Source organism: Desulforhopalus sp. IMCC35007 (assembly GCF_005116575.1).
Classification (GTDB): Bacteria; Desulfobacterota; Desulfobulbia; order Desulfobulbales; family Desulfocapsaceae; genus Desulforhopalus_A.
The window spans coordinates 173,014-380,519 of sequence record NZ_SWCN01000002.1 but is presented as its reverse complement, the minus strand read 5'-3'; the positions used below and the strand labels follow the sequence as shown (position 1 = coordinate 380,519).

The 207,506-nt window shown below is 47.2% G+C and carries 166 protein-coding genes, 1 tRNA gene and 2 pseudogenes (1 of these 169 running past the window's edge); 87 read left to right on the top strand and 82 right to left on the bottom strand.

The genetic code is table 11. The annotated features are described in order from the left end of the window. Nucleotides 1-307 (bottom strand): annotated as a pseudogene (locus tag FCL48_RS03460) (transposase); the annotation flags it as partial. A 254-nt stretch (nt 308-561) separates the two neighbouring features. On the opposite strand from FCL48_RS03460, the gene FCL48_RS03455 reads away from it, so the two are divergent. The 3 genes from FCL48_RS03455 to FCL48_RS03445 all read left to right on the top strand — a co-directional run bounded on the left by FCL48_RS03455 (nt 562) and on the right by FCL48_RS03445 (nt 4,734). Beyond that, entirely contained in the window at nt 562-1,008 is a 447-nt protein-coding gene (locus tag FCL48_RS03455) for a FecR domain-containing protein (protein ID WP_169309057.1), read from the top strand. A 130-nt stretch (nt 1,009-1,138) separates the two neighbouring features. Next, nucleotides 1,139-1,756: an OmpA family protein gene (locus FCL48_RS03450; protein WP_136870834.1), complete on the top strand. Its 618-nt coding sequence runs from the start codon at nt 1,139-1,141 to the stop codon at nt 1,754-1,756. A 47-nt stretch (nt 1,757-1,803) separates the two neighbouring features. Continuing rightward, nucleotides 1,804-4,734, top strand: a complete 2,931-nt coding sequence (locus FCL48_RS03445) for a CHASE2 domain-containing protein (protein ID WP_136870833.1) — start codon at nt 1,804-1,806, stop codon at nt 4,732-4,734. A gap of 76 nt (nt 4,735-4,810) precedes the next feature. Here FCL48_RS03445 and FCL48_RS03440 read toward each other — a convergent pair whose 3' ends face one another. Then, a complete protein-coding gene (locus FCL48_RS03440; protein WP_136870832.1) occupies nt 4,811-5,713 on the bottom strand; it encodes a DMT family transporter in 903 nt (300 codons plus the stop codon). A 282-nt stretch (nt 5,714-5,995) separates the two neighbouring features. On the opposite strand from FCL48_RS03440, the gene FCL48_RS03435 reads away from it, so the two are divergent. From FCL48_RS03435 to FCL48_RS03375, 13 genes are all read left to right on the top strand, one after another. Then, nucleotides 5,996-6,763, top strand: a complete 768-nt coding sequence (locus FCL48_RS03435; RefSeq protein WP_136870831.1) for a DeoR/GlpR family DNA-binding transcription regulator — start codon at nt 5,996-5,998, stop codon at nt 6,761-6,763. Nucleotides 6,764-7,324: 561 nt separating this feature from the next. Further along, entirely contained in the window at nt 7,325-8,413 is a 1,089-nt protein-coding gene (locus FCL48_RS03430) for an ABC transporter ATP-binding protein (RefSeq protein ID WP_136870830.1), read from the top strand. A gap of 12 nt (nt 8,414-8,425) precedes the next feature. Then, nucleotides 8,426-9,517, top strand: coding sequence for an ABC transporter ATP-binding protein (locus tag FCL48_RS03425; protein ID WP_136870829.1), 1,092 nt, complete (start codon nt 8,426-8,428; stop codon nt 9,515-9,517). Beyond that, nucleotides 9,514-10,398 (top strand): carbohydrate ABC transporter permease, encoded by an 885-nt coding sequence (locus tag FCL48_RS03420; RefSeq protein ID WP_240744728.1) that lies wholly within the window; start codon nt 9,514-9,516, stop codon nt 10,396-10,398. Before FCL48_RS03425 ends, FCL48_RS03420 begins: the two co-directional genes overlap by 4 nt. 1 nt (nt 10,399) lies before the next feature. Continuing rightward, nucleotides 10,400-11,197, top strand: coding sequence for a carbohydrate ABC transporter permease (locus tag FCL48_RS03415; protein WP_136870828.1), 798 nt, complete (start codon nt 10,400-10,402; stop codon nt 11,195-11,197). An 11-nt stretch (nt 11,198-11,208) separates the two neighbouring features. Further along, nucleotides 11,209-11,493, top strand: coding sequence for a DUF2160 domain-containing protein (locus tag FCL48_RS03410; protein ID WP_136870827.1), 285 nt, complete (start codon nt 11,209-11,211; stop codon nt 11,491-11,493). 106 nt (nt 11,494-11,599) lie between these two features. Then, a complete protein-coding gene (locus FCL48_RS03405) occupies nt 11,600-13,291 on the top strand; it encodes an ABC transporter substrate-binding protein (RefSeq protein ID WP_371418656.1) in 1,692 nt (563 codons plus the stop codon). A 250-nt stretch (nt 13,292-13,541) separates the two neighbouring features. Continuing rightward, on the top strand, nt 13,542-15,029 hold the full coding sequence (gene glpK, locus FCL48_RS03400) for a glycerol kinase GlpK (RefSeq protein ID WP_136870825.1): 1,488 nt from the start codon (nt 13,542-13,544) through the stop codon (nt 15,027-15,029). A gap of 280 nt (nt 15,030-15,309) precedes the next feature. After that, nucleotides 15,310-17,148 (top strand): efflux RND transporter periplasmic adaptor subunit, encoded by a 1,839-nt coding sequence (locus tag FCL48_RS03395; RefSeq protein WP_136870824.1) that lies wholly within the window; start codon nt 15,310-15,312, stop codon nt 17,146-17,148. Continuing rightward, nucleotides 17,145-19,295, top strand: a complete 2,151-nt coding sequence (locus FCL48_RS03390; RefSeq protein ID WP_136870823.1) for a hypothetical protein — start codon at nt 17,145-17,147, stop codon at nt 19,293-19,295. The genes FCL48_RS03395 and FCL48_RS03390 overlap by 4 nt, the downstream gene beginning before the upstream one ends. 149 nt (nt 19,296-19,444) lie before the next feature. Further along, on the top strand, nt 19,445-26,974 hold the full coding sequence (locus tag FCL48_RS03385; protein ID WP_136870822.1) for a cadherin-like domain-containing protein: 7,530 nt from the start codon (nt 19,445-19,447) through the stop codon (nt 26,972-26,974). Nucleotides 26,975-27,041: 67 nt separating this feature from the next. Continuing rightward, a complete protein-coding gene (locus tag FCL48_RS03380) occupies nt 27,042-29,894 on the top strand; it encodes an Hpt domain-containing protein (protein WP_136870821.1) in 2,853 nt (950 codons plus the stop codon). 57 nt (nt 29,895-29,951) lie between these two features. After that, on the top strand, nt 29,952-31,679 hold the full coding sequence (locus FCL48_RS03375) for an EAL domain-containing protein (protein ID WP_136870820.1): 1,728 nt from the start codon (nt 29,952-29,954) through the stop codon (nt 31,677-31,679). Nucleotides 31,680-31,834: 155 nt separating this feature from the next. Here the strand turns inward: FCL48_RS03375 and FCL48_RS03370 are convergent, their stop codons facing one another. Both FCL48_RS03370 and FCL48_RS03365 read right to left on the bottom strand, forming a co-directional pair. Continuing rightward, the gene (locus tag FCL48_RS03370) at nt 31,835-33,544 is read right to left on the bottom strand and encodes a TolC family protein (protein WP_136870819.1); all 1,710 of its coding nucleotides are present in this window, start codon (nt 33,542-33,544) and stop codon (nt 31,835-31,837) included. Nucleotides 33,545-33,711: 167 nt separating this feature from the next. Continuing rightward, nucleotides 33,712-34,521 carry an efflux RND transporter periplasmic adaptor subunit gene (locus FCL48_RS03365; protein WP_136870818.1) on the bottom strand — a complete coding sequence of 270 codons (810 nt, stop codon included), beginning with the start codon at nt 34,519-34,521 and terminating at the stop codon, nt 33,712-33,714. 416 nt (nt 34,522-34,937) lie between these two features. Here FCL48_RS03365 and FCL48_RS03360 point away from each other — a divergent pair, with 416 nt between their 5' ends. The 5 genes from FCL48_RS03360 (at nt 34,938) to kdsB (ending at nt 41,452) form a co-directional block, all read left to right on the top strand. Continuing rightward, nucleotides 34,938-36,563, top strand: a complete 1,626-nt coding sequence (locus FCL48_RS03360; RefSeq protein WP_240744727.1) for an FAD-dependent oxidoreductase — start codon at nt 34,938-34,940, stop codon at nt 36,561-36,563. Between the two features lie 24 nt (nt 36,564-36,587). Then, entirely contained in the window at nt 36,588-37,871 is a 1,284-nt protein-coding gene (glpB, locus tag FCL48_RS03355; RefSeq protein ID WP_136870817.1) for a glycerol-3-phosphate dehydrogenase subunit GlpB, read from the top strand. A 22-nt stretch (nt 37,872-37,893) separates the two neighbouring features. Beyond that, entirely contained in the window at nt 37,894-39,174 is a 1,281-nt protein-coding gene (locus FCL48_RS03350) for a (Fe-S)-binding protein (RefSeq protein WP_136870816.1), read from the top strand. Nucleotides 39,175-39,409: 235 nt separating this feature from the next. Beyond that, nucleotides 39,410-40,681: a 3-deoxy-D-manno-octulosonic acid transferase gene (locus FCL48_RS03345; RefSeq protein ID WP_169309056.1), complete on the top strand. Its 1,272-nt coding sequence runs from the start codon at nt 39,410-39,412 to the stop codon at nt 40,679-40,681. Between the two features lie 12 nt (nt 40,682-40,693). Then, the gene (gene kdsB / locus FCL48_RS03340; RefSeq protein WP_136870814.1) at nt 40,694-41,452 is read left to right on the top strand and encodes a 3-deoxy-manno-octulosonate cytidylyltransferase; all 759 of its coding nucleotides are present in this window, start codon (nt 40,694-40,696) and stop codon (nt 41,450-41,452) included. A gap of 39 nt (nt 41,453-41,491) precedes the next feature. Here kdsB and FCL48_RS03335 read toward each other — a convergent pair whose 3' ends face one another. After that, nucleotides 41,492-42,991 carry a methylenetetrahydrofolate reductase C-terminal domain-containing protein gene (locus tag FCL48_RS03335; protein ID WP_136870813.1) on the bottom strand — a complete coding sequence of 500 codons (1,500 nt, stop codon included), beginning with the start codon at nt 42,989-42,991 and terminating at the stop codon, nt 41,492-41,494. 196 nt (nt 42,992-43,187) lie between these two features. Here FCL48_RS03335 and FCL48_RS03330 point away from each other — a divergent pair, with 196 nt between their 5' ends. Continuing rightward, nucleotides 43,188-43,436, top strand: a complete 249-nt coding sequence (locus FCL48_RS03330) for a hypothetical protein (RefSeq protein WP_136870812.1) — start codon at nt 43,188-43,190, stop codon at nt 43,434-43,436. A 54-nt stretch (nt 43,437-43,490) separates the two neighbouring features. Here FCL48_RS03330 and serB read toward each other — a convergent pair whose 3' ends face one another. Both serB and FCL48_RS03320 read right to left on the bottom strand, forming a co-directional pair. Continuing rightward, the gene (gene serB / locus FCL48_RS03325) at nt 43,491-44,369 is read right to left on the bottom strand and encodes a phosphoserine phosphatase SerB (RefSeq protein WP_136870811.1); all 879 of its coding nucleotides are present in this window, start codon (nt 44,367-44,369) and stop codon (nt 43,491-43,493) included. A gap of 211 nt (nt 44,370-44,580) precedes the next feature. Next, nucleotides 44,581-45,198 (bottom strand): isoprenylcysteine carboxylmethyltransferase family protein, encoded by a 618-nt coding sequence (locus tag FCL48_RS03320; protein ID WP_136870810.1) that lies wholly within the window; start codon nt 45,196-45,198, stop codon nt 44,581-44,583. A 310-nt stretch (nt 45,199-45,508) separates the two neighbouring features. Between FCL48_RS03320 and nhaA (FCL48_RS03315) the strand changes: the two genes are divergently transcribed. Together nhaA (FCL48_RS03315) and FCL48_RS03310 are read left to right on the top strand one after the other, a co-directional pair. Beyond that, entirely contained in the window at nt 45,509-46,735 is a 1,227-nt protein-coding gene (gene nhaA, locus FCL48_RS03315) for a Na+/H+ antiporter NhaA (protein ID WP_136870809.1), read from the top strand. Further along, nucleotides 46,732-47,541 carry a TOBE domain-containing protein gene (locus FCL48_RS03310; RefSeq protein WP_240744726.1) on the top strand — a complete coding sequence of 270 codons (810 nt, stop codon included), beginning with the start codon at nt 46,732-46,734 and terminating at the stop codon, nt 47,539-47,541. The genes nhaA (FCL48_RS03315) and FCL48_RS03310 overlap by 4 nt, the downstream gene beginning before the upstream one ends. Before the next feature lie 171 nt (nt 47,542-47,712). On the opposite strand, the gene FCL48_RS03305 is transcribed toward FCL48_RS03310, so the two are convergent. Beyond that, on the bottom strand, nt 47,713-51,837 hold the full coding sequence (locus FCL48_RS03305) for a two-component regulator propeller domain-containing protein (RefSeq protein WP_136870808.1): 4,125 nt from the start codon (nt 51,835-51,837) through the stop codon (nt 47,713-47,715). 303 nt (nt 51,838-52,140) lie between these two features. On the opposite strand from FCL48_RS03305, the gene FCL48_RS03300 reads away from it, so the two are divergent. Then, nucleotides 52,141-52,566 carry a response regulator gene (locus FCL48_RS03300; RefSeq protein WP_136870807.1) on the top strand — a complete coding sequence of 142 codons (426 nt, stop codon included), beginning with the start codon at nt 52,141-52,143 and terminating at the stop codon, nt 52,564-52,566. A 154-nt stretch (nt 52,567-52,720) separates the two neighbouring features. On the opposite strand, the gene FCL48_RS03295 is transcribed toward FCL48_RS03300, so the two are convergent. Next, the gene (locus tag FCL48_RS03295) at nt 52,721-53,395 is read right to left on the bottom strand and encodes a class I SAM-dependent methyltransferase (protein WP_136870806.1); all 675 of its coding nucleotides are present in this window, start codon (nt 53,393-53,395) and stop codon (nt 52,721-52,723) included. Nucleotides 53,396-53,732: 337 nt separating this feature from the next. Here FCL48_RS03295 and FCL48_RS03290 point away from each other — a divergent pair, with 337 nt between their 5' ends. The 3 genes from FCL48_RS03290 to FCL48_RS03280 all read left to right on the top strand — a co-directional run bounded on the left by FCL48_RS03290 (nt 53,733) and on the right by FCL48_RS03280 (nt 57,059). After that, entirely contained in the window at nt 53,733-54,329 is a 597-nt protein-coding gene (locus FCL48_RS03290; RefSeq protein ID WP_205747631.1) for a LemA family protein, read from the top strand. Nucleotides 54,330-54,338: 9 nt separating this feature from the next. Next, nucleotides 54,339-56,240, top strand: a complete 1,902-nt coding sequence (locus FCL48_RS03285; RefSeq protein ID WP_136870805.1) for a M48 family metallopeptidase — start codon at nt 54,339-54,341, stop codon at nt 56,238-56,240. A 300-nt stretch (nt 56,241-56,540) separates the two neighbouring features. Continuing rightward, nucleotides 56,541-57,059 (top strand): universal stress protein, encoded by a 519-nt coding sequence (locus FCL48_RS03280; protein ID WP_136870804.1) that lies wholly within the window; start codon nt 56,541-56,543, stop codon nt 57,057-57,059. Between the two features lie 139 nt (nt 57,060-57,198). Here FCL48_RS03280 and FCL48_RS03275 read toward each other — a convergent pair whose 3' ends face one another. Then, the gene (locus FCL48_RS03275; RefSeq protein WP_136870803.1) at nt 57,199-58,602 is read right to left on the bottom strand and encodes a sigma-54-dependent Fis family transcriptional regulator; all 1,404 of its coding nucleotides are present in this window, start codon (nt 58,600-58,602) and stop codon (nt 57,199-57,201) included. Nucleotides 58,603-58,821: 219 nt separating this feature from the next. Here FCL48_RS03275 and FCL48_RS03270 point away from each other — a divergent pair, with 219 nt between their 5' ends. The 6 genes from FCL48_RS03270 (at nt 58,822) to FCL48_RS03245 (ending at nt 66,554) form a co-directional block, all read left to right on the top strand. Continuing rightward, entirely contained in the window at nt 58,822-60,147 is a 1,326-nt protein-coding gene (locus FCL48_RS03270; protein WP_169309055.1) for a DcaP family trimeric outer membrane transporter, read from the top strand. Nucleotides 60,148-60,269: 122 nt separating this feature from the next. Then, nucleotides 60,270-62,834: an ABC transporter ATP-binding protein/permease gene (locus FCL48_RS03265; RefSeq protein ID WP_136870801.1), complete on the top strand. Its 2,565-nt coding sequence runs from the start codon at nt 60,270-60,272 to the stop codon at nt 62,832-62,834. Nucleotides 62,835-63,094: 260 nt separating this feature from the next. Continuing rightward, entirely contained in the window at nt 63,095-64,453 is a 1,359-nt protein-coding gene (locus FCL48_RS03260; protein ID WP_136870800.1) for an FAD-dependent oxidoreductase, read from the top strand. A gap of 259 nt (nt 64,454-64,712) precedes the next feature. After that, nucleotides 64,713-65,042, top strand: coding sequence for a co-chaperone YbbN (locus tag FCL48_RS03255; RefSeq protein WP_169309054.1), 330 nt, complete (start codon nt 64,713-64,715; stop codon nt 65,040-65,042). 150 nt (nt 65,043-65,192) lie between these two features. Beyond that, the gene (locus tag FCL48_RS25625) at nt 65,193-65,327 is read left to right on the top strand and encodes a tryptophan 7-halogenase (protein WP_136870798.1); all 135 of its coding nucleotides are present in this window, start codon (nt 65,193-65,195) and stop codon (nt 65,325-65,327) included. Between the two features lie 60 nt (nt 65,328-65,387). Continuing rightward, nucleotides 65,388-66,554 carry an FAD-dependent oxidoreductase gene (locus FCL48_RS03245; RefSeq protein WP_136870797.1) on the top strand — a complete coding sequence of 389 codons (1,167 nt, stop codon included), beginning with the start codon at nt 65,388-65,390 and terminating at the stop codon, nt 66,552-66,554. A 104-nt stretch (nt 66,555-66,658) separates the two neighbouring features. Here the strand turns inward: FCL48_RS03245 and FCL48_RS03240 are convergent, their stop codons facing one another. From FCL48_RS03240 to FCL48_RS03225, 4 genes are read right to left on the bottom strand one after another with little or no spacing between them, the layout of a single operon-like run. Next, nucleotides 66,659-67,735, bottom strand: a complete 1,077-nt coding sequence (locus FCL48_RS03240; protein ID WP_136870796.1) for an AbrB family transcriptional regulator — start codon at nt 67,733-67,735, stop codon at nt 66,659-66,661. Between the two features lie 47 nt (nt 67,736-67,782). Next, nucleotides 67,783-69,300, bottom strand: coding sequence for a tripartite tricarboxylate transporter permease (locus FCL48_RS03235; protein ID WP_136870795.1), 1,518 nt, complete (start codon nt 69,298-69,300; stop codon nt 67,783-67,785). Further along, nucleotides 69,297-69,749, bottom strand: a complete 453-nt coding sequence (locus FCL48_RS03230; protein ID WP_136870794.1) for a tripartite tricarboxylate transporter TctB family protein — start codon at nt 69,747-69,749, stop codon at nt 69,297-69,299. Before FCL48_RS03230 ends, FCL48_RS03235 begins: the two co-directional genes overlap by 4 nt. Nucleotides 69,750-69,805: 56 nt before the next feature. Further along, nucleotides 69,806-70,765, bottom strand: a complete 960-nt coding sequence (locus FCL48_RS03225; protein ID WP_136870856.1) for a tripartite tricarboxylate transporter substrate binding protein — start codon at nt 70,763-70,765, stop codon at nt 69,806-69,808. Nucleotides 70,766-71,027: 262 nt separating this feature from the next. Between FCL48_RS03225 and FCL48_RS03220 the strand changes: the two genes are divergently transcribed. After that, entirely contained in the window at nt 71,028-72,647 is a 1,620-nt protein-coding gene (locus FCL48_RS03220) for a sensor histidine kinase (RefSeq protein WP_136870793.1), read from the top strand. Beyond that, complete coding sequence (locus FCL48_RS03215; RefSeq protein ID WP_136870792.1) at nt 72,644-73,354, top strand: response regulator; 711 nt, start codon at nt 72,644-72,646, stop codon at nt 73,352-73,354. The genes FCL48_RS03220 and FCL48_RS03215 overlap by 4 nt, the downstream gene beginning before the upstream one ends. 11 nt (nt 73,355-73,365) lie before the next feature. On the opposite strand, the gene FCL48_RS03210 is transcribed toward FCL48_RS03215, so the two are convergent. The 5 genes from FCL48_RS03210 to FCL48_RS03190 all read right to left on the bottom strand — a co-directional run bounded on the left by FCL48_RS03210 (nt 73,366) and on the right by FCL48_RS03190 (nt 78,483). Continuing rightward, nucleotides 73,366-74,865 (bottom strand): tripartite tricarboxylate transporter permease, encoded by a 1,500-nt coding sequence (locus FCL48_RS03210; RefSeq protein ID WP_136870791.1) that lies wholly within the window; start codon nt 74,863-74,865, stop codon nt 73,366-73,368. Continuing rightward, on the bottom strand, nt 74,866-75,294 hold the full coding sequence (locus tag FCL48_RS03205; protein WP_136870790.1) for a tripartite tricarboxylate transporter TctB family protein: 429 nt from the start codon (nt 75,292-75,294) through the stop codon (nt 74,866-74,868). Beyond that, nucleotides 75,291-76,343 carry a tripartite tricarboxylate transporter substrate binding protein gene (locus FCL48_RS03200; protein WP_205747629.1) on the bottom strand — a complete coding sequence of 351 codons (1,053 nt, stop codon included), beginning with the start codon at nt 76,341-76,343 and terminating at the stop codon, nt 75,291-75,293. The genes FCL48_RS03205 and FCL48_RS03200 overlap by 4 nt, the downstream gene beginning before the upstream one ends. Next, nucleotides 76,340-76,825, bottom strand: a complete 486-nt coding sequence (rraA, locus tag FCL48_RS03195; protein WP_136870789.1) for a ribonuclease E activity regulator RraA — start codon at nt 76,823-76,825, stop codon at nt 76,340-76,342. The genes FCL48_RS03200 and rraA overlap by 4 nt, the downstream gene beginning before the upstream one ends. A gap of 83 nt (nt 76,826-76,908) precedes the next feature. Next, entirely contained in the window at nt 76,909-78,483 is a 1,575-nt protein-coding gene (locus tag FCL48_RS03190; RefSeq protein ID WP_136870788.1) for a bifunctional aminoglycoside phosphotransferase/ATP-binding protein, read from the bottom strand. Between the two features lie 367 nt (nt 78,484-78,850). Between FCL48_RS03190 and FCL48_RS03185 the strand changes: the two genes are divergently transcribed. Together FCL48_RS03185 and FCL48_RS03180 are read left to right on the top strand one after the other, a co-directional pair. Further along, nucleotides 78,851-79,780 (top strand): DMT family transporter, encoded by a 930-nt coding sequence (locus tag FCL48_RS03185; protein ID WP_136870787.1) that lies wholly within the window; start codon nt 78,851-78,853, stop codon nt 79,778-79,780. Nucleotides 79,781-80,032: 252 nt separating this feature from the next. Continuing rightward, complete coding sequence (locus FCL48_RS03180; RefSeq protein ID WP_136870786.1) at nt 80,033-82,384, top strand: PhnD/SsuA/transferrin family substrate-binding protein; 2,352 nt, start codon at nt 80,033-80,035, stop codon at nt 82,382-82,384. A gap of 80 nt (nt 82,385-82,464) precedes the next feature. Here the strand turns inward: FCL48_RS03180 and FCL48_RS03175 are convergent, their stop codons facing one another. After that, nucleotides 82,465-82,923, bottom strand: coding sequence for a DUF1499 domain-containing protein (locus tag FCL48_RS03175; RefSeq protein WP_136870785.1), 459 nt, complete (start codon nt 82,921-82,923; stop codon nt 82,465-82,467). An 88-nt stretch (nt 82,924-83,011) separates the two neighbouring features. Next, entirely contained in the window at nt 83,012-83,872 is an 861-nt protein-coding gene (locus tag FCL48_RS03170) for a DMT family transporter (protein ID WP_136870784.1), read from the bottom strand. A 374-nt stretch (nt 83,873-84,246) separates the two neighbouring features. Between FCL48_RS03170 and FCL48_RS03165 the strand changes: the two genes are divergently transcribed. Continuing rightward, entirely contained in the window at nt 84,247-85,233 is a 987-nt protein-coding gene (locus tag FCL48_RS03165) for a carbohydrate kinase family protein (protein ID WP_136870783.1), read from the top strand. Nucleotides 85,234-85,276: 43 nt separating this feature from the next. Here FCL48_RS03165 and FCL48_RS03160 read toward each other — a convergent pair whose 3' ends face one another. Next, nucleotides 85,277-87,208 carry an SWIM zinc finger domain-containing protein gene (locus tag FCL48_RS03160; RefSeq protein ID WP_136870782.1) on the bottom strand — a complete coding sequence of 644 codons (1,932 nt, stop codon included), beginning with the start codon at nt 87,206-87,208 and terminating at the stop codon, nt 85,277-85,279. 590 nt (nt 87,209-87,798) lie between these two features. Here FCL48_RS03160 and FCL48_RS03155 point away from each other — a divergent pair. Together FCL48_RS03155 and FCL48_RS03150 are read left to right on the top strand one after the other, a co-directional pair. Further along, complete coding sequence (locus tag FCL48_RS03155; RefSeq protein ID WP_136870781.1) at nt 87,799-88,077, top strand: DUF1778 domain-containing protein; 279 nt, start codon at nt 87,799-87,801, stop codon at nt 88,075-88,077. Next, a complete protein-coding gene (locus FCL48_RS03150; protein ID WP_136870780.1) occupies nt 88,078-88,599 on the top strand; it encodes a GNAT family N-acetyltransferase in 522 nt (173 codons plus the stop codon). Nucleotides 88,600-88,870: 271 nt separating this feature from the next. Here the strand turns inward: FCL48_RS03150 and FCL48_RS03145 are convergent, their stop codons facing one another. The 4 genes and pseudogenes from FCL48_RS03145 to FCL48_RS03130 form a co-directional block, all read right to left on the bottom strand. After that, a complete protein-coding gene (locus FCL48_RS03145) occupies nt 88,871-89,959 on the bottom strand; it encodes an ImmA/IrrE family metallo-endopeptidase (protein ID WP_136870779.1) in 1,089 nt (362 codons plus the stop codon). Between the two features lie 13 nt (nt 89,960-89,972). Continuing rightward, complete coding sequence (locus tag FCL48_RS03140) at nt 89,973-90,308, bottom strand: type II toxin-antitoxin system RelE/ParE family toxin (RefSeq protein WP_136870778.1); 336 nt, start codon at nt 90,306-90,308, stop codon at nt 89,973-89,975. Nucleotides 90,309-90,414: 106 nt separating this feature from the next. Then, nucleotides 90,415-90,861: a SprT family zinc-dependent metalloprotease gene (locus FCL48_RS25815; RefSeq protein WP_205747628.1), complete on the bottom strand. Its 447-nt coding sequence runs from the start codon at nt 90,859-90,861 to the stop codon at nt 90,415-90,417. A gap of 17 nt (nt 90,862-90,878) precedes the next feature. Beyond that, a pseudogene (locus FCL48_RS03130) lies at nt 90,879-91,157 on the bottom strand (type I restriction-modification system subunit M N-terminal domain-containing protein); the annotation flags it as partial. A 640-nt stretch (nt 91,158-91,797) separates the two neighbouring features. On the opposite strand from FCL48_RS03130, the gene FCL48_RS03125 reads away from it, so the two are divergent. Next, nucleotides 91,798-92,946 (top strand): Fic family protein, encoded by a 1,149-nt coding sequence (locus tag FCL48_RS03125; RefSeq protein ID WP_136870777.1) that lies wholly within the window; start codon nt 91,798-91,800, stop codon nt 92,944-92,946. A 212-nt stretch (nt 92,947-93,158) separates the two neighbouring features. Here FCL48_RS03125 and FCL48_RS03120 read toward each other — a convergent pair whose 3' ends face one another. Both FCL48_RS03120 and FCL48_RS03115 read right to left on the bottom strand, forming a co-directional pair. Next, on the bottom strand, nt 93,159-93,383 hold the full coding sequence (locus tag FCL48_RS03120; protein ID WP_136870776.1) for a hypothetical protein: 225 nt from the start codon (nt 93,381-93,383) through the stop codon (nt 93,159-93,161). Between the two features lie 152 nt (nt 93,384-93,535). Further along, nucleotides 93,536-93,622: transfer RNA gene (locus tag FCL48_RS03115), tRNA-Leu, on the bottom strand. Nucleotides 93,623-94,057: 435 nt separating this feature from the next. On the opposite strand from FCL48_RS03115, the gene FCL48_RS03110 reads away from it, so the two are divergent. The 4 genes from FCL48_RS03110 (at nt 94,058) to FCL48_RS03095 (ending at nt 98,069) form a co-directional block, all read left to right on the top strand. Beyond that, nucleotides 94,058-95,047, top strand: coding sequence for a substrate-binding domain-containing protein (locus FCL48_RS03110; protein WP_136870775.1), 990 nt, complete (start codon nt 94,058-94,060; stop codon nt 95,045-95,047). A gap of 118 nt (nt 95,048-95,165) precedes the next feature. Then, nucleotides 95,166-95,945, top strand: a complete 780-nt coding sequence (locus FCL48_RS03105) for an ATP-binding cassette domain-containing protein (protein WP_240744725.1) — start codon at nt 95,166-95,168, stop codon at nt 95,943-95,945. Between the two features lies 1 nt (nt 95,946). Beyond that, complete coding sequence (locus FCL48_RS03100) at nt 95,947-96,915, top strand: ABC transporter permease (RefSeq protein ID WP_136870774.1); 969 nt, start codon at nt 95,947-95,949, stop codon at nt 96,913-96,915. A 2-nt stretch (nt 96,916-96,917) separates the two neighbouring features. Beyond that, complete coding sequence (locus tag FCL48_RS03095; protein ID WP_136870773.1) at nt 96,918-98,069, top strand: double-cubane-cluster-containing anaerobic reductase; 1,152 nt, start codon at nt 96,918-96,920, stop codon at nt 98,067-98,069. Nucleotides 98,070-98,139: 70 nt separating this feature from the next. On the opposite strand, the gene FCL48_RS03090 is transcribed toward FCL48_RS03095, so the two are convergent. The 12 genes from FCL48_RS03090 to argB all read right to left on the bottom strand — a co-directional run bounded on the left by FCL48_RS03090 (nt 98,140) and on the right by argB (nt 109,261). Beyond that, a complete protein-coding gene (locus tag FCL48_RS03090) occupies nt 98,140-98,742 on the bottom strand; it encodes a lytic transglycosylase domain-containing protein (RefSeq protein WP_136870772.1) in 603 nt (200 codons plus the stop codon). Between the two features lie 57 nt (nt 98,743-98,799). After that, a complete protein-coding gene (fsa, locus tag FCL48_RS03085; RefSeq protein ID WP_136870771.1) occupies nt 98,800-99,444 on the bottom strand; it encodes a fructose-6-phosphate aldolase in 645 nt (214 codons plus the stop codon). A gap of 2 nt (nt 99,445-99,446) precedes the next feature. Further along, the gene (locus FCL48_RS03080) at nt 99,447-99,713 is read right to left on the bottom strand and encodes a YHS domain-containing protein (protein ID WP_136870770.1); all 267 of its coding nucleotides are present in this window, start codon (nt 99,711-99,713) and stop codon (nt 99,447-99,449) included. An 87-nt stretch (nt 99,714-99,800) separates the two neighbouring features. Then, nucleotides 99,801-100,322: a 2-amino-4-hydroxy-6-hydroxymethyldihydropteridine diphosphokinase gene (gene folK, locus FCL48_RS03075; RefSeq protein WP_169309053.1), complete on the bottom strand. Its 522-nt coding sequence runs from the start codon at nt 100,320-100,322 to the stop codon at nt 99,801-99,803. 64 nt (nt 100,323-100,386) lie between these two features. Next, on the bottom strand, nt 100,387-101,196 hold the full coding sequence (gene dapB, locus FCL48_RS03070; RefSeq protein ID WP_136870768.1) for a 4-hydroxy-tetrahydrodipicolinate reductase: 810 nt from the start codon (nt 101,194-101,196) through the stop codon (nt 100,387-100,389). A 40-nt stretch (nt 101,197-101,236) separates the two neighbouring features. After that, nucleotides 101,237-102,118, bottom strand: coding sequence for a 4-hydroxy-tetrahydrodipicolinate synthase (gene dapA, locus FCL48_RS03065; RefSeq protein WP_136870767.1), 882 nt, complete (start codon nt 102,116-102,118; stop codon nt 101,237-101,239). Nucleotides 102,119-102,163: 45 nt separating this feature from the next. Then, nucleotides 102,164-103,003 (bottom strand): diaminopimelate epimerase, encoded by an 840-nt coding sequence (dapF, locus tag FCL48_RS03060; protein ID WP_136870766.1) that lies wholly within the window; start codon nt 103,001-103,003, stop codon nt 102,164-102,166. A gap of 152 nt (nt 103,004-103,155) precedes the next feature. Beyond that, nucleotides 103,156-104,217, bottom strand: a complete 1,062-nt coding sequence (locus FCL48_RS03055) for a fibronectin type III domain-containing protein (RefSeq protein WP_136870765.1) — start codon at nt 104,215-104,217, stop codon at nt 103,156-103,158. Continuing rightward, complete coding sequence (gene argH / locus FCL48_RS03050; RefSeq protein WP_205747626.1) at nt 104,217-105,620, bottom strand: argininosuccinate lyase; 1,404 nt, start codon at nt 105,618-105,620, stop codon at nt 104,217-104,219. The genes FCL48_RS03055 and argH overlap by 1 nt, the downstream gene beginning before the upstream one ends. Nucleotides 105,621-105,735: 115 nt before the next feature. After that, nucleotides 105,736-106,941: an argininosuccinate synthase gene (locus tag FCL48_RS03045; protein ID WP_136870763.1), complete on the bottom strand. Its 1,206-nt coding sequence runs from the start codon at nt 106,939-106,941 to the stop codon at nt 105,736-105,738. A 211-nt stretch (nt 106,942-107,152) separates the two neighbouring features. After that, nucleotides 107,153-108,355 (bottom strand): aspartate aminotransferase family protein, encoded by a 1,203-nt coding sequence (locus FCL48_RS03040; protein WP_136870762.1) that lies wholly within the window; start codon nt 108,353-108,355, stop codon nt 107,153-107,155. Between the two features lie 3 nt (nt 108,356-108,358). Next, nucleotides 108,359-109,261, bottom strand: coding sequence for an acetylglutamate kinase (gene argB / locus FCL48_RS03035; protein WP_136870761.1), 903 nt, complete (start codon nt 109,259-109,261; stop codon nt 108,359-108,361). A 240-nt stretch (nt 109,262-109,501) separates the two neighbouring features. On the opposite strand from argB, the gene lptA reads away from it, so the two are divergent. From lptA to FCL48_RS02990, 9 genes are all read left to right on the top strand, one after another. Beyond that, nucleotides 109,502-110,068 (top strand): lipopolysaccharide transport periplasmic protein LptA, encoded by a 567-nt coding sequence (lptA, locus tag FCL48_RS03030; RefSeq protein ID WP_136870760.1) that lies wholly within the window; start codon nt 109,502-109,504, stop codon nt 110,066-110,068. Between the two features lie 17 nt (nt 110,069-110,085). Next, on the top strand, nt 110,086-110,808 hold the full coding sequence (lptB, locus tag FCL48_RS03025; protein WP_136870759.1) for an LPS export ABC transporter ATP-binding protein: 723 nt from the start codon (nt 110,086-110,088) through the stop codon (nt 110,806-110,808). A 5-nt stretch (nt 110,809-110,813) separates the two neighbouring features. Beyond that, entirely contained in the window at nt 110,814-112,271 is a 1,458-nt protein-coding gene (rpoN, locus tag FCL48_RS03020) for an RNA polymerase factor sigma-54 (RefSeq protein ID WP_136870758.1), read from the top strand. A 550-nt stretch (nt 112,272-112,821) separates the two neighbouring features. Beyond that, on the top strand, nt 112,822-113,727 hold the full coding sequence (locus FCL48_RS03015; protein ID WP_136870757.1) for a hypothetical protein: 906 nt from the start codon (nt 112,822-112,824) through the stop codon (nt 113,725-113,727). Nucleotides 113,728-113,958: 231 nt separating this feature from the next. Continuing rightward, complete coding sequence (locus FCL48_RS03010; protein ID WP_136870756.1) at nt 113,959-114,855, top strand: TRAP transporter TatT component family protein; 897 nt, start codon at nt 113,959-113,961, stop codon at nt 114,853-114,855. Between the two features lie 111 nt (nt 114,856-114,966). Then, nucleotides 114,967-115,977, top strand: a complete 1,011-nt coding sequence (dctP, locus tag FCL48_RS03005) for a TRAP transporter substrate-binding protein DctP (RefSeq protein WP_136870755.1) — start codon at nt 114,967-114,969, stop codon at nt 115,975-115,977. Beyond that, nucleotides 115,955-116,521 carry a TRAP transporter small permease gene (locus tag FCL48_RS03000; protein WP_136870754.1) on the top strand — a complete coding sequence of 189 codons (567 nt, stop codon included), beginning with the start codon at nt 115,955-115,957 and terminating at the stop codon, nt 116,519-116,521. Before dctP ends, FCL48_RS03000 begins: the two co-directional genes overlap by 23 nt. Next, a complete protein-coding gene (locus FCL48_RS02995) occupies nt 116,518-117,780 on the top strand; it encodes a TRAP transporter large permease (protein ID WP_136870753.1) in 1,263 nt (420 codons plus the stop codon). The genes FCL48_RS03000 and FCL48_RS02995 overlap by 4 nt, the downstream gene beginning before the upstream one ends. Before the next feature lie 232 nt (nt 117,781-118,012). Beyond that, the gene (locus tag FCL48_RS02990; protein ID WP_136870752.1) at nt 118,013-118,234 is read left to right on the top strand and encodes a Nif11-like leader peptide family natural product precursor; all 222 of its coding nucleotides are present in this window, start codon (nt 118,013-118,015) and stop codon (nt 118,232-118,234) included. A 111-nt stretch (nt 118,235-118,345) separates the two neighbouring features. On the opposite strand, the gene FCL48_RS02985 is transcribed toward FCL48_RS02990, so the two are convergent. The 6 genes from FCL48_RS02985 to hpt form a co-directional block, all read right to left on the bottom strand. Beyond that, nucleotides 118,346-119,620 (bottom strand): cytosine deaminase, encoded by a 1,275-nt coding sequence (locus FCL48_RS02985; RefSeq protein WP_136870751.1) that lies wholly within the window; start codon nt 119,618-119,620, stop codon nt 118,346-118,348. A gap of 9 nt (nt 119,621-119,629) precedes the next feature. Further along, nucleotides 119,630-120,571 (bottom strand): ABC transporter permease, encoded by a 942-nt coding sequence (locus FCL48_RS02980; RefSeq protein ID WP_136870750.1) that lies wholly within the window; start codon nt 120,569-120,571, stop codon nt 119,630-119,632. Between the two features lie 2 nt (nt 120,572-120,573). After that, on the bottom strand, nt 120,574-121,623 hold the full coding sequence (locus tag FCL48_RS02975; protein ID WP_136870749.1) for an ABC transporter permease: 1,050 nt from the start codon (nt 121,621-121,623) through the stop codon (nt 120,574-120,576). Then, entirely contained in the window at nt 121,613-123,169 is a 1,557-nt protein-coding gene (locus tag FCL48_RS02970) for an ABC transporter ATP-binding protein (protein ID WP_136870748.1), read from the bottom strand. The genes FCL48_RS02975 and FCL48_RS02970 overlap by 11 nt, the downstream gene beginning before the upstream one ends. A gap of 136 nt (nt 123,170-123,305) precedes the next feature. After that, complete coding sequence (locus FCL48_RS02965; protein WP_136870747.1) at nt 123,306-124,298, bottom strand: BMP family protein; 993 nt, start codon at nt 124,296-124,298, stop codon at nt 123,306-123,308. Between the two features lie 374 nt (nt 124,299-124,672). Further along, on the bottom strand, nt 124,673-125,206 hold the full coding sequence (hpt, locus tag FCL48_RS02960) for a hypoxanthine phosphoribosyltransferase (protein ID WP_136870746.1): 534 nt from the start codon (nt 125,204-125,206) through the stop codon (nt 124,673-124,675). 384 nt (nt 125,207-125,590) lie between these two features. On the opposite strand from hpt, the gene FCL48_RS02955 reads away from it, so the two are divergent. Beyond that, nucleotides 125,591-126,913 carry an APC family permease gene (locus FCL48_RS02955; RefSeq protein WP_136870745.1) on the top strand — a complete coding sequence of 441 codons (1,323 nt, stop codon included), beginning with the start codon at nt 125,591-125,593 and terminating at the stop codon, nt 126,911-126,913. Nucleotides 126,914-127,133: 220 nt separating this feature from the next. On the opposite strand, the gene FCL48_RS02950 is transcribed toward FCL48_RS02955, so the two are convergent. Genes FCL48_RS02950 through FCL48_RS02920 form a run of 7 tightly spaced genes read right to left on the bottom strand, consistent with a single transcriptional unit; the run spans nt 127,134 to nt 135,442 of the window. Beyond that, nucleotides 127,134-127,892, bottom strand: coding sequence for a tetratricopeptide repeat protein (locus FCL48_RS02950; RefSeq protein WP_169309052.1), 759 nt, complete (start codon nt 127,890-127,892; stop codon nt 127,134-127,136). Then, complete coding sequence (locus tag FCL48_RS02945; protein ID WP_136870743.1) at nt 127,892-129,757, bottom strand: BatD family protein; 1,866 nt, start codon at nt 129,755-129,757, stop codon at nt 127,892-127,894. The genes FCL48_RS02950 and FCL48_RS02945 overlap by 1 nt, the downstream gene beginning before the upstream one ends. Next, nucleotides 129,757-131,763, bottom strand: coding sequence for a VWA domain-containing protein (locus tag FCL48_RS02940; protein ID WP_169309051.1), 2,007 nt, complete (start codon nt 131,761-131,763; stop codon nt 129,757-129,759). The genes FCL48_RS02945 and FCL48_RS02940 overlap by 1 nt, the downstream gene beginning before the upstream one ends. A 31-nt stretch (nt 131,764-131,794) precedes the next feature. Further along, complete coding sequence (locus FCL48_RS02935) at nt 131,795-132,781, bottom strand: VWA domain-containing protein (RefSeq protein WP_136870741.1); 987 nt, start codon at nt 132,779-132,781, stop codon at nt 131,795-131,797. After that, nucleotides 132,778-133,482, bottom strand: coding sequence for a hypothetical protein (locus FCL48_RS02930; protein ID WP_136870740.1), 705 nt, complete (start codon nt 133,480-133,482; stop codon nt 132,778-132,780). The genes FCL48_RS02935 and FCL48_RS02930 overlap by 4 nt, the downstream gene beginning before the upstream one ends. Then, nucleotides 133,479-134,390, bottom strand: coding sequence for a DUF58 domain-containing protein (locus tag FCL48_RS02925; RefSeq protein ID WP_136870739.1), 912 nt, complete (start codon nt 134,388-134,390; stop codon nt 133,479-133,481). The genes FCL48_RS02930 and FCL48_RS02925 overlap by 4 nt, the downstream gene beginning before the upstream one ends. An 11-nt stretch (nt 134,391-134,401) precedes the next feature. Next, entirely contained in the window at nt 134,402-135,442 is a 1,041-nt protein-coding gene (locus FCL48_RS02920) for a MoxR family ATPase (RefSeq protein WP_136870852.1), read from the bottom strand. A 338-nt stretch (nt 135,443-135,780) separates the two neighbouring features. Between FCL48_RS02920 and nhaA (FCL48_RS02915) the strand changes: the two genes are divergently transcribed. Both nhaA (FCL48_RS02915) and FCL48_RS02910 read left to right on the top strand, forming a co-directional pair. After that, nucleotides 135,781-137,133 carry a Na+/H+ antiporter NhaA gene (gene nhaA, locus FCL48_RS02915; RefSeq protein ID WP_205747625.1) on the top strand — a complete coding sequence of 451 codons (1,353 nt, stop codon included), beginning with the start codon at nt 135,781-135,783 and terminating at the stop codon, nt 137,131-137,133. 32 nt (nt 137,134-137,165) lie between these two features. Next, a complete protein-coding gene (locus FCL48_RS02910) occupies nt 137,166-138,167 on the top strand; it encodes a GNAT family N-acetyltransferase (RefSeq protein ID WP_136870738.1) in 1,002 nt (333 codons plus the stop codon). 307 nt (nt 138,168-138,474) lie between these two features. Here FCL48_RS02910 and FCL48_RS02905 read toward each other — a convergent pair whose 3' ends face one another. The 8 genes from FCL48_RS02905 to ilvB form a co-directional block, all read right to left on the bottom strand. Continuing rightward, nucleotides 138,475-138,816 carry a hypothetical protein gene (locus FCL48_RS02905; RefSeq protein ID WP_136870737.1) on the bottom strand — a complete coding sequence of 114 codons (342 nt, stop codon included), beginning with the start codon at nt 138,814-138,816 and terminating at the stop codon, nt 138,475-138,477. A 186-nt stretch (nt 138,817-139,002) separates the two neighbouring features. Then, entirely contained in the window at nt 139,003-140,214 is a 1,212-nt protein-coding gene (locus FCL48_RS02900) for a hypothetical protein (RefSeq protein ID WP_136870736.1), read from the bottom strand. 48 nt (nt 140,215-140,262) lie between these two features. Further along, nucleotides 140,263-141,360: an HD domain-containing phosphohydrolase gene (locus FCL48_RS02895; RefSeq protein WP_136870735.1), complete on the bottom strand. Its 1,098-nt coding sequence runs from the start codon at nt 141,358-141,360 to the stop codon at nt 140,263-140,265. Continuing rightward, a complete protein-coding gene (locus FCL48_RS02890; protein ID WP_136870734.1) occupies nt 141,357-144,557 on the bottom strand; it encodes a hybrid sensor histidine kinase/response regulator in 3,201 nt (1,066 codons plus the stop codon). Before FCL48_RS02890 ends, FCL48_RS02895 begins: the two co-directional genes overlap by 4 nt. Nucleotides 144,558-144,784: 227 nt before the next feature. Beyond that, a complete protein-coding gene (locus tag FCL48_RS02885) occupies nt 144,785-147,244 on the bottom strand; it encodes a PAS domain S-box protein (protein ID WP_136870733.1) in 2,460 nt (819 codons plus the stop codon). A 555-nt stretch (nt 147,245-147,799) separates the two neighbouring features. Then, nucleotides 147,800-147,967: a hypothetical protein gene (locus FCL48_RS24900; protein ID WP_169309050.1), complete on the bottom strand. Its 168-nt coding sequence runs from the start codon at nt 147,965-147,967 to the stop codon at nt 147,800-147,802. 66 nt (nt 147,968-148,033) lie between these two features. Beyond that, nucleotides 148,034-148,360, bottom strand: coding sequence for an acetolactate synthase small subunit (gene ilvN / locus FCL48_RS02880; RefSeq protein ID WP_240744723.1), 327 nt, complete (start codon nt 148,358-148,360; stop codon nt 148,034-148,036). Next, nucleotides 148,341-150,029, bottom strand: coding sequence for an acetolactate synthase large subunit (ilvB, locus tag FCL48_RS02875; protein ID WP_136870732.1), 1,689 nt, complete (start codon nt 150,027-150,029; stop codon nt 148,341-148,343). The genes ilvN and ilvB overlap by 20 nt, the downstream gene beginning before the upstream one ends. A gap of 413 nt (nt 150,030-150,442) precedes the next feature. Here ilvB and FCL48_RS02870 point away from each other — a divergent pair, with 413 nt between their 5' ends. Beyond that, complete coding sequence (locus FCL48_RS02870; RefSeq protein ID WP_136870731.1) at nt 150,443-151,615, top strand: iron-containing alcohol dehydrogenase; 1,173 nt, start codon at nt 150,443-150,445, stop codon at nt 151,613-151,615. 169 nt (nt 151,616-151,784) lie between these two features. Then, entirely contained in the window at nt 151,785-154,532 is a 2,748-nt protein-coding gene (locus FCL48_RS02865) for a PAS domain-containing protein (protein WP_169309049.1), read from the top strand. A gap of 55 nt (nt 154,533-154,587) precedes the next feature. Here the strand turns inward: FCL48_RS02865 and FCL48_RS02860 are convergent, their stop codons facing one another. The 3 genes from FCL48_RS02860 to FCL48_RS02850 form a co-directional block, all read right to left on the bottom strand. After that, nucleotides 154,588-155,124 (bottom strand): acyloxyacyl hydrolase, encoded by a 537-nt coding sequence (locus tag FCL48_RS02860; RefSeq protein ID WP_169309048.1) that lies wholly within the window; start codon nt 155,122-155,124, stop codon nt 154,588-154,590. Between the two features lie 135 nt (nt 155,125-155,259). Further along, a complete protein-coding gene (locus FCL48_RS02855; RefSeq protein WP_136870728.1) occupies nt 155,260-155,994 on the bottom strand; it encodes a bifunctional 2-polyprenyl-6-hydroxyphenol methylase/3-demethylubiquinol 3-O-methyltransferase UbiG in 735 nt (244 codons plus the stop codon). A gap of 475 nt (nt 155,995-156,469) precedes the next feature. Then, nucleotides 156,470-157,045 (bottom strand): flavodoxin family protein, encoded by a 576-nt coding sequence (locus FCL48_RS02850; RefSeq protein WP_136870727.1) that lies wholly within the window; start codon nt 157,043-157,045, stop codon nt 156,470-156,472. A 257-nt stretch (nt 157,046-157,302) separates the two neighbouring features. On the opposite strand from FCL48_RS02850, the gene FCL48_RS02845 reads away from it, so the two are divergent. Both FCL48_RS02845 and hypD read left to right on the top strand, forming a co-directional pair. After that, on the top strand, nt 157,303-157,653 hold the full coding sequence (locus FCL48_RS02845) for a helix-hairpin-helix domain-containing protein (RefSeq protein WP_136870726.1): 351 nt from the start codon (nt 157,303-157,305) through the stop codon (nt 157,651-157,653). A 295-nt stretch (nt 157,654-157,948) separates the two neighbouring features. Beyond that, complete coding sequence (gene hypD / locus FCL48_RS02840; protein WP_136870725.1) at nt 157,949-160,309, top strand: trans-4-hydroxy-L-proline dehydratase; 2,361 nt, start codon at nt 157,949-157,951, stop codon at nt 160,307-160,309. A 65-nt stretch (nt 160,310-160,374) separates the two neighbouring features. Here hypD and FCL48_RS02835 read toward each other — a convergent pair whose 3' ends face one another. The 3 genes from FCL48_RS02835 to FCL48_RS02825 form a co-directional block, all read right to left on the bottom strand. Further along, nucleotides 160,375-161,571 carry an amino acid aminotransferase gene (locus FCL48_RS02835; protein WP_136870724.1) on the bottom strand — a complete coding sequence of 399 codons (1,197 nt, stop codon included), beginning with the start codon at nt 161,569-161,571 and terminating at the stop codon, nt 160,375-160,377. 264 nt (nt 161,572-161,835) lie between these two features. Then, a complete protein-coding gene (locus FCL48_RS02830; protein ID WP_136870723.1) occupies nt 161,836-163,533 on the bottom strand; it encodes an FAD-dependent oxidoreductase in 1,698 nt (565 codons plus the stop codon). A gap of 205 nt (nt 163,534-163,738) precedes the next feature. Next, nucleotides 163,739-164,731 carry a TrkA family potassium uptake protein gene (locus tag FCL48_RS02825; RefSeq protein ID WP_136870722.1) on the bottom strand — a complete coding sequence of 331 codons (993 nt, stop codon included), beginning with the start codon at nt 164,729-164,731 and terminating at the stop codon, nt 163,739-163,741. Between the two features lie 476 nt (nt 164,732-165,207). Here FCL48_RS02825 and FCL48_RS02820 point away from each other — a divergent pair, with 476 nt between their 5' ends. Further along, the gene (locus FCL48_RS02820) at nt 165,208-166,596 is read left to right on the top strand and encodes an aspartate kinase (RefSeq protein WP_136870721.1); all 1,389 of its coding nucleotides are present in this window, start codon (nt 165,208-165,210) and stop codon (nt 166,594-166,596) included. A gap of 87 nt (nt 166,597-166,683) precedes the next feature. Here FCL48_RS02820 and FCL48_RS02815 read toward each other — a convergent pair whose 3' ends face one another. From FCL48_RS02815 to FCL48_RS02795, 5 genes are all read right to left on the bottom strand, one after another. Continuing rightward, on the bottom strand, nt 166,684-167,187 hold the full coding sequence (locus FCL48_RS02815; RefSeq protein ID WP_136870720.1) for an ACT domain-containing protein: 504 nt from the start codon (nt 167,185-167,187) through the stop codon (nt 166,684-166,686). A 336-nt stretch (nt 167,188-167,523) separates the two neighbouring features. After that, entirely contained in the window at nt 167,524-169,203 is a 1,680-nt protein-coding gene (locus tag FCL48_RS02810) for an FAD-binding protein (RefSeq protein ID WP_136870719.1), read from the bottom strand. Between the two features lie 77 nt (nt 169,204-169,280). Continuing rightward, on the bottom strand, nt 169,281-170,075 hold the full coding sequence (locus FCL48_RS02805) for a 2Fe-2S iron-sulfur cluster binding domain-containing protein (RefSeq protein ID WP_136870718.1): 795 nt from the start codon (nt 170,073-170,075) through the stop codon (nt 169,281-169,283). Between the two features lie 58 nt (nt 170,076-170,133). After that, nucleotides 170,134-171,018, bottom strand: a complete 885-nt coding sequence (locus tag FCL48_RS02800; protein WP_136870717.1) for a CoB--CoM heterodisulfide reductase iron-sulfur subunit B family protein — start codon at nt 171,016-171,018, stop codon at nt 170,134-170,136. Between the two features lie 8 nt (nt 171,019-171,026). Next, a complete protein-coding gene (locus FCL48_RS02795) occupies nt 171,027-171,434 on the bottom strand; it encodes a 4Fe-4S dicluster domain-containing protein (protein ID WP_136870716.1) in 408 nt (135 codons plus the stop codon). A gap of 432 nt (nt 171,435-171,866) precedes the next feature. On the opposite strand from FCL48_RS02795, the gene FCL48_RS02790 reads away from it, so the two are divergent. From FCL48_RS02790 to FCL48_RS02780, 3 genes are read left to right on the top strand one after another with little or no spacing between them, the layout of a single operon-like run. Further along, nucleotides 171,867-172,628 (top strand): DUF1538 domain-containing protein, encoded by a 762-nt coding sequence (locus FCL48_RS02790; RefSeq protein WP_136870715.1) that lies wholly within the window; start codon nt 171,867-171,869, stop codon nt 172,626-172,628. 14 nt (nt 172,629-172,642) lie between these two features. Further along, nucleotides 172,643-173,437, top strand: coding sequence for a DUF1538 domain-containing protein (locus tag FCL48_RS02785; RefSeq protein WP_136870714.1), 795 nt, complete (start codon nt 172,643-172,645; stop codon nt 173,435-173,437). After that, nucleotides 173,427-173,765, top strand: a complete 339-nt coding sequence (locus FCL48_RS02780; RefSeq protein WP_136870713.1) for a P-II family nitrogen regulator — start codon at nt 173,427-173,429, stop codon at nt 173,763-173,765. The genes FCL48_RS02785 and FCL48_RS02780 overlap by 11 nt, the downstream gene beginning before the upstream one ends. Before the next feature lie 240 nt (nt 173,766-174,005). Here the strand turns inward: FCL48_RS02780 and FCL48_RS02775 are convergent, their stop codons facing one another. Next, nucleotides 174,006-174,953, bottom strand: coding sequence for a hypothetical protein (locus FCL48_RS02775; RefSeq protein ID WP_136870712.1), 948 nt, complete (start codon nt 174,951-174,953; stop codon nt 174,006-174,008). 383 nt (nt 174,954-175,336) lie between these two features. Here FCL48_RS02775 and FCL48_RS02770 point away from each other — a divergent pair, with 383 nt between their 5' ends. The 12 genes from FCL48_RS02770 (at nt 175,337) to FCL48_RS02715 (ending at nt 185,736) form a co-directional block, all read left to right on the top strand. Next, entirely contained in the window at nt 175,337-176,737 is a 1,401-nt protein-coding gene (locus tag FCL48_RS02770) for an MFS transporter (protein WP_136870711.1), read from the top strand. Next, nucleotides 176,734-177,213, top strand: a complete 480-nt coding sequence (locus tag FCL48_RS02765) for a GNAT family N-acetyltransferase (RefSeq protein WP_136870710.1) — start codon at nt 176,734-176,736, stop codon at nt 177,211-177,213. The genes FCL48_RS02770 and FCL48_RS02765 overlap by 4 nt, the downstream gene beginning before the upstream one ends. 269 nt (nt 177,214-177,482) lie before the next feature. Beyond that, nucleotides 177,483-178,829 carry a murein L,D-transpeptidase family protein gene (locus FCL48_RS02760; RefSeq protein ID WP_136870709.1) on the top strand — a complete coding sequence of 449 codons (1,347 nt, stop codon included), beginning with the start codon at nt 177,483-177,485 and terminating at the stop codon, nt 178,827-178,829. Nucleotides 178,830-178,871: 42 nt separating this feature from the next. Beyond that, nucleotides 178,872-180,434 (top strand): M14/M99 family metallopeptidase, encoded by a 1,563-nt coding sequence (locus FCL48_RS02755; protein WP_136870708.1) that lies wholly within the window; start codon nt 178,872-178,874, stop codon nt 180,432-180,434. Between the two features lie 54 nt (nt 180,435-180,488). Beyond that, on the top strand, nt 180,489-180,848 hold the full coding sequence (locus FCL48_RS02750; RefSeq protein ID WP_136870707.1) for a hypothetical protein: 360 nt from the start codon (nt 180,489-180,491) through the stop codon (nt 180,846-180,848). 119 nt (nt 180,849-180,967) lie between these two features. Then, the gene (locus FCL48_RS02745; protein WP_136870706.1) at nt 180,968-181,126 is read left to right on the top strand and encodes a rubredoxin; all 159 of its coding nucleotides are present in this window, start codon (nt 180,968-180,970) and stop codon (nt 181,124-181,126) included. 62 nt (nt 181,127-181,188) lie between these two features. After that, the gene (locus tag FCL48_RS02740) at nt 181,189-181,518 is read left to right on the top strand and encodes a hypothetical protein (protein WP_136870705.1); all 330 of its coding nucleotides are present in this window, start codon (nt 181,189-181,191) and stop codon (nt 181,516-181,518) included. A gap of 281 nt (nt 181,519-181,799) precedes the next feature. After that, a complete protein-coding gene (locus FCL48_RS02735) occupies nt 181,800-182,231 on the top strand; it encodes a PilZ domain-containing protein (RefSeq protein WP_136870704.1) in 432 nt (143 codons plus the stop codon). Nucleotides 182,232-182,248: 17 nt separating this feature from the next. After that, the gene (locus FCL48_RS02730) at nt 182,249-182,650 is read left to right on the top strand and encodes a hypothetical protein (protein WP_136870703.1); all 402 of its coding nucleotides are present in this window, start codon (nt 182,249-182,251) and stop codon (nt 182,648-182,650) included. Nucleotides 182,651-182,883: 233 nt separating this feature from the next. After that, nucleotides 182,884-183,801 carry a homocysteine S-methyltransferase family protein gene (locus FCL48_RS02725; protein ID WP_136870702.1) on the top strand — a complete coding sequence of 306 codons (918 nt, stop codon included), beginning with the start codon at nt 182,884-182,886 and terminating at the stop codon, nt 183,799-183,801. A 295-nt stretch (nt 183,802-184,096) separates the two neighbouring features. Beyond that, entirely contained in the window at nt 184,097-185,332 is a 1,236-nt protein-coding gene (locus tag FCL48_RS02720) for a hypothetical protein (RefSeq protein WP_136870701.1), read from the top strand. A gap of 14 nt (nt 185,333-185,346) precedes the next feature. Next, nucleotides 185,347-185,736, top strand: a complete 390-nt coding sequence (locus tag FCL48_RS02715; protein ID WP_263577232.1) for a rhodanese-related (seleno)protein — start codon at nt 185,347-185,349, stop codon at nt 185,734-185,736. 165 nt (nt 185,737-185,901) lie between these two features. Here the strand turns inward: FCL48_RS02715 and FCL48_RS25345 are convergent, their stop codons facing one another. Both FCL48_RS25345 and ilvC read right to left on the bottom strand, forming a co-directional pair. Next, nucleotides 185,902-186,237 (bottom strand): helix-hairpin-helix domain-containing protein, encoded by a 336-nt coding sequence (locus FCL48_RS25345; RefSeq protein WP_136870699.1) that lies wholly within the window; start codon nt 186,235-186,237, stop codon nt 185,902-185,904. A gap of 244 nt (nt 186,238-186,481) precedes the next feature. Continuing rightward, complete coding sequence (gene ilvC, locus FCL48_RS02705) at nt 186,482-187,954, bottom strand: ketol-acid reductoisomerase (protein ID WP_136870698.1); 1,473 nt, start codon at nt 187,952-187,954, stop codon at nt 186,482-186,484. Between the two features lie 225 nt (nt 187,955-188,179). Between ilvC and ilvY the strand changes: the two genes are divergently transcribed. The 5 genes from ilvY (at nt 188,180) to FCL48_RS02680 (ending at nt 192,871) form a co-directional block, all read left to right on the top strand. Further along, nucleotides 188,180-189,070, top strand: a complete 891-nt coding sequence (gene ilvY, locus FCL48_RS02700; protein WP_136870697.1) for an HTH-type transcriptional activator IlvY — start codon at nt 188,180-188,182, stop codon at nt 189,068-189,070. 3 nt (nt 189,071-189,073) lie between these two features. Further along, entirely contained in the window at nt 189,074-189,826 is a 753-nt protein-coding gene (gene surE, locus FCL48_RS02695) for a 5'/3'-nucleotidase SurE (RefSeq protein ID WP_136870696.1), read from the top strand. Nucleotides 189,827-189,843: 17 nt separating this feature from the next. Next, a complete protein-coding gene (locus FCL48_RS02690) occupies nt 189,844-190,740 on the top strand; it encodes a cation diffusion facilitator family transporter (RefSeq protein ID WP_136870695.1) in 897 nt (298 codons plus the stop codon). A 181-nt stretch (nt 190,741-190,921) separates the two neighbouring features. Further along, nucleotides 190,922-192,328: a Trk system potassium transporter TrkA gene (gene trkA, locus FCL48_RS02685; RefSeq protein WP_136870694.1), complete on the top strand. Its 1,407-nt coding sequence runs from the start codon at nt 190,922-190,924 to the stop codon at nt 192,326-192,328. 57 nt (nt 192,329-192,385) lie between these two features. Further along, the gene (locus tag FCL48_RS02680) at nt 192,386-192,871 is read left to right on the top strand and encodes an LEA type 2 family protein (protein WP_136870693.1); all 486 of its coding nucleotides are present in this window, start codon (nt 192,386-192,388) and stop codon (nt 192,869-192,871) included. Nucleotides 192,872-193,020: 149 nt separating this feature from the next. Here the strand turns inward: FCL48_RS02680 and FCL48_RS02675 are convergent, their stop codons facing one another. The 6 genes from FCL48_RS02675 to pyrF all read right to left on the bottom strand — a co-directional run bounded on the left by FCL48_RS02675 (nt 193,021) and on the right by pyrF (nt 202,424). Beyond that, complete coding sequence (locus tag FCL48_RS02675; protein ID WP_136870692.1) at nt 193,021-195,849, bottom strand: response regulator; 2,829 nt, start codon at nt 195,847-195,849, stop codon at nt 193,021-193,023. Continuing rightward, nucleotides 195,849-196,400 (bottom strand): YfiR family protein, encoded by a 552-nt coding sequence (locus FCL48_RS02670; protein WP_136870691.1) that lies wholly within the window; start codon nt 196,398-196,400, stop codon nt 195,849-195,851. The genes FCL48_RS02675 and FCL48_RS02670 overlap by 1 nt, the downstream gene beginning before the upstream one ends. Before the next feature lie 6 nt (nt 196,401-196,406). Then, nucleotides 196,407-198,437, bottom strand: a complete 2,031-nt coding sequence (locus FCL48_RS02665; protein ID WP_169309047.1) for a TonB-dependent siderophore receptor — start codon at nt 198,435-198,437, stop codon at nt 196,407-196,409. A gap of 235 nt (nt 198,438-198,672) precedes the next feature. Next, nucleotides 198,673-200,007: a PhoH family protein gene (locus tag FCL48_RS02660; RefSeq protein WP_136870689.1), complete on the bottom strand. Its 1,335-nt coding sequence runs from the start codon at nt 200,005-200,007 to the stop codon at nt 198,673-198,675. Nucleotides 200,008-200,234: 227 nt separating this feature from the next. Continuing rightward, nucleotides 200,235-201,692: a TrkH family potassium uptake protein gene (locus tag FCL48_RS02655; RefSeq protein WP_136870688.1), complete on the bottom strand. Its 1,458-nt coding sequence runs from the start codon at nt 201,690-201,692 to the stop codon at nt 200,235-200,237. A 24-nt stretch (nt 201,693-201,716) separates the two neighbouring features. After that, the gene (gene pyrF / locus FCL48_RS02650; RefSeq protein ID WP_136870687.1) at nt 201,717-202,424 is read right to left on the bottom strand and encodes an orotidine-5'-phosphate decarboxylase; all 708 of its coding nucleotides are present in this window, start codon (nt 202,422-202,424) and stop codon (nt 201,717-201,719) included. A gap of 593 nt (nt 202,425-203,017) precedes the next feature. On the opposite strand from pyrF, the gene FCL48_RS02645 reads away from it, so the two are divergent. From FCL48_RS02645 to FCL48_RS02630, 4 genes are all read left to right on the top strand, one after another. Continuing rightward, complete coding sequence (locus FCL48_RS02645; RefSeq protein ID WP_136870686.1) at nt 203,018-203,302, top strand: antibiotic biosynthesis monooxygenase; 285 nt, start codon at nt 203,018-203,020, stop codon at nt 203,300-203,302. A 257-nt stretch (nt 203,303-203,559) separates the two neighbouring features. Next, nucleotides 203,560-203,829: an OadG family protein gene (locus tag FCL48_RS02640; RefSeq protein WP_136870685.1), complete on the top strand. Its 270-nt coding sequence runs from the start codon at nt 203,560-203,562 to the stop codon at nt 203,827-203,829. A 104-nt stretch (nt 203,830-203,933) separates the two neighbouring features. Further along, nucleotides 203,934-205,709 carry a biotin/lipoyl-containing protein gene (locus FCL48_RS02635; RefSeq protein ID WP_136870849.1) on the top strand — a complete coding sequence of 592 codons (1,776 nt, stop codon included), beginning with the start codon at nt 203,934-203,936 and terminating at the stop codon, nt 205,707-205,709. A gap of 473 nt (nt 205,710-206,182) precedes the next feature. Beyond that, nucleotides 206,183-207,298, top strand: a complete 1,116-nt coding sequence (locus FCL48_RS02630) for a sodium ion-translocating decarboxylase subunit beta (protein WP_371418655.1) — start codon at nt 206,183-206,185, stop codon at nt 207,296-207,298. A gap of 131 nt (nt 207,299-207,429) precedes the next feature. On the opposite strand, the gene FCL48_RS02625 is transcribed toward FCL48_RS02630, so the two are convergent. Next, nucleotides 207,430-207,506, bottom strand: partial view of a nitroreductase family protein gene (locus FCL48_RS02625; RefSeq protein ID WP_136870683.1) — the 3' end only. The gene runs 751 nt beyond the window's last position; only the last 77 of its 828 coding nucleotides appear in the window; the start codon falls outside the window, past its right edge; its stop codon occupies nt 207,430-207,432.

The following is a 207,506-nucleotide window of genomic DNA, read 5'->3' as shown; positions in this document are numbered from 1 at the left end:
CGGGAAAGCAGCTCTTCAGATCCTCTGTCACCCCGACTTCCTCTCCAAGTTGATCGAAAAGATAGGTAGCCCCATAGAAGCTGCGAGCCTGCCGGGTAATTGGTACTGGTCCCGGTTTGGCTTTTGCTGCTACTTCAGGTGCCTTTCTTTTTCGTGTCGGCACAATCTTCTGTGTTTCCGGATCTACCCGCCCGATGCATTTACGTTTTGCCCGGGAATGTTGCTTCTCCTTATCCCAGAATGAAATCGATTCGTATGCATAGGTAACTCCAGTCTTCTTGTTCTTTTGATATACAATGGCTGCCATATACAATCCTCCTTTTTCTCGTTACAATAATATATATTGTAACGATGTTTTATGCAAGGAAAATCGTATTATTTAACACATTATTATAGGGTTACTGTATTTTCATCGTTACACAATTCCGGGAACTCAGGGTATATGTTAGCCATTGCATGGATCATGTTCTTCATTTGCATTATTATCTTCATTCCACATGCAAAAGCATGATAGCATAAGAGAGTAAACCCAATTCACAACTTCAAATGGAGGACTTGATTATGCGGGCTGCTTACCTTTCATTGTTTATGCTGGCTCTGTTACTTCTCACTTTTTCAGCCACTGCGGGTGCCATGGACTCCATTGGCATTATCAAATCAGTTTCAGGTGAGGTCTATCTTGCAAGCACAGAGACAAGCATCAAAGCCGTTCCTCATATGAAAATAAGCCAGGGAGACCTTATTCGAACCGGCCCAAACAGTAATGTCGGCCTGATTTTTGAAGATGACACTGTCGTCTCGCTTGGTTCCAACAGCGAGCTGTGCATCGAACAGTTCCTCTTTGACCCAGCTGCAGGCAAGCTGGCGTTTATAACAAAATTATTCAGGGGAACGTTTTCCTTTATCTCAGGACAGATCGCAAAATTGGCCCCTGATCAGGTCAGGCTTGAAACACCGGATGCAACCCTTGGTGTCCGCGGTACAAAATTTCTTGTTAAAATTGATTAACCCGCAACACCCGGGCAGAAACGCCAATCATGATCCTTGAACACGGTAATATATTTTATGACCAAGGTGTGAGACAGTACATATTTACGACAGTAGAACACCTTCTCAACAATTCCATAGGAACGGACTAATGACATCAGCTCGATCGCTTACCCCAGTTCTGTTTTTTGTGTTATTCCTCTGTAGTTGCTGCTTAAACGGCTGCGCCAAACAAACAACGGTTGTCCTGCTTCCTGACCCCGGAGGCAAGGTCGGCAAGGTAACAGTAACCTCTGACGTTGCCTCCATCGATATCACCAAAGCCCAGGAGGCAACAGTTATCAAAGGCAGACAGTCTGCACCCACCGCCCCCAAGGTGCTTTCTGAAGCTGAGATAGCAAGGAACTTTTCCGAAGCCCTGAGTAGCCTTCCGGAGCCTCCGAAACATTTCAACCTCTATTTTGAAAAAGATTCAGACCGTCTTACCGCCCAATCCCAACAGGTTATTCCTGATATTCTTGCCGCCGCCAGTCAGAGGCAATCTCAGGATATCGGCATAATTGGTCACACCGATACTGCAGGAGACCCTTCCTATAACATGCGCCTCTCCAAGCAAAGAGCCAACGCGGTCCTTCAGATTCTTATTCAGGAGGGAATACAGGACAAATTTGTCAAAATTACCTCCCATGGAGAAAACAATCCACTTATCAAAACAGCTGACAATGTACATGAACCCAAAAACCGAAGGGTTGAGGTGGTCGTAAGATAGTGGCTACGCCAAACACTATCTTTCATCGAAAATAAAAAACTGACAAGATGTTATACAGACCAAAATCACTCATCCCACCTTCCATTGCCGAGCCAACAGGGAGGCCACTGGTAAAGACCCTTTTTTATACCAGCCTGCTGCTTTCGTGTGTCGCTGCAGCTATCTATATGTTCACACCGCTGGGATATTTTCTTGATCTTAAAACAATGGACTTCCTCCTCAACGCCAGCACCCAGGAACCTGACCGACAAGAAACTATAACTGTCGAAATCGATGATGCCACTCTCCAGCTCTATGGACAGTGGCCATGGCCACGTTATCGTCTTGCCAGACTTTTGGATAACATTACATCTTCAGGCGCTAAAGCTGTCGCCGTCAATATTCTTTTTCCCGAACCGGACAGGACTTCTCCCGTTCACTGGCAAAAGTCACTGCAACAGGATTTCGGATACACCCTTGATACCTCAAACATCCCCGCAACTTTTCTGGACCATGATGCCTTTCTGGCTGAAACCTTAAAAAATGGTCCCTATATACTGGGCTACGAGCTGCTTTTTCAAAAAACAGCGAACCAACAGCAGGGCTGCTTGACGCCGCCAATCTTTAATGACAGCGCAGCAATCAGCGCCAGTACAGACGCCCTCACTCTTCACAACGCAAACGGAATTCTCTGTAATAATGGAACCCTGTCAAAAAGCGGGAATGCTACGGGATTTTTTAACGGCACACCGGATCGCGATGGAATTTTCCGACGCTTACCACTCTACCTTGAATATAACGACAAAGTTTTACCTTCATTTGCCCTGCAGATTTTCCTGAAAACCAAAAAACTAACGGAAACAACTCTGCAAAATGGCCTGCTTGGCACGCGCTATATCCTTAACGGCACCATCCCGATCGACAGAGAAGGAAACTACCTGCTCGGTAATTTTTCCACGTCCCCTGATGATAGCATCTCTGCAAAAGAGTTACTCGATGGGGCCTCGACCCTCCAGCGTCTCAAGGATAAAGTTGTTTTTGTAGGTCTCACAGCCACTGGACTCTCCCAATACTATAGGCTCCCCAACGGTAAAACTATCTCCATGTCTGACATCCATAAGCTTGCCTATAAGTCCCTGGCTGCTAAAAAACAGAGAATCCGAGGCGATCTGTTCTGGCTTGCGGAACTGCCGTTTGGTATCTTTCTCACCTCACTGCTGAGTGCCGGGATTGCTGGATTTTCAACTCCATGGATCTGTACCATCCTGTTCTCCACCCTTGGACTTCTTGGGGCCGCATCTATTTTCACATATAAAACCTTCGGGCTCCTCCTCTCTCCTATTTTCCCTGCATCCAGCCTGCTTCTCAGTTTCTTTTTTCTGATTACCCTGAAATACAGATACAACCAGAAGCACTCGGCCTTAGAAGCAGGAAATGCCTTACAACTTCTCGATTACAGTCAGAAAACCCTGCAATCAATCCTCAACACCATCCCCGATATCATTTTTCGTCTGGATCAAAACGGAAAAATCATATTTATCAGTTCAGCCGTCAGTAAATATAATTCACACAGCCACCAGCTCCTCGGAAAATCAATTTTTGACCTCGTTGTTCCCCAAGACCTCGATAAAGCAAAGTTTCGACTCAATGAGCGGAGAACAGGTTCACGCGCCACCCAGGACTTCGAAATTCGACTCCAATTTACTCTGGAGGATCAAGACCAAACTACCCAGACACGCTACTTCAGTGTTTCGGCGGCAGGACTCTACGATACCAGTCATAGCGGTCCCGATAAATTTATCGGAACCCAGGGGATTGTAAAGGATATAACCAAAAGAAAGCATATTGAGAGTCAATTGCTCCAGGCTAAAAAAATGGAAGCACTTGGCAACCTTGCAGCAGGCATTGCTCATGATCTCAACAATATATTGAGTGGACTCGTTACCTACCCGGATATAATCCTCGCAGATATTCCCAAAGACGATCCTCTCCATAAAAAAATTTCTATTATCAAGAAATCGGGGGAAAAGGCCGCAGTTATCGTTCAGGATCTTCTCACACTTGCAAGACGCAACATCAAACATCAGGATATTATTGATCTCAATACACTTCTTGCCGACTATCTCGACTCTGCGGAACACAGGCAGACACAGAAAAAGCATTCACTCACCACGATTCGAACTGAATATTGTCCTTTGGAAATTATTGTTAGTGGTTCTTCGGTACATCTTTCAAAGGCGATCATGAACCTTATTAATAATGCAATGGAAGCCATGCCATCGGGTGGGGAGATCTTCATCTCCACCTCATTGAAAAATATTCAGGAGAGTCTGAATGGCTACGAAGAAATTCCCCCTGGAAAGTATGGATGTATTACAATAAAAGACAGCGGCATGGGAATATCTGACCAGGATCTGACCAGGATTTTCGAACCATTCTACACGAAAAAACCCAGCGAGAGAAAAGGCACCGGACTTGGGATGACTATAATCTGGGCCACCATCAAAGACCATAAGGGGTACATCGACATCTCCAGCAAAATTGGAGAAGGGGCGGAATTTACCGTATACCTGCCCATAACCGACCAACCGTTGATAGTAAAGGTCAATCAGGACTCTCTTGAGCCAAGCACCAAAGGAGAAACGATACTGATTGTTGACGATATGGAGGAACAACTCACCATCGCAGGCAGCATCCTGAGCCAGCTCGGCTACAGCACCATGACGGCAGGCAGTGGCAATGAAGCCCTTGAAATGCTTAATCAGTCACCTGTGGATCTGGTTATTCTTGACATGATCATGCCAAATGGAATGGATGGTCTTGAGACGTACGAACACATCCTGGAAAAATATCCCAATCAAAGAGCTATTATCTCAAGCGGTTACTCAGAATCCGACAGGGTCAAACGGATGCAGCAACTTGGTGCTGGCGGCTATGTGCAAAAGCCCTATTCAATCGAAGCGCTGGCCTGTGCTGTACGAAAAGAGTTGGACCGATAGTGAGCCCGGCTCTTCCAGGCTCAATATTCTACAATACCTTGAAGCTGTTATCGCTTTTCCAGGAACACAGCCATCACTATTCGAGTGATCTGGCCTTACCAAGGGCTGACATCGGCAACAATTCAACCAGCGAAATTGCTGCAAGAATCATCAAAGCACCGGAAAGCTGAAAGAGGCTTAGACGCTCTCCAAGAAAGATCATGCCCCCCATCGCCGCAAATACTGTTTCTGAGCTGAGAATGATTGCCGCATCGGCTGCCGGGGTATAGCGCTGCCCGACAACCTGAAAGGTGAACGCCATACCAACAGAAAAAAAGCCAATGTAGCAAATCCCAGGGCCAGCCCCCCAAATTTCACTCAGCGTCGGTGATTCCGCCAAAAAACCTACACCAAGACCGACAACACCACAGACCAGAAACTGTATACAGGCAACGACTAAAGGCGCCCGGGTCCTGGAGGCCAAAATCCCCACCAGAATGACATGACTTGACCAGAAAATCGTACTTGAGATAACCCACAAATCACCAACTGCGAGCTCGACCTCCTTTGCTCCACTTAGGATAAAGGTCCCGAGAAAACAGAGTATTGATGCAGGCCAGATGGAGAAGTGGACCTTTCTTTTCAAAAGGATCAGACCAATGACGGGGACCAGTGGTACATAAAGAGCTGTGAGAAAGCCAGAGTTTATAACAGTTGTTCTCAGAATACCGTGCTGCTGGAGGGCCGCTGCAGTAAAAAGGACACAACCCGTCAGTAACATTCCAGCCCAATCCAGGGGTTCAAAAGCACGTTCACTCCCATTCACCCGGGAAAACTGACGAAGAGCAAAAGGCAGCACGACCAGACCTCCCAGTAAAAACCGGGCACCTGTAAAGGTAAGCGTCCCCAGTTCACCTGTGCCAATCTGTTGGACCACAAAGCTCGATCCCCAGATCATGGCGGCAAGGGTCAGCAGTGCATTGGCCTGTAAACGATTCATTCTGCCTCTTCTTTTATGAGTGTTCTAAAAATTATGTAAAAGTATCCCGGATTGCAGGAAAAACCACGCAAGAGTATACCGAGCTTCATTTATATTACAAGCGCCATCTCCCTGCGCTCACACCGGCAATCCTTTTTAGCACATGGATCACATTCCATAAATAGTTAGAAATCAGAGCAACAGGTTTCATATGAAATACAAATTGACATTATTGAACCTTCATTGAATAATAAGCGAAATTCGCTCACTTCGGTCAAACACCACAACAAGAGGGTAGTCTGTATGGAGATTCTGTCAGAGAGGCAAAGCAAGATCCTGGAACGTGCCAGAGAAAGCGGCAGAGTCGAAGTTGAAGAACTCTCCAGCCGGTTCACCGTCTCCCCGCAGACAATACGAAAAGACCTCAACGAGCTCTGTGACAAACAACTCCTGCAAAGGGTTCATGGTGGTGCCATCGTAGGTTCGGGCATCGAAAACGTCAGTTACGAAGCGCGACGCATGCTGGCGCCCGCTGCCAAAAAAGCCATTGCCATCAGTGCTGCAGCATTGATCCCGGACAACAGCTCCCTTCTCCTCAATATCGGTACCACCACCGAGCAGGTGGCCCACTCTCTCAACAATCACAGGGGCCTTCTTGTCATCACAAACAATATCAATACTATTGAAATAATGAAACATTTCCCCAACATTGAGCTTATCATAGCAGGGGGGCAGGTTCGAAGGTCCGATGGGGGCATTGTTGGGGTTGCAGCTGTTGATTTTATCAATCAGTTCAAAGTTGACTACGCGGTGATCGGCGTCTCTGCAATCGATGAGGACGGCGCCCTTCTGGATTATGATTTCCGTGAAGTCCGGGTTGCCCAGGCAATAATCAAAAACGCCAGACACGTCATACTCGTCGCCGACGCCATGAAATTTGAACGGAGTGCTCCCATACGCATTGGACATATCTCCCAAATCACAACCCTGGTCACAGATAAAGGGTTACCTGGAAAACTTCAGGATATCTGTAAAATACATAACATTGGTATCGTCATCGCCCAGCCTTGACCGCTCTAAACTGCACTGTAATTGAGTTACAATCAACACAAGATTGTGAGAAATACAGGGATTTTCACTTGCCTCGCTATTTTATTTCGGTTAATTATCACATAGACTTGCGTTTGAAAGCGGTTAGAGCTTAAGCTGAAACTTTTGACTTGCACATTTAATCAAATTCAACAGAGTGCCAATGATGATGACACCTGTTTACCACCGAGCAGTAGCTGATTGGAAGATATACGACTGCAGCATTGGCTTAAATGCTGTACGTTCGGATGTGTCTGTGCGCTATAGGTTCTGCGGTACCGAAAACACCACCCACCCCCCGAAGCGCAGCAGCCGTACATTTTTGCTGAATAGGATATCAGCCTGTTTCTCTTATCTCCCAGGCATTGCAAGGAAGATAAGCCCATACTTAACCAAACGACTGAGCACCTCACAACCGTCTCAACTCTCTATTTCAAGACGCCTCCAACAACTTATAGAAAAAAGCCTCAGCCGGTTTCAAAAAAATAATATAACCCGTTGCGACAAAAGACACACCACAACCGCCACTGACGAGGAGAAGTAATGCAGCTTGAGTTACGCAATGTATCGAAAAAGGTTGGAAAAGAGTTCCATATTTCCGACGTTTCACTGACCTTTGAGCCGGGAACCCTGAATATTCTTCTTGGTCCTACACTATCAGGAAAAACCACACTCATGCGCCTGATGGCCGGTCTGGATCAACCCAGTTCTGGCACCGTACATGTTGGTGGTCAAGATGTGACCGGTGTTGCTGTGCAAAAACGTAAAGCAGCCATGGTGTATCAGCAATTCATCAACTACCCAAACCTCTCTGTGTTTGAGAACATCGCTTCTCCGATGCGTATCGCAAAAGTGAGCGAAGCCGAGATAAAAGAAAGGGTGGCAAAGGTGGCCACCTTATTGAAACTTGAGAATATGCTCAGCCGCAGTCCCCAGGAACTCTCAGGTGGCCAGCAACAGCGAACGGCACTGGCAAGAGCCCTGGTAAAAGGTGCCGACCTGGTGCTCCTTGACGAACCGCTGGCTAATCTTGACTATAAGTTGAGAGAAGAACTCCGTGAAGAACTTCCCCGTATCTTTTCTGAAACCGGAGCTATTTTTGTCTATGCGACCACCGAACCTTCAGAAGCACTGCTTTTAGGCGGCAATACCGCATCTCTCCATCAAGGCAAGGTGACCCAGTTTGGCAGGACCATTGATGTTTTTACCCGACCTGACAATCTCATTACGGCAAAAACACTCTCTGATCCACCCCTCAATACCCTGCCGGTTGTAAAACTTAACGGTCGCATGCTCTATAAGAGCCACGTTGAAATTCCTGTCATCGGCAAACTGCCTGAGCTTGCCGATGACGATTACACCATCGCCTTCAGACCGCATAATCTTTATCTTTCACGAACAAAAGATACAGACATCAGTGTAAAAGCCAAGGTTGCCGTCACCGAGATCACCGGTTCTGAAAGCTACGTCCATCTCGATGTGGCAGGCGTTCGCTGGGTTCTGCTGACATCGGGCATCCATACTTTTGATGTTAAAGAAACAATCGAAATTTTTCTTGATCCTGATACATTTTATGTATTTGACAGACATGAGTCTCTGGTTGTAACGCCGGAAACTGCAACCGGCGTATAGAGGGAGAATGTAATGGCCAATATTACTCTAAAAGATATCGCACATTCGTATACTGGAGCATCTGACAATCCTGATGACTATGCACTGAAAAAGCTTAACCTGACCTGGCGGGACGGGGGTGCATACGCCCTTCTCGGGCCATCTGGCTGCGGCAAGACCACCCTGCTTAACATCATATCAGGACTTCTTGTTCCTACAAAAGGTGACGTCCGTTTTAACGATGAAAATGTCACAAAGCTGCCGACAGAACAGAGAAACATCGCCCAGATTTTTCAGTTTCCGGTGATCTACGACACAATGACAGTCTTTGAAAATCTGGCGTTCCCGTTAAAAAACCGGGGCCGGACCAAGGAAGAGATAGAACCGCGGGTTATTGAACTTGCGAAAATGCTGGACCTTGACAAGAATCTTCACACCAAGGCACAACATCTCACAGCGGACGCCAAGCAGAAAATCTCTCTTGGCCGTGGGCTGATCCGTCAGTCAGTCAACGCCATTCTCTTTGATGAGCCTTTAACTGTTATTGATCCCCAGCTGAAATGGGAACTCCGCTCCCAGCTGAAATACCTGCACAAACAGTTTGGCTTCACCATGATTTATGTAACCCACGATCAGACCGAAGCCCTCACCTTTGCAGACGAGGTTATCGTCATGTATGAAGGTGCAATTGTCCAGGTGGGCACTCCAGAGGATTTGTTTGAGCGTCCCGAACATACCTTTGTTGGCTACTTCATCGGTTCACCAGGAATGAATATCGCCTCCTGTGCATTAAAAGGCGACAGGATTGTGGTTGAAGGTGCTGAAATCGAACTGGACTACACCTACCCGGATCAGAAATCCACGGATAAAGTGAAGGTCGGTATTCGTCCGGAACATCTTAATCTGACCGGCCCCGACACCCCAGGCGGCTTTCCGGTCACCATCACCAAAATCGACGATATCGGTCGCTATAAAATTGTCCGGGTCACCCTTAACAACAAGGACTTCAACGTTGTCATGCATGAACTATCAGCGAATGCGGGTGATAAGGCCTCACTCCATTTTGATACCAGCCACACTCATATCTATGTGAACGACCATCTCATATCAGGAGCAGCAAAATGATCCAAAAACAGGTAAATCAGAAAGCATGGTTTATGGTCCTGCCGGTTTTTCTTCTGGTAGCTTTCAGTGCCATAATCCCGCTTATGACCGTCGTCAACTATGCCTTTCAGGACACCTTTGGCAACAACGTCTTCTTCTGGGTTGGCATGGATTGGTTCAGAGATATCATCCACTCAGAAAGGTTTCACGATGCATTTTTTCGCCAGATTTCCTTTTCAGCCATCATTCTTGCAATCGAAATCCCTTTAGGAATCGCCATAGCCCTTGCCATGCCCAAAAAAGGCTGGGGAGTACCTGTATGCCTCATTACCATGGCCCTGCCGCTGCTTATCCCATGGAACGTAGTTGGCACCATATGGCAGATTTTCGGTCGGGTAGACATCGGCCTTCTCGGTTATAGTCTGGCCTCGATGGGCTTTGACTATAACTACACCCAGGATCCTGTTGCAGCATGGATCACAATTATAATAATGGATGTGTGGCACTGGACCAGCCTCGTCGTACTTCTTTCCTATGCCGGTCTCAGCTCAATTCCCGATGCCTATTATCAGGCCGCCAAAATTGATGGAGCTTCTAAAATTGCAGTATTTCGTTACATCCAGCTGCCAAAGATGCAACGGGTCCTGCTTATTGCCGTACTGCTTCGCTTTATGGACAGCTTCATGATCTACACCGAACCTTTTGTTATCACCGGTGGTGGTCCTGGTAACTCTACAACCTTTATGTCTATTGATCTGGTGAAGATGGCCATTGGACAGTTTGACCTCGGTCCTGCTGCAGCGATGTCGCTTCTTTATTTTCTGGTTATTCTCCTGCTCTCTTACGTTTTTTACACTGTAATGAGCAATATCGGAGAAGAAAGCTCAAACGGAGGTGCCTGATATGCGCTGGAAATGGACCATACCTGCCATCTATATAATATTTCTGCTGCTACCAATTTACTGGCTCATAAACATGAGCCTGAAAACCAATGATGAAATCCTCTCTGTCTTCAGTCTCTGGCCAAGAGACCTGACCTTTGACAACTATATGGTTATCTTCACTGACGCATCATGGTATTCCGGCTACATCAACTCAATGATCTACGTGTCCATCAACGTGGTCATCTCAGTGTGCTTTGCCTTACCAGCGGCCTATGCGTTTTCGCGTTACTCCTTTGTAGGTGACAAGCATCTGTTTTTCTGGCTGCTGACAAATCGTATGGCACCGCCTGCGGTTTTTGCCCTGCCGTTTTTTCAGCTTTATTCATCCATCGGCCTCTTTGACACCCATATTGCCGTGGCCATCGCCCATTGTCTTTTCAACCTGCCTCTGGCGGTCTGGATTCTTGAAGGCTTTATGTCCGGTATCCCCAAAGAGATCGATGAAACCGCCTTTGTTGACGGTTATTCATGGCCCAGGTTTTTCATAAAGATCTTTATCCCGAACATTGCCTCAGGTATCGGCGTCACGGCATTTTTCTGCTTCATGTTCTCATGGGTTGAACTGCTTTTGGCAAGAACCCTCACCGCAGTCAACGCAAAACCAATTTCAGCCATCATGACCCGTACTGTCTCTGCCTCCGGGCTTGACTGGGGTGTTCTGGCCGCCGCGGGCGTTCTGACCATCGTACCAGGGGCTCTTGTCATCTGGTTTGTCCGTAATCATATTGCCAAGGGTTTCGCCCTCGGACGAGTATAGAGGAGAGTGCTATGAATCTCAACTGGATGGCCTGGACCAAACCGACAGCAATATTTTTTATTACAATTTTCTGTATTCTCGTAATCATGACTCTCTGGGAACGTAAATCTCCGGGTGGCAATCCACGGATAGGTGTATTACGTTTTGAGACCACAAGGGGAGATCGTCTTTTTGTAACCCTTTTAGGTTCTGCTTATATCCATATTATCTGGCTTGCACTTTTTGCAAGTCTCAGCTTATGGTGGGCCTTTGGGATCGCTTGTATATACGGAATCTGTGTATTCAAGTGGGTGTAATAGTTGTTTTTAATTTTTTCATTCTGCTGCTTTTTCTGCAGCAGGAAAATCGTAAAACAATAGAGGAGAAAAATCGATGATCAAAAAGCTCGTAACAGCAACAGCCATGGCCGCTCTGCTGGCAGGACCCGCTGCAGCACAGGCAGGGATCGACGAAGCCAAGACGTGGGTGGAAAACGAATTTCAACCTTCAACTCTTTCTAAGGAAGCACAGATGAAAGAGATGGAATGGTTCATCAAGGCTGCCGAACCATTCAAGGGCATGGATATTAAAGTCGTCTCGGAAACTATTACAACCCATGAGTACGAATCCAAGACGCTTGCGAAAGCTTTTACCGAAATCACCGGTATTAATGTGACCCATGACCTCATTGGTGAGGGTGATGTTATTGAAAAACTGCAGACTCAGATGCAGTCCAACAAAAACATCTACGATGCATATATCAACGATTCCGATCTCATCGGGACCCACTTCCGCTATAAGCAGGCTGTCAATCTTACCGACTGGATGAGCGGTGAAGGCAAAGTTGTAACCAACCCAGGTCTGGATCTCGACGACTTCATGGGTATTTCTTTTACCACCGGTCCTGATGGAAACCTCTATCAGCTTCCCGATCAGCAATTTGCCAACCTGTACTGGTTCCGTTATGACTGGTTCAAAAATCCAGAATATAAAGCCAAATTTAAAGAAGCTTATGGATACGAACTTGGTGTACCCGTTAACTGGTCAGCCTACGAAGATATCGCAGAATTTTTCACCGAAAAAATAAAAGAGATCGATGGAAAACCTGTCTATGGTCACATGGATTACGGCAAAAAAGATCCATCTCTTGGATGGCGTTTCACCGATGCATGGTTTTCCATGGCAGGTGGCGGAGATAAAGGTATTCCAAACGGTCTTCCTGTAGATGAATGGGGAATCCGGGTCGAAGGATGTAACCCAGCCGGTTCCACCGTTGCCCGTGGTGGTGCGACCAATGCTCCACCTGCTGTTTACGCCCTCACCAAGTACATCGACTGGCTGAAAAAATATGCTCCACCTGAAGCTGCCGGTATGACCTTTTCTGAGGCCGGACCTGTTCCATCCCAGGGTGCAATTGCCCAGCAGATCTTCTGGTATACCGCCTTTACCGCAGATATGGCCAAATCCGGAACCCCTGTTGTTGATGAAAATGATAATCCTAAATGGCGCATGGCCCCATCCCCTCACGGCCCATACTGGGAAGAGGGTATGAAACTGGGTTATCAGGATGCCGGTTCCTGGACCCTGATGGAATCAACTCCTGTTGACCGTCGTAAAGCAGCCTGGCTCTATGCCCAGTTTGTTGTATCCAAGACCGTATCTTTAAAGAAAACCCACGTTGGTCTTACCCCTATTCGTAACAGTGACATCTGGGACAAGTCGTTCACCGAGCGTGCTCCTAAACTTGGTGGTCTGGTTGAATTCTACAGAAGTCCTGCCCGCGTTCAGTGGACTCCTACCGGAACCAACGTACCTGATTATCCAAAACTTGCTCAACTCTGGTGGCAGAACGTCGCCGATGCCGTCACCGGCGATAAAACTCCTCAGGAAGCACTGGACTCTCTTGCTGAACAGCAGGACAAAGTTCTTGAGCGTCTTGAGCGTGCAGGAATCCAGGGCGAATGCGGTCCTAAGCTGAACAAGCCACAGGATCCTTCTATATGGCTGAATATGCCGGGTGCTCCAAAAGCAAAACTTGCCAATGAAAAACCACAGGGCATGACCGTTGATTACGATGAGCTCGTAAAAAGCTGGGCTGCTGCAGCGCAGAACTAGGCAGTTCTTTCTCCCCCACGGTAGACTCTGTTGGGGGAGAAATAGATCCAGCCTGCTCCAGGCAAAAAACAGGTTGCTGGCAATTGCCGCAACTTGTTTTTATTTGACCAATTGTTTTTTACCTGAAAATTGCATTCTCTGTTTTGAGCTTTTGAATATGAGTGTATTTTTAACTGACACATCAGGCACTTGCAATATTTAGGTTTTATTTTGTCCGTCTTAACCGGATCCTTACCTAAGGAGATCAGCGATGGCATCGCACATTCTTGCAATCGACCAGGGAACCACTTCCAGCAGAGCTATCATTTTCAATTCATCTTTAGAGATTGTGGCCTCTGCCCAGGAGGAGTTCGAACAGTTTTTTCCTCAGTCGGGGTGGGTAGAACATGATCCAGAGGAAATCTGGGCAACCACTCTTTCCACATGCAAAAAATCACTTGAGAAATCCGGTCTCAGCGCGACAGATATTGCCAGTATTGGCATCACCAACCAGCGTGAAACGACTGTTATCTGGGAGAAAAAGAGCGGAAAACCAATTCATAAGGCCATCGTCTGGCAGGACCGCAGGACCACAGCCTACTGCAACGAACTCAGTAGCGCTGGTCACGACAAGATGATCACCGATAAAACCGGCCTGCTCCTTGATTCCTATTTTTCCGGAACAAAAATCAAATGGCTCCTCGATAACGTAAAAGATGCAAGAAAGCGCGCAGAGGCGGGAGAACTTCTGTTTGGTACCATCGACACCTTTCTTCTCTGGCATCTAACAGATGGTATAAGCCATGCCACCGACGCAACCAATGCCTCAAGAACCATGCTCTTTAACATCCATGAGAACTGCTGGGACAAAGAACTCCTTGAACTCCTTGGTATCCCCGAGTCACTGCTCCCGAAAGTACTCGACTGTTCTGCAGACTTTGGGCAGACGGCACCGGATATTTTCGGTGTTCCCATTCAGATCGGCGGCGTCGCAGGCGACCAGCAGGCAGCACTTGTGGGACAGGCCTGCTTTAATCCTGGCATGATCAAATCCACCTACGGTACCGGCTGTTTCATCGTTTTAAACACAGGTGAGCAGGCTGTTCGCTCCAACAATAAACTGCTTACGACCATCGGCTATCGCTTAAACGGCAAAACCACCTACGCCCTTGAAGGGTCAATCTTTGTGGCCGGTGCCGCAGTCCAATGGATGCGTGACGCCATGGGACTCATTGAGTCTGCGTCAGAGACCGGAAAACTCGCCCGAGAAGCCGACATTAATCAGGATGTCTACCTTGTTCCGGCCTTCACAGGTCTTGGAGCCCCGCACTGGGATGGGGATGCAAGAGGGGCAATCTTTGGCATTACCCGGGCAACCGGTCCGGCGGAACTCTCAAAAGCGGCACTTGAGTCGGTCTGTTACCAGACCCGTGATCTCCTGGACGCCATGCGAAAGGACTGGTCAAACATGGGTGAAACCGTCCTCAGAGTTGATGGTGGAATGGTTGCCTCAAACTATACCATGCAGTTTCTCTCAGATATTTTAAGTGCTCCGGTTGATCGCCCCAAGGTGCTGGAAACCACAGCTCTAGGTGCTGCCTACCTTGCCGGGCTCTACGTTGGTCTTTGCCCGCCACCAGAGAAAATGGGTGACAGCTGGCAGCGCGACAAGCGCTTCAGCCCCGATCTTGATGAAGATATCCGCGCCAGAAAATATAATGGCTGGAAAGATGCCGTATCAAGAACCCTTACCAGGTAAATTGCTGTTTTAAGCCATGGTCTTCTGCTCCTGGGCCATGGCTGCCCTCTTCCCGTCCCTTTATACTTTTTCTCTTTTCTCGAATTTATTTTTTAATTTAAGCGGTCCCTTTTTTGCTCCTCGCTCGAAAAAAAGCTATAATGGTTTGGTTGCAGAACAATCAGACAACGAAATGACAGGCTATTTTGTATTCGAGAAGCACAACATGTCCGCAGACAGCGATAGACACCCTGCCTCCTCATCTGGACTTACAAGGAGTCCACTTCTATGATAGTAAACTATGGGTACTGACATAATACCTCCAGATGATTTGAGACCAGCGAGAATCCGCCGCTGGCTTGCCCGGCAGGGAAGACTTATCACCGGGGGGGCCACCAGGGGCTACCTGTATCTCTCTTCTCATGAATTGGACAACCATCCGGAGCCCTCACTTCGCTGCTACTGGCCTGATCATTTCGATGAGCCAGGATATTTCCTACGAGTCTGCAGTCGGGCCGAAAAAGAGCAAAGAGGTGTCGTTCTCTCCTTTCAGGAGGAACAAGGTGTCTTAAAAAAAGAAGGCCACTCGGGCGGATCTGTTCATATTGCCTATCCACTTCTCTTTGCCAATGGCCAGTATCTCGTAAGTGCTTTTGAACTCTACCCCAAAGATCAGCAGCAACTTCATGCAGCCATGCTGCAACTCGAATCGGGTCTACGCTGGTTAAAAGACGAGTTACTTACCTCTGAAAAACAAAGAGCAGAGAACACCAAACCACTTTTGACACTGGCCCGGTTGCAGACTCAAGTACAACAGGGAGAAAGTTTTACGGAAGCGGCTCAACTGCTGGTGAATTCCCTGGAAAAAATTCTTGCCTGTCAGCGGATAAGCCTTGCCCTCTATCAAAAAAATCGGGCGCATCTTGCCGTCATCTCCTCCCAAGCAATACGGGATAACGCAAGTCCGGTTGTCCGGGACATTGAGCAGGCAATGGAAGAATGCTACGATCAGGGAAAACAGATCCTCTACCCGCAGACCAGCGCCACCCCTGAATGTATCACACTCCGGCATCGGAATTTAGCAAAAACCCAGGGATCCGGCTCCCTGATGTCACAACCGGTTCCCGGCAACGATACAGAGCCTGGTCTTATCCTCCTGGCCGAACGTTCTGCCACCACTTCGTTTCAACCTGCAGAGGCTCATTTTTTTGAGGCGACGGCCCTTGCCCTCACCCCGACACTTCTCACAAAACTCTACAAAGAGTACCGACTGACAACCCTGCTCTCCCTCCGGGTGAAGGAGGGGTACAGAAAGATTTTGACAAAAAAAACCAGAATGCAGGTGACAGCAGCCACTACCGTTGCCCTGCTCCTTTTTTGTTTTTTTGCCAGAGGCGATTTTCGCGTTGAGGCCGATGTCACCCTCTCCGGCACCATAGTTCGTGGTATCGTTGCACCATTTCCAGGTTACGTCGCCGAGGCACAAAAAAATGCAGGTGATCATGTGGAAGCAGGCGAAACACTCGCCATCCTCGACACAACAGACCTCAGCCTTGACCAGCTGAGCTGGACCAGCAAGTACACCCAGGCGGACCTTGAATACCGAAAAGCAGTAGCAGATAATGACACTTCCCGCGCCAAGATTATTGCCGAACAGAAAAAACAGGCTGAGATTCAGCTATCTTTATTACAGCTGCAGAAAGAACGGGCAGAGATCAAGGCACCGTTCAGCGGTATCATCACTACCGGGGATCTTTCACAGTCAGTGGGCGGCCCTGTGGAACGGGGTAAACTCCTTTTTGAAATGGTGCCCGATAACGGTTTTAAAATCCTGGCCCAGGTCGATGAAAAAGATATCAGTCTTGTGGAAAAGGGTCAGCTTGGAACTCTTGTATTCAACAGCCTCCCCAGAAAAAACTTCCGCTTTTCTCTTACCACAATAACCCCGGTTGCAACTGCCGTAGAGGGCCATAACAGCTTCAGAGTAGAAGCGACCTTGGAAGAACAGTCGTCGGACCGGCTTCTTCCGGGTATGAAAGGATACGGCAAGATTACTGTGGGTCGTAAACCGCTAGTCTATATCTGGACGAGAAACCTGCTGGACAGGCTTCGTCTTTTGAGATGGAAATTGCTCCCATGACCGCAGTGTCCACCTTATCAGACAACAAATGGAACCTTGTTGCGGACCTCAAACCCTGCCTCAAAAGCCAGGTTACCACCCGCCGCCATCTCTACCGGGGTGAGATCTGTTATGTGCTTGAAGATGCCCTCACCAGGCAGCACTACCGCTTCTCAAACGCCGCATATCAGGTGGTGGGTCGCCTGACAGGCCAACACACCTGTCAGGAAATATACTCCTCTCTTCAAGGCCACCAAAAGCTTCAGCCCATCAATCGGGAAACTATCGTCGCAATTCTGATGCAACTGGCTCAGATGGAGGCACTGGTTGGAGAACTTCCGCAGGAACTGCAGCAGCCCCTGCAAAAACGTACTACATCCAAATCAAAGCTGCTTGATCAGGCAAAAAGAAGCCCTCTGTTTCTTCGCCTGCCTCTCTTTAACCCAAGCCCTCTTTTACGCAGATACCAGCGCCTTTTCAGGCCAATGCACAGTCCATTCTTTCTGTTATTTCTCTGCCTCCTGTTTGCGGCAGCCTGTATTCAACTCATTCTCATCTGGCCGGAACTGACCCACAACGTTGTCGACCGAATTTTCACCCGGCACAATCTTCTTATTATCTGGCTGATCTATCCACTTGTTAAAACCGTTCACGAGTTTGCCCACGCTTTTTCGGTCAAATATTATGGTGGGGATGTTACTGAAATGGGCATTATGCTTCTGATCTTTATGCCGGTTCCCTATGTCAATGCCTCGGATTCTGCACGTTTTCCCGACAAATGGCAGCGCATCAGGGTTGCCGGGGCTGGTATTCTCGCTGAACTGAGCCTTGCCTCTCTGGCAATCCTGCTCTGGGCGGCAGTGGAACCGGGGCTCATCCGCACAATCTCTTTTAATGTCATCCTGATCTGTGGCCTTTCCACCCTGGTTTTCAATGGCAACCCATTGGTCCGTTTTGATGGCTATTATATTCTGAGTGATCTCATAGAACTACCTAATCTGGCTGCTAAAAGCAGTTCATTTATCTGGTACCATGTGTTACTCGCTGTAACCGGTACAAGAGTCGGTCAGCCACCTCAAGGCTCTGCAGCCGAAAAAAAATGGTACGTTCTCTATGGGGTTGCCTCCTTTTTTTACAGGCTGACAGTATACAGCTCAATTTTTTACCTGTTTGCCAGCAAGTTAGGCCCAGTTGGTGCAGCCATTGGTGCTGTTGCCATCATCCAGATGCTCTATCAACCTGTTTCACAGAGATTACCTCTTCTTCTCGCATCCCCTGGATTTGTTCTCAAACGCAAAAACTATCTCATGGCCTTGTCCCTTTTTGTAGCAACAATACTAGTTTTTCTCTGCCTCATCCCCCTTCCTTATACCTCAACCGGAGAGGGCGTGGTCTGGCTGTCTGATAAAAGCCTGGTTAAAATGAAAACGCCGGGAATCATTACTGGCGTGGAAGCGGTTCCAGGAACGCGGGTGGAAAAGGAGGAAGTGCTGTTTGAAGGCGAAGACCTGCAACTGCAACACAGTATCCTCCTGCTCAGATCCCAGGTAAAAGAGTTGCAACTTAAAGAGACGGCGGCATTTGCAGCGAACCCCTATGAAGCAAGAACGATCAGAGAACAGCTCAATGATCTCAGGGAACGGCTTGATCACCAACAAAAACAGGAACAGGAGTTGCTGATCAAAAGCCCCCTTGCCGGAAAACTGGTTATCCATTCTGCCAAAGCTCTCACTGGCAGATTTTTTAAACAGGGTGAAACGCTAGGGTTTATTCAAAGTGACAGTACCACCATCCGAACACTGGTTGCCGATGAAGATATTGATCTTATTCTCGGTCATCTCTCCCACATCGAGATTACGATTGTCACTGAACCGGGCAGACGCTTTACAGGCACAGTCATCTCCAAAAACCCTCAAAGCACCTACCATCTTCCCAGTCCTGCCCTTGGCACTGCAGGGGGCGGAAAGATCCTGCTCAACCCGGAAGACCGCTCCCAGACGACAACTCTTGAAGAAATGTTCCAACTCGATATTGAGCTTGGCGAACCATTAGACAATTTTTTCCCAGAGAGCAGGGCTTTCATCAAATATCATTACCAATTCCAACCCTTGCTCTTGCGCTGGATTCGCAGTATTCGACAACTTTTTCTCAACAAGTTCAGAGGCTAACCACCCCTATCAGGGCGGATTGTGGATTTTCCGGTAAACAAATGGCAAATATCTGAACGCAGAGCAAAATATTCCTCACACTTTTTTGAGCCGTTTGCTAAAATATATTACTTTGTAAACATTTCAGGATCTCGCCGGTGGGGGCGGCGGTGAGATCTCATTACTCTTTCTTTGTATGGAACAGAACTTTGCCCATTTTTGAACTCTTAGAGCCAAGAATACTGCTCTCGGCTGACATCATGCCCCTGTCTGTAGATTCTTCTGTAGATTCTGCTGTCGATTCAGATATTGCAGGCATATCAGAACCTCTGGAAGAGATCTCCACCTCGTCCCAGCCCACACAAGATACACCTCTTGCTGTAGAACCAGACACCGCAGATCAAACCTCTGATCAGAACAATGCCGGCAGTGAAGAAAATAATTCTCTGCAATCCGACCTTGAAGCTCAGACGAGTGGTATCGACGAGGTCAATGAGGGGCAGACTGCAACATCTGTTGAATCCCCTGATGACAACTCAGATACTCTTCAAGAAGTCATTTTCATCAACGATGATATTGAAGGTTTCGAGGAACTGTTAACTGATCTGCAGCAAAGAGAAAATTCTGAAGTCATTGTTCTCAGCAGTTCAGAAGATGGGTTTGGCCAGATTGAAACCGCTCTATCAGACAGAGAAGATACCAGTGCCATCCATATCTTCAGCCATGGCAATGAGGTCTCAGTCAAAATAGGTTCCAGCTGGCTCAACGAAACGACTCTGGCAGAAAATCAGGAATCCATAACCTCCTGGGGAAACAGTCTCACAGAAGATGGAGATATTCTTTTTTATGGCTGCGATCTTGCTTCCTCACTGGAAGGGAAAGACCTGTTACAGGAGATAGCAGAGCTTACTGGAGCAGATGTTGCGGCAAGTGACGATCCGACCGGTCACCAACACCTGGGTGGCGACTGGGTACTCGAATACCAATCGGGCGAGATCGAAACTGCCCTACCTTTAAGCACAAAGCTGCAGGACGACTGGTTACATATCCTTGCCGAAGAGACTGTTGCAGATAATTTTAATAGTGGCCTTTACAACAATAGCACTGGAACTGTTAGCTGGGCGAACGACTGGACGGAGTTGGGTGAAACAACTGATCCCGGCTCAGGCTACATCTATATAGTAGACAACAGACTCTACATAGAGACTGCTGACTATGGTGAAGTACAACGGGGAATCACAAGGACAGTCAATCTCAGCGGAGCAACTTCTGCAAATATCAGTTTTGACTTCGAAGTGGATCCAAATGAAAATGCTGGCCACATCGCACTACAAATTCAATCAGAAGGTGATTCAACCTGGCATAGCATTGCTCACTACTGGACAAGCTGGTCGCATACTGATACTACATCCATTGATATAACATCCTATATCTCAGCCGCAACAAAGATACGATTCGAATCGTCGACTGGATTCAGTGGTTTGTCCTTTGGTTCTGACAATTTCTACGTTGATAACCTGAGGATCGACTACACCACTGACACCTGGTCTACTCCCCTGTGGATAACAACCGATGGTGATGTTTCTAACGGTGGACAACAGGGCACTGATACATGGAATGACTCAGATATTATCGGAATAGCAAACCCGGATCTCAATTTGGGAAATACTACCTCGGGCAACTTTTCCACCGCTGCACTACTGTCAGCTTTTGCCGATAAAGATACTGACATTGATGCTCTCCATTATGTCAGTCGCGACATACAAATCGGATCCTCCAACTTTCAACTCCAAAAAGGAGACCTGCTCTTTGTCGCACATGGCGCAGAACCAGGAGACTTTGGTCTGAGCGACATAGACCGTGAAGACATAGTGCTCTTTCGCCCCACAACCCAAGGGAACTATACTTCAGGGACATTTCAAATCCTTTTTGATGATCTAACTGGAACTGATGGTTCAGATCTGAGAGGCATTACCTTAATTGAAAAGGACGTAACCGTAGGCGGTAAAAACCTGAACGCTGGTGACCTGCTTTTTGTTCAGTCTGGCGGTGAAGATGACAAGATAGTCTGGCTTTATGAAACAGGGGATGTAGAACCGGGGACTGGTACAAGCGGCAACATTTCTGTTTTGCTTGACTGCCGTGATGACGGGATTAAAGTCAATGAAAATTTCAGAGGAATCGATTTAGTTGAGGAGACGATTACCGTTGGTGGTAAGACTCTCCACAGTGGCACAATCCTACTTTCAGTGGATCAGGCCGATACCATTGGTACTGGTGTCAACTCACTCGATGTAGAACAGTTTGATATCTTCGCCCTTGATGTAACTTCGGTATCAGATCCCACCGGAGCGACAGATATCGGTGCTGCAACCGCTTCCTTGTTCTTTGATGGCTCGGATGTATCGTTTGATGACGATTCCAAGGAAAAAATTGATGGCTTTACCCTAACCGTTGAACCGGAACAAGTCTCCAACACTATCACCGGTGGCACATTTAACGCTGAAAATGACACCATCACTCTGGCTGGAACCGATTTTTCCTTCACAGGTGGCATAGGCAGTAATGTGAAAGCCAATATGGACTGGTCCAAATTTGTCTGGGATATCAACGGTGATAACGAAACGACGCCGGATATAACTTTCAACTCCACAGATTTCAGCTCGGTAATTGTAACCAACAGTACAACCCTGACCTTACATCTCACCTCGGCAAAATCGGCAGCAATTGTTGCAACGCTCGGTTACGGAGCGGCGGGTGGAGTTGACACCCTGGATATTGAAACCGGCTTTAGTGGTAATGGCTCAGGGGATTATTCCACCACAGACGGTCTTGACGACGGACCGCTTACAACCATCACAGCGCCCAGCAATATAAATATTTCCAACAGCTCAATTGACGAGAACATTGACACATCAAGCGGCACAACAGTCGGTACGCTTAGTACAGTTGATGCTGATTTTGGCGATAGTGCTGCCTATATCATCGTCGGCGGTCCGGACGCCGGTCTGTTTTCCATTGGCGGGGCTGGCGGAGACGAGTTGATCCTGACAGACGGGCTGCTCGATTATGAACGACAGGATAGCTACATCATCGCCATCAGGGTAATCGACAGCAAAGGTCTTTACCACGATGAAACATTCTTGATAACGGTAAACAATATCAATGAAACACCCGTTATCTCAAACAACAGCCTGACTCTTGAAGAAGGGCAGACGGTTGTGCTTTCAAGCTCTGATCTGTCTGCCACCGACCCGGAGAGTGCCGACAACAGTTTATCGTTTACAGTTTCATCGGTGTCAGCAGGAAGATTTGAACACGCTTCAGCACCCGGAGCAGCGATAACAACCTTCCTCCAGTCGGATATCAACAATGGAAAAATTCGTTTTGTCCATTTCGGCGGGGAAAACGCACCGACTTACGAGGTAACCGTCACCGACGGCAGCGTATCAACTGGTCCGGCCACACCCACCATCACCTTTAGCGGTAAGAACGATGTCCCGAGTTTTACCAACAATGAATTGACCATAAATGAAGGTGGAATTGTGGTACTTGGCAGCAGCAACCTGCAGGTAACAGACCCTGATGATACAGATGTGAACCTCACTTTCACCGCTGCAAATGTGGTTGGAGGACAGTTTGAACTGGTGGCCGCACCCAATACAGCCATATTCACTTTTACCCAGGCCCAAATAAATGCCGGTGAGGTGCAATTCGTTCATAACGGAGGTGAGATCGAACCAAACTACGAGCTGACGGTAGATGACGGTGACGATGCTGCGGGTCCGGATTCACCAAATGTTGGCTACACCCCTGTAAATGATATTCCACAGTTCCAAAACAACACTCTTACCCTGGTACAGGGACAAGTAGTAGTACTTACCAGCAGTAATTTACAGGCATTTGATCCCGATGATGACCCGGCAGATTTAATTTTCACCGTTTCGGGTATTGTAGGCGGCCATTTTGAAATCGTCGGTACCCCTGGGGTCATTACTGGCTTTTCTCAACTTCAGGTAAACAACAACACAATTCAGTTTGTCCATGACGGGTCAACGACAGAGCCCGTTTATTTTGTCGAGATATTTGATGGTGATGGCACCCGCCTCGCAGAAAAAGCAAACATCAATTTTAACACCGTTAACCAGGCCCCTGTCCTACAAAACAATACACTGACAATTGACGAAGGAGGCACCGTTGTTCTGACCACAACAGACCTCTCGGCAACGGATTCTGATAACAATGACGCAACCCTTATTTTCACGGTTTCAGGAGTAACAGGCGGCCATTTCGAGTTCGTATCCAATCCAGATGTGACTATAAATTCCTTTAACCAGGGGGCTATTACCGGAGGCCTGGTTCGCTTTATTCATGATGGAGGTGAAACAGCACCTTCATACAGCGTTAGCGTATCAGATGGTGACCTCTATGATGTGGATGGCCCGGAACTGGTCGATCCAGTTAATTTTACTAACGTAAACGATGCCCCGGTACTCGGTACCAATATACTCACCATTGATGAGGGTGGTACTCTCATTCTTAGTAGCAGTAATATCTCCGCCACCGATATGGAAACGTTGGATGGAAATCTGATTTTTACCGTTTCCGGTGTGACCGGGGGCATGTTTACCACAGTTACAGATTCTCTTACCCCCATTTTTTCCTTCACCCAGGCTCAGGTGACAGCATCTCAAATCCAGTTTATCGATAATGGCGATGAAGTGAAGCCGGAATATACAGTGACAGTTTCCGACCCTGATCTGGCAAACGCTTCAAGTGATGCAACAACCGACATCAACCTTGTAAATGATGCTCCGGTGATGGGTAATAATATCCTGACAGTCTCAGAAGGAAGCACCGTAACCCTCTCATCCGCTAATCTTTCTGCAACAGATATCGATAATATCGACGGTACCCTCACCTTTAACGTCAGCGGAGTGACCGGTGGGTATTTTCAGCGGACAGCAGCAGTCGGAACAGCGATTACAAACTTTACCCAGTCCGAAATAATTGGTGGTGAGATCCAGTTTGTTGATAACGGAGATGAAACCAAACCGGCCTATTCGGTAACAGTATCCGACCCCGATCTGACTAGTGCTTCAGACACTGCAGACATTACTCTTCTCCCTGTAAATGATGCTCCGGTGATGGGTAATAACAGTCTGACAATCTCCGAAGGCGGATCTGTTATTCTCAGCGGAAGCGATCTTTCGGCAACCGATATAGACAGTAGTGACCCCGCTCTTCTTTTTATAATTTCAGGGATAACGGGCGGACAATTTGAACTGATAAGCGCCCCATCTGTTGCTATCGACAACTTCACTCAGGCACAGGTAAGCGCTGGCCAGGTACGTTTTGTCCACGACGGTAATGAAGCGGAACCAGGTTACAGCGTGATGGCTTTTGACGGATTGCTGATAAGCAGCCAATTACCGGCAACAATCTCCTACAACGGTGTAAACGATGCTCCAACTGCAACAAATCTGAGTCTTGCTGATTCCTATACCGAAGACACCGCAAAAACTCTAGCTCCTATTGTTATCAGCGATGTTGATACTGGCACCCTTTATACCGCCACCTTCACTCTCTCTGATACTGCCGCAGGCAGCTTTAACAGCGGAACCCTTGGTACTGCCAGCGCAACATTTTCTGCGGGAGTGCTTACCATAAGCGGTACGGATATTGATGATGTCAACGGCCTGCTGTCATCGGTTGTTTTCACGCCTGCCGCAAACTACAACAGTAATTTTACTATTGCAACAAGTGTCACCGACGGGGCGAGTCCAACGCTTACAGGCACGAGATCAATGAACGCGGTTGCTGTAAACGACGCGCCAGATCTGAGTGTGAACGGTTTGTCTATTGCTGAAGGAGAAACGATACTACTCGACAACTCAATGCTTGCTGCAACCGATATTGACTCCAGCCTGCCGGATCTGGTCTTTACTGTTTCTGATCTTGCTGCAGGTATCTTTGTCCATAACAGTGATACCACAACAGCTATTACCACATTTACCCAGGCACAGATAAGTAATGGTGAAATCAGCATAATCCACGATGGCAGTGAAGATGCGTTACGTTATAAAATAGCTGTCTCAGATGGCACCGCGACGACCACCCCCTCTGACGCCACCGTAGCTTTCACCCCGGTAAACGACGCTCCAACGGCTACAAACCTTGACCAAAGCGGAATCTACACGGAAGACACCGTCTATGACCTGCAGGACATCGTTGTCAGCGACGCGGACCAGGATGAAATAATCACAGCAACCTTGAGCCTGGATTCTGTCAGCCATGGGAACCTCACCACCACTGGAGGAGCAAGTTTTAATACAGAGACCGGTGTCTGGAGTATCACAGGCACTGTGGCTGAAGTCAACACCGCCCTTTCAGGCATCACCTTTGAACCGGCAGCGAACAGTTTTGCAGATACCACCATCACAGTCCATATTGAGGATGGCCGGGAAAACGGTGCCACAGCACTTACAGGTACCATTGATCTCTTCGGAACAGCAGTGGCTGATGCCCCAGTCGTTTCCAGTGTGGCAACATTTACAGCAACTCCGAGTGACCCCATATATGTAACACCCAGCTCTGCCGATGGGGCTGAAGTTACGCATTTTAAAATCACAGAGATAACCAATGGAAAACTCTACCTCAGTGACGGTGTAACCCCAGTTATCGAAAATGATTTTATAACGGTTGCAGATGGAAGTTCTGGTCTCATTTTCACTCCTTTCTCAGATACCAGCGGCAGTTTTAAGGTTGTGGCCTCAGACAATGGGACAACGGTTGCCCCCGGGAGTGTCTCATCAACATCATCCATTGCAGTAACCCATAGTGTAACAGCGGCACCTCCTGTTATTGACGATTCGTATGAAGGCATTAGCGCTATAAGTACTCCGGAAGATGGAGGAAATCACGAAGCGCAGCCTGTTGATATTATAGAAGAGACGGAAAGTATTGACGAAACCCTCGACCTGGCTGCTGGACAGGATCTCGGAACGAAAGAAACACAGGAACAACTGACCGAAGCCTCAACTGATGAGACCAACAGGCAGGATAACAATGCTGCAGATGGCGAAACAGACAACAACCAGGAGGATAGTACAGACACCACTCTTTCCTACGTGAATGCAAAAAGAATGTCTGACTCTGCAAATGATTCGGGAATTACCATAGCAGCCGCATTTGAAAATGTCTCCTTTGATATCTCTTTTGCTAACACAACTGTACGGTCTTTCTCCTTTTCTCAGGCACCTTCTCAAATCACCACAAATGAATCAGGCTCGCTCTCTACCTTGGGCATTGAAAAAGTCACCCTATCTACAGACAATTACAGCCTCCTTGATCTCGAATACCGCGATCGCAGCTTTGAGGAGTACCAGTCGGTGAGACAATCCCTGGAAAACTTCAGGGAGCAAACAGAGCAGGAGGCGTCTATTGAAAAGACCGTGGTGGGCTCTGCAATCGCCGCGTCCACTGGACTCTCGGCAGGTTATGTGATATGGCTATTACGCAGCGGTGCACTTCTCAGCTCTATTCTGTCTTCCCTCCCTGCCTGGCAGCTGGCAGACCCCCTCGCCGTACTTGCCGGTGCTAAAGGGAACGAAGATGAGGAGGATGACTCTATTGAAGCTATAATTGAAAAAGGTACACAGCAACCTGCACCTCAGCTCCCCCCGGCAATTGAAAAATAAGCCTTGATACGTGCCACAATAAAAACATGACTGTAAAAACGAGAGCAACACAGAGGATGATCTTCACATGAAGGGAATGAGTGCAAAATCGAGGGTTTCCCTTGGTCTGGTGGGGATCATCACCACAATACTGATGGTGGGGAGTTATCTCGGCATCATCCCCGACACGGAGAAAGACCGACGAACCAACCGGGCAATTCTGGCTGAAACCATTGCAATCTTTAGCTCCGGTCTCGTGGATAAGGCGAGTCCCAAAAGAATTGAAGACGATTTTTCCCTTCTGGTTGAACGAAATGACGACCTTGTCTCCATAGGGTTGCGACCCAAAAACGGTACCCTGCTCTGCGCAACTGAAAAACATAAAGATCTCTGGAAAGAAATGTCTGGGGTGAACTCTACGGACTCACAGCTCCGCGTTCCCATCTCGACGGGAACAGATGAATGGGGACAGCTTGAACTCCGTTTTGTAAATGCCACTTCCACCATACTCTGGGGATTTTTCGACAATTCTCTGGTTCGAATCGTATTTTTTATCTCACTTCTCTCTTTTGCTGTCTTTTATTTTTATCTTGGAAAAGTTCTGCGCCAGCTCGACCCCTCCCAGGCCATCCCCGGTCGTGTCAAAGCAGCTCTGGACACCATGGCAGAAGGCTTACTTATCCTGGACAGAAAAGAGCAGGTGGTCCTCGCCAATAAAGCCTTTGCCGACATTTTCGCCAAAGAACCCAATGAGCTGCTCGGCTTGAAAGCCTCTGAATTCAGCTGGAAAAATAAAGAAGGTCAGACCATAACTCAGGAGCAACGCCCTTGGATAAAGGCACTCACAAGTGGGAAAATAATAAAGGATGAAATGTTGGCCCTGGAGTTTGAAGAAGGCCTGCAGAAATCTTTTAAGGTGAACTGTTCTCCGGTTCTTGGAGAAAATAAAAAATACGCAGGTGTACTGGTTGGTTTTGACGATATAACCCTTCTTGAGAAAAAAGAGACAGAGCTGCGCAAATCAAAGGAAGAAGCCGAAGAAGCCAATAAAGCCAAAAGTGCCTTTCTGGCAAACATGAGCCATGAGATCCGCACACCCATGAATGCGATTCTCGGCTTCACGGATATACTCAAACGCGGCTATGTCAAAAATGAACAGGAAAGCCTCAAGTATCTCAACACTATCCATTCCAGCGGCAAAAGTCTGCTCGAATTGATCAACGACATCCTTGATCTCTCCAAGGTTGAAGCCGGTAAACTCGAATTTGAGAGCGTCCAGTTCCAGCCCTACAATACCATTGACGATGTAGTTGAAATGCTTCGGCCTACTGCCGAGAAAAAGGGTATTGCTCTTTCATGGAAAGCCATAGAGGACATCCCTGAGACCATTTTGGGGGACCCTATGAGATTTCGACAGATCCTGTTTAACCTCATCGGCAATGCAATAAAATTTACTGACCAGGGTTCCGTGCAGGTGGAATGCTCCTGTTCTCAGGATAAAAACAGTAATTTCCTAAAAATAGACATCATTGACAGCGGTATCGGTATGTCTGAAACGGTACTTCAAAATGTCTTTGATCCATTTGTGCAGGCGGATGTCACCGTGAGCAGACGATTTGGCGGTACCGGCCTTGGCCTTTCCATCAGCCGTAAATTTGCCCGGGCTCTGGGTGGTGATATTACCGTCACCAGCAGGGAAAATAAAGGCAGCGTCTTTTCTGTCCTTATGCAGACGGGTTCAGCTTTACCGGGCAATCTCATCTCGCCCCAGACAATAAAAGCCCTCTGTGACCAGTATGTAGAATCAAAGGTAAGTACCTGGAATTTTACCGGTGGTGGCAGGGTACTGGTCGTCGATGACGGCAGGGAAAATCGCGAGCTGGTCAAAATAATCCTTGAAGAAGCTGGCCTGAGTGTTGACGAGGCTGAAAATGGAGCGATAGGGGTTGAAAAAGCCACCAGTATCCGGTACGACCTGATTCTGATGGATGTCCAGATGCCGGTCATGGACGGCTTTACAGCCGCAAAAACCATGAGAAAAAGCGGACTCACTCAGCCAATTATTGCACTCACCGCAAATGCAATGCAGGGTTTTGAGCAGCAGTGCCTGGATAACGGTTACAGCGATTACGCCACCAAACCGGTGGATATTGATAAGTTGATTCAAATTGTGAAAAAATATCTCCAGGCGGATGCTACCAGCCAAGAAACGTCGAAGGTGCCCCTGGTGGCAGAAAGTCTTCCACCCCAGCCAGGAGAAAGCAATACGAAACCCTCCCCTGCTGTTATCTCAAGGTTTGCCGACCACCCCAAATTGAAAGTGGTGGTTCAGCAATTCGTCGACAAGCTCGCAGGCGAAGTCCAGGCCTTGAACCGGGCACACGAAGAAAACGACTATCTTAAACTGGCAACACTTGCTCACTGGCTCAAAGGCGCCGCCGGAACGGTCGGTTTTGATGAATTCACCAAGCCGGCAGAGCAACTTGAAATTGTCGCCAGAACAAAGAACCGGGACAAAGTTGCAGCTCTTCTTGAACATATTAATAACCTGCAGCAGCGTACTCTTGCCACTGTGGATACACCGCCTGCGGCGATTCTCCCGCAAGAACTACAGACCGGGTCGTCCGAAACCTTACCCAACACACCCATTACATCTCGGCTGGCTTCGCATCCTCAACTCAAAAAGGTTGTTTTCGATTTCATCACTAAGGTGCCGGACGAAATCTCGAAAATGGAAACGGCCCTTGCCAGCGGTGATTTCCTGCAACTGGAGCATCTCGCCCACTGGCTCAAAGGGGCTGCCGGTACCGTTGGCTTTGATGACTTTACCAGGCCTGCAACAGAGTTGGAAGAGTCTGCAAAATCATCTGATTCCTTAAAGAGCAGCTACATTGTAGAAAAAATAAAAATCATGGTCCATAACATTGAAGCACCACGTTAAGACATGTATGATAAAGAAGAGTTCCTTTTTTAACTTTCATTCCCTGTAAGGCCAATAATGCTTCAAATCGCGGAAAATTTAAAAGATGCCACCATCATGATGGTGGATGACGAACCAATGACTATGATCGTGGTTCAGACATTTTTGGAAGAGTTCGGATTCAATCATTTTATCCAGGTTGAAGATTCTTTAAAAGTCATGGATATTCTTGAGGAACAACTTCCAGACATCCTGCTGCTCGATCTGATCATGCCAGGAAAATCGGGCATGGATATACTCGCTGAAATTCGTAATCACTCCAAGATGTCCCGCCTGCCTGTCGTTGTACTCACCGCCTCATCTGATGCGCGGGACAAGCTCAAGGCGCTGGAGCTTGGAGCGACAGATTTTCTGTCAAAACCCGTCGATCAGAGTGAACTGGGACTTCGAATTAGAAATACCCTGGAAGCAAAGGCCTACACCGATCAACTCGCATATTATGACCCCATTACCAAGCTTCCAAACAGCAGTATGTTTCAGGACAGACTGGTTTGGGCTCTGGAAAAGGCCAAACGGTACAATGAAAATCTGGCGCTCTTTCATATAAATCTCGATCAGTTCAGCCGTATAAATGCCAGCATAGGCATCAACTCCTCAAATATTGTTCTCACCCTCCTCGCGGAAAGGCTCAAAGAAATCATCAGATCAATTGATGTTCTCTCACAAACCTCTGGTGTAATTAATGGCAGTCTTGGTCCATACAGGGCGGAGGGGAGCGGTTTTACGCTTCTGCTCAACCATCCTAAAAATGCGGAAGCCTCGGCAGTTGTAGCCACCAGAATCCTGAGAAAGATACGGGAACCCATCAATATCGAAGGCAATGAAATTGTTGTCACTGCCTCCATTGGCATAGCCACCTTTCCAGAAGAGGCGAGTAATACAGAAAACCTCCACCGACTCGCCATCAGTGCAAAAGACTACGGCAAAAGCAAGGGAGGTGACAGTTTTTATTTTTCCTCAGAGGGGATCAATGCCATTTATGAAAAAAGACTCAAGATGGAGTTTCGCCTGCGAAAGGCCATCAAGAGAAACGAGCTCCTCCTCCACTACCAACCTAAGGTATCGGTACAATCGGGTATAATTCGAGGAGTTGAGGCTTTATTGCGCTGGAAAAACGATACCCTTGGCCTTGTCTCACCGGCTGATTTCATCCCCCTTGCAGAAGAGACAAAACTCATCATCCCTATAGGCGAGTGGGTCCTTCAGGAGGCCTGCAACACATTGGTAGAATGGAAGAAAATGGGCAAAAAACCAATCTCCATGGCCGTAAATGTCTCTCCCCTGCAGATGGAAGACCCCGACTTTATTCATACAGTCAAACGGATTCTGAGCACCACAAGAGTTGACCCCGGCCTTCTCAAACTTGAAATCACCGAGGGGTTATTTTTATCTAATATCGAAGAAAAGATCGAACAACTCAAAGCCCTGAAGAGTCTTGGGGTAACAATTAGCATAGATGACTTTGGTACCGGTTATTCCTCTCTCAGCTACCTTGGAAAACTGCCGGTGGATGAGCTGAAAATTGACAGGTCATTTATAGTTGATGTGGTATCAAACGACGAAAACAGGGCGATCATCGCTTCCATTATTTATATGGCCCACAGCCTTCAATTAACGACGGTGGCGGAAGGTATCGAAACCGAAGAGCAACTCCATTTTATACAGACACAACAGTGCGATACCTACCAGGGATTCTTCTTTAGCCGTCCGGTTCCGTTTGCTGATATGGTAAAACTCCTCCCATAGGCCTCTACCCCTGTATAAGACAAATAATCATCGGTAAAAGGTCATTGAGGCGTTCAATTTGAGAAGAAAAACACACTGTTTTCTGCAATAATCAATTTTAAAAAATGAAATCATGCAGTTGAGTTTGTAATCAAAATGCTCACTAGAAATTTGGTCTAAAGTTCTATATCAAAGGTTTCAAGGAAGAGCCCCTGTACCCATTGGAGTTTCAGGGTGATGATGTTGATGTTCAAGAGGGCCTTCAAATACTCTCTCTCCGCATCAAAGTACTTGTCCTGGGAGTCAAGAAGTCTCTGGTTGTCGATACGGGAGATATCATACAGAGCACTTTCTCTATTAAAAACAGACTCATACGCCTGCTTTGAGCGTTCAGCCGCCTGCACCTCACCCGTCGAAAAAGACGCCTCACTGTAGAGTGAGTTCACCTCATAGGCGATCCTTTCAATGCTCCTCTTGTACTCCAGCTTTGCCTGCTGAACCCCAAGGAGAGCCTTACGGGTCTCAAGGGAGTTTTTTCTTCCGCCAAGCTGCCACTCTATGAACAGACCGGCATCCCAGCTGTCTTTCCCATCAGAGAAACTGCCATCGACCGATTCATCAAATTCCTCACCAAGTCCATTTAAGGTGTAACTTGTTCGGGCATCCAGGGTCGGCAACTCAAGATGCCTGGCCAGGGTATGTTTTGCACTGGCAGATTTTAATTCCTGTCGGGCGATAGAAATTTCCTCACGTCGGGTAAGAGCTGTCTTCTGCAGCTGGTTCAGAGGCGGCAGAGTGAAAGAGGTAATAAATGGTTCGGTGGGAATGAGCAGTGATTGAAAATATGGAGACGCCGCCGAAATACCAAGAAGTTGCTTGAGCTGATCAAGGGTGGTCTGCACAAGTTTTTTATCACCGTAGTTTTTCAGACGCCTGTCCTCAAGAGACGATTTAGCCCGATCAAGATCAAGGAGATTGGCGATACCCTGCTCATTTCTCGTCTCGATCCTTGCCAGAATTTTTTCGGCCTCCAGTATTGCATCCCTGCTGATCTGTTCAAGCTGGAAATAATAGCGATATCTCCAGTAATAGAAGGTCAGTTCCTTTAATACATCGGACAGTTCTTTTCGGTAACTGGACTGGGATTGATCCCGTGCAATGGTGGCCAGATCAATTTCCGACTTGTTATACTTATCCCAGAAGCCTTTAAGCAGTGACTGGCGCAGCTCAAACTTTACCCTTGAGGTGTATTGGGGATTGGGAATGGTCAGCTCGCTATTATTTTCAAGATTATCTGCTTCATAAGATAAGATTGCACTTCCACCTGTCGGCAGGGGCTGCCGTATCCCTGTCTGGGAGAACCAACCCTCCTCTGTCAGCGCATCGACGCCGTCACTGCCATCACTGCCGGTATCGAGCAGGGATTGTATGGGCCGTTCAGAATCATAATACCTCGTATCACTGAACAGAGTAGGATCATAGACCGTCTTTGCAGTCTGCAGGTCCACATCAGCTATGGCGGGTGCAAGCAATGCCAGCTGCACATCCCGGTTTTCTGAAAGAGCCACCTGCATGGCCTGGCGCAAATTAAGCTCTATATTTTCAGGAGAGGGCGGGGTGTCACTCTCACTATGAAAAGAGGAGAGAACCCCACTGAGATACCTGTCATTCTCCTTTGTATCCTCCACCTCGCCTCCAGCCATGGTTTTGATTTCAGCAGCCTGCAGATAATAGGAAAGAGACGGGTAAAGATGATCAGCTTCCCAAATCTTATACGAAACATCATCTTCTATCTCGGGCTCCAAAGCCGCGTAAACGGGTAGAGCAAAAAATACCGAAGTGCCTGCAACGGTGTAAAGACACAATTTCTTGAATAGGTTTTTCATCTAAAGTAGTCATGGGAATTGAGGAGGGAGAAATTATAACCCCTCCAGTAAATAATACTTTTTACGAGCCTTTACATTAACCTTTCATCTATCTCCGCGGGAAATGCTGGGTGGAGACATCTGCTCAGGACCAACAACATTTTCTTTGTTATATAAAACCGTTAACTCTACATAAAAACAACACTGACCCGTTCTCCGGCCGGACGGTGGTCACTGTTTACAACCCGAAGAGTAACAGACAGGGTGGTTGCCGCTGCATCTGCCACAGAAGAGATATGGATGACGGTTCCTTCCAATTCCGCATTGTCGGGAAATCTCACCGTTCCAGTCTGACCGATTTGTAGGCCGACAGCCTGCTCCACAGGTACAGGCAAATCAATGATAAGAGGATCGGTCTCCACCAGCCGAATCACCGGCACCATCGCCTGGACCGTTTCACCCCGCTCCACCAGAATATCTTCCACAATCCCCTTTACCGGGCTTTTGAGAGTTAACCTTTCGATCATCTCGAGAACACTTTCAAGTTTCAAAACGTCCTGGGAATGCTCAAATTCACGGACTTTCAAGGTCAGAAATGCGGTATCCACAGCAAGGGCAGCGTGATCCACCTCCCATTGGGAGGTGGCTCCTTTGAGCTGGGCACCTTTAAGATTCTCCAGGTTTTTCTTTTTCTGGGTTAATTCAACCTCAGCAAGCTCAATGGGCACTCTATTTTCTGAGCGACCTGTGAGGATCTTTTTCTGTATTTGTTCAATATCATCCTCTAGAGTTACCAGAACATTTCCTGCCTCAACAAAATCCCCTTTGGCGACGGAAATATGCTTTATTTTACCCGGTTGGACAAAAGAAAGCTCAATATCAGCCACCGGTTTGGTGATGCCATCCAGCGGTGCCTTTTCTTCTAATGCCAGGCCGTTGCCATACCATACGAGGAATACGAGTATAAAAAAAATGAAAAATATTTTTCTGTTTGTCATGCAAGGGTTCCTATGGTGATATTACAAAAGAAAGAAAAACTGAAAGTCCGCCCGGAAATCACAGCCCGGTCAGTTATGCCACTATTTTTAAACATATCTCTGGTAGTTTACTTATAAGTGACCTGCATGTCTAGATTTTGCTCACATTCTTTATGGCCAAAAGATTCTCAACTGAACTTTTACGTTTTTTGGTTCAAACATGGAAAAACCGACAGTCGAGCTGGAGGTAAATCCCCTGGAAAAAGCCCAACATCTTTTCGCATTGAAGCTTTTATGCTTTCACATGAAGATTATTTCGATTTCACTTGAACAATAACCAAAACAAGTTTACAACACTCATTGTACAATTTTCACGAAACTGTCGCAGGGTAACACTATTCTCAGGTACCTGTTTGACAACATTTTCAGAAAGAGGAATGAAAATTATGGTTTCCCCTGGTGTTTTACAGCCCTCAGCAACCGGTCATCGAACCCTGGAGACTGAAGTTTTAATCATTGGCGGTGGTGTGACCGGTGCCGGGATTATGCGTGATCTTGCTCTACGTGGTATTCATACGCTGCTTGTCGACAAGCAGGATCTCTGCGCGGGAGCATCGGGAGGTAATCACGGCCTTCTCCACTCCGGTGGCCGTTATGTCTCTAACGACCAGCACGCAGCCATCGAGTGCAGGCTTGAAAATGAGATCTTAAAAAAACTGGCCCCCCAATGTATCGAAGACACAGGCGGTCTCTTTGTAGCGGTGAAAGGGGACGATCTGGAATTTGCAGATAAATTCCCAGGATTTTGCAAGACAGCTGGTATCCAGGTAGAGGAACTCAGTCCTGCAGAGGCAATTGCCCTTGAACCCTTACTCTCAAAAGAGCTTGTCAAGGCATACCGGGTTCCGGATGCGACAATTGATCCTTTTCGGCTGGCCCTTGAAAACGTCGCCCATGCCAGAGCTTTCAACAATAGTGTCTACCGTCCCCATACCCAGATTGTACATTTCATCACAGTGGACGGCCTCATTAAAGAAGCGATCTGCAGGGACAACCGAACCGGCGAGACACTGCATATCAGAGCCAGGCAGTTCGTCAATGCCGGCGGTGCCTGGGCCATGAACATCGCCCAGCTTGCCGGCTGCACAGATGTACACCTTTCCTACTCCAAGGGAACGCTTCTCATCAGTCACGATCGTATGGCCGATCATGTTGTGAACCGGCTGAGACCACCATCCGATGGTGACATTCTTGTCCCCGGCGGTACCGTTTCGGTTCTTGGAACAACCTCCATACGCACAAACGATCTCGACAGCGTTGTTCCAACCGTGGAAGAGATTGACCGCAACGTCATCGAAGGTGCGGCGATGATTCCTGCTCTGGCCACGGCCAGATATATTCGTGCTTTTTCAAGGGTACGTCCGCTTCTGCAAAGTTCAGGAGATGGTGATGACCGTGAAGCCACAAGAGGCTTTGCCCTGCTCGGTCACACGTCCCAGGGACTGGAAAATTTCTGCACCATCACCGGAGGAAAACTCACCACCTTCAGGATGATGGCAAAAAAAACCTCTGACCTTGTCGCGGAAAGACTGGGCAACACCGTAGGCTGTCAGACAGATACGACTCCACTGCCTGATGGCGATGCCTGCCGCTGGACCGAACCGGGAGCAGCCCCTCGCTACTGGTACAAGGCCAACAACGCCGACGATATGATCCTCTGCGAATGCGAGATGGTTCCTCAATCCGCCATTGATGAGATCGTCAAATGCGCGCCGAGTGCCGAAGAAGAGATGACCCTGGAAGCAATTGCCCTGCGCTCAAGGGCTGGGAAAGGTCCATGTCAGGGTTCTTTTTGCGGCATACGAATAGCCTCCTATCTCTATGACCGTGGCTACTATCAGGACAAAACCGGTCTGATCCACATGAGGGATTTTTTCAACGAACGTTTTAAAGGCATGCGCACGGTCATCTGGGGCCAGCAAGCCGCCCAGATGGAACTCGCTGAGGCCCTGCATTGCGGCCTGCTTGGTCTTGATAACCTCGATAATCTGGATAACGATTAGAACCCAACTTTTGCGGAGAAGTTCATGACAGAAGAAGCCCGTCATTTTGAAACAGAACTGGCAGTGATCGGTTCCGGTATTGCCGGTTTTGCCGCATCAATATTTGCCCTTAATAAAAACATAACAACCGCCCAGGTGGGCAATACCGGTGCAGTTGCCTACACCACAGGCTACCTTGATCTACTTGGTAAAATAGAAGGAGAGACTGGTGCAGTAGAGAATCCCTGGGAGTCCGTCAAGACCCTGAAAAATAACTGCCCAAATCACCCTTTAAGCGATATCTCAACAAATGATATTGAAGAGGCTTTCATTCAGTTCACCACCTTTCTCGGTGAATGCGGTATCGCCTACTCGAGCCCTGGAAAAACAAATATTACAGCACTCAGTCCTGCCGGCACCTTAAAGAAAACTCTCTGTCTGCCATCCACCATGGCCCCTGGCCCGAAGGCATTTGCAGCCCAAAAGCCCTGTGTCATTGTGGATTTCAAAGGCCTGAAAGGCTTTAGCGGCAGGCAGGTCGTCGCCAATCTTCAGGATAAATGGCCGAACCTTCGCACCGAGCGCATCAGTTTTCCTGATATGACAAGCGGAGAAATCTATCCCGAGGTCATGGCCCGTGCCCTTGAGGTTGAACAGACCCGTGAAAAACTGGCAGAAGCCATAAAAGTAGTTGCAGAAGCGGTAAAGGTCATAGGCCTGCCTGCAGTCCTTGGGATGCACAGCCCTGATTTCGTCCGGGCAGAGCTTGAACGACTGACCGGTCTTGAGATTTTTGAAATCCCTACCATGCCCCCATCGGTACCTGGGATTCGCTTAAGAGAAATGTTTGAACAGGTTTTTCCTCAAAAAGGCCTCACCCTGATTCCCCAGCAAAAAGTACAATCCCTCACGTTTAAAGACAATGAGGTCGTGTTGCACATCAGGGATAATTACGGCCCCATCACCATCCACGCCAAGGCCGTGATCCTTGCCACCGGGCGTTTTTTAAGTGGAGGCCTGGAAGCACACATCACAGGCATCAGTGAGGCTCTCCTCGACCTGCCTGTTACACAGCCGGAAAAAAGAGAGGACTGGTACCTCAACCAGTACACCGATGTCCGTGGCCATGCCATTCATAAGGCGGGCATCGAGGTGGACAGCTCTTTCAGACCACTGGGCAAAGATGGAAAGCCGTATCACCAGCGATTGTTCGGGGCTGGCATTATCCTCGCACATCAGGACTGGATTCGTAGTCGAAGTGGCGCTGGTATTGCCATTGCGACAGCATATAAGGCAGTAGAAGCTGTCGATAATTTTTTACACGCTTAAGCGACAGGGAGTGTGAACAACCATGTCGGATCAAAAAACACCTACAATAAATTTTAAAGAAAAGGCCATGGAACTGCTCCCGGAAGGGGCCAGTTTTGAGGCATGCCTCACCTGTGGCCTCTGCTCTTCCGGCTGTCCTGCGTCAGGCCTTGAAAATATGGACCCAAGAAAATTCATCCGTATGGCCATGCTTGGTATGGATGAAGAGTTGTCCACGACTCCATGGGTCTGGTGCTGCACCCAATGCAAGAGATGCCAGCATGTCTGCCCCATGAATATCGACATATCCCAGCTGGTCTTCATTGCACGAGGCAACTGGCCCCAGGAAAAAAAGCCTGCGGGAATCGTACGCTCCTGCCAGCTGATTCGCTCAACTGATTCCACGAGTGCTATGGGACTGCCACCGGAAGACTTTGTTTTTGTGGTGGACGATGTCCTCAAGGAAGTCCGGGAAACCCAGTCCGGTTTTGAAAATCTTCAAGCCCCCATGGACAAAAAAGGTGCCCATTTTTTCGTCAACCAGAACTCCAGAGAACCGATGAACGAACCCGATGAGATGGTTCCTCTCTGGAAGATTTTTGATATGGTCGGTGCCGACTGGACCTATTCATCAAAAGGCTGGGCCGCCGAGAATTTCTGTATGTTTTCAGGAGATGACGACGCCTGGTATCAGGTTATCAAGACCCGTGTCGACGCCGTTCACGAACTGGACTGCAAGGTATGGCTCAATACAGAGTGTGGTCATAGTTACTACACCATGTGGAATGCCATTGCCAAATTTGGCATGGATGTAAACTTCAAGCTGGAAAGCCTGGTCACCTACTATGCACAATGGATCCGTGAAGGCAAACTGCCGGTCAACTCAGACTGGAATGTGAATAACATCAAGTTCACCGTCCAGGACCCCTGTATGATCGTCCGTAAGGCTTATGGCGACGCCATTGCCGATGATATGCGCTTTGTTGTGAAAAAGCTGGTGGGCGAGGAAAACTTCATCGACATGCAACCAAACCGCAGCGCCAACTACTGCTGCGGTGGTGGAGGCGGATTCCTTCAGGCGGGTATGACCGAGCACAGAAGGGCCTACGGCAAGCGAAAGTTTGACCAGATCGCGGCCACAAAGGCCGCTTATGTACTCACCCCCTGCCACAACTGCCACTCACAGATGGAAGATATCGGCCATTTCTACGGCGGAGACTACGGAGTTGTCCACTTCTGGACCCTGATCTGCCTCTCTTTAGGTATCCTCGGCGAAAACGAGCGAACCTATCTGGGACCAGACCTGCTGGCCTTAATTGACTAACCAGACTGATATTACCTGATTGCAAACCTTGCTGCGGGCGAAACATTGCCCGCGGCACCTTATCTTCCAACAATTCCAAAGGCGGTTAAGGTTCACGTCTCTTTCTGTGCGCCCGTGCAGCCCCTCCACAATGAATACCATTGAAAAACCCTGGTAAACAGGCTAGGATCGACCGGCATGATACATTCATGCTCCTTGGCCAAAGACTCCAAACCTCCAACTGTGCAGTATTCTATTGATTACGATTTTTTTACGCATCTATAGCCTTGTCTGGAAGCTTGCCCTGCCGTTTTTACGACGGGCACGCCGCACCTCCTTTGGCTGGCAGGAAAGAACACTGGCAAAGGCTCCCGAGGGGCCATTTGATCTCTGGATTCAGGCCGCGTCAGGCGGAGAGTCCATGTTGACCAACATGGTACTCGACGAACTGAATCAAACCCTGGAATCAAAATTTAAAATAAATATTCTCGCGACTTCCGGGACCAAAGAAGGTGTCGACAGTCTCAAAAAGGCGAAGGAAAAGCGTAACACTTCATGCTTTGAGCTTCAGATCGCTTACTTTCCCTTTGATGCACCTTTTTTAATGGAAAAGGCCTTCAATCGCTTTGCACCCAGGCTGGCAGTGATTGTGGAAACAGAGCTCTGGCCTGCATTTCTGGTTTACGCCCAAAAAAAGGGTGTGCCGGTCTTTCTCATAAACGGTCGCATGTCGGATAAGAGCTGCGGCAGCTATAAACGGTTCAGCAGCTTTTTCCATGCCTACGGGCCCGACAGAACCTGGGCTATATCAGAGCTCGATCAGGCAAGACTTGCAGGGGTCATGGGTACGGAGAAGGTTGGGCTCATGAACAACATTAAATTTGACCGTATCACGCCCATAAAAAATTCACAGCCTGATGTTAAGCTCCAATCGCTGCTCCCTGCAGACCAGCCCTTTATCCTGTTCGGCTCCATTCGCCGTGAGGAAGAAGATAAGATCCTGAAAACAGTAAAAGAGCTGTTGACCAGGCGCTCTGACATTACCGTCGGTATCTTCCCAAAACACATAGACCGGGCAGAAGTCTGGCAGGATAAACTGCAGCAGCTCAACATCGTAACCTGCAGACGCTCACATATCAGAGAAGACACCCCACTCGCAGCAGTCATTATATGGGATGTTTTCGGGGAACTTGCCCTTGCCTATCAACTGGCAAAAGTTGCCTTTGTCGGTGGCTCTCTGGTAAATTTGGGTGGCCAGAATTTCCTTGAACCGTTAGTATTTGGCCTACGGCCAATCATCGGTCCCTACTGGAGGAATTTTGCCTGGGTGGGTCGTGAAATTGTAACCTCCGGGCTGGTCATAGAAGTTGCAGATGAGAATATGCTAACCTCAACAATCCTTAAACAACTCGACGACCAGGAAGACAAAGATCGTATTCTGGAACAGGTCCAGGAATATTTTGACCCAAAAAAAGGCGGTACACGTTTTGTGTGCCAAAAAATTACTGAAAAGCTTCACGCCCTCTAGATAATTGATACCATGAGCACCCTACCTCCCTGTTACGCTATTATCCCTGCCCGATATAAATCGGCGAGATTTCCTGGTAAGCCGCTTGCCGACATCCTTGGTAAACCAATGTTTTACTGGGTTTATGAACGAGCTTCCCGGTGTCAGTTAATGAAAAAGGTCTGTCTTGCAACCGACGATCAGAGAATCTTTGACGCAGCGAAGCGACTTGACGTTCCGGTGGTCATGACCGACCCGGGTCACCCAAGTGGCTCGGACCGAATCATGGAAGCTGCCGAGATTCTCGGCCTTGAAGATGAAGCCGTGGTGGTCAACATCCAGGGAGATGAACCGGCGCTGGATTTGGACATGCCAGGAAAGCTGGTTGAACCTTTTGTCAATCCAGATATTCAGGTCACAACCCTTGCGCGTCTCATTGACTCAAAACAGGCGGAAAATCCAGACCGCGTCAAGGTGGTCCGCTCAGAACGAGGCTTTGCCCTCTATTTTTCCAGATCAAAAATTCCCCACTTCAGGGACGTTCAGGAAAGAGACGCCGATTACCTCCTGCATATCGGCCTGTATGCCTACAGGATCTCAGCACTCAGGACCTTTACCTCTTTGCCGCCAAGCCCCCTTGAACAAATTGAGAAACTGGAACAGCTTCGCCTTCTTGAGGCCGGGATGGGGGTCTACGTCGTGATGACTGACTACCAGGGCTTTGGTGTTGATCGTCCCGAGGATCTGGATCTTATCAGTGAACAGATGCGCAAACTACAAAACCTGCCTTAAGGGCAGGTTTTATCGTACATCTTCAATGGACCTTTTGGGCTATTTACTCTCCCGCTGATGGTCCCTGTCCAGATGAAAGTTAACCCAGGAAGAGGTATCCTTTAATTCCCACAGACGTGGTGGTACATATTCCGCCGTCAGCTTGTCTGTCTCTCCATATTTTTTCATCCGTTTATAGGCCCGCACCCAGACACAGAGCTTATCGGTATTAACCTCACAATAACCGTCCTTGCTGCCGCCACAGGCACCGTTTCGGGTATGCTTTGGACAACCCGACTCAGGACAGAGAAAGCCAACATGCTGAATACCACAATCTCCGCAGCCCTCGCAGGAGAGCACGATCTTTTTAAACGGGTCTTCAACAAAGCGCTTCAGCATCCAGGAGCGCTTTGTTTTATCAAGACTGCTCGACAGTTTTTTATACATAGGAGCCAGACTTGCCGCCTTATCAAAAAACAGGTCATGGGCTGCGCGTAAAAAGAGGTAGTGACAACTTTCTGAAAGGTTGAGAGTAATCGGATCTTTTGCAGGAATTTTCTGCTTGGGGTCCATGTCTTTATGATAGAGATAAAAACGGTCCTTTTTATCTTCCTGAAAATCGGCACGGTATTCCTGCCAATTGTGCTCAATGGCCTCCATTCTGTCGAGAATTCTCTCCACCACCGCAAAACTTCCGTGAATACCACCAAGATGTATTCCCTTATACCCGATACCTTTTAATACAACTCCAAGCCGTGCCGTTCTCTCAATGGCGGCGGCACGACCCTCCTCCGGAATATCCCATTGTTTTTCAATCGTGTTAAAGAGATCAGAAGAGACATGAACCCCCGGGACCTTACCACCATTCATCACCCGTGCTGCACCCCTGCCCAGGTGATAGAGGGATGCAAGAGTGGGAACCTCTAACTCTTTATCCCGCATAAAAAACAGAAGTTCTTCGTATTTATCGATATCATAGCCAAGCTGGGTGATGGCAAAGGACGCCCCTTCTTCAATTTTTCTCTCCAGCTTTTTGTACTGAATCCAGCTTTCTGCTTCCGTATATTTAAATGGAGAAATTGCACAGCCTGTTACAAAAACTGAATCATGTCCCACCTTGATCAGACGTCTGTTCAGATCATTGAGCATGGAGGTAAGGATGACAGAGTCAAAATCAAACACCGGAGTTCCACGCCCTCCAAAGCCCTGACCTGAATAGTCCCCGGTCAATGCCAGAATATTCTTGAGTCCCATATGGGCAAGCTGCAGGGCACGACTCTCAAGGCCCATTCTATTAGCGTCCCGACAGGTGAAATGGACAATGACATCCATACCTTTATCCAGTATGTCCCGCCCGAGCACATCAGGACTGAGTGCCGGGTTTCCTCCAGGATTGTCCGTGATGGAAACCGCGCTGATCCTGCCGTCAACAAAGGCCTGATTCGAAATCTCTTTAATACTGTCCGTCGTCCGGCCACTGAACTCTCGTCCCGGCACCAGCTCAAGGGTTATTACAAATTTTTCAGGTGTAGAAATATCATCATTAAAATTACGCTTCATAAACCCAACTCCTCTGAAAATTCAGCCAATAAAACCAACGCACAGACCAGCGCCGAAACCTATCAAACTTTTTACTCATGTTTTTCCTTACCACCACACTTACACCACCCTTGCACATGCAGAGACACAACCAAAGGCCCGTCTCACTTATCTTTACATAATACACAATTACAGTGATATATATAAAGAGAAAACAATGAAAAAACCTCCAACAATAATTGATAGAAAAGGTATATCCATGGAACAGTCAATGGTTTCAGTATATTACATTGTGGTATTTTTATTGTCCGGGTTAAAAAACAGCTCAAAAAGAGAAGAAAAGCTGCATGACACCCTGGAGTTAATGTCTGTTAACGAAGGTGTGAGGGAAAAAAGGGGAGAAATTGAAACGCAAGATATACAAGTGTGGCAGGAGTCCCACCCCAAGCAATCTGCATTGTTCTAAGAATATTTTTCTACTATCTCAGAATTTGATTCAAAATTTTAAAACATGTTCTGGCTAAAAATCTGTATAGCCCTGAAGGTAAAGAAGTGCTGTAAGATCGCCGTAAACTACAGAATTTCTGGATCTTTTTTTAAGGTAGGCCTTAGGGTGAAAACCAACCCCAAGGCCAGCTGCGGAAATCATAGCCAGATCATTGGCGCCATCACCGATCGCCAGGGTTTCAGCCAGAGAAAGTTGGAGTTCTTCTGCAGCTTGCACGAGCAATGCAAGCTTTGTCTGATGATCAAGAATCGGTTCTTTTACGTAACCCGTAAGCTTATTATCATTACATTCCAGTATATTTCCGTGATGTACATGAAACCCCAACCGTCTCGCCACTGGTTCTGTAAAACAGGTAAAACCACCAGAAACCAGGACACAACGGGCACCATGTTCACTCATGACCCGGATGAGGGTTTCACCTCCTGGCATGTATTGTATCTGTTGCACAGTCTCGGCAAGTGCTGAAGTGGACAATCCTTTGAGCATCTTAACCCTCGTCCGTAATGCTTGTGGAAAATCAAGCTCTCCACACATGGCCTTCTCGGTAATAGCTGCAATTTCATCTTTTAAACCGCAGAGCGCAGCCAGATCATCAAGAGTCTCACCAATAATCATGGTATTATCCATGTCCGAGACAAGCAGTTTCTTCTTTCTACAGCCATCATCTGTTATCAAGAAAAAATCGATCCTCTCTTTGACAAGCAGCAACTCTACAGCAGCAGAAGACCAGGTTTCAGGCAGTATATTTACATTTATTTCAGCAGCTTTCCCGGATTTCAGCCATCTCCATGAAGCCCTGCCAGCCCCTGCGATACCAGCAACAGCGTCAAGGTGGTCCTGGCGCAGCGGCATTTCACTGTCTGAAGAAACAAGGATAAGAATATGACCCATTGCTTTTAATCCATAACTTTACATAAAAATACAGAAACTGCATGAACCTCTAAAAAGGCATCACTTCATCTCTTGCCTGACATTTTTTCCATCCATTGGAATTTCGAAGAAAAAATGATTGTAACGAAAGGTTTTGTTCGACGCAAAGGAAATTGTTAATGCCTTTCTTCTCAAGACTCTCATGGCAACTTATAAAAAACTGAATAATTCTTTACAAAAACCGCCGTAACAGCCATTTAAGAGGGACAAACATGGAAACCCTTTCTTTGTATCTGCGGTACATCTCTCCGTGTTCGGCAAGAATTTTTCTTTCTTCGAGAAAGGTGCCAACAATGAGGTACACACTGAGGATAACTGCAACAGCAAAGCTCTTCTCATGGTATGTTGTAAGAATCGACCAGACAAACAACAAGGAGCCAACATACCAGGGGTGCCGCACCAGAGCGAAAACCCCAAATTCTGAAAAGGAAGCATCCCCACCAAGGAGCAGACTGTCCTCATTTTCTCTGATCTGTTTAACCCCAAGAAAACTGCCCATATCATAGCCACGGGCGCCTTCGAAAAAACAGAGCAGTGCAAGCACAATGCAGATAAAACGGAGAACAACTGCCGGCCCTGACCAGGAAAAAACAATAGCCCCTCCATCTGCAAGAGTAAACCATACCAGAGGCAGCAGACTCACCCCTGACAAGAGATTATACATCAGTCGATAAAAGCCAGCATATCTTCCGAGCCGCTTTTTAATGCGACCGGCAACTGCAGGCTCAATCAGCAGCGAATGCATGACACACCAGCAGATCCAGGTGAAACAGAACCAGAACATTGACATATTTTTCCCTTATTTTTTCCAGACAGACAACTTTTAGACATCACTCTTCCATGCAACACCTCATGCCAGAATGTAGTATCTAAAGCCAGAAAGTCTTCTATAAAATCAGAGAACTCTGAAGTCCAGTTTTAGTAGCCTGCTTACAAACGCCTGACTCAACCATTCACCCTGCGTCAGGTTTACTTGCATAATAGACAGGTACGCGTTAATAATTGGATATCTACCGAAACCATTGGAGAAAATCTATAGCTACCTTTTACAACCAGCTTTTCTCTAACACCCCAATAAGGTCTACAAGAGACAAATACCAATGAGACAGACCAAACAACGAATATACGAGTTCGTTCATTCCGAATCCGCCGGGGGAATCCTGCTGATGGCTACCGCTGCCCTTGCCATGATCGTTGCCAACACCCCGCTCCATGTCTTCTACGATCTCTTTATCACCACTCCCGTACACATAAGAATTGGCCCTCTTGAGATCGCCAAACCGCTTCTTCTCTGGGTGAATGACGGCCTGATGGCCGGTTTCTTTTTCCTCGTCGGCCTTGAACTCAAAAGGGAACTGCTGATTGGCGAACTTTCCGACAAGAGTAAGATAATCCTGCCCGCCCTGGGTGCTATTGGAGGGATGGTCATTCCAGCCCTCATTTATATCATTATCAACAAAGATGATCCCACTGCCCTTAAAGGCTGGGCCATTCCAGCAGCCACAGACATTGCTTTTGCCCTTGGTATTCTCTCTCTGCTGGGATCAAGAGTGCCAATCAGTCTGAAAATTCTCCTGACGTCCCTTGCAATATTTGACGATATCGGTGCGATTCTGATCATTGCCCTTTTTTACACTGATTCCCTTTCTCTTCTATCACTGGCCATTGCAGGTCTTTGCATCGCCCTACTTTTTGTCATGAACCGCAGTGGACAGGAAAAATTGAGTATGTATGTTTTCGTCGGTTCAATCATGTGGGTGGCCCTGTTAAAATCAGGTATTCACGCAACCCTGGCGGGAGTCATTCTTGCCATGTTCATCCCCATGTATTCAAGAAAGGACCCCGAACATTCTCCTGTTATGGAGCTTGAGCATGATCTCCACTCGGCGATTGCCTTCTTTATCCTGCCCATATTTGCCTTCTGCAACAGTGGAATCAGTATCTCCGGAGTAAGCATGGAATTCTTCCTTCACGGTGTACCTCTGGGTATTACCCTTGGCCTTTTCGCTGGAAAACAGATTGGGGTTTTTGGTTTTATCTGGCTGGGAATTAAAAGTGGGATAACAAAGATGCCCGAAGGGATGACCTGGGCGACACTGTACGGAATGGCAACCCTGTGCGGTATCGGTTTTACCATGAGTCTTTTTATCGGCTCCCTCGCCTTTAATCAGACGGTGGAGCAGCTCGTCTTTGATGAGCGATTTGGAATCATCGTAGGCTCTCTGCTCTCCGGGGTGGTCGGAGCAATTGTTCTTTATATCAAGCTTCCTCCAAAACAGAACGTTGTGAGTGACAGCCAAGAAACGGTAGAGGATATGGTACATTGAAAAAGTTTACCGAAGTTATTTCCGCAGCGGCCCTACTCACCCAGATGGGGACAGATAAAAAAAGAGAAGAAGATCCGATTATCAGCATTCTTCAAGCCGTGGCTGAGACAGGCTCTATCAATAAAGCAGCCAGATCCATTGGCCTGAGTTATAAGGCGACCTGGGAAAGGATTGAAACGATCAACAACCTCTCTCCAACCCCTCTCATCAGCCGACAAACCGGAGGCAGCGGTGGGGGAGGAACCATATTGACAAAGGATGGCGAAGCATTTTTAAAAAGAGCAGCTCTTTTTCGCTTTGAATTGCAAAAACTTGTTAATTTTTTTCACGATACTCCGGAGGAGGCCTATGCAATGCTCCGGACTTTAAAGGGAATGGAAATGAAAATCAGTGCCCGCAATGTCTGGCTCGGCAACGTCATTAACATTGAGAAAGGAGTCGTCAACAGTGTTGTGACCATTGCCCTCAAAGGCAAAGATACCATTGTCTCAACCATCACTGAAAACTCCGTACAGCGCCTCGGACTGGAGATAGGCAAAGAAGTGTACGCCATTGTCAAGGCACCTTCGGTTATGCTGAGTTGTGATGTCAATCCGGACAAGATCTCCGCACGAAATATTCTTGCAGGCACCGTTCGCCGGATTGAGCCGGGAGCGGTAAACGATGAGGTGACTATAGACATTTCCAGCGGCAATACGGTTACCTCTATTCTCACCAGCGAAAGTGTCCGGAGTCTCGGTCTTGCTCCAGGGGTAGAAGTATCAGCCATCATCAAAGCCTCAAGCATTTTGCTGGCGATTCCATAAAACCAGATACATATCGGGTCCACCAACTCTCTCTTAAAGGGCTGCCTTCCCGTCTGATGTTGCTCAGCAGGTTTATTTTACGATTCGACTCCGTTTATGGTCACGACAGAGAAAGCAGCAACCAGGGTAAATTATCAGTAATATTAATATAATTATTGACAGTGTTGTTTTTCAACCCTGCTCAGGCCTCTCAAGGTTATTGCGCCAGGCTGAGGGTGTACTTCCCGTATACTCCTTAAATAATTTAGAAAAGTGTGCAGCAGAGCTATAGCCTGCTTTCTCGGCGATTTCACCTATCTGAGTGTTTGGATTTCTGAGCAGGTCCATTGCGTAGCGTAATTTTCGCAAACGTTTGTATTCACGCCAACTGATACCAAGGCGTTCCATTTCTCGCTGGAAAGACCTTTTGGACATTGCCAACTGACTCGCCACTTCTTCGAGAGTAATCGATGAAATATTGTCATGAACCGCCATGGCCCCATGCAATTTTTCCAGAAATGGATCTTCATAGACAGAGTTATCATCGTCAGCACGTTCCTCACTGTCTGCCTTCATATTTAGAACAATCCGCTTTGCACGGCTAAAGATCCGCTCTCTATTTGCGAGAAGGCCATAGATGCGCAACAGTAATTCCTTATTTTTAAAAGGTTTACCCATGAATGAATCCGTTGAAAAACCTAAACCGGCAAGCCGGTTTTCTTCATTTGCCATAGCTGTCAGTATGACAATTTGAATATGCGCTGTGCGATCATCACCCTTTAATTTCCGGGTAAGGTCAAAACCGGACTCTCCCGGCAGCATGAGATCTGTTAGTATCAGGTCGGGTAGTTTTTCGAGCGATAATGACCAACCCGTTTCTGCATCGGCTGCCGTAAGAATGGTCCAATGGTCTGGAAACAATGTCGGGAGATGGTGCAACAGATCGGTGTTATCTTCGACGATCAATATTGAATACCTTTTTGTGTTATCCGGTAATATCGAGTTCAGATCAATGTCGACCGGATGCTCACGGGACGTCGAAGAAGATTTTGGTACATCTCTGACTCCAGATGCAAGAGGGAGGGAAAGGATGAAGAGAGCCCCCCGGGCCTCACTTTGTTCCAATCGAATCGTTCCCCCTACGGCTTCTGCCTCATCTTTTACATAGGCAAGCCCAACCCCCCAGCCACCAAATGTCGACTGCCTGCCTCTCTCAAACCAGTGGAATATTCTTTCTTCTTCTCCAGCCAAGACTCCAATCCCGTTATCGGCAACTTCTATTTGCAGCGTGTTTTCCAAAACCTGAGCGTTAAGTTCAATAATTCCGTTATCTTCTGTATATTTGCAGGCGTTGGACAGTAAATTTGAAACCATGAGCATAAAAGCGTCTCTGTGCATGAATAACCACACCCCAACAAGGTCAATCTTCTCAATAAGCTGCTTATTCTTCAGCTGTATCTGCTGACGATACGGATTCAGACATTCTTCTAGAGCTGTTTGCACCTCAAACAGCTCCTTTTCCTGTTGCAGATGCCTCTGTTTTCTGGAAAGATCCAGGATATTGTCCAGCAAGTAACCAAGCCGCGTAGCATTCTGGTACGCCATTGACATCGTGGCAGAATCTCCCTGCCAATCGGCCTTCATGACCTCAAGAAGCGACATGATCATTGAAAGAGGCGTTCGAAGTTCATGGGCAATGGCCCTGAAAAGCCTTTCTCTCTCTGCCATGAGGCGATCAAGCTGACTGTTTTTTTCTGCAAGATCAGTGTTTGATACCTCCAGCTCTCTGGTGCTCTCAGCGATTCGATATTTGAGGATTTTTTCGTTGTTTCTAAGACGGCGACTATAGAGGAAAAACAAGACAACAAAGCCGCCTGCTGCAGCAATTGTGTAGAGAAAATATGCCAGGGGGGTTTTCCATATCTTTTGGGCAACCTCAAAAGATACTGGGGAAGAACTCACCACCCATTGTCCATGGGCTGATTTCGCCCGAGCCTCAAAGCTATACTTACCAGGCGCTAAATTAGAATATGCGATAAAAGGTGCCATTCCAGTTTTTTGCCAATCCAGATCTGCTCCCTGGAGTTTTACCTCATACTGTACCGAACTGGGATTGGCGAAAAAAAGAGCCTTATATTCAAAAGCAATCCGATTGCTCACCAGTTTCTTTTCTTTCTCAAAGAAGTCCTGGTCGACGGTCACTTTTTCTCCAAGCGCATTATACACATATGGCTGCACTTGTAACGGAGGAGGCGTCACCGCTTTTTCCGGCCCGGGTACCATGTCAGGAGAAAATATCGTCAACCCGGACAAGGTGCCAAAAACCAGACGCCCATCCGGCAGCTTATGCCAGGCATTGAAGTTAAACTCGTCATCCGGCATTCCGTCTGATGCTAGATAGGTCTCTATCTCAAGGGTACTGATATCAACACGCGCCAGACCGTGCAGAGTACTTATCCACATAAAACCGGCCCCATCAATCGCGCAATAGGTTGCATTACTCGGTAAACCGTTCTCCTCACGCAAGATTGTCGTGCTTTCACTGGCCTCATCATAGATAGAAACACCACCCTCTGTTGCCAGCCAGATGCGTCCCAGGGAGTCCTCTCCCACCCCCCGTATACCTTTTCCCGCAAGCTGAAGTCCAGATGATTGTTCAGCGGGATACCGCCACACTTTCAGCACCTCTCCATCCGGATGAACGAGCATCAGACCATCACTTGTTCCCACCCACATGCGCTTTTTACTGTCTTCAAACAGCGCCCTGACACGATAGTGAGGCAGGGATAATTCCTTACCAGGAACTTTTGTATAGGCTCGGATTTCACCGGTTTCACGGTTAAAGCGGTTCAGTCCTTTTGCTGCCCCTAACCACAGAAAGCCCTGACTATCTTTCACCATTAAACGGATATAATCATTGGTGAGACTCTGGCCCTTGGCCAAAAGGCTGGTAATGGAGGAGACGACACCCGTTGATACGGACAGTTTTACGACACCGTTTTTTCTTGCAGCTATCCAAAGATCATCACCATCAACAAGAAGCGCCCTGATGTCATCACCGCGAACCTTATCCCACAACCCGGCGGGTTCTATCCCACTGGGCAGTTTGTACTGTTGAGTGTATGAATCTAACTGTGTCAGGCCTTTACCGGTACCTATCCACAGAGAGCCGGATTGATCAGAAGCAAAGGACCAGACAAGGTTGCTTGGAAGACGCCCTGCCTCTCCATCCGGCCTGGCATTATAAACATGAAATGGAGCGTCAGGATTAAACCAGCAGACACCCTTATCAAAAGTACCGATCCAAACCTGTCCGCTCCGGGTACGGACAATATCCATGATAATATTACTGGGAACGGAATATTTATCACCGGGATAGTATTGATAACTCTCTGAGTTCCCCGAGTCTGGGTGAAAAAGAGCAACCCCGCCACCCCAGGTGCCAATCCAAAGATTGCCATGATCAGCCTCGGCGATTGTCATAACATCGTTTGCTGACAGATCGCTGTTGGATGTGTCGAAATGTTTAAAGCTTACTTTACCTGTCTGCTGAAACACCTGAACCAGACCGTTACTTTGGCTGCCTGCCCATATATTGCCGCGTTGATCTGCAGCAAGAGTATTAAAAGTATTATCCGCAAGCCCATTTTCACCCGCCTGGTACCACTGGACTGACTTTGTTGCAGGATCGTAACAGCATAACCCCGAGCCACGGCTTGAAATCCATATTTTATCGTCTTGCACAACAATACCGGACACAGCATTCCCCATAAGTATACCATCTGGCAAAGTTAAAGGGACTTCATGTACCGTTTGAGCATCATCTGTAATACCAGGGCCACCAACTTCATTGGCTATATCCCGATTTTCGAGATAATACAAACCATCTCCAGCTCCGATCCAGATAATATCTCGCTTTGGATCCGGCACAATATGACGGATATCTGCCGAGCTCAACCCGGGTATCCGGCTGACATGACGGTGTCGAGGGTCTATAATATTAAGCCCCCCGCCCATGGTACCGACCCAGATATTACCAGCGGGATCCTGAGCCAAAGCCGAAACATAGTTATCAGAAAGACTGGTGGGGTCATTATGTCTTCTGCGAAAGGCTAACATTGAATACCCATCAAATCGAACAAGGCCGTCTTCAGTACCAATCCAGACAAAGCCATCCCTGTCCTGCATGATAACCCGGCCTGTATTTTGGGGTAATCCGTCGACAGATGAGATCGTGTTAAAAGCAACCGGAGGCAAGCTTGCGCAAACTATGGAATGCAGCCCCATTACCAGCAAAACAATTAAACGCGTCTTCAAAATATTTTCCTTTCGATTGTTCCCTTAAACACAGCTTTTCTTATCTGGAGAGTTTTCTCTTTGTCAAATAGGCCTGTTTTTTAGGTTGAACAGGGCCACAGCCCTTTAACCAATTGATGTTGTATTTTAATTCTTCAATAATACTCTCACATATCGCACAAAACCGATCATACTAACCAACCTTTGACACAAAATCGATAACAAATGGCACGTTTTGATATAGTCGAAACCATCCAATCTATTTATAGTTCAGCGGTTTCGTATATGATTGGTAAGTTTCTGAAAATGAACTAAAAAGAAGGAATGACCGTGCGCCAAGCCAATGATTCAATCTGTCAGAAAAACTCCCCTTGTATGCAATGTGACAATCAGCCGTTGCATTTCCTGATTGTTGATGACGACTACTTCATTCGAGATATTCTCCAGCTGTGTTTTTCCGATTGTGCAAATATCACTCTGGCCTGCGATGGAAAAGAAGCGCTTCAGGAAATAGGTTCTCGTGAATTTGATGTCATCATTTCCGATGTAAATATGCCGGTAATGAACGGAATAGATTTTTTCAAAAACCTCTGTGAGAGCTGTCCTGAAATTGGTTCGAAATTTATTTTCTGCACAGGAAATAACACCTGGGAGTTACAGGACTTGTGCTCGAAATTCCAAATTCGCTCCTGCAACAAGCCAATTGACATTAAAGAGATCAAAACAATTGTCAGCGAGATCGTAACCTGAGCGGCTGAACATCACTCTTTCACTCTTGTATATCCTCTTGCCACTACCTCAGGGTGCAGCTTGGTGACCATTTTCTCAGAAAATGGCGCTGGTCTCCGGGCAAATCCGACGGCTGGTCTGTAAGAAGTTTGTATTGAGTTGTTGGGCCAGATACTTACCTTCTGAACCATTGGGCTGCGAGAAAGGCGCCGGTCTCGAGCTGCAGCTTGTTGCCCTCAGCTTCAATCCTGGGAATCTCCTCCACATCCGAGTCTTTATCAAAATGTATGGCGGTTGTAACCACACCTCCATCAGGAATAAGTAAACGCATATCAGCCGGGGAACGGAAAGAGATATTTGAAAAGAGAGAGTGTCCGCTTCTTCCTTTCTCCTCCCGTCGCTCTGCCCATGGACTCCGACTGTTGAGGGTGGTTACAACGATACATCCCCCCTTTTTCACGACACGGTTGAGTTCTTTTATGACACCAAAAGCATCCTCGATAAACTCAATTGCCGTCATGGAAAAAGCCTTATCAAAACTCTTATCGCAAAAAGGCAGTGCACACATATCTCCGCATACTGCCGAAAAATTCATATTCTTCAGTTGCACGGCACCTTTTGCCAGCATTGGAAGTGAAATATCCATTCCGGTTACCTTCGCACCCATTTGAGCAACATCTTCAGTAAAAATTCCCGTCCCACAACCTGCATCAAGTATCTCTTCACCCGGTTGAGGATTCAGAAGTTGCAGAAGCAATTCCAATTCATACTTTTTCACAAATTGTGTGGTCGGTGTTGCAAACCAGTTATCATATTTTTCTGTCCAGGAATCAAAAAGGGATGTTTTCATTGTTCCTTAAGTTCTCACAAAAAAGATTGATTTCCCATGTCATTCTGGCTGCCGGTTTGTAAAGCGGCAATGACAAAACTATCTGATCATTTATTCAACCATGGATTTGCTATTAAAACCTCAATTGTTATTATTACAAAAATCTCTCTACTTTACAGGAAGATGATCTTCGTTCATGCTATAATAACCTGTGGTTGTCCCTTTCATGCAACCAGAAGGAGAAAGTCATCTGTCACGGTCGCACAAACAGACATATTTGAAACGTTCACGCCTTACACTTTTGCATGGGCCCGAGCAAATGGTCCAGGCTATTTACTACAATCGAGAGGATAAAAGGATGCTCATTACACTTATTGTTATTCTGGTCATACTGGCGGCGATCGCCATCTGGATCACCAGTATTTTCAACAATCTGGTTAGCCTGCGAAACCGTTATAAAAATGCATTTGCCCAGATTGAGGTTCAGCTCAAACGACGCTATGATCTCATTCCAAACCTCATTGAAACAGCCAAGGCGTACATGAAGCATGAGAAAGAGACTCTGGAGGCTGTTATCACCGCGCGAAATGCTGCGGCAAAAGGGCTTGCCTCTGTGGCTGCTGACCCCGGAAACCCCTCCGCCATTGCCGAACTGACCGGTGCGGAAAGCGCTCTGAGCGGGTCTCTTGGCAAGTTTTCCATGCTCATGGAGGCCTATCCCGACCTCAAGGCAAATGAAAATATGATGCAACTCAGTGAAGAACTGACCAGCACAGAGAATAAAGTTTCCTTTGCCCGCCAGGCCTTTAATGACCAGGTAATGGCCTACAACACGGCCAAACAGTCTTTTCCCGCTGTATTTTTTGCAGGGATGTTTGGCCACAGTCAGGACGCCAGCCTCCTTGAATTTGCTGACAGCGCAGAAATACAGGCTGTACCAAAAGTCTCTTTTTAGGCCGTAAAGATGGATTTTTTCAGTTCCCAGGATGCTGCAAAACGCAATACTGCAAGACTCATTGCTTTCTTTGTCCTGGCAGTTATTTCAATGGTTGTCCTCACCAACCTGCTGGTTATGCTGGCTCTTGGCTTTCTCAACCCTCAGACACTTGCAGGCCAGCAGATAAACTGGCCCGTCTTCTTTGCGGTTGGCTGTGGAGTTTTGGCAATTGTCACCCTCGGAAGTTCATACAAGGTTATGCAGCTTTCCGGTGGGGGGGACAAAATTGCGGACCAGCTCGGAGGGGAACTCATCGCCCCCGATAATGGTGATGTAAAAAAACAACGGCTCCTCAACATCGTCGAAGAGATGGCTATCGCCTCGGGCGTACCCGTCCCGCCGGTCTATCTCATTCCTGGAAACGCGATCAACGCTTTTGCAGCCGGCCACACCTACAGTGATGCCGTTATTGGTGTGAGCAGGGGAGCCCTCGAGAAACTGACCCGGGATGAGCTCCAGGGCGTTATCGGCCACGAATTCAGCCATATTCTCAATGGCGATATGCGCTTGAATATCCGCCTCATGGGTGTTTTGCACGGCATACTGGTCATTGGCCTGATTGGTTATTATCTCTTGCGTTTCACGCCGAGGTCCCGCAATTCTAAGGGGAGCGGCGGTTTTGTACTGCTCGGCCTCGGACTGGTCGTGATCGGCTATGGTGGTACTTTTTTTGGCAACCTGATTAAAGCTGCGGTCAACAGACAGCGGGAATACCTGGCCGACAGTGCAGCAGTCCAGTTTACCCGTAATCCAGACGGAATTGGAGGTGCCCTTATCCGTATTGGTTCAATAAAAGAGGGTTCGGTCCTGAATACACCCGGTATTGCTGAAATCAGTCATTCTCTTTTCAGCCAGGGTTTCACCTCCTCATTTACAGCATTCTTTGCAACCCATCCTCCACTTGGCAAAAGGATTAAACGAATACTCCCATCATGGGACGGACAATTCAAACCACTCGTCTCACCAGATGATTCCACGGCCCACAAGCCCGCCCCCGCCTCCAAAGAGCGATTAGATAAATCCAGGATCGGCATGATGGCCGCAGGTGCTGCGGTAATGTCCAGTACGAAGGTTGTCGGCCAGATCGGTAATCCTACGGCAAATCATGTGAGCCACGCCAGGAAGTTGATAGAGGCGATACCCGAGGATCTCAAAAAATCTATTCATTCCTCCTACGGCGCCCAGGCAGTGATCTACGCCCTTCTGCTTGACCAGAATGTTGCCGAGCGAAAAAATCAGCTCCAATACCTGAGTACCGCCGTTGATCCAGCCACCTATGATGAAGTTATGAAGCAGACCCCTCAGACCGCTGCACTCGGTGCAGCTTACCGACTGCCTCTGGTGGATCTTGCCCTGCCTACACTGCGGCAGCTCTCTGTTAACCAGTATAAAAAGTTCAAAACAAACCTGCTGGCCCTGATTGCAGCCGACAACAAATTACATGTCTTTGAATGGACACTGCAAAAAATTGTGCTCCATCATCTCGCGGGTGTCTTTGAAAACAACAGTGGGACAACAGAAAAAGAACCCAACATAAAACGGGCAAAAGAAGCAGGCACCATTTTACTCTCCATGTTTATCAATAATTTACAACAAAAGGGCATAGATAAAGAAGCGCTGCGAAAAGAAGTTCTGCAAGAAATCCAATGGATCGATGGAGAGCGGCTTACCGGAGAAAAGTTTTCTCTAGGGGACCTCGATGCAGCACTCAATGATCTGATCGGCCTGAAGCCCCGATATAAAGAAATGCTCCTTAGTGCCTGCGCAACCGTGGTGCTGGCCGATAAACATGTCTCAACATTGGAAACGGAGTTGCTGCGCGCTGTCTCAAGCGGCCTGAATTGTCCTATGCCGATACTTCTCAGCTAAAATTTCCGACCTTCTCTCTGTTGGCCCCCTGTCAATAATCCCTGCCCCGTTCTTCTCACACTCCTTTCAAATTCTCACAGTAATTATCTTTGTTCGTTTTATGGCTCATCTTTACCCAAGAGAGTGAATTCCTGTTGTTATTATGTAAAAGTCGAGATATCCTAGTTGGAGGCTTTATCAGACTCCGCTCAAATAACCACTAATTGGTGCCAGGCATACCTTTTACGTATAGTATAAAGGGCTGTCACCGCAAAAAACGGCATCGCAGATGCACTTCGTTTCAATGGGGAATAGCTTATTATGTCGAATGGATACAAAACAATCTTGTTTACCTCGAATCTCTCCAAGACCAGCCGTATAGCTTTTCAACAGGCAGCTCTGCTGGCAAACCAGTTTAACGCAAAACTCATCCTTCTCCACATTATGGAAGGCCCTTCCGGCAACTATGAGAGTTTTGTGTCAAACCTCTTTAGCGAGAATGAATGGCAGAAAATACTGAGAAAAAACAGAGACGAAGCAAAACACGCGCTCGTTGGCAAAGTGACTCCGAAACAGATGGCACGAACAGCTCTCAGTGCATTTTGTAAGGAAGGCGCAGAAATAGATGAAAACTATGAAATCCCCAATTATGAAATCATCGTCAAAGAAGGGGAGGTCATTGAGACGATTCTGAAGCAGGCAAAAGAATCCAATTGTGATTTGATTGTTCTTGGCTCCTCGGAGGGCCTTTTGTCTGGTCTGTCTGTTGGGAAAAACATAAAATCTGTACTAAAAAAATCAAAAATTCCTGTTCTCGTTGTTCCTTCAAAGGCCGCTTAGCACAAGTTAGTCAGGCAATGGAGTCCCCGCATCCTCAATGGACAACAACTCAGTTGCATATTGTCCATTGAGAGCCCCGTACGTAATGATGCGGGGGAAAAATCCTCCCCTTGATCTACAAAAAACACCTCTGGCATCTTCACGACTTATCTGACTGGAGTGGGATATCCCACTTCTTCATGTATTTCCAGATGGCCGTTCGACTCAAGCCAGCTCTTCTTCCAGCCTCGGCTTTATTCCAGCCACTATCCTCAAGCAATTGCAACAGACTTTCTTTGTCCAGACGATGCTCCTTTCGTGCTTTTGCATTGGTGCTCTGCTGGGCAATGGCCCCACTCCTCTTCATCTGCCGAATTTCGATTGGTAAATCTTTCAGCTCCAACCTGTCGCTCTTACAAAGAACAAAGGCGTGTTCGATGGCATTTTCCAGCTCCCGAACGTTTCCCGGCCAATCGTGATCCATGAAGGTGCGCATAACCTCGCGAGAGGTATCCATGACCTGCTTCCCGGTTTTTTTGTTCATGATGCGAACAAAATGGCTGAGCAGAAGAGGAATATCTTCTTTTCTTTTCCTTAAAGGAGGAAGAGTTATGGGGAAAACCTTGAGCCGATAATAGAGATCCTCCCGAAACTTTCCTTCCCTTACCAGGTCGTAGATATTCTGATGGGTTGCGGTAATTATGCGGATATCTATTTTTCGTTTTTTCGACTCTCCAACCCTTTCGATTTCACGTTCCTGGAGTACCCTTAATATTTTAACCTGGATGAATGGACTCAACTCGCCTATCTCGTCAAGAAACAGGGTTCCCCCTGCAGACTCCTCAAATCTGCCGATCCGGTCACGAAGTGCACCTGTGTAAGCGCCTTTTGCGTGGCCGAAAAGCTCACTCTCAAGCAAAGATTCGGAAAGGGCACTGCAGTTGACGGTGATAAGGGGCATATCCTTACGCATGCTGTTGTAATGAATGGCGCCTGCCACCAGCTCCTTGCCTGTACCGCTTTCTCCCTGAATGATAATGGTGGCGTCACTGTCTGCCGCTGCTTTTATCGCAGTATAAACATCCTGCATTGCCTGGCTCTTGCCGATAATATTTTCGAACCGGTGCATTTCCCCCAGACGCAGGGCCGCTTTTTCAGCCCTTTGGCGGGCCTGGTTCAGCTCGGTCACATCGGTTACCGTTTCTACCACCCCAAGAATTTTGCCGTCTTCATCTTTGACAACACTTGCATTTTTTATGACCGGGACGTCATGGCCGTCCTTATGCTGCAAAAGGCACTCTTTGGCCTCACTATATTCCTGATCAAATATCCTGCATTTTTTGATATCAGCCGGGCAATTTTCACCAAAACAGCGACTGCAGCGGAGTAGATCACAACGCCTGCCCAGGGCCTCTTTGGCGGTATAGCCACTGATTCGCTCCATGGATCGATTCCAGGAGGAGATAAGACCCTCGCTATCCATGGTAAACACACCATCCGCCATGGAATCAATAATTCTGCTGAGGAAGCGACGGTTCCAGATTTCATGTGTTTTACCTTCCATATTTTTGCTCCCCCATAGTCCTGTTTTGGTAACGTTACCACCGTTCATCTCCAAGATTTCTTCATGAATTACCACCTGACTGTGGCAACAATACCACTGTAAAACAACTATTTACAGCTTTTATTTTTCTGGGCACAAAATTTGATAGTAACGACCCTGAAGCTGGAAGCAATGGACTTAGACGGAAGTCAGGACTCATCTCACCACAAAGGAGACAAGATGAAAAGAGCAATGATGAAGAAACGGCGTTATGCAGGTATCCTTTTTTTACTGTTCGTTCTCAGCCCCTTTGGCCTCACTGGAGCAAAGACCAGCCAGGCTGAGACCATAGACGACCTCAAACAGACAATCAGCCAGATGAAAGCCACTATGGAACTGCTTCAGCAAAAAGTCGCAGAGCTCGAAGAAAAACAAACAGCAGCTGCAGAAACTGTTGCAGACAGCAACAGTAGTAATGGCGGCGCCCTGATTGTACCAAAGGACACATCCATTAAACTGTACGGCTATGCAAAACTCGACACCATTTATACAGATAAGGATGGCGGCGGTAAAAACAGTTACGTACCTTCAGCCGTGCCCCTTGATTCCGAAGCAGATACACTGGCCAGCAATGCTCTCACCATGCATGCCAAGCAGTCAAGACTGGGCATTTTTACCAGTACGCCAACCGACTATGGTCAATTAAACACCAGAATTGAAACAGATTTTTACGGCTCGGGAGGCAATGAAGCTTTCAGCAACTCCTACGGAATTCGCCTGCGCAGGGCATACGGGGAACTGGGAAATCTGCTGATAGGTCAGGAATGGAGTACCTTTATTGATCTGGCCTCCTACCCTGAAACTATCGATTTCGGTGGCCCTGCGGGTAGTCTTTTTATTCGCCAGGCCCAGATTCGCTGGACGCAGCCATATTCTTTCGGATCATTGCAATTTGCCCTGGAAAATCCAGAGAGTGTTTATCAATCAAAAGATGAACTCGCACCAACCGCCGGAAGCGGAGAATATCTGCCCGATCTTATCGTCCGGGCTAATTTTGATACCGCACTTGGCCACTTTTCGCTGGCAGGACTGGGTCGCCAGATCATTGTCGACAGCGGTCTTTATGAAGATGAATCCTATGGTGGCGCTATCAGTGCAACCGCGTCCCTGCCCCTGTTTGACAAAGATAAGATGGTCATGCAATTCAACTACGGCAACGCACTTGGCCGCTATATGGAGGCTGAATTTGCAGACGCCTTCATTAACCCTGCCACCCACAACATTGAGACAAGTGATCAGTGGGGTGGCCTGGTCAGTTATCAGCACTTCTGGACCAACAGCCTCCGCTCCACCCTGGTCTACTCCTACGCTGAAAGAGACAACGACCTCGATGTGGTCAGCGATACTGCAGACAGCATATATCAATCCGTTCATGCAAATCTCTTATGGAGCCCGGTGAGCCAGGTCAATATTGGTCTTGAATATATCTACGCCACCCGGGAAATCGAGAACGGCGAAGATGGCGATATAAACCGGGTGCAACTCGGTTTTCAGTACAGTTTCTAACAATCCCTTTCTCCGTTGACCTCCTCTCTTCTGCAGAGTCCGTTTCACCTGTTGCAGAACAGAGGAGGAACCGCAGACATACCGCAACCAATGTGGAGTATACCTCAAAAGAGATACCCGCTATGCTCAATAAAAACACTCTCTCCATCACCAAACGCCCTCTCTACTACTGGATTATACGTCACTGCCGCGGCTTACAGCTACTGTTGCTCGCCACAATTCTTATCAGTGTGTTTTTCCGGGTCGTCCCCCTGGAATTACAGAAAAGAATAGTGAATGAAGCAATCAGCAAGCGGGATGAATACCTGCTTTTATGGTACTGCGGTTTTTATATTTCCGCGGTTCTTCTGGCAGGACTGACAAAATACCTGATCAATATGCTCCAGGTAATCATCGGCCAGAAAATCCTCATTCGTCTGCGCTCAGAGCTTTATATGCATGTTCTGCGTCTGCCACTGCAGCGCTATCGGGGTCTGAGACCAGGTTCAGCGATTTCTGCCATGACAGGAGAGCTCAATGCCATAGGTGCCTTTCTCGGCCAGGCCCTGGCTGTCCCCTTAACTTCAATTCTCACCTACGTCGTGGTGTTGAGTTATATGTTTTCACTCAGTCCCATGCTCACGGTGATCACCATCGCCGTCTACCCTTTTGAGCTTGTTGTCATCCCTTTACTGCAAAACAAGTTTAACAGCTGGAATCAAAAACGCATCGCCACGGTAAGAGAGATGAGCGATACCGTCAATGAGGCGATAAACGGGATTGTGGAGATCCAGAGTTACAACAGGTATCAGTTTGAAAAGAGCCGGCTCGGGCTGCTCATAAATAAACTGTATAATATTGTGATAACGCTTAATATCTACAAGTTTGGCATCAAATTCACCGGCAACTTTTTCCAGGCCACAGGGCCTTTTCTGTTATTTTTGGTGGGTGGGCATTTAGCGATACAGGGTCAGTTCAGCCTTGGCGCACTGGTAGCCTTTCTTTCAGCCCACGAAAAACTGTATGACCCATGGCAGGAATTGCGCCTTTTTTATCAGGAATATCAGAATGCCCGGGTCGTTTACCAGCAGATAACCCGGCTCTTTGACCACCAGGAACAACTTCTCCCCCCCGCCGCCCGACCCGCAAATACCCAACCGGCGTATCTGGAACTCTCCCATTTGTACTATACGCTGCCTGGCCACATTACCCTGCTTCGTGATATCTGTCTGACCATACACCGTGGGCAGCATATTGCTCTGGTAGGTTCATCGGGATGCGGCAAGTCAACTCTTGCCCTGCTGCTTGCCCGCTTGTATCAAAGTAAAGACGGCACTATCCATCTTGAAGGCCAGGATATGACCTGCTGCACAAAAGACTTCATCAGTTCACAGATTACCGTCATTCCCCAGCACCCCTTTATCTTTTCAGGAACGATCAGAGATAATATTCTGTACGGCCTGCACGATTCCGTGACCTGTGCCACCCCTTCGGCTGAAATTCAAAGCCGCTTACTCCATATCATCGCCCATATCGGCCTCGAAAAAGACCTTGTGTGGCTCGGCATGAGTTCTGTTCCTCCTCCCCACAAGGCCCAAAAGCTCAAAAATCATATCCTGAAAATGCGCCAGATTCTTCATCAGGACCTCAAAGGTGCCTTCGGTGAAGTTGTAGAATTTTATGACCGGGATAAATTCCTCTACTATGCCACCTTACGGGACAATCTGATCTTTGGTGAATCTCCAAGTGGCAAATATGCCCCTGAAAAACTCCCCACCAATGCGGATTTTATTCAACTTCTCCAATATGAAAATCTGTATAACGACCTGTTGAGTCTCGGCCTGTCACTGGCACGTATCATCCTGGAAATCCTGCAACAGACATCCACTGACGAATCCTTTTTCAGCGAATGTCCCATGAAAGAACAGGAGCTCCAAACCTATGAGGATATCACTGATCATCTCGATAGTGGGGTTTCATTGACCGCTCAGGAGAAAAATCAGCTCATGATTCTGGCTCTACGCTATATTCCGGCAAAACATGGTCTGATCCTTCTGCAGCCGGGCTTTGAACAAAAGATTCTCTCTGCCAGAAAATACTTTCTTACCGAAATTTTAAAGGTTTTTGATTGCACAAGTCATCATGACACCCACAATAATCCTGAGAAACCAGGCAATGGCACGCTGGACAACTCAACCAATGATTTCAATACCTATTGTTATTCAGGGTACTTATACAACCGGAATATACGCACCAATATCCTGCTTGGCTCGGTGAAGAAGACCTTTGAAGACATCCTGCTGATAAAAGACCTGGCCTGGGATACCTTCAAACGTAACGGACTCATGGAAGAAATTATCGACCTCGGTCTCGATTTTACTGTGGGCAGTCAGGGAAGTCATCTCTCGGGAGGGCAAAAACAGAAGGTAGCCATCGCCAGAGCTCTTCTCACGGATTCCCCGATCTTCATTATGGACGAGGCGACCGCAAGTCTTGACAATATCTCTCAGGCAATGATCCAGGACTTTATTTCAGCATCGTTGAGGGAGAAGACCATAATTTCAATTATCCATCGGCTTGATCTTGCCAGGTTTTATGACAGCATCGTGGTTATGGATAATGGCGCTATCGTTGAGCAGGGGACCTATGACGAGCTTATGCAGCGACAAGATGTTTTTTACAGGCTGTATCATAACCAGAATCCATAATTTCCTGATCCAACGAGGAGTGAAGAGGATTTTCAAGTAACGGTTTACACCTCCTGGTAACGTTACCTCCTTTTTCCAGGAGCTACAAACGTCCTCTCTTTGTCTGCCAAAACCGCATACAACTGCTCTATACTGCTAATATCATACAATCTTTTTATTTTGCTATTCCTGACTCTATCAGGCACACATCTTGGAATACCAGTTACACATGAGGTAATGACAGGAAGTAAAATTCAAAACCAGATATTGAAGAGGGAAAAATGAAACAAGCTGATGTGTTGGTCATAGGTGGCAGTGCTGCAGGTATCGTTGCGGCCACAACTGCCAGGAATTTTTATCCAGGAAAACAGGTCACACTGGTACGCAAGGAAAACAAAATGCTCGTTCCCTGTGGGATTCCCTATATGTTTGGAACCCTGGACACAAGTGAAAAAAATGTTGTTCCAGATATGGTTCTGGAAAACGGCAAGATTGACCTGACTATTGGTGAAGCGGTCTCCGTTCATCAGGAAAACAAGACCTGCACCCTGGAGGATGGGTCAAAAATAGCTTTTGAGAAACTGATTTTTGCAACGGGATCATCTCCCATCCGCCCCCAGTGGCTTCAAGGTATTGATCTTGAAAATGTTTTCTTTATCCCGAAAAACAAAGAATATCTGGACAGGGAATCCCGCATATTTGCAGATTGTAAGAAAGTTGTTGTCATAGGCGGCGGCTTTATCGGGGTTGAGATGGCAGACGAACTGGTAAAAGCCGGTAAGGATGTCACTATCGTTGAATTGTTACCCCATGTCCTCAGTCTTGCTTTCGACAAAGAGCTGGCCTCAAGAGCAGAAGATGCCCTGATAGCCAGAGGAGTCAAGCTCTCTTGTGGCAAGAAAGTTCAGAAGATATTAGGCGAGACAAAGGTTACCGGAGTGGCCCTTGATGACGGAACAGTGCTGGATACAGATGCCGTTATCCTTTCTGTTGGCTACCACCCCAACTCAGATCTGGCAAAAGAAGCGGGGCTTGCCGTCAATAAAATGGGTTTTATCAAGGTCGACGAATATATGAGAACGGCTAACCCTGATATTTTTGCAGTGGGAGATTGTGCGGAAAAATTCAGCTTTATTACCCGCACACCAAAACGAACCATGCTTGCATCTACAGCCTGTGCAGAGGCACGGATTGCCGGGATGAATCTTTATAAACTATCAACGGTTCGCGCTTTTAATGGCACTATTTCTATTTTCTGCACAGCAATCGGGGAAGATGCCTTTGGTGCCGCAGGTGTAACGGAAGATCTGGCGAAGGAACGTGGCTTTGAGGTCATTACCGGTATGTTTGAGGGAGTAGATTGTCATCCTGGCAGCCTGCCCGGCACTCACAAGCAACTTGTCAAATTAATCGCTTCCAAAGATTCCGGAATCATTCTCGGCGGTGAGGTCTTTGGTGGAAGATCCGTTGGAGAACTCACCAATCTGATTGGCTTTATCGTCCAGAACAGAATGACGGTGGAAGGGGTTCTCACCTCTCAGATAGGTACACATCCATTGTTAACCGGTCCGCCTACGGCCTATCCACTCATAAAGGCCGCTGAGATGATTGCCATAAAACGAAACAGCTACCTGTCCTGAACAAGAGTCTTGATTATCCAGTAAAAGGTCCGGTCCAGCAAACCGGGCCTTCTAAGACCGTTACCTTATGTTCACAGTAACGTTACCTAAACTGCAGGACAACCCGTACACCAGCCTTCAACCGCCCATCATGCAACAACATCTCTAATGTTTTAAATACGTTATACACAAAAATTATTATGGAATGAAAGTTGCTAGTTAAATTACCGAACAACTGGTCATGGCCTTCAAAATGGAAAATGACAAACAGGTAAAAAAGATGAGCGCAGCGATAAGGCTACTCAATACAGAAGAGTTTACAACGGTTAGATGTTTGGATTTAAGTCTTATTGCCTTTGGCATTCCCTGGTCATCCCCATGCCAGAATCAGCATAAGATACTTGTCAGCCTGACAAAAAAATCTGCTGGAATCGTAACAATTGCCCGGGTTGATGTGGAAAGCCATCCAGAAATTGCAGAAAAAATCAATATCCAGACGGTGCCGACCCTCGTCATCTACCAAAAAAACAGGGAAATAAAGCGCCTGGTCGGTATCCAGTCTTTTACAGCACTTCAGGCATTACTGTCAGACCTGCAGGGTAATGCATGACTGCAAGGTCAAGACCTGCTCATGAGAGCGGGGCGCCTTCAGCCAGTTGCCAAATCTGGCAGCAGTTACAATTGGAAGAGTGCCTGACAACAGTAATAGTACATCGTACAACACAACAGCAGTCGTCGTTAACTTAAAAAAGGAGATACCATGAAAAAAGGTGAAAAACTTGTAATCGTAGGATGTAGCGGATCCGGTGGACCGGCAGCCATGATGTCCAAAAAACTCATGCCCGAAGTTGATGTCACTGTTATCCGTAAAGAAGATTTTTTCATTGTAAGGTGAGCTCTGCCTCATGTAATAGCCGGTCTGGCTAGCAGCGAATCAATAATTGTTCCTGACAAAATGCTTCAGGGGCAAGGCATAAATGTCGTAAACGATGAAGTTGTAAAGATCGATACCGCAACCAAAACCGTTTTTTCCGCGAAAGGCGATAAGTATAACTATGACAAGTTGTACATGGCCACAGGGTCCAGCTCGTTTATTCCACCCATAGAAGGTAACGATCTTCAGGGGGTAATGACACTGCGTGGGCTTCCCGATGCAGAAAAGATAAAAGCTGCTGTAGGTAGCGGGAAAAGTAAAAATATTATCTTTATTGGCGCCGGTTTCATCAGTATGGAAATCGCTTCTCTGCTCGAAGAGACTGCACCAAAGAGTTATAACATTTCCATCATTGAGCTGATGGACCGACCTCTTCCCTTAATGCTTGATAAAGATATGTCAGATTCGGTCAGGACCTATCTTGAAGAAAAAGGTCTGAACATTCAGACCGGAGTAAAGGTTGAAAGACTCATTGGCAAGGATGGCAAGGTCGTCGGCGTAGAGCTGTCATCGGGTAAAACCCTTGATGCTGATATCGTTTTTATGAATGTTGGAGTTCGACCAAATATTCAACTTGCAAAAGATATTGGTCTCGAGATGGGCCAGTTTGGCATTAAGGTGAATACATTTCAGGAAACCTCCAACCCGGATATTTTAGCGGGTGGTGATTGTGTGGAAAAATTCAATTTCATTACCAAAAAGCCGACCCCAGGACAACTGCGCGGGCCAGCCGTTGTCCAGGGACGCCTCGCTGCAAAACGTCTCGCCGGTTATTCCATTGAGTTTCCCGGGGTACTTGATGCCGGTGGCTGTAAAATGTTTGACATGACCATCACCGCAACCGGGCTGACCGAAGCCAACGCCGCCAGAGAAGGTATTGAAACCGTCTGCGCCGTGGTGGATTCACGAAGCAAACATGGCATGATTCCAGGGATGAAACCATGGAAACTCAAGCTGGTTTTTGACAAAAAGACAGAAAAATTGATCGGGGGACAGATTGTCAGCCATGCCATTGCCCCGGCCAGAGAAATTGATGCAGTTTCCGCATTCATCCTTGGCGGAAGAACAATTTCTGAACTCACAACCTTTACTTCTGCCTGTAACCCGGACATCTCTTCTGAGCCCAGTGCAGAGCCAATCACTATTGCCGCAGAGCATGCGTTGCAGAAATTAAAAGCCGCTCAGTGATTACTGTTCTTACGTTGTAACACACGCCAGTAAAACCGCAGAAAGCAATGGGAGCCCCTTACCTCCCATTGCTTTTTGCAGTTGAACATCCGCCGCTGTTCTTCTCATATGCAGGCCTTGTCTTCTTTATTTCTCAGAACCCGCAGCAGAAAGGGAAGAAGAAAAAGCAGCAGAATGATTCGAAAAAGGTGATGGGTCGCAACAAAGGCCGAGTCATAGCCGAGGGAAAGCGCCATTGCCGCCATTGCTTCAACCCCACCCGGGGCATAAGAGACCCAGAGCTGACCAAAAGGCAGGTCAAGGACTTTGGCCGCAAGGGCGGCAAACAGCGCTGCAATACTGCTGGAAACAACAACCACAGCAAGGGCGCCACCGACCAGTCGCTTAATATCAGCCAGAGGAATAGAGGTGAACCTTGCCCCAATGACAGCCCCTGTAATAACAAAGCCTGTCCACAGGAACGCGGTTTGCGGTCGTCCGGAAACAACCCCCAGATAATGCAGGACACCGCTCACCAGAACACCTGCAATGAGATAGGCTGCCGGCAGTTTCTTTTTGCTCAGCAGAAAACCAAACACCAGGGTCATAAGAAACACTCCAGCCGTTGCCATAAGAGGCAGACTGCCGTGTTGACTGCTGCCACCCCTGCCATGCTCGAGGTTTAAAACGTCAAGAATCAGAGGCAGACAGGTCGTAATCGACAGCAACCTGATACTTTGAATGACGATTATTGCCCTGGCATCACCAATGCCGGTAGCAGCTATGGCAAGTGAATAGCTTAATGCTCCAGGGGAAGCGGCAAGGATCCCGGTGATCTTTGATAGATTGAAAAATGCGGTCAACACCCAACTGCTGGTAAAGAGTATCACCCCCATAACCAGCACAAGGCCACTCAGGCTGAGTGGCCACTTGACTGCCAGTTCAAAAAAATCTGTGTTAATCCCCGAACCAAGGGAACAACCGATGGCGGCAAAGGCCATATTGCGCAACCAGCCAGGCACGGACGTTGGTAATCTGCCAAAAGAAACAACAGAAACAGCCAGGGTTGAGCCTATCAGAGCGGCCGCAGGAAGGCCTGCCACAATTGCGACCACTGCTCCGCAGGTACCAATCAACAGCGTAGTCACAACCTGTAAGGGGCTACTGTTTTGTAACCGTGACTTTAAGGATTTTTCAGCCATAGCCCCTATCTTCGACCTGCTTTACCCATACAGGAAATCTGAACGTATTATTCTGCCGTCTTCTTTTCCATTCTGCTTTTCTTTATCCTGCCATAAAGCGGCGGTACAAAGAGGATCAGTACAGTGAGGACGTAAATGATAATACTACTTGACGACTCAACAAGCACCTTCCAATCACCACCTGAAATAGACAGGGCCCGGCGAAGATTATCTTCAAACAGGTTGCCCAGAACCACCCCGAGAATAACCGGAGCAAGAGAAAACCCCATTTTTTTCAAGAGCCAGCCAAAAAGTCCAAGGCCGATAATCATATACAGATCAAAAGGATTACTCACCACCGAGTAGACCCCGATAAAGGCGAGGACGGCGATAAGGGGGGTAAGATATTTCTGCGGAATTGTGAGCAATCGGGCAAAAAATCCGACCAGCGGCAGGTTGATGACCAGTAGTGCAAGATTGCCAATATACATGGAGGCGATCAAACCCCAGGCAATTTCAGGCCGCTGTTGAAACATCAAGGGTCCAGGGGTGATATTAAACAGCAGTAGAGCACCAAGAAGGATGGCGGTCGTACCGGAACCCGGAATTCCCAAAGTCAACATGGGAACCATGGCTCCACCCGCCGAGGCGTTATTGGCGGCTTCAGGTGCAGCAAGACCACGAATGTCTCCTTTCCCAAAGTTCTCACCACTTTTCCCGGCTATACGTTTCTCCGTTCCATAAGCCACAGCCGAGGCCACGGATGCACCGGTTCCTGGCAGAACTCCGATGAAAAAACCGAGCATCGAACAGCGGAACACGACCCATTTAACAACAGCCAGATCCTTTAATGAGACAAAGCTCTTGCCAACCGGCAGGACTTTCAACTTACCTGTTATCTGATGTTCTACCAGGGTGATGAGCTCGCCCATACCAAAAAGACCAATGACGATGACCAGAAAATCAATACCTGCCAGAATATCAGGAACGCCAAAGGTGAACCTGGCAACTCCTGTATTGGCATCAATTCCAATAGAGGCGATCATCAGGCCCATTAAAGCGGCGAGCAGTGTTTTTACAGGATTCTTGCCAACAAGAGAGGCCAGACAGGTAAATGCGAAAACCATCAGGGCGACATAATCTGACGGGTTGAAATGAATCGCCACAGAGGCCAGCATTGGTCCGAAAAGACTCATGAGGATAACCGCAAAGGTCCCGCCGACAAAAGATGCTACCGCTGACAGCGACAGGGCCCGGCCTGCCTCCCCATTCTTGGCCATGGGGTTGCCATCAAGAGTGGTAAATACCGCTCCGGCATCCCCCGGGACATTAAGCAGAATGGATGAGATTCTGCCACCGTATTCCGCCCCGTAGTAAATCCCGGCAAGCAGGATCAGAGCCGATTCAGGAGGCAAACCAAGACTGTAGGCAATGGGTAAAAGAATAGCCACACCGTTAATGGGTCCGATTCCTGGCAGGGCACCGATGAGTGTTCCTGAGAAACAACCGACTATCACATAAAGGAGATTCATCGGGGCGAGGGCTACCCCGAAACCTGTATAGAGACCCGCTAATACCTCGTTCATGACAGTCCTCGCAATAGTTTGAGAATAAACCCTTCCGGCAGATTCAGGTCGAGTATTACAGCACAGAGCAGATAACCAAATGTGCCCGAAGCCACACCGAAGACAACCGCCTGCAAGGCAGTTGCTCCAAGAATTCTTGACAACACCAGGCAGAACAGGGTGGTTGACAGGATAAAGCCGATCGGCTCAAAGAGGTAGGCGTAAGCCGACAATAGGATCAGCAGGATTGCAATACGCATCAGCGTCGATCCCAAAACCTTCAGTCTGGTTCCGTCGGGCAGGACGATGATATACAGACAGCAGAGACAGGCAAATACGGAGAGTATCTGCGGCCAGGTCTCAGGACCAAGCGGGTCATACTGAAACGGTGCTTCAATTATGGTAAAGGCAATAAAACCATAGCCGAGAGCAATGGCCAGGGCTATACAGCCGAAAATTCTATCCGCCATCTTTTCCTCCGATTATCCCCGTCCTGAAAGGTCAGGCCGGGGATATTTTTCAGTAATTACTTGATCAGACCTGCTTCTTTGGCAATTCCACGCATCCGTTCAACGCGTTTTTTCACGTCTGCGTCAAACTCTGCGCCTGCCATATTCAGCTTCATGAGACCTTTTTCTTTCTGTATTGTGGCGAATTCTTCTGTAGCATACGCTGCTTTGAAGGCATCTACCCAGGCGTTGTAAGCCTCATCCGAGACGTTCTTGCCCATGTAGTAACCGCGCATGATGGTCCATTCAGCATCGTAGCCCAGTTCTTTGGTCGTTGGAAACTGGTCAAAAGGCGCAGGCAGTCTTTCAGGGGACATGACCGCGAGAATTTTCATGCTGCCATCAAGATGGGAAGCCATCTCACCGACATCACCCATGTATGCCTCGATACTGCCACCAAGAAGCCCGGCGATAGCATCTCCACCACCATCATAGGCAACATAGCGCATCTTTTTGGGGTCTTTTTCAACCGACTTGACAAGCAGTGCAGCTTTCATCCAGTCCTGGGAACCAACAGAGCCACCCGCACCGATGACGACACTGTTCTCAGCGGTTTTTAGCTGATTCATCAGATCATCCAGGGTTTTGAACTTGGAATCACCTTTCACGATAACGGCTCCGAAATCGGCTCCGGCAGAGGCGAGCCAGCGCACATCATTTTCTGTCCACTGACCGTATTTTCCGGTGGCGATATTGAGAAGAGAACCGGAGGAAAAGGCTACAATGGCATTCGGGTCATCGGTTCGGGTGGAGTTAAACATGTTAATGGCCACCGCACCAATACCACCCGGCATGAAGGTCACCTGCATAAGGCTGGGAAGCTGATCTTTCAGTCCCAACATGGCGACGCGACACGTCAGATCAAAACCACCACCCGGTTTGGCCGGGGCAATACATTCTGGTTTTTCAATGGCAGCAGCAAAGGCTGAGCCAACCATAAGGGATGTACAGAGTAGAGAGGTTGCAGCGAGTTTCATCAGTTTCATACCGTGCTCCTTGTAGAATGTTTCTTGAATGGTGGGTCCACTCAGGGCCAGGTGCCCTGATTCTCTTCAAATAAGATATGAGTGTTAAAATGCTGAACATACTTTTATAAAACTGCAACTACATGTCAATATTTGGTTTTTTAGTATACTTTTGTGTTTTACAGCTGCTTTTGTAACTTGTGTCGACAGGGATGTCTAAAATTGGAATGATTACGATTTCCAAAATCACAATTTCTCTCTATACTGTTTGATTATGAAGACCGCCGTCATCAACCTCTACCAATCTTTTCGGCCCAAACGGCTTCTGGACTCGGTGACCATTATCATAATGGTCCTGGTCGTGGCACTGCTGGTTTCCATCGGCACCATCTTTTCCCAGCTCACCTTTGATATCGTCGACAAGCAAACCCAGAAAAGAGCCATTCAGACCGCCAAACAGATCGCAGGTCTGCTCGAACGGGAGGACTTTATCAATACCCCACGCGACCTTTATTCAATTGCAGCCTTCAATGACATCATCGAAATGCAGACCGATGTGGAAGACATTATCGTCACCAACCGTGACGGCATCATCATCAGTCACCCGGACCCGCAGAGAATCGGCACGATAAATAGTGACCCACTTGCCATACGAGCCTTAAAATACGGCAGCGATTATTCAAAACGGATCGTTGAAAATGGTCGTCAGTTTATTCGCGGCTCAGTCCCTCTTCTCGAGCATAACTATAGAATTATCGGCATGGTATCCGCCGGCTACCCGGTCGAATCCATGCGCAAGGTTTCCGATGCCTATCTCGAAAAGATCATTTTCTTCATCTTTGTCTTTATCACCCTTGGCCTCGTTGCGGCGATCTTTATTGCCAAGGGAGTAAAATGGGTGATCTTCGGCCTTGAGCCATCGGAGATCGCTTATATGTTTCAGGAAAGATCTGCGCTGCTTGAATCGATCCGCGAAGGAATCATCTCTACCGGACCAGACGGCAGGATAAAACTGGTGAACGAGGCGGCTATAAAGACCCTTAATCTGCACAACAGAAAAGAACTGGAGGGCAACCATCTCAGCTACCTCTTCCCCGATCTCGATGCCACCCATATCCTGACAACAGGTGAACCGGTTTCCGACAGAGAATTTATCCTCAGCGGGATTCCCATCATCGTAAACGCAGAGCCGGTCGGTAATAAACACGGGCTGGTGGTGACCTTTCGGAAAACAAAAGAGATCGATATAATTGCCCGGGAACTCTCCCAGGTCCAGACCTTTTCCGATATGCTCCGCGCCCAGACCCATGAATATTCCAATTCACTGCATACCATTGTGGGCTTGCTGCAGATAGGTGCTTACGAAGACGCTCTCGATTTCATTGCCGACGAGACAAAAGGCCATAGAAAACTCATCAGATTTCTGGCCGAAAATCTACCGGATAGATTGCTTTCATCGATGATTATCGGGAAATGCATGTACGCCAGCGAACAGAAGGTCGAGCTTATAATAGACCCGGAAAGCCGGATGATTGATCTTCCCGACCAGCTTGATCGCCATACCCTGACCACTGTGCTCGGCAACGTTATCAACAATGCCATAGAAGCGGCGGTTGCAGGCAAGGCACAGCCTAAGGTGACAATTTTCATGTCTGACTTTGGTAATGATCTGATCTTTGAAATTGAAGATTCCGGTGACGGTATCGAGGAGCAACTGTTTGAAAGAATTTTTGAAAAAGGTGTCTCCACCAAAGGAGGCGGCCAGCGTGGCTATGGGCTTTATCTGGCGAAAAAAGCCATAAACACCCTGGGCGGAACAATTGAGGTTGAAAAAGGTGACGAGGGCGGTACTCGCTTTGAAATCATAATCGCTAAAAAAAGGTACGGGTCATGACACTGCTTGAAGTCGTAATTGTTGAAGATAACCAGAAAGTTTCCAGAACCCATCAGGCCTTTGTGGAAAAAGTCGAAGGCTTTGAGGTAACCGGTATTGCCAATACCATCGGTGAGGCAAGATTACTTCTGAATACCCTTGAGCCGGACCTCATCCTCCTCGATATCTATTTTCCTGAATCAAACGGGATTGAGTTTCTCCGTGAACTGCGTGCCAGCCATCACAGTACCGATGTCATCCTCATCACAGCGGCACGGGAGGTTGAAATGCTCCACAGCGCCCTGCAGGGCGGTGCCTTTGACTATATGATCAAGCCGGTCTTCTTTGAAAGATTTCAGGAATCTTTGACTAACTATCGCAACTATAAAAAGCAGATGGCAACCGCGGGTACCCTGACCCAGGAAGAAGCTGACCGACTGTTTCGTAAATCAGCTCCGGCGGTATCCATGGGAGGCGACGACGTACCCAAAGGTATTGATAGTGTCACCCTCAAATCCATCCTGGCTGTCTTTGAAAATGAGGACAACAAGGCCATGAGTGCCACTGAGATGGGCCAGGTCATTGGAGTCAGCAGGACGACGGCCAGAAAATACCTGGAATATCTGATCTCTGAGGGATTGCTTACCATCCATCTTGACTATGGAACCAAGGGCCGTCCGGAACGGAAATATCGGCTCGAAAAATCTGAGGCCGGCGGGACAATTTGACAGATGTGGAACTATTGAAATGAACGGCTTTTAAAACGTACGACTCCTTTAACGACGATAGCCAAAAGTACACTGCTCCAGAGAAGCTGGGCGGCCGGGCTCTGGAGAAATTTACCGATGTCCCCGCCGCTAATGGTCAGTGCCAGGCGAAAATTATCTTCAAACGGTTTCCCCAGTACATAGCCCAGAATAAGGGGCGCCAACGGATAATCAAATTTTCTGAGTCCATACGCGAAAATACCGATCAGCACCATGATAGAAAGAGAAATAAGACTCTGACTCACCGCATAGACACTGACAAAGGATACCACCACAATCATCGGCATCAGTACCCAGCCGGGGATTGTCAACAGTTTTGGGAAATAGCGGATCAGTTTGATGTTGATCACCAGAAGCAGCAGATTGCCAAGATACATTGAGGCGATCATTGCCCAGATGATTTCAGGATGTGCCCGGCACAGACCAGGGCCTGGATCAATATTCATCTGTAAGAGCGCCCCATGCAGGACCGCTGTTGTTGCACTGCCGGGAATACCGAGAGCCATAAGGGGCAGAAAGGCACCAAGGGCACAGGCACTGTTTGCCGCCTCCGGGGCAATCAGTCCGCGAAGATTACCTTTGCCAAAAGCTGATTCCTCTCCCTTTGCGCTCAGTTTTTCCTCAAAGCGATAGGCCGCGATATTTGCAACATAGGTCCCGGAACCTGGCAGGATTCCGATCAGCAAACCCACCATCGAAGAACGTAAACAGGCCCATTTTAGCCGCCAGCACTCGGGAACCAATCCCTGCACCTTATCACGGATTGCCTGAAGTTTCGTCTCTGTCTGCTGATTTTCCATGAGCATAAAAGTCTCACTCAGGGCAAAAACACCGATCACTACGATCATAAAATCGATACCGTCATAGAGTTCCGGGATATTCGAGGTGTAACGAAAAGCCCCAGTCCCCCAATCCAGGCCGACAACCGAAAGCATCAGACCAATACATAATGAAATCAGATTCTTGGTAAAGAGGGTCGACGACAGGGTGAGAACAAGAACAAAGACAAAGGCAATGAGAGCGACATATTCAGGCGGCCCGAAGGAACTGCCGATATCTGCAAAAAATCTGGTGGTAAAGGTCAGCAGCAGAATCGCCGCCGTGCCTCCAACAAACGAACTGACGGCTGTTAGGGCCAGGGCTTTACCTGCAGAGCCGGTAAGAGCCAGCGGATACCCATCGTTTCTGGTTGAAAATGAGCTGACATCCCCGGGTATATCGTTGAGGATCGCCGATATCCTGCAACTGTACTTCGCACCGTAATAGATGGCTGCATAGAGTATCAGTGCTGTTTCCGGTGCCAGACCAAAGGTGTAGGTCACGGGCAGCATCAGAGCAATACCGATGGCGGCACTGATACCGGGGATTGCCCCTACGATCATCCCAAGAAATACGCCGACGACAAGCATTAAGAGATTTATGGGCATAGCAGCGGTCGCCAGACCCTGGAGGAAGAGATGCACGCTCTCCATCTAATTCCCCAGACGAAAGAGAGATCCAAGGGGCAAGGGCACACCCAGAAGAAAATGAAAAATACCGTAGAAAAATATGGCCATAACAAGCCCGCTCAACAGCCCTTCCATCCAGCTGCTCCCGACGATCCGGGCGATGATATAGGTGGTGATAGTGGTGGCCAGCATAAAACCGAGTAGCTGAAACGTCAGAAGATAAAAGAGAACGGCAAGACCATGTCTGGCAACACAGCCTTTAAGGGGAAAGCTTGGAGTGTGATGTATACATATGTTAACAAGGCAGAGCAGGAGTAAACAGGAGCCAAGCAGTACAGGAAAAGCCCGCGGACCAATGGGTTCATAGGCAAAGGGAACCTCAATCTTCAAGCCAAAATAAAGGTAGACAACTCCCCCAAAAAACATGATTACAACAAATAAGCGTTCGCTCACTGAACCAACCCAAATTTCTGTCCAAACTCCCGAAGTTGCAGGACATTATTTTTAACATAGCGGTCAAATTCCTCACCGAGGATCATAAGAGGGAACAGGTGCAGTTTTTCCCTCTCCCGACCGAGCACCCCTGATGATTCGAGGCGGTACAGCGTATTTACCCACCAGTGGTACTCAACATTGGAAATCTTCGGGGGCAGATAAAAACCGCGCCAGACCGGCCAGACGATATCATAGCCCAGTTCTTTTGCGGTGGGGATCGTACTATATTTTCCCGGCAGCCTGGTCTCGGAAAAGATAGCCAGAATCCTGAGCTTGCCCTCCTCCATGTGATTGACCACCTCAGTAAAATCTCCGGGAAAGACCTGGATATGGTTCTTGAGAAGAGCCTGGGAGGCCTCACCTCCCCCTTCAAAAGAGATATAACGGATTGCTTTTGGATTGATACCCGCCATATCAAGGACGAGTGCCATTTTCATCCAGTCCTGGCTGCCTATGGACCCGGCTGCCCCCAAAACTATCGAATCAGCTTTTTCCCGCAGGGTCGCAATAAGTTCATCCAGAGATTGCCATGGTGCATCATCGCGCACCGCAATCACCCCGTAGTCCGTACCAACCGCGCCGAGCCAGCGTACATCGGCTTCTGTGTATTTTCCAAATTTATGCAGGGCGAGATTCAGTACGGTGCCCCGGCTGACGGCAACCACCATATTGGCGTCTTTTGGCCTGACACTTACCGCATAGTTAAAGGCAAGAGCGCCAATTCCACCGGGCATAAAACGGATGGACATGTCAAGCAGCAGGGAATCAGCTACAGAAGCCGCCAGCAACTGACACATGATATCATGACCTCCTCCCGGTTTAGCAGGGGCTATACACTCCGGCTTTTCCAGCTCAAAGGCCTGCAGCCAAACAGCCCCACAAAGATGCAGCACCGTCAGACAGGCAAAGAGGATCTGCCAAAGAAAAAACCGCTGAGACATTACTTCGTGAGGTGGCACAGGGGCACGGCAAGCCCCAGTACTCCCCCGAAAAAACGCCTGGATCATTTTACCTGTTCCGGCAAGACGACAACGCCATCCTGATCGGCATAGAGCCACTCGCCGGGCCTGAAGGTGACACCGGCAAAGGTTACCGGAAGACCAGCCTCGCCGACCCCTTTTTTAACACTTTTTCTCGGGATAGTGGCAAGGGCGAGCACGCCAAGGGGCATCCTCGAGATATCTTCGCAGTCCCGGATGCAACCGTACATCAGAATACCAGCCCAGCCATTGTCCACCGCTTTTTGGGCCAGGATGTCTCCAAGCATTGCACAGCGAAAAGAGCCGCCGGCATCTACCACCAGGACCCGCCCCTCGCCCGGTTGCCCCAGATGCTGGCTGACCAGAGAATTGTCTTCAAAACATTTCAACGTTGCTATCCGGCCATGAAACGTGCGGTGCCCGCCGTAGTGGTGGAAACCAGGCTCACAAACCTGAAGCTTTTCTTCGTAAACATCATAAATATCTGCCGTCTTGGTGATTTCGCTCATACTCGGATCCTTGAAGTAGATATATGGGTAGCAAAAACGATAAAAATCGTTTTATCGAGCGCAAATCCTACCCTACCCATTACTTAAAAACAAGCTTTGCCCTTGATCTCTGCTGCAAGTGCTCCGGTATCGACTTCGCCTGTGGTATCAACAGTTATGGCGTATCCACGTTCCTGACTCGCAAGGGGTTGCCATCTGGAGAGCTGCATCTCGAGTACCTTCAGATTCGCATCCGAAACATCGTTTTTCCGCTTTACAATTCGCTCGCGTAAAGTCTTTGCATCTGCAGTAAACTCAAGAATGACAAAGGGCGTTTCCCGGGATGCCGCCAAGGCCTGGAATCGCTGGCGTTCATGGCGGTGCAAAAAAACCGCATCTACCAGTACCGAATACCCCGCACCAAGCAGCACAGCGGCCAGCTCTTCCAGTTTGCTGTAGGTCTTTTCCGTGGCCTCGGCAGTATACATCCCCTCACCTACGGCCGCATGTCCATCATCTTCCAGGCCAAGACCAAAGAGGCGTTTACGTTCAACATCTGAACGAATTCGAATGGCACCCAAGTGCTCCAAAAGAACTTTGCTCACTGTGCTCTTGCCCGAGGCGGACATACCGCGGGTGATAATGAGTCGTGGCCGCACTGGCTGGATATAGCCAAGGGCCAGCTGCAGATAGTCAGAAAAATCTGTTTCGGCGTTTACCTTTTCCGCCTTTTCAATTCCAGGCTGATGGGCGCGTATCGCATCAATCTTGGCGCGTACCAGTGCACGATACACCTGATAAAAGCGCAGTAACCTTACTCCTGCATAATCCCCGGTATACTCCAGATAATTGCCCAAAAAACGCTGTGCCAGTTCCCCTTGCTTTTTCTTTTCTAGATCCATCAGCAAAAAGGCAACATCACTGATCACATCAATCCAGCGCAGACTTGGACTGAACTCGATACAGTCAAAGACAATTGGGGCATCATCCTGCCAGGCAATATTTTGCAGATGCATATCGCCATGACATTCACGGATAAAACCATCGGTTTTACGCTGACCAAAACTTGGATACAGGCGGGTATACGTTGCCTCGCTCCATTGCTTGAGTTCTTTGAGCTTGTCGAGAAATGTACTGTTACTCACATGCTCACGGATCTGCCTGAAATTTTCTTCAATAGGCTGTAAAATCACTTCTGGCTCGCCATAATTGCTCTTGCCCGCGGCAACGTCTGCTAAAGCATGAAAATCTGCGATGCGCTTTGCCAGAATATCTATCTGCCGGGGCTCCAAACCATTGATGGCAAGAGCCCGGTCGAGCTGAGCTTCCTGGGGAAAGGCCCGCATTTTAACGGCATACTCAATGGGCTCCCCCCCACCGGCCCATCTTGGCTGCTCAACCGAACCGGTGATAGGTACGACGGAGAGATAAATTTCAGGGGCGAGCCTTCTATTAAGCCGAAGCTCCTCCTGGCAAAAAAAATGCCGCTTTTCAAGGGTTGAAAAATCAAGGAAACCGAGATCTATCGCCTTTTTAATTTTATAGGCATAGGGTCCGGCGAGTATCACCCAGGAGATGTGGGTCTCAATCAATTCACATTTCTTCGGTGGTGGATCAAACTGGTCAGGATGCATCAGGGAATTAATCAGAGAAACAGCTTGGAGAGTTTCTGCGCTCATAGTAAAGACCTCCGGTGTTTTCACAGCCTGGGTGAATGTACCTTGTATAATAGATTTACCACGAAATACCGGCTGCTGGCAAGCGCTGTTACCGTCTGCCAGGCCAATGTTATATCTTTTTGATTGTGCAGAGATTTATCAATCACGAACAAATGGACAAAGGCCCAAGAGAGTTAAGAATAACTTCGGAGGGCATGAAAATGTACTTTGCGTTTTTTCAAAAAGCTTTTCTACCAGCGCAATGAATGTTATACCCACGGTAATATACATCGCAACTTCCGTGATGACAGCCTCGCCCGCTCGCGTCGCAACATGGTGTTGATTATTTTTAATCAGTATACTTGGCTGACTGCCCAGAGGCTTCACTGTGAACTCGAATCTCCTATTAAAAGATACCGACGGCAAAGAACTGCCTCTGGACGCGGCACTCTTTACCGTCTTTCTCTGCATCCTTTTCGGCGCCAACGCGGTGGCAATCAAGATCAGTTTCACGGGGATTGGAGTTTTCACCTCCATTGGCCTGCGTTTCTCTATTGCTGCAACTGCTTTACTTTTATGGGCCTGGTGGAAGAAGAAACCTCTTCGAATAAATAAAAAGCAGGTCGGTCAACAACTGATCATATCCACCGTTTTTTTCCTGCAGATGTCCTGGTTTTACCATGGACAGAACCAGACCACCGCCTCCCACGGCACCCTTATTTCCAACATACTACCCTTTGTTGTTATGGTTCTGGCCCATTTCATACTTCAAAATGACAGGATCAGCCGAAAGAAATTCTTTGGTCTCATCTTTGGATTTTGCGGTGTTCTGCTTCTATTCTTTGACAAAGCAGGCGGCGGAGGAAGCTCGGTTACCGGAGATTTGATGATTTTCGTGGCCGTCCTGCACTGGGGCTTTAACGTTGTCTACATCAAGAAAATCATCCAGGACTATCACGCCCTGCAGATCACCATCTATCCGATGTTTTTCACCATCCCGCTGTTTTTTATAAGTGCACTCATCTGGGATGACAGGATGATAATCTTCCCCATCTCCAGTGAGGTCATCCTTTCCATCCTCTATCAATCCCTGGTCACGGCATCTTTCGGCTTTATCATGTGGAATACCCTCATCAAGAAATACGGAGCAACCGCCCTTCATTCCTTTGTCTTCATTATGCCGATTTCAGGAGTGTTCTTTGGCATCCTCCTACTCGGCGAGCCCCTGACCTCCACTATCACAGGCTCTATTCTTCTCGTTTCGGCAGGCCTTGTCGTCGTCAACTACAAGGGGCACAGAGGTGTTATCAGTCCCTGACATTGAGGTTGGACCTGGCCCTTTATAAAAGGGAAACTGACTCCGGTTGTATTACATCCAGTTCTGAATATTTTTGGCAGCAGCTATGGTTTGAATATCCGGACTTGTATTATTATCACTTTTTCCCGTAAAATTATTAAGTACCGTAGAACACCAGTCGGGATGAAGTGAAATGGGACCTGTATTTTCAAACAAATCCCAACAAAAAAGCACCGCTTTCGCAGTTGAACTGCCGCAGGAGAACACAATCAGATGACACATATGACAACAACGCTGAAAATCTGTTTGTTAATAATTCTGTATACAATCGGAGGTGCTTCAGCATCACCAGCACAAGCCTCATCTTCTCATAACAAAACCATTTATATTGGGGTACTCGCCAACTCAGGCAAACAAAAATGTTTCCAGATGTGGAGGCCAACCGCTCAATATCTACAGAACAAACTTCCTGGAGAACATGTCCAAATCGTCTGCCTGGACTTTGATGAGGTCGACAAGGCCGTCGAGGAGAAAAGGGTTGATTTTTCCATAACCAATCCGTCAATGTACGTGAATCTGGAATACAATTATGGCTTTTCCCGCATCTCAACCCTTAAAAGTAAAATTGCAGATAAATCAAACAGCCAATTCGGTGGAGTAATCTTTCATCGATCAGATCGAGCCGATATCAAAAAAGCAGAAGATCTTAAGGATAAAAGGTTCATGGCCGTGGCCGAAAGCTCTTTTGGTGGCTGGCAGGTCAGCTGGCGTTATTTAAAAGAGAGAGGGATTGATCCTTATCGCGACTTCAAAGAACTCCTTTTTGGCGGCCGACAGGAATCAGTGGTCATGGCCGTTATCAACGGCGATGTTGATGCAGGATGTGTCAGAACTGATATCCTTGAGCAAATGGCCAATGCAAATACAATAAATTTGCATGATATTGCCGTTATTGATCCGCAGATACAGAATTCTCAGTTTCCCTATCGCCGTACCACAAGACTCTACCCGGAATGGCCCCTGGCCAAGGCTCAGCATACCAGTCCAGAGCTGGCCAAAAAGGTCGCTCTGGCAATGATGCAGTTACCCGACAACAGCATCGAAGCTTTTTATTCTCAATCCAGAGGGTGGACAATCCCGCTTGATTATCATGAGGTCCATGAATGTTTACGCCTGCTGCAAATCGCACCATATGTCGATTATGGAAAAATAACTCTCCACCAACTCTACCAGCAATACAAAGTCTGGATCTTCATGGGTGCGACCATTCTTGCATGTATCCTCAGTGGGATAGCCTTGGTACTCAAACTCAATACAAAGCTCAAAACAGCACTGATCAACCTTGACCTCGAACACCAGCAAAGAGCTCAGGTAATCGCTGATCTTGATGAATTCAAATTAACCCTCGATCAGACCCTGGACTGTGTCTTCATGTTTTCTGCAGATACCCTTCGATATATATACGTTAATCAAGGTGCTGTGCATCATATCGGCTATAGCCGGGAAGAACTCCTCTCCATGACACCCCTTGATATAAAACCCGATACCACTGAAACGGAATTCAGAGCTTTGATCGCCCCTTTGATTGAAAAAACAAGTTCATCCCTGACCTATCCCGGTACACATCAAAGAAAGGACGGTACTCTTGTTCCGGTTGAAGTTTTTATACAACATATCACTCCACCCCACGAAAAAAGCCGATTCGTAGCAATTGTCAGGGACATCACTATTCGCCTGGAAAAGGAAAAAGAAAGGGAGGTATTACGGACCAGGCTGCACCAGGAACAAAAATTAGCCTCCGTTGGCCAACTCGCTGCAGGCATTGCCCATGAAATTAACACCCCTGCCCAGTATCTCGGTTCAAATATCGATTTCCTCCAGGAAGGTTTTCATGATATTTCCAAACTCGTCGATCAGTTCCACCTACTTTTAGATGCCGCCAAAAAACAGCAGATCTCTCCAGAACTCATTGCTGATACCGAAAAAAGGCTCGAAGATACTGACTGGTCATATTTAAAGGAAGAGATTCCCCAGGCAATCAAACAGTCAACAGACGGCGTGAATCAGGTGAGCTCAATCGTGCTGGCCATGAAAAAGTTTTCCCATCCCGGCGGAACAGAAAAGGAACCGACAGACCTCAACGAACTTCTCAACACAACGCTTACCGTCAGTCGGAATGAATGGAAATACTGGCTCGAACCGGTTCTGCAACTCGACCCCATATTGCCCCAGGTCCCCTGCATGCGCAATGAAATTGGCCAGGTGTTTTTAAACATCTTTGTCAACGCGGCTCACTCCATTGCAGAAAAACAGGGCACCAACCCCGAAGGGAAAAAGGGTCAGCTCATTATCTCCTCACAACAAAAAGATAATTTTGCGATCATCACAGTGGCAGACTCAGGAAACGGCATCAAAAAAGAAAATCTTGCAAAAATATTTGATCCTTTTTTTACAACCAAAGAAGTCGGCAAAGGTACGGGGCAGGGGCTGACGATTGCCTACGATATAGTGACCAATAAACATGGAGGAAACCTTGAGGTAACCAGCGAGGAGGGCATCGGAACCACCTTTACCATCACCCTGCCGTTAAGTCCTGTCCCGCAGAAAATAGAGGAAGATCTTTAAGCCGCACATTTCACAAAACATGCTGGCTGAGATCTGTGATAGAAAAAGAAGTCACCCACAACCGATTTTCTTGTCTCTGTTCACTGACCAAGGATACATTTACTGTGCAGCCGCTCAATGCGTTTACGGTTCGCACCAAGATCGGAATACCCCAGACGTGAAGCGGACCTGACATCTATTACGGTCTCACCGGCTGATGTTGTATAAATATAAAACTCAACATCATCGACAAATCGAAACAGAGGAGATGTAAATTCAGCCCGCACATAGTTATCATTTGCAGCGATGACCTTTGCTCGATCTTCTGATTCCAGAACCTGCAAAAGACGCCCCCTTGCCTCCTGCTCTGTCCCTGCATAACGAAACGGCAAAATCATATGATCTTCATCGGTGGCCTGACTGTTTACACAGTTTGGCCTTGGCGGACAGGGTGTCAATATCCCACCCACCACACCAAGCTCAGGACCGGTCCCCGTACATCCCGAAATCAAAAGACAGAGCAGACAACTTATTACAGCAACACGGCTTTGTTTATCCATAGTCCATATCCTTTACCTGTAAATACCCAGGCTGTATTTCTATCCAAAAAACTGGGCGTTGAGTCAAAGAACCTTTTTATAACTGAAGTTACCTGGAAGCTAAAGAGTATCTGCCTAAAATCACAATCAATATACCACCAAGAACCATTGCAGCTGAAATTGCAAGCCGCAGGGTAATCGCCTCCCCGACAAAGACAACACCTCCAAGGGCCGCAATGACCGGTACTGATAGTTGCAAAACACCTGCCTGTATCGCCGACAGGTTACCAAGTGCCATGTACCATATCGTATACCCTATTGCTGAGGTAATCCCGCCCGAGAGTAGTGCCAAACCGATACCTGCTGGGGTGTGATACATACCCTTTATTGAAAACAGGGTAAGCAATACGACAAACGGAATCGTTCTTATGAAATTATATGCGGTATCGCTTAGCGGGTTCTGAGAATTTCTTCCCTGTAAGGTGTAGATCCCCCACGCCATTCCAGCAAGCGCCATAAGGCCAAAGCCAATGGCTGTGGGCGTCGTAACCCCCGGCAGAATAAGATACACCAAACCGATAAAGGCAAGGATAAGCCCCAGCCACTCGGTAGTACGCAAACGGGTTCCAGTCATGAGAGCGACCCCAATCATAGTGATCTGCACAGCGCCAAACAGGATGAGTGCCCCAGTACCGGTGTCGAGGGAAACATAGGCATAGGAAAAAGATGAAGCATACAGAAACAGCATCGAGCCACCACTCCAGCTCCCCCTGGAAGATACCTTTCCCGGCCGCAGGCAGCCTGAAATGATAAAGAGAACAAGGCCGCCTGAGAGCAGACGCAGCACCGTGAAGGCTGCTGGATCAATAGCCCCATTACCCAATGCCAGACGGCAGAGCACCGAATTTGCAGCAAAAGCAACCAGGGCAAAACCCGTGGCTACAATTATTGTAAAGAGTTGTGTATTCATCAATATCTTGACTTCTTGACGCCCCCAGCCACCTGTGCGAGTAATTTTCCCAGCCTTCCGCCCATTCTCTCCGTTCGTTTACGGTATGGCTCGGTGCAGCATATCCCATTTTTAACGCAGCGTCAGTATCCTATCTCTTTGCCTCTTATATCGGTTGTAACACTTTCTGGCATGAACACACTGTAATGTGGCTTTCATTTTGATCAGGATATTGTCAGAATGCACTCATTGCGGTAAATGTATTATCTTTCCGGCTCTCTATTTATTGTGGGCCAGGATTTTTCTGAGAAAAGCCGGGCCTAATAATAGCGCACCGCCTTGCCCATAAATCACGTTGTACCAAAGGATTGAAACTGCCCATCAAGGAGACGACCATGGCTTCCAATAGAGATGTTATCGGTATAGGCACAAATGCAATCGATCAGGTCATCCAGCTCTATCGCATCCCTGATGCGGATGCAAAAGTTGTCTGTCCGCCTGAAAAATATAGCCTTTTTGATGGTGGCGTTATGGGCAACACCTTGACCGGTCTCTCTAGACTTGGTTTAAAAACCGGTTATCTGGGCAAACTCGGTGATGATAACTTTGCCACAATGATTCAGGAGTCCTGTGCTCATGACCACATTGATCTAAGTCACTGCAAAATTATGCCAGGCAAGCATACCGCGTGTACCTGGATTGTGGTCGACGCAAAGGGAGAAAGATCGATCGTGCTGTTTCCAAATGTCCTGACCGAGGTCGATGAAGCATTTATTACGTCAGCCGCAAGCTATATTACATCGTGTCGTCTCCTTCATGTTGAAGGGTCTGAAATGCGCCTGAAACCCATGCTTGAAGCGGTAAAAATGGCCAAAGCCGCTGGAGTTCTTATCTCTTTTGATTTAGACATTCCGGCCTCGGACTTTGTCGATACCCTTCACCTGGCCACGATGGACGAACTGGAAGAGATGATCTCACTGTGTGACCTCTTTATCCCCTGTATTGGCGGGGCAAAAGATCTCACCAGTAAAGAAAACCCTCTTGAAATGGCAGTCTCGTTGCGAGAAAAATATGGTGTCGCCAATATTGCCATCTCCCATGGGGCTGAGGGCTGCTTTATTGCAACAGAAAAAGAAGCGTTCCAAAGCCCTGCTTACGCTATTGAGCCAATCGACGGAACAGGCTCCGGCGACGCCTTCCATGCTGGAATGATCTATGGCTATATGCGGGGCTGGGATATGCAGGAAGTCGGTGCTTTTGCAAATGGTTGCGGTGCACTAAATACCATTAAACTGGGTGCAAGAAGCGGGATGTGCTCGGAGGCTGCAGTGAGAGAATTTATGGCAAAAAATCAAAGAAAATCTCTGGAGAAAAACCAATAAACGTAGATGAAAGACCAGCTCCAGTAAAAAAAATCGAGTAGCACTAATCGATCAGTCGCTGGTTGGCTTCCAGCCGGTCCAGGACCTCCATGAGTCGCCGCTTGCGATTATGGTTTTTTCGCAGGTCTTTTACAACCCCCAACCAATCTGCCACCCGCCCTGTATCTTCATAGATTGTACGCATTCGGCGCAGATATTTTGCAGCGTCCTTGTAAGCGCTCGGTTTGACCTGGGCGATCAGGTCATCGGCTATAGTCTTCCAGATTCGTAAGGCAACATCCGGATGGCTGGTGGTGACAGCCGCCGCTAACCTCTCGTCAATCCCCCAGCTCCACCACGTTTTTTTCGGTGACTCCTGGTAAATCGCAATTGCCTCTTCAAGCCGCTCCTCCAAAAGGGCGATTTCCAGTAACATATTCCAATCAGGAAAGCTCTCACGTCCAAATTTTTTCCTGGAATGTTTCGCCTTAACCTCCGGCTCGACGACTGGCCAGTCACTCATATTCGCGCCCTCATGGTCCGGACGTTGCCCCGTCTGCAGATAATGAAGCGTCGCTTTACGCACCGCCGGCCATATTTCTATCCGCTCAGCAGCCTGACGCAATTCGGTAAAGGTCTTCTCCGATGGGGTCTCAAAAAAATCCTCGGCCCGATAGGCGCAAACCAGATCGAACCGACCCTCCTCCTCGGCCAGCAGTCGCAAACGCCCCTGCAATGCAGCCGCTATCCCTGACTTTTCCTGCTGAGTTTTCTCAAATCCCCGGATGCACCAGTAACGTGCACGGCCGGGGTCGCCAGCCGCTATCAGAGTATCGACCAGTTGTTGATAATTCTCACAGTTCTCCACCTCCTGCTCCAGTAAGGGGATAACCTCCTCCGACCTTCCGCTTCGTGTATAGGCGGTTACCAACCAATCCAGTAACTGCTTACGCTGGTATCTTGCTGAAAACGCATCCCTCTTCGGAGATGGCTTCTGTAGAAGTCGCTCGCGAAGAACACCTACGGCCTCATCCCATTGTTGTTCCGTATATTGAGGATCATCAAAAATTCCTTCCTCCTCCGGAAACATACTGTACTCATCTTCCAGCTCACGATCGATCAGCCAGAGCAGTTGTTGGGACAATGTCAAACGCGTATAGGGTAGCGCCTCTAAAACGACCTCCATACAATCCGAAATCGCCATGGCAGTCTCGCCATCATCATGAGAGTCTGCCACCTGTTCTATGCCGCGCTTCCAGAGCTCTTCCCCAAGCTCCAATACCGCATCCCCATGCCCTTGATCCACCAGCGCCCGCAACTGCTGTTCCAGATGATCATAATCCGGGAGACTACCCTCTCCTTTCCACGAATCATACCAGGCATCCTCCGACGTCAGTTCCCTTATCTCCCTGCGCAAACTCCGAACTATTGCACTAACCTGCCCCGTTGCCAATTGCTCCGCTTCACGTATCCGGCGAGCAACCTCAGGAAAATCAAGAGCCAGTGAGATAAGCAACTCCTGCAGTTCCTCCAGTCCCTTTCCAGCAAGAAGGTTAGTGAGCTTTTCCCGGGCATTATCGCGTGCGGCCTTTTGCTCGCTAATATCCTCAAAATCCTCGGCAACAAAATCATCTTCTTCACCATCCCAGAGCTCCAGGTAGAGATCGTCCTCCGGATCAAGCAGGGGGAGATCCTGCTTTTGTTTGATCTTTTTTGCCGCCACCAGCAGAACGGCAACCACATGTTTGCAGGGACCATAGCCACTATAGGGACAAGTGCAAAAAGCCTCCAGATTGCCCTGCTCATCACGCTTAATCGTGGTCGCGTAATCATCAGTCCCGGCAACCCAGGCCGCCACAGCACCTTCTGAGGTGCGCGAGAGTTGCGACACCAGGTCAACATAACTCTCACCACGTTGATAGATCCTGTCACCCGCCCATTCCCGTAACGTCTCAAAGGTGAGATCTTTGAATATCTTTTTTATCGTCTTCATCATTCATTACCCTTTTTCCCCACGTCCCTTTTCGATCTGTTGCATTTTACTTTTGCAGCGACGGCACTAAGGTCCGGTTGGTTCGACGGGTGCTGGAATCTCAAATTTAATGCCTTGCGGATTATCATTTCCTATTTGATGCAAGAGCGGTTTGGTGAGACTATATTCGGTTTCCTGCTCGTTGTAGCTCATGGCTGGTTTCTCATTTGAGTTTACGCGTCCAATCGATAACGAGGAAAAATATCAGATTTCTTTTACATTACTTATCATTATTGCATTAAGTATTCTCTCTTGAATTTCGAAATACTACACCATAACCTATTATGAAAAAACATAAAAAAGCGCTAACCTCGTCCAATGGCTGCACCCTTTTCATGTAGCTGCAGAGGTCGGAATAAAACCGGCATCGATACAATTATCGCCTTTATTCGTTAGATCTTTTTCTTTTTAAAAGTCAACGAACAGCCCTTGGCTTTTGCAGATCTTGTTTTCAGGTAATCATGGTGTACATATTTTTGTGCGGCATATTGCCGTACATGTGTTATACTCTTACAAAGAGTTACATAGCCGGAATATTTTAAGAGGAGGTAGTCATGGCCACAACAGCTCGTGAGCGTATAGAAATGCGCGTGAGTCCTGAGGTTAAAATTTTAGCCGAGAGGGCCTCTGCGGCAATGGGTTGCAGTTCACTCACTGAATTTGTAACGGGCCTTATTCGGGAGCACGCACCATCCATTCTCGCGAAACAAACGACCATAGAATTAAGCAATACTCAATTTGACAATTTTCTTTCCGTTTGTAATGACCAAACATTGAAACCTGGCAAGTCTCTTTTGAAGGCTGCAAAAAAGCTCGACGATGAGGGGTATTAATTGACACTTCAACCAGAATTCGTTGATGTCGATTATTCTTACCAGGATGTAAGACGTTTCCGTTGCGGAAAAGCCCAAATGGATGCCTTTCTCATTCGGTATGCAGCAAAAAATGCAGAACTTGGTATTAGTAAGACATGGGTACTGCTCGACCAAAACAGGGAAGGAAAAAAGAAATATCCTGTTGCCGCGTATTACACCCTTGCAGTGGCAACCGTCACTCGTGAGACACTTCCCGTAGATCATAAAGATCTCCCTGCTTACCCCGTCCCCGTTACTCTTCTAGCCCGCCTGGCCATAGCCGAAAATTATCAAAAAAGAGGACTCGGAGCAAAAACCCTTGTAACTGCTCTTCGCCATACTGCAATCCTTAAAAAAAAGGGACTTCCTTCCATCGGACTGGTGCTTGATGTGCTAGATGAGGATGCTCTTCATTTTTACAATCATTTTGATACATTCCATTCTTTGACGAATAATCCGATGCGATTATTTGTGCCAATGCATGTTATCGAACAACTATAATCACTGTCAGTAGATTCCTGGTAGATCGAAACAACATACTTGAGGTGCTTTAGAGCTAAAGACAGCATATTGGGAGCCCAAAAACAACAAAGCCGCAATCATTAGATTAACTAATGATTGCGGCTTCTTGGCAGGAGGTCGGAATCAAACTGACCATACTTATATCACATAATTCAGGAACTTACATCAATACAAAAAAGTTCACGCAACAATAATACCCGAAAAAACACCCGCTTTAATCCAGAGCTAAATCAGCGCTCTTATCATCTGATTACGCCCACTGTAATTTTCTAATGAGACCGTTAAATGTCTGCCACTTTTGAGTCAAATGCTGATAACGTCCGGCAACGATACCTGGTGAAATCTCTAAATCAGCAGCCAGAGTCAAAACATCAGTTTTTGATCGAAGGGCTCTCACGTCCTCATTTCGTTGTGGGGGAATAAGAGTATCAGCAGCAAATTCATTCGCTCTAACCTCTCTTGGGTCATCATGCTTTCCATCATTGATCAACAGATCTTTCTTACTATCATGCAGCACATGCCCTGCTTCATGAAAAAAAGAGAACCACAGCTTATCCTCAGCCTTCCCTCTCAATGAAAGAAGAATCATCGCCTTATTTGGGTTAAGCCACTTTGTAGCACCTCCCCAAGGTACCTTCTTCATTTCTGGTACGAATACCACAGCAACTCCTGCCTCAGCGCACAATCTTTGTAACTCTGGCTGAAACACTCCAGGCTCCTCTCGGGTCAGTAAACGAATCTGCTTCAGAGCTGCCTTAAATTTCTTTTTATCATAAGGACTACACTCAACATCTTGAGCCTTCAACTCACCTTGTCGTATCCAGGCTGATGCATGTCCAGGACGAGTTTCAAAACACTCTGACCGCCTTGCGGCAACAGCTGGAACCGCCCATATATCCCCCCAAGCTGCGACACTACTTACTCCAAAGAACGCCAATACGTTTCTCAGGGTCGTGACCTTGTCTCTTACATCATCAATATAGCTTCTGTTCATCAACTCTCTTACAGGGATTGTCTTTAACCACTCAATATTCTCTAAAAGACGTTCTCTTTCCTGAATCTTTGCCAGCTGGTCTCTATATTGTGACTCAAGATTATTCCAATAATTCGCCGGAACTCCTGTAACCAGTTCTAAGCGATTTGAGGTCTCATAAGATATTGGTTGTTCACCTTTAAATATACGATTGAGACTCTGCTCAGTTATTCCTGTTCGTATTGCAAATTCTTTCTGAGACATTGAGAATGACTCCACCAACTCAAGCAAAGTAACCCCGGGTGCAATTGCATAATCCGGTTCAAACTCGTACTCTCTTTTTACTGTAGATGCTGTAGTAACCATAGCCTACCTCTTATTAATGTGTATCAACGATACCTATGATTTTAATCTCTGTTACTTTTGCCCAATCAAGCTCACCATTATCTTTCATGGGGGCTGGCTCATTAGCAACTACAAATAAAAGGCGATAAGGATGAGCTAAATCAACTGACAATTGTCCTGCTCGATCTCCAGACAATTCATGGCATCTTGGCGGAGGTAAATGAGAAATTTCTGCAAGTGTTTCCGCTGCCTTGAGTTCCATCAATCGTTGCTGGAGTTTCAACCCACGCTTTACTCCAAACTGTTTAATAGTTTCCTTGCTCACGGAACATGTTTTCTGCAACTTCTTTGTTTTAAACAATATACGCATACCCTGCACATGTCAATATTTTTATTAACATATCATGTTAACAATTATATCAAGACCTCTGCCTATTAAGAAATCAAGTCGCAACCAACAGGCAAGTGATGGCAACTCAATATATCCAATCCTCATGAGCCAATGGCTCTCTCTTCAATACACCTCTAGCGACTCGCCATGTCGGCATGAAACGATCCCGAAAGCCCCTGAATCGGTCATTGTGGTGTCTCTCAAGCAAATGTACCAATTCATGCACGAGGACATACTCAAGACATTCTGGAGGTTTCTTGGCAAGCTCCAGGTTCAACCAGATACGCTTGCTCCCAATATTGCAGCTCCCCCACCTGGTCTTCATTCTTTTCACACCCCAGGAAGAGGCTTCAACTCCAATCTTGCTTTGCCATTTATCCAGCAAGCTCGGTATTCGCTTTTTCAACTGCACTCGATACCAGTCATTTAAAACCACCAATCGATTGGCCGTAGTTGTCTCCGGTCGAACATGAAGAAGCAGAGTGGTGTTGTTCTTTACTTTGACCTCATGCTTTCCCCACCTCTCAACCACCTCAAGCAGATAGCGCTCACACCCTTCAGCTCATTGGCCTCTGCAAGCTTACCGATGATCTTGTTGATCTTGTCACCAATCTCTTTGTCACCCTTCAGGGCCACCATATCGTCAAAAGAAGCCCCTTCAGGCACCTCTATCATTCCATTAGGGTCTCCTGCATATTTGTCGGAGACGTACTTCATAAACAGGAGGGTCAGGACATAATCCTTATACTGGGAGGCATCCATCCCGCCCCGCAGCTCATCACAACTTGCCCAGAGGGAGCTGTACAATTCAGTCTTCTTGATTGCCATCTGTATTTTTTACCTTGTTTGGTGGGGAAATAAGTCGGAGCCAAAAAACAATGTATTATCTACCACTGCGCAAGACCAATCTCAATGGGAATGAATAAAGGTGTATAAAATCCCCGGCATCAGGAATCGCTTTTGACAGGCGGGGCTAAGCCCCTCTTGATTAGAAAGTTCCTGCTGTAATGATGGCCATTCTCTCTGATCTACTGGTAGATCGAAACGACATACTTGAGGTGCTTTAGAGCTAAAGACAGCATATTGGGAACCCAAAAACAACAAAGCCGCAATCATTAGATTAACTAATGATTGCGGCTTCTTGGCATTGGTGCGGAGGTCGGAATCGAACCGACACGGAGTTGCCCCCGCGGGATTTTGAGTCCCGTGCTGCTTAGACACTATCCTATTGTAATAACATGATTTTTAATTATACAAATTTCTATTTGCTCCAATTTTGTTCCAATTTAAAAATTATCATGCTGATTTTCGCTTCTACCCGATGCCTCCCGGCCAACTTCAAGTAGGCCTCTTTTCATTTTTTCTCATTGCCCACAACTTCGCTTCATAGTGCCCATGAGCTAATAAATATGCTTTTACAAATCACAAAATCAAGTAAGATGATCTATAAAAGGAGGTTTTATAGATCATGACACGAAAAAAATGGAACTGGCAAAAAGATGATTGGGGGAATTTCACCTATGATAACAGCGAAATCGAGAAATTAGAACGAGAATATTCAAGGCAATCCGGTTTTTCGCTTGGCATAGCCAGGCATCTTTCACGTGAAGACCAAAACGACTTAATCGTTGAACTTGTATGTAATGAAGCCATTAAAACCTCTGAAATTGAGGGAGAATTTTTAGACAGGGAAAGCCTGCAGTCCTCTATCAGGAGAGAATTCGGTTTGGGAATAGCCGATCATCACAGGGTAAAACCGGCGGAAGCCGGGATCGCTGAAATGATGAAAGATATTTTCACCAATTATGATTCACCATTGACAGAAAAGACTCTCTGCAATTGGCATGAAATGTTGATGTCCGGCCGAAGAAACATAGAGATAGGAAAATTTCGAACCCACAAGGAAGCAATGCAGGTTGTGTCCGGGCGATACGATAAACCAACAGTTCATTTTGAAGCACCCCCGTCTGCCGATGTTCCAAAGGAAATGGAGAAATTCATAGCTTGGTTCAACAAATCAGCCCCTGGCGGGAAAGAACCTTTGACCCCGTTGGTTCGGGCAGGGATTGCTCATATCTATTTTGTTTCAATCCATCCTTTCGAGGACGGAAACGGACGGATCGCGCGGGGCATAGTAGAAAAATCATTGTCGCAAAATATGGGTCAACCGACACTCATCGCGCTTTCTTCGACCATTGACGACAGGAAAAGAGAATATTACGAGGAACTGGCAGCCCAGAGTACAGGAAATGACGTGACAAACTGGCTTATTTATTTTGGGAAAACCATTATCAACGCCCAAAAACAAACCATAAAGCAAGTTGATTTCATAATAACCAAAGCAAAGTTTTTCGATACTCACAAAGAGAACCTCAACCCTCGCCAATTAAAAGTGATCAACCGGATACTACTGGAGGGACCGAAAGGCTTTCAAGGTGGATTCAGTGCCAAAAATTACCGAGCAATAACAAAATCACCCTCAGCAACAGCGACAAGAGACTTACAAGATCTGGTAGGTAAAGGGATCTTTACAAAAACCGGTCAGCTAAAAAGCACCCGTTACACTCTGGATCTTTCCCCCTTCCAGGGCAAGCAAGATGAAGAAAGCATGATTTGACACGATCTACAGATAGTGCCCGCAAATTCAACCTTATCTGGCAGTTACTGCGAAATGCCTTTTCCCAGATTGTCTGGTAACATCTAGGATTTATAAATATCTTTTCCATGTCAGGAATATCTTGCTTCTAAAAAGCTCGATAAGACCTTTTTAGATTGAAAGGTTTCCGAGACGCCTTCCTGATTCCCTCACAGTAGACATATCAACCCAGATTAGCTTTCAAATTTGTTGTGGTGCCTAACCTTGAGGGCAACCCAAGACAAACAGGAAGCATCTCTTAAACGAGTCATACCTTCATACCTCACTTCAACTATTAACTTGATTGATCCAGATGGATTCACCTTAGCGGCAAATCCTTTCACTTTAGCGTCTCTTATGAAGTACGGTGCTAACTTTGATTGAGCTGATTGAAGTACTCTTGCAGTAATAGTGGTCATTCCGTCCGATCTCCTGGTAGATTCCTGGTAGATTCCTGGTAGATCGAAACGACATACTTGAGGTGCTTTAGAGCTAAAGACAGCATATTGGGAGCTCAAAAACAACAAAGCCGCAATCATTAGATTAACTAATGATTGCGGCTTCTTGGCATTGGTGCCGGAGGTCGGAATCGAACCGACACGAAGTTGCCCTCGCGGGATTTTGAGTCCCGTGCGTCTACCAGTTTCACCACTCCGGCTTAGGAGTTCGTTTATACTCCACTTTCCCGCGTATCGTCAAGGAGAAAAAATCGTTCAAGATCAAAAGAATAGAGTGCAATCAACGGATGGCGACAGATTTTGCCATCTACAAATATGTTGCATTATCAACCCCGGCTCACCTCTGCAACAACAGCAGAACCCAGCTACTTATAGCATACACATATATAGGCATTGCCTATCTTATCCCGCCAAACAATAGAAAATGACTATTTGACTTGCCACGTCATTCCAGTTAGTTAACAGCGTTGATCAAAAACTAACTTGAGTCATATATCCAGCACCAGTCCACAGGTGATGGCTTTTCTGTGTAGCTCAGACTGTCTGTCATTATCCCAGAGGTTTTTGTAACCTTTATCCAAATTGAAGTGTTATTTATCCGCTTCTTTTATTCCCATTACCTAAGGAGTATTTCAATGTTAAAACGGTTTGCTCTTCTCCTCTTCGCAGCCTTCCTACTCGGACCCCTTTCTGTCAATGCCAACGCCGCTGACCGCACAGGAACAGGCATGCATATCTGGTTTGACACAGGCGGCCCAGTGGGTGGAACCTACAACACCGTTGTCTATAACGGGGCCAAGGCTGCAGCTGAAGATATTGATGCCAAAATCACCTTCGTCTACTCCGACTGGAGCCCTGAAAAGATGATCGAAAATTTTAAAACGGGCCTGGCCGAAAAACCAACAGGTATTGTCGTCATGGGTCATCCGGGTGATGCTGCCTACGGCCCTTTCATTAAGGAAGCCCGCGAAAACGGTATAATTGTCACCGCTATTGATACTCCGCTACCAGAAACCCAGACTCAGTACCAATCTCAGGGGTTTGGATATATCGGCCCTGATGCATATAATCAGGGTGCCGCCATGGCCCGGGAATGCATCCAGCGTTTTGACCTGAAAAAAGGCGATCGTGCCTTTGTATGGGGACTCAAACGTCTGCCAACCCGAGGCCTCCGCGCCACTGCCATTCTGGACGTATTTGAGAAAGAAGGCGTGATTGTGGATTATCTGGAAATTTCTCCTGAAGTCGATAAAGATCCATCCATCGGAACACCAATTGTCACAGGCTACCTGGCTGCACACCCTGACTGCAAGGTTATGGTGATTGACCACGGCGCGCTCACGGCACAGATGGAAAATTTCTTACGCACAGCGGCTGTAAAACCTGAAGATATTGACGTTGCTGGATTTTCCCTCTCGCCTGCAACCGCCTCAGCCATTAAAAATGGCTATGTTGATCTGATAGGCGATGCTCAACCCTTTCTTCTCGGTTATTTTTCAGTGCTGCAGATTGCACTTACCGAAAAGTACGGATTTTCCGGTCTTAACGTAGATACCGGCGGCGGCTTCATCGGGGCTGACAACCTTTCCCTGATTGAACCCCTGGCAAAACAAGGACTCCGCTAAGCCAAGAACAATTGGTTCCATGACATGTTGCCTGGAACCACATGCTGGTGCTTGAACAGCTGCTTCTAAGCTGAAACTCCACTTTTCTACTTTTACGCTACCCGCCGGATTTCCTGTTTTGTCGCAGAAAATCCGGGGTAAGGCCTGCCACATGTCCAAACCTCTGATAGAACTCTCCGGGATAACCAAGTCATACGGCCCTGTATCTGCTTTAAAGGGGGTGGACCTGACTCTTTATGAAAATGAGATCATAGGCCTCATTGGGGACAATGGCGCGGGAAAGTCTACCCTGATCAAGATTCTAGCAGGCGTCGAACGATTTGACTCAGGCAGGATGACCTACCTCGGCCAGGATATTGAACCCAAAAAGTACTCTGTGAGTACCGCGCGCAGGATGGGGATTGAGACCGTATTCCAGGATAAATCTCTCGGGGAGTCCCAGTCTATCTGGCGAAATTTTTTTATGGGCCGCCATCTCCATAACAGGCTCGGATTTATCCGTGTTGCCCATGAAAAAAAAGAAGCCATGCGGGTGCTTACCGATATCATTGGTCTTCGGGGTGTTGGTGTTTCTGCTAACGCCCCTGTTTCTGTGCTCTCCGGTGGAGAACGACAGGGGCTTGCCATAGGCAGGGCCATGTATTTTGATGCCAGGGTGGTCATCATGGATGAACCCACCACAGCCCTTGCGGTAAAAGAGGTTGAAAAGGTTCTGGGCTTTGCCAGAAACCTCAAGGTACAAGGAAAATCTGCGATCTTTGTTTCCCATAACCTCTATCATGTCTATGACGTGGCGGATCGCTTCCTCTTTTTTCAGCACGGCAAGATCCGCTCCGAACTGAGAAAAGAAGAGGCAACGCCCAAGATTCTGATCGATACCCTGATGAAGTGTTCGTAATATGCAATCTTTCGTCGATTACCTGAAGTTTAATGCCGTACAGTGGACGATCACCTTTGTTTTCATGGTTCTGCTTTTCAGCTTCATGGTCTTTGCACCTCACACCTTTCTCCATTCAAGAATTTACATCGCCTACCTCTCCACCATCCCCTTTGCGGGCATGATCGCCATTGCCATGACCCTGGTGGTCATCTCGGGTGAAATCGATCTTTCCTTTCCCTCAGTGATGGCGGCAAGTGGCTTTACCTTTGCCAAGGCCTATGCGTTCACTTCCTCCCCTGAACTCGGGCTTGTCGCCGCCCTTGCGACAGGTGCACTCGCTGGCGTTGTTAACGGGGTGCTGGTGGTCGGTTTTAAGGTTCCCTCTATCATCGCAACCATAGGCACCCAATTCTTCTGGAGGGGCCTTACCGTCCTTTTAGCAGGTGGACTTGCTCTCAACATGGCCGAGATCCGTGAGACAGCCTTTCACCACCTCATGGTTGGTCGCTGGTTTGACTGGCTTCCTGCACAGGCCGTGTGGTTTGCTCTTCTTACCGCCCTGTTCTGGCTGCTGTTAAACCGGCATGTGCTGGGAGATCATCTCCGTTTTTGTGGGGACAACAGCAGTGCGGCCCAGATGATGGGCATTCCAGTCGCCAGGACACGGATCAGTGTTTTTGTCATCATGGGTATGGTTACCGGACTTTCCGGGGCAATGGTCTGTATGGAAATGGCCAGCTGGTGGCCCACCCAGGGAGAAGGATATATGCTCCTTGTTTTCGCCGCTGTTTTTGTAGGCGGTACCTCGGTGTTTGGCGGTCAGGGTACTATTTACGGAACCCTTGTCGGGGCCATTATCATCGGGATGATAGAAGCCGGAATAATAAGCAGCGGACTCTCCGGCCTGTGGACCCGTATGGTGTACGGTATCGTTATTATTGTTTCAGTCTCCGCCCACGCTTTTTTAACCAAATATTCAAAAAAATAATCATGGAAAACACACATCCTGCAATAGCTGAAGCGCTTCTTCCATTTCATCGTTTATCCGAGATCTGCCTTGCCCATCTGGCCGAGGCCCCAGAGAATGGTAATAAAGTTGCCGGAGTATACTGTGCCTTTGCTCCGGAAGAGCTTATTCGCGCGCTCGGCATATTACCCGTTAGCCTGTGCGGTAAGGATGAAAAACCGATTTCTGTTGCTGAAACCCATTTACCCGCTGCACTCTGCCCCCTTATTAAATCGAGCTACGGTTTTGCTCTCTCTGACACCTGCCCATATTTTGCAGCCTCTGATGTTATTATTGGCGAGACGACCTGTGACGGCAAGAAGAAGATGTTTGAGCTCATGGGGAAGATGAAGCCGGTTCATGTCATGCAGCTGCCCTACGCCGTCGACAATAGTTCTGCCAGAACTTTCTGGCGCGAAGAAATTCTCCGGTTGAAAACCTTTCTTGAAAAGCAAACGGCAAGAAAAGTGACCGATGCGGCTCTTACAGAGCAGATTGAGTTGATCAATCTTCGTAATTCAAAACTGATGAAACTGGCTGATATGATGGCAGCCGATGTGCCACCGATAAGCGGCAGAGAACTCCTCAAGGTCATGGAGTCCCGTAATGTGGCAATCGACATTGCCAGCTACAATGGCTTACTCGACAACCTCCTTAGCACGATAGACTCCGTTGCAGGAAAAACAGAGTCGAAGAAGAAACCACGCATTCTTATCACCGGCTGTCCCATGGGTTCTGGGTCGGATAAGGTTATGAAAATTATTGAAGATCTCGGTGGAATTGTGGTGGCCCAGGAACATTGTGGCGGCCTCAAGAGTATCTTTCGCCATATTGATACTGGCACCAACCTTCTCAACTCACTGGCTGACCATTACCTGGGAACCCCTTGTGCCTGCATGAGCCCGAACACCAGGAGACTCGACTATTTGTTGAAGCTATGTGAGCAGTTTACAGCGGATGCCGTCATCGATGCAACCCTGCAAAACTGCCATCCCTATACGGTAGAGCATCAAAGTGTAGCAACTCTTATTGAAGAAAAAGCAGGCATTCCGGTTTTTCATGTCAACACCGGCTATTCACCATCGGATACGGAACAGATACGGGTCAGGGTAGAAGCGTTTCTTGAAATGCTTTAAGGCTTGCAGGGGACGAATGGGATAAAGATATTTACGTGAGGGAGAACAACAGCATAAACTGGAGGAACAGTTACATAAGTGACTTATACACCTTGTACCTTTTGAGAACCTTACTTACGTAACGGCGGGTCTCTGTTATCTGTGGCACGCCTCCCGTGCGGGATACCAGCCCGGGACCGGCATTGTAGGCTGCAAGGGAAAGAACGAGGTCTCCGCCAAAACTATCGAGCATCTGCCGAAAGTATCTGGTTCCGCCGTCAATGTTTTCCCGTGGATTAAACGGATTAGCCACCCGAAGTTCCCGCGCAGTGGCGGGCATAAGCTGCATCAGGCCCTGGGCCCCCTGGTTTGAGATGGCCTTATGGTTAAAATCAGACTCGACATGGATAATGGCCTTGATGAGAGGCGGATCAACACGATAACGCCTGGCAATGCGTCGTATTTCGCTGTCATAGCGGGATCGATCGGACCTGTTCGAGATACTTGACTGAATGCTCCAGTCCACCTGTTTTTTCTGCAGCTTGTAGGCGGTACAGTTAGAGCTGTTGGGGACATTGGTAAAATTTACCTTTCCCGAGGCATCACGGCAGAGATACATCCCTGCGACCGAATGCTCTATCCCTGCGAGGAGAAAAGCGATGGTAAGGCAGATGCACAGAAGGGTACCTGCCATAAAATGACAGGCACCTCTGATACATTTACTGCTATGAAAGGGTTGCGAACATGACATTTATTTTGTCCGCTTCTCCCAGTCTGCAAGGAATTGCTCAATACCGATATCGGTGAGAGGATGCTTTGCCAACTGGTTGATAACCTTGAGCGGGATGGTAGCAATATCGGCACCAACAAGGGCGGCTTCCGTTACGTGCTGTGGGCTGCGGATTGAAGCAACGATGATTTCGCTCATATAGCCATAGTTGTCATAGACGGTTACGATATCGCTGACAAGATCCATACCTGGGGTGCCGATATCATCAACACGGCCAACAAAGGGGCTGACGTAACTTGCGCCCGCCTTCGCAGCAAGAAGGGCCTGAGCGGTCGAGAAAATAAGGGTGACGTTGGTCTTGATACCTTCCGCGGCGAGCTGCTTTACTGCCTTGAGACCTTCGACGATCATAGGAATCTTGATCACGATATTTTCTGCAATCTTTGCAAGCTCTCTTGCCTCTTTCAACATGCCGTCCGCCTCAAGGCTTACCACCTCGGCGCTCACAGGACCCTCGACCACGGAACAGATCTCTTTGATAATCTCCACAAATGGCTTGTTTTCCCTGGCGATCAGAGAAGGGTTGGTGGTAACACCATCAACCATGCCCATGTCCAGGCCCTGCTTTATCTCGTCAATATTGGCTGTATCTATAAAAAACTTCATTACTATTCTCCTTGATTTTTTCTGTATATTTTACAGCATTTTTTGCTGCAAAAATAATGTATCGTTCCATTATGCTCAAATTGTACAGCCTGTTGCCGGGGTACAAGCTTTTTACATACGGGATCTTCTTCCAGTATATCGTCCTGCTCCAGGGTCCCGGACTCTCTGTCTGCCGGTCTGGAAGCAGTTTTTTTCCTGCGACCGCCAACAATCAAGCGATAACCAATGTAGACGAGGATCGCTATGATGATAATTCTGATTGGGCTCACGTTATCTACCCTTTGTCAATATATCTTATCTGATCATACAAATGCAAATCACCGGTGTCTTTTTTATGACAACGGGAGTTGCAGACTCTACCAGAAACTTTTACTGATTTCCTGTTTTTTACTCTCTCCGCGGTGAACGCTTTGTTGCAGCTCTTGGATCATTTGGCTCACCGTTACCCCTGTAGCCAACACGGTAAAATCAGGGGTAACCTCCGCTAAGGGTTCGAGTACAAAGAGTCTTTTACCAACATGCGGGTGGGGTAAGATAAGCTCAGGAGTATCCATAACCACCTCCTGAAAATAGAGGAGATCAAGATCAAGGCTTCTGTCCTGATAGCCAAAACCTGTTTCCGACCGAGTTCTGCCAAAAACAGCCTCGACCTCAAGGAGAGTGTGTAAAAGCTCAAGCGGCCCGAGAGAAGTGGAAACAACACCCACCGCGTTAGTGAACCAGTGCTGGCTCACCATATCCACCGGTGCACTCAGATAGGGACTTGAGAGTCGTGAAAGCGTAATGTCATCCAGATCCCCGATAAATTTCCAGGCATCCTGCAGGGTTCTTTTACCATCACCAATGTTGGACCCCATACCAATATATGCAATTACCATACAATCCCTAACAAAACTTCTTGTACCAAACAGCCGCTCTGGCCGTCTCGCCTGAGTGTTTATGCTACAGGTCCTGCAGCCCGAGGACATCAAACATTGAGTAAACGCCGCATTCCTTCCCCACAACCCAGGCCGCAGCAGTCGCTGCACCTTTGGCGAAATGATCCCTGCTATGGGCCCGGTGGGTCAGTTCAATCCGTTCACCGGGACCTGCAAAATAGACTGTATGTTCCCCGACAATATCTGCTGCGCGAATGGCCTGAATCCCGATTTCCTTGGGTTTTCTCTCGCCGATTATACCGTTTCGCTCGTAGACCCCAACCTCTTCAAGATTGCGATTGACACCTTCCGCCGCCATCTCGGCCAGTTTCAGAGCCGTGCCCGATGGGGCGTCTTTTTTCTTGTTATGGTGGGCCTCGACGATTTCAATGTCGTAGTCATCTCCCAGGATCGCAGCTGTCTTTTTCACCAGCTTAAAAAGGGCGTTGACACAGATAGACATATTCGGAGCCTGCACGCAGGCAAAGTTTTTAGCAAGCACTGCCAGCTCTGAAAGGTTCTCTGCTGAAAGACCGGTTGTACCGATCACCATCGCCGTGCCATGGGCAGAGGCTATCCTGGCAAACTCCATGGTGGCCTTGTGGAAGGTAAAATCAATGATCACATCACCATCTGCAATAATCGACTCAAGGCCTTCGCCGATAACAACACCGTTTTTTCGGCCAAGACAGACAAGCCCTGCATCCCTGCCAATATCCGGATGCCCTGCTGCCTCAAAGGCGGCGGCAAATTGAAGTTGCGGATGCTGATCAACCATGTGGGCAACCCTCTTGCCCATTCGCCCCCCAGCACCTGCAATTATAACTTTTATCATAGGATCACCCTTGTGATGATGTACAAATCAGAACTCTGTATCAGACGAGACCAAGCCCTACCAGTCCCTGCCTCAAATTCTCCACAGCCGCATCCGACATGGGAGCAATCGGCAGACGGGGCGTGCCATCTTTTATCATTCCCATCAATTGCAGGGCTTTTTTGGCAGGCGAAGGACTCGGGGTGCTGAACATCAGCTTCATCAGGTCATACATCCGATAATGGAGCTCGCGGGCCTTTAAGATATCCCCTGCCAGTGCCCGCTCCATCATCTGGGCCATTCCCTGAGGATAGACATTGGAAATAACTGAAATAACACCATGGCCGCCAATAAAGATGGTTGGCATGGAGGTAAAATCATCGCCGGATAACACAATAAAATCATCCGGGGTTTTTCTGATCACATCGGAGATATGCTCAAGACTGCCTGTAGCCTCTTTAATACCGATGATGTTGTCAATTTTTGCAAGACGGGCAACTGTCTCCGCCCCAATGCTCACCACTGTCCGCCCGGGAACATTGTAGAGGAACATGGGGATATCAACCTCTTCAGCAATGGTTTTAAAGTGGAGGTACATCCCTTCCTGATCAGGTTTGTTATAGTAGGGCACTACAGAAAGGACAGCGTCAGCACCGCTCTGTTTAGCACTTTCTGTCAGCTCAATAGCTTCAAGAGTATTATTGGCACCTGTTCCTGCAACGACCGGTACACGGCCGTTCACCGTTTTAACTGTGAGGTCGATAACACGTTTATGTTCATCAAATCCAATGGTTGCAGACTCGCCAGTGGTCCCGCAGGGAACAATCCCGTGGGTTCCGTTGGCAATCTGAAATTCAATAAGATCGATCAACCCCTGTTCATCAAGCTGGCCATCGATAAACGGGGTCACTATTGCAACAAGCGCTCCGTGAAATTTTTTCATCACTCCTCCTAATCTAATTAATCACCTACATCACCTGCGCATATTCTATAACAGCGCTTCCGGCGTCAGGCCACCTGTACATATTATTCTTGTGGGTCCCTGCAGGTAGATATTATCCGCAACCGGTCCATCCTGCAGGTCAAAATGTATGGTCAGGGTATCTCCTCCGGAGGTGACCACCTCAACGGGGGAATCCATATTTTTAAGCATTGCCCCATAGAGCGCTGAAGCCACCGCACCGGTACCGCAGGCCATGGTTTCATCCTCCACCCCACGCTCGTAGGTGCGCACCTTTATTCTGTCCGGTCCAAGAACCTTGACAAAATTTGCGTTGGTTCCCTTCGGCTCGAAAAGCTCATGGAAACGCACCTTGCGTCCCCATTTTTTCACAGGGATATCATCTTCAACAACAAAAATAACCGCCTGGGGAACACCCACATTGACATAGGTTACCGGATATTCCACGTCATCGAGAGTCAGGGACAAATCGAGACGAAAATCGTAGGGCTGGGTCATCTTCACCCTGACATTTTCCTGCGCATCACAAATTTCCGCTTCTATGATGCCCGCAAGGGTCTCAATCTTCATCTGTGGCCCACATATTTTGTGGCGATAGGCAAAACGAGCGGCACAACGGGAACCGTTACCGCACATTTCTGCAACAGACCCGTCCGCATTGTAAAAATTCCATTTAAAGTCAACTGTTGCCGAATTCTCAATCAGGATAAGACCATCTGCACCGATGGAAAACATGCGCCTGCAGACTTTTTTGGCAAACTCTGGCTGCTCTTCTAAGGGAATAACCCCAGTTCTGTTGTCAATGATAACGAAATCATTACCAGTACCACTCATTTTCTCAAATGCGATGGGAAATTTCAGTGCCATCAGCTTACTCCTTGTGTCAACACCGGCATGATAGGATCATGCCGTGTTTTTCAGTGATCCATTGTGAGGCCTGCACCAACAACATAGCCCTCTAACCGCATCTGTAACGGGGAGAGGGCTAGTAGAACACAACAGCAACAGGTTCGTTTCAGCTAGTACCTTACAGTTGCTTCCCGGGATTTACGACTTTCATTGGCTGGAGTTGAGCGATCAAAAGCTGTGACAGCGTAGTAATAACGGATGTCACCACCGACATTTTTATCAACATACAGCGTATATTCGGGTGAAATATTGGCAAGGAACTCATAAACATCCTTGTTTGCAGCCCGCCTGTAAACACGATAACCGGCAACATCGCTGTCATCTGCTTTATCCCAGAATATCTTGGTGCCAACTGCCGTCGCCACAGCGGTTACCCCGGTAGGTGCCACAGGTGGAGTCATATCTTTTGGGCTTACGGCGATATCATTGGTCACAGCACCCTCAACCAGCTCCCCGTCCAGGACCATCAGACTCTGGACGGTATAGAAGTATTTCTGGCCGTTTAGTACACTGGTATCGGTAAAAGAGGTTGCAGTAAAGGGCTCCCCAACCTTGACGTAGTCCTTGCCGCCAGCACTTCGCATCACCTGATATTTTACAGGTCGTTGCAGTTTAGAACCGTCGGTAAGCTCGGTTACAGGTTGCCATTTGAGCACAACTTTACGGTCTCCCACGGTAGCTGTAAGCGCTGCCGGAGCCTTTGCCGGCTGGAACCAGACAAAGGTGATTACATTGGAATCGTCACTGGCAGCAAGCCAGCTCGTCCGGGATTTAACCTTATAGAAATATTTGTAGCCGGACTGGAGTGCTGTGTTCTCATAGGTCATTTTCCGACGCAGAGTTCCATCATAGGACGCCCCACCATTCACTTCAATTGCCTTGCCAAAGGGAATCGGACACCCCCCGCAGTAATCAGCAAGAGGCACCTCCGCCCGATACAAATCAAACGAAGATATTTCTTCAATGGGTGTTCCCTGAATCGTCTCCACCGGAAACGACCAGGTCAGTTGAACGCCCTTGTCATCGACCTTATACAAAAGATCGGAAATCGCTACCGGCACCACAGTGCTCGGGGCAACAGGAAGGTCTTTATAGCCGCAACCTCCTGCAAAAAGAAAAGAAGCACCAAGAAGCAATGTACCCGCAGTCCGTACCACACTCGTTGTATTCATTATGCTATCCCCAATTGTTTCTCGGCCGCAATCACCGCCTCTTCGACTCGAACCAAGCCCGTTCCACCTGCTGAAATCCGGCTGTTGACCGATCCCTCAATATTTAAAACCTTATACACGTCTTTTCCTATGGTCGGCGAAAACTGTGACAACTCCTCAAGAGTCAGATCCGGAAGTTCCCTGCCGTTTGTGATGCAAAAAGCAACCGCTCGCCCTACAATACCATGAGCTTCCCGAAAGGGCACATTCTTCATGACCAAATAATCGGCAAGGTCCGTTGCCGTCATACACCCGGACTGGGTGGCCTGGGCCATCTTATCGGTTTTAAACGACATATTAAAAAGAAGTTCCGCCATGATGGAAAGTGAGGCGGTAACTGTATCAACTGCATCGTATACCGGCTCCTGGCTCTCCTGAAGATCCCTGTTGTAGGTGAGAGGCAGTCCTTTTACCAGGGTGATAAGAGTCATCAGACTTCCCACAACCCGGCCACTTTTACCTCTGATCAATTCCGGAATATCCGGATTTTTCTTTTGCGGCATAATAGACGACCCGGTACAGAAGGTGTCTGAAATATTTACGAAATCAAACTCCTGGCTGGACCAGAGCACCAGTTCTTCAGAGAGTCTTGACAAGTGCAGCTGAATAATCGTACAGGTGCTTGCAAATTCGATGGCGTAGTCCCGGTCCCCTGAGGTATCCATGGAGTTTGCGGTCACGCCGTCAAAACCCAAGGCACTGGCAGTCATTGCTCTATCAATAGGCAGACCGCTACCTGCCATGGCCGCACAGCCTAAAGGTGAGAGGTTGAGGCGCTTACGGCAATCAACCATGCGCTCACGATCGCGGGAAAACATCTCGTAATACGCAAGCATATGGTGGGCAATCTGAACCGGCTGGGCCCTCTGCAGATGCGTGTATCCGGGCATCAGATGCCCGAGATATTTTCTGGCAACGATAACAAAGGATTTTCTTACCGCATCAAGCAGTTCGATGATGTGATCACACTGGTCACGGAGATACAGCTTAAAGTCGACGGCAACCTGATCATTGCGGGAACGCCCACTGTGCAGCTTGGCTCCGGCGGGTCCGATACGGTCAATCAGGGCCTTTTCGATATTCATATGAACATCTTCAAGCTCCCGCTTAAACTCAAACCGGCCTGCATCGATTTCCTTTTCAATAGCGGAAAGTCCATCGGTGATTGCCTTCAGTTCTTCAGAGGTCAGCACTCCATTGGCAGAGAGCATCGCCGCATGAGCCTTGCTTCCGGCGATATCGTATTTGTACAACCGTGCATCGTAATGGATTGAAGCGCTGAATGCCTCAACGGAGGCGGCGGTGCCTTCACTGAACCGCCCACCCCACATCTTGCCTGAACCGCTGTTATTTTCTTTGGTCATGTCTGTTATCTTTTCTTATGATTTGATGGGGTGGTACTTGTCTGAACTGCTGTGTCTGCAAACGTATACCACTCCATCCTGGGCCTGAACCTGTGAACACCCTGTTACAGAGCTGTTATTTTGTAAAGCGGCTCTGCAGGGCATTTATTTTCAGGCGTAGACCATTGAGCCTGATGAAACCGGTGGCATCACCCTGATTGTAGACCTGATCGGCTTCAAAGGTTGCAAAACTTTCCTGATAAAGAGACTGGTCGGACTTTCGTCCCACTGAAAAGCAGTTCCCCTTGTACAGCTTCAGACGTACGGTACCGTTGACCACTGTCTGGGTATGATCCATGGTCGCCTGGAGCAGTTCACGCTCAGGAGAGAACCAGAATCCGTTATAAATCAACCTGGAATACTGAGGCACAAGAGAATCACGAATGGCCAGCACTTCTCTGTCGAGAGTGATGCTTTCCAGGTCGCGGTGGGCAATGCGTAACAGGGTTCCACCGGGGGTCTCGTAAACTCCGCGGGCCTTCATGCCAACGTATCGGTTCTCCACCATATCCAGTCGGCCAATCCCGTTTGCACCGGCTAACTCATTGAGCTTTTTAAAGAGCGGCAGCGGATCCATGGCTTCTCCGTCCAGGGCAACCGGGTTACCGTTTTTAAACTCCACCTCAAGATAGGTTGGAACGTTCGGTGCATCTTCGGGAGAAACAGTGAACTTGAACATATCAGGATCGGGTTCATTCCATGGATCTTCAAGAATTCCACCTTCAAAGCTGATATGCAGCAGATTTTCATCACAGCTGTAAGGGTTTTTCTTGGTCGTTGGAACGGGCACACCATTTTCTTTGGCGAACTCTTCCAGCTTGGTTCTGGAATTCAGATCCCAGGTTCTCCAGGGGGCAATAATCTGCAGATTGGGAGAAAGACCAATGTAGCCCAGTTCAAAACGAACCTGATCATTGCCTTTTCCGGTGGCGCCATGGCTCACGGCATCTGCACCCTCTTCCAGTGCAATACGAACCTGTTCTTTGGCGATCAGCGGTCTGGCAAGAGAGGTCCCCAGCAGGTAGGAACCTTCATAGATTGCATTGGCCCTGAATGCCGGGAAAATATAATCTTCCACAAATTCTTTTTGCAGGTTGGACACAACCACCTTGGAGGCACCGGTTGCAAGACCTTTCTGCCGTACCGCATCCCAGTCTTCCTTCTGACCAATATCTGCGGAATAGGCTATCACCTCGCAGTCATATTCTTTTGCCAGCCACTTTAAGATAACTGAAGTATCAAGCCCGCCGGAGTAAGCGAGCACTATTTTGTTAATATCCATATCAAGACCTCAAGGTAAAAGCAGTTCACTACTTTTTTAAAATTATATAAACAAGTTACGAAAAAAATGTTTTCAACCGAATTTCCCGCAACCCTGTTTGTTTTGTGAAGTTATTCTTTTTCCACCATATTCTCGAAAGAAAACATCTATCATTACATAAAAGATCAGCTCTTTGCAAAACATTTTGTGAAATCAAAAGCTTTTCCAGGGGCTAGGCATCAATTGCAGCCAGCACCTCAGTTAAAACTGCAACAAAGTCATCAATTTCAGCCTTTGTTACAATGAGTGGTGGCACAAAGCGCAACACACTATTGCCAGCAAAATTCATAAGATAGCCGCGAGCAAACATCGCATTCACAATATCTGTGCCGTGGGAGATACCTTTTTCCGTCAAAACTGCAGCCACAATCAACCCCATACCTCTGCTGGTTGTGAGAAGGTTTGGAAATTTCTCTGCCAGCCCTGCAAGCAGTTCCCTGAAATAGAGACCTTTTTCAAGGACTCCCGCTAAAAAGCCTTCTTCGAGAATGATTTTCAAGGTGGTCACCCCGGCCGCAGAGGCCACAGGGTTGCCGCCGAAGGTGGAGGCATGGGTTCCAGGAACAAAGGAGGCCGCGATATCGGTTCTGGTTACCATTGCCCCAATGGGCAGACCATTCCCAAGGGCCTTGGCCATAGTCATGATATCCGGCGTAATACCGAGCTGCTCATGGGCAAACAGGGTCCCCGTCCGCCCCATTCCCGTCTGTATTTCATCAAAAATCAGCAGAAGGCCATGTTTGTCACAGATGGACCTGATACCTGCAAGATATTCTTTTGCCAGTGGCCGAACCCCACCTTCTCCCTGCAGGGGCTCGCAGAGGATGGCACAGGTTGTCTCATCCACCATCGCCTCCAGGGCTTTCAGATCACCAAAGGGGGCATAGCAGAAGCCTTCAGGCAGAGGTTCAAACCCCTGGTGGAACTTGGGCTGGCCAGTGGCCGCGACGGTTGCAAGAGTCCGCCCGTGAAAAGAGCCTGAAAGACTGATTACTTTGTAACGTTGTTTAGGCGAATGGATACGGGCAAGCTTTATGGCCGCCTCATTTGCCTCAGCCCCGCTATTGCAGAAAAAAACTTTTTCCGCAAACGAATGAGCGCAGATCAATTCGGCGAGTTCTATCTGTGGCTGGGTGTAATACAGGTTGGATGCATGAACGAGCTTTTTTGCCTGGGTGCAGATCGTCTCACTTACCTGAGGATGGCAATGCCCTAATGCACACACCGCAATTCCCGAAAGAAAATCCAGGTACTCTCTGCCGTCCGCGTCCGTGAGTCGACAACCTGAACCACTCACCATGGCGGCCGGATAACGTGCATAACTGCCGACAATGACAGCGTCTCCTCTTTTTTTCAACTCTTCATTCTTGCTCATTTCTCAATATATCTCCGTTCCAACACCTTCTTTAGTAAACATCTCAAGCAAAATCGAATGCTCCACCCGTCCATCGACAATATGGGTTTTCGACACTCCACGCTGCAGGGCGTCCTGGCAGCAGCGGACCTTCGGTATCATACCACCTGCGATGGTTCCGTCCTCAATCAGTTCTTCCACCTCTTTCTGCGATAAAGAGGTCAACAACTCGCCGTTTTTATTTTTAACTCCAGGTACATCGGTGAGCAACATAAGTTTTTCCGCTGAGAGGGCACCGGCAATGGCCCCGGCCACAAGATCCGCGTTGATATTAAAGGCCTGGCCGTCTTCACCCACGCCCACAGGTGCAATAACAGGGATAAAGTCTTTGAGATAGAGGCTTTCAATGACTCCTGTATTTACTTTTGTCACCTGGCCAACCCGGCCGAGATCGATCAACTCAGGGGGGGCTGCATCTTGGCCCTCATCTTTTTTTCTGCTGCTGACCTTGAGTTTTTCGGCACAGACCAGATCGCCATCGCGCCCGGAAAGCCCGACCGCTTTTCCGCCACAATGGTTAATCAGGCCTACAATTTCCTTATTCACCTTCCCCACCAGCACCATTTCAACCACTTCCATGGTCTCGCCATCGGTGACCCGCATGCCCTCCACATAGCTGGGTTTTATACCCAAACGGTCAAGCAGGGTATTGATCTGGGGGCCTCCGCCGTGGACAATAACCGGATTGATGCCTATCTGTTTGAGCAAGATTACATTAAGTGCAAACTGCTTTTTCAGATTATCATCTACCATGGCGTGACCACCATATTTTATGACAACCGTCTTATGCCGAAACTTCTGCATATATGGCAGGGCATCAATGAGGACCTTGGCTTTTTCAATACTCTCCTGAACAGTTTTTGCCATAACATTATTTTCGATCAGTCGATCGATCCTTATATTATTTTGAAAAGATACACGCTGAGACGCGGCAGGGGATGGACAGTGGATTCTGCGGCCATATTGTAATGGGTCGTCTAATGTAAGTAAAGTACTGTTTCGCTCGAACCTGCACCACCATTACTTTACATTTACCTCACCTTACGCTACCATGGGCTCGGTATTCTTTTGAGACTGAATTTATCACAATAACTGTGGGGAGTCCCGATGAAAATGAACAAAATCTTTTCTTTTATCTTTCAAGTACATATACCTGTTCTGCTGCTCTTTATTGCACTCGGTACAGCTCTGGCCGAGGATGCGCCGATCAACATTGAAGCCAACCACATGACCTCAACGGAGAAAAGCAACTCCGTTGTCTTTACAGGTGACGTCGATGCAAAGCAGGGAGACGTAAGGATTCGCTCAGATGAAATGACCGTCTACTACACCCCTAAACAGACCGGTACAAAGAAAAACAGCAAGGGGAAACAAGGCGCTTCCCAGCAGGTTGAAAAAATGATCTGTATCGGCAATGTCGAGATCACCCGGGCTGAATGGCTGGGCACTTCCAAAAAAATGGTGTACCTCTCCAAAGAGAGACAGGTTATACTCACTGGAAACGCCAAGGCATGGCAGGGGCAGAATATGGTAAGTGGAGAAAAAATCATCTACTATCTTGACGAAGGCCGTTCCGAGGTTATCGGAGAGAGAACATCAGCCACTGTAAGTGAAAATGACAGCGGCAAGAAAAAGAAGCCTTCACGCGTAAATATGACAATCCTGCAGAATTAGGAGAGGATCGACCTGAGATGTCATTGCTTGAAACAAGAAATATAGTTAAAAGGTATGGTCCGAGAACCGTTGTAGATGGCGTCAGTCTTCAGGTGCAGACCGGGGCAGTGGTTGGCCTGCTGGGACCAAATGGTGCCGGCAAAACCACTACCTTCTATTCAATAGCAGGCTTTATACGACCGGATAAGGGAAATGTCATTCTTGCAGGAGAGGTTATTACCAATCTGCCCATCCACAAACGGGCACTGCGCGGAATCTCCTATCTGGCCCAGGAACCTTCCGTGTTCAAAAAGCTCACTGTGGAAGAAAATGTCCGTATCATCCTCGAACCCTTAGGTCACTCGAAAAGAGAGATCGATCTGCGTATTGATGAACTGATGGAAGACCTGGGCATTGAATATCTACGAAACAACAAAGGTCATGCGCTATCGGGTGGAGAACGAAGAAGAGTCGAAATTATGCGGGCGCTTTCAACACGGCCACAGTTTATTTTGCTCGATGAGCCTTTTGCCGGCATTGATCCACTTGCTGTGGGCGAACTGCAAAAACTGATTTTCAGCCTGAAAGAAAAAGGTCTTGGAATATTGATCTCAGACCATAATGTACGGGAAACTTTACAGGTGTGTGACTTTGCATATATCATGAATGCAGGTCAAGTCCTCACCAGCGGTGTCGCAGACGATATTATTGAGAGTGAAGTAGCACGAAAGATGTACCTTGGTGAAAACTTTCATATGTGATTTAAATGGCCCTCGAACTCAGACAACAACTCAAACTCACACAAAAACTGGTCATGACGCAACAGTTGCGCCAGGCCATTAAACTGCTGCAGCTGAACAGGCTCGAACTCTCCGATGCACTACAGGCGGAGATTGAACAGAATCCTGCACTCGAAGAGGATATCACCTTTCAGGATAAGGTTCCCGAAAACCCCTCATCTCTTTCCAGTACCACAGAAACGACAGAGCCCGGTCCTGAAATTGATGTTACGGAAGGTTTTAAGGTCAGCGACAGTCTCGGCGATGTCAACTGGGAAGATTATTCCAACAATTTTGACAGCAATTTTTCCTTTGCCAAAGAAACTCCATCGGCTGACGCCCCGTCTCAGTTTGAATTTATCTCTGAAAAACCTGGACTGCTTGCCTACCTCCAGTGGCAACTGGCCCACAGTGATCTCGACGCAGGGGAATGGGATGTGGCCCGCTATGTGATCGGTAATCTCAACCGCTACGGCTTTCTTGAAATCGAGATCGAAGATATCATGAAGTATACCGGTTGTGAGAGGGATGATGCTGAATACATTGTCGAAGTCATCCAGGACCTTGATCCCCCTGGGATCTGTGCGCGTAACGTCAGTGAATCCCTCTATCTTCAGCTCGAAAGAATGGGCCAAGAGAACAGTCTCGCCGCAGTAATCGTCCGCGATCACCTGCCACTGCTTGAAACCCGCAACTATAAAGCCCTTTCAAGAGCCACGGGAAAAAAGAAGCCGGAACTGGAAAAAGCAATCAACTTCATCGTCGCCGAACTCACTCCCTACCCCGGGTTACCCTATTCCAACGATGACACGAATTATATTGTTCCAGATGTATACGTGAAAAAAATTGACGGGGAGTATGTGATTCAGCTCAACGATGATGACATCCCCCGCCTGAAGCTCTCTTCTGCGTACCAGGAACTGTTGAAAAACGACAGAACCATGGCCAAGGAGGAAAGGCAGTATCTCAGCTCCAAGATGAAGGATGCGGACTGGTTTATAAAATCGTTGTATCAGAGACAACGGACAATTTTCAAAGTCATGGAGTCAATCCTTCGTTTCCAGTACGAATTCTTTGAAAAGGGAGCAGAGCATCTCAGGCCACTTATCCTGAAAGACGTCGCAGAAGACATTGAGATGCATGAGTCCACCGTCAGTAGAGTCACCTCAAACAAATATGTCCACACCCCCCTTGGTATCTACGAACTGAAATACTTTTTCTCGACGGCGATTCCAAGAGAAGGTGAGGATGCGATGGCCTCTGAATCGATAAAAACCATGATCCGCAAATTGATTCAGGATGAGGATAAAAAATCTCCCTTGAGCGATAATGCCATCTCCGAAAAACTTGCCGAAAATAATATTCAAATAGCCAGAAGAACTGTGGCCAAATACAGAGAGCAACTCAAAATCCTGCCCGTCAAACACCGGCGCCACGCAAAATAACAACCTCCAACACCTCCCCGCTCCATCTTTTATATGAACAGGCACTGGCTCTGATAAAAAACATCTCAGCCCTGTAAAAGATTCAGACTCACCTTCAAAGGCACGGGTGTTGCTACACCACAATTCCAGCAAATCCTGGAGGCCAGTATCTGAGACCGAGCCGGTTTGTCTACTCCCGGAAAACACCGCACAATATGCCTTGATAAAATTTCATTTGAAGGTTGCAAAAATAGTAATATTGGTCGAACATTTATGGTACTATCCCAAATCTGCTGTAACAGTGGGCTTTTTTCATACTCAGTTTTTTAAATTAAATATGCCATAATGCCCACGACCTTAAGCTCGGGTTGATCAGACAGATACAAATCTTTTTCCCAATACCTCTGGATTATACTGATTTTCTATCCATACCGAGGCAGGGAAAGAGTGTTCGTATGCCAGGGCGCGGACTGATTCGACGTACAACAAACTCATAAGCAAAGACTTCGGATGAAGAGTGGCAAGCGGCACCAACATCCTTTCAGTTATTCATTTTATAGGAGATTGACACATGAAGTACGCTTTTATTGTAATGCTCGCAGTTTATCTGGTTACCTTTGGCTGCAATCCAAAGCCTGAGGCAGAACATTCAACACCGCAAGAAAAAACAGAACAGGTCAGTGTTGAAAAGGCACCAGAGGCCCCTGCTGCACCTGAAAATGTTCATGTTGTAACCAAAGTTGCTGTAAAACCTACCACCCCTCAGGCCGGTCCCGAAAACCACTGGAATACAAACACATCAAACACTCAAGAAGAAACCGCTGTACAGCCCGGTGAAGCACAGGCTACTCCCCCAGCTCAAGTTGAGGAAGAGCCAGCGAATCCATATAAGGCCATCGCCCAGTCTGCTGCCGTCACATTGCTTGCCCTGATGAACGACAACAGCGAGCCAAAGGCTGAAGCCGTTGAACCACAGCCAGCTAAGACCGAGGTAGTAGTGGTTACTCCAGCCCAAGAAGAAACTATTGAACAAGAGGCTGTTGTAATCCTGCCATGCGGCAAAGTAATGGAACGAGGTGATTTTGAAAATCTCCCTCCATGCTTCAAACATGGTGCACCTCTGGCCGAGCAGCCTGCAGTCCCAGGGGAAGCGGTGGAACTGAGTGCAGCGATGCAAAAAATGGTAAACGCTACAAACGACATGGTAACGGTGACCAGGGAATTGGTTATTGCCACCCAGCAGATACTCGCCGCTTCTAAAGATGTTGCTGTAGAACTCATTGACACCGGCAAAGAAGCAATAGAGACTTCCAAACCAGCCGTAGAAAATGCTATAGACGAAAAAAAGATTATCGAGACGGTAAAAGGGGTTGTTTCTGCGACCAAAGAAGCCTTCGAGACAACATCAGAAGCCCTCTCTAAAGCCCTTGAAGCAAAAGAAGCAGCACCGGTTGAAGAAGTAACCCCACAACAGTAAATCTTCGGTTTTTAACTGAGCTGTGATCAGGCCTTTAGCTTTGCCTGATCGCAGTCTCATCTTCTATGCAGTACCATTCGTAAATCCCCCCAATCAAATGGCCAGAATTATCAGGGCAAATAACTTATCGTTGCCAAACTCTGTGAAGGCCATTACTATCAGCCCAGTGTGATCGGCCTAAAAAGATGTAGAACACTCTCTTTTCATCGAACAGGACTAAACCTCCCTATTATGGAAACATCATACCGTTTACAGAGAACCCGCCCGAAGGCTCTCACCATTTTCCCTCTTTTATTCACTTTACTTATGAGTGGCTGCGCCGGGAGTCTGACCAACCGTTTTCTTGGCCCCATCACAGGTAATCTCCAGCAACAGACGGACATCGATCTTGTTTGTGAAGGCGCCCCGTCCTTTCTGCTCATGCTCGACTCAATGCTGGTTTCCAAGCCGCATGATAACGCACTGCTGCTATCTGCGACCAAGGCGTACAGCGGTTATAGTACAGCACTTGCAGAATGCGGTGCCTCTGATGAACGTATTGAGAAAGTAACGGAAAAAGCGCATCGATATGGAATTGCCCTTGTGCAAAACTATTTACCCCTGGAGGACAACGGTTCGTTTTCCCCATCGGGGGGAGAAGAGGCTTTTAACAATCGCTTGAATCAACTCAACAAAGACAAGGTGGAAGGGGTCTTCTGGGGAAATTTTGCCTGGCTCACCTGGGTACAAAGCCAGAAAGGTTCTCCTGCATCACTTGTCGACATGGCAGTCATAGAACAGATAATGACACGTCTACTCGAACTTGATGAAGGCTATCAGGGTGGAAGCATCCATCTCTTTTTTGGAAGCCTTCATTCGCTTAAACCCGCCATGTTTGGCGGGCATCCTGAGGTAAGTAAAGAACATTTTGAGCGCGCCCTCAGCCTGTCAAAGCACCGGTTCCTTATGGTGCAGACCACCTACGCGGCAACCTACGCCCGTACTACAATGGATAAAGAGCTACATGACGGGCTACTGAAAGAAGTCCTCGCTTTTCCCTTAAAAGATGCACCGGAATTTGCCTTGAGCAATCAAATAGCCAAAAGCCGGGCCAAAAAATTACTCGAGGAAAATTATTTTGGTGATTAATCTTTTCCATCGTTTTATTGATGATTTGTGTAAATTTCACTTCAATGTAGGCACAGCTTTACTACAATAGAGAGATAACAGCCCTCACCAGACTTTCATGCGGAGAAACCAATGAAGCGCCTCAGTACTCTCACCATCAGTCTCACTCTTTTGATCCTCTTCTGCGTTGCCCCTCTTCAAGCAGCTCCAAAATATCTGTTTAAAGTGGCAACCCTGGCCCCGGCCGGGTCCGTCTGGATTGAACAATTTGATAAATTTGCAGCGAGCATAACCAAAGAAACAGGGGGAGAAGTCGCTTTTCGTATCTATCCCGGCGGGGTGATGGGTGATGACCAGGCGATGATCAGAAAAATGCGGGTAGGCCAACTCCAGGGTGGAGGTTTCACCATGACCGGTGTATCCATGCAGGTTCCCGATTTCAGGGTTCTGGGAATCCCCTTTCTCTTTGAATCCTATGATGAAGTGGATTATGTGAGAAATGGACTGATGCCTGATTTCATGCAAAAATTCAGGGAGAACAACCTCGAAATCGTGGCTATGACCGAGGTAGGTTTTATCTATGCCATGTCAACAAAACCTATTGACAACTATATAAAGTTTAAAGATACCAAAAACTGGAGTCCCACCGGAGACCCTATCTCCGAGGCCTTCATGAAAACTCTTGGAATCACTCCGACATCCCTGACTATCCCGGACGTCCTTTCCTCGCTACAAAGCGGCCTCGTGGAAACAGTCTATAATTCTTTGTACGGCTCCATTGTCATGCAGTGGTTCACCAAGGCCCAATATATAGTGGATTTTCCGTACGGCTATGCCTATGGGGTTTTCGCCCTGGACGCGAAAAAATTCAACAAATTGCCGCCAGCCCATCAGGAGATAATTCATAAAGCGGCCTCCACCTACTTTCCCATTCTGCTGGCGGAGACAAGAAAAAGTAATGAAGAATCCCAACAGGTCCTCAAAGAGAGGGGGAATACTTTTCTCACTTTAGATAAGGAAACCATTGGCATATTAAGGGAGAAACGGGATCTTGCCATGAAGCAGATGATTCCGGATGCAGTATCAGAACAGATTTACAATAAAACCATCGAGCTTTTAGATGAATATCGAGGCAGCAAGTAAGAAACGGAACCCACCGCCCATGGTGGAGGCCTTACCAGCCGACGGCAGGATGTCCTGGGTTGTCAACAGGTTTGAGGAGCTCGTCCTCTCGACCATCCTGATCACCATGATTCTTCTTGCCTGCACCCAGATATTCCTGCGAACATTTTTCACCAGCGGCCTGCTCTGGGCAGATCCACTCCTGCGCTATCTCGTGCTCTGGAGCGGCCTCCTTGGAGCTGTTGCGGCAACCGGCCAGGGAAAACATATAGCCCTTGATATCATTGGCAAAAACATGCCAGCTGTTTTTGCCCCCTGGCTTGCGCTTCTCTGTCATATTTTTTCCTGCCTAGTCGCTGCTGGTCTTACCTGGGCAGCAGTCATTTTTATCAGGGGAGAATGGGAGTACAGCGCTGCCGGTCCGCTTTCCCTTCCTCTGTGGTTCTGGAATAGCATCTTCCCATTGGCGTTTTTCTGCATGGCGGTTAAATACCTGTTCCTTTCCTTGCTGCAACTGCGCCAGAACCTCAGTCAGAGTAGCAAACGGCGTGAGAGGGAACGATGAATCTGCTTAAGGTAATTATTGTCGCCCTGGCTCTTCTTCGTACCCCACTGTTTCTCGTTATCAGTGCTCTGGCTCTGATCTCATTTTATTCAGCAGACATTGATATTTCGGTTGTCATTATCGAAATGTCGCGACTGGCCGATACCCCGCTTCTGGTATCCCTGCCTCTTTTTATCTTTGCAGGTGTGCTTCTCTCAGAGAGTAACGCCCCGAAAAGAATGCTCAGGTTTTCCCAGATTTTTCTGGGCTGGCTGCCAGGAGGCCTCGCCGTTGTCTCTCTGCTCGTCTGTGCCGTTTTCACCGCCTTTACCGGCGCCTCCGGTGTTACAATATTCGCCCTTGGCGGCCTGCTTTTACCTGCTCTTATAGACGACGGCTATGATGAAAAATTTTCCATGGGCCTTATCACCTCTTCGGGAAGTCTTGGCCTGCTTTTTCCACCCAGCCTGCCCCTTATCCTCTATGGTGTAATTGCTGAATCACGAATTGACCATCTGTTTCTGGCCGGAATTCTCCCCGGGCTCTGCATGCTGCTCCTGCTTGCCGGATATTCCATATTTAAAAGCGGCTCAAACAGACCCAAAAAACAACTCAACCGAAAAGAGATTATCAGCGGGATACAAGAAATCGCCTGGGAGTTTCCCCTGCCCTTTTTCCTCATTGGTGGAATTTATGGTGGTATTCTTGTACCCAGTGAGGCCGCTGCGGTTACCGCCTTGTATGTTCTGCTGGTGGAGGTATTCATCCACAGAGATATAAATTTTTCACAACTTCTCCCCATCATGAGTAAATCGATGGTGCTCTTTGGTGGTATTCTTGTCATCCTGGCGGCGTCCATGGCATCCACCAACTATCTGATCGACCAACAGGTTCCTAGCCGCCTTTTCGAATTTATCCAGACCTATATTAACTCGAAATATTCTTTTTTACTGCTGCTGAACCTCTTCCTTCTTCTGGTGGGCGCCATGTTGGATATCTTCTCGGCCCTGGTCCTCATCGTCCCGCTCATCCTGCCCATCGCTCTCGGCTACGGAGTCGACCCCATTCACCTGGGTATTATCTTTCTCACCAACCTGCAGATCGGCTATTGCACACCACCCGTAGGCCTGAATCTTTTTCTGGCCTCGTACCGTTTTGAAAAGCCGGTAACAGAGTTGTACCGCTCCACCCTGCCTTTTCTGGGCCTCCTTCTCATAACCCTCATGATCATTACCTACTTCCCTTTACTCAGCTCTTTTCTGATCGCACAGTTCGGTTAAACAACAATCTTCTTGCTACCTCCTCTCCAAACTGTAGGCGTATGACAAATTTGAAAGTTTGCCACAATACATACCTCTACCTTTCATGCCACTTCACATCCAACTCCAACACTTTTTTGCTTATTTTCAAGATGTTAAACAAAGAGATACCCAATATGGCACAAGGCTTGCTCTAGAACAGCATACTGCAAAGAAATGTTGTTTAAAGATGAGTTTAAAAAAGGAGGATGCTATGTCGAAGAAAAATGTTGAGGAACTTCTTATTGCAGGCGGTTCAAATGAGGCAATGCGGCTTAAATATGATGCGGTCAAAACAAAAGAAGATTTCATCACCCTCGCTGCAGCCGATGGTTATGAATTCACCATTGAAAACCTGGAAGACGTACTCCGTGAATCCGGGGATTCATTCGAATCCTTCGGTAATCCCGCCAAACGCATGATCTGGTGGAGCTGATCCTTAGGTTTGAAATAAATCCATAGTCAGGGAGTAACCCCAGAGTTGCCAACGCCCTGACTGATAGAGAAAACATCAGCCCCTCCAACTTGTTGGAGGGGCTGGTGCATTTTATCCGTGAAGGAAGTCGATACTCCTTTTCCCCACACCAATACGTACTTCAGCCTTTAGCTCAGGAGTCTTTGCAATACAGACACCTTTTCTAAAGACCGCAAGTCTTGCGGGTTTCAGACGAATAGCATCCAGAACCGAGCGCGCCTGGAGCACAACAAAATTTGCCTCTTTACCCACCTCTATTCCATAATCTTCAAGCTGCATCACCTCCGCCGCGCGAGTCGTTACCATGGAGAAGATATCTCCCAGTTGACCTGCACCAAGCATTTGCAGACAATGCGCGCCCATGTGGGCCACCTCCAGCATGTCGTGACTTCCCATCGGGTACCAGGGGTCCATGACACAGTCATGACCAAAGGCTACGTTTATACCGGCCCGAAGAAGTTCCGGCACCCGGGTCAAGCCGCGTCTTTTGGGGTAGCTGTCCTGCCTTCCCTGGAGGTGGATATTGATAAGCGGATTGCAGATCGCCTGCACCCCTGATTCCGCGATCAGTGGCAACAGCTTTGTCACATAGTAGTTGTCCATGGAATGCATGGAGGTGAGATGGGAACCGGTCACCTTTGCTCCAAGACCGGTCCGACTTGCCTCGTACGCCAGGTGTTCGATGTGCCTTGAGAGCGGGTCATCACTCTCATCGCAGTGCATATCCACCTGCAGACCTCTTTTGGCCGCCAGTTCACAGAGCCAGGTCGTCGCTTCTCTTCCCTGTTCCATCGTTTTTTCAAAATGGGGTATTCCCCCCACAACGTCTACGCCCTTGTCAAGGGCTGCCAGCAGCAACTCCTTGCCATTACGGGATCTCAGCAGTCCATCCTGGGGAAAGGCAACAAGCTGCAGATCGACCCACTGCTGCATCTCCTTTTTCACCTCAAGCAGAACATCCACTGCCAAAAGACTTGGGTCCGTTACATCGACGTGGGTGCGGATTGCCAGAGTCCCACGGGCAATAGACCAGTGCAGCAGGTCAAGGGCTCTGTTTTTGATAGCTTCAGCGGTCAGATCCGGCTTCAGTTCCCCCCAGATCTGAATGCCTTCGAGCAGAGTACCGCTTTCATTGAAGCGTGGCAGACCTAGGGAGAGAGTCGCATCCATATGAAAGTGCGGATCCACAAAAGGTGGCGTTACCAGATACCCCCCAGCATCAAATTCTTCGTTGCATTCCTGATCAAGCCGCGGGGCCATTTCAACAATTTTACCGCTCAGTACTCCAAGATCAACCGGGTTTTTTTGTCCCGGCAGGAGAGTATTTCTTACTATTAAATCCAGCATATTTTCACCTTATCTTTCACCTTTACGAAATGGTACAAGCAGTGCTTTCGGGTAGGCCGATCGTCGGGACATGATAATCAGGGCCACGATGGAAAACACATAGGGCATCATCAGATAAAACTGGTACGGAATAACCATCGATACGTCTTGCTGCACCCTCATCTGCAGGGCATCAAAAGCGGCAAAAAGGACAACACCCAGAAGTGCCTTGGAGGGTTTCCATGAGGAAAAGACCACAAGAGCAATGCAGATCCAGCCCCTGCCATTAACCATACCGATATAAAAAGCATCAAAGGCAGACAGGGTCAGAAACGCTCCACCAACGGCCATAAGACCACTGCCAACAACCACCGCACAGGTTCGAATGGCAAAAACAGAGAGCCCCTGGGACTCTACAGCCATCGGGTTTTCACCGGTCATACATAGGGCAAGCCCAGCCGGGGTGTGTTTAAGAAACCAGCCCACAAAAAACACCAGGATAAGGGCCAGCAGGGTCAGCGGAGACTGATTGAAAATAATTGGACCCAGAACAGGTATATCACCTAAAATTGGTATATCCATAGGTGCAAAAGGAACAATCTTTGGCGGAGTTGTCACATCAGGTAGAACCATTCTGAAAACAAAAGAAGACAGGGCCGAGGCGAGCATGGTTATGCCAAGCCCCGTGACATGCTGGGAAAGCCCGAGATGTACGGTGAAAATTGCGTGTAAAAGACCAAAAGCGCCTCCTACACAGGCGGCAAACAGGATCCCGCCCCAGAGATCTCCGCCAAGATAAACCCAGGTCCAGCCAGACATGCAGCCAGCGGCCATGATCCCTTCTATGCCAAGGTTCAGCACACCTGCCCGTTCGCAGATGAGCTCTCCCAGGGTGCCAAAGAGAAGAGGGGTAGCCATGCGCACAACCGCCATCCAGAATCCGGCCTCTAAAAACAATTGCAGGGTATCCATACCTACCTCCACCGTATTTTATATCTGGCAAGGAGCATACTGACCAACACTGCCAAAAGAGACACCGCCGTTGCAACATCGGCAATAAAATTGGATATATTCAGTGACCGGCTCATAGAATCGGCTCCAATGGAGAGCATCGCCACAAAAAATGCGGACACAACCACTCCAAGAGGATGCAGAGCTGCAAGCATGGCCACCACGATCCCCGAATAACCAAAGCCCGGTGACAGGTCAAGGGTGAGATAACCTTTGAGGCCGCATAACTCAGAAACCCCGGCGCAACCGGCGAGTCCCCCTGAGATAAGAGCCGTCCGTATCACCACGGAATTAACACTGATACCCACAAACCGGCTGGCCACAGGATTGAAACCAACTGCCCTGATCTGATAGCCCCAGGTAGTAAAACGCATAAAGGCCCAGAGCAGCAAGGCGCTGGCAAGGGCCCAGAAAATTCCCATATGTAACCTGGTTTTTGCAAGGATTGTAGGCAGCACCGCCGCATCCACCACGCCTTTTGCCTGGGGCCAGCCCATGGCCATCGGATCTTTCCAGGGACCAAAAACAAGATAATTGACCAGGAGAATAATTATAAAATTGAGTAACAGCGTGGTAACAACCTCATCCACTTTAAGCCAGGTCTTGAGCAGGGTCGGCCCAAGCAGCAGCAGTCCACCCACGAGCGCCCCTGTGCTAAAGAGCAGTGGCAGCATCAGCCAGCCGGGCAGATCGATCATGCCGGTTCCAAGCCAGGTGGCAATACAGGCCCCACCGTACAACTGTCCTTCCGCCCCGATATTCCAGAGCTTGGCTTTGAAGGCTATGGCGGCAGCAAGACCGGTGAAGATCAGCGGTATTGTCCTTGCCAGAGTCTCGGAAAGGGCAAATCTGGTGCCGACAGAGCCTTTAATAAACAGAAAAAAGGCTTCAACCGGTGAGGCATCCGCCCAGACGATTAAAACGGAACAGACCAGAAGTGCTGCAGCAGCGGAACCAAGAGGCACCATTGCTTTTAACACCATGGAACTCTGTTCGCGAGGTTCAAGCCGCATGGCACGCCTCCTCTGGAGAAACCATGGTGAACACGTCCAGATGCCCGCTCATTGCCAGTCCCATTTCCCTTGCGTTGGTGGCACTTGGCTGTATGGGGGCCGAGAGGCTTCCCTGGTACATAACCTGTATCACATCGGCTACCTTGAAAAGTTCATCAAGATCTTCAGAAATGATGATAACCCCTGCTCCGCTTCGGCTGGCACTGATCAGCTGACTGTGAACAAAGGTGGCCGCCCCGACATCCAGCCCCCAGGTCGGCTGGTTGGCCATTATCACGGAGGGTTTTTCTGACAGCACCCTGCCGAGAATGAGTTTTTGCATATTTCCTCCGGACATCATCCGGACAGGCAGTTCCTCTCCTCCACAGCGAACATCATAACGGCTGGTAATCTCTTCTGAATTTTTCTTCATAAACGAGGCCTTCAACAGGCCATAACGGCTCACCTCTTTCTTCCAGTAATTTTCCAGAATAAGGTTTTCCTGCACGTTCATATCACCGATTAAACCGGTTCCCGTCCGATCCTCGGGGATTCGTCCCACCCCCCGGCGTACCATATCAACAGGGCCCAGTCGGACAACTTCTTCTCCCAGCAGCTCAAAACTTCCTGATGACGGTGACAGCAGACCGGAAATGAGATCGGCCAGATGGCCCTGACCGTTTCCTGAAACTCCTGCAATACCTAGGATCTCACCACTGCGCAGATGAAGCGAGGCCTCATGCAGAAGGGAAAATCCATGTCGATCACAGGCACTCACCATATGCAGGCTGAGAACAGTCTCACCTGGCGCCCCAGGAAGCACTTCAACTTTTGGTACCTCACCTCCCACCATCTCGCGGGCCAGGGTATCCATGTCGGTCTCAGAGGTACGATGCTCATAGGTTACAACGCCGTGGCGCAACACAAGACAACGATCACTCACACCTATAACTTCTTTTAATTTGTGGGTAATAAAAATAATTGCCAGCCCCTTGTCGACAAGCAGACGGAGTGTTGCAAAAAGGTGTTCGCTCTCCTGGGGAGTGAGTACAGCTGTCGGTTCATCTAAGATGAGGATCCTGGTATCCCGATAAAGGGCCTTGAGGATTTCTACACGCTGACGCTGGCCCACGGAAAGATGTTTCACAAGGGATCTATGATCAACATCAAGTTCATAGGCGTTTATAAGATCTTTTATTTTCCTGATGGCTTCGCTTTTTTTGCGGCGAAAGGCAAACAGCGGCTCAGTGCCGAGGGTAATATTATCAAAAACCGACATATTATCAGCAAGGGTGAAGTGCTGATGCACCATGCCAAGCCCCGCTTTTAACGCATGGCGGGGCGATCCGGAAGGCAGCTCTTTTCCATTCAAGGTAATGGACCCTGAATCCGCGACATAGTGGCCAAAGAGGATATTCATCAGCGTTGTCTTGCCCGCACCATTTTCTCCGAGCAGGGCCAGTATTTCACCTTGGTGGAGGCTGAGGCTGACCTTGCTTAAGGCCGTAACCGAACCAAATTTTTTACTGATGCCCAGAAGCTGGAGAAAAGGAGTAGAATCCTGCATAGTTCCTCTTAAAAAGAAAATCGGCGGCGGAGACACCCCGCCGCCTGATGTATAGAAACAAGCTTTTGTAAGACTGCAATCTTTTATATTTTTAAAAAAACAAGTCCTTTACTATCTTTACAACATGCCGTTGTTTCTAGAAGGTGGATTTTGGTTCCTTGTCATTAATTTCAACGACAAAGGAGCCGTCCCGAATAGCCTTTTGTTTTTCAGCAATCTCGGTTTTAAGTTCCACAGCGAGCTTGTCTTCAAACTCATAATAGGGCGACAGGGAGGCACCGCCTGCTGCCATCATGGTGAATTCTTTATAATCCTCACCTTTAAAAGAACCTTCTTTGACCAGCTTCACAGCGTGGGATATTGCCGGTTCCATATGCCAGAGAGCAGAAGCAACAACGACATCAGTACCGTTTTCTTCCTTATTCATGTCATTGACATTACCAAAGGCCACAATTCCCTTTTCCCGTGCCGCATCAACAACACCTGCTCGCTCTGCATATAACACATCAACCCCTGCCTCCATCTGGGCAAAAGCAAACTCCTTGGCCTTGGGAGGATCATACCAGGAACCGATAAAAGATACCTTGAACTCAACCGCCGGATTCACCTGTTTTGCCCCGGCCATAAATGCATTGAAAAGACGGTTAACCTCACCGATGGGGTAACCACCGACCATACCGATTTTACCCGACTTGCTGAGACTGGCGGCGGCCATGCCCATAAGATAGCAGGGCTCATGGATGTAGTTGTCGAAAACAGACATATTGCTGCCGTATGGGCCAAAGGAATCACCCATGAGAAATGCAACTTCAGGGTAATCGTCTGCTACTTTTCGTACATCTTTGGAAATACCAAAGGCCTCTCCAACAATGAGAGCTACACCGGATTCAGCATATTCACGCAATACCCTGATATAGTCGGTATTGGAAACCTTCTCAGAAAAGACGTAGTCGATCTCACCCTTGTCCTGTAATGACAAAAGGGCTTTGTGCAGAGTCGCATCCCATTTTTGCTGAATGGGTTGGGTGTAAATTCCTGCAACTTTGATTTTTTCGGCAAAAACCATGGCCGGGCATACCATCAGCAGGCTCAGCAGGACCAGGCAGCAATACAACATTCGAATCTTCATTCTCAACTCTCCTCTTAATATGTTTTCAATAGAGACACTGATAAACTATGTCTTTTATAACCTGTCGTACCCTGGAGGTCTTTCCAAGAAAAGTGCCAGGAGCAACTAAACTGACACGTGCTTTTCATGTCATTGGAAACAAAAGCAAATAACGTAGACAGCTTTTAAAAAATATCCAAAAGCCCGTTACAGCTTCTCACTTTTTTGTAACCATAGATCTGTTATCTTACAAAGAAGTATGGTCTGAATAAATCTTCCAGCACCACGTGCAGGTAAGGAGATACTCTATCTTTGGCTGAATGCCTTTATCGTGGAAGGCGGACAGAGTACCCCTCCGACAAAACCGGCCAGCGGTTTATCCTGAATGTTTCTGGCTACAGTTGCAAAATTCCGACGTAGGGAAGTTCTCTGTAGCGTTGACTGTAGTCCAGGCCATACCCCACAACAAACTCATCCGGGATATCCTTCCCGCAAAAATCAACCTGCACATCGGATATTCTGGCAGAGGGTTTATTGAGAAAGGTGCAGGTTTTTAAAGAGCGGGGTTTACGGTTATTTATCATGCGTACCACCTTTGCAAAGGTGCGCCCGGTATCAACGATATCCTCAACCAGCAACACATCCCTGCCCTCAAGAGACGAATCAACATCCATGACAATTTTCACATCACCGCTACTGACCGTTCCATCGCCATAGCTGGAAACCGTCATGAAATCAACGACAAGTGGGGCTTGAATCTCTCGGATGAGATCAGCCATAAAAATAAAAGACCCCCGCAGGAGGCCGATGACAATGAGCTCTTTTTCAAGTGAGCTATAATGGGTGGTAATCTCAGCACCCATGCGTTGAACTATTTGTTGTATTTCGTCTTCAGAAATAAGTATTTGGGTAATGTTAGGTTGTTGCACAATAACTCCATTATTTTAAACATCTTCATTTTCATACACACGTAAAAGGTCATTTACCCAGACTGAGAGGCTCTGACAAATGTTCAGCATACCAGGCTGTTCACCTTCATGACCGTGGTAAAATCCCACCGGGGAGTAGTTTTGCCTCAGGCAAATACCTACCATGATCTTGCTGATTTGTAACTATTGTCTGACGAACAGGCCATTTTTTATATTTGATTATCCCGGGTCTTAAAGAGGAAGAAATATAATTTAACCAAACAATATTTGATATAAACAAAATTTCTCTCGATAAGAGCTGCAAAATAGTGTAACGATTTTTGTTTTTCATATAACCAGGCACCTCTTTGTGAAGAGGGTACAATTCTAATTATCGGAGCAGCAATGGAGAACTTGGAAAGAAAATATGGTTTCTGGACCGCCAGTGCCATGGTAATCGGCATTGTTATCGGCTCAGGAGTTTTTTTCAAAGCAGACGATGTCCTCATCGCCTCAGGAGGCAGCCTCACCACAGCGTTACTGGCCTGGCTCATCGGAGGATCGATCATGGTAATCACCGCCTATGTGTTTTCCCAGATCGCCACACGGGTGGAGAAGGTCAATGGTGTTGTTGATTATTTTGAGGAGGCATACGGAGAAAAGGCCGGGTACCTTGTCGCCTGGTTTATGACCTTTATCTATTATCCTACCCTGGTTGCTGTACTCGCCTGGGTTTCAGCCAACTACTCCATCGGTCTCCTGGGTCTTAAAAGTGGTGTCTGGCTATTATCTGCCGTTTATCTTGTCGGCTTTTTTGTTCTCAACTGTGCCTCTCCAGTGCTTGCCGGTAAATGGCAGGTTTCTGCCACCATCATAAAGCTGGTTCCCCTTTTTCTTGTGGCCTGTGTGGGGATAGTAAGTGGTCTTATCAGCGGACAAACTGTACAGAGCTTCAGTCAGGCCGCCCAGGGGGTTCCCACAGGCGGGGGGCTTGCCGTTGCAACCCTGGCCACAGCCTTTGCCTACGAAGGCTGGATTATTGCCACCTGCATCAACGCAGAACTGAGAGACGCTAAACGTACCCTGCCAAAGGCCCTGCTTTTGGGCTCTATAGTGGTGGTGGTTATTTATATGCTCTACTATCTTGGAATCTCAGGTGTTCTTTCTAACAATGAAATTATAACAGCAGGCGATAATGCCCCTGTCGAGGTGTTTTCTCTGATTTTCGGCCGCCTTGCCGGAACCTTACTCACCGTGTTTGTGATCATTTCCTGCCTTGGTACTCTCAATGGCCTGATCATGGGTTCAACCAGAGGAATGTTTTCCATCGCCTCCCGTGATCTTGGTCCCTGCTCCGCATTCTTTAAAAAAGTGAACCCCAGCTCCAACAGTACAATTAACTCAGCCCTTATCGGCTTTTGTCTCTCGGCCTTCTGGCTCATGGTCTGGTATGGAAACTTTGCAGGCTGGTGGGGCAGGTTCATGGATATCTCAGAGCTACCCATCGCCTTTCTCTACGTAATCTACATTTCACTCTACATATTTGTTATGAGGAGTTTTGAAGATCTCGGAGTATTCAGCAGATTCGTGGCCCCCTTCCTGGCCACCTGCGGTTCTTTCTATATTATCTGGGGAGCAGTACAAAAAGATATGTTTATTCACTTTCTCATCCTGACCGCCATTATCACCATCTGCGCTTTGCCGTTTATGAAAAAGAGAGAGAACTAAAAACAACAGTGGTGCAAAGAGGGGACCTGTTCTTCTCAGTGCACCACTGTTCTTCCCTTATGACTGTTATTGATTCAAGGCTCGTCCAGGAAAAACCTGACTCTCCGTTAGCAGACTGTTGCTGGCTTTGAGTTCTGTTGCACTTCTCTCTGGAGGTCCATCATAAGAAGGACTACGTTCAATTCTATTGATACGATCAGAGCGAGGTAAAAATAAAGAGTTACGGAGTTCGTTGGATAACAGCCAGGGCTTCATCATTTTTAAGCCAGCCTTTGCGGCCCGCCCCATCCTGCACGTAAGTGTAGTTGTTATAGCTTTTGATGGGGAAAACAAGTCGCCCTTCCTCTATTGCTCCAGCCGAAGTTGCTCCTTCAAATGGAGAGATCTGCAGTTTAACCCCACCTGCCACAACGACCAGTGGATTATAGCTTCTGTAATTATATGCCGTTGCAAACACACTAAGAGTCAGGATAACCAGGGTACAACTCCATGATGTAAAAAACATCCTCCTGCCGGGCCGAGTTTTTAGAGAGATCGCCAGCAGCAATATCATCACAAAAAGACAACACAGCGCAAGAATTGCCCAGCCATCAATGGAAAATATGGAAAACAATCGTTCCAGCTTACCGGCCTCGGTGGCGAACAGCCCTCTGTCCTTTCGTACCTTTGCAAGATTCCCAAGTATGTCCGGATCGTTGGGACTGATTTTCAAAGCACGCTCGTAGTTGAGGATGGCAAGACCAGTGTCCCCTCTCTGGGCATAACTGTTGGCCAGATTATAGAGAACAGAGGCAGCATTGCCATTCTGGCTGGTTATTTCTGAAAAAATTTCCACAGCGCTATCATAATCTCCTCTGCTGTATGCAGCATTTCCCTCCTCAAAACGACTGGCGAGATCCGTTGCCTGCACCCCAAAAGGTACCATAACCAAAATGAGCAGCACCATTGCCAGCAGGGTGCCTGATGTTTTGTTCCTCATCACAATTTCTCCAGCTCTGTTTTCAGTTGAACTGCATAAGTCGCCATCTCCTCTGCAGACAATGTTGCCCCACCATAGGCCGCTTCTTCGGCCCGGTGAAAGATTGTCAGGAGGGGGGAATCCTCTGCCACCAGTTTTTTCAGATCGGTGTAACTCATGGCCGAAGCAGATTGCATCCGCGGGGTTGCCAGATGATTCTGAATTGCAATCCTGCATTTGTTTAAAAAATCCAAAGCGTCAGCAGAGTCCCTGGCCTGCTCCACCTCTGTGAGGTCATTGTGCAGTTGTGTTTGGCGTTTTTTATGATAATCAAGACCCGGCTGCCTCTCCTGCTTTTGCCTGCGCCAGTTCAGATAGAGAAGAACTCCGATCAGCAGCAGACAAAAAGAGCCCAAAACAAGGAACCATACTCTCTTGAAAATTGGTGCCAGTTTGTCGTGAAAGCCCCCCGTCTCCAGGTGAATCGGGGCCAGGTTCATTGTAGGAACCCGGCTCTCAGAGGTTTTCTGGTCGGTCACCGGAGTCGGCAATGGTGGAGCTGCAGACGATGAAGAACTTGGTTGCACTGGCGAAACGGTCTGAATTCCTCCGGTATTCTCATTTGAAGGTGCAGCTTTAGAACCTGAAACCTGCAAAGGGATCGGTTCGCTATCAATAGTCACATACTTTTTGGCGGTGGGATCAAAATAGCTAAAGGAAAGCGAGGGAATCTCAGTTACTCCCGGCTGTTTGACAACAACCGCCTGTTCAAAGGATTTGGAACCGCTCAATTTTGAGGTATCCGCACTATAATCTGAGGTGGGCGTATAGGCTTTCCATAACTGATTCTCGGGGAAAACAGGAGCCTCAACCCGGTTAAAATTACCTTCTCCTGCAATGGTCATATTCAGGGTTATCGGCTCACCCACCTCGACCTTTAAAGGCGATGCGAAGATATTCAGAGTGAAATTCCCGATGGCCCCGGTAAAGGTATCGGGACGACCCTCTGCAGGCAGAGGGTGGACAGGGAAAATTATATCCGGACTTACAACACGAATTGGTTTCTTTTCCACATTGCCAAAAAAGCTATCAAAGATTGAGTCATCAAACATACTGCCGCCAAAACCGGAAAAAGGTGACCTGCTTCGGCGTTGCTGGGCCACAAGCAGCGATGCGTCCAGACTGAATTTAATGGGGTGCTGCCCCGTTTTTATCCCCGAAAGGCTTGTCTGCCAGATCAGGACATGGAAGGGCACACCACCCACCACCTCTTCTTTCTGTTGAGGGTCATTGCCCAGTTGCGGCATAACCACACCATCACCTGTCAGAGTAGGGATCGAGTTGAGTTCCACCCTGTAATTTTGGTTAAAATATGCTTTCAGGGTTATGGGAACGATCTCGCCCGGGTAGTGTTCTCCAATCTCTGATACAGTTATATAAGCAATATCCTTGAGACTTTTCGTTGTTCCACCAATTGCTGCGCTTTCACTGCCGCTTGCGGTCACCTCAAAAGCAATGGCATTGGTTTTCATCTCCTTACCTCCAACCATAACCGAGACGGGAGGAATGGTGTATTTACCAGGTACAAGTCCCTGGACAACATAGTTATAGGTTATGGAAGCACTGGTTTTACCGTTAATAAAGGAAGTCTGACTTGATTGTCCCCTTGGATGGATCACGATATTTTCAATCTCAGGAAGATCAATTGCAGCATTTTTCCGTACACCATTTACGGCGATACTGAGCTGCGCCCCTTCATCCACAGAGAAGGTTTGATGACTCAGGGTCGCATCCACAGTGACGTCTGCGGACAAGACGGGCGAGCCAGCCCACAACCACATACCCATTAAAAGTGTTATCAGTGCAAATATGCTGCGTTTACCCATCACCAATCCTTTTTTGTTTCATTATCTACGGCACCTGAAGGGATAAAATTCAGCTCACCTTCCTGGTCCTTGAGGGCATTGAGGAGTCTTTCCGCCTCTTCTTTGGTCATTTTTCCCTGTTGCTGTCGAATGACATCCTGCCGGGCCTGCTCCTCGGCCTGCTGTTGTGTTGATTTGTCATCTTCTGCCGCACCGTTTATCGGCTGAGCAGCCTCGGAGGAAGCTGGCTTGTTTGTATCTTTGCCCTCTTCTGACGGGCTGTTCTGCCCATTTTCATCTGGCTTTTGCTTGTTGTCTTCATCACCCTGGCCCGCTTGCGGCTGCTCTTTCTTATCATCAGAACCGGTATCCTGCGGTGTATTCTCTTTCGATTCACCCTGCTGGTTATTATCATTCTGGGGATTGCCACTCTGCTTCTGTTGATCCCCCTGGCCCTGCTGATTCTCCTGGCCCTGCTGATTCTCCTGATCCTGCGGGTTCTGCTCCTGATTCTTGTCCTGTTCCTGTTTCTGCTTTTCCAGCTCTTCCAGCCGCTTTTTTATGGTTTGCAGATTATTTTCAGCCTTTTCGTCACCCGGTGCCAGTTTTAAGACCGACTCTATGGCAGAAATAGCCTGTTTCCACTCTTCCACCGTGGCCTTAGGGTCTCCCTGCAGACTTTCCGCGCCTTTCTGGTAATGACTGTTGGCCAGATTAAAATAGGCTTTTTTCTGTAATTCAAGATCTTCACTGTTGAGTGCTTTCCCAAAGGCCTCAACGGCGTCATCGTACATATTATTTTTGTATGAACTTACCCCGTAATTATATTGTAATTCTGGAGAATCGGGAGATATCTTCAGCTGTTTACTATAATATTCCGAGGCTCCAAGATAATCCCCTGCGGCAAAGGCATCTTCTCCCGGAGAGGCCTGAGCGCGCAGAGTTGCAGCGAAAAACAGCAGAATGGCAAGGGTGCTGATCTCTTTTTTTCTTTTCAATGGAATTGTGAATGTTTTAAAGAGTGGCCGCTGTCCATTGCTTTTTCTCTCGGAAAGCAGCAACTCCAGAATGAGCAGTACCAGAGCCCCCGCGAGGGGCCATTCGAACCTGTCAATGGGTATCTTGTGTCTTCGCTCAGCAAGCTCTTCTTTCGGGATAAGTGAAAGTTTCTGTTGATAGATCACCTCAAGGCCCTCACCCGCTCCACCAAGTGGCGCATAGATTCCACCTGTGAGTTCTGCAAGCTTTTTCAAGGTACTTTCATCAAGCCTGGATTTTACATATTTCCCGGAATCATCCTTGACAAACCCCTTGATCTCACCCGTCAGAGGAATCAACTCACCACCACTTGTACCAACACCTACTGTGTAAATGGTAAGCCCCTCCTGCCCATATTTTTCGGCCGCCGCAATGGCATCACCTTCCAGATTTTCCCCATCGGTGAGAATAATCAGAATTTTATGATTGGCGCCATTGGTGAGAATGCTGGCTGCAGCCTCAATCACCCCGGCAAGATTTGTCCCTCCTCGGGGAATGATATCCGTTGTAACCGCCGAAAGCGACTGCTCAAAGGCCTCATAGTCCGTGGTCAGAGGGCACATGAGAAAAGAACTGCCGGCAAAGGGCAGCAACCCCACCCGGTCTCCTTCAAGCCGCTGAACAAAATCAAGAATGGCAAAATGTGCTCTTTTCAAACGGTTTGGTTTGATATCTTCGGCAAGCATGCTCTTTGAGGTATCCAGGGCAAACAGCAGATCAATACCTTTTCGCTTTACCTCAATCCACTGAGAACCGTACTGTGGGCGGGCAAGCGCTGCAAAGAGCAGAAAGACAGAGAGCACGATCAGGCTGGTTTTGTAGCGCCTTTTTTTTCGTGATACATTTTTTGTGAGCCGGTCGATGAGCTGAACACCGGCAAATTTTCCAAGCTGTGCCAGGCGCTTTTTCTGTATCAGATGAAATACAAATGCAAGTCCGATACAGCTGAGCAGACCAGCTAAAAGCCATAGTGGTTGTGCAAAAGTCATTATCATTCCCTTAACCCTAAACCTTCACCCCTTAGGGCACCCGTTTTCTTGACTGATAGACCTCAACACCCAAGAGGACGAAGATAGATAACACCAGGTATGAAAACAGCTCCCGGTAATTTTCAAATTTTTTGATGGTCCTGGTGGTGGTCTCCATGCTGTTAATCGCCTTGTATATCTCGGCCAGAGAAGCGGTATCTGTTGCCCGAAAATAAGTCGCCCCGGTCTTTTCCGCGACCTCCCTCAAGGTCTTTTCATCAATATCCACTCTTGCCTGAATTAATTTTTTCCTGCCAAAACTGTCCGTTACAGGTATGGGTGCTTCCCCTCTTGTTCCTGCACCAATGGTATACACCTTAATACCAAGGGTCTCGGCGGCCTCGGCCGCTACAAGGGGGGGGATGCGGCCCGCATTGTTCATACCATCGGTTAGGAGAATCAGTATTCTTGATTTGGATTTTCTATCACGTAATCTGTTGGTCCCGCTTCCTATGGCCGAGCCGATTGCCGTTCCATCCTCCACCATGCCTATTCTGATTGATTCCAGACGTTTTCTCAGCCAGCTGTGATCAAGAGTCAGCGGACTCACCAGATAAGGCCTTCCCCCAAAGGCGAGCAGCCCAATGCGATCATTGGGCCGCTGCTCTATAAATTCAGCCACCACTTTTTTCACCACTTCCAGCCGGTTGGTAGGCTTGCCACCCAGGGTAAAATCCATGGCCTCCATGGAACCCGAGACGTCGACTGCCAGGAGGATATCAATACCGGAGGCCTCTATTTCGAGATTGCTGCTGCCGACCTGCGGCCTTGCCAGCGCGACAATCAACAGGGTGACACTTGCCAGTCTCAGGATAAGCGACAAACGTCCCAATCGGGTTTTCCTGGCCGATGACAACCTGCTGGCAATAGAGGTTGATGAAAAAAGCAGAGCGGGAGCTGCTCCTTTTCGACCAAAAAAATAGCCAATCACAGGGATGAGCAGGAGCAGCCAGAGCAGTTCAGGGTGTAGAAATCTCATTTCCGGCCCTCCTTTTCTCCTGCTGCAGGACGGGTTGAGTCTATGAACGAGGTAATGGCTTCTTCCATACGGGTAAGATCACCTGCGTCCTGAACCTTGTGGGCAAACTTTGCCATATCAGCCTGCTCAAGACAGCTCTGCAGCTCGTTTCTAAAATTGCCCAGCTCCCCTCCACTTTCATCCTTCAGACTGTAGAGAAACTCACTTGTGGTCTTTCGTGTTGTTTTAATTGTAAATCTCTGCTCGATATAGCGGCGCAGGATCTGACTGACCCGATCCATGTAGATACGACCCTGGGCAAGGTTTTGAACCGAGCGGGCCTCAGCAAGATCCGCGAGGGCCTGATCCCATGGCAGAATAGCAGGCAAAGGCTTCGCCCCTCTTTTCTTTATAAAATAATAACCGAGTAGCAGAAGTGCGCAGAGGACAATAACCAGCACAACCCCAAGGATAATGTAAAGATAGGGAACGGCAGCCTTTGTGGGCACAACGCCATAGATATCGTAGAGCTGTAGTGCTTCCCCCTGGCCCTGCAGCATCTGGGGCAGCTGTGATGTCTGGGTGGCAGCACTTTGGGCCTGTTTTCCCGGCTCCTGCAAAAGGGTTAAGGTGCCCTCGTCACTGCCTGGACTCTCTGTTGCGTAGGCTGTCTGACTGATAAACATCAGAGCGATGACCATGAGGTAGAGAAAATTTTTCATAGCGCCCTCTTTTTCCGATCCCTGAAAAAACTGAGCAGAGGCGGCAGATACGATCTGTCGGTGCGCAGATCCAGCAGATCTATTCCAGCCTGACGCATACTTTTACGAATCATGGTTGCATGTGCATCTGCCATTTCACTGTACTCTTCCCGCACCCTTCTATCTGAGGTATTCACCTCCACCTGTTCGCCCGTTTCCGCATCTTCCAGGGTTATCCAGCCAACATCCGGCAGAGCATATTCCCTTGGGTCGGTGACGATAAGACTGATAAGATCGTGGCGCCTGTTGGTGATCTGAAGTTTCGGCTGCAGTGTCTTTAACTCACTCTCAAAGTCCCCGGGCAGGGAAAAATCAGAGATAAGAAATGTCACACATTTTCTCTTCATCACCCGGTTCACAAAATCCAGCACACCTTTTACATCGGTCTTTACGCCTTTGGGCTCAAAATAGAGGATCTCTCGTATTATTCGAAGGATATGTCCCCTGCCTTTTTTGGGTGGGATATAGAGCTCGGGAGCGTCGGTAAAAAGCACCAGACCAACCTTGTCGTTATTTCGTACCGCAGAAAAAGCAAGCACCGAACCTAGCTCTGCCATCAGCTCCCGTTTTGATGCAGCCGAAGAACCAAACTCACCTGAGCCGCTGATATCAATCATCAGCATGATGGTCAGTTCACGCTCTTCAGTAAACTTTTTGATGTGGGGAATACCGGTCCTGGCGGTGACGTTCCAGTCTATGGTCCTGATATCATCACCGGGCACATATTCGCGCACCTCGTCAAAATTCATACCCCGACCTTTAAAAACAGACTGATAACTGCCAGCCAGGCTGTCATTGACCAGGCGGTTGGTGCGCACTTCGATCTGGCGCACTTTTTTCAGGATTTCCCGGGTAAGTTGTGTATCCATTACGCGGCCACTCAGGGAACAGGAACGGTATCGAGGATTTTGCGGATGATGTCTTCGCTGCTAATCCCTTCCGCCTCGGCCTCATAGCTGATTCTCAGGCGGTGGCGCATAACATCAACAACGGCCGCCTTAACGTCATCAGGTGTCACGTAACCTCTGCCTGCCATAAAAGCCAGACATCTCGATACTGTTTTCAAGCTGATGGTTGCCCGGGGTGATGCCCCTGTTTCTATATAATCACGCAGATCAAGCTGATAGCTTTGCGGATCTCTTGTCGCATAGACAAGAGAAACAATGTAATCCTTTATCTTGTCATCCATATAAATTCGGTTGACCACAGTACGGGCGGATAATATGTTCTCAGGAGAGGCAACCGGTGTAACCAGGATTTCCGAATCTGTCTGATCAAAGCCTTCGAGGATTTTTCTCTCTTCTTCCCGTGTTGGATAGCCGACCACCACCTTCAGCATGAAACGGTCAATCTGCGCCTCGGGCAGGGGATAGGTTCCTTCCTGCTCAATGGGGTTTTGGGTGGCAAGTACCAGAAAAAGATCAGGCAGTTTAAAGCTGGTGTCACCGATAGTGACCTGTTTTTCCTGCATGGCTTCAAGCAGGGCCGACTGCACCTTGGCCGGCGCCCGGTTGATCTCGTCAGCCAAAATCAGAGAGGCAAAGATCGGCCCTTTCTTCACCTCAAATGTAGTCTGCTGCGGGTTATAAATCTGGGTGCCAACGATGTCGGCGGGCAGCATATCCGGGGTAAACTGTATCCTTTTAAAATCGGTCTGGATCGCTTTTGCCAGTGTTTTCACCGCAAGGGTCTTGGCGAGCCCTGGCAGACCTTCCAGAAGAATATGACCACCCGACAGCAGGCCGATGAGCAGCTGATCTATGAGATGATGCTGACCAATAATAACTTTTGACAGCTCATATTTGAGGGGAGCAATCCAGCTCGAATTCTGTTTCACCTCTTCATTGATCTTCTGAATTGAGCTGTAGACGTCGGAAGTTCCCGTCACGGACGCTGGGGGCGTGAGAATTGTATTGTCCATCATTGTAGTCCCTTATAGAGTATATTAAAATCGATCCTGTCTGCACCGGATGTATAACATGATTGAGTATAATGCCTCATCATTACCCCCATCTTTCACAAACATTACAATGTTGTAATGTTTATACGTAGCTCCATCACAACTGTTCCCCGATATGGAGCCAGCCCGTTTTCCGGCAATATTTTACCTGATCTTTGCATGATTCATTTAAATAGGTCATGTTTACAAACCCTTACAGAGTAATTACACAACAGTAAGGTCACACAACACAGCAAATATTCATCCAGCCTCTTTGTCAGGCAGGACTCTTTCTCAAACATTACAGGACGTTCATCCAAGTGAAAAAAACAAATACATCACTCATAAAAGAGTTAAAAAGCCCGGTTCTGGTTGTTTCTAAAATCATGCAGACCTCGGCTTTTCAATACTTTTTCACCAAAATCTCCCAGTCCGGTTTTCTCCTGATCGGTTCAGCGGTGATTGCCCTTATCTGGTCTAACCTGAATCCAGAGGGTTACAGCCATTTCTGGCACCAGGAACTTGCTATACATCTTGGCAACCTAAGCCTCAGTCACTCTCTCCTCCACTGGATAAACGACGGCTTGATGACTCTCTTCTTTTTCACCGTGGGCCTTGAAATTAAAAGAGAGCTTCTTGTCGGCGGGCTTTCCGACCCCAAACGCGCTGCACTGCCGGTCGCTGCAGCCATAGGGGGAATGGTTCTTCCGGCCCTCATCTATTTTTATTTCAATCAGGGGACAGACAGCCTTTCTGGCTGGGGGATTCCCATGGCGACCGATATTGCCTTTTCCCTTGCGGTACTCAGCCTTCTCGGGCGTAAGATTCCTTTTGGTATCCGTCTCTTTCTTACGGCCTTTGCCATTGTCGATGACCTTGGCGCAATTTTAGTGATCGCTCTCTTCTATACAGCCTCTATCAATCTGTACGCCCTTGCCGCTGCGGCTGTCATTTGCTGCCTACTTTTTACCATCAATAAAGCCGGAGTGCGCAAGACTTTACCCTATGCAATCCTTGGACTTATGTTGTGGTTTGCAATTTCAAGTGCAGGCCTGCATGCGACAATTGCGGGTGTGGTAACGGCCATGTTTATACCCTGCAAGGGGAAATATGATACAGATATTTTTCTTGAGATGGTTCAGCGACGCCTGGATAGAATTGAATGCCATGGCGACTCGTGCGGTCAGTCCATTCTCGTCAATCAACGGCATCTTGATGCTGTGCAGGATATTAACCTTGCCTGCAGTGAGGTAGAAACCCCGCTACAGCGCCTTGAACACTCACTTTCTTCCTGGGTGGGCTACCTGATCCTGCCTCTCTTTGCCCTGTCCAACGGTGGCGTTTCTCTTGCAGGAATGGAGCCACTCACCGCTCTCACCAATCCGGTCACCCAGGGTATTATTTTTGGTCTTGTTCTTGGTAAACCTCTTGGAATATTTATCTTTACCTTTACAATTGCAAAAATCCTGCGCACCGAGCTCATGCAAGGAACCACATGGATACAGATACTTGGTGCCGGTCTGCTTGGCGGAATAGGCTTTACCATGTCTCTTTTTATATCCAACCTCTCTTTTAACAGTGGCATAATGCTCGAATATGCTAAAGTTGGTATAATGATAGGCTCGTTTATCAGCGCAGCCCTTGGGTATGCACTACTTCGCTGGGGGAAATAAGTTCGTTCCGGCACATCATTTATAGACTGATTATGGGACAACTGTACCTCAACGAATACGCAAAAAACCTGGTTGGTAAAAGAGTCTGCATTGCCTGCAGGGAAGGGATACTTCGGGATAATTTCAGAGAAATTATTGCTGATATTAAATTTCTTACCAAAAACGGGGTGGAAACCACGCTGTTTCACAACCTGCCCAACCGCTTTGCCAACCAGAAACTGCTCAACACCCTTAAGCAGAAACTCTCCGCAACAACGATAACCCGGATTGCACCCGATGAGAATTTTTACCTGGCGGTTCTCACAAACCCGGAAGCCACCTTCAAGGTAATTCTTTTAGAACGTAGATTCCTGATTGACAACAATGGCCATAAAATTAATACGTTGACCACGAGCGGTATCCGTGAATCCCCGGATGAATTTGCAAGCCTTATCGCAAATACGAATTTCAAGGATACCATGAATCTTATTTGTGAAACCATTGAGGCGGGTCAGTGCGAGCGTATTCACATTCTTCCAGCGGGAAAAAACAGTATTAAACAGGAACTGTTTACCGTGGAAGGAAGCGGTACCATGATTGCCAACAACTTTACGGAGATATTTCGTAGGGTGGAAAGTGATGAAGATGTCGCCGCCGTCAATCGTATCCTCGCAATGTACAAACGGGCAGGTTTTTTAAAACCACGCAACAAGGATTACGTCTTCGAGCATCGTGACCATTTTTATGTTACGGAAATAGACTCTATTATCGTCGGCTGCGTAGAACAAAAGATTATCGACCACAGAACCATAGAACTGGGGGCCCTGGCCATCTCCACCCGGTTTCGCAACCAGCGGATAGGTGTATTTACCATCACCGCATTCCTTGAAACCATGGTATCTCTGGGCTATTCCCGTTTTATATCCCTTACCTTAAACCCAAGACTCCAGGCTCTTTTAACCAGACTCGGCTTTGTCGCGGAGAGCCGTGAAGAATATAGCGAGCGGCAAAACCAGAGCCCCAAGGTTCAGATGTTCTTCAAGTTGCTTCAGTAGCCGTGCATCCCGTCAACAATCCCAACCAGTATATCATCCAGGGCCGCCTTCCTTCAGGCCCACATACGTCCCTGTTTCACACAGACTCTTAATACCTGATCAACCTGTTTTTTCTGTCAGGTATTTCCTAACAATATTCAAACTTGGAGAAGTCGAAGACGACATGTTATGTTGCACGCTTTTTGGGGGTGTCTCCTTCCTCCATTCACAGTAGTGATTTGCAAGTGATAATAGTTTGAGATAATGGGATCTGAGAAACGGTAGTATTTTTTTTGCATCAAAGCCAAGTGGTTGTAACATTGTTGAGTCAGGGCAAGGACAGCAGTATCTTCACACCAGAAGTTAAGTGACCTTCATCAATATAGCCGATGGCACCAGAGGTAGAACGTACATAATCCAATACCGCCTGATCACTTTCCAGTTCCGGTGGAGGCGTACCTTTACCTATTGCGCGCCGCACAATCCAATATGCCACATAATCATCATCGCTCTGCTTGATGACGGCCTTCATGAACAAATCACGCGAACTATCACCCGTATTTAAATTAACCGGTTGAATCGATTTACCCTGCACCATTACAACCCTGCCGGTATAGATACGGCGCAATAGTGCACCATCCATTGTTTCCAGCGTTTTATTGCCAATCACGAGCACACCGGCAGAGCACGGCGATGTCGTCGTCCCCCATACAAGGAGAAAGACCACGCACATGAGCTTTCTCCCCAAGCTTTTTACTAACCCAGAGAGCAAGAGAGAGCTGCTGTTTTTAGTTCGTGCTCCATGGTTTGGCAGAACCGTAGAACACGCGTTAACCATCTCGTCGGCGTACCATGTTTAAAAGGCAAAATTGTAGGAAAAGGAATAGACCATCACATTTTCATTTTCTATCGAGCCATCAAACATAGCCGACCGGTCACCCACGTGGGTGAGCATAACTTCTGCTTTCAATTTCTGTTTGGGAGAAAATGCATAAGAAGTACCGAGCATCCATGATTTCTGGTCATAGATCGCCATGGCACTTGCCCCATCGTCAATGAGCTCCTGAGTGACACCCAAGGAAGGAACAGCCGTAGCACCCTGGACCTTACGCCAGGTATCCAACCCATCGCTCCAGGTCTGGGCATAGGTGAGATAAGGCGTCCAGTTACCGAGCTTACGAGAGGCTGAAATGTATCCGGCAAAGGTCGGTGGACCTGCCTCAAAATCCTCAACAACAACAGCGGTACCCTCGGCCGAAATCAAAAAACCACCGAGAGGAAACCTGGCACCAAGAAAAAAGGTATTCCCATAAGTCTCCGATTTATAAACCGGTTCACCGAGAGTATACATTCCTCCGCCAAGTTCCACGAAGGTGTATTCACTGAGAAGTCCTTGACGAGCATCGGGATCAATTTTTGTATAATGCCACCCTGCCCGGTACATGGCCTGGTCGTAATCAGTCACTGTTAAAATCAGACCACCTGCAGTAACGTCTGCAGAATAGAAGACAGCCGTATCACTATAATTGTAATAGGTCCGATAGTCCCGGTTTTGCATGCCAAGCGAACCATCCAAAGTCACTTCATAATCGGTAGTATTCCAGGTTTTGGCAATGCTCAACCCGTCAAAGTCGTAAGAGGACGAGAGGAGATATACTTCATTTGGCAAGCGAACCATATCGTAGGAGACGCCCACATCAAGATTCTGTTGGTTGAGCAGTCCACCGAGACTTATCCGGCCTGCGCGAATCAACCAATCGTTGGTTGGACGGTAGGAGATCATTGTCCATTTCAACTGTGGTGTGATAACGTCGTCGTCGTCCGTACTGGGAGCAAGAATCAGTTGCGTGGTGAACCCCCATTTGTCATTGAGTTTAGCGTCAAACTGCAGGCCTAATAACGAATCACGCTTTACGGTTCCATCGTTGTCAATAAAGCGCTGGTACCTTACACTGTTGTCGGATATTGCCCCTCCCAACGTTCCGAAACCGGATATTGAGTAGTCAAAAGCCCGGGCCTCTGTGACAAACAAAAGCATTACGCAACACAGGGTTATATATCTGTTCATATTTAACCTCTCCATCCACAGTTCTCCTTGTAATAAAGCTGTCGTTCATTAATGTTGATCATCCCACTGGTTCCTTATATTTTGTACTTCCGAGTCAAACGAAAGAAAGACATCGACAATCTGGGAATCAAGGTGACTCCCTCGAGAATCCTGCAAAACTGCAGAGGCAATTTCATGGGACAGCGCCTTTTTATAGGGCCGATCACTTCTAATTGCATCATAGACATCAGCTACGGCCATCATGCGTGCGGGTAACGGGATATCATTACCTGCAAGCCCATGTGGATAGCCGGAACCATCCCATCTTTCATGATGTGAAAGCGCAATCTGTTGGGCAATCTCTAAAAATCCACCAATTGCACCCAGGTTTTTCTTGGCCTGATCAAGAATTTCATAACCTCGCACTGTATGGAGTTTCATAATTTCAAACTCTTCCTCGGTAAGCTTGCCTGGTTTGAGCAATATCGTATCCGGGGTCGCTATCTTACCGACATCATGTAACGGTGCAGAATTGATTATCTGGGTTGTTCTTGTCGTGGTTAAATATTCAGTATGTTCCGCAATATTTTGCAGGGCGTGCACGATGAGGCGCATATATTCTTGCGTTCGGCGAATATGGTTTCCGGTTTCTTCATCGCGAAATTCGGCAAGCGAGGTCATCACATGGATGGTCGCCTCCTGCATTTGGTTAATCTCCGAGATACGGCGTGACACTTCCTTTTCAAGCCAGCTATTGCGGTCAATCAGTAAGTCGTTGTATTTTTTAATCTCTAGATGATTCCGAACTCGTGCCAGCAGAATGGGTGGGCTGATAGGTTTATGGATGTAATCGGCGGCCCCGAGATTCAGACCGTAGGCTTCATCTTCCACCAGGGTTTTGGTGGTGAGAAAAAGAACAGGAATATCACAGGAAGCCCCATCCGCTTTTAATCGACGGCAGACCTCAAGCCCATCAATATTGGGCATCATAACATCCAGTAAGATCAGATCAGGAGGACTCGCCGCTACAAGCTGGAGGGCCTGGGCACCATTGGTTGCAGTTTTCACACGGTAAGAACCTTTTAATAATTCCACCAGCAGAAACAGATTAGCAGGTGTGTCATCAACACAGAGAATAGTGGCTTCCTTTTGAGAATTAAGTATCATGATTCACTGAGGGAGGCTTGTAACAATAACTGCGCTTCTTCAAACTGAAACTGGCCAATCGCCAGAGCGAGTTTTTTTTCAGTAGCAGGAGATAATATTTTTTTCAGCATAGCTTCGTGGTCACTCCAAAAATCCAAGGCTGCACTATCTGCCTCACACAGAAGGTAGTCCAACTGCATTAAAATTTCCTTTGATTTGCGATCAATCAACGGTGTGACAGCCACCTCCGCCGACTGCTGTTGTTCATCTGCAAAGAAACGTGCCAATGCAGTTAAGATTGGTGTAAGTTTTTCATCGAGTTCTACGAGCAAGGAGTCCAGATTGGGCTTGTTGCTCATGACCGCTGATTCTATTTTCACGCACATCTCCTGACAATCACTCGCTCCTATGGTTCCTGACAATCCTTTGAAGGTATGTATCGCACTTGAAAATTCGCCCCATTGCTCCTTTTCCACCAGTGCTAAAAGAGTTGAGGTGAGATTACTGAAATTTTTCACATGGTCTGCCAAAATCTTTCTATACAAATCAATCATGCCTCCACAGTGACTCAACCCCTTCGTCAAATCCACACCTGGAATGTTTGTTGGCAGATCATTACATGCCTCTGACGTTTCATCGTTTTCAACCCCGTATGATGATTGTAACAACAACGAAGGTGTATCATTGGTGTAATAACCTGACAAGGTTTGCAGGAGAAGCTCCAATTCAAAAGGTTTGGCGATATGATCATTCATGCCAGCCGATATACATCTCCGTTTTTCTTCAATCATTGCATGCGCTGTCATGGCGATAATGGGCAAAGAAGCATACCTGTCTTGACTGCGAAGCAGGCGAGTTGCCTCATAACCATCCATTACCGGCATTTGGATATCCATTAAAACAACATGATAATAAGTATCCGGTTTTAAATTTAGAATGTCAATGGCTTCCTGGCCATTGTTGGCCGTATCGATCTGGATGCCACAGTTGGAAAGCATTTCCGAGGCAATGAGCTGATTGACTTCGTTGTCTTCGACCACCAGGACCCGCATCCCCTCAAGATCGGTTTTGCGTGCAACCTGTTCTTTCTTTTGTTCCCCCGCATACAGTTGTCTTTTCTCTAAGAGTAGTTTGCGTATTTCATTTGGCAGTATGGGTTTAGGCAGAAATTGACATATCTTCTGATTTGCACACAACTCGTGAATTTTCTCAATATCATAGGCCGACATAACCACAATTTCAGGCTGATTTAAGGTTGGCAATGTTCTAATTGCAGTTATCAACTCTTCTCCACCCATATTGGGCATGACCCAATCGATGAAAATCATATCAAAGCCATCATCTGATTGATCAAGGCATTGTAAGGCAGCCACACCCGAGTCAACCATTACGCTTTCCAGGCCAAAATGTCCGAGTATAGTATGCAGTACCATCCGGGCTGGTTCATGGTCATCCACAATCAAAACGTTGAGCCCATGGCCAAGCTGCCTGCTTGGAACACCATGGGTTTCAGACTGATCAGCTTGAGGGAGACTGATCGTGAAACAAAATTGTGTTCCTTGGTTTTTCTCACTTGTGACGGAAATTCTTCCTCCCATCAGGGTCGTGAGTCGTTTGGCAATGCTTAAGCCAAGACCGGTACCACCATGCCTGCGGGTGGTAGATTCATCGGCCTGGGAAAATTCCTGAAAAAGTCGTCCAACCTGCTCGGGAGTCATGCCTATACCCGTATCCCTCACGGTAAACTGCAACTCGGAAGCCGTTGGTGTGCGGCCTGTCTCTTCAATACTCAACTGAACATAGCCGTTATCTGTAAATTTTACGGCATTGGAGAGAAGGTTATTGAGCACTTGCTCCAGGCGCAGCGGGTCGCCCAAAAAGACCCCGGTGTCACCGATTAAATGGGAATTTTTAATATCGAGCAGAAGTTCCATCTTTTTTTCAAGAACCCGATGACGCAGTAATGAGAGAGAGTTTCCGACAACATCTTCCAGTCGAAAGGAGACAATCTCAAGTTCGAGTTTTCCGGCCTCGATTTTCGAAAAATCTAAAATGTCATTGATGATCCTGAGCAGGGATTGCGCAGCATACTGAATTTTACCGATATAATCTTTTTGACGTGCATCAAGCTCGGTGTTGAGGGTCAAATAAGCCATACCGATAATAGCATTCATCGGTGTTCTTATTTCGTGACTCATATTGGCCAAAAACAACGACTTTGCCCGAGTTGAATCTTCTGCTTTAAGAGAGGCAACCTCAAGTTGTTTTTGAATTTCTTCTCTGTGAAAAATATCATCCTGGATGTTATTTGCCATGGCGTTAAAGGTCTGACCAAGTGCCTGGAGTTCGCGAACACCCTGCCTGGTCTCCGCTCGAATGGCATACTCACCTGCCCCAAAACTGAGGGCGGTCTGGGTCAGGTCTTTCATTGGGGCGAGCACCTTCTTGCGAATGACTTCCATTGCAATGAGGACAATAAAAACGGTAAGAGCCAACATGATAATAGCGGCGTAGATGCTTCGGCTCAATTGAGTCGAAACTTGTTGCACCGAAATTTTGGTTCGTTTGTCCGTCAAATCGGCAAAAAACTCTACTGTCTGGAAAAGATCGTTTTCCAATTGCAGGTAATGGTCACTATATACAAGATTATTGGCAAATTGGGGTTGCGGCTCACCATCGTTGATAAATTGCTTCTCCATAGGGTCATACAATCCTTGAGTGGCTGCAAAGGAGATCTGATCCTGATTGTATAAATTCTGGGAAGATTTCAGTATATTATCCAATGCAATGAATTCTTCTTTCGTGAATCCAAAGGCCTTCATGCGTTCCGAAACCGATTGACCTGGGTTGTCTTTTGGCATTATATGCTCACGCGCACCCGCCATTACCTCCGCCCAGTAGGTGTGGTTGTAATTCTCAGGAGGAGCTTTCTTTCCCTGTCTGATCTCAATAATATCATAATAATATCTGAGAAATCTGGTATTCGCTGTGGCGGTATAAGCGCGAACCATCTTTGACAGGGCAGCCGTTTCCTGTTCGATATCATAGGTTATTTGCAAGGAATTCTGGCGATTCTGCTGTTGGCCCAGAGTCTGTTTGTGTAACTTCAAGACATAGAGCAACATCAAGCCATTAAATGATAGAGCAAGGAATACTAATATCACAAAGAAAACCGCAAAGCGGTTAAGTGCCAGATTCTTCAGTTCAAATTGTCGCATTTCTATACATGGTCAGCTCCTAATATTTTACCCAGAACACCTGATAGAGGTGGTCTGGATACAACTCCGCCATCCCTCTCGTGCCTTCTTGTCCTGAATGCTGCATTTTCGAGAGGCTGTCTATAATTGAAAAAGTGATACGATCTGAGAAGTTGTTTGCCAAAAATTTACGTGAACCTTTTCCAGAGATTATCTGTTCCAGCCGCAATCGGTTATAGGCGTTGCAACTATTCCACTCCCCGCGTCGGCACCTTGCTGAGGGCCTTTTCGAAATCGTCAAGATTGTAGGGTTTCGCGATTGCTCCTGAAAAACCATATTGCTTAAAGTTGGCGACAACCGGATCACTGGAGTAGCCACTCGAGACGATAAGATAAGCAGTGGGATCTATAGCGAGGATAACTTCTGCGCTCTCTTTACCGCCCAGACCACCCGGAATAGTCAAATCCATAATAACCACTGTGTAAGGTTGCCCAGCCTGCAGCGCCGTCCGGTAAAGTTCAATGGCTTCTCCCCCACCCGCGCATGTAGTTACTTCGTACCCTAAAAATATGAGCATCTCGGCGGCAGTATCTCTGATCATCTGCTCATCATCCATGATGAGAATTGATCCTCCTGCGGCTAATCCACGGGCTTTTTCTGTCATCCGGGTCTGTTTTTCTTCAGTGAAACCAGTCGAGGGCAACAGGAGAGTGAAGGTAGTCCCTTCACCCACACTCGAGGAGACACCTATATGGCCATTGTGTCGTTGAATGATCGAATAAGCGGTGGCAAGCCCCAGTCCTGTACCGGATATTTTGGTGGAAAAGTAGGGATCAAATATGTTTGCCATGCCTTCAGGCGATATGCCGCACCCTGTATCATGGATTTCAAGCCTGACATATGGTCCGGTTTCGAGATTGAAAGGATTGCCTGTCTGCACATTTTCATTTGAACCGGTGATCGTTAGGGTTCCTCCACCGGGCATGGCCTGATCAGCGTTAATAATAAGATTGTTCAACACCTGACAGACCTGCCCTTCATCTGCCTGAATCGAGTGGAGAGATTCTGGAATGCTCACAACAGGTCTGACATTCGAGCCTCGAAGCATGAAAGACACCGCATCACGAACCAGTCGCTGCAGTGAGACCACCTCTTTGTTCGGCTCACCGCCTTTGGCAAAAGTGAGGAGCTGCTGGGCAAGCTCAGCGGCCCGCCGGGTTGCTTTTTCCGCTTCCGCAAGAGCTTTGTGTGCTCTATGGTCAGGCTCAAGGAGCACCTGGGAAAAGGAGAGGTTACCCATGATGCCAGTCAGAATATTGTTAAAGTCGTGGGCAATTCCTCCTGCAAGGACACCCAGAGACTCAAGTTTCTCTATTTTTTGCTGTTCTTTTTCGTGCTTTTTCAACTCTGTAATATCTTCAAGAGCAGCGATAACCTCCGTAGGTGACTGACCGGGGGTGACCGGATTGAAAAAACCACGCAGAAAGGTAGTCTTCCCCCCGTTAATGGAAGTGTATGAACCTTCGTAGGAGACAACCTCACCGGAGAGCGCTTTTTTGATGGTTTCCCGCATTTTTGGACTACTGTGTCTGGCGGTATTGAAACCAAGAAGTTTTTCTCTTGTCGAACCCATCATGTCGACAAATCTATCGTTAAAATCGACAATATTTCCGTCTGGGTCAAATCTGATTACCGCAAGGGGTGATCGTTCAAAGATGATTTTGTAACGCTTTTCACTTTCGCGCAGGGCATCTTCCATTTGCTTACGTTCGGTGATATCGATGCTGTAGCCTGCAACCAGCGATTTACCGCCTTGCACTATGGGGAATTTAATCGTCGAATAGGTTCTGCCGTCAATAATATCCTCTGTTTGCAGGAGAACTCCGTTTCTGGCGACTTCCTGATCATCTCTTGTGGTTTGCGCAGCAAAGTCGGGAGGAAACAGTTCCGCCATATTTTTGCCGATCAATTCCTCACTTGATTTGTGAAGGGAAGCGGCATAATTGTCACTGACCTGGACAATCCTGCTTTCACCCTCAATCATCTCCTTGATATAAACGTGTGCAGGGGAGTAGCGCAGAAAGAGTGAAAAGATTTCATTTGCTTCACGTATATCATCGATCGCTTTCTTGCGTTGCAGGGCGTCACCAATATGCCTTGCAACATACGCCATGAGATCCTTATCCTTGTCTGTATAGACATACTCATGATAACTCTGAACCAGAACGACCCCGGAAAGATGCTCAAGATAAAATGGCGCACCGACCAGGGAATAGGCCTTTGTTCCCAGGGGGCTGATATTATTTTCCCGGCAAAACTCGTCAAACATCTCAGGGACCATAAGTAACGGCTTGCCACTTGCGAGTATATAGCCCGACATCGAATGTTTCCCTGAGGGATCGACTTCAACCTCAAGCCCCTGCATGTGTGCGTCGAACTCATCATTATAATAGACAAATTTGATAAATTGCCGACCATCACGCTGCTGACGCAGAGCTATAAAGAAGTTTCGGGCGTTGATAAAGCGGCCTACAATTTCATGTAAGGAGCTGTAAAGCGCATCCTGGCTTACAAGCGAATGGGCCTTCTCACTGATTTCATAGAGAGCTTGTTCCAGCTTTTCAGGATATCCTCGGGATACTCTCGAAGAGAGAGGATGGGCGTCTATTTTTTCTCTATTTTTTGCGCTGTTTTCGAGTTTTTCCATAAAGTGAACAAGGCTTGGAGAGGTGAATTGTTATTGGTAACCCTGGCGCTGGTGGCTGACGTGATAAAACACATCTATTGCAGTCAACACATTAGATGCATCATCTGTAAAAATGTTTTCAGAAAAGAGAAAAGCGTACACCTAAAATATTACAATCACCAGCTTTGCTGAAGATGCAGACAATAGCCACAACAGTGTGCTTTTATACAGCATGTGGCTGTTTACAATGCAAATTCGGCACATCTGGAGATCCAAAATGACGGCAACATACAGTAAACACATTGTTTTACTTGCATTAACAGGTAAGTGATCTTTGTGACATTCCACGGGTCAATACAATGATATTACATATAGTTTGTGATTTTCGAATGTTTGCGTGCAAAATTCAGGGTACAGCCAAGCAAATAAATGATATCAAATTTTATAAACCTGCACAAAGCCAATTAAAAAATATTACCAAAAGCTTCCCTTTGAACTCAGCCTTCTTCGGTGTTTTATTTCATTTTAAGCGACGCAGGACCAAGCAATTTATTCCATAATAAACGGCGAAAAAGTTCAAGAAAAGAGTTGGCTTAAAACTGCCGGAAGCGGTATTCTCGCAAAATCCGGGAAAAAACCGCTTCCTGACGGGGAGTTGACAACCCCATGGCATAATTCTGTAAGACTATCCTGCACCAGCCTCAACTCTCCCCTCAGCCATAGTCTTTCTTCTTCTTGCCCCATGAACGTTCAACCTGTCCCTCAAAACCAGCGGCGTGCTGATTCCAGGGCAAGAGCTGAATGTACCATTCACACAAGTACCCCAACCCTCTCAAAAACTCTGTGCCCCCCATCGTGGCGTTCAATGGTCAGCACATCCGGTAATTTTTTGACCTGCTTGATGATCTGTTCCAGCTTATTCTCTTCATTTACCTGCAGCCACATCTTGCTGGTCATACCGTCTTGCATTGGGATACAGATAATTCCTTCAACGTTATATGCCCGCCTGGAAAAAAGGCCGCAGATATGCGACATGACACCCGGATGATTGTTTACCACTAATTCAAGTACTGCAATAGCGTCAACCTGTCTTGTCTTCTCCATTTCACTGTCCCTGTTATTTACATTTTTCTGCATTACACCCTCCCAACATGATGCTGTTTGAAGCCCCTGGGGGAACCATCGGATACACATCTTCCTCTCTATCAATTGGTACGTTGATCAGACACGGTCCCGGTTCAGCGAGCATTCTCTCTAAAAGGGCAGGTAGATCGCCGCCCGCTTCGACATTCACCGCTTTCATGCCAAAACCTTTGGCGATGGTCACAAAATCGATATCAATCTGAAAATCCGAGGCAAAGAGCTGTTTGTTGTAAAAAAGGTTCTGCTGCTGACGCACGAGTCCTAACGAATTGTTATTCATAATAATAATTTTTATATTCACCTGTTGCTCTATGGCTGTTGCAAGCTCCTGTATATTCATCTGCAAACTGCCATCTCCCGTGAACAGGACAATCTGTTTATCCGGATGGGCAAGGGCTGCACCAATTGCTGCAGGGAGCCCAAAGCCCATGGTGCCAAGACCGCCTGAAGTAAGCAATTGCCTCGGTCTTTCAAAGGGGAAGACCTGGGCAGCCCACATCTGATGTTTGCCGACATCCGTTGAGATAAAACTTCCCTCGTCGAGCAATTCTGAAGTTTTGAGGATCAGGCCATAGGGCTTTTCCGGAACCCTCGCCTCAGGTGAGGTCATCGGGTACATTTCTTTGAGGACTTCAATCTGATTATTCCAGATAGTTCGGCTGTTTTCAGTGACCAGGGGAAGCAAGGCTTCCAGGGACCTTTTAACATCTCCCACAAGGGCAATATGAGCTGTCTTTAATTTCGACACCTCGCTGGGATCAATATCCATATGGATAATGCTGGCATCCGGGCAGAATTCAACGATTTTTCCTGTCGCCCTGTCATCAAACCGTGCACCGGCAGCTATAAACAGATCACAATCCTGCAATGCCATATTGGTGGAACGGGCCGCATGCATCCCCAGCATACCAAGAGAGAGTTGATGATCTGAGGCAATTGCCCCCAGGCCCATCAGGGTCATGGTCGTGGGCAAGCCCCCTTTTTCGGCAAGCAATCGGCCTGCCTCCGCAGCACCTGCATGAATAATCCCTCCCCCCAGGCAGAGAATTGGTCGTTTTGCCCGATTTATCATATCGGCTGCCGCCCGTAATGATTCGATATCTGTTGCTTTTTCGGTAGTGCGTCTGCCGGGTTCAGGCCACTGAGCAAAAGAAATTTCAGCCATCTGAACATCCTTTGGTACATCAATCAAAACCGGCCCGGGACGTCCGGAAAGTGCCAGTTCAAAGGCTCTGGGAATGATAGTGAGCAGCTCGCCCACCGTACGGACCAGAAAATTGTGTTTGGTGATGGGAATCGACATTCCATAGGTATCTACCTCCTGAAAAGCATCCGTTCCAATGAGTGATGCAGGCACCTGGCCGGTAATACAAATAACAGGGATAGAATCAAGATAGGCATCCGCAATGGCTGTGAGGACATTAGTGGCCCCCGGCCCCGATGTGGCAAAGCAGACAGCAGCCTTTCCGGTCGACCGGGCAATTCCCTGGGCCACAAAGCCTGCCCCCTGTTCATGCCGACAGAGAATATGTCGTATGGCTGTAGATTCAAAGAGGGCATCATACATCGGCAGATTTGCCCCACCCGGAATTCCTGCGATAATGTCAATCCCTTGCCTTTCCAGCAACTTCACTATGAGTTGAGCACCATTCATTGTATTCATATTATCCTCCGTGGATATTCATGATTGCTGGCAATTCGGAAGCGAGGGCATAAAAAAACCCCCGCCGGCGAAGCGCCAACAGGGGTTTAACTACTTGATTTATTTTATCTTATCCCCTCACGGCACTCCGCCTTCAACCTTTCGGACCACGACCACCACACTGACGACGAGTGCGACATTAAGGAACAGGTTTGAAATGATTGAAGTTAGTGAATGCATTTTCTGTAAGGGAAAAATTTAATTTTATGTGCTAATTATCAATAGCAATAGCAAAAAATAACTGAGCGGTCAAGTGTTTTACGGTCCAGCAAAAAACCGTCATGGCATTTTCTTTGCGGCCAGCTGTATATTACCCTGAATCTGTCATGATAATTCCTGACCAACCCTCATAATATCAGAAACTTGGTGTATCTGTGATTGAACTCTTTTGTTTCAAATCAATTCCTCAAATCATTTTCGGCGCCACAGCCCAAAAAGAAATATCCCGGAAAGCAGCCCATTATGGTTCTAGGACACTGCTTGTTACCGGAGCAAAATCTTTTGTCGCCTCGGATGCCTTCAACCAGTTGGTCGTTGACCTTGATCAGTTGCAGGTAACGTATCTTTCTGAGAGTATCAACCAGGAACCATCTCCGCAGATGATAGATGATATCGTCACCAGACATAAGGGGAAACAGTTCCATTCTGTCGTCGCAATCGGCGGCGGCAGTGTATTGGATGCCGGAAAAGCCATCTCGGCAATGCTCAAAGAAGATCTACCGGTGATAAATTACCTGGAAGGGGTGGGCAGCCAACAACCGAGCGGCAGAAAGATCCCGTTTATTGCAGTACCAACCACCTCAGGAACAGGAAGTGAAACCACAAGCAACGCTGTCCTCAGTGTTGTGGGGACAAGAGGCTTTAAAAAGTCCCTCCGCCATGACAGCTATATCCCTGACGTCGCGATAGTCGACCCCGAACTTACCCGGAACTGCCCGCCTTCTCTTACCGCAAGTTGTGGAATGGATTGCTTTACTCAACTGGTTGAGGCCTATCTCTCCACAAACAGCTCTCCTTTAACCGACAGCTTGGCACTGCAGGGCATCACAGCCATCGCCCGTTCCCTCCTCACAGTGGTCAAGGAGGGAACAAACCTTGAAGCACGCAGCGATCTTGCCTATGCGGCAATGCTATCCGGTATCGTTCTGGCCAACGCAGGCCTTGGAACGGTTCATGGTTTTGCCTCCGCCATTGGAGGTATCATTCCTGCCGCCCATGGAAACATCTGCGGTACACTGATGGAACCATGCAATCACCTTACTCTTTTACGACTCAGGCAGGAAAATATCGAACATCCGGCCCTTACTAAATACACCGAACTTGGAAAAATATTTTCCGGTGCGGCCGGAAAAAGCGATGCCTGGTTACAGGATCACTTCATCAACATCCTTGGAGAATATACCGAGAATCTCAAGATTCCCGATCTCTCTACATTTAATATTTCCGATGAAACGATACAGAAAATAGTGTCCGAAACGGCCAATAAGTACAACCCAATAGAATTGGGAGAAAACGATCTTAAGACTATTCTTCGAGCAAGATGCTAAAGGGCTGCCACTTACCTGAGGGGGGCTAACTGCCCTGAGTCATCTTGATTGTTTGCTAAAAGAAAAGACCCAATCTGGACACCACATATATATACGACTGAAAGATAATTTTGTTATCGATTAAAAAAAAGATATCATAAAGAAACCTTAAAATATGGGGCTGTTTTTTATGGATCTGAGAATTTTTTTTCGTGTCTTTATTGTTGTGTTTACATTTACCCTGATGTCTCATCCTGCAAAGGCTGCGGCATTACATAAAGTATTGCTCCTTCATTCGTATCACGCAGGCTACAAATGGACAGACGATATTACCTCGGCTGTGCAAAACGAAATATTTGGCAAAGACGTTGATCTTCGCATTGAATACCTTGATACAAAAAGATTTTTTTCCCCAGAGTATCTTTTGCAACAAAAGGAAGCTCTTGCCAGAAAATATGCCAACACTTATTTTAATGCCGTTCTTGTCTCTGATAATCACGCCCTGAATTTTGCCTTGGATTTCCGCACTGCACTCTTTCCCAAAAGCCCGATTGTCTTCTGCGGCATCAATTCGTTTACCCCTCAAATGCTCCGGGGACAAAAAAACATAACCGGTATAAACGAATCTGTTGGTGTCCGTAAGACCGTTGACCTCATGCTTTCTATTCATCCAAAGACAAAAAGAATTATCGTGGTCAACGACGAATCCGTCACGGCAACGGCACTCAAACTGTCGTTTAAGGAAGAAACCAAGGGTAAATACCCCCAGATTGATTGGCTCTATACCGAAAACTACTCCACTGAGGACCTTCTGGACTTGCTCCACTCTTTATCTGCGGACGACCTTGTCCTTCTGGGTGTTTTCTTTCGAGATAATAACGGCCGTCAATTTGAGTATTATGAATCGGCAGAGCTCATAAGCAAAAACTCTCCTGTAGCTGTATACAGTCTTTTTGATTTTTACCTCAATCACGGAGTCATTGGAGGATACCTTACCAACGGCGCCCTTCAGGGACAGGTCGCCGCCAAACTCGTTCTCGATATTCTGGATGGTGTAGCTGCAGATAGTCTCCCTGTGATCATGAAGAGTCCCAATCAATATTTTGCCGACTTTTCCGTTCTGCAGAGATTTGGTATAGACGAAAACGCATTTCCCCAGGAAACTATTTTTATCAACCCGCAGCCGCAGTTTTACAAAGAACACAGACTTGCCATCTGGGCGACTGTGGCCGTCATCCTGGCTCTTTCATTTCTCACTCTTTTGCTCTCCATCAATGTTGTAAAAAAGAAGAAGGCTCAGGCAAGTCTGAACAGACTCACCTTAGAGCTTAAAGAAAGGGTCGATATAAGAACGGAGGAACTTCATCTGACCAACAAGGAGATGAAACGAAAAGAAGAACAGATGCAGCATCTGCTCTCTAATCTTTCGGGAATGGTATATCGCTGCAAAAGTACCCCAGAATGGAGCATGATGTATGTGAGTGAGGGTTGTTATAATCTTACCAAGTACCTCCCGGATGAACTCCTTGCCAATACGATAATATCATACGGCGCTCTCATCGATCCAAGAGATAGAGAAAAAATTTCCCGGCTCGTCGCAGAAGCAATAAATTCAAAAAAACACTTTACCCTGGAATACCGGATTCGCTGTAAAGACGATACAATAAAATGGGTCTGGGAGCAGGGACTGGCCGTTTATGATGAGTCTGGAAAATGCCTTTACATTGATGGAATTATCACTGATATCTCTGAGCGTAAAATAATTGAGCAGGAACAAACGCGCCTGACGACAGCGGTTGAGCAAACCGATGACCTTATCATTATTACCGATAGTAACGGTAATATTGAATATGCAAACCCCGCCTTTGAAAGGGTCACAGGTTACTCCCTGGCCGAAGTGAAAGGCCACAACCCGAGAATTCTTAAAAGCGGTAAACAATCTGCTGAATTCTATAGCGCTTTGTGGAACGATCTCAAACAGGGAAAAGTCTGGCGAGGACGCTTCATAAACAGACGAAAAGACGGCACACATTATATTGCCGAAGTCACTATTTCCCCAATACGGGACGGGCAGGGAGAACTGATCAATTACATCGGAGTACAGAGGGATATCACCCACGAAACAGAACTTGAAAAGAACCTGCGGCAGGCACAAAAGCTTGAGGCGATGGGTACCCTTGCAGGAGGGATTGCCCACGAAATAAATACACCGGCCCAGTTCGTCAGCACCAATCTTGATTTCATTCACGACTCACTGCCGGATCTTGCAAGTTTTATCTCAAAGACTGTTGAAATTGCAGGAAAAGATAAGATTAAAGAGCTGTTTGAGCAATACGATATAGACTATTTGCTCGAAGAACTGCCACTGGCCGTCCAACAATCTTCAGAGGGGATTACTCAGATTTCAAATATTGTCCGTTCTATGAAGCAGTTTGCCCATCCAGGTGAAGAGAACATGGTAAATGCGGACATAAACGACAGCTTAAAAAATACCGCCACTGTCTGCCGCAATGAATGGAAGTACTGCGCTGAAATGAGTTTTGACCTTGACGATCAGCTCCCTCTGGTGCCATGCCACAGGTCTGAAATAAATCAGGTGTTCTTGAATATCATCGTCAATGCCGCCCATGCCATAGCAAGTCGTAACGGAGAAAATGGTGAGAAAGGTTTCATCGCCATTTCAACCAGGCACAAGGACAGCCACGTTGAAATAGCGATTTCAGACAATGGAGGAGGGATTGCCGATGAGGTGAGAGAGCGTATATTCGACCCGTTTTTCACCACCAAGGAACCGGGCAAAGGTACAGGACAGGGATTGTCTATTGCTCACTCCATTATCACAGAAAAGCATAATGGAACAATACAGGTGGACACCACGCCAGGAAAAGGTTCGACCTTTACAATAGCCCTGCCCCTCTCAGATGCCATGAGCGGATAATGGGGTTGCCCCCCCCTCAGAAGAGTATAGGGCAAGATGCAGGTAAACCGCTCACTTAAAACTGATAAGAAAGCGAAACACAATGCATGTTCAAGCTTGCATTATAGTCGTAAATACCAGCATTTGACTGATGATAAAAGTTGTATTCAAGGCCCAGATGTTTCCCAAGGACCAGCTGAAAACCCACCTTTGATGAAAAAAAGAAGGGCCCCCCCAGGTTATGATCTGTGAACTCTGTCTCGCCCATCATAAAACCCGTACCAATTCCAACAATAACGTTTATCGCATCATTTGGGCTGAGCATTATCTGGGGCATGAGCGAAAGCCTGCCGGTGGATGAATTTTCAGAATCCTGCTCATCGATGACCGCACCGCCAAACTCGAGGGCTGTGGAAAGGTTCCATACATCTCCCAGCTTTTTTTTATAAGAGAGAGGATGTCTGTAGTACAGCTCAAACTGAGAGATATCCTTGTTCCCCCGAAATTCTTTACCATAACCAAGCCCCAGTTGGCTCAGGGTCGTCGAGGAAGCCGAGGACCCTGCCAGCATACTAAAAGCACAACCAATCATGACCCCTTTAAAAACTTTCATAATCGTTTTCAGCATATTATTTAGATTGACGGACTTCAATTACCTCCCCATTTCATGCAGTAGAGACAGGAAAGGTAATCACCATACCTCACTCAAGAGATCAGGCTATTTACGACTGAATAACATACGCCTGACTCACCTCGGCCCCACCGTCTTACCGCGATCACTTCTCACGATAATAGGTGAACCGAAAAACTGTGTCATACCCGTTACCCGAAAACAGCCTTCCATCACACTTGAAATACTTCGACTTTTGAGTTGGCGATGGACAACCATGGGACAGAGAAACTGGGGTTTAAAAGCTGGTTTCTGAAAACCGTTTTTCGCAAGTTCTCTGGATATTTCCCCTCGGCTGTAAAGATTAAAGTGCCGGGTGTTCCCCTCCATTTTGCGCTTCGCCTCAAAAAGACAATTGTAGAGAAAATTAAATGATCGCTTATCAGCATAATCAAACAATACACAATACTTGGCAACACGGCTCAGTTCTGCAATAAGCTCTGGCCATCTTCTGACATGGGAGAGAAGACGAAAAGACATTACCACATCAAACGATCGATCCTCAAAGGGTAATTGCAGCGAATCGCAGGTTTTATATTCGAAATCAAACCTTGGAATCCGCTGGGCAAGCCTCTCAATACACCTGTCATCACTCCCTGTGACTGTAACCTCAAAGCCATTTTCAACAAGAGGTTCGGCAAGCTGAGCATGGCCTCCTCCAACATCGAGAACCGTCGCTTTGGGCAAGTCACGCAACAATGAGAGAGTGATTTCGGTCTGTCTTTTCAGTAAAAATTCTCCCGCAGCACCTTTAAAACGACTGGCGTATTCAGCTGTCGCCGTGTCAATGTCTGCTGTTTCCAAATACATCATTCTGTCCTAATCTTGTCTCTTTCGAGATAGAGCAAATTGTTCTCACCAACTTCATATCTATTTGATTTTCTTTTCCCTGCTCCCGTTCAAACCATACCACATTTCCATAGCAGACACGTATGGTACAGGTACAATCATTCAGTCAAACTCGTCTCTTAAGAAAAACCTGTGTGAATGTAATACAGATTGCAACGGGTAACAGTGCGGTAAACACAGTGGGATTAAGCCAGTCTTGATAAAAGCTTGGCAAAAAGGTTGTCTATACCAAAAAAGGTGTCGAGAATAAATAATATTATCGCAAACCAAAAGGTCGAAGCTCACGCTCCATCGTACCAGCAAAGCCGCAACAACTGCCATCAGACAGATTGACGATCTGGTCAAAAAGAACAAGAAGTCCATCTGTCTCATGGTCCCAAAATCTTCGCTACGACCTTTTTACAAGAGTATCAATACAAAACAATTCCTACCCTCCAGGCTATACCCGGCCCGCGATGATATCCTGACCAAACTGTATTGCACGATCCATTTCTTCCTGATGTCCGGCGACAGCCTTTCTCTCGTCAACGCCTTTGACCAGGAACTCACCCCCATATTCCACATCTACAGCATCAAAGATGTACCTGGCCGTGAGGATGCTACAGTCAAATATCTTTGGCCCTACGGTTGCCGCAGTCGAGAGTAGGTACCCTTTTCGTCCTTCACCCTGACGATACCGCTTCTTGAGCAGGTATTTTCGTGCCCACAAAGCCTGCATACGATCACCGAATATTTTACTCTGTGCAGAAAGACCATAAAAGTAAACGGGGCTCGCCAGCAATATCCTGTCCGCCTGGTCCACCGCTTCAAAAACAGGGCCCATTTCATCTTTTACAACACAGGCCCCTGTTTTTTCGCAGCCACCACAGCCCTGGCAGGGGCGAATCGCCAAAGTATTAAGATAGGTATAATCAACTGTACCTCCACCTTCTTCAAATGATTTACCAACAAGTCGTGAAAGGGTATCACTGTTACCACCTTTTCTTGGACTTCCAAGTAGTACTAACATTTTCATGCTCTTTCCTCCGGTTTATATCCTGACTGTTTTTATCGCTTTTCAACAATGACTATAACCTGCAATAAATGAGTATTCCATGCCTTTTTCCAGCCCACTTCTCTCCATACATCGTTTCGGAATAACCAATTATTAACAACCACTTACCATTTACTTACCTCGCCAGGATTGACTCGACATCAGATTGTATTACATTGGAAAGGTAGCATCAACAATGTGTTAAATTTCGTAAACTCAATACACAGGAGACTTACAACATGATATCACGAAAAATGCTCACTGGCATGGCAATTGGCGCAACCTTTATGTTTGCACTCACTGCCGGACCATCTTTTAGCGAAGAAGCTCCAGGCATGGCAGCCGTCACTGATATGGCAAAACAGGCAACCACCATGGCCGACACAGGCTCTCTGGCCGACCTTATTGATATTAACAGCGCTACGCCTGAGATGCTCTCTAAAATCCCAGGAATAGGACCAAAACTTGGTGATGCAATTGCAGCTTACCGCGAGGCACATGGGTCCTTTGCAGAAGCAAAAGACCTTCTCAACGTTGAAGGCATCGACATGTCTCTTCTTGAAAAAATCAAGCCTCTGCTGAAGTTCTAAAAAGAACTACTTTCTGGGTACAAAGTCATGACTTTGTACCCAGAAACAACTCCCCTGCCCCCGCTTTTTCTGCCAGCCTTTCTCCAGGTCTTTTCTTTTTGGAGAACAATGATATCATCTACGTTTTCCCAATGGATAAGAGGGTATACAGTTCGCTGAATATAACCCTTTTGAACTTGCATAGGAATGAGATTTATTGTTAACTGAAGTCGCAAAGTTAATAATCGTAGTTCCTTTAAAGAATCTACATAATCATCCTCTCTACCAGAGTTCCGTCATTCAAATGGAGATTGCAATGAACCGCAGGATCGAAACGCTGAGGAAGGCAAGCTTTGAAACCAAACCGTCCATTTCAATTGAGCGGGCCGTTTTGGAAACAGAATTTTATCAGGAAAACAACGGTAAATACGCTCTGCCTGTTCTTCGGGCTCTCTGTTTCAAACATCTCTGCACCCATAAAACTCTCTATATCGGGGATGGCGAGCTTCTGGTCGGTGAACGGGGGCCAGCTCCTAAAGCCGTGTCAACCTTCCCTGAACTCACCTGTCACAGTGCAGACGATCTGCGTATACTCAATGACAGGTCCATGACCTGCTACGCTGTGGCTCCTGAAGATATCAAGACCTACGAACAAAAAGTCATTCCATACTGGCAGGGACGATCCATGCGCGACCGTATTTTCAACTCACTGCCCGAAGACTGGCAACGTGCCTATGAAGCCGGACTTTTCACAGAATTTATGGAGCAGAGGGCGCCTGGTCATACCGCACTGGACGGGACGATCTATTCCATGGGCATGCTTGATTTTAAAGATAAAATCGCCAAGAGAATCACCCGCCTCGACTACGCCCACGACCCGCAAGCCTCAGATCGAGCCGAACAGCTGCAGGCCATGGATATCGCCTGCGATGCCGTTATTATCTTCGCCCATCGCCACCGTGATCTTGCCATTTCCATGGTAGAAAAAGAGCAAGACCCGGTACGAAAGGAAGAACTTTTACAGATCGCAAGGGTCTGCAACAAGGTGCCTGCCTACAAACCAGAAACCTTCCACGAGGCCCTGCAGATGTACTGGTTTGTCCATCTTGGAACGATCACGGAACTCAACGGCTGGGATGCCATGACGCCCGGGCACCTCGACCAGCACCTCTACCCCTTTTATCAGCGGGAGACAGAGGCAGGAACCCTCGACCGGGAAAGAGCAAAGGAACTCATCAGCTGTCTGTGGATAAAGGTAAATAATCACACGGCACCGCCAAAGGTTGGTGTTACAGCCAAGGAAAGCGGGACCTATAACGATTTCACCCAGATAAACCTTGGCGGAGTAACCGCTGAAGGTAGCGATGCCTGTAACGAGGTTTCCTACATCTGCCTTGAGGTCTCGGACGAATTGCACCTGCTTCAGCCCCAGCCAAGCGTTCATATCAGCCAGCAGACCCCGGACCGCTTCGTAACCGCGGCAGCCAAGGTTATCAGGAAAGGTTACGGTTACCCGTCACTCTTCAACAGCGACGCCGTGGTAATGGAACAGGTTCGGGTGGGTAAAAATATTAAGGATGCACGGGAAGGGGGCACCAGCGGTTGCATCGAAACCGGTGCCTTTGGCAAAGAAGCCTACATTCTCACCGGCTACCTCAATGTGCCAAAGATCCTTGAAGTAACACTCAATAACGGGGTAGATCAACTCACAGGAAAACTGGTCACCCTGCCGACCGGAGATCCGGCAGACTTTTCCTGCTTCGAGGATCTCTATACGGCTTTTACCAGACAGCTTGAATATGTGGTTAACCTGAAAATCAGGATGAACAACTACATCGAAAGAATGTATGCCAAATATTCCCCCGCGCCTTTTCTCTCCGTTGTTATTCACGATTGTATTGAAAATGGCAGGGACTATTACGATGGCGGCCCAAGGTATAATACCAATTATATTCAGTGCTGCGGTATAGGAACCGTCACAGATAGTTTATCTGCGATTAAAACCCATGTGTACACAAACAGGACGATCTCTCTGGGGCAACTGCTGAATGCATTGAAAAATAATTTTGCAGATGAAGAAGCCCTGCGTCTTACGCTGTGGAATAAAACACCCTTTTATGGTAACGACGACGACCTGGCCGACGATATCATGAAAGAGGTCTACAATTCACTTTATACAGCCATCGACGGCAAGGCCAACACCAAAGGCTCAGTCTATCACCTCAATATGCTCTCCACCACCTGCCATGTCTATTTTGGTAAGATGCTGGGAGCCTCTGCCAATGGCCGTTTTGCCTGTCTGCCCACCTCAGATGGGACCTCACCCTCCCATGGTGCCGACCGTAACGGGCCCACTGCAGTCATCAAATCGCTCTCAAAGATGGATCAGTTAAAATCAGGCGGCACACTCCTGAACCAGCGAATCCTGCCGGCCATTGTGAAAAGCGATGAAGACCTTGAAAAATTAACGGGCCTCGTCCGTACCTATTTTACCTTAGGAGGACACCATATTCAATTTAACGTCGTGGATACAAAGACTCTGCGAGATGCCCAGAAGCATCCCGATGAATACAGTGACCTTCTTGTGAGAGTGGCAGGCTACAGTGACTATTTTGTGGATCTTGACCGTGAGCACCAGGAAGAGATCATCAGCAGAACGGCGCAGGAGATGGCATAACCAAAAAAGCCGATTCTGCACCAGGCAGAATCGGCTCCTAAAAAAAGGCAAGTGGGTAAGATCTTTCAGGCGCCCAGAGCCTCAGCAATAGAGTCGCAGACATAATCTATGTTTGCGATTGTCAGTCCCGCAAGATTTATCCTGCCACCACCAACAACATAGATTGCCTTGTTCTCCCTTAACCATTGAACAGTGGTATCTGAAAGTCCACTGAAGGAAAACATGCCACGCTGTGAAGTAATATAGGAAAAGTCTTCCTGTACCCCACGTTTTGCAAGCCCGGATACCAACGCAACCCGCATGGCCTTAATACGTTCTCTCATTGTAGCGAGTTCGGCCAGCCACTGCTGGTGCAGTGCATCGTTTGACAGAATTTTTGCCACAACCAGTCCACCATGGGCAGGCGGATTGGAGTATATGACCCGAATCGTCGCCTTTAAATGACTCATGGCAACTACGGCCTCTTCAGCCGTCTGGCTGACAATCGTTATGGCTCCGGTTCTTTCGTTGTAGAGACCAAAGTTTTTAGAAAATGAACTGGCCACAAAGAAATCAACGCCAACTGCAGCAAAGGCCTCCACAGCACACCGGTCTTCCTCAACTCCTTCTCCGAAACCCTGATAGGCAAAATCAAGAAACGCCATCCAGCCCTTTTCTTTAGCAAGTGCCGCCACAGTCCGCCACTGCTCATCACTCAGGTCAACACCGCTTGGGTTGTGACAGCAGGCATGGAGCAGAACGATATCTCCCGCAGGAACGGCCGCAAGACATGCAAGCATTGCCTCAAAGTCGACGTTTTTGCTCTCTGGATTATAGTACGCATACTGGCCAAGTTCAAAGCCTGCGGTTGCAAAAACGCCCTTATGATTAGCCCAGGTGGGATTAGAAATCCACACCTTGGCTTTGGGGTAAAATTTTTTCAATAAATCCGCCCCAACCCGCAGAGCACCCGTTCCACCCGGAGCATGTGCGGTGACGGCACGCTTGTTGGCAATGACTTCACTGTCTGCACCAAAAAGAAGTTTTTGCACCTCACGCCCATAGACAGGATCGCCGGAGATGGGAAGATAACTTTTGCTGCTTTCTTCATCGAGCAGAATTTTTTCTGCCGCTTTTACACAATCCAAAACCGGAGTTTTACCCTGTTCATCCTTATAGACACCCACACCAAGATTCACCTTGTTGGGATTTGTATCACTTTTAAAAGCATCTGTTAATCCCAGAATTGAATCAGCAGGTGCAGCTTCAATTTTTTGCCACATATCTTCCTCCATTGATGGATAATTAAATTAAAATGAAGCTGGAAAAATATATATAAATAAACACCTCTGTCAATAGGAATAAAAAAACAACGCACTCCGCGTTATTACATTTTTGCAACAAGAAAGCTTTCTATTGATCAGATGGCTAATACCTAGAATTCAATCGTACAACAGGTACCAAATGGACACCTGTGAGGAGGAAGATTACACATGAAATGCAGAAAGGGTTACCTGTGCACCCTTCCTGCATCAATTGAACTGAGATTACTTCTCTCGCTGGTAGGGCCAGGCCATGATTCCGCCTTCCATAACTTTTACGTTGGTGTAGCCAAGGTCTTCCAAAACGATGGCGGCCTCATATCCGCGCAAGCTCACCTTGCAAAAGCAGATAATCTCGCTGTCCTTATCTTGTGGCAATTCCTCCAGACGTCCCTTGAGGGCTCCAAGTGGAATATAATGCTCACCTATTCCAAGGCACAGGGATTCATACTCATCGGGACCACGACCATCAAGGTAAAAGACTTTTTCATTACGAGCCACTTTTTCCTGAACTTCGCTGGCACTGATTGTTTTGAGCCGGCCTTTTATCTTATTCTGCACAATATGTGCTGAAGCGATAAAATGGTCAATAGCCAGAGAATACGGCGGAGCATAGGGAAGATCGGCACAGCAGAGACGATCAAGGGTCATTTCACCCTGTATAGCCATGGCTGCAGTGGCAAGCTGTCTGCTCACATCACCATTTCCCACACATTGATAACCGATGATTTTACTCGATTTTGTGTCGATAACAATTTTGGAAACAAGAAGTTTGGCTCCCATAAAGCCTGGTTTGTCCGGACTTGCATTAACAACGGTCTCAATCGCATCAAAGCCGCATTTTCTGGCCGTTGTCTCGCTTATTCCAGTTGCCCCGGCTGCAAAATCAAATATTTTACAGATGGCAGTATGAACGGTACCGGGAAAGGTTACACTGTTTCCCATGACTATATTTTCACCGGCAATTCTCCCCTGAAGATTGGCAAGATCGCCCATTGGGGCCAGTGACTGCTGTCCGGTGATAATATTTCTCACCTCTACACAGTCACCTGCTGCATAGATATCAGGATCCGAGGTTGCCATGTATTTATCGACCAGAATCCCGCCGAGTTTGCCGATTGCAAGCCCTGCATCTGCTGCGAGTTTATTATTTGGATGAACACCCGTTGCAACGACGGCAACCTGACAATCAATGACAGAGCCATCGCTTAACTCTACCCCTGCAAGTTTACCCTCCTCACCCACAAACGCCTTCAGGCCGGTCTTGGTAAGAATTGTGACGCCCTTGCTCTTCATATGGTTGGCCGCAAGCTTTGCCATCTGAGGGTCGAGGAACATCAGAATATCTGGAGCCATCTCCACGAGAGTGACCTCAATTGAACAGTTAGCCAGTGCTTCACAGACCTCTACACCAATAAGGCCTCCACCGATCACCACGACATGGCTTGCTTTTTTTTCCTTCACTACTTGATGCAGGAAGTCAGTATCTTCCATGGAAAGCAGATTCGTCACTCCGTCAAGATCTATCCCTTGAACAGGTGGAACTTTTGCACTTGCTCCTGTGCAGTAGACCAGCTTATCGTACTCAACTGTAGAATCAGCACCGCCTTGGACGCTGCGGCAGTGGACAAGTTTTTTCTGTCGATCGATGCCAACGGCCTCGGTCTCTATCAAGGCCTTGATGTTTTTTGTTTTCATAAAGAACTCAGGGCCCCTGATAACACCGGTGGGCGTTGCAAGCAGTGCACTTCTATTATCGAATACCCCTCCGACGTAGTAGGGATATCCGCAGGACGCCATGGACAGGTCATGGTCCTTCTGAATGATTGTAATTTCCGCTTTCTGATCAAGTCTGCGGGCCTTGGCTGCAGCCTTAGCACCTGCCGCAGAACCTCCTATTACGACAATTTTCCTGGGTTTCATATCAATACCTCTGCAAAGATTACCACATTGTGTCATATTGTTCATATGCCAAAAACAAAGATCCAATGTCCCAGTTTTTTCCGCAAATGTCAAAGTGTAATTCAGGAAAATTACCTGAATAAAATTGATCAAAACCATCAGGATGACTGTGCCCTGAAAGCTGCTTTGCAGGAGCCGGCAGAACGAGCACAACCCCTCTGGCATGTCAGGATATATATTCGTTCATTTTTCTTAATTCGGATTTTTTACCAATCAGTACAATAGTATCACCCCCGAGGAAGGTTTCCTCAGGACCGGGATTAAACACCATCTTCCCACATTTTCTTTTAATGGCGATAATGATGACACCATATTTTTGCCGGAGCTTGCTTCCCATAACCGATAATCCAGCGATTTTAGAAGTATCACTGATACGCGCTTCTTCGAGCTGCAGATTCAATTCTTCGTCTACCATTGCCTGTTCAAGAAAATCGGTAACGGTCGGCTTATGGATAATCTCAGCCATCCTTTTACCACCAATCTGGTAAGGACAGACCACCTTACTGGCCCCCGCACGGATCAGCTTGCTTTTATTGTTTTCGTCTGAGGCCCGGGCAAGGATAAAAATATCAGGACGGAGTTCCTTTGCAGAAAGTGAGATGAAAACATTATTGGCATCAGAACTCACGGCAGTCACAAGACCTGCAGCTCTCTCAAGGCCTGCTTCAATTAGGGCCTCGTCCGAGGTTGCATCCCGGCACAGATAGAGAATATTGGCCGCTTCCAGAGATTCGATACGCTCTGGGTCCTGATCCAAAACAAGAATTGGGATCCTGGCGGCCACCAGCTCATTTGCGATGATTGAACCAATTCTGCCATAACCACAGATAATGTAGTGGTTCTTGAGTTCAGCTATTTTCTTCTCCAATTTTCTTCTCCCAAGAATATTGCGCAACTCCCCTTCAACAAAAATACGGGCAACCTGGCCCAGGGTATACGTCAATAAACTGATACCCAGAATGATTATGATAATGGTAATTCCGCGACCTATATCGGACAGGGGCCTGACTTCAGAAAATCCAACAGTGCTTATGGTGATGAGCGTCATATAAAACGCTTCAAAAGGAGGCATCCCCTCAAAAATAACATAGCCACCCGTACCAAAGGCTATGGTAAGAATGAGTAAAATGAGAGAAATTCTGAGCTTATGATATTCCATAAAATTACAGACACCGGTTAACCCTTTCACTGCAATTTAACTTTTATGACTGCCAATTTACCACGAAACAGGTCCTGCCGCCAGATCATATCAGATGGGAAGAGACCGTTGTCACTGTCAAACATCATCCATTGTTTTTTCTGCTTCTACGATAAAGGCTCAAAACCGCTGAAAGCAGACAGATACTGTCAGATAAAATCACGTTTTGAAGAAACCTTTCAACAGGTAACTGTATCTGAAAAACCAGAGAAAATAGTTTGTATTGTAAAAAACTTAACACAACCCAGAGTCTACAAAACATCACAATAACAGTGTCTTCATGGCTTCACCAGAGGAGCTGATTTCCTCGTCCCAACCTCTTGATATTGACCTTTTTTTATTCTTATAAATCTATTGCGACCCCCATGACTTTACGATAGGATACAGCCCCAATTAATCTGGTTTGATGAACACATTTCCTTTTTGGTGAATATAAAATGAGCAACAACAATCTACGTGTGGAGAAAATAGGCGGTACATCGATGTCCCGTTTTGAGGAAGTATTAAATAACGTTATCCTCAAGGATAAAACGGATCTTTTCAATAGAATCTATGTCGTTTCCGCCTATTCAGGGATCACCAACGAACTGCTTGAGCACAAAAAAACCGGGATGCCGGGCATCTATCAAACTTTTATCCATAATGAGAGTTACGAACCGGCAATGCTCAACCTGCAGAAAAAACTCTGCTCCATAAATAAAGGGTTTGCGGATATCGGCCTTAACACCAGAAAGGCCGACGACTTCATCTGTGAGCGTATCGCCTTCTCTGTCAATATTCTGAGATCCATGGATACAGTCCTCGGTTCAGGGTATGTCATGCGAAGAGAACTGCTGTTGGCAGCAAGGGAACTACTGGCCTCCATCGGCGAATTGCACAGCGCCTTTAACAGTACCAATATCCTCCAGAACATGGGCTACAATGCCACCTTTGTTGACCTCAGCGGTTGGAGGGATAGAAAGGAGCGAACCATAGACGAAAGGATCGAGCACACTTTTAAAAACATAGATCCTTCGAAAACAATATGCGTTGCGACCGGTTATACCAAGGGAATAGAAGGAATTATGCGTGAATTTGACCGGGGCTATTCCGAGGTGACCTTCTCAAAAATCGCTGTTATTCTTGGGGCGGCAGAGGCAGTTATTCACAAGGAATACCACCTCTGTTCCGGCGATCCAATGATAATTGGTGAAAACAAGGTTCATCCGATCTGTAACACCAATTTTGATGTCGCTGATCAGCTGGCCGATGTCGGTATGGAGGCAATCCACCCGAAAGCGTCTAAACCCCTGGAAACTGCAGGTATATCAATTCGAATCAAGAATGCCTTTGATCCTAGTCACAGCGGTACCCTTATAACCAAGGACTACATCTGTCCCAAGTTGAAAACCGAAGTTGTAACCGGCTCTGATTCCGTTACCTGTATCGAAATCCATGACACCAGAATGGTGGGAGAAGTCGGTTTTGATATGAAGATTATGATTGTCCTGGAAAAGCATGGGGTCAGTTATATCAACAAGGCCACAAACGCCAACACTATAGATATCATTATCGCCCAAAAAGATCTGTCAGAGGTCCTGCTTACTGATCTCAGGGCCGAATTTGAAAGCGTCACCGTAAAAGAGATGGCTATTGTCTGCGCCATCGGCTCCAACATTGCAAAGCCAGGGATACTCGCCAAGGCCACCAAGGCCCTTGCCGAAGCAAATATTAACATCCTGACCGTCTCTCAGACTTCACGGCAAACCAACATGCAATTCACCGTAGAAAGAGATCATTTTGTCCTTGCCCAGCGAGCACTGCATCACGCGCTCTGCGAAGAATAAGACGAAACCTGATAGTATAAAAATCTGCACTCCACCGGAATCTAAAACTGCCCAAGACGACAGGCAACAAAGATTCCGGTGCCGGAATCACTTGAGGACATTGACCCGCACATCCTCGGACAATGCCTCAATTTCTCCTGCAATGTTCTCACTTTTTGTGGATTCGGTAACCCTGAGGGCCAGCTGCGCTGAAAAGACATTCCCGATCCCATCCATGGCAAAGCGTCTGCATTCCATGTTTTCAACACAGATATCAAGATTGGTCAGAATATTCGTTAAATCCCCGGTCAGTCCCGGCCGGTCTATACAGTCGACTACCAGACGAATGGTTTTTGTAGCCTTCTGAATCATCCCCTGCACAGGCGAATACACAAAGGTGAGGGTTGGAAAGCTTTTTTCAAGAGAAGATTTGAGCTCAACTTCTTTGCTGCTGCTGATCACAACATTCATCAGAGCTGCAAACTGACCGTTGGTTTTAATGACCTTACTGGTCAGCCACTCCCCGCCATAACGCCTGGTAAGCATGGAGAGCGACTTAATAACCCCTGGAATATCAGGGCCATAAACCGTTGTAATATAATTGCTTTTCATACCTTGCAACCTGTAGGTAGAAGAGAGATTCCTGTCTGTCAATAGTATTGGTGAAGATCAACTCACCTTAGCACATTTTCCGGTCTATCTCCACCGCCGATTGAGGGTGTAAGAATGGAGTCTGACAGCTTTCTTCGTTCAACTCTGCCCCGCCCAATGATTCAAAAATACTATAGCAATTATATCTTACCTTCAATCTTACCCAGGGGGCTACAGGGGGCTTGCAGGGCAACGGCCAAAAGATTACAAAAAGACATCCGTCACAGTAACCATGCTGTGACGGATGTTATTTCAGGCTACGGTAAAACCTTTTGTAGCAACAAAATATTCTGCAACCTAGGCTGCAACGGCCTCATCTCTGGTTCTGGCGTCAGGCCAGCGACGCTCGACCATCTCATCAGTGGAGTAATCCGGCAATAGAATTGGAGCAACCTTTGGCTTGTCAATTCCAGCTGCTGCAAGTTCCTTTTCAAATTTTACCACATGATCAAGGGTTAACTTTTTCAGTTCCACCCCGTTTTTCACATATCGTGCAGCACTTATCCCGGCTCTGCGACCAAAAGTGATAATATCCTGCAGGCTGTTTCCCATCAGCCGGTTCTCTCCATGCACTCCTCCTATGGCTTCACCTGCTGCATACAGGCCGGGCACGACTGTCTCAGTATCTCCGTTGACATTAATGCCACCATTCTGATAGTGCAGTGTCGGATAAACGAGCATGGGCTCCTTACTGATATCTATGCCATGGCGCTCAAACTGGATGAATTTAGCCGGCAATTCCTTACGCACAGTACCGGGACCGTGAAGCTCCTCAATCATAGGAGAATCGAGCCAGAGTCCAACCCGACCGGTCGGGGTAATAATGCCCTTACCATTTTGCATGGCTTCACAGATTAATTCTGCTGATTCCACATCACGGGGTTCCAGAGGAAAACAGAATTGCTCTCCATCTATATTGAGTACGTGGGCACCAAGGGCACGGACCTTCTCGGTAATCAGCAGGCCTACGTTCTGCTCGGGAAAGGCAACCCCTGTCGGATGATACTGGGTGGAATGAAGCGACTTGTTACCGACACCGGCACGATAGGCCATAACCACACCATCCATGGTTGCCCCATAGTGGTTGGTGGTCGCAAAGCCCTTGATATGCAGGCGACCAAAACCACCGGTGCCGATGATAACCGCTTTGGCCTTGACGATGAAAAATTCCTTGGTCTCCATGTTATGCAGGATGGCACCGGCACACTTGCCATCTTCATCGAGGAGAAGCTCTACCGCCGGGCTGAACTCAAGAACTGTTATCTGATCTGGTCTGTTTCGCACCTCATCCCTTACAACCCGCATGATTTCAGCGCCTGTCATATCCCCCGATGACTGAAGTCTCTTTCTTGAAGAACCTCCACAGTGGCGGACAACAGTGCGGCCATCTTCATACTTGTTAAAAATCATGCCCAGCTTTTCCAGCCAGGCGATGGAAAGCGGAGCATCCTTTGAAAGAGCTGCCACCAGATCACGCTGGTTGGTAAAATGTCCACCACCTATGGTATCCATAAAATGGTAATAGGGAGAGTCGCATTCATGGGTGGCTGCCTGAATCCCACCTTCTGCCATGATTGTGTTCGAGTCTCCGTGTCTGAGTTTCGTGGCGATGATGACCTTACAGCCCTCATCCGCTGCCATGATCGCAGCAGAAGTTCCGGCCCCGCCACCACCTATGACCAGCACATCGGTCTCAAAATCTACGTTACTCAAATTAACCTTATCGGGGCGAACCATGGATTTTGATTCAAGAAGGGCAGCGACACCATCCTGGAAGGTTTCACCCTTATTCGGACCAACAGCCACGGTACGTTTACCTGCAGTCTGGTAGTCGGGGTGAAACTTTGACAGTACCTCGGCCCGCTCATCCATAGAAAGGGCCGGATAATTTTCATTGCGCTTAGCCATTGCAACCCGTTCGGGACGGGTGGCCTCAACTTTTTTGATCAGTTCCTTCATTTCAGGTGTGTAAGCCATTCTATTCTCCTTAATCCACAAGAGGATTAATCAATCTCTATTTTCGAAATTCTGAGCTGGTTCCAGAAAAACGTTCATTATAAATATTTTGTCTCTGCAGGACTCCAGGAGCCGACCTCTGCAAAATCCGGCTCACGTTCCCGCTCCACATATTTTTTCTCCAGATCCTCTTTGCTCATCTGCTCCAGCTCAGCAAGCATTGCGTCATAGTGGCCAGCTTCAATGGCTTCCACCCTTGTCTTCAAATGTTCAGCGTTGGGAAGAATGTATCTTCCGTAGATCCTGCGGGCAAGCTGGGCCGCATGATATTGTGGAATTTCTCCCATGCAGCGACTGGCACATAAGCCACACTGAATACAGTCAAAGGACAGTTTGGCGGCCTTTTCAATATTCCCCTGTTTAAGAGCGGAAATATATCCCAGAACATCGACATCCATAGGACAGGCTTTAGTACACTGATTACAGGCTACACAGCGAAAAAGTTCAGGGTACAATGCATGGATTGCCTCAGGGAGTCCACCAATTTCCTCAATGGAATAGTCTGCTCTGTTGGCCGGGAAAAAAGGAATTTGGGCAAGGTACATATCCGCCTGTACAACCGTCTGGCAGGCAAGACCAAAATGCAGTTTATAATCTCCCGCCATACGATAAACGGTGGGACAAGCGCCGCAGATACCACCGCGGCAGCCAGCACCCCTTAGAAAATGAAAACCGGCAAACTCCATGGCTTTCATAATGGTTAAGGTCTCAGGCACCTCATATTTTTTACCCATGATATAGACAGGTATGGTCTTGGCGCCCTCCGGAAGGATGGCCCTGTCTCCTGTTGCAACTTTCGGTGTGGCTTGGGTCTTTTGTTTGGTTTCACACATGATCTATCTCCAAAAATGCACTGTAAAATTCCGCAGGTATCGTAGTATTATTCTGGTGCTATGCTGCAACCAGATAGTTTTTATTTTCCAGTAAGGTCAGACTCTGTCTGTCGTTCAGCTCAAAATGACACAGTTCGGAATCCAGACCTAAAGCCACAGCTAACAACTGACTGAAATAGTAGGTGGGAACATTCTGCTCAATGTTACCCTTATCCAGCATCTGTTGCTGCTGTTTGCCGAGGTTAAACTCGCATAACGGGCAACTCGTGGCCAAGGCCTCAATTCCTTGTCCTGCTGCAGTATTTATGATGTTTGCGCTGGCGCTGTTTTCTCCGGGCGCACTGCTGAGTACCTGGTAAGAACCACAGCATTTATCAGCGTCTGCAAAGCCCATGACGGTTGCCCCAAGGCTTCGAAACATGTCATTCATCAATTCAAAATGACCGAAAGGTTCGATTCCCACCTCAGCCGGGCGCTGGAGAGTACAACCGTAGTAGGAACCGATTTTAAGACCCGTGAGTGGAACCTTGACCTGTTGTTTCAGCTTCTCCCAGCCAATCGCCTCTTTTAAAAAACTCAGGTAATGAACAACCTCCACCTCTCCATTGTAGTCGATTTCTTCATCCATAAAACGGTTGATGGTATCCCGTTTGACTGGATCAGTCTTCATGATTTGATTGGCACGGGCAAGGGTGTTATAGCACATCGAACAGAGAGTAATCAGCTTCTCTGCACCCATCTCTTTTGCCCGTATCAGATTGCGAACCGGTCCTACCTGATGAATTAAATCATCTGCGGTAAGTGAATGCACCGCACCGCAACAATTCCATCTGTCGATCTCTTCAACCTCAACACCTAATGCTTCCAGGGACGCAACCGCGGCAATGTCCAGATTTTTTGCTTTGGTCTTCAAGGTACAACCTGGATAATAACTGATTTTCATTGCTCTCCTTAACTGGTGAATTTTCTAAAACCGGCAACTAATGCAATCTGCGGCAGCTCCGTGATGGTTTCTTTTGCCATTTGAGAAGGCTCGATATGGTTTTTACTCTTACGAAGCGTCTGTTGCCGTAAAGCCTCCATAACCTTTGCAATGTCGATTCCTCTAGGGCACTTCACTGAGCAGGCATGGCAGGAGGCACATTTCCAGAAGGTGTTGATTTCGAGCAGCTTATCGATCAGACCAAACTGGGCAAAATGCATAACCTTACGTGGACTGAAATCCATCTCCTGGGCCATGGGACACATCCCCGTACATGTTGCACACTGCATACAAACTTTTACATTTTCACCACTGAGCGTGTTAATCTCCGCAATCGAACTGAGAGAGAGACTTTGGTCACTAATTGGTAATGTCATTTAATTTCTCTTTTAAATACTAGAAGTTACTCTCATACAGAGACCTTAGTTAATGGGAAGTATCACGTGCAGCCGAGCACAATCACCATGATTCCTAGTGACAATGTCACTCATCTTTTCTGTTGATTACAGCCAAAGCTCGGTGGTTTCCAAAGAAGACCAGAGATATGCAACAACATAATATCTACAGAGGAGATGAGGAATTGAAACGCTTCTACCCATTACTGTTATTTAACAACAGTATATTTAACAGATTAAAACATTTTTTCAACAGGCAATAAAACTTTTAAATACAAATATTTAGAGGTTTTTAATGAATGAAGCCTCATTTTTCTAAGGATTTTCAACATACCAAAATAAATATTTAAGCGATTTTTTCTCTGTAAATATTGTTCTGGTACAAAATCCTCAGTAGCTGTTATAATACAAAGCATGAAATCTAAACCACTCCACAATAAAACCTTCCTCTACATCGTAGGTCAGCTCAAACAATCCGCAATGGACCTCCTGCCTATTGTGCTTGTGATCGGTTTTTTTCAAATAGTCATTATTCGCCAGCCTCTCCCCCAGTTTGGAGATATCCTTTTTGGCACCCTCATGGTTATTGTTGGGCTCTCCATGTTTATCCAGGGGCTGGAAATGGCACTTTTCCCCCTGGGTGAAAGTATGGCCCAGTCGCTCACCAGAAAAGGCAGTCTGTTCTGGCTCCTCAGTTTTGCCTTTGCCCTTGGGTTTTCCACAACCATTGCAGAGCCCGCTCTTATCGCCATATGTAGAAAAGCAGCAGAAATTGCGGCCCAGGGAGGCCTGCTTGACCCGGCCCCTTCTTCGCTTGCTTCCTATGCACTTGGACTGAGACTGACGGTAGCCTTTTCGGTAGGGTTTGCCATTCTTCTCGGAGTACTGAGGATTTTATTGAACTGGCCTATCCACGTTCTCATTATAGGAGGTTATATTTTGGTGATACTCATTACCACTATTGCCCCTGCAGAGATCATTGGAATCGCCTATGATGCCGGGGGAGTAACTACCTCAACCATCACCGTCCCTCTGGTCACTGCCCTTGGAGTAGGACTTGCAACCATCATCAAGGGGCGTAATCCACTCCTGGACGGGTTTGGTCTCATCGCTTTTGCATCTCTGCTCCCCATGATTTTTGTCATGGGCTACGGTATTATTTTTTTTGGGATATAAAAAGGACACAGGTTATGGAGATGCTCTTTGATTTACTCAAGACCCTGTTGCTCACGGGGCGGGATTTATTGCCAATCGCCATTATTTTCAGTTTTTTTCAACTGGTGGTCATCAAACAATCCATCGCCAATATTTCCAGAATCCTTATTGGCAGTCTTTATGTTCTAATTGGCCTTGCTCTTTTTCTCACGGGTCTTGAAAAAGCCCTTTTTCCTGTGGGAAACATTATGGCTGAGCAGCTGACAAACCCTGTTTTTCTCCAGGGGAATAAAGTCAGTGTTGATCTCACCCACTGGACCACTTATGGTTGGCTCTATTTTTTTGCTGCAACCATTGGTTTTGCCACAACCATTGCTGAGCCATCGCTGATTGCCGTAGCTTATAAGGCCAACGAGGTTTCCGGAGGAAGTGTCGGTCAGTGGGGCTTAAGAATTACCGTTGCCGTTGGTGTCGCCTTTGGTATTACTCTCGGGTGCTACAGAATAGTCAGTGGCACACCACTCCATTATTTTATTACGGTTGGTTATATCATAGTGAGCATACAGACATTTTTCGCCCCTAAAGCCCTTATCCCGCTTGCCTATGATTCAGGAGGGGTAACCACTTCCACGGTCACTGTTCCCATAGTCGCCGCTTTGGGACTCGGTCTCTCTGCATCGGTTCCGGGACGAAATCCTGCTATTGACGGTTTCGGACTCATTGCTTTCGCCAGCTTGTTTCCGATCATAAGTGTCCTTACCTATGCACAATTGGCTCATTGGCGGGCAACGAGAACTATACGTATCAAGGAGAATACCCATGCGCTTTAAAATCATATTGGCATCAGTAAAGTGTGACCTTACTGACAAGATCGTGGATGCAGCAAAAGCAACAGGAGCCACTGGTGCAACCATTATACATGCCAGGGGAACAGGAATCCGTGAAGCTAAAACTTTTTTCGGCTTGAGTCTTGAGGCACAAACCGACATCATCATGTTTCTTCTTGAAGAACGCCTTGTAGCTCAGGTGCTTGAAACAATAGGAAAAGTTGGGGAATTTAACAAGCCGGGAACAGGTATAGCCTTCGTCCTGCCGGTGGATCAGGTTATCGGTCTTGAAAGTCAGATAGAAGCATTCAAAAAAGAAGTAGATAATTAAAGAGTGAACCGCTGCTGTTAAACCACTGCATTAGTGGCTCAGGCAAGCGGCCGACTCAAAAGGGTCTCCAGAAATCGCCACCACTGTGAGGAAGGATACCACACCCCTTTGGCTGCAGACCTTATGCCCGCTTGAGATATACCCTCACTTCGATAAGTTTATAAAGAGTACATCCTACCCGGTTCAGATGGACTCTTTTAAAAGCTCCACATGTAAAAAGCGTGGCTTTTTACACGCCCATCAATTTTGTGTCGCAGCAGGTGTCTCCGGCTTGACGCAATCTTCAGCAACACTGCACCCTTCTTCTTTTTCCATCTGATAACTTGATGGTTGTCCATAATTGATCGGCGGTGAGGTGCTCTGTCCACTCTGGTAATCTATCGCCACCTCCTGCCTGCACTCCTTTCCAAAATAGTTCAGGATACTGGTTTCACCGCTGATCACCAGAATCTCCTGGCCTTGAACAGCTACCAGCACAGGGACCTCAGTGATGGCTAAGTTTTTTAAAAACCCGAGGTTAATCGAAGGATCATATTCCGGTTGCAATACGGCCTTTGGAAAAGAAAAGGAAGAGAGCAGCTCTACCGGATTAAAATGCAAGTCACAGACATTTTCACCATCAAGTGCTTCAATGACCGCCTCGCAATGTGGACAGGTTTCTGAAAAAAAGAGATATAATTCAGGTCGGCCAGCCTCTCCACCCACATAGGCAACAGCCCCGTCCTGGAGGGGCTTTGCTCCACCTGTACCTCCATTAAACTGAAGGCTGAAACACGCAACCAAAACGGCAGAGAACAGAATCATCCCCCTAAATATCTGACGCAATCCGCTGAGAATATTAAGTGTGACAACACAGGCACACACAATAAGGCAGTAAGTGCAGAAGGCGTGGGCGATAGAGTGTTGAAAAAAGAGCAACACCGCCTCCGCCACAAGTCCAGCCATGAGGAGAATCCGCGCAAATTTGTTCCAGTAAACTGACCCGGACCGCCCCCAGAGCAGGCACCAGAAAATCAACTGAAAATAGAGAAAACCTGCTAAATTAAAATAGAGTGACGGTACCGCTGTCAAACTCTCCACAATTTCACAACCGCTGTTAAAACAGAAGGCTTTGCCTTCAGTAAAAACGAGATAGGTCTGTACTCCGGTCAACACACTGGCTAAAAAAGCAATTATAACTCGTATCATGGGATGATTGTCTTATCTGTTAAAGTCATTTGGACCCTGCTATTGACAGGTCTTTGTAAAATTTCTATGTATCTGTGCTTCCCAGTATTAGATCGTGGGAAGAAAGTTGATATTTTCACCTTTTGCTCAACTTCCTTTAATTTTAAATTCTAAACCTTAGCCAATTCCGCCAACGAAGTATAATAAAAATGCCTCAGAGGCCTGAAGGTCACTATTATTGTAACGGACCTCTCATCGCTGACAATAAAAGTATGTTGTCCCCAAGGCCAGGATGCGCTGAAAAAAAGATGTGTTTTTCTCCGTGAGGCTGCACCGATTCTTTTGCAACATCTTGTATCCTTTATCATTTACGTTAATTTTTAGTGAACCGCAAGCCGGAAAACATGATCAACACAAGCAAAGATGAGCAAACATCATTTACGGCAACCCTCTGGGTCATCGCGGCTGTACAGTTTCTGACCCCTTTTATGTTTTCTGCCATTGGTGTTGCATTACCTGCCATCGGTAAAGAGTTCTCCTCAGGTGCTGTGCAGCTCGGACTTATCGAAATGGTATACATCCTTGGGGTCGCTCTCCTTCTTCTGCCTGCAGGACGGTATGCCGACATTTACGGTCGCAAGAAAATTTTTTTTTCAGGAACCATCCTAATCACTCTTGCAACCTTTGCCCTCGCCTTTGCACCAACAGTCAACCTGCTCATCATGTTCAGATTCATTCAAGGCATTGGGGCGGCTCTCATCACCTCCACCAGCTTTGCCATACTTAACTCCGTCTGCCCGCCACAGGAAAGAGGCCGGGCCATGGGCATCGTGGTAAGCTGTGTCTACCTTGGAATCTCCGCCGGTCCAACCCTTGCGGGCCTCATGATAGATTATCTCGGTTGGCGATGGATTTTTCTCAGCGCTGTTCCTGTGGAACTCACCATTCTCATCTTTGCCGTCATCAGACTGAAAGGTGAGTGGGCAGAGTCCGCAGGCGAGTCCTTCGACTGGTTTGGTTCTGCCATGTATATGATTGCCCTGTCAGGAATCATCATTGGCGTACTGGAGGCTCAACATCTGGCAATGGCAAAATGGTTCGGTCTTGCCGGACTGTTTCTGATTATTCTTTTTTTCATCTATGAGAACTCAATAGCTCATCCCATTCTTCCCTTAAAGAAGATAGTCAACAATAAGGTTTTTGCCTTGAGCAATCTTGCCACCTGGCTCAACTATGCGGCTTCTTTTGGCGTCACGTTTTTCTTTTCGCTTTACCTCCAGATAATCAGAGGCGTACCTCCTAAAATTACCGGGTTTATCCTCATAATACAACCCCTCCTGCAAGCGGTCTGCGCCCCTGTAGCCGGTCGTATGGCTGACAAATACAGCCCTGCTCCCATAGCTACCTTCGGCATGGGTATGTGTTCACTGGGGCTTGCCGGATGCATTTTTATCTCCGATGTCTCATCGTATTTTCACCTTTTCTCCATTCTTTGTATTATGGGAATTGGTTTTGGCTTTTTTTCCACACCTAACTCAACCGCAATAATGGCCAGCATCGAAAAAAAGGATTATGGAATGGCTTCAAGTATGATTGCAACCATGCGCACCTGCGGCATGCTGACGGCAATGACACTCATTACCGCACTGCTCTCCTTTTATCTTGGAGACCAGGCTGTCACTGCGGTTACGGGGCCTGATTTTTTACAAACCATGCACACTGCAATGGTGGTTTTTACTCTGCTCAGTATTGTCGGGATATTCTTATCCATGGCAAGGACCACTAAGGGATCGGATCAACGATGAATATCAGCTGGAGTTTCCACACATTCGCTCAACTTTCCATAGATGAACTCTACAGCGTTCTGATGTTGCGCCAGGAGGTCTTTGTGGTTGAACAGAACTGTGCCTATCTCGATTGTGACAGCCATGACCAAGACTCCCACCACCTGCTTGGCTGGCTCACATCCGGTTATGAAAAAGAGCTTGTCGCCTACCTTCGCATCATCCCTCCCACGACCCCAGACACCCACCCCCACATAGGCCGGGTCCTCTGCCATAAAAAAATCCGTCGACACGGTATAGGCAAACTGTTAATTCAACGGGGTATTTCACATTGTTTACAGCTGTTTTCAGGAAAACAGATCCACATTTCAGCCCAGCAGTATCTCCTCGGTTTTTATACTGATCTCGGGTTTCAAGCCTCTTCACCGCCCTATGATGAAGATGGCATCCCTCACATTGGCATGATCTACGAAAAAGATACAAAGGAACCGAAGTAAACTTCATGCAAGCGAAGCCCTGAAAGATAAAAAACGAAAAAACTATTGAAGTTCCGATTGAAATTTGTCAAACAACAGTTGGAAATTTCCAAGAGGGTAAGAGTAACATCATTTACGCGTGACTAAACATCACTGTTGCAGGTGGCATTTTTCCTTGAAAGACCTTTCCTCCAGGTATCCTGGTATACCCAATGAAGAAACATTCGCTAATTTATAGCTTATCCGTCATTCCATAGACAACAGTCCAACCGACTGTTTTTCCATATATTATGATAAAACGTTTTACCCATTTTTTAACGATAGCTTCTATTGTAATCCTCGGTCTCATATCCATAGCTTATGGTGGTCTGCCTCCCAGTAACACCCCGGGAATTCAACTGTATCTGTATGTAGATCATTCACCGACACCTTTTATCATTGTTGAAAAAGCAACCCAGAAGCTGATGCTGTTTGAACAGGGAGAATCTCTTTCCCTGATTAACACATGGTCATGCGCCACCGGAGAAACTCCAGGAACCAAAAGCGAAAGCGGAGACACAAAGACCCCGGAAGGCATCTATTTCATAACCGAAATATTTCAGGACAATGAAATAACCGTTTTCGGCAGCCGTGCCTTCCATCTCAATTATCCCAACATTTTTGACGAATATGCCGGACATAATGGCGACGGTATTTTTATCCATGGAACCAACAAAACCCTGATACCATACAGTTCTAATGGCTGTATCACTCTCAACAACAGGGACCTTGAACAACTGGCGCCCTATCTGGCGGTCGACACCGTCCCTGTCATTATCGTTGAAATCATGGAGGAACAGCTCAAACAGCAAAATTTTGCCCTTTCTTATGGTGATTCAACCTTTAACACCATCATGGAAACACTGGGGCTGGCCAACCAACCGATCAAACCGGAGCAGATAGAAAAACTCAACTTTCTCAAAGTTGGCTCCCAGGCCATGGCCTGGATCAGATACGATGAATATGATGCAAATTCTCTTCAATACAAGTATGACAAACAGGTATTTCTCACACCATCCCCTGCCAAAAACTGGAGAACCTTGTATTCAACGCATAAACAGGACATGATACCTGATCTTCTTGCTATCCATCCAAAAAAATACAAGAATACTCTGGTGAAAGAAGCTCTGGCAGCCCCACCACCAGAAGTAGTTGTAGCCCCGCCACCTAAAGTGGTTGCAGCTCCGCCACCTAAAGTAGCTGCAGCTCCACCAGCGGAAGTTGTTATGGTTCCACCTTTGCCGAAACGCGCCATTGCCACCATCACAAAAGGTGGAGAAATAATCGATTTTGTTGAAAAATGGAGAAAGTCGTGGGCTCAAAAAGATATGAAAACCTACATGAGTTGTTACAGTAACAACTTTCGAAGTAGTGGCCTGAATAAAAACGGCTGGAGACAAAAGAAAACCTACCTCAGCCAGAAATATCAATACATTCAGGTCGGCATCGATAATATAGTTGTTGAAAGAACAAACAAGAAGGCAAAAGTTTCCTTTTTTCAAAAGTATAAATCCGATCGTTATCAAACCAGCGGAACGAAAACCCTCCAACTTGTGATGGAGGATGGAAAGTGGATGATTGAAAAAGAGTATATGTAGTTCACAGTCCTTGATTTTATCTCAAAAAGGCACACTCGTTAAATGAAAATAAATACCTTGCTTCAACATGCTGTACTCTTTACCGGTCTTTTTCTCATAAGCTTTGCAGCTCATGCCCGGGGGGTCAGTCACCAAAGTCTTCACGATGTGTATCTGGCAAATACAGAGCACGAACTACACGTTTTTCGGATATATGGGAAAAAACCGGGAAAGACTATCCTGGTTATTGGAGGAATTCAAGGTGACGAACCAGGCGGCTATCTCACTGCAGATCTCTATGCTGATATCACTCTGAAACAGGGCAACCTCATTGTCGTTCCACGGGCCAATTTCTACTCCATTCTCCTCAACCAGCGAAACGGCCTGACCGGAGATATGAACCGGAAATTTGGAGAAAAAGATAAAGACCATAAAAATCTGGAGCAGGAGATCGTCTCTATCTTAAAAGGGCTCATCGGTGAAGCAGACTGTCTATTAAATCTTCATGAGGGCTCAGGCTTTTACAGCCCAGACTATATCAGCGAGATAGAAAACCCGCAAAGATTCGGACAATCTGTCATATTTGATGCAGACAGGTATCTCAGCGCAGAGGGGAAAACCATCAACCTTGAAGACATTGCGCTTCGTGTCATTGGCCGGGTCAACCCTCAAATCGAAGAGCCGCGTTACCAGTTTAAAGCAAATAACCACAATACCATCTCAGATACAACAACCCATCTTGAGCAACGAAATTCTGCTTCCTACTACGCACTGACCCAGGCAAATATTCCCGCTTTTGGCATTGAAACTTCAAAATCCATCAAATCCAACAGCGAAAAAGTCAATCTGCAAAAGCTTGTGGTCAATTCCTTTATGACTGAATTCGATATTATCCCTGACAGCCCCGGCCTGCTCACTGAAAAAACAGAGCTCGATTATATACTGGTGAAGATTAACAGTGGTCTGCCCTATGCGGTTCCAAATGGTTCCGAAATCACTGTTTCTCCGGGTGATGAGGTTATAATTACCGACATTATTGCAAATTTTGATCGTGGCTTGGCCGCTGACTTTGTTGATATGGGAAGTTACAACGACACAAAACTGCCATTTCGCATAGCACAGGCAACCAAGGTGCTTATCCGCAAAGATGCAGAAACGTGCGGCTATGTCGATATTAAGATAAAAGAAGAGACCTCTTCTCAACCTTCAGATAATACTTTGAAGACTACTGCTTCAGAGGGTAGGCAACAGAAAGTTTCCGCCTCTGATAGCGCTGCTGTTCCCATTGGTTCGTTGCGTGCAGAAAAACTGCTTGTGAACCTCAATGGCCAGTTCATGAGCGTCAAAGAAGGTGAAGAGCTGGTTGTCCCTCGGGACAAAGCACTCATTATAAAAGGTGTGCAAAGCAATATTCCTCTTCTTGACAGCGATATTCTCGCCAATCTCAAAGGATTTGCACCTCCAAAATCCAACAATGACGGCAATGACATTAATTTTGCTGTCTATCCGGAGCAGGATCTCTGGAAGAGATACTCCGAAGATAAACAAGGCCTTCGCTACCCTGTGAACGCAATCCATAACGACAAAACAATCGGAATTTTCTGGATTCGACTGGAAGAGCAATAACATATTCTCTCAAGGTATTTTGTATATTCCCATACTCTTATAAAGGACTGACATATGATCACTTACATTTACTGGGCAGGTATTATCCTTGCGGCTCTTCTTGTTTTTGGAGTCTGTGCCAAAACCAATCAATGGAAGACAGGCATTATCACCTCCGTGGTGATCCTTGCAATAGGCTGGAGTACCTATTATTTCAGATTGCAGCAGGTTTTTGTAAAAAACTACGGCGGCGTAATGAAAATAGAAGTTCCTGCGGGCCATTACCATATTAGCGCCACATGGAAGGATGATAATCTCTGGGTTGAAAATTATGATCCGGCAACGAACTCATGTATTTTCAGTGAATATTCTAAGGGAAATCTCCTCCAGGGAAAGGTAACCATTAAAAATTGTAATCCAATTATACCAAAATAGAGTATTTTAACGAACAGGCGATCTTCTTTGCACCAGTGCAGGAAGATTATTGACCATAACTATCATTATTATTAACATAGAGCTGTTCGTTTCACATCCAAACAAACAAGGAGAGCATAATGCAAAAATGGGAATGTCCATGTGGGTACATTTATGACCCCGAAGAAGGCGATTACGAGAATGGTGTAGATCCCGGAACACCCTGGGAAAAAGTACCAGCTGATTGGGTTTGCCCTAAATGCGGGGCGGAGAAAGAAGATTTTTGGAAAGCTGACTAAACGCTGCAATTTTTTGTTTTTACTGATTTTATAAACGGCTGTATAACTTACAGGAGCGGAAAATGAAAATCTCAGTAGATAGAAATGTTGTTGAAATTACACCTGAATCAGATCAAGAAACAGCATCCTTAGATGTACTATGGAAAATCATTATCGATTGCTACGGCAACAACAAAAAACTTGTGCCTATGGGACAATTTGTTCCAGGCATTGATTCACTGGCCAGGTTTAACATTGAAGGGGTTAAAGGTGGAGCCACCATCTACTCCAGTGAACACAAAGCTCCCCAGGACAACACCTACTACTGCCATACCTGTAATAAATACATGAAAGTAAAAGTAAATGATCCTGTACCTCTGTGCTGTGGCAGAGAGATGGAAACCATCGACTAACCTGCTTCATCTGACAAATCACCCTCTTCCAATGGGTGATTTGTCCTCTCTTGACGTAAGTCTCCGTTCATTCTTTGATGTGCAAATTTTACTCTTTTCCTCTGTAGGTGGGCAAATTATTGTTCTTTTCTTGGCCTGCTCTCCATTTATTTACCCTAACACACTGAAAAAACGACAAAATAGAAAATGGCATTTTCTTTGCTTAATACGATCTAGAGATATGGCGCATTGATATTGGACAAGGGGGAGAAAACAAACACCTTGATCACAAAGGAGGCAACATGAAGACTCATATTTACAGACGACAATATGAGAGAATCCACCTTTCTGCCAGTGCGAAAATTTATTTTGAAGACAAGGTTGTCGAGGGACTGCGAACAAAAGATATCAGTCTCTCCGGCATATATGTCCTCGGAAAACTTCAGTTCTACCCATTTGAGGCCTGTCAACTCTCTATAAAAGGGCGCTGGTTAGAGACTGAGTCCATAGTTCTCGATTGTACGGCGCGGAAAAGTAGGCAAGATTACTGTGGCACTGCGTTTCAGTTCACCCAGATGAACCATGAAACTTTTGAAATGCTGCAAACTTTTCTACTCTACAATAGCTCGGATCCCATTGGTCTTGGTAGAGAATTTGCCAGCCACTGCCCATTCGATGTCTGGAATCAGGGGCCAAAGCTCCATGATAAAAACGCCAAAGAGTTAACCTGCTAGCCTAATTGGGAGACACCATGAATACCTTAACTGTGCAGGGGCATATATCCCCACAATATATTCCAGAGCAACGACACTACGAAAGACTTCACATAGCACATCTTCTTGCCGTGACGAAATGGGGAACAGGTCAAATCTTTGAAATCAACCACAGGGGTCTGTCCTTCGGTTGTCTTTATCCACACAAATTTAACGAGCAGTGGACAATGGACATTCTTGACGCCCGCGGATCACATGTCAAAGATCTGCAGGTAACAAAAATCTGGGAAACCAGAAGCGGCGACCAGGAGATCAAAAACAGATTCGAACTGATAGTCGGAGTGGCATTCGTCAAACCAAACTACAAACAAATTGTCGAGATTAACGACCTGCTGGAAGATGCCGACAATGGAGCTCTCCAATATCCAGAGCTGCTCTAATTTTCTTACGCGTCGTCAAGATCATACAGGTCTCTCCTAGAATCGGCATTACATGTAAGGCTGTTTGTCATGGCTTTACGGGTGATGCCGTTATTTTTTGTCAAACACCGACTTAACCCAAGTAACATACTCCCTTTTAACAAGGTATTGCATCATCCTGTTTTTGTAGATATTCTACTGGGAAAAATTAATGGCTCACCCCATCTCCCTGGCAAACTTTACAAAGATTTAATATGCTTTTTCAACAATACATATCCGACTTTCCACTCATCTTGACAGAGTGTGCTATAACCGAACGTCTGCGCAGACTGCCACACATTGAGCTACACCCCCTCCTGTTTCTTACTCCTCTTATTTACGATGTAGCCGGAAGAGTTGAACTGGAAAAAATATATTACAGCTACCGAAATGTCGCCCTGCAGGCCAGGCTACCTATCCTCCTGTGCGCACCAACCTGGCGACTTGATCAACAACAGACAGTACAAGCGGGTGCCAGCCCTACTATAAATTCTGACGCTGTGGGATTTATTAGAGGTCTGGCAACCTCCTGGCAGCACCCCAACTCGCCCGTTATCACGGGGGCTCTACTTGCCCCCAAAAACGATTGCTATTCGCCCAGGGAAGGGCTTAGCCGAACAGAGTCAGCCCGTTTTCATTCCTGGCAGATTCAACAACTCATCAATACCGGTATATCCGTCATTACCGCCCAGACCATGCCGGCAGTGAATGAAGCCCTGGGTATGGCAGATGTCCTTTCCTCAACGCAAACTCCCTATATCATCAGTTTTGTTATTGGGGATGACGGCAACATCCTCGACGGGACGCCTCTCTGGCAGGGAATTCAAACCATCGACAATGGAGTTTCACGGCCTCCTGCCGGATATATGATTAACTGTGTCTACCCAACATTTCTAAGAGCGGAGACGCAGCCTGCAGAACTTTTTCAACGTCTTCTTGGGATACAGGCTAATGCCTCATCCAAAACTCATCAACAACTCGATGGTTCGTCTACCCTGCAGCAGAACCCCGTTCAGGACTGGGGGGAAAATATGCTTTATCTCCACAGAAACTTTGGCCTGAAAATTCTCGGCGGCTGTTGTGGTACTGATCATTCCTATCTGCAATTTATCACAGACCACCTGCCTGTCTGACTCTGCCCACCTTTGTGTTACTCTTGTAACTCTCTCATCTGCTCTTAGTATAAACTGTAAGGAGCAATGATGTTGTCCCTCAAGAGATCTTGACGTTTTGTCCCCATTGAGGCGAATTTTTTGTGCGGCCCCAGGAAGGTGACAGCTATTGCAAAGGTACAATTTTGAGGACCAGAAATTGTGAGGTGAAACAGACTTTTTCTGGAGAGACATTCCCCCAGGGGTAATCTTGATTGATTTGATATTTGAGTCAAGATTAAGGCGGTCAAAATGTTAAGGGATGCAGATGAGGGTCATGGGTAATTACTTTTTCATCACAGCAGCTATGTATCTCAGCTGGCTGGTCAGCCCCGAGTCACTGGTGATTGTCAGCAGAGCAGCTGGCACCGGCGGGTGGTTGGCCCCCCCTGCTCTGGCTGCAGCGGCAACTCTTTGCTATTGTACAGCTGCTCTCGTACAACGACTTCCCGTAACAAGGCCAGCAATCAGGATTATCCTCATTCTGCAGGCTGGTACTGACCTGGCCGCAAAAACGGCACTGGTCATTTTTATCCCTACGGGAGTACTCGTGACCGCCGGTTTTACGTTTAATGAAACCTTTCTGTACTGGTTTCCCAATTTTGCCTTCAGCGCGATTCTACTGGCGGCTTTACTTATACTTCACCTTGCAGGCAACACTGCGGTTGAGAGATCACAGCAAATTTTCACCCTTCTGACAGTGACCTGCCTCAGCATTATTATCTTGTCAGGGTTATTCACAGGTGGAGGTCATTTAGATAAAACAGTGCAGATGGATCACCCCCTCCCGCAATCACAGCACCTGATCTCTCTTTTTTTTGGTGGACTCCTTTTTTTTCTTGGTGGCCTCCAGCCACAAAAGAGACAACTGACCTCCCTCCAGCTGTTTTTCATTTTCTGCGGAGCAACCAGCCTCCTCATTCTCTGGCAGACGGTTGCCATGAGCTACATACCTCATGCAAAACTGGCTTCTTCCACAATCCCATACATTCTTGTTGGTCGCGAAATTCTCGGGCAGGAAGGCCGAATAATTATAGGAATTGCTACAATAAGCGGCACCTGTGCTGTTGTGAACTATTTTCTCCATCTTGCAACCAGCACTCATACACAGCTCATGGGAGAGTTTTCTTCCCTTTTTGTAACGAAACCTCAGATGACCAGACGTGCCATGGCTGCCATTTTTTCCGCTGCTATTGCCGTTTGCATGGCCACCGGGCTGGCAGGAGAACAGCATCTTGAACATTATATCTACGGTGCGTTACTCCTGTGGTTGCTCAATACAGGAATTGAGACAGTCTTGAGGGTCCGAGGCAACCACAGTACCTTTTCTATCACAACTATCTTTTGCTATATGACAAGTTGCATATTCTTTATGGCCTTTATCTACTTCGTCATTACCTATAATGATTCCACCTCACTTCTTATTTTTATCACTCTTGCGTTGGGACTCGGTTCGCTTTTGGCGGCTGTCATGTCTGTTCTGAGCAAGAAATTCAACCGGAAAACCTCTTAATAAGGAGACGATTTATGAAAAGAATAATCTCACTACTTATCGTTTTTTCACTCTTTTTAGCCACACCTCTTGTCGCGGCTGATGTTGCAATAATGGACAAAGATGAATTAAAGGCACTGCTTGGGTCAGACAAACTTGTCATCATAGACGTACGAACAGGGCGAGACTGGACCACCAGTGAATTTAAAATTCAGGATGCTATTCGAGTGGATGGCCAGGACCTGTCGGCTGTTGAAACACTTCCCAAAGAGAACACCTTTGTTTTTTATTGCGCCTGACCCAATGAGTATACAAGTGCCAGGATGGCACAAAAGCTTATCGATCAGGGCTATGAAAATGTGTATGCACTCAAAGGCGGATGGAGAGACTGGTACCGAAATAAATATCCGGTGGTAAATAAGTAGGTTATCGCAGAAAACCTGGACCTACAATTGCCACAACCATCATTATGGTTGTGGCAATTGTAGAATATTCCTCTGCAAAACCTATCGGCGATACTCGTTTGATCAACAATTTGAAATTATTGTCTTAATTATAAATTAACATATTTTCAGTATCCCTTTCTGAACTCAAAAGTTAAGAAAAGGCTTCATTTTCGCGAGGGTTTTCTCACCTATTCCCTTTACATTCAACAAGTCATTAGCCGATTTAAAATTACCATTTGCTTTACGATATTTTACTATGGCACTAGCGGTGGCTGGGCCAACCCCTGGTAACTGGGTCAGCATCTCTTCGTCTGCGGTATTGACATTTACTGCCGTAACGGCATCTTTCATCGACTTTGTCGATTGAGTGGTAGTTTTGCTGGCTTTGTCTACCGCTGACGCTGCGACACTGCTTACCGGTACAGAGATACAAAGTGATAACGCAAAAAGCAGCGCAATACAGAAATTGAAGATTTTCATAACGACTCCTTATTGGGTATGTGGAATTTAACCTACTCAGCGACACATGAAATTTGTGACGCCCTCCGAACACTCGCGTTGCTACGAAATCAAAATAGACGACTCTGCTAATATTTCAAGAAAAAACCTAACAATACCTAATAATCCTTATTACAAACGAACTTTCATGCTCTGCCAACAAAAATGGGGTGTATAAAAGCCTGAACTTTTATACACCCCATTGAGATTGAAAGACCTAATTTTATTACATAATGGGCTTCATGGCACTCATGTGACTGCGAAGCTCCGCGCCCACTTCCTCAATAAGAGAGTAACGAATCGATTCATTGATCTGAATGAGATCAAGATTATCTACACCATTATCTTTAACATCCAGTCCATTTCCAATCACATCCACATCAACCGCTTTCATAAAATCAGCAAGCAGAGGTACCGCAGCATGGGAAAAAAGGTAGTTACCATATTCTGCAGTATCAGAGATAACAACATTCATCTCATATAATTTTTTTCTTGCAACGGTATTGGCGATAAGTGGGGTTTCATGAAGAGACTCATAGTAGGCAGACTCCTCTTTGATCCCGCAATCCACCATGGTATCAAAAGCCAGCTCAACTCCTGCCTTAATCATGGCAACCATCAGAATACCTTTATCGTAGTATTCCTGTTCGCTGATTTCGACATCAGCGGAAGCTGTGTTTTCAAAAGCTGTCTCACCGGTTTCCTTACGCCACTTCAATAGATTGGCATCGTCATTTGCCCAATCTTCCATCATTGTTTTTGAAAAATGACCGGAAGCGATATCGTCCATATGCTTTTCAAAAAGTGGTGCAAGAATATCTTTGAGTTCTTCTGCAAGGATAAATGCACGAACCTTGGCAGGATTGGAAAGGCGGTCCATCATAGCGGTGATGCCACCAAGTTTCAGCGATTCGGTAATAACTTCCCAGCCATACTGAACGAGTTTAGAGGCATAGCCGGCATCGATACCGTTTTCCACCATTTTATTAAAACAGAGGATGGAGCCGGTCTGCAGCATTCCACAGAGGATGGTCTGCTCACCCATCAGGTCGGATTTTACCTCTGCCACAAATGAAGATTCGAGAACACCAGCTTTATGACCACCAGTGGCGCAACAATACGCTTTAGCGATATCCCAGCCGTCACCATTTGGATCATTTTCAGCATGTACCGCAATCAGGGTCGGTACCCCAAACCCACGTTTATACTCTTCACGGACCTCAGTTCCTGGTGCTTTTGGTGCAACCATGATAACGGTCAAATCTTTGCGGACGGTCATACCTTCTTCCACTATATTAAAACCGTGTGAATAAGAGAGGCATGCACCTTTTTTCATGAGGGGCATAACAGTTGAAACCACGTTGGTGTGCTGTTTATCCGGAGTCAGATTGATCACAAGATCAGCAACCGGAATGAGCTCTTCATAGGCACCGACCTTGAAATTATTTGCAGTGGCATTTTTGTAGGATTGGCGTTTTTCATCAATTGCAGCCTGTCTTAAAGCATAGGAGACATCAAGACCACTGTCACGAAGATTGAGTCCCTGGTTCAGCCCCTGAGCACCGCAACCGACAATAACAACTTTTTTACCCTTGAGATAATCAACCCCGTTGAACTCGGATATATCCATGAAACGACATTTGGAAAGTTGCTCAATCTGCTTGCGCAGTGGCAAGGTATTAAAATAGTTAGTTCCCATTTTTATCTCCCTGAATCTGTATAATTTTTCGTAATCAATATTGATTGATGGTAAGCCCACATTTGATATATTGGGAAAGTCCTGTTGCGTCAAGTGATTTATTCGTGATATTGTGTTGCTTAAAGTGCAACACTGAGCCACAAAGGAGCCAATCCCCAGTTCATGAATGAACGCAAAGGGTAATCACCTGGAGACTCTTTACAATCCTAGCAGAGCTGTTTTTCTATGAATATCAGAGAACTCGAACTTTTCAGACATCTGGCAACCTCTCTCCATTTTGGCAAAAGTGCAGTAGAATGCAACATTACCCCATCTGGTCTCACCAGAACAATCCAGCGTATGGAGAACGAAATAGGTGAACCTCTTTTTTTTCGTAACAACCGCTCGGTAAATCTCACGCCAGCCGGAAGGCTTTTTAAAGAGTACTGTGATGAGACCATCAGCCGTTATCAGCTGTTTCAGAATAATCTGAAAAGTGACACCGTCCTGCGGGGTGAACTGAGTCTTTACTGCTCTATTACTGCCATTCTCTCGATTTTACCTAAAATATTCAAAACATACAGACGCACTCATCCCCATGTGATGCTTCATGTACAAACAGGTGATGCTGCCAATGCCTTGAACAAATTACGGACCAGGGAGGTAGACATTGCAATCGCGGCCCTTCCCGAACAATATTTCCCTGAAATAGAATTTCTCGAACTGACAGAAACGCCTCTGCTCTTTATCTATCCCAAATTCTTCCCAGAGACTGTATGTTATAATAGCGATGGTGTAGACTGGGAAAAGACACCTCTCATCCTTCCAGCAAAAGGACTGAGCCGAACCAGAGTTGAGCGATGGTTTGCCGAAAAAGGAATTCGTCCCTACATATATTCCCAGATTGCCGGAAATGAGGCAATAATCGCCATGGTGGCAATGGGAACAGGTATTGGTATTGTGCCGCAACTGGTTCTTGAAAAGAGTGGTCTCAAAAATGAGGTCACTCTGCTTACAACAAGCCCTGCTCTTAAACCTTTTGTCGTTGGTGCCTGTGTACTGGTTCAAAACCAGAACCACCGCCTCGTCCGCTCTTTCTGGAACATAGTGGAAAAGGAAATTTTGCTTCGCAAATAGATTATGACGACCATTCTGATAACCAACGACGATGGAATCAACAGTCCAGGCCTTGAAGCCCTGCGGACAGCATTGCAGCCCCTGGGGGAGACCATTGTCATTGCCCCTGACCGTGATAATTCTGCGGTTTCCCATTCCCTCACCATGCACCGCCCACTAAAAGTACATAAACGCGGCCCCCATACCTTCACCGTAGATGGTACGCCAACCGACTGTGTTGCTATTGGCCTGAAAAAAATTCTTGAATCCCCACCGGATCTCCTCGTTTCAGGTATCAATGCCGGCGCCAATCTCGGAGATGATATTTCCTATTCGGGAACGGTTTCAGCCGCCATCGAAGCCACCATGTATGGTATTCCATCCATTGCCATATCCGTTGGAGGAAAACATCCTCTTGATTATCGTGCTGCCATGAAGGTTGCGGCCTGTATGGCACAAAAGGTGCTCAGCAACGCACTGCCCGAGCAGACCCTTCTCAATATCAACGTTCCCAGCGGAGAAGACTTCAAGAAACTGCTCGTTACCAGACAGGGAAGAAGGCTGTGGCAAAATGCCATTCAGGAAACCCTCGACCCATGGGGGACCAAGCGCTACTGGATAGGCGGAGGGACCCCGCTTGCTGATCCAGAACAGGATACCGACGTCCACGTCTTTGCCCAGGGTAACGTCTCAGTCACCCCGATACAACTTGATCTCACCAACCATGCAGGCATAAGGTATTTAAAAGACACCTGGCACCTGGAAAATAAAAACTGAATACGGCCCCGCCTTACATGAAAACAAAAAAACGGCAGCAAAAAGGCATCTTTGCCGTCAATGTCGGCCTTGGAGCAAATGCACTTCTGGCCATCCTTAAAACCAGCGTCGGAATTTTCGGCAACAGTCCCGCTCTTCTGGCCGATGGCATAAATTCGACCTCCGATGTGGCATACGGTATCGTCGTCAACGTCTTTATGCGCCTGTCAGGAAAACCTGCCGACGATGAACACCCCTATGGTCATGACCGGTTAGAGTCTATTGCAGCAGTCGTGGTCGGTGCTTTTGTTATCACCACTGCGATTTCCATCTTCTGGGCCTCAATCAATAATGTCTACGAGCTGTTAAACCAGCCGAATGATTTTACAGGCGCTACCCAACTAACACTATGGATTGCTCTTTTCACGGTACTTCTGAAAATCTGGCTTTCCATATGGACAAAAAAAATCGGTCAACAGACCAAAAGTAACGTCCTCCTCGCACTTGCGGCAGATCATCGTAATGATATTTTTTCAGCACTTGCGGCCACTGTCGGCATTGTCTTTAGCCAGATCGGCTACATCTGGGTTGATCCCCTGGCCGGAGGCATTGTCTCCGTCATTATCCTGACCACCGGGGTTGAAATCATCAAGGATTCTGCAGCTGATCTCATGAACACCCTGCCTGGTCAGGAACTCACAGCAGAAATCAGCAGGTCTCTGGAAAAGATTCCCGAAGTCAAGGAAGTTGAAGAGATTTCCGGTCACCGTTTTGGCCTCTATATGGTCGTAAACATCACGATCGGGGTATCCGGTGATCTTACCGTTGCAGAAGGGGATGACATTGCAACCCGGGTTGAGGAAACCCTTCTGGAGGATATTGACTATATGCGAAGGGTCTTTGTTCACTATCATCCAGCCAACAATGATCTGTAACAAGATCACGATCTAACCCACAAGAAAACCGTAATCATGTCTACAACCTACTCCCTGCTTTTCGGCATTTTTTACCTGTTGATTTCTCCAGCAATTCTCATTACTCTTCGAGCCTGAGAAACACAACAGGAGAGCAGAATAACTTTATCTCAGTCTGTAAACACCTACAGATGGAGTGACCATGTTTCGCAAAAAACTAGCCGCGGCTGAAAATATTCTCATACTGGGTCTTGGAGGCGTTGGTTTTTACCTTGCTAAACGCCTGATCCATGAAGAATATGCCGTCACAATAATTGAAGCCGACCCCAAGCTCATTCAGCAGGCCGACGGTCAGATTGATGCACGTCTCATTCAAGGTAACGCAATGAGTATCAACTGCTGGAGAGAGGCTGGGGCTGATAAGATGGACTATCTCATCGCTGTTACAGACAATGATGCGGTAAACATGATGGCTGCCTCGATTGCAGACCGTTTCGGCATCAAAAAGAAAATTGCCAGGGTACGCTCCCTGGAATTTGGTAACAACGACTCTCTCCTCACCGCCAAAGATCTCAAGCTCGATCTGCTTATCCATCCAGAGGAACTGGTCGCCCAGGAAACTGTACGTCTCATCCAGATAAATTCCAGTAACGAGATCATCGATATCGCCCAGGGCGAGATCCAACTGCTGGCAACCGACGTTGGTAGATCGTCTCCACTGGCAAACCGGACTCTGCAGGAAATCGCGGCCCTCTATAATGATTTTCCTTTCAGGGTTATTGCCATTGCCAGGGGAATTACCACAATTATCCCCCGCGGAGGCGAGATCATCCATGAAGACGACCATATCTTTATCATGGCCGCAAACGAGCATCTCCCCCGGTTAATGGAAGTGACCGGAATGAAAAAAAAGCGCCAGCAGCGGGTCATGCTGCTGGGCGGTGGCCTTGTTGGCTCAAGGGTCGCTGAATTGCTGGAAAAATCTGTTTCCGTACGCCTCGTTGAAAAGGACGAAATAACAGCCCAGGAACTCTCATTGAGTCTTGCCCACACCGATGTCCTGCACGGTGATGGCTCCGATGGAGACATCCTCATCCAGGCGGGTCTTCTGGACATGGACACCTTTGTGGCAACCACAGGAGAAAACGAAACCAACATTATGACCTGTCTTCTGGCAAAACATATCTGCCAGAAAAATACGTCCAGCGAGAATCAGAAAATATGTAAAACCATCGCTCTGGTTAGCAAAGAGGACTACCTCGTCCTCGCCGCAACAATTGGCTCAGACATTGCTCTGAATAAAAAAGTGATGGCCGCCAACGAGATCGTTAAATTTATCCGCAGAAGTGAGTTTCTGTCAGTTGCACATCTCCATGGCTTTGATACAGAAGTCGTGGAACTGGTCGCGGCAAACAAATCCCCTATTACCAAAAAACCACTTTCCAAACTGGATAAATTTTATCAAGATAAACTCATCATCGGGTCAATCTACAGGAATTCCAGGTGGCAAATTGCAGTCGGGGACACTCATATTCAGGCGGATGAACCCGTCATTGTCGTTTGCCCCTCAAAGGCGCTAAAAGATGTGAGAAAACTCTTTATTTCTTAAATACTGGGTCTCACGGCAAACTGTACAGAACACTCCCCATATCCATTGGAGAAAACCATGAATGGAGTCGTACCTCTAAAATTCATAAGGATTATACCCCTGATCTGTCTCTTTCTCTTTATCAGCAGCTGCGCTTCCTTTGTCCCCTATAAAGAGAAACCAACAGTCGGTCTGAAAACCTTTCAGCTGATGCCAGGCGATGGGCTCATCCCCAAATTTGCAATCGGCCTGCATATCATCAATCCCAACCGGGAATCGCTCAAGATTGAAGGGTTATACTACACTGTCTCAATTGAAGGACACAAAGTGCTTGCCGGGGTTGCCAATGATCTGCCGAAGATACGAGGTTATGGAGAAGGAGATATCTCCATCGAGGCCACAGTTGATCTGCTCGGCGGGGCAAGAGCTTATCCGCTCACTTCTGGTTCAGCCAACAAGCAGTTTTGGCTATACCTTTCGAGCAAAACTGGATATGGGAACCCTGATGCCGACAATGAATATTGTGGAAAAAGGTCAGATAAGTGTAGAAAATTTATAACATAAGCAGTCTGCAACTATCCAAAAATCCTGGACCTGCAACCGATTGGGCTCCCCCCGATAAATGGGAGAAGTCGCTTCACGAAATTCATTCATGATAAGAAAGAGATAAGCCCAGACTTGGAATGAATTTCTTAGGTAATAAGCAACCTCTTTCAGGAGTTGAGCCTGCCGAACAGTTTTTTCAACTGGTCAAAGGAGTAGGGCTTATTTAGATACGCACTAAAACCAAAGTCCTGATAGGCCTGCATAATGGGGTCTCCAGCGTTTCCACTGCAAACAATGAGTTTTGCCTGCCCATCCATCGCAAGAATCTTCTCTGCAGCCTCCCTCCCCCCCATGCCTTCCGGGATGTGCAGGTCAAGAAAAACACAGTGAAACGGTCTGGCTGTTGCCATCTGCCTGCGATATGCCTCTACAGTCGCTGCGCCATCTGTTGTCGATTCAACCTCATACCCCAACATGGAACACATTTTTGTTACGACATCCTGAATAACTTGGTTATCTTCCAAAATCAGGAGATATTTTTTATTATCTGTGGCTGGTTTCTGCCGTTTTTCAGGAGCAGTTTTTTCAGATATTGGAGGATCTACAGAGGACAACTCATCTGTAAGTGCTCTCATCCTCTCGTTCATTTGGTGAAGATTATCCAGTATCAGCTCCCTGTCCTGATCGTTCAGATCAAAATCATATAAGTCTTGAGCCATAGCCGCACAATCACCAAGACCACATTGTAAAAACAGCCCTTTGACCAAATGGGCGTCAGCTCGAAAGCGAACGACCTCACCCGAATCATAATAGCCTTTCAATCTGTTGAGGATCTCTACGATCTGCTGTTGCGCTTTACCCCAGCACCTATCTGCCTGCAGCGGATTCAGTCCGGTATAAACTTGCAGGTAGTCGGTAATCTCCCGGGAGGACATACAGACAACCGTTTTGGTATTTTCAACCGGGGTGTGCTCAACATGGGGTCTTTTGCCAGCACCAAGGTGCATATTACCTGGGACATGATCCAGAACATGAACCGCTTGCAGGGCAGCATAGAGCTGGCTAACCTGAAATGGTTTCGTCACGTATCCATCCATCCCCGACGCCAGACACAGATCCTGATCTCCGGCCATGGCATGGGCGGTCATTGCAATAACCGGCAGATATTTTCCAGCCAGCCGCTCCTTGAGCGGCAAGAGAATATCTCTGAAATCCATAAGATCGGGAACATCCCCCTGCTCGAGACGACGGATGATCCGAGTAGCGGTCAACCCATCCATCAGAGGCATCTGTACATCCATCAACACAACATCATATGTGGAAGAACAAAGATTGCGCAGCACCTCCACACCATTTACACATGTGTCAATCTCGTGATCTTTTTCAAGAACCATACGGGCGAGGTCCCTGTTCACCTCGTTATCATCAGCAATAAGAATACGTAACTTCTGCATTCCCAGGCTGTGACTTTTCTGATAACGGTGAATCTCCTCCACATCGCCTGACTCACAGGGTTTTAACATGATTGAAAAAGAGAAAACAGAGCCCACTCCATATTCACTCCGGACAGTCATCTCACCACCCATAAGGGCGGTAAGTTGCCTGCTTATGGCCAGCCCCAGCCCTGTGCCCCCATACTCCCGGATATAACTGTTATCTGCCTGTTCAAAGCTATTAAAAATGGACTCAAGCTTGTCTGGTTTAATACCGATACCTGTATCCTCAACATCCACAGAAAGTTCAAGCAGCCCCTGTTCATTCTGTTCACTGCTGCTCTCCAGATGAACAGTGACAGAGCCTTTATGGGTAAATTTGATCGCATTTCCAATAAGATTAAACAGTATCTGACGCAAACGCAGATCATCACCGATATAGGCTTTGTGCAGCTGAGCTCCTTCGGTGTATATTAAGTTGATATTTTTTTCCAATGCCAGCATGTGCATGGTCGAAAAGACGGATTCTATAACCTGATCAAGAAGAAAGGGTTGTGAATTGAGCTGAAGCTGTCCCGCCTCAATTTTTGAGAAATCGAGAATATCATTTAAAATCCCCAAAAGATTATCTGCAGAATGCTTCACTGTCAGCAGGAACTTTTGCTGCTTTTGATTCGGGTCCGTCTGGAGGGCGAGATAGGTCATACCAATGATAGCGTTCATCGGTGTTCTTATTTCATGGCTCATATTGGCCAGGAATTCACTTTTTGCCTGACTGGCAGCCTCCGCCTTTTCTTTGGCCTTGAGCAGATCCTTTGTTCTTTTTTCAACCTCATCCTCCAGGTCTTCATCACGTTCCTGAATCTCACCGATCATATAGTTGAATCCACGGGCCAGCTGCCCCAGCTCATCATCGTGAAACACCTTTGTACGTAAGGTATATTGTTTTTTCTCCGAGATGGTCTGCATGGTCGTAAAGAGGCTGAGTATGGGGTCAATGACATAGCCCAGCAGCCTGTTGGAAAAAAGCATTGCAACGATGAGTGCTACGGCAAAGGCGGCGACCAGCAGCAGGGTGATTATCACCTGGGTCTGTCTGAAATCCTCCAGACTGACCAGGAATCTGAGCGTTCCTATTTTATCGCCATCGAGAAAAAGTTCCTGCAATACCGTTGCTCTATCCCCTTTAATCTGTACACCTGGCATGGAAGAGTCGGGGTTTGCTTCACCAAAATCAAATGCCTTATTTTGATAGCTGGCCAACAGACTATCATCGGCATCGGATATTGAGGCTTGAAGGACGTTTGGTTTTTCTGCGAGTGAGCCAAGAATTGTGTCAAGGGCCCGAGTGTCTTTAAACATAACACCCGCCCGGCTGTTTTCTCCTATGACCTGAGAGAGTATTTTCAGTTCGCTTGTGAGTTGTTGCCGAAAGAGATACCTCTGGCTGGCAAGGGCCACGATAGTTGCAAAAACGAGGGCAATGGAACAGGAAAGCAGAATGATGACATGCAGTTTTTTTCTGATCGTAAGTGAGGTAAACCAGCGTTGGAAAACCTTCACTAAAACACCTCCACCGCAAGGTTGAGCAGGGAGGCATTTACCCGAAGCTGACGTTCTTTTGCCTTGGTATTGTTAATCTTAAAAGAGAGTCGATCTTCCACTTTAACAAACTCTATAGTTCCGCCAAGTGCCGCAAAACCATCAGATTCACAAATACTTACAACCGGAGACGTTTCACTCTTTTTCAGATAGGCCTGTAATTTTTCATGACTCACCCCTTTTACATAGAGCAGATGACAGATCTGCTTCTTATCATCTAAGGACGTGAGGTTTTTGAGAACGATAGGTCGCCCTTTTATTTTTTTCGATTCAATTCCAGTAAAGGCCGCTTGTTCGGTATCCATTCCTACGGTACAAATTACAAACGGGTCTGTATCGTTAGAAAACAGCTCTTCCGGCCAGCTGATAAAACGGGCAAAATTGACAATAAATGCGGCCTTAACCTTTTCCTCTACAGGTGCTTCAGCCCGCGAAACTCTAGGGAAGGACAAAAGAGCGACAGCACTCAATAGCAACAATATGGCTATATATTTTCGAGAAAAAATATCCATATTATTTTAAAATTTCCAGGTCACTTTTCCATAGAAACCACGCTCTATTGCCGTAGGAGGGGTAGTATATTCAGATGCATATTGTAATTGACGATCTTCAAACAGGTTTTGTCCCGCCAGCATAATCTCGATATTTTCTGACACCGACCAGATGATATTGGCATCAAAGGCAACATAGTCATCTATAGGAAGCCCTCCACCCAAAATATCTTCACTGTTTCTCACCACAATTTCATCAACATAGCGGAACCACAGATTCAATTTCAGGTCTTTGCCAAGGTTAAACGTCGATCGCAGTGAGGCCTGATGCTGAGGGCTGGAATTTTCGACAAAATCTGTGACAGCTCTTGATGATGGTGTATCAAAGCCATCTTTAACTTGAAAGGACATATCAAGATAGGAATAGACCAATTGAAATGAAACCCAGTCCACAGGTATCCAGTCAAAAACCGCCTCAAGACCATGGGAGTTACCTTTAACCCCGTTGACAAACGTCAGGTCATATCCTGTTGCCGGAGGTTCAAAAGCAACGGTATAGATATCATCATAGTCATTATAAAAAACTGACAAGTCGAGGGAGAAGTCCAAACTGGACTGCCACCTGTAGCCAGCCTCATAGGCAATGAGTTCTTCTGAACTGAATTCATCATTGCCCACCAGACTAGATTGTATGACACCCATCTCAGTTGGAATAACGGCAAGAACCACCTTACTCTGATCCTCTACCATGGACGGGGTTCGGACGGCTCTTGCAACAGAAGTCCAGAGAGAGTGATTGACGGCCGGTTTATAGAGAAGTCGAGCACTCGGCTGCCACTCAGAACCGGTATAATCGTTATGTTCCCACTTGGTGCCTAGAGTAAACCAGAGGGTTTCCGGCACAAGGGTGATTTCATCCTGGAGAAAAGCGCTGTAGAGGTCATCCGTAGTGTCGGTTAAAGCAATTTGATTAGTATCAGAAAAATCCGCCCTTGTCTGCCTGAAACCGCTGCCCATGGTCAGGCTGTTGATTTTCCCAAGTCCCATCTGATACTGCAGATCCAGATCAAAGATATCAACAGTCTGTTGATAAAAATCATCTGCGCGGTCCGTATAGTCATAATACGACTGGATGGTCAGTATCTTATCCGGGCTAAATGTATATTCATACTTGCCAAGAATGTCTGCACCTTCATCGTCAATAGAACCATTTTTTGAAGAAAGATACGGTGGCGTGGTTATCCAGTAGGGAGAAATGAATTGATCTTCATTGTTTTTATAAAGATCACTTTGCAGGGTCCATTTCACCTTTTTTGACGGCTCTCCATCAAGACGTACACTCCCCCGCATGCTTTCCCAACCATCTCCCGCATCCGTATCTCCGTCATACAGACTGTTTTCTTCTCTGTCATTGTAAGATACAGAGAGGCGGCCATAGGTGGACTCTCCAAATTTTTCACCTATCCTGGCAGCGCCAAGAACCCTCTCCTGGGTTCCGCCTCCGGCTGTGAGCATAACCCCTTGGGTATCTTCTGCTTTTTTGGTGATGATATTTATGACACCGTTCACCGCATTTGATCCCCAAAGGGTGCCTCCGGGCCCCCTGATCACCTCAATACGGGCAACATCTTCAAGCAGAACAGTATTCTCATCCCATAATGTACCACTGTAAACCGGGGTATAAACGGAACGTCCGTCGATCAGGACCAAGAGCTTATTTGAGGTATAGCCAGAAAACCCCCTGGATGAGATCGACCATTTAGAAGCACTGAGCTGAGCGACTTGCAGGCCCGGTGCCATGGCCAGAGCATGGGCCACAGATGTCACCCCAGAATTCTTAATATCTTCAGCACTTATGACATAGACAGCCGCCGCTGCATCAGCCAGACTCTGGGGTTTTTTCGACACCGAGGTAATGGTGATATTCATCAACTGGGTTAAATCCATGTCGATATATTCATTCTCCCCGACCCCACCCTGAGCCCTCAGGTTAATGGGCAGGCTTGTGATAATGCATGTCGTGCAGACACACAGTTGGCTAAGAAGTGTTTTTTTCATAATTTTTGTTCCCTCTGACAGTTCCCCCAAAATAAACATATTTTTATATGTTCTTACGAAAGGAATTCTATCACAAGAAATACCTAAACCAAAATTAAGATGAGATATTTTTTTGATATATTATCTCAATTTACACTCACTGACAGGCTCGATCAATGAGATAACAAAAAAGGCCCACCTTGAAAAACGTGGGCCGTGCAGTTACAGAACATTCTTGACAGGTTAAAATCAGGTCCTACAACAAATCGCTGGCAAGGTCTGCGAGTTCGGAACGTTCTCCTTTTTTCAAATCAACATGGGCGTACAATTTCTGTCCCTGCATCTTGTAGACAAGGCTACTCAGGCCGTTGGAGTTTCGATCGAGATAGGGATGGTCAATCTGTTCTATGTCTCCAGTGAAAACAATTTTGGTACCCTCACCCGCTCTTGTGACAATTGTTTTTACTTCAAGAGGGGTAAGATTTTGTGCCTCATCGACGATCATATACTTTTTAACCAGACTTCTGCCACGTATATAGGCCAGAGGTTCTATCATTAACTTTTCATCCTCCAACATACGTTTAAGTCGACTATACATATCGCTGTTTTCAGAAAACTGGCCTTTGATCACTCCCAGATTATCGTAGAGAGGCTGCATATACGGACTAATCTTTGAATTGATATCTCCTGGAAGATAACCAATATCCTTATTTGACAAGGGAACGATGGGCCTTGTCAGCAGGATCTGATGATAGTGCTTTCGTACTTCCAGTGCTGCTGCAAGAGCCAGCAATGTTTTACCTGTACCCGCTTTTCCGGTAAGGCTTACCAGAGGAGTCATGGGATCAAGAAGAGCGTTAAGGGCAAAAGACTGCTCCGCATTTCTTGGAATAATGCCATAGGCTGAGGATTTATGAATACGTTCAACAGTATCTGTATTCTTCTTGTAGACAGCCAGGGCCGATTTCTTGCCGTTTTTTAAAATAATGTACTCGTTATTTACAAGTGGAGTATCGTCGGCCATTAGGTTTGCTTTCGCCACAATCCCATCACCACGATACATATCATCCAGGCCCTGAGCCGGAACGTCTTCAATCTCCCGACATCCGCCGTACATTTTCTCAAGATCCCTGACATGATCGGTCGTATAATCTTCAGCCATGAGGCCAACCGATTTGGCCTTCATTCTGAGATTGACATCTTTACTGACCAGTACGTAGCTCTTTTCTGTATCCGCTTTTGCCATACAGTAGGCGATATTGAGTATCCTGTGATCCGGCTTATCCTGCCCGGGAAAAGTATCCTTTAAATCAGGGTGCATTCTTTGTTCAAGACGAATGGCAATTCTACCGCTGTCAGGTCCTATCCTCATGCCACCATTAAAAAGCTTATCAGAACTCAAGCTATCCAGGGAGCGAACAAACTGTCTGGCATGGAAATTTATAATCTGTTGACCTTTCTTGAAATTATCAAGCTCCTCCAGAACGGTGATGGGAATGACGATGTCGTGTTCCTGAAAATTGTAAATGCAGGAACTGTCGTGAAGAATGACATTGGTATCAAGGACGAAAATCTTACTCTCTGCAGTCATAAATCTCCAACCGGTTAAAGGTTCAGAAACAAGTAGAGCAACTCTACCCTACTTCGTTCCAGCTCAACCCTGAACAAAAAGGGCCTCAATTTTGCTCCCATTTACAAACAAACTTCAGTGTGCTCTCATACTTCTCAAATACCTGTGAGGAACAGTACATCTTGCTGATAAAAAACCAACATGCGTCATATATCTACTTCCCTTGTGTGCGTGTTGTTTAAAATCCGTTATTTTTTCCAAAATGCAGGGAAAAAAATCACGAGGGCTGAAAACATTTCAAGCCGCCCCACCAGCATATTCCAGGAGAGGAACCATTTGCCGGCATCACTGAAGAAACTATAATTTTCACTGGGCCCTATTGCCCCAAATCCAGGCCCAATATTCATCAGGGTCGCTACAATTGCGCTCATGGAAGTAACAACATCAATATCTTCTAGAAGGATCATGACACAACCTCCAAAAAGGATGAGAAAGATATTGACGATAAAATAGCAGACTGACAGATCGATAATTGACGCATCCACCGGACGACCATTGATCCGCAGGGCGGATACGGACATGGGCTGAAGAAAAATCCTTTTAATGGAGGAATACATATATTTCAGGATAACAACATAGTGGACGACTTTGATCCCGCTGGTGGTTGAACCTGCACAGGCACCGACAAAACAGACGACAACCAGAAACATCTGGGCAGCCTGGGGCCACAGTTCATAATCTGCTGTGGTAAATCCTGTGGTGGTCAAAATTGAAACCACTTGAAATGTACCATAACGCAGGCAATCCCAAAAATCTCCATAGACACTTTTGTTGTAGAGAATCAGCGATACCACTCCACAGAAAAACAGGAGAAAACCGAGATACCATCGAAATTCCGTATTAGTCAGCACCTGTTCCCAGTCCCCTTTAACAATCTGATAAAAGAGAACAAAAGTCATACCTCCGCAACACATGAAGAAAATGGTCACCCAGTCAACATAGGCACTGTGAAAAGCGCCGACAGATTCATTCATGGTCGAATAACCCGAGGTTGAAACCGTACCAAAGGCATGACACAAGGAATCAAAAACTGACATCCCATGGGCAGCTAACAGAGCCGCCTGAAAAATATTGAGAAAGACATAGACTGCCCAGAGCCAGACCAGGGTGTCCTTGTTGCGTGCCTTGAATTTATCCTTGGTAATCACCTGGCCAGGGCTCGATTCCGCCCGAAAGACACGGACAGAGCTCATCCCATGAGGAAGAAAAATCAGAGTCAGGGTCAAAAAACCCATCCCCCCAAGAAGATGCGTCTGGCTCCTCCAGAACAGGAGTCCATGGGGCAGGGCCTCGACATTCGTTAAAATCGTTGCACCGGTTGTGGTATATCCGGACATCATTTCAAAAAATGCGTCAGCAAGTGAAGGGATACTGCCATGAAAAAAAAACGGCAGGGTCGAGACCAGCGATATGACCACCCAGCCAAAGGAAGCGAGGAAAATACCATCTTTTATCCCAAGCTGATTTTCATTGCGAAAGAACCATTTAAAAGGGATCCCTGCACATACTATGATCAATGCGGAAATCAAAATAGCAAAGAGGTCATCCTCACCATAGTAGAACGAACAGATAGCCGGCAAGAGCATGGAACTCCCTGTCACAATCAACAGGGTTCCGAAAACATTAGCAATGGAAGTAAGGTTCATAATCCAGGCGCCATAGCAAATAATTTATACTACACCTGCAATTTCCTGCTGCATCTGCTCGATAACCTTTACAGGATCGGCAGCCTTGGTAATGGGGCGTCCTACGACGACGTGACTGGCACCATTTTTTATAGCCATCCCTGCGGTTACGATACGTTTCTGATCATCACTGTCATCTTGCACATTGGCACCGGGTCGTATACCAGGGGTGACAATGAGTAGTTTTTCTCCCAGATCATTACGCATTTTTTCGGCTTCCAGTCCGGATGAAACCACACCGTCACAACCAAGCTCCAAAGCCCGCTTTGCTCGAAAATAGACAAGATCCTCTATAGACTGGGTCATACCCATCGCCCGCAAATCTTCTTCACCAAAACTTGTAAGAACTGTCACGGCCAGCAATTTCAGATCGCCCCTCGCGCTCACCGCGGCTCGAATAATTGGATCATTACCATGAATTGTGGCAAGACTGACACCTCTGTTATTTACCTGTTCCACAGCCAGCTTGACCGTTTCTGGAATATCGAAGAATTTCAGATCCAACATCACTTTGTGACCTCTATCAACGATCCAGTCCACCGTCTCAAACCAGCTCCCCATAAAAAGCTGTAGCCCCACCTTAAAATAGCGGGTGTGGGACTCACATTTTTTCACAAGATTTTTCGCCTGCTCTGTATCGTCCACATCAAGAGCCACAATAATTCTTTCATTTAAAGGTATGATGTTACTCATTATTCTCCTAATATTTCCAAATATTTACAAAAGGTACAATTCAAGGCCATTTGATTCTTTTTACCTGCTCTTTACTTCTTCCGCAAGCACCCGCAAAATCTGTTCAGGCTGCAACCTTCAATGTCTCCGCTTTTTCCCATGCCGTATACAGGTGCTCTGTTAGAAAATCCGGATAGATTATTCTGTTTTTAAGGGAACTACCAGAGAACCGTCTGGACGTACTTTCTTCCCATTATCTCTTGACTGCAGCAGTTAATGCTGCAGGTATACTTATTAAATCAGCTCAGCGTTTTTTATCCATTAAAAAAATCACGGGAGCATTGAACTGAACGTCAACACTCCAGGATGTAAAGTTCAAAAACTTCAATCTGTTCTCTCAAAATAAACGAATTATAAACAGTTGTAGAATAGGTCGTAAGGAGCAAGTATCAATCAGAAAATTGCCACGTGAAGATTTGCCTTTTCTTTTACTCGAAAGAAGAATCGTCGCCTTCTTTACAATTTTACTTATACTTATTATAATTATAACTGCTGATGAGCGTTGTTCACTTTTACAATCTTAGAGAGATCTATGAGATCAAAAGGAGCACTCAATGACAGTGAAAATTTTTATCAAGCGGCATGTCTCAACAGAAAATGTTCTTGCACTCACCCTGCTGCTGAAAAAACTCCGCAGCCTGACATTAAACCAACCGGGATATATTTTCGGAGAAACACTCAAGAGAGTCGATAGGGACGATGAATGCATGGTCATCTCAACATGGCGGTCCCTGGAAGACTGGAACGCCTGGCTCAATAACCAGGAAAGAGCCACTATACAAAGTGAAATAGACCTTTTACTTGGCCAGGAAACGACCTACTCCGCTTACGAAGTATAACCCTCCTCAAAAAGACTGTACCGCATCACAACTGTGTGGTACAGTCCCTGTCGAAATTACGAGACCACCTCTTATAATTTTTATCATATTGTGCATATTAGGCAACACCGTCACTTGCCAAAAAGTACGGTTAATCAGAAATATTTGCTCTTTCTATTTACGTTATTGTTTTGATTCATGTGCATACTTCGTGGTACCTTGGGTGCCTACGTCTTAACATACCAATTAACAATTCAACTCTGATGAGGTAGATCAAAATGTTATTTGCAGGTGTTAAACTCATGATTGTCGGCATGACAACTGTTATGCTGTTCCTTTGCCTTATGATTCTCTTCATTAGTATCGCCGCGTATCTGACGAAAGGTGAAGCTGCAAAAGAAGTCGATGCCCTTGAGAAAGAAAGGGCATTTCAAGCTCTTAAAAGAAAACAAGCCAAAGAGGCCACATCTACAGATGCCGATGAGGATATTGCAGTTATAGCCGCTGCTGTTGCGGCATATGAAGTGGAAAGGTTTGCACAGGCTTAAAGCTCTTTGAATGTGATGCTCAATAATTAATCGGTCAGACTTGCAGTTTAAAAGTAAAAATCAATACGAGGAGATGAACGGTGAGTAAAAAAGTTATTCAATTCATGGACACGTCTTTTAGAGACGGTTTTCAGTCTGTTTTTGGTGCCCGGGTATTAACCGATGACTTTATGCCCGCTGTTAAGGCATCCGTAGACGCAGGAATAACGAATATTGAAGCCGGTGGAGGTGCTCGCTTTCAGAGCCTTTTTTTCTACTGTGGAGAATCCGCCTTTGACATGATGGATCGCTTCAGAACGGAAGTTGGTCCGGATGTGGCACTACAGACACTTGCACGTGGGATCAACGTGGTCGCTCTCAGCCAGTGTCCTCGGGATATCATTGACCTTCATGCCAAAATGTTCAAGAAACACGGTATGACCACCATCCGAAACTTCGATGCACTCAACGACGTACGCAACCTCGAATATTCCGGAGAGCGAATTGCTCACCATGGTCTGAACCACCAGATCGTTGTCTCCATGATGGAGCTGCCTCCCGGATGCTCCGGCGCCCATACTCCAGAATTCTATATGGATCGTCTTAAACAGATTCTTGATGCCAACATACCCTTTCATTCCATCTGCTTTAAAGATGCCTCGGGAACTTCAAACCCCAGAAAAGTCTATGAAACGTTAAAAGCTGCCCGTAAAATTGTCTCAGATGACACCATCCTCTGGTTCCATACCCACGACACTGCAGGTCTTGGTATCTCCCAGAATATGGCGGCGATTGAAGGTGGCGCAGATGGGGTTGATCTTGCAAAATCACCCGTCAGCGGCGGTACCTGTCAGCCGGACATCCTCTCCATGATGCACGCCATGAAAGGTACTGATTATACACTTGACCTCGATTACGAAAAAATCATCGTGGCCTCGGATGCCTTTGAGGACGCCATGAAAGACTACTTCTTCCCACCCGAAGCAAAAATGGTATCCCCGAAAGTTACCCTTTCTCCAATGCCCGGTGGCGCACTTACCGCAAACACTATGATGATGCGTGATACCGGTACCCTGCACCTCTACGCCGATGTTATCAAAGAAATGTCAGAGGTTGTGGCCCGTGGTGGTTTTGGAACATCCGTCACCCCTGTGTCCCAATTCTACTTCCAACAGGCGTATCTCAATGTCACCCAGGGTAAATGGAAGAAGATCAACCCCAGCTATGGCAACATGGTCCTTGGGTACTTTGGCCGTACCCCTGTGCCTGCTGATCCTGAAATTGTCAAAATCGCTTCTGAACAGCTTGATAAACCAGTGTTTACAGAAGATCCGCTTGACATTCTTGAGCCTGGTATTCCCAAGGCAACAAAAATACTTCAGGAAAACAATCTCCCTGTTAATGACGAAAATATCTTCATCATTGCCAGTTGTGAGCAAAAAGGTCTCGATTTCCTTCAGGGCAAAGCGATCACCAATATCCGCAAAATTACAGATAAACCCGCTGAGTCAAAAAAACCTGCCGCTAAAACCCCAGCCGCCGCTCCTGCGGCTTCCATCGGCCGTCGTGATTACACCATTACCGTCAATAACAGACCGTATAACGTTACTGTTTCTGAAGCGGGCGCCATTCAGGCAGCACCCGCAGGCGTACAAGCACCAGCTCCTGCACCGGCTGCCGAAGTTGAAGGCACCGATGTCGAGGCACCAACACCTGGGAATATTGTAAAAATCCTGGTGGAAATGGGAAGCAGTGTCAGCGTTGACCAGCCTCTTGTGGTTATGGAGGCCATGAAGATGGAATCTGAAGTGAAATCACCCTGTGCCGGTAAGGTTCTTGCTATTCATGTTGAAGCCGGCGATACCGTTCAGGCATCTGATCTGCTCTTTACCATCGGCTGACAGCTGTTAATTTCAGGACCCTTGAAAATAATCAAGGGTCCGTTTCTTCATTCTGCTCTTACCGGGATAGTGTTATGAAAATTAGAATTTTCATGGTTGTTTTGCTCGGGTTACTTGTGCCCTGGACCTCTTTTGCCCAGGCAGAGGATGGTAGTGTGGCAATTGTTTCCCCTGCGGACGCTCAGATAAAACGGGTTCTGGTTGAACCCGGCGATTTCGTCTACAGCGGAGATGAAATCGCAACCTTAAAAACTTCGGAAGGCTCTGTAATTGTCCTTCGGGCAGGAACCGCTGGAAAAATAAGTTCGCTCAATGTCGTTTCATACCAGAAAATCCAGACAAACGATCCAATCGGCACAATTGAAGTATCTCAGATTATAGCGGAAAAACCAGCTGTCACAAGCGATGCCACACTGCCTCCCATAGCTAAACTGCTTGAAAATCTTTATAAGACAACTGGTATCTATGGAATCATTGACGGCCAGCTCCATAAAGACTGGACGGTGGGGATAGGCCGTGTCCTGATGATTTTCGTCGGTCTGGTACTCATGTACTTAGGTATTTTTAAAAAATTTGAGCCCCTGCTGCTTGTACCCATCGGCTTTGGTGCCATTCTTTCCAATATACCGATGGCAGGGATTGCAGAACCAGGTGGTATTCTCTACTACATTTATGAGGTCGGTATAACCACCGGAGTCTTTCCACTCATAATCTTCATGGGTGTTGGTGCCCTCACCGACTTTGGACCGATGATTGCCAATCCAAAAACCATCCTGCTCGGTGGTGCCGCTCAGTTTGGCATCTTTACCACTTTACTTGGAGCCTTAGCGCTTTCTGATCTGGTTCCGGGTATTAATTTTTCCCTGGCAGATGCCGCCGCCATCGGTATTATTGGCGGCGCTGATGGTCCTACGGCTATCTTTCTCTCCAGCCAGTTGTCTCCACGACTCCTGGGTTCTATTGCCATTGCAGCATACTCCTATATGGCTCTTGTTCCACTGATCCAGCCGCCGATCATGAAACTGCTCACGACCAAGGAGGAAAGAGAGATCAAAATGGTACAGATGCGACACGTATCAAAGCTTGAAAAGATCATCCTTCCGCTTCTGGTACTTGGCATCTGCACCCTGCTTCTTCCTTCGGCTGCCCCACTTATAGGGATGTTTATGCTGGGGAACCTGGCAAAAGAATGCGGAGTAATTGATAGACTCACTGACACCATCAAAAACTCACTGATGTATACCGTGACCATTTTTCTTGGGCTCGGAGTTGGTTCCAAACTTTCTGCCGATAAATTTCTCAACCTTGAAACGCTTGGAATTCTTGCCCTTGGCATGATTGCCTTTTGTATCGGTACTGCCGCGGGCGTCCTCCTCGCAAAGCTCATGAATAAACTCAGCAAGACCCCTATCAATCCTCTTATTGGAGCTGCTGGGGTATCTGCAGTTCCAATGGCTGCCAGGGTCGTTAACAAGGTGGGTCTTGAGGCCAATCCGCAAAACCATCTGATCATGCACGCCATGGGAGCAAACGTCTCCGGAGTCATTGGCTCGGCTGTAGCCGCAGGGGTTCTTCTGGCCCTGCTGTAATAATAGTTTAAGCGCAAAAAAAGGGCCGACCACAAATGTGGTCGGCCCTTTTTTTATGGTCATATTTCACTCCAGCTCTTGTAGCTCCACACCCTTTTTTCAAGGATTGGCGACAGCCTTGTACTTTACACCTACGCCACCCTGTTGATCTTCGGCGCCTTTCTCTCAATGGTTCGCTCGTAGTTCAGAGCAGGGCGGCCAAAGCCCA

Bases quoted from the DNA above. Each gene is read 5' to 3' on its own strand.
- FCL48_RS03455 (WP_169309057.1), top strand. From the start codon at position 562: ATGCGGGCTGCTTACCTTTCATTGTTTATGCTGGCTCTGTTACTTCTC.
- FCL48_RS03450 (WP_136870834.1), top strand. From the start codon at position 1,139: ATGACATCAGCTCGATCGCTTACCCCAGTTCTGTTTTTTGTGTTATTC.
- FCL48_RS03445 (WP_136870833.1), top strand. From the start codon at position 1,804: ATGTTATACAGACCAAAATCACTCATCCCACCTTCCATTGCCGAGCCA.
- FCL48_RS03440 (WP_136870832.1), bottom strand. From the start codon at position 5,713: ATGAATCGTTTACAGGCCAATGCACTGCTGACCCTTGCCGCCATGATC.
- FCL48_RS03435 (WP_136870831.1), top strand. From the start codon at position 5,996: ATGGAGATTCTGTCAGAGAGGCAAAGCAAGATCCTGGAACGTGCCAGA.
- FCL48_RS03430 (WP_136870830.1), top strand. From the start codon at position 7,325: ATGCAGCTTGAGTTACGCAATGTATCGAAAAAGGTTGGAAAAGAGTTC.
- FCL48_RS03425 (WP_136870829.1), top strand. From the start codon at position 8,426: ATGGCCAATATTACTCTAAAAGATATCGCACATTCGTATACTGGAGCA.
- FCL48_RS03420 (WP_240744728.1), top strand. From the start codon at position 9,514: ATGATCCAAAAACAGGTAAATCAGAAAGCATGGTTTATGGTCCTGCCG.
- FCL48_RS03415 (WP_136870828.1), top strand. From the start codon at position 10,400: ATGCGCTGGAAATGGACCATACCTGCCATCTATATAATATTTCTGCTG.
- FCL48_RS03410 (WP_136870827.1), top strand. From the start codon at position 11,209: ATGAATCTCAACTGGATGGCCTGGACCAAACCGACAGCAATATTTTTT.
- FCL48_RS03405 (WP_371418656.1), top strand. From the start codon at position 11,600: ATGGCCGCTCTGCTGGCAGGACCCGCTGCAGCACAGGCAGGGATCGAC.
- glpK (WP_136870825.1), top strand. From the start codon at position 13,542: ATGGCATCGCACATTCTTGCAATCGACCAGGGAACCACTTCCAGCAGA.
- FCL48_RS03395 (WP_136870824.1), top strand. From the start codon at position 15,310: ATGGGTACTGACATAATACCTCCAGATGATTTGAGACCAGCGAGAATC.
- FCL48_RS03390 (WP_136870823.1), top strand. From the start codon at position 17,145: ATGACCGCAGTGTCCACCTTATCAGACAACAAATGGAACCTTGTTGCG.
- FCL48_RS03380 (WP_136870821.1), top strand. From the start codon at position 27,042: ATGAAGGGAATGAGTGCAAAATCGAGGGTTTCCCTTGGTCTGGTGGGG.
- FCL48_RS03375 (WP_136870820.1), top strand. From the start codon at position 29,952: ATGCTTCAAATCGCGGAAAATTTAAAAGATGCCACCATCATGATGGTG.
- FCL48_RS03370 (WP_136870819.1), bottom strand. From the start codon at position 33,544: ATGAAAAACCTATTCAAGAAATTGTGTCTTTACACCGTTGCAGGCACT.
- FCL48_RS03365 (WP_136870818.1), bottom strand. From the start codon at position 34,521: ATGACAAACAGAAAAATATTTTTCATTTTTTTTATACTCGTATTCCTC.
- FCL48_RS03360 (WP_240744727.1), top strand. From the start codon at position 34,938: ATGAAAATTATGGTTTCCCCTGGTGTTTTACAGCCCTCAGCAACCGGT.
- glpB (WP_136870817.1), top strand. From the start codon at position 36,588: ATGACAGAAGAAGCCCGTCATTTTGAAACAGAACTGGCAGTGATCGGT.
- FCL48_RS03350 (WP_136870816.1), top strand. From the start codon at position 37,894: ATGTCGGATCAAAAAACACCTACAATAAATTTTAAAGAAAAGGCCATG.
- kdsB (WP_136870814.1), top strand. From the start codon at position 40,694: ATGAGCACCCTACCTCCCTGTTACGCTATTATCCCTGCCCGATATAAA.
- FCL48_RS03335 (WP_136870813.1), bottom strand. From the start codon at position 42,991: ATGAAGCGTAATTTTAATGATGATATTTCTACACCTGAAAAATTTGTA.
- FCL48_RS03330 (WP_136870812.1), top strand. From the start codon at position 43,188: ATGAAAAAACCTCCAACAATAATTGATAGAAAAGGTATATCCATGGAA.
- serB (WP_136870811.1), bottom strand. From the start codon at position 44,369: ATGGGTCATATTCTTATCCTTGTTTCTTCAGACAGTGAAATGCCGCTG.
- FCL48_RS03320 (WP_136870810.1), bottom strand. From the start codon at position 45,198: ATGTCAATGTTCTGGTTCTGTTTCACCTGGATCTGCTGGTGTGTCATG.
- nhaA (WP_136870809.1), top strand. From the start codon at position 45,509: ATGAGACAGACCAAACAACGAATATACGAGTTCGTTCATTCCGAATCC.
- FCL48_RS03300 (WP_136870807.1), top strand. From the start codon at position 52,141: ATGACCGTGCGCCAAGCCAATGATTCAATCTGTCAGAAAAACTCCCCT.
- FCL48_RS03295 (WP_136870806.1), bottom strand. From the start codon at position 53,395: ATGAAAACATCCCTTTTTGATTCCTGGACAGAAAAATATGATAACTGG.
- FCL48_RS03290 (WP_205747631.1), top strand. From the start codon at position 53,733: ATGCTCATTACACTTATTGTTATTCTGGTCATACTGGCGGCGATCGCC.
- FCL48_RS03285 (WP_136870805.1), top strand. From the start codon at position 54,339: ATGGATTTTTTCAGTTCCCAGGATGCTGCAAAACGCAATACTGCAAGA.
- FCL48_RS03280 (WP_136870804.1), top strand. From the start codon at position 56,541: ATGTCGAATGGATACAAAACAATCTTGTTTACCTCGAATCTCTCCAAG.
- FCL48_RS03275 (WP_136870803.1), bottom strand. From the start codon at position 58,602: ATGGAAGGTAAAACACATGAAATCTGGAACCGTCGCTTCCTCAGCAGA.
- FCL48_RS03270 (WP_169309055.1), top strand. From the start codon at position 58,822: ATGAAAAGAGCAATGATGAAGAAACGGCGTTATGCAGGTATCCTTTTT.
- FCL48_RS03265 (WP_136870801.1), top strand. From the start codon at position 60,270: ATGCTCAATAAAAACACTCTCTCCATCACCAAACGCCCTCTCTACTAC.
- FCL48_RS03260 (WP_136870800.1), top strand. From the start codon at position 63,095: ATGAAACAAGCTGATGTGTTGGTCATAGGTGGCAGTGCTGCAGGTATC.
- FCL48_RS03255 (WP_169309054.1), top strand. From the start codon at position 64,713: ATGAGCGCAGCGATAAGGCTACTCAATACAGAAGAGTTTACAACGGTT.
- FCL48_RS25625 (WP_136870798.1), top strand. From the start codon at position 65,193: ATGAAAAAAGGTGAAAAACTTGTAATCGTAGGATGTAGCGGATCCGGT.
- FCL48_RS03245 (WP_136870797.1), top strand. From the start codon at position 65,388: ATGCTTCAGGGGCAAGGCATAAATGTCGTAAACGATGAAGTTGTAAAG.
- FCL48_RS03240 (WP_136870796.1), bottom strand. From the start codon at position 67,735: ATGGCTGAAAAATCCTTAAAGTCACGGTTACAAAACAGTAGCCCCTTA.
- FCL48_RS03235 (WP_136870795.1), bottom strand. From the start codon at position 69,300: ATGAACGAGGTATTAGCGGGTCTCTATACAGGTTTCGGGGTAGCCCTC.
- FCL48_RS03230 (WP_136870794.1), bottom strand. From the start codon at position 69,749: ATGGCGGATAGAATTTTCGGCTGTATAGCCCTGGCCATTGCTCTCGGC.
- FCL48_RS03225 (WP_136870856.1), bottom strand. From the start codon at position 70,765: ATGAAACTCGCTGCAACCTCTCTACTCTGTACATCCCTTATGGTTGGC.
- FCL48_RS03220 (WP_136870793.1), top strand. From the start codon at position 71,028: ATGAAGACCGCCGTCATCAACCTCTACCAATCTTTTCGGCCCAAACGG.
- FCL48_RS03215 (WP_136870792.1), top strand. From the start codon at position 72,644: ATGACACTGCTTGAAGTCGTAATTGTTGAAGATAACCAGAAAGTTTCC.
- FCL48_RS03210 (WP_136870791.1), bottom strand. From the start codon at position 74,865: ATGGAGAGCGTGCATCTCTTCCTCCAGGGTCTGGCGACCGCTGCTATG.
- FCL48_RS03200 (WP_205747629.1), bottom strand. From the start codon at position 76,343: ATGATCCAGGCGTTTTTTCGGGGGAGTACTGGGGCTTGCCGTGCCCCT.
- rraA (WP_136870789.1), bottom strand. From the start codon at position 76,825: ATGAGCGAAATCACCAAGACGGCAGATATTTATGATGTTTACGAAGAA.
- FCL48_RS03190 (WP_136870788.1), bottom strand. From the start codon at position 78,483: ATGAGCGCAGAAACTCTCCAAGCTGTTTCTCTGATTAATTCCCTGATG.
- FCL48_RS03180 (WP_136870786.1), top strand. From the start codon at position 80,033: ATGACACATATGACAACAACGCTGAAAATCTGTTTGTTAATAATTCTG.
- FCL48_RS03175 (WP_136870785.1), bottom strand. From the start codon at position 82,923: ATGGATAAACAAAGCCGTGTTGCTGTAATAAGTTGTCTGCTCTGTCTT.
- FCL48_RS03170 (WP_136870784.1), bottom strand. From the start codon at position 83,872: ATGAATACACAACTCTTTACAATAATTGTAGCCACGGGTTTTGCCCTG.
- FCL48_RS03165 (WP_136870783.1), top strand. From the start codon at position 84,247: ATGGCTTCCAATAGAGATGTTATCGGTATAGGCACAAATGCAATCGAT.
- FCL48_RS03160 (WP_136870782.1), bottom strand. From the start codon at position 87,208: ATGATGAAGACGATAAAAAAGATATTCAAAGATCTCACCTTTGAGACG.
- FCL48_RS03155 (WP_136870781.1), top strand. From the start codon at position 87,799: ATGGCCACAACAGCTCGTGAGCGTATAGAAATGCGCGTGAGTCCTGAG.
- FCL48_RS03145 (WP_136870779.1), bottom strand. From the start codon at position 89,959: ATGGTTACTACAGCATCTACAGTAAAAAGAGAGTACGAGTTTGAACCG.
- FCL48_RS03140 (WP_136870778.1), bottom strand. From the start codon at position 90,308: ATGCGTATATTGTTTAAAACAAAGAAGTTGCAGAAAACATGTTCCGTG.
- FCL48_RS03125 (WP_136870777.1), top strand. From the start codon at position 91,798: ATGACACGAAAAAAATGGAACTGGCAAAAAGATGATTGGGGGAATTTC.
- FCL48_RS03120 (WP_136870776.1), bottom strand. From the start codon at position 93,383: ATGACCACTATTACTGCAAGAGTACTTCAATCAGCTCAATCAAAGTTA.
- FCL48_RS03110 (WP_136870775.1), top strand. From the start codon at position 94,058: ATGTTAAAACGGTTTGCTCTTCTCCTCTTCGCAGCCTTCCTACTCGGA.
- FCL48_RS03100 (WP_136870774.1), top strand. From the start codon at position 95,947: ATGCAATCTTTCGTCGATTACCTGAAGTTTAATGCCGTACAGTGGACG.
- FCL48_RS03095 (WP_136870773.1), top strand. From the start codon at position 96,918: ATGGAAAACACACATCCTGCAATAGCTGAAGCGCTTCTTCCATTTCAT.
- FCL48_RS03090 (WP_136870772.1), bottom strand. From the start codon at position 98,742: ATGGCAGGTACCCTTCTGTGCATCTGCCTTACCATCGCTTTTCTCCTC.
- fsa (WP_136870771.1), bottom strand. From the start codon at position 99,444: ATGAAGTTTTTTATAGATACAGCCAATATTGACGAGATAAAGCAGGGC.
- folK (WP_169309053.1), bottom strand. From the start codon at position 100,322: ATGGTAATTGCATATATTGGTATGGGGTCCAACATTGGTGATGGTAAA.
- dapB (WP_136870768.1), bottom strand. From the start codon at position 101,196: ATGATAAAAGTTATAATTGCAGGTGCTGGGGGGCGAATGGGCAAGAGG.
- dapA (WP_136870767.1), bottom strand. From the start codon at position 102,118: ATGAAAAAATTTCACGGAGCGCTTGTTGCAATAGTGACCCCGTTTATC.
- dapF (WP_136870766.1), bottom strand. From the start codon at position 103,003: ATGGCACTGAAATTTCCCATCGCATTTGAGAAAATGAGTGGTACTGGT.
- FCL48_RS03055 (WP_136870765.1), bottom strand. From the start codon at position 104,217: ATGAATACAACGAGTGTGGTACGGACTGCGGGTACATTGCTTCTTGGT.
- argH (WP_205747626.1), bottom strand. From the start codon at position 105,620: ATGACCAAAGAAAATAACAGCGGTTCAGGCAAGATGTGGGGTGGGCGG.
- FCL48_RS03045 (WP_136870763.1), bottom strand. From the start codon at position 106,941: ATGGATATTAACAAAATAGTGCTCGCTTACTCCGGCGGGCTTGATACT.
- FCL48_RS03040 (WP_136870762.1), bottom strand. From the start codon at position 108,355: ATGAGCAAGAATGAAGAGTTGAAAAAAAGAGGAGACGCTGTCATTGTC.
- argB (WP_136870761.1), bottom strand. From the start codon at position 109,261: ATGGCAAAAACTGTTCAGGAGAGTATTGAAAAAGCCAAGGTCCTCATT.
- lptA (WP_136870760.1), top strand. From the start codon at position 109,502: ATGAAAATGAACAAAATCTTTTCTTTTATCTTTCAAGTACATATACCT.
- lptB (WP_136870759.1), top strand. From the start codon at position 110,086: ATGTCATTGCTTGAAACAAGAAATATAGTTAAAAGGTATGGTCCGAGA.
- rpoN (WP_136870758.1), top strand. From the start codon at position 110,814: ATGGCCCTCGAACTCAGACAACAACTCAAACTCACACAAAAACTGGTC.
- FCL48_RS03015 (WP_136870757.1), top strand. From the start codon at position 112,822: ATGAAGTACGCTTTTATTGTAATGCTCGCAGTTTATCTGGTTACCTTT.
- FCL48_RS03010 (WP_136870756.1), top strand. From the start codon at position 113,959: ATGGAAACATCATACCGTTTACAGAGAACCCGCCCGAAGGCTCTCACC.
- dctP (WP_136870755.1), top strand. From the start codon at position 114,967: ATGAAGCGCCTCAGTACTCTCACCATCAGTCTCACTCTTTTGATCCTC.
- FCL48_RS03000 (WP_136870754.1), top strand. From the start codon at position 115,955: ATGAATATCGAGGCAGCAAGTAAGAAACGGAACCCACCGCCCATGGTG.
- FCL48_RS02995 (WP_136870753.1), top strand. From the start codon at position 116,518: ATGAATCTGCTTAAGGTAATTATTGTCGCCCTGGCTCTTCTTCGTACC.
- FCL48_RS02990 (WP_136870752.1), top strand. From the start codon at position 118,013: ATGTCGAAGAAAAATGTTGAGGAACTTCTTATTGCAGGCGGTTCAAAT.
- FCL48_RS02985 (WP_136870751.1), bottom strand. From the start codon at position 119,620: ATGCTGGATTTAATAGTAAGAAATACTCTCCTGCCGGGACAAAAAAAC.
- FCL48_RS02980 (WP_136870750.1), bottom strand. From the start codon at position 120,571: ATGGATACCCTGCAATTGTTTTTAGAGGCCGGATTCTGGATGGCGGTT.
- FCL48_RS02975 (WP_136870749.1), bottom strand. From the start codon at position 121,623: ATGCGGCTTGAACCTCGCGAACAGAGTTCCATGGTGTTAAAAGCAATG.
- FCL48_RS02970 (WP_136870748.1), bottom strand. From the start codon at position 123,169: ATGCAGGATTCTACTCCTTTTCTCCAGCTTCTGGGCATCAGTAAAAAA.
- FCL48_RS02965 (WP_136870747.1), bottom strand. From the start codon at position 124,298: ATGAAGATTCGAATGTTGTATTGCTGCCTGGTCCTGCTGAGCCTGCTG.
- FCL48_RS02955 (WP_136870745.1), top strand. From the start codon at position 125,591: ATGGAGAACTTGGAAAGAAAATATGGTTTCTGGACCGCCAGTGCCATG.
- FCL48_RS02950 (WP_169309052.1), bottom strand. From the start codon at position 127,892: ATGAGGAACAAAACATCAGGCACCCTGCTGGCAATGGTGCTGCTCATT.
- FCL48_RS02945 (WP_136870743.1), bottom strand. From the start codon at position 129,757: ATGGGTAAACGCAGCATATTTGCACTGATAACACTTTTAATGGGTATG.
- FCL48_RS02940 (WP_169309051.1), bottom strand. From the start codon at position 131,763: ATGACTTTTGCACAACCACTATGGCTTTTAGCTGGTCTGCTCAGCTGT.
- FCL48_RS02935 (WP_136870741.1), bottom strand. From the start codon at position 132,781: ATGAGATTTCTACACCCTGAACTGCTCTGGCTGCTCCTGCTCATCCCT.
- FCL48_RS02930 (WP_136870740.1), bottom strand. From the start codon at position 133,482: ATGAAAAATTTTCTCTACCTCATGGTCATCGCTCTGATGTTTATCAGT.
- FCL48_RS02925 (WP_136870739.1), bottom strand. From the start codon at position 134,390: ATGGATACACAACTTACCCGGGAAATCCTGAAAAAAGTGCGCCAGATC.
- FCL48_RS02920 (WP_136870852.1), bottom strand. From the start codon at position 135,442: ATGGACAATACAATTCTCACGCCCCCAGCGTCCGTGACGGGAACTTCC.
- FCL48_RS02910 (WP_136870738.1), top strand. From the start codon at position 137,166: ATGGGACAACTGTACCTCAACGAATACGCAAAAAACCTGGTTGGTAAA.
- FCL48_RS02900 (WP_136870736.1), bottom strand. From the start codon at position 140,214: ATGAACAGATATATAACCCTGTGTTGCGTAATGCTTTTGTTTGTCACA.
- FCL48_RS02895 (WP_136870735.1), bottom strand. From the start codon at position 141,360: ATGATACTTAATTCTCAAAAGGAAGCCACTATTCTCTGTGTTGATGAC.
- FCL48_RS02890 (WP_136870734.1), bottom strand. From the start codon at position 144,557: ATGCGACAATTTGAACTGAAGAATCTGGCACTTAACCGCTTTGCGGTT.
- FCL48_RS02885 (WP_136870733.1), bottom strand. From the start codon at position 147,244: ATGGAAAAACTCGAAAACAGCGCAAAAAATAGAGAAAAAATAGACGCC.
- FCL48_RS24900 (WP_169309050.1), bottom strand. From the start codon at position 147,967: ATGGGGCAAGAAGAAGAAAGACTATGGCTGAGGGGAGAGTTGAGGCTG.
- ilvN (WP_240744723.1), bottom strand. From the start codon at position 148,360: ATGCAGAAAAATGTAAATAACAGGGACAGTGAAATGGAGAAGACAAGA.
- ilvB (WP_136870732.1), bottom strand. From the start codon at position 150,029: ATGAATACAATGAATGGTGCTCAACTCATAGTGAAGTTGCTGGAAAGG.
- FCL48_RS02865 (WP_169309049.1), top strand. From the start codon at position 151,785: ATGGATCTGAGAATTTTTTTTCGTGTCTTTATTGTTGTGTTTACATTT.
- FCL48_RS02860 (WP_169309048.1), bottom strand. From the start codon at position 155,124: ATGAAAGTTTTTAAAGGGGTCATGATTGGTTGTGCTTTTAGTATGCTG.
- FCL48_RS02855 (WP_136870728.1), bottom strand. From the start codon at position 155,994: ATGATGTATTTGGAAACAGCAGACATTGACACGGCGACAGCTGAATAC.
- FCL48_RS02850 (WP_136870727.1), bottom strand. From the start codon at position 157,045: ATGAAAATGTTAGTACTACTTGGAAGTCCAAGAAAAGGTGGTAACAGT.
- FCL48_RS02845 (WP_136870726.1), top strand. From the start codon at position 157,303: ATGATATCACGAAAAATGCTCACTGGCATGGCAATTGGCGCAACCTTT.
- hypD (WP_136870725.1), top strand. From the start codon at position 157,949: ATGAACCGCAGGATCGAAACGCTGAGGAAGGCAAGCTTTGAAACCAAA.
- FCL48_RS02835 (WP_136870724.1), bottom strand. From the start codon at position 161,571: ATGTGGCAAAAAATTGAAGCTGCACCTGCTGATTCAATTCTGGGATTA.
- FCL48_RS02830 (WP_136870723.1), bottom strand. From the start codon at position 163,533: ATGAAACCCAGGAAAATTGTCGTAATAGGAGGTTCTGCGGCAGGTGCT.
- FCL48_RS02825 (WP_136870722.1), bottom strand. From the start codon at position 164,731: ATGGAATATCATAAGCTCAGAATTTCTCTCATTTTACTCATTCTTACC.
- FCL48_RS02820 (WP_136870721.1), top strand. From the start codon at position 165,208: ATGAGCAACAACAATCTACGTGTGGAGAAAATAGGCGGTACATCGATG.
- FCL48_RS02815 (WP_136870720.1), bottom strand. From the start codon at position 167,187: ATGAAAAGCAATTATATTACAACGGTTTATGGCCCTGATATTCCAGGG.
- FCL48_RS02810 (WP_136870719.1), bottom strand. From the start codon at position 169,203: ATGGCTTACACACCTGAAATGAAGGAACTGATCAAAAAAGTTGAGGCC.
- FCL48_RS02805 (WP_136870718.1), bottom strand. From the start codon at position 170,075: ATGTGTGAAACCAAACAAAAGACCCAAGCCACACCGAAAGTTGCAACA.
- FCL48_RS02800 (WP_136870717.1), bottom strand. From the start codon at position 171,018: ATGAAAATCAGTTATTATCCAGGTTGTACCTTGAAGACCAAAGCAAAA.
- FCL48_RS02795 (WP_136870716.1), bottom strand. From the start codon at position 171,434: ATGACATTACCAATTAGTGACCAAAGTCTCTCTCTCAGTTCGATTGCG.
- FCL48_RS02790 (WP_136870715.1), top strand. From the start codon at position 171,867: ATGAAATCTAAACCACTCCACAATAAAACCTTCCTCTACATCGTAGGT.
- FCL48_RS02785 (WP_136870714.1), top strand. From the start codon at position 172,643: ATGGAGATGCTCTTTGATTTACTCAAGACCCTGTTGCTCACGGGGCGG.
- FCL48_RS02780 (WP_136870713.1), top strand. From the start codon at position 173,427: ATGCGCTTTAAAATCATATTGGCATCAGTAAAGTGTGACCTTACTGAC.
- FCL48_RS02775 (WP_136870712.1), bottom strand. From the start codon at position 174,953: ATGATACGAGTTATAATTGCTTTTTTAGCCAGTGTGTTGACCGGAGTA.
- FCL48_RS02770 (WP_136870711.1), top strand. From the start codon at position 175,337: ATGATCAACACAAGCAAAGATGAGCAAACATCATTTACGGCAACCCTC.
- FCL48_RS02765 (WP_136870710.1), top strand. From the start codon at position 176,734: ATGAATATCAGCTGGAGTTTCCACACATTCGCTCAACTTTCCATAGAT.
- FCL48_RS02760 (WP_136870709.1), top strand. From the start codon at position 177,483: ATGATAAAACGTTTTACCCATTTTTTAACGATAGCTTCTATTGTAATC.
- FCL48_RS02755 (WP_136870708.1), top strand. From the start codon at position 178,872: ATGAAAATAAATACCTTGCTTCAACATGCTGTACTCTTTACCGGTCTT.
- FCL48_RS02750 (WP_136870707.1), top strand. From the start codon at position 180,489: ATGATCACTTACATTTACTGGGCAGGTATTATCCTTGCGGCTCTTCTT.
- FCL48_RS02745 (WP_136870706.1), top strand. From the start codon at position 180,968: ATGCAAAAATGGGAATGTCCATGTGGGTACATTTATGACCCCGAAGAA.
- FCL48_RS02740 (WP_136870705.1), top strand. From the start codon at position 181,189: ATGAAAATCTCAGTAGATAGAAATGTTGTTGAAATTACACCTGAATCA.
- FCL48_RS02735 (WP_136870704.1), top strand. From the start codon at position 181,800: ATGAAGACTCATATTTACAGACGACAATATGAGAGAATCCACCTTTCT.
- FCL48_RS02730 (WP_136870703.1), top strand. From the start codon at position 182,249: ATGAATACCTTAACTGTGCAGGGGCATATATCCCCACAATATATTCCA.
- FCL48_RS02725 (WP_136870702.1), top strand. From the start codon at position 182,884: ATGCTTTTTCAACAATACATATCCGACTTTCCACTCATCTTGACAGAG.
- FCL48_RS02720 (WP_136870701.1), top strand. From the start codon at position 184,097: ATGGGTAATTACTTTTTCATCACAGCAGCTATGTATCTCAGCTGGCTG.
- FCL48_RS25345 (WP_136870699.1), bottom strand. From the start codon at position 186,237: ATGAAAATCTTCAATTTCTGTATTGCGCTGCTTTTTGCGTTATCACTT.
- ilvC (WP_136870698.1), bottom strand. From the start codon at position 187,954: ATGGGAACTAACTATTTTAATACCTTGCCACTGCGCAAGCAGATTGAG.
- ilvY (WP_136870697.1), top strand. From the start codon at position 188,180: ATGAATATCAGAGAACTCGAACTTTTCAGACATCTGGCAACCTCTCTC.
- surE (WP_136870696.1), top strand. From the start codon at position 189,074: ATGACGACCATTCTGATAACCAACGACGATGGAATCAACAGTCCAGGC.
- FCL48_RS02690 (WP_136870695.1), top strand. From the start codon at position 189,844: ATGAAAACAAAAAAACGGCAGCAAAAAGGCATCTTTGCCGTCAATGTC.
- trkA (WP_136870694.1), top strand. From the start codon at position 190,922: ATGTTTCGCAAAAAACTAGCCGCGGCTGAAAATATTCTCATACTGGGT.
- FCL48_RS02680 (WP_136870693.1), top strand. From the start codon at position 192,386: ATGAATGGAGTCGTACCTCTAAAATTCATAAGGATTATACCCCTGATC.
- FCL48_RS02670 (WP_136870691.1), bottom strand. From the start codon at position 196,400: ATGGATATTTTTTCTCGAAAATATATAGCCATATTGTTGCTATTGAGT.
- FCL48_RS02665 (WP_169309047.1), bottom strand. From the start codon at position 198,437: ATGAAAAAAACACTTCTTAGCCAACTGTGTGTCTGCACGACATGCATT.
- FCL48_RS02660 (WP_136870689.1), bottom strand. From the start codon at position 200,007: ATGACTGCAGAGAGTAAGATTTTCGTCCTTGATACCAATGTCATTCTT.
- FCL48_RS02655 (WP_136870688.1), bottom strand. From the start codon at position 201,692: ATGAACCTTACTTCCATTGCTAATGTTTTCGGAACCCTGTTGATTGTG.
- pyrF (WP_136870687.1), bottom strand. From the start codon at position 202,424: ATGAGTAACATCATACCTTTAAATGAAAGAATTATTGTGGCTCTTGAT.
- FCL48_RS02645 (WP_136870686.1), top strand. From the start codon at position 203,018: ATGACAGTGAAAATTTTTATCAAGCGGCATGTCTCAACAGAAAATGTT.
- FCL48_RS02640 (WP_136870685.1), top strand. From the start codon at position 203,560: ATGTTATTTGCAGGTGTTAAACTCATGATTGTCGGCATGACAACTGTT.
- FCL48_RS02635 (WP_136870849.1), top strand. From the start codon at position 203,934: ATGGACACGTCTTTTAGAGACGGTTTTCAGTCTGTTTTTGGTGCCCGG.